The 230,686-nt window shown below is 40.4% G+C and carries 223 protein-coding genes, 12 pseudogenes and 5 riboswitches (2 of these 240 only partly in view); of the genes and pseudogenes, 69 read left to right on the top strand and 166 right to left on the bottom strand.

What is annotated here, in order from left to right; translation table 11 throughout:
- From KP78_RS02510 to KP78_RS02500, 3 genes are all read right to left on the bottom strand, one after another.
- A protein-coding gene (locus tag KP78_RS02510; protein ID WP_041085966.1) for a pyroglutamyl-peptidase I crosses the window boundary here: on the bottom strand, positions 1-470 show its 5' portion. Its footprint begins 130 nt before the window's first position; 470 of the gene's 600 nt are visible here — the first part of the coding sequence; its start codon is at positions 468-470; its stop codon lies beyond the left edge, outside the window.
- Positions 471-755: 285 nt separating this feature from the next.
- Positions 756-992 carry a hypothetical protein gene (locus KP78_RS02505; RefSeq protein WP_235420813.1) on the bottom strand — a complete coding sequence of 79 codons (237 nt, stop codon included), beginning with the start codon at positions 990-992 and terminating at the stop codon, positions 756-758.
- Between the two features lie 293 nt (positions 993-1,285).
- Entirely contained in the window at positions 1,286-2,044 is a 759-nt protein-coding gene (locus KP78_RS02500; protein WP_041085963.1) for an SDR family NAD(P)-dependent oxidoreductase, read from the bottom strand.
- Positions 2,045-2,151: 107 nt separating this feature from the next.
- Here KP78_RS02500 and KP78_RS02495 point away from each other — a divergent pair, with 107 nt between their 5' ends.
- Entirely contained in the window at positions 2,152-2,721 is a 570-nt protein-coding gene (locus KP78_RS02495; RefSeq protein ID WP_041085962.1) for a maltose acetyltransferase domain-containing protein, read from the top strand.
- Positions 2,722-2,973: 252 nt separating this feature from the next.
- On the opposite strand, the gene yidC is transcribed toward KP78_RS02495, so the two are convergent.
- Positions 2,974-3,738, bottom strand: coding sequence for a membrane protein insertase YidC (gene yidC, locus KP78_RS02490; RefSeq protein WP_052474488.1), 765 nt, complete (start codon positions 3,736-3,738; stop codon positions 2,974-2,976).
- 31 nt (positions 3,739-3,769) lie between these two features.
- Complete coding sequence (locus tag KP78_RS02485) at positions 3,770-4,066, bottom strand: hypothetical protein (RefSeq protein ID WP_041085960.1); 297 nt, start codon at positions 4,064-4,066, stop codon at positions 3,770-3,772.
- 247 nt (positions 4,067-4,313) lie between these two features.
- Between KP78_RS02485 and KP78_RS20240 the strand changes: the two genes are divergently transcribed.
- On the top strand, positions 4,314-4,463 hold the full coding sequence (locus KP78_RS20240) for a hypothetical protein (RefSeq protein ID WP_162835563.1): 150 nt from the start codon (positions 4,314-4,316) through the stop codon (positions 4,461-4,463).
- A gap of 58 nt (positions 4,464-4,521) precedes the next feature.
- On the opposite strand, the gene KP78_RS02480 is transcribed toward KP78_RS20240, so the two are convergent.
- Positions 4,522-5,415, bottom strand: a complete 894-nt coding sequence (locus KP78_RS02480) for a diacylglycerol/lipid kinase family protein (RefSeq protein WP_041085959.1) — start codon at positions 5,413-5,415, stop codon at positions 4,522-4,524.
- Positions 5,416-5,598: 183 nt separating this feature from the next.
- Between KP78_RS02480 and KP78_RS02475 the strand changes: the two genes are divergently transcribed.
- Together KP78_RS02475 and KP78_RS02470 are read left to right on the top strand one after the other, a co-directional pair.
- Positions 5,599-6,411, top strand: coding sequence for a DUF368 domain-containing protein (locus KP78_RS02475; RefSeq protein WP_041085958.1), 813 nt, complete (start codon positions 5,599-5,601; stop codon positions 6,409-6,411).
- 122 nt (positions 6,412-6,533) lie between these two features.
- Entirely contained in the window at positions 6,534-6,860 is a 327-nt protein-coding gene (locus KP78_RS02470) for a DUF4870 domain-containing protein (RefSeq protein WP_041085956.1), read from the top strand.
- 35 nt (positions 6,861-6,895) lie between these two features.
- Here KP78_RS02470 and KP78_RS02465 read toward each other — a convergent pair whose 3' ends face one another.
- The 33 genes and pseudogenes from KP78_RS02465 to KP78_RS02315 all read right to left on the bottom strand — a co-directional run bounded on the left by KP78_RS02465 (position 6,896) and on the right by KP78_RS02315 (position 39,872).
- Positions 6,896-7,525, bottom strand: coding sequence for a flavodoxin family protein (locus KP78_RS02465; protein ID WP_041085954.1), 630 nt, complete (start codon positions 7,523-7,525; stop codon positions 6,896-6,898).
- Positions 7,526-7,673: 148 nt separating this feature from the next.
- Positions 7,674-8,522: a sugar phosphate isomerase/epimerase family protein gene (locus KP78_RS02460; RefSeq protein WP_041085953.1), complete on the bottom strand. Its 849-nt coding sequence runs from the start codon at positions 8,520-8,522 to the stop codon at positions 7,674-7,676.
- Positions 8,523-8,562: 40 nt separating this feature from the next.
- Entirely contained in the window at positions 8,563-9,213 is a 651-nt protein-coding gene (locus KP78_RS02455; RefSeq protein WP_052474486.1) for a YesL family protein, read from the bottom strand.
- Between the two features lie 46 nt (positions 9,214-9,259).
- Complete coding sequence (locus KP78_RS02450) at positions 9,260-10,558, bottom strand: Gfo/Idh/MocA family protein (protein WP_041085951.1); 1,299 nt, start codon at positions 10,556-10,558, stop codon at positions 9,260-9,262.
- Positions 10,559-10,660: 102 nt separating this feature from the next.
- Positions 10,661-11,770 carry a glycoside hydrolase family 88/105 protein gene (locus KP78_RS02445; RefSeq protein WP_041085949.1) on the bottom strand — a complete coding sequence of 370 codons (1,110 nt, stop codon included), beginning with the start codon at positions 11,768-11,770 and terminating at the stop codon, positions 10,661-10,663.
- An 18-nt stretch (positions 11,771-11,788) separates the two neighbouring features.
- Entirely contained in the window at positions 11,789-12,634 is an 846-nt protein-coding gene (locus KP78_RS02440; protein ID WP_041085948.1) for a carbohydrate ABC transporter permease, read from the bottom strand.
- An 18-nt stretch (positions 12,635-12,652) separates the two neighbouring features.
- Entirely contained in the window at positions 12,653-13,636 is a 984-nt protein-coding gene (locus tag KP78_RS02435; protein ID WP_084219650.1) for a carbohydrate ABC transporter permease, read from the bottom strand.
- An 89-nt stretch (positions 13,637-13,725) separates the two neighbouring features.
- Positions 13,726-15,033, bottom strand: a complete 1,308-nt coding sequence (locus KP78_RS02430) for an ABC transporter substrate-binding protein (protein ID WP_041085947.1) — start codon at positions 15,031-15,033, stop codon at positions 13,726-13,728.
- 411 nt (positions 15,034-15,444) lie between these two features.
- On the bottom strand, positions 15,445-16,443 hold the full coding sequence (locus KP78_RS02425) for a sugar kinase (RefSeq protein ID WP_235420812.1): 999 nt from the start codon (positions 16,441-16,443) through the stop codon (positions 15,445-15,447).
- On the bottom strand, positions 16,427-17,083 hold the full coding sequence (locus KP78_RS02420; RefSeq protein WP_041085945.1) for a bifunctional 4-hydroxy-2-oxoglutarate aldolase/2-dehydro-3-deoxy-phosphogluconate aldolase: 657 nt from the start codon (positions 17,081-17,083) through the stop codon (positions 16,427-16,429). The genes KP78_RS02425 and KP78_RS02420 overlap by 17 nt, the downstream gene beginning before the upstream one ends.
- A 24-nt stretch (positions 17,084-17,107) precedes the next feature.
- Positions 17,108-18,601: a UxaA family hydrolase gene (locus KP78_RS02415; protein WP_041085944.1), complete on the bottom strand. Its 1,494-nt coding sequence runs from the start codon at positions 18,599-18,601 to the stop codon at positions 17,108-17,110.
- Between the two features lie 13 nt (positions 18,602-18,614).
- Entirely contained in the window at positions 18,615-20,081 is a 1,467-nt protein-coding gene (locus KP78_RS02410) for a tagaturonate reductase (RefSeq protein WP_041085942.1), read from the bottom strand.
- A 66-nt stretch (positions 20,082-20,147) separates the two neighbouring features.
- Positions 20,148-21,161, bottom strand: coding sequence for a LacI family DNA-binding transcriptional regulator (locus KP78_RS02405; RefSeq protein ID WP_041085940.1), 1,014 nt, complete (start codon positions 21,159-21,161; stop codon positions 20,148-20,150).
- A gap of 48 nt (positions 21,162-21,209) precedes the next feature.
- The gene (gene uxaC / locus KP78_RS02400; protein ID WP_041086123.1) at positions 21,210-22,655 is read right to left on the bottom strand and encodes a glucuronate isomerase; all 1,446 of its coding nucleotides are present in this window, start codon (positions 22,653-22,655) and stop codon (positions 21,210-21,212) included.
- 205 nt (positions 22,656-22,860) lie between these two features.
- Positions 22,861-24,435: a response regulator transcription factor gene (locus KP78_RS02395; RefSeq protein WP_084219646.1), complete on the bottom strand. Its 1,575-nt coding sequence runs from the start codon at positions 24,433-24,435 to the stop codon at positions 22,861-22,863.
- A complete protein-coding gene (locus tag KP78_RS02390) occupies positions 24,425-26,161 on the bottom strand; it encodes a cache domain-containing sensor histidine kinase (protein WP_041085937.1) in 1,737 nt (578 codons plus the stop codon). The genes KP78_RS02395 and KP78_RS02390 overlap by 11 nt, the downstream gene beginning before the upstream one ends.
- A gap of 162 nt (positions 26,162-26,323) precedes the next feature.
- Positions 26,324-27,637: a hypothetical protein gene (locus KP78_RS02385; RefSeq protein WP_041085935.1), complete on the bottom strand. Its 1,314-nt coding sequence runs from the start codon at positions 27,635-27,637 to the stop codon at positions 26,324-26,326.
- A gap of 83 nt (positions 27,638-27,720) precedes the next feature.
- Entirely contained in the window at positions 27,721-27,975 is a 255-nt protein-coding gene (locus tag KP78_RS02380; RefSeq protein WP_157841428.1) for an aldehyde dehydrogenase family protein, read from the bottom strand.
- Between the two features lie 172 nt (positions 27,976-28,147).
- The gene (locus KP78_RS02375) at positions 28,148-29,071 is read right to left on the bottom strand and encodes a dihydrodipicolinate synthase family protein (RefSeq protein ID WP_041085931.1); all 924 of its coding nucleotides are present in this window, start codon (positions 29,069-29,071) and stop codon (positions 28,148-28,150) included.
- Positions 29,061-30,152 carry an Ldh family oxidoreductase gene (locus tag KP78_RS02370; RefSeq protein ID WP_041085929.1) on the bottom strand — a complete coding sequence of 364 codons (1,092 nt, stop codon included), beginning with the start codon at positions 30,150-30,152 and terminating at the stop codon, positions 29,061-29,063. The genes KP78_RS02375 and KP78_RS02370 overlap by 11 nt, the downstream gene beginning before the upstream one ends.
- Positions 30,149-30,343 carry a hypothetical protein gene (locus KP78_RS20475; protein ID WP_041085927.1) on the bottom strand — a complete coding sequence of 65 codons (195 nt, stop codon included), beginning with the start codon at positions 30,341-30,343 and terminating at the stop codon, positions 30,149-30,151. Before KP78_RS20475 ends, KP78_RS02370 begins: the two co-directional genes overlap by 4 nt.
- 6 nt (positions 30,344-30,349) lie before the next feature.
- Positions 30,350-30,615, bottom strand: a pseudogene (locus tag KP78_RS20470) (NAD(P)-dependent oxidoreductase); the annotation flags it as partial.
- On the bottom strand, positions 30,530-30,709 hold the full coding sequence (locus KP78_RS20465; RefSeq protein WP_235420811.1) for a hypothetical protein: 180 nt from the start codon (positions 30,707-30,709) through the stop codon (positions 30,530-30,532). The gene KP78_RS20465 and the pseudogene KP78_RS20470, both read right to left, overlap by 86 nt.
- A gap of 23 nt (positions 30,710-30,732) precedes the next feature.
- The gene (locus KP78_RS20460) at positions 30,733-30,909 is read right to left on the bottom strand and encodes a hypothetical protein (RefSeq protein WP_235420810.1); all 177 of its coding nucleotides are present in this window, start codon (positions 30,907-30,909) and stop codon (positions 30,733-30,735) included.
- Between the two features lie 24 nt (positions 30,910-30,933).
- Positions 30,934-32,289, bottom strand: a complete 1,356-nt coding sequence (locus KP78_RS02355) for a pectate lyase family protein (RefSeq protein ID WP_052474484.1) — start codon at positions 32,287-32,289, stop codon at positions 30,934-30,936.
- Positions 32,290-32,353: 64 nt separating this feature from the next.
- On the bottom strand, positions 32,354-32,677 hold the full coding sequence (locus KP78_RS02350; RefSeq protein ID WP_041085923.1) for a cupin domain-containing protein: 324 nt from the start codon (positions 32,675-32,677) through the stop codon (positions 32,354-32,356).
- 11 nt (positions 32,678-32,688) lie between these two features.
- Positions 32,689-33,852, bottom strand: coding sequence for an oligogalacturonate lyase family protein (locus tag KP78_RS02345; RefSeq protein WP_084219644.1), 1,164 nt, complete (start codon positions 33,850-33,852; stop codon positions 32,689-32,691).
- Between the two features lie 138 nt (positions 33,853-33,990).
- The gene (gene kduI / locus KP78_RS02340) at positions 33,991-34,821 is read right to left on the bottom strand and encodes a 5-dehydro-4-deoxy-D-glucuronate isomerase (protein WP_041085922.1); all 831 of its coding nucleotides are present in this window, start codon (positions 34,819-34,821) and stop codon (positions 33,991-33,993) included.
- Between the two features lie 18 nt (positions 34,822-34,839).
- Entirely contained in the window at positions 34,840-35,607 is a 768-nt protein-coding gene (gene kduD / locus KP78_RS02335) for a 2-dehydro-3-deoxy-D-gluconate 5-dehydrogenase KduD (RefSeq protein ID WP_041085920.1), read from the bottom strand.
- A 215-nt stretch (positions 35,608-35,822) separates the two neighbouring features.
- On the bottom strand, positions 35,823-36,590 hold the full coding sequence (locus tag KP78_RS02330; protein ID WP_041085919.1) for a DeoR/GlpR family DNA-binding transcription regulator: 768 nt from the start codon (positions 36,588-36,590) through the stop codon (positions 35,823-35,825).
- 366 nt (positions 36,591-36,956) lie between these two features.
- Positions 36,957-38,510 (bottom strand): flotillin family protein, encoded by a 1,554-nt coding sequence (locus tag KP78_RS02325; RefSeq protein ID WP_041085917.1) that lies wholly within the window; start codon positions 38,508-38,510, stop codon positions 36,957-36,959.
- A gap of 28 nt (positions 38,511-38,538) precedes the next feature.
- Positions 38,539-39,081 (bottom strand): NfeD family membrane protein, encoded by a 543-nt coding sequence (locus KP78_RS02320; RefSeq protein ID WP_041085915.1) that lies wholly within the window; start codon positions 39,079-39,081, stop codon positions 38,539-38,541.
- Positions 39,082-39,248: 167 nt separating this feature from the next.
- Entirely contained in the window at positions 39,249-39,872 is a 624-nt protein-coding gene (locus KP78_RS02315) for an FMN-dependent NADH-azoreductase (RefSeq protein WP_052474482.1), read from the bottom strand.
- Positions 39,873-40,661: 789 nt separating this feature from the next.
- On the opposite strand from KP78_RS02315, the gene pulA reads away from it, so the two are divergent.
- The 4 genes from pulA to KP78_RS02295 all read left to right on the top strand — a co-directional run bounded on the left by pulA (position 40,662) and on the right by KP78_RS02295 (position 44,186).
- Positions 40,662-43,211, top strand: coding sequence for a type I pullulanase (pulA, locus tag KP78_RS02310; protein ID WP_041085914.1), 2,550 nt, complete (start codon positions 40,662-40,664; stop codon positions 43,209-43,211).
- 90 nt (positions 43,212-43,301) lie between these two features.
- Positions 43,302-43,484 carry a YqaE/Pmp3 family membrane protein gene (locus KP78_RS02305; RefSeq protein WP_041085912.1) on the top strand — a complete coding sequence of 61 codons (183 nt, stop codon included), beginning with the start codon at positions 43,302-43,304 and terminating at the stop codon, positions 43,482-43,484.
- A gap of 162 nt (positions 43,485-43,646) precedes the next feature.
- The gene (locus tag KP78_RS02300; protein ID WP_041085910.1) at positions 43,647-43,832 is read left to right on the top strand and encodes a hypothetical protein; all 186 of its coding nucleotides are present in this window, start codon (positions 43,647-43,649) and stop codon (positions 43,830-43,832) included.
- 126 nt (positions 43,833-43,958) lie between these two features.
- The gene (locus KP78_RS02295; protein WP_041085909.1) at positions 43,959-44,186 is read left to right on the top strand and encodes a DUF2164 domain-containing protein; all 228 of its coding nucleotides are present in this window, start codon (positions 43,959-43,961) and stop codon (positions 44,184-44,186) included.
- Between the two features lie 137 nt (positions 44,187-44,323).
- Here KP78_RS02295 and KP78_RS02290 read toward each other — a convergent pair whose 3' ends face one another.
- Complete coding sequence (locus tag KP78_RS02290) at positions 44,324-44,785, bottom strand: GNAT family N-acetyltransferase (protein ID WP_041085907.1); 462 nt, start codon at positions 44,783-44,785, stop codon at positions 44,324-44,326.
- Positions 44,786-45,072: 287 nt separating this feature from the next.
- Positions 45,073-45,819 (bottom strand): hypothetical protein, encoded by a 747-nt coding sequence (locus KP78_RS02285; RefSeq protein ID WP_041085905.1) that lies wholly within the window; start codon positions 45,817-45,819, stop codon positions 45,073-45,075.
- A gap of 333 nt (positions 45,820-46,152) precedes the next feature.
- On the opposite strand from KP78_RS02285, the gene KP78_RS20455 reads away from it, so the two are divergent.
- From KP78_RS20455 to KP78_RS02275, 3 genes are all read left to right on the top strand, one after another.
- Positions 46,153-46,413: a hypothetical protein gene (locus tag KP78_RS20455; RefSeq protein WP_084219638.1), complete on the top strand. Its 261-nt coding sequence runs from the start codon at positions 46,153-46,155 to the stop codon at positions 46,411-46,413.
- Between the two features lie 115 nt (positions 46,414-46,528).
- Positions 46,529-47,275 (top strand): amidohydrolase family protein, encoded by a 747-nt coding sequence (locus tag KP78_RS02280; RefSeq protein WP_084219636.1) that lies wholly within the window; start codon positions 46,529-46,531, stop codon positions 47,273-47,275.
- A 72-nt stretch (positions 47,276-47,347) separates the two neighbouring features.
- Complete coding sequence (locus KP78_RS02275) at positions 47,348-47,533, top strand: DUF2187 family protein (RefSeq protein ID WP_041085903.1); 186 nt, start codon at positions 47,348-47,350, stop codon at positions 47,531-47,533.
- Between the two features lie 100 nt (positions 47,534-47,633).
- Here the strand turns inward: KP78_RS02275 and KP78_RS19880 are convergent, their stop codons facing one another.
- On the bottom strand, positions 47,634-47,786 hold the full coding sequence (locus KP78_RS19880; RefSeq protein ID WP_157841427.1) for a hypothetical protein: 153 nt from the start codon (positions 47,784-47,786) through the stop codon (positions 47,634-47,636).
- Between the two features lie 17 nt (positions 47,787-47,803).
- A complete protein-coding gene (locus KP78_RS02270) occupies positions 47,804-48,259 on the bottom strand; it encodes a GNAT family N-acetyltransferase (protein ID WP_041085902.1) in 456 nt (151 codons plus the stop codon).
- Between the two features lie 103 nt (positions 48,260-48,362).
- Here KP78_RS02270 and KP78_RS19875 point away from each other — a divergent pair, with 103 nt between their 5' ends.
- The gene (locus KP78_RS19875) at positions 48,363-48,527 is read left to right on the top strand and encodes a hypothetical protein (protein ID WP_157841426.1); all 165 of its coding nucleotides are present in this window, start codon (positions 48,363-48,365) and stop codon (positions 48,525-48,527) included.
- 11 nt (positions 48,528-48,538) lie between these two features.
- Here KP78_RS19875 and KP78_RS02265 read toward each other — a convergent pair whose 3' ends face one another.
- The 6 genes from KP78_RS02265 to KP78_RS02240 form a co-directional block, all read right to left on the bottom strand.
- Entirely contained in the window at positions 48,539-48,961 is a 423-nt protein-coding gene (locus KP78_RS02265; protein WP_041085900.1) for a pyridoxamine 5'-phosphate oxidase family protein, read from the bottom strand.
- A 429-nt stretch (positions 48,962-49,390) separates the two neighbouring features.
- Entirely contained in the window at positions 49,391-49,843 is a 453-nt protein-coding gene (locus KP78_RS02260; RefSeq protein ID WP_041085898.1) for a DUF4064 domain-containing protein, read from the bottom strand.
- 169 nt (positions 49,844-50,012) lie between these two features.
- Complete coding sequence (locus tag KP78_RS02255; protein ID WP_041085896.1) at positions 50,013-50,804, bottom strand: HAD family hydrolase; 792 nt, start codon at positions 50,802-50,804, stop codon at positions 50,013-50,015.
- 203 nt (positions 50,805-51,007) lie between these two features.
- Positions 51,008-51,757 carry an amino acid ABC transporter ATP-binding protein gene (locus tag KP78_RS02250; RefSeq protein WP_041085894.1) on the bottom strand — a complete coding sequence of 250 codons (750 nt, stop codon included), beginning with the start codon at positions 51,755-51,757 and terminating at the stop codon, positions 51,008-51,010.
- Between the two features lie 14 nt (positions 51,758-51,771).
- Positions 51,772-52,473: an amino acid ABC transporter permease gene (locus tag KP78_RS02245; RefSeq protein ID WP_084219632.1), complete on the bottom strand. Its 702-nt coding sequence runs from the start codon at positions 52,471-52,473 to the stop codon at positions 51,772-51,774.
- Entirely contained in the window at positions 52,460-53,266 is an 807-nt protein-coding gene (locus tag KP78_RS02240) for an amino acid ABC transporter substrate-binding protein (RefSeq protein ID WP_041085890.1), read from the bottom strand. Before KP78_RS02240 ends, KP78_RS02245 begins: the two co-directional genes overlap by 14 nt.
- Before the next feature lie 186 nt (positions 53,267-53,452).
- On the opposite strand from KP78_RS02240, the gene KP78_RS02235 reads away from it, so the two are divergent.
- Positions 53,453-54,865, top strand: a complete 1,413-nt coding sequence (locus tag KP78_RS02235; protein WP_041085888.1) for an MBL fold metallo-hydrolase — start codon at positions 53,453-53,455, stop codon at positions 54,863-54,865.
- A gap of 206 nt (positions 54,866-55,071) precedes the next feature.
- On the opposite strand, the gene KP78_RS02230 is transcribed toward KP78_RS02235, so the two are convergent.
- The 7 genes from KP78_RS02230 to rsgA all read right to left on the bottom strand — a co-directional run bounded on the left by KP78_RS02230 (position 55,072) and on the right by rsgA (position 64,234).
- Positions 55,072-55,899, bottom strand: coding sequence for a carbohydrate ABC transporter permease (locus tag KP78_RS02230; RefSeq protein WP_041085887.1), 828 nt, complete (start codon positions 55,897-55,899; stop codon positions 55,072-55,074).
- Between the two features lie 15 nt (positions 55,900-55,914).
- Complete coding sequence (locus tag KP78_RS02225) at positions 55,915-56,814, bottom strand: carbohydrate ABC transporter permease (RefSeq protein ID WP_041085885.1); 900 nt, start codon at positions 56,812-56,814, stop codon at positions 55,915-55,917.
- 79 nt (positions 56,815-56,893) lie between these two features.
- The gene (locus KP78_RS02220; protein ID WP_422723688.1) at positions 56,894-58,153 is read right to left on the bottom strand and encodes an ABC transporter substrate-binding protein; all 1,260 of its coding nucleotides are present in this window, start codon (positions 58,151-58,153) and stop codon (positions 56,894-56,896) included.
- Positions 58,154-58,177: 24 nt separating this feature from the next.
- A complete protein-coding gene (locus KP78_RS02215) occupies positions 58,178-60,286 on the bottom strand; it encodes an amylo-alpha-1,6-glucosidase (RefSeq protein ID WP_041085881.1) in 2,109 nt (702 codons plus the stop codon).
- Between the two features lie 72 nt (positions 60,287-60,358).
- Positions 60,359-61,375 carry a LacI family DNA-binding transcriptional regulator gene (locus KP78_RS02210; RefSeq protein WP_041085879.1) on the bottom strand — a complete coding sequence of 339 codons (1,017 nt, stop codon included), beginning with the start codon at positions 61,373-61,375 and terminating at the stop codon, positions 60,359-60,361.
- 1,161 nt (positions 61,376-62,536) lie between these two features.
- Entirely contained in the window at positions 62,537-63,145 is a 609-nt protein-coding gene (locus KP78_RS02205) for a uridine kinase family protein (protein ID WP_052474480.1), read from the bottom strand.
- A gap of 9 nt (positions 63,146-63,154) precedes the next feature.
- Positions 63,155-64,234, bottom strand: a complete 1,080-nt coding sequence (rsgA, locus tag KP78_RS02200) for a ribosome small subunit-dependent GTPase A (RefSeq protein ID WP_422723687.1) — start codon at positions 64,232-64,234, stop codon at positions 63,155-63,157.
- A gap of 315 nt (positions 64,235-64,549) precedes the next feature.
- Between rsgA and KP78_RS02195 the strand changes: the two genes are divergently transcribed.
- Positions 64,550-65,068, top strand: a complete 519-nt coding sequence (locus KP78_RS02195; protein WP_041085877.1) for a DNA topology modulation protein — start codon at positions 64,550-64,552, stop codon at positions 65,066-65,068.
- On the opposite strand, the gene KP78_RS02190 is transcribed toward KP78_RS02195, so the two are convergent.
- Complete coding sequence (locus tag KP78_RS02190; protein ID WP_041085876.1) at positions 65,061-65,660, bottom strand: class I SAM-dependent methyltransferase; 600 nt, start codon at positions 65,658-65,660, stop codon at positions 65,061-65,063. The genes KP78_RS02195 and KP78_RS02190 overlap by 8 nt on opposite strands.
- Positions 65,661-65,842: 182 nt before the next feature.
- Between KP78_RS02190 and KP78_RS02185 the strand changes: the two genes are divergently transcribed.
- The 4 genes from KP78_RS02185 to KP78_RS02175 all read left to right on the top strand — a co-directional run bounded on the left by KP78_RS02185 (position 65,843) and on the right by KP78_RS02175 (position 69,663).
- Positions 65,843-67,372: a BCCT family transporter gene (locus tag KP78_RS02185; RefSeq protein ID WP_041085874.1), complete on the top strand. Its 1,530-nt coding sequence runs from the start codon at positions 65,843-65,845 to the stop codon at positions 67,370-67,372.
- A gap of 315 nt (positions 67,373-67,687) precedes the next feature.
- Positions 67,688-67,999, top strand: coding sequence for a GNAT family N-acetyltransferase (locus KP78_RS02180; RefSeq protein WP_041085873.1), 312 nt, complete (start codon positions 67,688-67,690; stop codon positions 67,997-67,999).
- A 65-nt stretch (positions 68,000-68,064) separates the two neighbouring features.
- On the top strand, positions 68,065-68,433 hold the full coding sequence (locus KP78_RS18910) for a GNAT family N-acetyltransferase (RefSeq protein ID WP_084219628.1): 369 nt from the start codon (positions 68,065-68,067) through the stop codon (positions 68,431-68,433).
- 72 nt (positions 68,434-68,505) lie between these two features.
- Positions 68,506-69,663 carry an AI-2E family transporter gene (locus KP78_RS02175; protein ID WP_041085872.1) on the top strand — a complete coding sequence of 386 codons (1,158 nt, stop codon included), beginning with the start codon at positions 68,506-68,508 and terminating at the stop codon, positions 69,661-69,663.
- Positions 69,664-69,757: 94 nt separating this feature from the next.
- Here KP78_RS02175 and KP78_RS19860 read toward each other — a convergent pair whose 3' ends face one another.
- The 4 genes from KP78_RS19860 to KP78_RS02160 all read right to left on the bottom strand — a co-directional run bounded on the left by KP78_RS19860 (position 69,758) and on the right by KP78_RS02160 (position 74,216).
- The gene (locus KP78_RS19860; protein WP_157841423.1) at positions 69,758-69,919 is read right to left on the bottom strand and encodes a hypothetical protein; all 162 of its coding nucleotides are present in this window, start codon (positions 69,917-69,919) and stop codon (positions 69,758-69,760) included.
- A 230-nt stretch (positions 69,920-70,149) separates the two neighbouring features.
- Positions 70,150-71,613, bottom strand: coding sequence for a carbon starvation CstA family protein (locus KP78_RS02170; protein ID WP_041085870.1), 1,464 nt, complete (start codon positions 71,611-71,613; stop codon positions 70,150-70,152).
- A gap of 127 nt (positions 71,614-71,740) precedes the next feature.
- Positions 71,741-72,466: a LytR/AlgR family response regulator transcription factor gene (locus KP78_RS02165; RefSeq protein WP_041085869.1), complete on the bottom strand. Its 726-nt coding sequence runs from the start codon at positions 72,464-72,466 to the stop codon at positions 71,741-71,743.
- Positions 72,467-72,470: 4 nt separating this feature from the next.
- Positions 72,471-74,216 carry a sensor histidine kinase gene (locus KP78_RS02160; RefSeq protein ID WP_041086112.1) on the bottom strand — a complete coding sequence of 582 codons (1,746 nt, stop codon included), beginning with the start codon at positions 74,214-74,216 and terminating at the stop codon, positions 72,471-72,473.
- A 173-nt stretch (positions 74,217-74,389) separates the two neighbouring features.
- Here KP78_RS02160 and KP78_RS02155 point away from each other — a divergent pair, with 173 nt between their 5' ends.
- A complete protein-coding gene (locus tag KP78_RS02155; protein WP_041085867.1) occupies positions 74,390-74,719 on the top strand; it encodes a CHY zinc finger protein in 330 nt (109 codons plus the stop codon).
- Between the two features lie 158 nt (positions 74,720-74,877).
- Positions 74,878-75,258: a large conductance mechanosensitive channel protein MscL gene (gene mscL, locus KP78_RS02150; RefSeq protein ID WP_041085866.1), complete on the top strand. Its 381-nt coding sequence runs from the start codon at positions 74,878-74,880 to the stop codon at positions 75,256-75,258.
- A gap of 160 nt (positions 75,259-75,418) precedes the next feature.
- Here mscL and thiE read toward each other — a convergent pair whose 3' ends face one another.
- The 3 genes from thiE to thiD are packed head-to-tail and all read right to left on the bottom strand — an operon-like array spanning position 75,419 to position 77,671.
- The gene (gene thiE, locus KP78_RS02145; RefSeq protein WP_041085864.1) at positions 75,419-76,054 is read right to left on the bottom strand and encodes a thiamine phosphate synthase; all 636 of its coding nucleotides are present in this window, start codon (positions 76,052-76,054) and stop codon (positions 75,419-75,421) included.
- Positions 76,051-76,863 (bottom strand): hydroxyethylthiazole kinase, encoded by an 813-nt coding sequence (gene thiM / locus KP78_RS02140; RefSeq protein WP_041085862.1) that lies wholly within the window; start codon positions 76,861-76,863, stop codon positions 76,051-76,053. The genes thiE and thiM overlap by 4 nt, the downstream gene beginning before the upstream one ends.
- Positions 76,856-77,671, bottom strand: a complete 816-nt coding sequence (gene thiD / locus KP78_RS02135; protein WP_041086110.1) for a bifunctional hydroxymethylpyrimidine kinase/phosphomethylpyrimidine kinase — start codon at positions 77,669-77,671, stop codon at positions 76,856-76,858. The genes thiM and thiD overlap by 8 nt, the downstream gene beginning before the upstream one ends.
- Positions 77,672-77,780: 109 nt before the next feature.
- A riboswitch (TPP riboswitch) is annotated at positions 77,781-77,890 on the bottom strand.
- A gap of 417 nt (positions 77,891-78,307) precedes the next feature.
- Positions 78,308-78,488: riboswitch (cobalamin riboswitch) on the top strand.
- A gap of 328 nt (positions 78,489-78,816) precedes the next feature.
- Here thiD and KP78_RS02130 point away from each other — a divergent pair.
- Together KP78_RS02130 and KP78_RS02125 are read left to right on the top strand one after the other, a co-directional pair.
- Positions 78,817-81,090 carry a ribonucleoside-diphosphate reductase subunit alpha gene (locus tag KP78_RS02130; protein WP_052474479.1) on the top strand — a complete coding sequence of 758 codons (2,274 nt, stop codon included), beginning with the start codon at positions 78,817-78,819 and terminating at the stop codon, positions 81,088-81,090.
- A 13-nt stretch (positions 81,091-81,103) separates the two neighbouring features.
- Entirely contained in the window at positions 81,104-82,153 is a 1,050-nt protein-coding gene (locus KP78_RS02125; protein WP_041085860.1) for a ribonucleotide-diphosphate reductase subunit beta, read from the top strand.
- 63 nt (positions 82,154-82,216) lie between these two features.
- Here KP78_RS02125 and KP78_RS19855 read toward each other — a convergent pair whose 3' ends face one another.
- The 3 genes from KP78_RS19855 to KP78_RS02115 all read right to left on the bottom strand — a co-directional run bounded on the left by KP78_RS19855 (position 82,217) and on the right by KP78_RS02115 (position 85,232).
- Entirely contained in the window at positions 82,217-82,387 is a 171-nt protein-coding gene (locus KP78_RS19855) for a hypothetical protein (RefSeq protein ID WP_157841422.1), read from the bottom strand.
- 147 nt (positions 82,388-82,534) lie between these two features.
- Positions 82,535-83,470, bottom strand: coding sequence for a DUF1002 domain-containing protein (locus tag KP78_RS02120; RefSeq protein WP_041085856.1), 936 nt, complete (start codon positions 83,468-83,470; stop codon positions 82,535-82,537).
- A 241-nt stretch (positions 83,471-83,711) separates the two neighbouring features.
- Positions 83,712-85,232, bottom strand: coding sequence for a methyl-accepting chemotaxis protein (locus tag KP78_RS02115; protein ID WP_041085854.1), 1,521 nt, complete (start codon positions 85,230-85,232; stop codon positions 83,712-83,714).
- 218 nt (positions 85,233-85,450) lie between these two features.
- Here KP78_RS02115 and KP78_RS02110 point away from each other — a divergent pair, with 218 nt between their 5' ends.
- The 8 genes from KP78_RS02110 (at position 85,451) to KP78_RS02075 (ending at position 92,011) form a co-directional block, all read left to right on the top strand.
- On the top strand, positions 85,451-86,380 hold the full coding sequence (locus KP78_RS02110) for a ketopantoate reductase family protein (protein ID WP_041085853.1): 930 nt from the start codon (positions 85,451-85,453) through the stop codon (positions 86,378-86,380).
- Between the two features lie 79 nt (positions 86,381-86,459).
- Positions 86,460-86,567: riboswitch (TPP riboswitch) on the top strand.
- 443 nt (positions 86,568-87,010) lie between these two features.
- Positions 87,011-87,691: a thiaminase II gene (gene tenA / locus KP78_RS02105; protein ID WP_041085851.1), complete on the top strand. Its 681-nt coding sequence runs from the start codon at positions 87,011-87,013 to the stop codon at positions 87,689-87,691.
- 18 nt (positions 87,692-87,709) lie between these two features.
- Complete coding sequence (locus tag KP78_RS02100) at positions 87,710-88,321, top strand: thiamine phosphate synthase (RefSeq protein ID WP_041085850.1); 612 nt, start codon at positions 87,710-87,712, stop codon at positions 88,319-88,321.
- A complete protein-coding gene (thiO, locus tag KP78_RS02095) occupies positions 88,308-89,444 on the top strand; it encodes a glycine oxidase ThiO (RefSeq protein WP_041085848.1) in 1,137 nt (378 codons plus the stop codon). Before KP78_RS02100 ends, thiO begins: the two co-directional genes overlap by 14 nt.
- Complete coding sequence (gene thiS / locus KP78_RS02090; RefSeq protein ID WP_041085846.1) at positions 89,441-89,644, top strand: sulfur carrier protein ThiS; 204 nt, start codon at positions 89,441-89,443, stop codon at positions 89,642-89,644. The genes thiO and thiS overlap by 4 nt, the downstream gene beginning before the upstream one ends.
- A 2-nt stretch (positions 89,645-89,646) precedes the next feature.
- Positions 89,647-90,414, top strand: coding sequence for a thiazole synthase (locus KP78_RS02085; RefSeq protein ID WP_041085844.1), 768 nt, complete (start codon positions 89,647-89,649; stop codon positions 90,412-90,414).
- Positions 90,411-91,433 carry a MoeB/ThiF family adenylyltransferase gene (locus KP78_RS02080; RefSeq protein ID WP_041085842.1) on the top strand — a complete coding sequence of 341 codons (1,023 nt, stop codon included), beginning with the start codon at positions 90,411-90,413 and terminating at the stop codon, positions 91,431-91,433. Before KP78_RS02085 ends, KP78_RS02080 begins: the two co-directional genes overlap by 4 nt.
- Before the next feature lie 251 nt (positions 91,434-91,684).
- The gene (locus tag KP78_RS02075; RefSeq protein WP_041085841.1) at positions 91,685-92,011 is read left to right on the top strand and encodes a winged helix-turn-helix transcriptional regulator; all 327 of its coding nucleotides are present in this window, start codon (positions 91,685-91,687) and stop codon (positions 92,009-92,011) included.
- A 30-nt stretch (positions 92,012-92,041) separates the two neighbouring features.
- On the opposite strand, the gene KP78_RS02070 is transcribed toward KP78_RS02075, so the two are convergent.
- A complete protein-coding gene (locus KP78_RS02070; RefSeq protein WP_041085839.1) occupies positions 92,042-93,184 on the bottom strand; it encodes a S1C family serine protease in 1,143 nt (380 codons plus the stop codon).
- Positions 93,185-93,193: 9 nt separating this feature from the next.
- Positions 93,194-94,342: an FxLYD domain-containing protein gene (locus KP78_RS02065; RefSeq protein WP_041085837.1), complete on the bottom strand. Its 1,149-nt coding sequence runs from the start codon at positions 94,340-94,342 to the stop codon at positions 93,194-93,196.
- Positions 94,343-94,644: 302 nt separating this feature from the next.
- On the opposite strand from KP78_RS02065, the gene KP78_RS02060 reads away from it, so the two are divergent.
- Positions 94,645-95,175 carry a YceI family protein gene (locus KP78_RS02060; RefSeq protein ID WP_041085835.1) on the top strand — a complete coding sequence of 177 codons (531 nt, stop codon included), beginning with the start codon at positions 94,645-94,647 and terminating at the stop codon, positions 95,173-95,175.
- 130 nt (positions 95,176-95,305) lie between these two features.
- Here the strand turns inward: KP78_RS02060 and KP78_RS02055 are convergent, their stop codons facing one another.
- Both KP78_RS02055 and KP78_RS02050 read right to left on the bottom strand, forming a co-directional pair.
- Complete coding sequence (locus KP78_RS02055; RefSeq protein WP_041085833.1) at positions 95,306-96,151, bottom strand: arylamine N-acetyltransferase; 846 nt, start codon at positions 96,149-96,151, stop codon at positions 95,306-95,308.
- A 145-nt stretch (positions 96,152-96,296) separates the two neighbouring features.
- On the bottom strand, positions 96,297-97,883 hold the full coding sequence (locus tag KP78_RS02050) for a long-chain-fatty-acid--CoA ligase (protein ID WP_041085831.1): 1,587 nt from the start codon (positions 97,881-97,883) through the stop codon (positions 96,297-96,299).
- Positions 97,884-98,078: 195 nt separating this feature from the next.
- Here KP78_RS02050 and KP78_RS19850 point away from each other — a divergent pair, with 195 nt between their 5' ends.
- Positions 98,079-98,231 (top strand): hypothetical protein, encoded by a 153-nt coding sequence (locus KP78_RS19850; protein ID WP_157841421.1) that lies wholly within the window; start codon positions 98,079-98,081, stop codon positions 98,229-98,231.
- A 19-nt stretch (positions 98,232-98,250) separates the two neighbouring features.
- Here KP78_RS19850 and KP78_RS02045 read toward each other — a convergent pair whose 3' ends face one another.
- The 4 genes from KP78_RS02045 to KP78_RS02030 all read right to left on the bottom strand — a co-directional run bounded on the left by KP78_RS02045 (position 98,251) and on the right by KP78_RS02030 (position 104,178).
- On the bottom strand, positions 98,251-99,108 hold the full coding sequence (locus KP78_RS02045) for a dimethylarginine dimethylaminohydrolase family protein (RefSeq protein ID WP_041085829.1): 858 nt from the start codon (positions 99,106-99,108) through the stop codon (positions 98,251-98,253).
- A gap of 108 nt (positions 99,109-99,216) precedes the next feature.
- Positions 99,217-100,467, bottom strand: coding sequence for a homoserine dehydrogenase (locus KP78_RS02040; RefSeq protein WP_084219626.1), 1,251 nt, complete (start codon positions 100,465-100,467; stop codon positions 99,217-99,219).
- Between the two features lie 202 nt (positions 100,468-100,669).
- On the bottom strand, positions 100,670-101,992 hold the full coding sequence (locus KP78_RS02035) for an O-acetylhomoserine aminocarboxypropyltransferase/cysteine synthase family protein (RefSeq protein WP_052474477.1): 1,323 nt from the start codon (positions 101,990-101,992) through the stop codon (positions 100,670-100,672).
- Between the two features lie 124 nt (positions 101,993-102,116).
- A riboswitch (SAM riboswitch) is annotated at positions 102,117-102,233 on the bottom strand.
- A 433-nt stretch (positions 102,234-102,666) separates the two neighbouring features.
- On the bottom strand, positions 102,667-104,178 hold the full coding sequence (locus KP78_RS02030) for a glycine betaine uptake BCCT transporter (RefSeq protein ID WP_041085828.1): 1,512 nt from the start codon (positions 104,176-104,178) through the stop codon (positions 102,667-102,669).
- A gap of 523 nt (positions 104,179-104,701) precedes the next feature.
- Between KP78_RS02030 and KP78_RS02025 the strand changes: the two genes are divergently transcribed.
- Complete coding sequence (locus KP78_RS02025; protein WP_041085827.1) at positions 104,702-105,616, top strand: LysR family transcriptional regulator; 915 nt, start codon at positions 104,702-104,704, stop codon at positions 105,614-105,616.
- A gap of 182 nt (positions 105,617-105,798) precedes the next feature.
- Positions 105,799-107,175, top strand: a complete 1,377-nt coding sequence (locus tag KP78_RS02020; RefSeq protein ID WP_235420808.1) for an MFS transporter — start codon at positions 105,799-105,801, stop codon at positions 107,173-107,175.
- A gap of 191 nt (positions 107,176-107,366) precedes the next feature.
- On the opposite strand, the gene KP78_RS02015 is transcribed toward KP78_RS02020, so the two are convergent.
- The 14 genes and pseudogenes from KP78_RS02015 to KP78_RS01950 all read right to left on the bottom strand — a co-directional run bounded on the left by KP78_RS02015 (position 107,367) and on the right by KP78_RS01950 (position 121,403).
- The gene (locus KP78_RS02015) at positions 107,367-108,440 is read right to left on the bottom strand and encodes an ABC transporter substrate-binding protein (protein ID WP_041085825.1); all 1,074 of its coding nucleotides are present in this window, start codon (positions 108,438-108,440) and stop codon (positions 107,367-107,369) included.
- On the bottom strand, positions 108,437-109,240 hold the full coding sequence (locus KP78_RS02010; RefSeq protein WP_041085823.1) for an ABC transporter permease: 804 nt from the start codon (positions 109,238-109,240) through the stop codon (positions 108,437-108,439). The genes KP78_RS02015 and KP78_RS02010 overlap by 4 nt, the downstream gene beginning before the upstream one ends.
- Positions 109,224-110,036 (bottom strand): ABC transporter permease, encoded by an 813-nt coding sequence (locus KP78_RS02005; protein ID WP_041085821.1) that lies wholly within the window; start codon positions 110,034-110,036, stop codon positions 109,224-109,226. The genes KP78_RS02010 and KP78_RS02005 overlap by 17 nt, the downstream gene beginning before the upstream one ends.
- Positions 110,026-111,129 carry an ABC transporter ATP-binding protein gene (locus KP78_RS02000; protein ID WP_041085820.1) on the bottom strand — a complete coding sequence of 368 codons (1,104 nt, stop codon included), beginning with the start codon at positions 111,127-111,129 and terminating at the stop codon, positions 110,026-110,028. The genes KP78_RS02005 and KP78_RS02000 overlap by 11 nt, the downstream gene beginning before the upstream one ends.
- Positions 111,130-111,153: 24 nt before the next feature.
- Positions 111,154-111,696 carry a helix-turn-helix domain-containing protein gene (locus KP78_RS01995; protein WP_041085818.1) on the bottom strand — a complete coding sequence of 181 codons (543 nt, stop codon included), beginning with the start codon at positions 111,694-111,696 and terminating at the stop codon, positions 111,154-111,156.
- A 241-nt stretch (positions 111,697-111,937) separates the two neighbouring features.
- Positions 111,938-112,738 carry an SDR family NAD(P)-dependent oxidoreductase gene (locus KP78_RS01990; RefSeq protein ID WP_041085816.1) on the bottom strand — a complete coding sequence of 267 codons (801 nt, stop codon included), beginning with the start codon at positions 112,736-112,738 and terminating at the stop codon, positions 111,938-111,940.
- Between the two features lie 100 nt (positions 112,739-112,838).
- Positions 112,839-113,432 carry a nitroreductase family protein gene (locus KP78_RS01985; protein ID WP_041085814.1) on the bottom strand — a complete coding sequence of 198 codons (594 nt, stop codon included), beginning with the start codon at positions 113,430-113,432 and terminating at the stop codon, positions 112,839-112,841.
- Between the two features lie 241 nt (positions 113,433-113,673).
- Positions 113,674-114,447: a TolB family protein gene (locus tag KP78_RS01980; protein ID WP_041085813.1), complete on the bottom strand. Its 774-nt coding sequence runs from the start codon at positions 114,445-114,447 to the stop codon at positions 113,674-113,676.
- 671 nt (positions 114,448-115,118) lie between these two features.
- Positions 115,119-116,303, bottom strand: coding sequence for a cystathionine beta-lyase (gene metC / locus KP78_RS01975; RefSeq protein WP_041085812.1), 1,185 nt, complete (start codon positions 116,301-116,303; stop codon positions 115,119-115,121).
- On the bottom strand, positions 116,300-117,421 hold the full coding sequence (locus KP78_RS01970) for a methionine biosynthesis PLP-dependent protein (protein WP_041085810.1): 1,122 nt from the start codon (positions 117,419-117,421) through the stop codon (positions 116,300-116,302). The genes metC and KP78_RS01970 overlap by 4 nt, the downstream gene beginning before the upstream one ends.
- 99 nt (positions 117,422-117,520) lie before the next feature.
- Positions 117,521-117,627, bottom strand: a riboswitch (SAM riboswitch).
- A 682-nt stretch (positions 117,628-118,309) separates the two neighbouring features.
- Positions 118,310-118,794, bottom strand: a pseudogene (locus KP78_RS01965) (GNAT family N-acetyltransferase).
- Between the two features lie 75 nt (positions 118,795-118,869).
- Positions 118,870-119,562, bottom strand: a complete 693-nt coding sequence (locus tag KP78_RS01960; protein ID WP_041085808.1) for a type 1 glutamine amidotransferase — start codon at positions 119,560-119,562, stop codon at positions 118,870-118,872.
- A 150-nt stretch (positions 119,563-119,712) separates the two neighbouring features.
- On the bottom strand, positions 119,713-120,687 hold the full coding sequence (locus KP78_RS01955; RefSeq protein ID WP_041085806.1) for a DUF4003 family protein: 975 nt from the start codon (positions 120,685-120,687) through the stop codon (positions 119,713-119,715).
- 68 nt (positions 120,688-120,755) lie between these two features.
- Positions 120,756-121,403, bottom strand: a complete 648-nt coding sequence (locus KP78_RS01950; RefSeq protein ID WP_041085805.1) for a FusB/FusC family EF-G-binding protein — start codon at positions 121,401-121,403, stop codon at positions 120,756-120,758.
- A 252-nt stretch (positions 121,404-121,655) separates the two neighbouring features.
- Between KP78_RS01950 and KP78_RS18440 the strand changes: the two genes are divergently transcribed.
- Positions 121,656-121,967 (top strand): hypothetical protein, encoded by a 312-nt coding sequence (locus KP78_RS18440; RefSeq protein ID WP_052474475.1) that lies wholly within the window; start codon positions 121,656-121,658, stop codon positions 121,965-121,967.
- Positions 121,945-122,271 carry a GNAT family N-acetyltransferase gene (locus KP78_RS21150; RefSeq protein ID WP_084219624.1) on the top strand — a complete coding sequence of 109 codons (327 nt, stop codon included), beginning with the start codon at positions 121,945-121,947 and terminating at the stop codon, positions 122,269-122,271. Before KP78_RS18440 ends, KP78_RS21150 begins: the two co-directional genes overlap by 23 nt.
- Here the strand turns inward: KP78_RS21150 and KP78_RS01940 are convergent.
- Positions 122,237-123,160 (bottom strand): bile acid:sodium symporter family protein, encoded by a 924-nt coding sequence (locus KP78_RS01940; protein ID WP_041085803.1) that lies wholly within the window; start codon positions 123,158-123,160, stop codon positions 122,237-122,239. The genes KP78_RS21150 and KP78_RS01940 overlap by 35 nt on opposite strands.
- Positions 123,161-123,359: 199 nt before the next feature.
- Between KP78_RS01940 and KP78_RS01935 the strand changes: the two genes are divergently transcribed.
- From KP78_RS01935 to KP78_RS01925, 3 genes are all read left to right on the top strand, one after another.
- Positions 123,360-124,343, top strand: coding sequence for a Gfo/Idh/MocA family protein (locus KP78_RS01935; protein ID WP_041085801.1), 984 nt, complete (start codon positions 123,360-123,362; stop codon positions 124,341-124,343).
- 303 nt (positions 124,344-124,646) lie between these two features.
- Positions 124,647-125,507, top strand: coding sequence for a transporter substrate-binding domain-containing protein (locus KP78_RS01930; RefSeq protein WP_041085799.1), 861 nt, complete (start codon positions 124,647-124,649; stop codon positions 125,505-125,507).
- Between the two features lie 21 nt (positions 125,508-125,528).
- Positions 125,529-126,206 carry an amino acid ABC transporter permease gene (locus KP78_RS01925; protein ID WP_041085798.1) on the top strand — a complete coding sequence of 226 codons (678 nt, stop codon included), beginning with the start codon at positions 125,529-125,531 and terminating at the stop codon, positions 126,204-126,206.
- 165 nt (positions 126,207-126,371) lie between these two features.
- Here KP78_RS01925 and KP78_RS01920 read toward each other — a convergent pair whose 3' ends face one another.
- From KP78_RS01920 to KP78_RS01910, 3 genes are all read right to left on the bottom strand, one after another.
- Positions 126,372-127,358, bottom strand: coding sequence for a sodium:calcium antiporter (locus tag KP78_RS01920; RefSeq protein WP_041085796.1), 987 nt, complete (start codon positions 127,356-127,358; stop codon positions 126,372-126,374).
- A 149-nt stretch (positions 127,359-127,507) separates the two neighbouring features.
- Positions 127,508-128,509, bottom strand: coding sequence for a sodium:calcium antiporter (locus KP78_RS01915; RefSeq protein WP_041085794.1), 1,002 nt, complete (start codon positions 128,507-128,509; stop codon positions 127,508-127,510).
- A gap of 374 nt (positions 128,510-128,883) precedes the next feature.
- On the bottom strand, positions 128,884-129,591 hold the full coding sequence (locus tag KP78_RS01910) for a DNA alkylation repair protein (RefSeq protein ID WP_041085792.1): 708 nt from the start codon (positions 129,589-129,591) through the stop codon (positions 128,884-128,886).
- A 101-nt stretch (positions 129,592-129,692) separates the two neighbouring features.
- Between KP78_RS01910 and KP78_RS01905 the strand changes: the two genes are divergently transcribed.
- Both KP78_RS01905 and KP78_RS01900 read left to right on the top strand, forming a co-directional pair.
- Positions 129,693-130,103, top strand: coding sequence for a (4Fe-4S)-binding protein (locus tag KP78_RS01905; protein WP_041085790.1), 411 nt, complete (start codon positions 129,693-129,695; stop codon positions 130,101-130,103).
- A gap of 85 nt (positions 130,104-130,188) precedes the next feature.
- Positions 130,189-131,103, top strand: coding sequence for a DMT family transporter (locus tag KP78_RS01900; protein WP_041085788.1), 915 nt, complete (start codon positions 130,189-130,191; stop codon positions 131,101-131,103).
- Between the two features lie 273 nt (positions 131,104-131,376).
- On the opposite strand, the pseudogene KP78_RS01895 reads toward KP78_RS01900, so the two are convergent.
- Positions 131,377-131,702: pseudogene (locus tag KP78_RS01895) on the bottom strand (nucleoside triphosphate pyrophosphohydrolase).
- A gap of 203 nt (positions 131,703-131,905) precedes the next feature.
- Here KP78_RS01895 and KP78_RS01890 point away from each other — a divergent pair.
- From KP78_RS01890 to KP78_RS01860, 6 genes are all read left to right on the top strand, one after another.
- Positions 131,906-132,451, top strand: coding sequence for an RNA polymerase sigma factor (locus tag KP78_RS01890; protein ID WP_052474473.1), 546 nt, complete (start codon positions 131,906-131,908; stop codon positions 132,449-132,451).
- Entirely contained in the window at positions 132,448-132,897 is a 450-nt protein-coding gene (locus KP78_RS01885) for a hypothetical protein (RefSeq protein WP_041085786.1), read from the top strand. Before KP78_RS01890 ends, KP78_RS01885 begins: the two co-directional genes overlap by 4 nt.
- A complete protein-coding gene (locus tag KP78_RS01880) occupies positions 132,894-133,967 on the top strand; it encodes a hypothetical protein (protein WP_041085784.1) in 1,074 nt (357 codons plus the stop codon). Before KP78_RS01885 ends, KP78_RS01880 begins: the two co-directional genes overlap by 4 nt.
- 886 nt (positions 133,968-134,853) lie before the next feature.
- Complete coding sequence (locus KP78_RS18435; protein ID WP_235420807.1) at positions 134,854-136,008, top strand: CapA family protein; 1,155 nt, start codon at positions 134,854-134,856, stop codon at positions 136,006-136,008.
- A gap of 256 nt (positions 136,009-136,264) precedes the next feature.
- A complete protein-coding gene (locus KP78_RS01865) occupies positions 136,265-136,474 on the top strand; it encodes a tautomerase family protein (protein ID WP_041085782.1) in 210 nt (69 codons plus the stop codon).
- 109 nt (positions 136,475-136,583) lie between these two features.
- Positions 136,584-137,369, top strand: coding sequence for a class I SAM-dependent methyltransferase (locus tag KP78_RS01860; RefSeq protein ID WP_052474469.1), 786 nt, complete (start codon positions 136,584-136,586; stop codon positions 137,367-137,369).
- A 58-nt stretch (positions 137,370-137,427) separates the two neighbouring features.
- Here KP78_RS01860 and KP78_RS01855 read toward each other — a convergent pair whose 3' ends face one another.
- The 12 genes and pseudogenes from KP78_RS01855 to KP78_RS01815 form a co-directional block, all read right to left on the bottom strand.
- Entirely contained in the window at positions 137,428-138,063 is a 636-nt protein-coding gene (locus tag KP78_RS01855; protein ID WP_041085781.1) for a uracil-DNA glycosylase, read from the bottom strand.
- 91 nt (positions 138,064-138,154) lie between these two features.
- The gene (locus KP78_RS21145) at positions 138,155-138,868 is read right to left on the bottom strand and encodes an ATP-binding protein (protein ID WP_157841418.1); all 714 of its coding nucleotides are present in this window, start codon (positions 138,866-138,868) and stop codon (positions 138,155-138,157) included.
- A pseudogene (locus KP78_RS21140) lies at positions 138,863-138,991 on the bottom strand (HAMP domain-containing protein); the annotation flags it as partial. The pseudogene KP78_RS21140 and the gene KP78_RS21145, both read right to left, overlap by 6 nt.
- A gap of 15 nt (positions 138,992-139,006) precedes the next feature.
- Positions 139,007-139,336 (bottom strand): hypothetical protein, encoded by a 330-nt coding sequence (locus tag KP78_RS18425; RefSeq protein WP_052474465.1) that lies wholly within the window; start codon positions 139,334-139,336, stop codon positions 139,007-139,009.
- Between the two features lie 60 nt (positions 139,337-139,396).
- Positions 139,397-139,828: a winged helix-turn-helix domain-containing protein gene (locus tag KP78_RS18895; protein ID WP_235420806.1), complete on the bottom strand. Its 432-nt coding sequence runs from the start codon at positions 139,826-139,828 to the stop codon at positions 139,397-139,399.
- A complete protein-coding gene (locus KP78_RS20440; protein WP_052474461.1) occupies positions 139,764-139,943 on the bottom strand; it encodes a hypothetical protein in 180 nt (59 codons plus the stop codon). Before KP78_RS20440 ends, KP78_RS18895 begins: the two co-directional genes overlap by 65 nt.
- Before the next feature lie 187 nt (positions 139,944-140,130).
- Positions 140,131-141,060: a manganese-dependent inorganic pyrophosphatase gene (locus KP78_RS01840; RefSeq protein WP_041085779.1), complete on the bottom strand. Its 930-nt coding sequence runs from the start codon at positions 141,058-141,060 to the stop codon at positions 140,131-140,133.
- 401 nt (positions 141,061-141,461) lie between these two features.
- Entirely contained in the window at positions 141,462-142,073 is a 612-nt protein-coding gene (locus KP78_RS01835; RefSeq protein WP_041085777.1) for an SCO family protein, read from the bottom strand.
- Positions 142,074-142,128: 55 nt separating this feature from the next.
- Positions 142,129-145,776, bottom strand: a complete 3,648-nt coding sequence (locus KP78_RS01830; RefSeq protein WP_041085775.1) for a multicopper oxidase domain-containing protein — start codon at positions 145,774-145,776, stop codon at positions 142,129-142,131.
- Positions 145,777-145,799: 23 nt separating this feature from the next.
- Positions 145,800-146,084 carry a hypothetical protein gene (locus KP78_RS01825; RefSeq protein ID WP_041085774.1) on the bottom strand — a complete coding sequence of 95 codons (285 nt, stop codon included), beginning with the start codon at positions 146,082-146,084 and terminating at the stop codon, positions 145,800-145,802.
- A 29-nt stretch (positions 146,085-146,113) separates the two neighbouring features.
- Positions 146,114-146,428 carry a hypothetical protein gene (locus tag KP78_RS01820; protein WP_041085772.1) on the bottom strand — a complete coding sequence of 105 codons (315 nt, stop codon included), beginning with the start codon at positions 146,426-146,428 and terminating at the stop codon, positions 146,114-146,116.
- A gap of 36 nt (positions 146,429-146,464) precedes the next feature.
- On the bottom strand, positions 146,465-147,226 hold the full coding sequence (locus KP78_RS01815; RefSeq protein WP_041085771.1) for a hypothetical protein: 762 nt from the start codon (positions 147,224-147,226) through the stop codon (positions 146,465-146,467).
- A gap of 134 nt (positions 147,227-147,360) precedes the next feature.
- On the opposite strand from KP78_RS01815, the gene KP78_RS01810 reads away from it, so the two are divergent.
- Both KP78_RS01810 and KP78_RS01805 read left to right on the top strand, forming a co-directional pair.
- Entirely contained in the window at positions 147,361-147,777 is a 417-nt protein-coding gene (locus tag KP78_RS01810) for a hypothetical protein (RefSeq protein ID WP_041085769.1), read from the top strand.
- A gap of 22 nt (positions 147,778-147,799) precedes the next feature.
- Positions 147,800-148,261: a hypothetical protein gene (locus KP78_RS01805; protein ID WP_041085767.1), complete on the top strand. Its 462-nt coding sequence runs from the start codon at positions 147,800-147,802 to the stop codon at positions 148,259-148,261.
- A 118-nt stretch (positions 148,262-148,379) separates the two neighbouring features.
- Here KP78_RS01805 and KP78_RS01800 read toward each other — a convergent pair whose 3' ends face one another.
- The 3 genes from KP78_RS01800 to KP78_RS01790 form a co-directional block, all read right to left on the bottom strand.
- Positions 148,380-148,763 carry a hypothetical protein gene (locus KP78_RS01800; protein ID WP_041085765.1) on the bottom strand — a complete coding sequence of 128 codons (384 nt, stop codon included), beginning with the start codon at positions 148,761-148,763 and terminating at the stop codon, positions 148,380-148,382.
- 382 nt (positions 148,764-149,145) lie between these two features.
- Entirely contained in the window at positions 149,146-149,742 is a 597-nt protein-coding gene (locus KP78_RS01795; protein WP_041085764.1) for a TetR/AcrR family transcriptional regulator, read from the bottom strand.
- An 849-nt stretch (positions 149,743-150,591) separates the two neighbouring features.
- A complete protein-coding gene (locus KP78_RS01790; protein WP_041085763.1) occupies positions 150,592-151,053 on the bottom strand; it encodes a MarR family winged helix-turn-helix transcriptional regulator in 462 nt (153 codons plus the stop codon).
- A gap of 138 nt (positions 151,054-151,191) precedes the next feature.
- Between KP78_RS01790 and KP78_RS01785 the strand changes: the two genes are divergently transcribed.
- On the top strand, positions 151,192-152,391 hold the full coding sequence (locus tag KP78_RS01785; RefSeq protein WP_041085762.1) for an MFS transporter: 1,200 nt from the start codon (positions 151,192-151,194) through the stop codon (positions 152,389-152,391).
- Positions 152,392-152,494: 103 nt separating this feature from the next.
- Here KP78_RS01785 and KP78_RS01780 read toward each other — a convergent pair whose 3' ends face one another.
- The 5 genes from KP78_RS01780 to KP78_RS01755 form a co-directional block, all read right to left on the bottom strand.
- The gene (locus KP78_RS01780) at positions 152,495-152,794 is read right to left on the bottom strand and encodes a heme biosynthesis protein HemY (protein ID WP_041085760.1); all 300 of its coding nucleotides are present in this window, start codon (positions 152,792-152,794) and stop codon (positions 152,495-152,497) included.
- A gap of 157 nt (positions 152,795-152,951) precedes the next feature.
- Positions 152,952-154,007 carry a lactonase family protein gene (locus KP78_RS01775; protein WP_041085758.1) on the bottom strand — a complete coding sequence of 352 codons (1,056 nt, stop codon included), beginning with the start codon at positions 154,005-154,007 and terminating at the stop codon, positions 152,952-152,954.
- A 91-nt stretch (positions 154,008-154,098) separates the two neighbouring features.
- The gene (locus KP78_RS01770) at positions 154,099-155,025 is read right to left on the bottom strand and encodes an AEC family transporter (RefSeq protein WP_041085756.1); all 927 of its coding nucleotides are present in this window, start codon (positions 155,023-155,025) and stop codon (positions 154,099-154,101) included.
- 534 nt (positions 155,026-155,559) lie between these two features.
- Positions 155,560-158,019 carry a S8 family serine peptidase gene (locus KP78_RS01760; protein ID WP_041085752.1) on the bottom strand — a complete coding sequence of 820 codons (2,460 nt, stop codon included), beginning with the start codon at positions 158,017-158,019 and terminating at the stop codon, positions 155,560-155,562.
- 35 nt (positions 158,020-158,054) lie between these two features.
- A complete protein-coding gene (locus KP78_RS01755; RefSeq protein ID WP_041085750.1) occupies positions 158,055-159,512 on the bottom strand; it encodes a S8 family serine peptidase in 1,458 nt (485 codons plus the stop codon).
- Between the two features lie 249 nt (positions 159,513-159,761).
- Between KP78_RS01755 and KP78_RS01750 the strand changes: the two genes are divergently transcribed.
- Positions 159,762-160,763 (top strand): M23 family metallopeptidase, encoded by a 1,002-nt coding sequence (locus KP78_RS01750; RefSeq protein WP_041085748.1) that lies wholly within the window; start codon positions 159,762-159,764, stop codon positions 160,761-160,763.
- Between the two features lie 126 nt (positions 160,764-160,889).
- Here KP78_RS01750 and KP78_RS01745 read toward each other — a convergent pair whose 3' ends face one another.
- Both KP78_RS01745 and KP78_RS01740 read right to left on the bottom strand, forming a co-directional pair.
- Positions 160,890-161,525, bottom strand: coding sequence for a response regulator (locus tag KP78_RS01745; RefSeq protein WP_041085746.1), 636 nt, complete (start codon positions 161,523-161,525; stop codon positions 160,890-160,892).
- Positions 161,526-163,361, bottom strand: a complete 1,836-nt coding sequence (locus KP78_RS01740) for a GAF domain-containing sensor histidine kinase (protein WP_041086096.1) — start codon at positions 163,359-163,361, stop codon at positions 161,526-161,528.
- 651 nt (positions 163,362-164,012) lie between these two features.
- Here KP78_RS01740 and KP78_RS01735 point away from each other — a divergent pair.
- From KP78_RS01735 to KP78_RS01720, 4 genes are all read left to right on the top strand, one after another.
- The gene (locus tag KP78_RS01735; RefSeq protein WP_041085744.1) at positions 164,013-165,077 is read left to right on the top strand and encodes a processed acidic surface protein; all 1,065 of its coding nucleotides are present in this window, start codon (positions 164,013-164,015) and stop codon (positions 165,075-165,077) included.
- Entirely contained in the window at positions 165,074-165,745 is a 672-nt protein-coding gene (locus KP78_RS01730) for a class D sortase (RefSeq protein ID WP_052474459.1), read from the top strand. The genes KP78_RS01735 and KP78_RS01730 overlap by 4 nt, the downstream gene beginning before the upstream one ends.
- A 295-nt stretch (positions 165,746-166,040) precedes the next feature.
- Complete coding sequence (locus tag KP78_RS01725; protein ID WP_041085742.1) at positions 166,041-166,520, top strand: membrane protein; 480 nt, start codon at positions 166,041-166,043, stop codon at positions 166,518-166,520.
- A gap of 339 nt (positions 166,521-166,859) precedes the next feature.
- A complete protein-coding gene (locus KP78_RS01720; protein ID WP_106388519.1) occupies positions 166,860-167,348 on the top strand; it encodes a M15 family metallopeptidase in 489 nt (162 codons plus the stop codon).
- A 135-nt stretch (positions 167,349-167,483) separates the two neighbouring features.
- On the opposite strand, the gene KP78_RS01715 is transcribed toward KP78_RS01720, so the two are convergent.
- From KP78_RS01715 to KP78_RS01705, 3 genes are all read right to left on the bottom strand, one after another.
- On the bottom strand, positions 167,484-168,143 hold the full coding sequence (locus KP78_RS01715; RefSeq protein WP_041085740.1) for a Dph6-related ATP pyrophosphatase: 660 nt from the start codon (positions 168,141-168,143) through the stop codon (positions 167,484-167,486).
- A 39-nt stretch (positions 168,144-168,182) separates the two neighbouring features.
- Complete coding sequence (locus tag KP78_RS01710; RefSeq protein WP_041085739.1) at positions 168,183-168,809, bottom strand: HAD family hydrolase; 627 nt, start codon at positions 168,807-168,809, stop codon at positions 168,183-168,185.
- Positions 168,810-169,556: 747 nt separating this feature from the next.
- The gene (locus tag KP78_RS01705) at positions 169,557-169,973 is read right to left on the bottom strand and encodes a VOC family protein (RefSeq protein ID WP_041085738.1); all 417 of its coding nucleotides are present in this window, start codon (positions 169,971-169,973) and stop codon (positions 169,557-169,559) included.
- 280 nt (positions 169,974-170,253) lie between these two features.
- Between KP78_RS01705 and KP78_RS01700 the strand changes: the two genes are divergently transcribed.
- Positions 170,254-171,249, top strand: a complete 996-nt coding sequence (locus tag KP78_RS01700; protein ID WP_041085736.1) for an LLM class flavin-dependent oxidoreductase — start codon at positions 170,254-170,256, stop codon at positions 171,247-171,249.
- Positions 171,250-171,483: 234 nt separating this feature from the next.
- Here the strand turns inward: KP78_RS01700 and hflX are convergent, their stop codons facing one another.
- A complete protein-coding gene (hflX, locus tag KP78_RS01695; RefSeq protein ID WP_041085735.1) occupies positions 171,484-172,746 on the bottom strand; it encodes a GTPase HflX in 1,263 nt (420 codons plus the stop codon).
- 579 nt (positions 172,747-173,325) lie between these two features.
- Here hflX and KP78_RS01690 point away from each other — a divergent pair.
- Positions 173,326-174,123 carry a PAS domain S-box protein gene (locus KP78_RS01690; protein WP_041085733.1) on the top strand — a complete coding sequence of 266 codons (798 nt, stop codon included), beginning with the start codon at positions 173,326-173,328 and terminating at the stop codon, positions 174,121-174,123.
- An 88-nt stretch (positions 174,124-174,211) separates the two neighbouring features.
- On the opposite strand, the gene KP78_RS01685 is transcribed toward KP78_RS01690, so the two are convergent.
- Positions 174,212-174,847 carry an NUDIX hydrolase gene (locus KP78_RS01685; protein WP_041085731.1) on the bottom strand — a complete coding sequence of 212 codons (636 nt, stop codon included), beginning with the start codon at positions 174,845-174,847 and terminating at the stop codon, positions 174,212-174,214.
- A gap of 22 nt (positions 174,848-174,869) precedes the next feature.
- Positions 174,870-175,226: a VOC family protein gene (locus tag KP78_RS01680; RefSeq protein ID WP_041085729.1), complete on the bottom strand. Its 357-nt coding sequence runs from the start codon at positions 175,224-175,226 to the stop codon at positions 174,870-174,872.
- Positions 175,227-175,353: 127 nt separating this feature from the next.
- Between KP78_RS01680 and KP78_RS01675 the strand changes: the two genes are divergently transcribed.
- Complete coding sequence (locus KP78_RS01675) at positions 175,354-175,536, top strand: hypothetical protein (RefSeq protein WP_041085727.1); 183 nt, start codon at positions 175,354-175,356, stop codon at positions 175,534-175,536.
- A 195-nt stretch (positions 175,537-175,731) separates the two neighbouring features.
- On the opposite strand, the gene KP78_RS01670 is transcribed toward KP78_RS01675, so the two are convergent.
- Positions 175,732-176,580, bottom strand: coding sequence for a glycerophosphodiester phosphodiesterase (locus KP78_RS01670; RefSeq protein ID WP_235420805.1), 849 nt, complete (start codon positions 176,578-176,580; stop codon positions 175,732-175,734).
- Between the two features lie 207 nt (positions 176,581-176,787).
- Positions 176,788-177,077, bottom strand: a pseudogene (locus KP78_RS01665) (DUF6176 family protein).
- Between the two features lie 360 nt (positions 177,078-177,437).
- Here KP78_RS01665 and KP78_RS01660 point away from each other — a divergent pair.
- Together KP78_RS01660 and KP78_RS01655 are read left to right on the top strand one after the other, a co-directional pair.
- A complete protein-coding gene (locus KP78_RS01660) occupies positions 177,438-178,727 on the top strand; it encodes an ATP-binding protein (protein WP_041085724.1) in 1,290 nt (429 codons plus the stop codon).
- Positions 178,728-178,763: 36 nt separating this feature from the next.
- Complete coding sequence (locus tag KP78_RS01655) at positions 178,764-179,258, top strand: GNAT family N-acetyltransferase (RefSeq protein ID WP_041085723.1); 495 nt, start codon at positions 178,764-178,766, stop codon at positions 179,256-179,258.
- Between the two features lie 117 nt (positions 179,259-179,375).
- On the opposite strand, the gene KP78_RS01650 is transcribed toward KP78_RS01655, so the two are convergent.
- Entirely contained in the window at positions 179,376-180,005 is a 630-nt protein-coding gene (locus tag KP78_RS01650) for a GntR family transcriptional regulator (RefSeq protein WP_041086090.1), read from the bottom strand.
- A 417-nt stretch (positions 180,006-180,422) separates the two neighbouring features.
- Here KP78_RS01650 and garR point away from each other — a divergent pair, with 417 nt between their 5' ends.
- From garR to KP78_RS01635, 3 genes are read left to right on the top strand one after another with little or no spacing between them, the layout of a single operon-like run.
- Positions 180,423-181,319, top strand: a complete 897-nt coding sequence (garR, locus tag KP78_RS01645; RefSeq protein WP_041085721.1) for a 2-hydroxy-3-oxopropionate reductase — start codon at positions 180,423-180,425, stop codon at positions 181,317-181,319.
- Complete coding sequence (locus KP78_RS01640; protein WP_041085719.1) at positions 181,316-182,746, top strand: four-carbon acid sugar kinase family protein; 1,431 nt, start codon at positions 181,316-181,318, stop codon at positions 182,744-182,746. The genes garR and KP78_RS01640 overlap by 4 nt, the downstream gene beginning before the upstream one ends.
- A 41-nt stretch (positions 182,747-182,787) precedes the next feature.
- On the top strand, positions 182,788-184,137 hold the full coding sequence (locus KP78_RS01635; protein ID WP_041085717.1) for a GntP family permease: 1,350 nt from the start codon (positions 182,788-182,790) through the stop codon (positions 184,135-184,137).
- A gap of 119 nt (positions 184,138-184,256) precedes the next feature.
- Here KP78_RS01635 and asnB read toward each other — a convergent pair whose 3' ends face one another.
- From asnB to KP78_RS19685, 7 genes and pseudogenes are all read right to left on the bottom strand, one after another.
- On the bottom strand, positions 184,257-186,107 hold the full coding sequence (gene asnB, locus KP78_RS01630) for an asparagine synthase (glutamine-hydrolyzing) (RefSeq protein WP_041085715.1): 1,851 nt from the start codon (positions 186,105-186,107) through the stop codon (positions 184,257-184,259).
- Positions 186,108-186,165: 58 nt separating this feature from the next.
- A pseudogene (locus KP78_RS01625) lies at positions 186,166-186,354 on the bottom strand (type I glutamate--ammonia ligase); the annotation flags it as partial.
- A pseudogene (locus tag KP78_RS21035) lies at positions 186,345-186,549 on the bottom strand (glutamine synthetase beta-grasp domain-containing protein); the annotation flags it as partial. The pseudogenes KP78_RS01625 and KP78_RS21035, both read right to left, overlap by 10 nt.
- 454 nt (positions 186,550-187,003) lie before the next feature.
- Complete coding sequence (locus KP78_RS18885) at positions 187,004-187,096, bottom strand: YjcZ family sporulation protein (RefSeq protein ID WP_084219607.1); 93 nt, start codon at positions 187,094-187,096, stop codon at positions 187,004-187,006.
- 39 nt (positions 187,097-187,135) lie between these two features.
- Positions 187,136-187,294, bottom strand: coding sequence for a YjcZ family sporulation protein (locus tag KP78_RS01620; RefSeq protein ID WP_041085711.1), 159 nt, complete (start codon positions 187,292-187,294; stop codon positions 187,136-187,138).
- Between the two features lie 682 nt (positions 187,295-187,976).
- Positions 187,977-188,090 (bottom strand): annotated as a pseudogene (locus KP78_RS18880) (IS3 family transposase); the annotation flags it as partial.
- A 120-nt stretch (positions 188,091-188,210) separates the two neighbouring features.
- A pseudogene (locus tag KP78_RS19685) lies at positions 188,211-188,339 on the bottom strand (DUF302 domain-containing protein); the annotation flags it as partial.
- Positions 188,340-188,604: 265 nt separating this feature from the next.
- Here KP78_RS19685 and egtB point away from each other — a divergent pair.
- Entirely contained in the window at positions 188,605-189,864 is a 1,260-nt protein-coding gene (egtB, locus tag KP78_RS01615; RefSeq protein ID WP_327063152.1) for an ergothioneine biosynthesis protein EgtB, read from the top strand.
- A 46-nt stretch (positions 189,865-189,910) separates the two neighbouring features.
- Here egtB and KP78_RS01610 read toward each other — a convergent pair whose 3' ends face one another.
- The 8 genes from KP78_RS01610 to allC all read right to left on the bottom strand — a co-directional run bounded on the left by KP78_RS01610 (position 189,911) and on the right by allC (position 199,688).
- Positions 189,911-191,464: a Vga family ABC-F type ribosomal protection protein gene (locus KP78_RS01610; RefSeq protein WP_041085708.1), complete on the bottom strand. Its 1,554-nt coding sequence runs from the start codon at positions 191,462-191,464 to the stop codon at positions 189,911-189,913.
- 333 nt (positions 191,465-191,797) lie between these two features.
- Complete coding sequence (locus KP78_RS01605; protein WP_041085707.1) at positions 191,798-192,511, bottom strand: class I SAM-dependent methyltransferase; 714 nt, start codon at positions 192,509-192,511, stop codon at positions 191,798-191,800.
- Positions 192,512-192,692: 181 nt separating this feature from the next.
- Entirely contained in the window at positions 192,693-193,013 is a 321-nt protein-coding gene (locus KP78_RS18410; RefSeq protein ID WP_052474453.1) for an amidohydrolase family protein, read from the bottom strand.
- 680 nt (positions 193,014-193,693) lie between these two features.
- Positions 193,694-194,566, bottom strand: a complete 873-nt coding sequence (locus tag KP78_RS01595; RefSeq protein ID WP_041085705.1) for a fumarylacetoacetate hydrolase family protein — start codon at positions 194,564-194,566, stop codon at positions 193,694-193,696.
- Positions 194,563-195,756 carry an amidase gene (locus KP78_RS01590; RefSeq protein ID WP_041085703.1) on the bottom strand — a complete coding sequence of 398 codons (1,194 nt, stop codon included), beginning with the start codon at positions 195,754-195,756 and terminating at the stop codon, positions 194,563-194,565. The genes KP78_RS01595 and KP78_RS01590 overlap by 4 nt, the downstream gene beginning before the upstream one ends.
- Positions 195,757-195,777: 21 nt before the next feature.
- On the bottom strand, positions 195,778-197,100 hold the full coding sequence (locus tag KP78_RS01585) for a uracil/xanthine transporter (RefSeq protein WP_041086089.1): 1,323 nt from the start codon (positions 197,098-197,100) through the stop codon (positions 195,778-195,780).
- Between the two features lie 87 nt (positions 197,101-197,187).
- Positions 197,188-198,432 carry a pyridoxal-phosphate-dependent aminotransferase family protein gene (locus KP78_RS01580; RefSeq protein ID WP_041085701.1) on the bottom strand — a complete coding sequence of 415 codons (1,245 nt, stop codon included), beginning with the start codon at positions 198,430-198,432 and terminating at the stop codon, positions 197,188-197,190.
- A gap of 14 nt (positions 198,433-198,446) precedes the next feature.
- Positions 198,447-199,688, bottom strand: a complete 1,242-nt coding sequence (gene allC / locus KP78_RS01575; RefSeq protein WP_052474451.1) for an allantoate deiminase — start codon at positions 199,686-199,688, stop codon at positions 198,447-198,449.
- A gap of 146 nt (positions 199,689-199,834) precedes the next feature.
- Between allC and KP78_RS01570 the strand changes: the two genes are divergently transcribed.
- Entirely contained in the window at positions 199,835-201,448 is a 1,614-nt protein-coding gene (locus KP78_RS01570) for a PucR family transcriptional regulator (RefSeq protein WP_041085699.1), read from the top strand.
- Between the two features lie 356 nt (positions 201,449-201,804).
- Here KP78_RS01570 and KP78_RS01565 read toward each other — a convergent pair whose 3' ends face one another.
- The 12 genes and pseudogenes from KP78_RS01565 to KP78_RS01515 all read right to left on the bottom strand — a co-directional run bounded on the left by KP78_RS01565 (position 201,805) and on the right by KP78_RS01515 (position 213,336).
- Complete coding sequence (locus KP78_RS01565) at positions 201,805-202,932, bottom strand: YfcC family protein (RefSeq protein ID WP_327063146.1); 1,128 nt, start codon at positions 202,930-202,932, stop codon at positions 201,805-201,807.
- 17 nt (positions 202,933-202,949) lie between these two features.
- Positions 202,950-203,252 (bottom strand): hypothetical protein, encoded by a 303-nt coding sequence (locus KP78_RS21030; RefSeq protein WP_327063145.1) that lies wholly within the window; start codon positions 203,250-203,252, stop codon positions 202,950-202,952.
- Positions 203,253-203,746: 494 nt separating this feature from the next.
- A pseudogene (locus KP78_RS01560) lies at positions 203,747-204,282 on the bottom strand (GlcG/HbpS family heme-binding protein).
- Between the two features lie 453 nt (positions 204,283-204,735).
- Entirely contained in the window at positions 204,736-205,395 is a 660-nt protein-coding gene (locus tag KP78_RS01555) for an MBL fold metallo-hydrolase (RefSeq protein WP_041085697.1), read from the bottom strand.
- A gap of 1 nt (position 205,396) precedes the next feature.
- On the bottom strand, positions 205,397-205,990 hold the full coding sequence (locus KP78_RS01550) for a TetR/AcrR family transcriptional regulator (RefSeq protein WP_041085695.1): 594 nt from the start codon (positions 205,988-205,990) through the stop codon (positions 205,397-205,399).
- A 265-nt stretch (positions 205,991-206,255) separates the two neighbouring features.
- Positions 206,256-206,630 carry a hypothetical protein gene (locus KP78_RS20365; protein ID WP_052474450.1) on the bottom strand — a complete coding sequence of 125 codons (375 nt, stop codon included), beginning with the start codon at positions 206,628-206,630 and terminating at the stop codon, positions 206,256-206,258.
- Positions 206,631-207,062: 432 nt separating this feature from the next.
- Complete coding sequence (locus KP78_RS01540; protein ID WP_041085694.1) at positions 207,063-207,899, bottom strand: STAS domain-containing protein; 837 nt, start codon at positions 207,897-207,899, stop codon at positions 207,063-207,065.
- Between the two features lie 272 nt (positions 207,900-208,171).
- Complete coding sequence (locus tag KP78_RS01535; RefSeq protein ID WP_041085692.1) at positions 208,172-208,897, bottom strand: MOSC domain-containing protein; 726 nt, start codon at positions 208,895-208,897, stop codon at positions 208,172-208,174.
- Positions 208,898-209,149: 252 nt separating this feature from the next.
- Positions 209,150-209,416 (bottom strand): PNPOx family protein, encoded by a 267-nt coding sequence (locus tag KP78_RS01530; RefSeq protein ID WP_052474448.1) that lies wholly within the window; start codon positions 209,414-209,416, stop codon positions 209,150-209,152.
- 198 nt (positions 209,417-209,614) lie between these two features.
- On the bottom strand, positions 209,615-210,703 hold the full coding sequence (locus KP78_RS01525; protein ID WP_106388515.1) for a Ger(x)C family spore germination protein: 1,089 nt from the start codon (positions 210,701-210,703) through the stop codon (positions 209,615-209,617).
- A gap of 30 nt (positions 210,704-210,733) precedes the next feature.
- Positions 210,734-211,846, bottom strand: coding sequence for a GerAB/ArcD/ProY family transporter (locus KP78_RS01520; RefSeq protein ID WP_041085688.1), 1,113 nt, complete (start codon positions 211,844-211,846; stop codon positions 210,734-210,736).
- 5 nt (positions 211,847-211,851) lie between these two features.
- A complete protein-coding gene (locus KP78_RS01515) occupies positions 211,852-213,336 on the bottom strand; it encodes a spore germination protein (protein ID WP_041085687.1) in 1,485 nt (494 codons plus the stop codon).
- A gap of 403 nt (positions 213,337-213,739) precedes the next feature.
- Here KP78_RS01515 and KP78_RS01510 point away from each other — a divergent pair, with 403 nt between their 5' ends.
- On the top strand, positions 213,740-214,621 hold the full coding sequence (locus KP78_RS01510; RefSeq protein ID WP_041085685.1) for a GNAT family N-acetyltransferase: 882 nt from the start codon (positions 213,740-213,742) through the stop codon (positions 214,619-214,621).
- A 96-nt stretch (positions 214,622-214,717) separates the two neighbouring features.
- Here the strand turns inward: KP78_RS01510 and KP78_RS01505 are convergent.
- Both KP78_RS01505 and KP78_RS01500 read right to left on the bottom strand, forming a co-directional pair.
- Positions 214,718-215,154, bottom strand: a pseudogene (locus KP78_RS01505) (Hsp20/alpha crystallin family protein).
- A gap of 121 nt (positions 215,155-215,275) precedes the next feature.
- Positions 215,276-215,674: a GNAT family N-acetyltransferase gene (locus KP78_RS01500; RefSeq protein ID WP_041085683.1), complete on the bottom strand. Its 399-nt coding sequence runs from the start codon at positions 215,672-215,674 to the stop codon at positions 215,276-215,278.
- 107 nt (positions 215,675-215,781) lie between these two features.
- Between KP78_RS01500 and pdxR the strand changes: the two genes are divergently transcribed.
- Positions 215,782-217,191, top strand: a complete 1,410-nt coding sequence (gene pdxR / locus KP78_RS01495) for a MocR-like pyridoxine biosynthesis transcription factor PdxR (protein ID WP_041085681.1) — start codon at positions 215,782-215,784, stop codon at positions 217,189-217,191.
- A gap of 271 nt (positions 217,192-217,462) precedes the next feature.
- On the opposite strand, the pseudogene KP78_RS01490 reads toward pdxR, so the two are convergent.
- The 11 genes and pseudogenes from KP78_RS01490 to KP78_RS01440 all read right to left on the bottom strand — a co-directional run bounded on the left by KP78_RS01490 (position 217,463) and on the right by KP78_RS01440 (position 226,989).
- A pseudogene (locus tag KP78_RS01490) lies at positions 217,463-218,078 on the bottom strand (NUDIX hydrolase).
- A gap of 246 nt (positions 218,079-218,324) precedes the next feature.
- Positions 218,325-219,227 (bottom strand): dihydrodipicolinate synthase family protein, encoded by a 903-nt coding sequence (locus KP78_RS01485; RefSeq protein ID WP_041085679.1) that lies wholly within the window; start codon positions 219,225-219,227, stop codon positions 218,325-218,327.
- Between the two features lie 23 nt (positions 219,228-219,250).
- Positions 219,251-220,525: a TRAP transporter large permease gene (locus tag KP78_RS01480; protein ID WP_041085677.1), complete on the bottom strand. Its 1,275-nt coding sequence runs from the start codon at positions 220,523-220,525 to the stop codon at positions 219,251-219,253.
- The gene (locus KP78_RS01475; RefSeq protein ID WP_052474446.1) at positions 220,522-221,052 is read right to left on the bottom strand and encodes a TRAP transporter small permease; all 531 of its coding nucleotides are present in this window, start codon (positions 221,050-221,052) and stop codon (positions 220,522-220,524) included. The genes KP78_RS01480 and KP78_RS01475 overlap by 4 nt, the downstream gene beginning before the upstream one ends.
- Before the next feature lie 49 nt (positions 221,053-221,101).
- On the bottom strand, positions 221,102-222,118 hold the full coding sequence (locus KP78_RS01470) for a TRAP transporter substrate-binding protein (RefSeq protein WP_106388514.1): 1,017 nt from the start codon (positions 222,116-222,118) through the stop codon (positions 221,102-221,104).
- Positions 222,119-222,199: 81 nt separating this feature from the next.
- Positions 222,200-222,841 carry a bifunctional 4-hydroxy-2-oxoglutarate aldolase/2-dehydro-3-deoxy-phosphogluconate aldolase gene (locus tag KP78_RS01465; RefSeq protein WP_041085676.1) on the bottom strand — a complete coding sequence of 214 codons (642 nt, stop codon included), beginning with the start codon at positions 222,839-222,841 and terminating at the stop codon, positions 222,200-222,202.
- 12 nt (positions 222,842-222,853) lie between these two features.
- On the bottom strand, positions 222,854-223,804 hold the full coding sequence (locus KP78_RS01460; protein WP_041085674.1) for a sugar kinase: 951 nt from the start codon (positions 223,802-223,804) through the stop codon (positions 222,854-222,856).
- A gap of 14 nt (positions 223,805-223,818) precedes the next feature.
- Positions 223,819-224,832: an ureidoglycolate dehydrogenase gene (gene allD / locus KP78_RS01455; protein ID WP_041086078.1), complete on the bottom strand. Its 1,014-nt coding sequence runs from the start codon at positions 224,830-224,832 to the stop codon at positions 223,819-223,821.
- Between the two features lie 43 nt (positions 224,833-224,875).
- The gene (gene hxlB, locus KP78_RS01450) at positions 224,876-225,430 is read right to left on the bottom strand and encodes a 6-phospho-3-hexuloisomerase (RefSeq protein ID WP_041085672.1); all 555 of its coding nucleotides are present in this window, start codon (positions 225,428-225,430) and stop codon (positions 224,876-224,878) included.
- A gap of 70 nt (positions 225,431-225,500) precedes the next feature.
- A complete protein-coding gene (locus KP78_RS01445) occupies positions 225,501-226,505 on the bottom strand; it encodes a LacI family DNA-binding transcriptional regulator (protein ID WP_041085670.1) in 1,005 nt (334 codons plus the stop codon).
- Positions 226,506-226,527: 22 nt separating this feature from the next.
- A complete protein-coding gene (locus KP78_RS01440) occupies positions 226,528-226,989 on the bottom strand; it encodes an HAD family hydrolase (protein ID WP_131272584.1) in 462 nt (153 codons plus the stop codon).
- A gap of 459 nt (positions 226,990-227,448) precedes the next feature.
- Between KP78_RS01440 and KP78_RS01435 the strand changes: the two genes are divergently transcribed.
- Positions 227,449-228,663: an MFS transporter gene (locus KP78_RS01435; RefSeq protein WP_041085666.1), complete on the top strand. Its 1,215-nt coding sequence runs from the start codon at positions 227,449-227,451 to the stop codon at positions 228,661-228,663.
- Positions 228,664-228,893: 230 nt separating this feature from the next.
- Here the strand turns inward: KP78_RS01435 and KP78_RS01430 are convergent, their stop codons facing one another.
- Positions 228,894-229,994, bottom strand: coding sequence for a citrate synthase/methylcitrate synthase (locus KP78_RS01430; RefSeq protein WP_041085665.1), 1,101 nt, complete (start codon positions 229,992-229,994; stop codon positions 228,894-228,896).
- A 120-nt stretch (positions 229,995-230,114) separates the two neighbouring features.
- On the opposite strand from KP78_RS01430, the gene KP78_RS01425 reads away from it, so the two are divergent.
- Positions 230,115-230,686: the 5' portion of a LysR family transcriptional regulator gene (locus KP78_RS01425; protein ID WP_041085663.1), read on the top strand. Its footprint extends 304 nt past the window's final position; 572 of the gene's 876 nt are visible here — the first part of the coding sequence; it begins with the start codon at positions 230,115-230,117; its stop codon lies beyond the right edge, outside the window.

The raw sequence follows: 230,686 nt of genomic DNA, 5'->3' as shown, positions 1-230,686 counted from the left end.
TTTTCCTGCTGCAGCCTATAAAGCATTTGGTACATTACATGATTGCATAAATAGGTGCCTGCAGTATTCGAAATCTTAGCAGGAAAACCTGCTTCCTTCATTCGTTCCACCATGTCTTGAATGGGCAGCGTAGTAAAAAGTCCGTCTGGTCCGGTCTCAATAATTTTTTCTCCAGAAGGTGAGTAGCCGTTATTATCAACCTCTCCTTCATTGCAGTTTATCGCGATTCTCTCGGGTGAAATATTTGCGCGTCCACCAGCCAAGCCTAGAGAAATAACAGCATCCGGCTGAACTTCTTCATAATAATTAAGAATTTCCTTACCAGAAGCAGCAAAATCCACACTCATAATACGGCCAACGATGGTATAACCATTTATCTCTTGTCCATCAAGCGCCTTTACAATCTCCATTGTAGGGTTTATTGCAAACTTCAAAAATGGCTCAAATCCTGTTAGTAACAGTTTTTTCATATTATTCACACTCCTTATGTAAAACTATATCATAGCAGAACAGCCTTTTATAATAAAAAGAGATCTTCCAGACAGCGTACTCCATCTGCTCATGATGATCTCTCTTCAAATAAAAGGCTTTGTTAAACGTGTCTGTTGATTTCCGCTTCAGCACACAGGAGTCTCGCGTCTTACTTTACAATCAACGCCGTGTAAAAATCAACAATGGACTTTAACGTAGCTAAATAAAAAAGAGACTCCCCATAAAATCATAATTATGAGTGAGCCTCTATAGGTTTTATTCTGTTACGATTCACTATCTTCGTCTTCCATGTCCGCTTCATCTTCTGCATCAGTATTGTCGTCTGTCGTATCATCTGTTGTGTCATTATTCTCCATCCCATCATCATTTTGATCTATCGGAGCTTCTTCATTCATATCAATATCCGCGTCATCCACCGGTTCCTCCATATCATCTCCACAAGCTGCTAATACACCAAAGCTTAAAATACCTGCGGCACCAACTTGCATCCATTTTTTCATGTCCATAATAACATTTTCCTTTCTAATTTGAGAATTTTTTATTGCTTCTACGATAAAATATTTATTCTCCTATTTACTATTTCCCCCGTCAAATTAACACTAAACAGGTCTAACATTGCATTATGGTTAAGATTAATTAAGGAATAATGACACTTATAACAAAGTTTTCTAAATTTAATTTCTTCTTATTGTTGTTTTTCTTTTAAGTCCAAAAATAAACAGCCTTTTATAAAAGAAAAGAATTCAAGCATCAGCTTGAATCCTTTCATACATAAAAAGATGTTTCCTTATTTTCACGGCAATAGATCATTAATATGATAAAGCTTACCGTTTTCCAATGGTTCATTCATTAGCAGTGTGACAAGTGCCTTGCCTACATCATTTGGCTGGCGAAGTTCACCCTTATCCTTATATTTTTGGAAGCGTGACACCTGGGAAAACGCAGATTCAGATGAGGACCGAATGACCTGCTGCATTTCGGTGTCCATTATACTTGGACTAAAGGAAATAATCGTGTGTCTCGTCTGCTTCTCCTTTTGCTCAAGCGCAGCGGTTTCTGTAAAAAGATTCAATCCCGCTTTTGTACTTCCATACACACTCCAGCCATGGTTCGGTTTATCCGCGGCACCTGATGTAATGTTAACGACTATTAACGAAATATCAAGCTCTGAAGAGCGCTTGAAAGCCAAATTGGTTACAACCATCGGGGTAATGTAATTAAGATGAACACTTCTCTCCACAGAATTTGGATCGAGGTGGCCTACTGTGTCAATCGGGTCCACTGTTCCAGCATTATGGATTAAATAAAGCTCCTCTGGCCGGTCATCTTTTAAGTTATTAAACCAGCTTTCAAAAAATTGGAGTGTCTGTTGAGTGGAGCTTATATCAATGGCCTCATGCTTATAAGTAAGGCTTTTTTTTTCAGCTAATGCTTTTATCTCTGTATTTCCAGATCGAGATAGGTCTACAATATTGATCCCTTCCATAAGTAAATGATAAGCAATTCCAGCTCCAAGACCTTTTGAAGCACCTGTTACGATCGCCTGTTTCATCATACCCCTCCTGTTTACGCTATTTCCTTGCTATTATAACGAATCTTTCCCATCTTTTACTAATGATTGAACTTTTAATATATGATAAGTATAAAGGGGGAATTTAAATGAAATCAGAGAAGGAAAAAATGCTGGCAGGAGAATTATATTTTGCTGGCGATGAAATATTAGTTAATGAACGGCTTCACGCTCGAAAGCTAACTAGAGAATTTAATGAAACACTTGAGACGGATACAAAAAAACGAGAGCAGCTATTAAAGACATTGCTTGGTTCAACCGGAGATCACTTCTACATTGAACCCACCTTCAGATGTGACTATGGCTACAACATTCATGTAGAAGACTACTTTTATGCAAATTTTGACTGTGTCATATTAGATGTATGTGAAGTGAGAATTGGAAAGCATTGTTCATTAGCTCCTGGTGTACATATTTATACCGCTACACATCCTCTTGATCCTGCAGAAAGAAATAGTGGGTATGAATTCGCTAAGCCTGTTACGATTGGCGACAATGTATGGATCGGAGGACGAGCTGTTATTAACCCTGGTGTCACCATTGGCGATAACGTCGTCGTGGCTTCAGGAGCTGTCGTTACAAAGGATATTCCATCTAATGTGGTCGTTGGCGGGAATCCAGCGCACGTCATCAAAGAAATTGAGGTAAAAAACAGCTAACCAGTGTTTTCACGATTGGGGCAACTTTTTGGGCTGAAAAAGCTATATATACTTTCTATTAATAAAATCGAATGCTTGAATGGTATCTTGAAAATGAAATTTGATTCCACTATCTTTTTTTAAGACCATATTTTTTTCGATATTAATTGGAGCGGAAAGCGAATGCATGCAGCGGAAATCAACAGGCAATTTTCAACAGATTATCTTAAATAAAAAAAGGGTAAGCTACTCAAAAGGCAGCTTACCCATTTCTTAATTATTTTCCAGTGCTTTCTCTGGATTGTTACGATAGTATTTTTGCCCGATCAATGTTTGAATAATTAGGAACGCACCGCCAACTGCCCAATACAGCGGTAATGCAGCTGGTGCAGAAAATGAAATAAACATAATCATAATGGGTGAAATGTACGTAATAATCTTCATCTGGTTGCGCTGTGCTTCCGGAAGATTATTCAATGTTACATAACCCTGAACAAAATACACCACACCAGCGATCAATGTCATGATCATATCAGGTGAACCAAGGCTAAACCAAAGAAATGAGTGTGTCGCAATTTCCTCTGAATAAGAAATGGCAAAATAAAGTCCCATTAGAACTGGCATTTGGATAATAAGCGGCAAACACCCCATATTCAATGGGTTCACCCCATGCTTACGGTAAAGCCCCATCATTTCCTGCTGAATTTTCATTTGCTCTTCTTTGGATTCAGTCGCTTTCAATCGTTTTTGAATCTCTTCCATTTCCGGTTTTAGCACTTCCATTTTCTCTTTCATCACCTGTTGATTTCGATAGGTTCTAAGCATAAAAGGCATTAAAATCAGTCGAATAATCAGCGTGATAATGATGATGGATAATCCAAAATTTCCGTTAAAAAAGTTCCCAATTTCAACAATGGCAATTTCAAATGGACGCACAAACCAATCATAGAAAAACCCTGTTTCATTTTGAACGCTTGCACAGCCTGTTAATAAGATCGTTGCAAATGTTCCTATTAATAAAATTGTTAGCTTCTTCACTAGTATGTCACCAGTCCTTTTCCTTTTTTAATTAAAATGCTCTAAGAAAAAAGGGTGATGACTGTGCGTCGTCAGAATCGTCCGGACAATCTTTGCGCTTAACTGATTTTACAAGCTGCATACGTCCGGAATAGGCTTCAATTGCGCCTAGTTCGCCTGTATTCTTCCCTCTAACAGCAGGAACATAAATCTCACGATGAGACCAGTCACTGCTCATACCCTGCACCATAAAAGGCCGGTCCCAACGCCATATCCAAATAATCACAAAAGCGAGTGGCAGCGTTCCTTCATGCAGGGATTCCACTAACGCTTGAAATATTAAATCCATAATGGTAAACTCCCATTTTTTATAAGTTGATTGAAGTATACATCATTAGGGAAAAGAAATGCAAAGAATGCTAATATATTTTACAATAGGATACATCCATCTTTTTATCTTATTGGCTTTTGTTAAACGTGTCTGTTGATTCCGCTTCTGCCCGCAGAAGTTTCGCACACACGCTCCAATCAACGCTCTGCAAAAATCAACAATGGACTTTTAACATAACTATCTTATTTAGAAAAGGAGAATGACCATGAAAAACCTTTTTAAAAAAGCCATTAAATATGCAAAGGACAACCCTGAGCAGACAAAGGCAATGGCACAAAAAGCCATGGATACAGTAAAGAAGCTATCAAGTGATCAAAAGAAGCAGCCGCCATCTGCTCCTAGTAACAGAAAATGATTTAATCATAAGATCAAAAAAACCTTTTCCAAAACAGAAGGAAAAGGTTTTTTTGATCTTATTGATTTGTGTTCGAAACGAATACAGGAATGTGGCGTTCCAGCACTTGAATAGCAAGAGGAACATGATCTCCTTCATCACCATCTACATTGGCAATAAGATCTTTAGAGGAAGAAAACTCGACTTCAGAAGTCGTGATATATTCTACGTTCTCATCCTCTTCCATTTCACCCTTCGCCAAGGATGTTACAACAGAAACCAGCTTAACAATAGATACATTTTTTACAATAAAACAGTGCAGCTTACCATCATTTACTTTGGCCTGAGGGGCTATTTTTTCAAACCCGCCGACGGAATTCGTCAATGCGAGCAATACTAAAAAGGCTTCTCCCTCCCATTCACCTTGCTCATGTTTCAGTTTCACATCAAAAGGTTCTTTCTCCTTTATCGTTTTAAATCCTTCAATCATATATGCAAGCGGGCCAAGCTTCGTTTTCTGTTCGACTGAAACACCAAACGTTGCTTCTGCAATTCCGCCAAGTGCAATGATATTCATGAAATACTGATCGTTTACTTTGCCGATGTCAACCATACGTTTATCAGCATCACGGAGCATTTCAATGGCTTCTTCAGGTTCCATCGGTATGGACAATGCACGCGCAAAATCATTCACTGTGCCAAGCGGAATAATTCCAAGTGTCGGCTTGTGATCCTTTTCTGCTAAACCCGAAATTGTTTCATTAAGCGTTCCGTCTCCACCCATTGAAACGACTGCATCATATTTCTTTTCACAGGCCTGTTCGGCAAAACGAGTGGCATCCCCTTCTTTTACCGTTTCACAAACAGTTCCTTCATAGCCTAGAGAGGACAAGACTTCCATTACGCTATCCATATATTTTCTTGCCTCTTCTTTACCCGAAGAGGGGTTGGCGATCAGCATCGCTTTTTTCATTAGATCTTCCTCCTTTAGACTGTTTATTTGGTTATTTGACAAAAAATCGTCAATTCCTTTTATCTTCTTCCTCTTTATAGCCAATCCATCATGAAAAATAATAGGACTTCGCGTATAATGAAAAACGTGATTATGTGAACAAAGTATTTAAAGTAAATACACTTTTATAAAGGAGCTAGATACATGTTTGATTGGAGAAATCTTTTCCGTGGAATGGCAATGGGAACCGCCGATCTCATTCCAGGAGTAAGTGGTGGAACCATTGCTGTCATACTAGGAATCTATGATCAGTTTATAAATGGGATTAGCAATATTATCAGCAAAGAATGGAAGAAGCATTTTGTTTTTTTAGCAACTATTGGTGTTGGAATGATCACGGCAATTATTTTATTAAGCCGGATCGTCGAATGGCTGCTTGTTTCCTATCCCCAGCCGACAAACTTCTTTTTTCTTGGGTTAATCCTTGGTATCCTTCCATTTTTGCTGAAGGAATCAAATTACCGTGAAAACTTTAAATCAAAGCATGTGATTGCTTTAGTGATTAGTGCCATTTTAGTCGCTTGTATGGTCTTTTTCAGACCGGCTGAAGATGGCAGTCCAATGGAAAACTTAACGTTTTTAACCTATATTGGACTTTATTTTGCTGGCTGGCTGGCAAGTATGGCCATGCTTTTGCCTGGAATCAGCGGATCGTTTGTCCTGCTTATTATCGGGGTTTATCCAACGGCGCTAAACGCTGTTTCCACTCTTAATATTCCACTGATTCTTGTGATTGGTGCAGGAGTTGCTACTGGGTTTATCATAAGCAGTAAAGGGATCCGCTACTTATTGAGCAGGTTTCCGGTGATGATGTATGCGATTATCATTGGACTCGTTTTTGGTTCGCTATTTGTCGTATATCCAGGATTAACACTGACGCTCTCTAATGTCATGCTGTCGATCTTGGCGTTATTGCTTGGCTTAATTTCAGCTGTTAAGCTAGGTGACAAAGGATAATTTTCATAAATGCAGATTCCCCTTTTGAATGAAGCGGGGATTTTTTTTAATGAATAATGATGATCTTCATGAAACATTTTACTCTTTTAGAACGTATATAAATAAAAAGGAGGCGGACAACGATGCATACACCAAGCTCACAAGACCGATTATTTGCAAGCCTCATGTATTTCCTGAGCTTTTTAACAGCGATAATAGCACCTGCGATTATTTGGTTTCTGAAGCGTGATTCTGACTATATCAACTATCACGGCAAAGAGTACACCAATTTTGTGATCAGCTATTTCCTTTACCAGGCAGTCGCCGGATTTTTAATGTTCATTGGAATCGGTTTTATACTAACCGGTGTTCTTACGATACTAATGATCGTTTTTACCATTCTTGCCGGAATCAAAGCGTATCAAGGTGAAAAATACAGAATTCCCTTAGTGATTAAGTTTTTTAGCTAATGGAAAATCGGGTTGAGCAGCTTCAGCCCGATTTTTTATTCTGCTGTATTTCCTTCTTCAGGAATTGGATGTTCTTTTAGAAGACGTGCGAAGTGCATCGTATTGTAAGCAAGCAACTTCACATGCTGGTCCGTAAAAGAATTTGATCCGTTTTCCATTGCCTCTATGTAGGATGGACCTGGTCCAGCCTCCCCTACCCAATAGGTATCAACATTTGGAGGGATGGTGAAGCCAAGATGAGATAGTCCATATAATATTGAGGCTGCTGCATGCTTCGCTCCATCTTCATTTCCTGTTATAATGGCTCCGCCAATCTTATTGTAATAGATAGCTTGACCCTTTTCATTCGTCAGGCTGCTTCCTCCATACAAGCGTTCGATGGCAAGCGTTGTGAGACTGCTTTTTTCTCCCAGCCAAAGAGGTGTGGCCATAATTAAAATATCCGCTTCCTTTACTTTCTCAAAAATCTTTGGCCACTCATCCCTATCACCCATATCATCTGAGATGCCAAGCGCTATCGAATAATCCGCCAAGCGAATGGTTTCAGCTGAAACACCATTTTCCTCATATATTTCGTTTGCTTTTTGTATTAAAGCATCTGTATTAGAAGCTTCCTCGCTTGTTTTTAATGAACCGTTTAAGAAGAGTGCTTTGATGATTGCCATACCTTATTCCCCCTCTATACTTCTCCTTCCTATTCCCCATATAGAAGAAAGTTAAGCAAAAATCGGGAGAATTCTTAACCTGAGCTGGCAAAGAAAAATAAAAACCCCAAAAAACAAACCCAGCCTTTTTGTTTTTTGGGATTCTTATTTAATTCTTTAACATTCCAGCCTCGCGCACCTGCTGCTGAAGCCTTTCAACATAAACCTTCGTTTCCTTCATCTGTTCTGGCTTGGTTGCTTCCAAAATAATGTCGCACTGCGGTTTATACTGATGTAACAGCGTTAAGAATAATAGATAATTCAACTGTCCTTTCCCTGGTGTAACGGTTTGAATCGCACCATCCTCCATCAACATTCGGTCCTTGGCATGGGCACCGACAACTCGTTTTCCAAGAAGAGTAAATGCCTCTTCAATGACTTGATCCTGATGATGAATATTCTCCAACGTGATTAAATTCCCTGGATCCAGCACTACACCTAGATGTGAAGAAGGGACCTCATCAAGCATTTGTTTTAATGCTGGAGCCGTTCCGATCAAGTGATCATTCGCAGGTTCCAATCCAATAAAGATCCCCCATTTTTCTGCTTCCTCTATCAGTTCTTCTAAAGAAGCTCTCAAGGCAGCCCGGTCTTGTTTGGAAAAATCATTTAAGGGAAGCTTCCCGGTTTCTGCGGCCACTGTCGTCGCTCCAAAGCATCGTGCATAGACAATGAGCTCTTTAAATCGTGCAACATTTCTTCGCCTTTTCTCCTCATTCCGATCAAATAAGTGTACATAGCAGCCCAATATCGAAATCGATACATCATTTTTATGAAATTCTTCAGCAATATTTCTCGCGAGCCCTGGACTCAGTCTTCCAGCTTCACTAAAATCGACATCATCAATTGCTTTCCATAATGCCAGCTGTACATGCTTGAAGCCATGCAATCCAACGGTATGAGCAAGCTCCTTATATGGCATCCTCCCGAATAAATGGGCTAAAACTCCAACTGACAACTTCTTCTCCTCCTTGCATTTTGTATGGCAGGATGGATGATCACCTCAGCATCTCCTTAGCGTAATGCTGCTTTATCCTGATGCTCTTATTTTCTATTGTTTGAAAGCTTTTAAGCGCGATCCACATATTGAGGTAGCAGAAAAGACTGGCTCCTACCAATGGAATAAATCCTTGAAAATACATAAAAAAATAATAATTAAGTACGGTTCCAACGAGCATAAGCATAAGACTCATTGGCTGCAAAAGACCGATCATGAGTGCCATCTTAAAATATTGAAAAAATTTCTTATCATAATGAACATAAACAGGGAAGATATAAAGCAGTAAAATAAAGTAAATAAATCCGATGACAATCATGACCTGACTTAAAATTTGCGAGAAACCACTATCCATTCCCCGGAAGATGATAAAATCCACATACCATAGCAAGCTGCCTGCCAGCAAGAGGGAACCCATTAGATTACTGCGTAGAAATTCACTTCGAAAGGCTTTCCAGAACGTTTTAAAGATAGGGATATCATCTTCTCCAGTCAGAAATTTCCTTGCTACTGTATAAAGTGCTACAGTACTTGGCATAAAGCCTAATACCACTCCCCCTAAAAGAGTGAAAGCAATCCATAATAGATTGATATAAAAAAGATGGGTTAATGCTTTACAGAACGTGTAGGCTCCCCGTATAAATGTATCCATAGCAGGTAAGATCTCCTTCCAATTAACGCCAAAGTCATAAGTTTTATTACGTAGCTACAGATGATGGATTCAATAAGCTTTCGATCGTGATCGGCCGGTTTTCATTTGCAGATTTCCAAACCGCTTCTCCCATAGCAATGGCATAAGCTCCATCTTCACTCCCAGATAATATGTTGTAGGGACGGACTGGATTAATGCCAAGGAACAGATCTTCTTGCAGAACCGGATCTCCTCCTCCGTGTCCTCCTTCCCGCTTAACCACGTGAATCGTTTCTTTTGATCCAAACAGCGGGTAGTAATCGATCGTTTGCTCAGGGAATGGAAACGGCACACGTGTTGGTTCGTGATATTCTGTCGTTTCAATCCTTCCTTTTGTACCATTGATCGCTAAACGATAGCCCTCATAAGGCAATGAAAAATTAATCGAGTAGCTTAGTAAGGCACCTTTATCATATTTGACGGTAGCGGTATATGTATCCTCAATTTCGATCTCTGAATCAAAAACACATTGATCCGGACGATAATTCGTATAGACTTCTGTTTTGCGTGTGCTTGAATCGATATGATCATCTTTTACCATGATATTGTCACTTCTTGAATTCCACCTTGAATAGTAGTCGCAATGATCCCTAACCTTACAGGTTCCGCAATAAAAGCCGTCCTCTTCCTTGCTTTTCGGGTTAAGCTCACTGTCAGGACCATAGTAGTTTAATGCACCAAAAGCAAAGACCTCAACAGGCTTCTGCCCGATCCACCAGTTGACTAAATCAAAATGATGCGAGCTTTTGTGAATGGAAAGACCACCCGAGAATTTTCTTAATCTGTTCCATCTTTGGAAGTAGCTTGAGCCATGGTATGTATCGATATACCAGTTTAAATCAATGGATGTGATTCGGCCGATTTTCCCCTCTAGGATCTGTTCTTTAATTTTAGTGTGAAAGGGACTGTAGCGATAATTGAATGTTACCGTGACCTTTCCTTTACTGGATAACTCCGCATCCATAATCCTTTTACAATCTTCAGCTGTTGTCGCCATTGGTTTTTCCGTGATGACATCCAGATCATGCACCAGCGCTTGTAAAATATAATTAATATGAGTATCGTCACGGCCTGTCACGATGATGACATCCGGTTTTGTATCTAAAATCATTTGTTCAAATTGGCTCTCATCGTACTCGTGAACATGTTCAACTTCCGGAAATTGCTGTTTACAGACTGAAAAACGCTTTGCATCGTTATCTAACAATCCCACTAACTCGCTCGTGTCCGAAAAAGTTTCTAGCATCGGTTTTATAAACATCCCTATAGCGCGTTTACTTACTCCGCAAACAGCATATTTTTTCATCATGTATCACTCCATTATTAACCGATTTTGCAAGCTCTTCCTTTTTATAAAAGATCAAGTGGCCCACTAATACAAAAGAGGGGAATACCCCCCTCTTTTGTATTACCAAAATTCACTCATTTCTACTGAAGCAAGGACAAAGGCTCCAACTCCATGAAGGTCATTATCCGTTTTCGGACGGTTTATATAATGCTCATAATCACCAACACCTGTCCCAATACAAATACCCGGCAATACGAATAAACCATCCTCTGTAAATTCAATCTGGTCAATTAGCCCTTGAAATCCTTTTTTTGCAAATTCTATTAAGCTTTCGTCAAGAAACTGATTTTTAACACCTTTTGCAATCATATAGACAAAAAGACTGGAGCAGGATGTTTCAAGCCAATTGTCCTCCCTATCTCCTTTGTCCACTACTTGGTACCACAATCCCGTTTCCTCATCCTGATAGTTAATTAGACTTTGCACAAGATTCCTTAAGGCTTGCAGCAGCTTAGGTCGTTCAGGATGATCCTCTGGTAAAAATTCCAAAATTTCATTCAACGCCATTCCATACCAGCCTATAGCTCTTCCCCAAAACTCTGGTGATTTGCCTGTTTTCTCATTCGACCATGGCGTCTTTCTGCTTTCATCCCACGCATGGAAATACAATCCGGTTTCTTCATCAAACGTATGCTTCCGCATAAGCGCTTCCTGCTCTACAACCATATCAAGCAAACTTGGATCCCCGTACTCTTTTCCATAATGAAGTGCGAAAACACCGCCCATGTACAGCCCGTCCAGCCACATTTGATACGGATAGCGGTCCTTGTGCCAATATCCGCCGTCCGTTGTTTTATTAAGGGTCGGAAACATGGCTAACAGTTTATCCGCTGCAATTCTATAGCGCTGATCCGTTGTCTGTTTTTCTATCTCAAACAAAAGCAGTCCTGCTTGAATGGAATCGAGTTCTTTACGGTCAAAGAGGAAGTTTCCGTTTTCATCAATTAAGCTATCTACATATGCTTTGATATAAGCAGAATATCGATCATCTTTCTTTTTTTCTGAGAGTTCTTGCAATCCGTACAGAAATACACCCTGGTGGTAATGCCATTTATTTTCAGGAGGAAGCAAAGGTGCCTCGAATTTTTTCATTAATGCTTCACAGGCAGCCTGCCCCCAGTCAAGCGTCGTTTTGAATTGATTGATCTTTTCTTCTTTTATTGAAACCATCTATTTTCATCTCCTTTTCTATTTCAATCCGCTTGTGCTGATTCCTTCGACAATATAGCGCTGGAAAATAAAGAACACGATAAACACCGGAACTAAGCTCAGCGTCGACATGGCAAACATCGCTCCCCAGTTTGTTAAATTATCTGGATCTGAGAAGAGCTTAAGTGCGACAGATACAGGGTAAAGCTCAGGCTTTGAAATATAAATTAACGGTCCCATAAAGTCTGACCAACTCCAATAGAACGAGAAAATGGCAGCCGTCATCATGGCAGGCGTTACGAGCGGGACAATAATTCTGAAAAAGATAGAAAAAGTATTACAGCCATCCATCTTCGCTGCTTCATCCAGTTCAATTGGAATCGTACGGATAAACTGCATAATCAAAAAGATAAAGAAAGGAACACCAAAGAAGTTTGGTAAGATAAGCGGCCAATACGTATTGATCATGTCAAAATTATTGAACATAATGTATTGTGGAATCATCACCATTTCAAAAGGAAGCATCATGGTCATCATCATCATGGCGAACCAAAATTTCTTCCCTCTAAACTTTACTCTAGCCAGCCCGTATGCAATAAATGTTGAAGAGATGATACTTCCAATTGTCGTTACAATGACAATGAAAAATGAATTTTTAAAGAAAGTGAAAAAGCTGATTCCGCCAAAGCCCTTCCAGCCTTCTATGTAGTTTTCAGGATGCCAGCTTGAAGGAATGATGGAGTGAGCCTCGACAAATATTTTTGAACTTTCTTTAAAGGAACTCCCAATCATCCAGACAAGGGGATACAGCATGATAACGATTAATACAATAATAATGAAATGCTGCGAAAATTTTTTAAGTCTTTTCTGCCATTTACCGTCCATTGAAGTTTCCTCCTTGTCCTATTTTTCATCCTGCTCATAGTGAACCCAATGCTTCGAGCTTTTGAAAATAATTGCTGTCAAAATACCAATGATTACAAGCATGACCCAAGCCATAGCAGAAGCGTATCCCATATCGAAAAATTCGAAGGCTCTTCTGAACATGTAAAGGACGTATAATAGCGTACTGTCCATCGGTCCGCCTTGTGTTACAACATAACTCGGCGTAAAGGCCATAAATCCTTGAATCGTTTGCATAACCAGGTTAAACAAAATGACGGGTGTTAATAACGGTAAAGTGATCCTCACAAACTGGCTCCATGCACCAGCACCATCAATGCTTGCAGCTTCATAATAATCTTTTGGAATATTTCTCAGACCTGCCAGGAAGATGAGCATGGATGATCCAAACTGCCAGCCGTATAAAGCAACAAGCGTCCAAAGAGCTGTAGCAGGATCGCCGAGCCATGAATGTCCCGAAATTCCGAAAAACCCCAGTAATGAATTCAGCGCCCCATCGTTACCGAACAGCTGTCTCCACAAAATTGAGATTGCAATACTGCCGCCAATGATCGATGGTAAATAAAGCAGTGTCCGATATAGTCCAACAAATTCAACCACTCGATTAAGCAGCATTGCCACTGCCAATGCGAAAACGAGACGCAGCGGAACAGCGGTTAAAGCATAAGTAAAGGTTACTTTCAACGATATCCAGAACTTCTCATCACCGGTAAACATCCGTTCATAGTTTCCTAATCCAATGAAATTCGGCGTTCCCAATAAATCAAAATCAGTAAACGAGAGAAAAAATGAATAGACGATTGGATAGAGTGTTAATGCAATAAAACCGATGATAAAAGGAGAAATAAAAAGGTATCCTGTTACATTTTGATAGCCATTTTTATTTTTTTTATTAAACGGTCCTGCTATCTTTAGCTTTGGTGCCGGTGAATTCCGTGTATATTTACCAGTTTCCGCTACAGGATCACTTTTTCTTGGCAGCATTCCCCTCACCTCTTTCTGAAGAAGTTGATTGTATTAAGAAGGTCCTGAATGGATAAAATCGTATCTAGTCAGGACCCTGCATTGTTACGTTATCGTGCTAAAATTTCTTTTGCTTTCTCTCTAAATTCTTTTGCCCCTTCTTCAGGCGTAATTTGTCCGTACATAACCTTCTCATCAACCTCAGTTAAGAGAGTGATAATCTCAGTCGCAGAAGCAGGGTAGTTTTTATCGACTGGACTGCTATTTTCTCCAACAAGATCGATATAGTCATAGATTGCTTTATTGTTTTCATCTGCAGCAGCAGCCAATTCTTCTCGAACCTCTTCATCAACTGGAATTCCACGCTCTGCATTTAGAATTTTGTTCGCTTCTATACTGTTGGTGAAGAAATCCAAAAACTTAGCAGCTTCTTCTTTTTGCTCAGAGCTTTCTGTTACAGAGAAGAATGAAGCAGGCTTCAAAAACATGCCTTCCTCAGTATTCGGACCTGGCAGCATCGCTAGCTTAAGCGGTCTGCCAGCTGCGCTTGAAAGTGCCACAACCTGATTCGACCATCTTAAGTCAAATGGTGCATTTCCATGAACGATTAATTCATCTTCAATTCCTTTAATTTGCTGAACAACGTCAAACCCTGGCGCAATTCCTTCGTCGACTAGGTTCTTATTCATTGTGAAGTAATCAATAAGCAGCTGATCGTCTGTATATCCAAGATCCGTTCCGTCATCATTAAAGAAACGAGCGTCGTGTGTTCTCAGGTAGTATTCAAAAATGTTATCAATTTCAAATAGTCTTGTTCCATAAACATCAAGCTCTTCGTGTACGGCTGTAGCAGCTGCTTCGAAATCATCCCATGTCCAGTCTTCAGGCATGCTTGTTCCTGCATTTGTCAGCATTTCCTCGTCATATACAACAGTCAATGCATTCATCCCAAGAGGAATTCCAAGCAATTTCCCATCAACTACACCCGAATCCAAAAGCTCTGGACTAATACCGTTTGCATCAATAACCCCTTCATCTACAAATTCAGACAGGTCAGCTAACAGATTTTTATCAGCATACTGATTCAAGTACTCTCCAAAGTTCATTTGCATAATATCCGGCAAATTATTTCCAACGGCTTGAGCTGACATCTTTTCAAAATATCCATCCCAACCGGTAAATTCAGATTCAATCGTTACATTTGGATTTTGTTCCTCATACATTTCAATTACTTCCAATGTCATATCATGTCTGGTTTGTGAACCCCACCATGCGATTCTTAATGTGATATCATCCCCGTCTTCACTAGAACCTGATCCAGCATCTGATGATGAAGATGAAGAGTCCGATCCCCCAGAACAAGCAGTCAGTAAAAGTAAGAGTAACGCCAATCCTGATAATAGCCATTTCTTTTTCATGTCTGACTTTCCCCCTTTGTTTTGTTCGTACATATAATTGAAAGCGCTTTCTACTAATAGAATAAGATATTCAACAGATTTAATTAATTAAATATTCAGTCATGATGGTTTAAAAATCAGAGGTAACAAAAATCATGATAAAATAAGGGTTTTTGGGAGTATTACGCTGAAAAAATCAAGAGGAATTTTTCGACATTTTCTGCTTTGTGAGAGTGAAAATTGGATGGTAATTCAGAGAATGAATAGAGTTTGAGTTTGGCCCATAAATATTGTATAAAGATCCATAATCTCGAAACGAAGACCCCTAAATACAGCTAACAGGTAACGGTCCATATTTTCAAAACGAAGGCATACAAATCCCCCGATGGCTTAATTCAAAAAACCGCCGGGAAGAGATCCCCAAGCGGCGTTTTATCGCGTTGATACTGGTTTTCCATTCATAATTCCTTTTAATTCTTTAAGGCGCGGTGCTCCCTCCCAATCCCCTTTAAATTGAGTGGCCAGCGCACCTAATGTATTGGCTCTTTCCAACGCCTCTATTACAACCTCAGCTGGTATATTTCCTGTACGAAGCTGCTCCAGCGAGTCTAATAGAACGGACAGCAAACCCGCAGCGAAGGAATCCCCTGCTCCAACTGTATCTACAACATGATCAATTTTAAAGGGAGGCACCTTGACTGAATGTCCCGTAGTAAACCCAATGGCCCCTTCTTCTCCCAGTTTAAGAGCGACGATCTTCGGACCCATAGCTAAAAACCGCTCACCATATTCCTCCACCGGTAGATCCCCCAACAAAAACTGAGCCTCTTCAATACCAGGCAAGTAGATGTCACACAATGGAATGAATGATAAAAGCACTTCTCTTGCCTTCTCTGCACTCCATAGCTTTCTTCGTAAATTAGGATCAAATGAAATCGTCAATCCTTTTTCATGCGCCAAAATCATCGCCTGTCGGACAGTTTCTTCGGTTTCCTTCCCAATTGCAGGGGTAATGCCTGTGACATGAAAGTGTTTTGCACCATCGAACCATTCCGATCTAATAACGCCGGGATGTAAACGGCTAGCCGCAGAATGCTTGCGATAATAATACACATTTGGGTCTGCGTAGGCTTTGAGGTCTTTAAAATAAACAGAAGTCGGGGCATCCTCATCACGTATGACATGAGTTGTATCTACCCCTTCACCAGCAAGTGTTGCCATGACGAAATCACCAAAGGGGTCGGTTCCAAGGCTGCTGATCCATCTTACCTTTTTCCCTAACCTGCTCAGTCCGATAGCCACATTCGATTCTGCGCCGGCAAGCGATTTCGTAAATGTTGATTCATACATTAAAGACCGGTCTCCCATGGACTGAAAAAGAACCATACTTTCACCAAGGGTTACAACATCTGCTTCATTTTGCTGCGGCACTGATCCCCACCTCTTTCACTAGTTCAACATATTCCTTTGCAAGCTGGGTAATTTGGTTAAATTCCCCTTCTCGAATAAGCTGGTTGTCGACTAGATTTCCTCCAAGGCCAACTGCTGTGACGCCATAGCTTAGCACCTCTTGGATATTTTCTTTGTTTATACCTCCTGTTGCAATCATTGGGATGTTGTTTAATGGTGCTCGTATTTCTTTTATATATTTAATGCCTAATGAACCAATGGGAAAGACTTTGACTGCCTGCGCTCCCAGTTTGTGGGCACGTACAATCTCAGAAGGCGTCATCGTGCCCGGCCAAACAGGAATGCCCTGCTCCAACCCGTAGGCTAATACCTCTTCATCTAAGTTAGGTGAGATGATATACTCTGCGCCTGCATTTATCGCTTCCTTCGCCATTTCCAACGTCAAAACAGTCCCGGCTCCAACTCGAAGTACCCCTTCATGGCTCTTTCTGACATCTTCAATCATTTGCAGGGCGCCATTTGTGTTTAGTGTAATCTCTAAAAACGATATACCGCCAGCTGCCAGCGCATTTGCTGTTGCATCCCCTTTATCTCGTTCAATTCCTCGAATGATCGCGATGATCTTCTCTTTCTCCAAGCTTACAAGCAATTTTTCTGCCATTCCCATCCACCTCCAGTACATTCTTTAAAGCGTTACACCCGTTTTAAAAATAGAAATTTCCCGGAAATCATTTTTCTCATTGTTAACAAAATCACCGTTTGCAACTTGAATCACATAGTTAACAAAATCCTCCAAGACGGCTTCAGAAGACACATCTTCTTCCAGTAGAGTTCCGGCATTGTAGTCAATCCAATGCGGCTTTGCTTCATGGATTGGTGTATTTGTAGAGACCTTCACTGTAGGAACAAATGTGCCAAAGGGCGTTCCTCTGCCTGTTGTAAATAAGACAATATGACAGCCCGCTGCTGCTAAGGCAGTCGAAGCGATTAAGTCATTTCCAGGGGCGCTAAGCAGATTCAATCCCTTTGCGCTTAAAATTTCCCCGTATTTCAGAACGTCTACTACAACCGAGGTTCCTGATTTTTGTGTACAGCCTAACGACTTATCCTCCAGTGTGGAAATTCCACCATCCTTATTTCCTGGAGAAGGATTTTCATAGATTGGCTGATTGTGAGCGAGAAAATACTGTTTAAAATCATTGATCAAATCAACAATTTTATGAAAGACCTCTTCATTTGCAGCTCGTTCCATCAGCAATGTTTCAGCTCCAAACATTTCTGGCACCTCAGTTAAAACCGTTGTACCTCCCTGAGCAATCAAGTAATCTGAAAATCGTCCTAAAAGCGGATTAGCGGTAATACCGGAAAACCCATCAGAGCCTCCGCATTTTAAACCGATTTTTAATTCCGATAAGGGAACCTCAACTCGCTTGTCCCCTTTGGCATGCTCGTGAATTTCCATCACAAGCTTCAAGCCTTCTTCAATTTCGTTTGATACTTCCTGTGATATGAGGAATTTTATTCTGTTCTCGTCCACGTCACCGAGTGCTTTCATGAATGCCGGCAGTTCATTATTTTCGCAGCCAAGTCCTAGAACGAGAACCCCGCCAGCGTTTGGATGATTGACTGCGTTCAGCAGTATACTTTTTGTGTTTTCATGATCGTCACCAAGCTGAGAGCATCCGTAGTTATGCTTTAACACGAGAACATTATCAAACGGACTGTTGTCCCCTACTTCCTTTTCAAAGCGTTTAATGATTTTTTCCGCGATTCCGTTCACGCACCCAACTGTAGGAACGATCCACAATTCATTGCGAATCCCTACTGTTCCGTTATCTCTTCTGTACCCCATAAAGCTTCGCTGCTCGTTTTTATACATGTTTTCTACTAATTTTTGATCATATTGGTATTCCTGCGTTCCCGAAAGGTTCGTTTTTGTATTATGTGTGTGGATTAGCTCTCCCGGCTTTACTGCTTTAGTAACATGACCAATCGGGAATCCATATTTAATCACATTACTGTCTGATTCGAGAGTCTTAACAGCAATTTTATGTCCCCTTTTCACCGAGTCTATTAGTTGAATCTCGGTTCCACCAACCTTTATACGTTCATCTTTATCGATATCTCTTAAAGCCAGTACGACATTATCACTCTCATGGATTTGCAAAATGGCTTTCATGAAAATCTCCTCCTTATTTAATGAGCGATGTCGATAACCCATCCAGCGCCGCCTTCATTCCATTTTTTTCAATACGCTCCAGGTAATCTGCAACCGTATCCGTTAATCCAGCGATCAAATTCAGGTCCGTCCCCCAAAGCTCTTCATCACCGAGTACGGAAAAAGACAGCTGGCTATAGCCTTCCCGCGTACCATCGCAGTTCTCCCAACGATCTTTAAGTACGCTAAGAACAACTGGATGATCCTCCAGGTTAATTTCTTCCTCGCCTCTTTTTCCTTTATAAAATGCAATTAATGCGCTCAGTGTAAAAACAAGTTTTGTTGGCAATTTTCCTTTTACATCGACATATTCAAGTAATGAAGGTAAGTTTCTCGTTTTAAACTTTGATACGCCGTTTAGTGCAATACTCATCAAATAATGGTGAATATATGGGTTTCTAAAGCGGTCCAACACCTCAGCAGCATATAATGTCAGCTCTTCAGACGACATTGCAATGGTCGGAATTATTTCCTCTTCAATGAGCTCCTTTATGAATGTCCCCACTATTTCATGATTCACGGTTTCTCCTACTGTATTCAGTCCATATAAATAAGAAACAGCGGCCATGGAGGTATGGGCTCCATTTAAGATCTTTACTTTTCTGGTCCTGTATGGCGTGAGATCATCGACAAAGAATGTATTCAGTCCTGCACCTTCAACCGGCAATTCGTTTTTGATCCATTTCGGACCCTGAATGACCCAAAGGTGATATTGCTCACCTACAACCACAAGTTGATCCATGTATCCAAGTTCCTTTGTTATCTCATCAATGGAATTTTTCGGAAATCCCGGTACGATACGGTCTACCAAGCTGCAGCAAAAGGTATTTGCTTGATGAATCCAGTCAACAAATTCACTTTCCACTTCCCATAAATCTGCATATTGCAGAACTATTTCCTTTAGCCTTTTGCCGTTTTCTTCAATGAGTTCACAGGGAATGATGATGCATCCTTTGCTTGTATCTCCATTGAACTTCTTAAAGCGGTAATAAAGAAAAGCCGACAGCTTGCCCGGAAAGCTCTTTTGCGGCCGATCCTCCAGCCTGTCGCTCGGGTCAAAGGCAATTCCTGCTTCCGTCGTGTTGGACACGATAAAACGCAGTTCCTCTTTTCCTGCGAGATCTATATAATCCTCGTAGTTTGCGAAAATGTCGATTCCCCGGCTAATGGAGTTGATCACATTATGCTCGTTTACCTCCTTGCCATCCTTTACTCCTTGCTGGTAGAGAGTATATAATCCATTCTGTTTATTTAAACGGTGAATTTTTTCACTCCCGCGAGGCTGAACGATGACAACACTTCCATTAAAGCTTGTTTTTTTATTAAGGACTTCAATCTGCCAATCAACAAATGCCCTTAAAAAATTCCCTTCTCCAAATTGCAGGATTTTTTCCGGATATTGCTTATATTGTTGATAAATATCTTTTGAAAGTGTCTTCATAACAGCGCTCCTTCCACATAATGCACACGTTAACATTTTTACTTAAAACGACTACCCGTTTATGAATTAAACGGGAGAAGAATCATTAAGCGCTCTAACTGAGTCCCTTATGATCAGTTCGGTGTTTTCGAAGTGATTTCCACCTTGATCCTCTTGCTGACTCATCAATGACAGGATACTTTTTGCTCCCTGGATGCTGATTTCCTCCATCGGCCTTTTAACTGTTGTCAGTCTGGGCGTTGTATACTTCGCAAAGCCAATATCGTCAAAGCCAATGACCGAAATGTCATGTGGAACACTGAGCCCTTTTGCAAATATTGCATTCATTGCACCAATTGCCATGTCATCATTTGAGCAAAAAACAGCTGTTGGTGGTTTTTCAAGAGACAAAAGCTTCTCCATTGCGGTATACCCGCCCTGCATCTCATAGTTTCCTTTTTCGCTATATTCATGATGAATCGGAATATTTTTTTCAATCAGAGCCGACAAATATCCATTTTTCCGTTCATGAGAGGATTTAAATTCTTCTTTCCCTTCAATAATGGCTATTTTTTGATGACCGCATTTAATTAAATAGTTAACCGCATGATGGGAACCCTCACGATCATTGGATAAAATATTAATGATGGTACGGTCCTCTAATTGTCGATTCAATACGACAAGCGGAATATTTTTTTCACGTACATGATAAATAAAAGCATTATCTGCATCGCTTTGACTCATTAAAATGATTCCGTCATATCTTTTGCTGTTAATGGAGGAGAAATCCTCATAGTCATCAATTCCACGAACGAACAAATTATAGTCTTCACTAATGACACTGTTAACGCCTTTTATCGCATCCGCTAAGAAGCTTGTCGAGGTCCCGTCACTGATGGTTGAAAAGAAAAGACCGATCGTGTGCGATTTTTGCATGACCAAGCTTTTCGCATTGTAATTAGGCGTGTAATTAAGCTGCGAAGCAATATCAAGAATTTTTCGTTTCGTAGGCTCTTTAATTAACGGGCTGTTATTTAACGCTCTGGATACCGTTGTATGGGATACATTTGCTAATTTTGCAATGTCCTTGATCGTTACCATGTCCTTACCGTCCTTTGCTTGCATCGTCTTGCTACTAGAATATCATAGTTATAAAAGACTTATTAAATTTGTTTTCCTATCCTTCTCCAGTGCCTCAAACTGAAAATAATTCTTCGCATTATTATAGGAAATATCCTGTACAATTTGCCCCAGTAATGGGAGATCGTTCGGCACCTCTCCGTCTTCCACCCATTCTCCAATTAAATTACAAATGAGTCTTCTGAAATATTCATGCCTTGTGTAGGAAAGGAAGCTTCTTGAATCCGTCAGCATGCCAATGAATCTGCTAAATAGCCCTACATTAGACAAGGCTTTCATTTGTTCGAGCATGCCGTCCTTCGTGTCATTAAACCACCATGAGGTTCCGAATTGCATTTTTCCCGGTGTCATGCCGTCCTGAAAATTGCCAATGGCTGTTGCAATAATGTAATTATCATTTGGATTTAACGAGTATAAAATAGTTTTAGGAAGTGCATTTTCACGCGCTAAGGAGTCTAATAGACGATTAAGCGGCTTTGAAATATCATCATCATTCATCGAATCATAGCCGGTATCAGGCCCTAGCTTCTCAAACATTTTTGTATTATTATTTCGAAGGGCGTTGATGTGAAATTGCATCGCCCAGTCCAGCTCTGTATATAAGCTGCAAAGAAACTTCAGCGTGTATGTTTTGTATTTCTTCTCATCTTCTAAAGAAACTTTTTTCCCTTTTAATCTTTCAGCAAAAATTCCTGCTGTCTCTTCTTTTGTTGCTTCCTCGTACACCATTACATCTAACGCATGATCTGATACCCTTCCTCCAACTGAGTGAAAGAATCTCACCCTTGTTTCAAGCGCCTGCAAGAAATGATCATAGGATGCTATAGACAGTTCCGTTGCTTTCTCTAAATTCCCCACCCATTCAAGATAGGTGTCCCGATTAATTTCCAGACCTTTATCTGGACGAAACCCTGGAAGGATACTAACATGAAAATCTTTCTCTTTCTGTAATAATAAATGGTATTCCAATGAATCAACGGGATCATCCGTCGTACAAACGACCTTTACCTTTGATTTTTCAATGAGCTGCCTAACACCAAAATCTTCTCCCTCTAGTAAAGCATTTGTTTTTTCCCAAATCTCTGGTGCACTTTGCTCATTCAAAAGTTCATATATGCCGAAATAGCGTTGCAGCTCCAGATGCGTCCAGTTATAAAGCGGGTTACCAATCGTTGCTGGGACTGTCTTTGCCCAGGCGGCAAACTTGTCATAATCATCAGCAGCTCCTGTTACAAGCTCCTCCGCTACACCATTGGCCCTCATGACTCTCCATTTATAGTGATCACCGTACAGCCAGGCTTCTGTTATGTTTTTGAATTTTTTATTTTCATAGATTTCCTTTGGGCTTAAATGACAATGGTAGTCGATAATCGGCATTTCTTTCGCGTAATCATGAAATAAATGAACGGCAGTTTCATTTTTCAATAAAAAATCTTGGTCCATAAACGGCTTCATCATTTCACCATCTTCCTTATTTATTTAATGTTAATCAAAATGTTAACGTGAACATTTTATTGTAAGTTTATTCTACCTTTATTCTCTTTTAACATCAATCCTTTTTTGATTATCGTAAAGAAAATTTATAATTTTCTGGTTTTTTATTTTTTTATACAAAAAGCTGTAATATGCAAACAAATATACGGTTGCATATCACAGCTTTTCATCCAAAATTTCTCTTGTCCTTATGCTCCAGAAATTCTGACGGGGTATAGCCTGTATATTTTTTAAACACCTGACTGAAGTATCGCGAATTATCTCCAAAGCCTACTTGATCCGCCACTTCAAAAACTTTAACCTCGTCCATATTCTCCATCAATTCAATTGCCTTTAAAACACGGAGCTTAACAAGGAATGCAGAAAACTTTTCACCGGTTTCTTTTTTAAACAGTTTCCCCAAATAGTCTGTATTCATATAAAAAATTTCATTTGATATCTTTGATAAGGACAGCGATTGTTTTGATAGATTCTCTTCAACATACTGAATCACATTCTTAATAATGGTACTTTGTGTTTGCTTCGTACCCTTATAAATGTATTCTGTCATTTCCTCGGAAATACTAGTGATAAACTCCTGAATCTGATCTAGTGTATCCAGTGTTTGAATATGCCCAATCTGCTGAAACAAAGCATTCATCTTTTCCTTTTTTGCTTGTCTGATAATCGTTAAAAAAAGCTCCATTGAATACAATTTTGCTAAACTCTCTTCGTACTTCTCTCTTTTCATTGTGACAAAAAATTCATTCAGGTACTGCTTCACATCGTTATAGTTACCGCCTCTCACAGCCATGATTAAATTTTCATGATCAAACTGGAAATTTTCGGAGCTAACTTCACAGCTATTAATATCACTTGTCGTAATAATGCTCCCGGCCCCTAAATAAAAGCGATGAGTTAAGCATTCCAGCGTTTCATTATAGAGGATTCTCAGATGGTCAATTGTTCCCGAATTGCTTACTGCGGTGGTGGTTTCCGATGCATAATAACCCTCGAATGATTTTCTGATGTCCTCCAGCTTCTCTATTAACTCTTTATCAGGGACATCTTCAATTAATAATACGATACGTTCTCCAATGGTTGTGCTTAAATAAAGCTTGTTATACTCTTCCATGATGCGTGATCCAATTTCTTTTAAGACAAAAACCTGTTCAAAATCATGCTGGTCATCAATCATTACGACAATTAATCTAAATTTCTTGCCAGCTGCATCGATTCCAAACAGCTTGCTGTAATACTCCCATTCTCGTATACCGTAGGTTTTATTCGTTATATATTCTTTTAAAAATTGTTCTTTCGCTTTTGGCATCACGCTTGCTAAATCATCTCTAATTGTTTGAATAAATTTGTCCTTCTGATTCTTTTTATCGAGATCACCTGTGACCTGTAATAATGCTTCCTCAATTTTAGTTTCATTGCAAGGCTTCAGCAAATAATGGTTTACTCCATACCTCATTGCCATTTTGGCATAGCCAAAATCATCAAAACCAGAGATAATAATAAATTTTATTTCAGGATTTAGTTCGTTTACGTTTTCAATTAATTCAAGCCCGGTCATGCCAGGCATTTTAATATCACAAATCACAATATCCGGTTTTTCCAGCTGGATTTTATCAAAGGCCATCTGTCCATTATGTGCAGTCGCAATCAGTTCAGTACCGCACCGATTCCAGTCTACAATAGACGCGATGCCTTCTAAAATCATAATTTCATCATCTGCTAACAGGACTTTATACAACATGATCACCTCGTTTAAAGGGTAATGAAATTGTGACTGTTGTTCCTTTATTTACTTCACTGCTAATGTTAATGCCATACTGATCTCCATACATAAGCTTTATTCGTTCGTTAATGTTATGAACCCCAATCCCGGAGCTTCTTGACTTAATATTTCCTTTCATTACAGCATGTATGGTTTCTTTATCCATACCCCCGCCATTATCCTTAACCATAATGGCGATATCGTCTCCGATTATTTGTGTAGAAACAGTAATATAGCAATCTGTCACCATGTTTTCCAAACCATGCTGAATGGCATTTTCAACGATTGGCTGTATCGTTAGTTTTGGCATACTGCATTTTTCAATTTCGGGCAGTATGTTTATGGTGAAGTTTAATCTGTTCCGGAAGCGATAGGTTTGAATTCTCATATAATCATGCACAATTTCTAATTCTTCCTTAATCGTTATTAAAGGCTCTTTCTTGCTGATGATATTTCTCATCATATTTCCTAACGATTCAACCATCTCTGCAATTGCCTTTTGTTTATTTGACTTGGCCATCCAATTAATCGAATCGAGCGTATTGTATAAAAAATGAGGATTGATTTGCGCTTCCAATGCTTTGTATTCGGTTTCTTTAATCATAAGCTGTTTCATATAATTTTCTTTAATCAACTCATTGATCCGATTCAGCATGATTTCAAAGTTTTTATGCAGTACACCAATTTCATCCTTTAAATGACTTGAGCTTAGTCCCTCCACCTGTTCAAAATCCCCTTCTTGAACCTTCTTCATTTTCTTTGTCAGCTGTTCAAGAGGCTTTGAAATACCTCTTGCAGCTCTTCGGCTAATGTACATCGCCAACAAAAAAGTGATGACAAATAACAGCATTAATAAGTTTCTTAATAGTTCAGTTTGAGAAGTAATCTCATCAAAGTTAATAATATTATAATAAGTCAAATCTGGGTTTCTTGAATTGAAATGAGTAATAAGCAGCTTTTCATTGTTAACAGTTTTAATTTCATATCCTCTATTATTTTGAGAAGCTGGCAAAAAATCATATTCAGTAAACTCGTTATTAGTATAAATAATTTCCCCGTTTTTACTAATAACAAAGTTTCTGTTAGGTGATAGATTCAAGATTTCACGCATGAGAATGTTCATATCAAGAGCAATTGTTAAATAACCATAATGCTGGAGGTTTATATTACTTTTCCCTCTTAATTGTCTGGCAGAAAGTAAGATACTCTCTTCTTCTTTGCCAAACCACACGTTAGCACCTCGGGCTGCATTAAGGGCTGGGAACATATCCTCCACTTCATTGATTACTTTTGTATTAAAACCAACCGTCTGCTCCTCTCCTGTGGCATCAATCAATTCGATTGATGCCACATACCGTTCCTGGGTTGCAAGGGTGGTCATTCTCTCTCTTAATTGGATTTTATATTGATAAGATTCATAGTCCAATGGATTTTCTTTTATATAAGAAAGGTATTCTTGCACTCTATTATCTGTGCTGAATTGAAATGAAATATTTTCCACCTTTTTTATTTCCTGCTCCAATATCGTTGAAGATAAATGCAAGACTTCCGCAGATTCTTCATAAATTTTTTGTTCGTACAGATTGATCACATAGCTGACAATTAAAATGCTCATTAAACAAAACACAGATAGGATTGAGATCGTTATAGTGAAAAATTTATCTTTTATACTCAAATTATTGAAAAGGCTTACAATTCTTTTCATTTCTTTTCCTTCCCGCTCTTAAAAAACTGGTATTTCTATTGTTATTAGACAAAAACTCGTTTTATCCTCTTTTTCACGCTTATTTTATATCCAAACAAAAAGGTTGTTGCAATGGTTTTATCGTTTGCAGCAACCTTTTTGTTTCGGTATAGATGGTTTATGTTAGGCTGTTTGCTTTTTAAGAGAATCTTTTTTATTCAGCTTATAAACGACCATCATCACTACGATAAGACCGATTATTTCTCCAAAAGAAGCTGCAACAGCGCCAATACTGCCATTAAAATTCGGAACGAAATAAACCAAAACAGCCATACATAGCGTAACAGCGACTAAATTATAGACTTGAGGCTTTACCATACTTTTCGTGTTCTTATGCAGCATCAGATACCCGCCAAAGAAATCCACCCAAGGAAACAGCAACGTTTTAATAATAAAGAATTTCAACACAACTAACGTGGACTCTGCCAATACGGGATTTGTTCCCATCACGTTTAACATGAACCAGCTTCCAGCAGGCGTAAAGCATAAAATACCCAGAAAAAGGGATGGAGCAATACTGAAGACAATTACACATTGCAAGACTTCTTTTTTATTTTGATTGTAGAACTGAAGAACGATCTGATGAGTGTACATAAAAAAGCTCAAGACCAAATTTGTGATCGCAAAGGCCATTGCAAAAGAGGCAATTCCGAGCTTCACATCGGTGATATTGCCGAGAAAGGCGTAGATCACTGGAATAACAATGGTTTGAAAAGACAAATAGAAGACGAGTGGCGTGTAGAATCTGAAAATTTCTTTTCGATCCAGATCATTTTTTTCCTGCGAATTACTTTCTTTTATTATTTTGCGGCCGCGCCAGACACTGACTATGCATTCAATGGCCATCCCTGTCAAAAAAATAATGGCACCAACGATGCTGCTATTTACTTGGTTTGTCCATATAAAGTAATAGGCAACGAGGAACATACCAAAAAGCCGGAAAACAACTCCGATCGTGATCCATTTTGTTTCAAATTGATTAATGATAATCCCTTGATAAATGCAGCGTATTCCAGAAAAGAAAATCACAAAGGTAATAACCCTAAAGGTGGAGGTGATGGATGCAATCATGCCCAGCTCAGCGCTAAATAAATAGATAAACAAGTACTCTCCTAGTGGAGTGTACCCAATTAATGAACAAAGAATAAAGATGAACACCATGACTTGAATGAGCACGGTATTCAGTAATTTAAAGGATGCTTTATTTTTCACTAAAGCTGAGGAGGTTTGCCGAAACACTAACACGGGTCTTTCTATAAGTCCAAAAAGTGAAAGAGCTACTGCATAGCTTGCAATAATAAACTCTGCTTGATCTGCTCTGCTTAAGGTGCCATTTATAATTAAATGAGTGACTGCTGTTAAACTAGCGGAAAAACCCAAGGGGATAAAAAATGTCAGCATTTGCATGAGAGTATAGTGACCGCTTTCCCTTTGCATGAAGTAACCTCCTTTATCCCCTTTAATTTAGGCTTTGTTAAACGTGTCTGTTGATTGCAGCCCGCAGAAGTCTCTCACACCCGCTACAATATAGTATCAATTTTCATTAAGCAAAGGACCGGTTCGAAAATTTCTTCTTGTGCAATTTCAAGATCATTTTTCTCAATTTCAACTATAGCTGGTTCTACATAATGATCATTATCAAATGGCTCACCTATTAGTTGAGATCCTCCAATAAGCAACCTGTCACCATCCTCTTTTGCTTTTGCAATATAGCCCAAGACTGAATCGAGCTGAGAGTTTGAAGCAAGAAGTCCCATGTACGTTCCTTCTTCCAAGCCGGAGCATGGTTACATCTTCTTCGATCGAACTAAGAAACTCCCCGACCTCTTCTTTAACATTCGCTGGGTCAGCACTTTTTAAATATTCATCATTTCCAGGTGACATCCACGTTCCGTTAATATAATTTAAATATCTAGCCCTTATAAAAACCTCCGTTCACTAAATCTTCTATACGCTTTTTAGTTGAGACCTCAATCCCCATGCCTCAATTAATCCTGCTACCGCCTGCTTGTCTTCTTTATTTAGCGGGGCTACAGGCTCCCTTGTAACCCCCGCGCTAAACCCCAATAGATTCATGGCTTCCTTGACGACTACGACATTATTCCCGCTGTTATATTTCGCGCGTAAATCTTCAAAAAGCAGAATCTCGTTCCACACCTTCCAAACTGCTGCGTCATCCATATTTTGCAAAGCAGTGAGCATCTCGAATGATTTCTGTGGATGGACATTGACCAATCCAGATGTAAAGCCTTTCGCCCCTGCCATATAAAAGAACGGCGCCCATTTTTCAGCTGTACCGCAAATCCAGACAATATGATGTTCTTTCGGTACATCGTGAAGCAGCTTTGCAAAACGCGGCAGATCATTGATTGCGTATTTCACACCAACTAATTTATGAAGCGGTGCTAACTCTAATAAAACATGATCACTAAGGTTCGGATCCTTAAAATAGACAATTGCCGGCAAATCGACACCCTCTATAACCGCCTTAAAATAAGCGCTGGCTCCCCGCTCAGTGATGTATGGGTGGATGGGCATATGAACCATGATCCCATCAGCCCCGGCTTCCCGGGCATAGGTACCTAAGTCAATGGCTGTTTCAACCGAATACCCTACTCCTGCAATGACTGTGGCTCTGCCATTTACGATCTCTACTACTTTATTGATCTCTTGTTTTGCTTCTTCAATCGTCAGGGAATAAAATTCACTTGTATTACCGCAAGGAACAATGACTTCCACACCATTTTCCAGTAAAAATTCAATATTCTCTTCGACACCGGCCCAGTCGATTTCTTTCGTATCCTTGTTAAATGGTGTTATACATATGCCGGAGATGGTTTCTAATTTCCCCTTTAAATTCTCATAGGCCATTGGTGCATCCCCCCATTTTTATCCTTTCGACCGATAGATAGTCTGTGATTGAAACGCTGTATTTTTCCCCAGTCTTCTTTAGTTCTTCATAGATCTCATAAGACAATGGAACACCATTTTCAACGTACAATCTCTTTTTCTCTGCTTCAACCTCTCCTGGCATATAAACACGGTCAAATCCGGCCATTGGCTGACTGTTAACCGTTTCAGCAATTTTCCTATCCATTCTTTCATAAAATTCAGTGATCTCAACAAATGCTTCAATGCTTATTGCGGCAAAGGAGTGACCAAGATTTTGCGGCTTTTTGTCCTCATACATTCTTGGGACGCTGCTTCCAAATAAAGCTCCCGTTAATACGCCTGATAAAATATCGACCATGATGGCAAGGCCGGAACCTTTTGCCCCCATTGGAAGAAGATAGCCTTCAAGCGCCTCTCTTGGGTCTATGGTTGGGTTTCCATCCTTAGTAATCGCCCAATCTTCCGGGATCGTTCCCCCTGTTTTTTGAGCAAGGGTTATTTTCCCCCGCGCTGTATTTCCTGTAGACATATCCAAGACAACCGGCTCTTTCCCTGGCCCAGCTGGTACGGCAATCGAGATAGGATTTGTTCCTAATGAAGGCTCTCGTGATCCAAATGGAACCATTAGACCCGAGGCATTTGTTGTTGCTATCCCAATGCATCCTCTTTCAGCTGCCATTTTTGTATAATACGATGTAATACCAAAATGATTGGAATTTTTCACACCAACAAAGCCAGTACCGTATTCTAATGCCATGTCGATCACTTTTTCCATGGCCTTTACAGAAACAACCTGCCCCCAGCCATTTGACGCATCGTATAATGCCGTAGTCTTGGTTTTGGAAGTATAGAGAATCTCTGTTTTTCTTTCAATAAGCCCATCTTCCATCCGCTTTAAATAGTCCGCCACTTTACAAACCCCATGAGAGGAGATTCCCAGCAGATCTGCTTCAACTAAATTATCGGCAACAATTGCCGCCTCTTCCTTTGGAATCGACTGCGCCAAAACATTCGTACAGAAAGCTCTTAATTTACCGACATCAACTATGACCTTACTCATCTATATAACTCCTCTGATTGTAATTGAGTTGCTTTATCATCGTTCACACAGCTTAGTGGTTTCTGATTATTTTTCACACGAATGATTTCATTTGCTGCATCCACCGCCATCGCAATCATCGCTTCCTTTGAATGTGCAGCCATATGAGGCGTGACCACTACATTGTCAAGCTTCCAAAGCAGATGGTCCATACGAGGGGGCTCTTCCTCAAAGCAATCCAGCCCTGCACCTGCTATTTTTCCAGCTTGGCTTTGTCTATAAAATGATGCAGTTTAGTGGAATACGGCATATGCAAGGAGACAAAATCGGATTCCTGTAATAATTCATCGACAGTTGATTTTAGCTGGATATACTCATCAGCAGATTGAATAAAAGGGTCATAGGCAATCACGTTCATCCCAAAACCGTTCAAGCATTTCTCTGCTACGAGCCGCCCGATATTCCCAAGTCCGATTAACCCCAATGTTTTCCCTTTTAGCGCTGCAGACAAATACACCTTTTTCTGTTGCAGCTTTTACATCCACATTTTCCAGGCCAATTCCATGTCTGGCAATCACTTTTAACTTCGGTGCATATTCAATCAGCTCCCGAGGTATAGCGGCGTTCTGACGAGTACCGCCTCACAATCTACAATTTCATTTTTTAATGTCGATAAATCATGATCAGCTGGCACCACGACTTCACACCCTGCATCTTTCAATACATAGATCCCTTCTGCTGCAATCGCTTGGGGAACTAATACTTTAAACTGCTGCATCTCTAATCCCCTGCCTCCAGTTCATTAGTTATTTTTCTTTTTCATGTCATATTTTGATGAAAGCTTCCCAGCTCCGGCCTTCGCTTTTACTAACGCCGGTACAGCTTGTGTAGGATGGATTTTTTCATAAAGAGTTGGTTTCCAGCCAACATTTTCATTAAATTGAACCGCATTTACACGATTAAATTCAGCTACTAAGTCAACAAATTGATGCTTGCCAGTCCCTTTTACAATCGAACCAGATTCATATATGGACGTACCCTTCCAATCCTTGAGAATCGTTGAAGGAGCGACATTCCAATCAAATTTAAAGTAATTATTTTCCGCATAAATCTTCGATTCGATCCCTACACCGAGGCCATAGCTAAATTGATATTCAGAGAGCTTAGAAAATTCATAGAAATTATTATAGATATGCACCTCTCCAAAACGGACACGAGGAAGGCGCTGGCTCAAGTTTTGATAATAATTGTGATGCAGCGTCACTTTTAACTGGTTGCGGTCTGTCGTTCTGCTATCGCTTGAGCCTATAATCGAGACTTTGTCATGATCCTTAAATACGTTATAAGAAGCCGTTACATAGCTCGAAGCATTTGTAATATCCAATAGCCCATCATGCTGCTGATATGGACGACCAAAATATTCTCCTGATTTGCTGTCTAAATAGTCTCCGTCACTGAATGTATTATGGTCGATCCAGACATGGTGAGAACTATTAATTACTTGTATATTGTCATACTCTGAATTCCAGTTTCCTTCAGATCCATCTGTAGGATCCCATTGAGGGAAGAAGTCAACAGGGGCTTCAAATTCAATATTTCGGATAATAATATTTTCAACTCCATTTAGTTTCATGCTGCCGCCAGAAATTTTCGCATCTTTGCCTAACCCGATGATGGAGGTGTTCGATCCTATATTCACCACAATTTGTTCCTGCTGCTTTCTTTGGGAACGCTGTCTCGCTTCCTCTAATGGACCATATACCTCTTCATCATATCCCCAACTGTCAGGAGAATAGACTTCTAAATATGCATCGAAATCATAGTGAGGATCCGCATAATATGATGCATCGATCGGCTCGTTTAGTTCGTTAACATTCAGTTCGATTTCACCTTTAACATAAATGATTTTCGGTGTGCTATTCGCAGCATTTGTCGAATTGTTTCCTCCCAATGCCTGAATCAGCTCTTTTCTATTCTTAACCGTGTATACATTTTCCTTTTCCGCCTCTGCGCCTCCAGTTGTTCCTTCTCCATATGCGGCCCAGCCGTCATTTTCCGACAGCACTTCCAGACCTAAATCCTTTGCACCGGCTTCTGAAACAGTAAAAGCGAAAGATAAAAGAAATACAGCAAAAAACAGAGTCAATCGTTTCTTCATGTCTTTTCCTCCTTACATTCTTTTGAACGGATAGAATCCCAGGCAGCAGGTATTATGTATATCCTTAAAGAAAATCTTCTCTTTGCGGTGTGAAAATATCGAGTATAATCGATACATCCTCAAGCGCCTTGACACTATGTGGCGAATTGGAGGGAACATAAACGCTGTCACCTTTTTTTATGATTTGAATTTGATCATCAAGATTAAATTCAAATCTCCCTGCCACGATGTAGCACATTTGCTCATGAGCATGGGAATGAACCTCTCCTATTGCCCCCTTTTTGAATGCCATCTCTGACATCATCATGCTTCCGCCGCGGGATAGAAGCTTTCTGGTAACTCCTTCTCCGGTTATGATTGCTTCTACTGATTTTCCTTCCGTAAACATTTCATTCCCTCCTAATTGAGATCATTTTGATCAAGGTCAACCAAATAAAGATTGCATGTTCCTTCTCGATCTGATGTGAAAAGAATGTATCGGTTATCCCAGCTGAATGTTGGATGACAATGGGTTTGCTGTGTGTTCCAGCTTGTTTCATGGGAGCAAAGCGTCTCCATTACTGCTTCTTCACCTGACAAATCGATCAGGACAAGATCCTCCACTCCGTCACCGACTAATAGCGTATTGTCTTTATTGCTGTGATAATGGTTGCAGTAAAAAGGCAAAGGAATAGTTGTTATATTATGTCCTTGTTTATCAGCTAAGCCAATAAAAGGGGTTTGATCTGAATCATGCGGCACTTCTGCCACCTGCGTTTTGTTGATGGTAATTGTTCCATCATGACCTTTTCTGCGATTATCAAAAAAGATTTTTTCATCCTCTGTCCAAAACTCATGTCCAATGCAGTCATCTTCCCCTTGTCTAAACAAAGGTTCAACGGAACGACTGGTGATATCCAACAGCCATATTCTTTGCTGGACAAGATTCCAAGGTCCTTCATGACAAAAGATGGCGGCAGTACTATCTTTAGGAGAAAACTGAAAATGACCAAGCCAATGCGTATCCATAAAGACATCGTATTTCTTCGTACCATCCAGGTGAATCAATGAGATCCAGCTCTTTTTCACGGCATACATTGTTTCAGTAAATCCTTTGTAATTAGCTCCCCGCGGAACATCTACCTTTTCGTTTCTGGCGATCCCAATATACTTTTTATTTGGTGCAATATGGGGATGCCCAAGATGAACATGATTATTTTCTTCATAGATAATCTTTGATCGCAGCGTTTTTGTATCCAGCGTCTTTATCTGGTTACCCGTCACATAAACAACCAGCTCGCTATCTGGTGTTTTTGTGTGAAGGCCTGGCGCAATTCCTTTTTCTTCATCTGTTAGCTGCGTCATTTCTCCTGTTCCAAGATCCATTTTAAAAAGATTGTAGTGTTCCGGATGATGAGAGGAGCGGTCAGATAAAAAATAGATTTCCTGGTCACCCAGACTAAATGAGTTATCGGTAAAATAGAAATGAAAATTGTTTTCGACTGACGTTAATTGCCATACCTGCTTGCCCGTTTTCTGATCAAGATACATTCTTTTCTCAGATGGATATCTTTTTCCAATCAATCATTTCACCTCGTTCTGATTTGGAAATTTTAATACTAGCTGTAAAGGAAGAATTTACGGTAAAGAAAAATGTTAACGTGAACATTTTTCTTTACAAGAAATCATTTCTATTTTATTTAAAGATATATGATTGTTTCTTTATTTTAAATCCTCCATATCAACAAAATCCATGTCGTCAAATGTATAGTTTTCTCCGGCCATCGCCCAAATAAATGAATATGCTCCGGTACCAACCCCAGAATGAATGGACCAAGGCGGTGAAATAATGGCTTGTTCATTTTTTACAATAAGATGCCTTGTTTCTCCTGGTTCACCCATAAAGTGCATGACGCGCTGATCCTCTGATAGATCAAAATACAAATAAGCTTCCATTCGGCGATCATGCACATGTGCCGGCATGGTATTCCACATGCTTCCTGGTTCAAGCAGCGTTATCCCGAGCATCAGCTGACAGCTTTTAATCCCGTTTCCATGAATATATTTATAAATCGTTCTGACATTTGACTGTTCCACTGTCCCAAGATGTGTTGACTCTGATTCTTGAATCGCAAGCTTCTGAACCGGATAGGACTGGTGGGCAGGTGATGAAACAAGATAAAATTTTGCCGGATTTTCATGATCAATGCTTTTAAAGGTTACTTCTTCATTTCCCAGTCCAACATAGAGGCAGTCACGGGTTTGAAGAGTGTGCTCTTCTCCGTTAACGGTGACAATCCCTTCGCCAGCGATATTAATAATGCCGAGTTCTCTCCGTTCAAGAAAGAACTTTGTTTTCAGTGCCCCTTCGTCATTTAAAGCCAATTCTTCTCCAACAGGAAAGGCACCGCCAACAATTAATCGATCGTAGTGGGAATAGACATAATTCGTTTCATTTCTGGTAAATAGGCTATCGATTAAAAAATCATTGCGTAAACGTGAAGTATCATAGCTTTTGAAATCGAGTGGGTTTGTTGCATGACGTATTTCCATTTCATTTCCTCCTTTAAATTAGGTACTCATCCAACCGCCGTCTACACACAAAATGTGACCGCTTACATAATTAGATGCAGGTGAAGCTAAAAAGATAGCCGCTCCCTGAAGATCCTCAGGCTTTCCCCACCGGCCAGCTGGTATACGTGACGTGATAAATGAATTTCGTTGTTCATCCTCTCGAATAGGTACGGTATTATCCGTTTCCATATAACCAGGTGCTATTGCGTTCACACATACATTGCGGCTGGCCCATTCATTTGCAAAGGATTTTGTTACACCAGCAACTGCATGCTTACTCGCAGTATAAGCCGGCACTCGCAATCCACCCTGGAAGGACAGCATGGAAGCGATATTGATGATTTTTCCGCCTCCCATATCGATCATGTGCTTGCCAAACTCGCGGCACATTTGAAATACGATATTTTGGTTCAGCTGAATGACCGCACTCCAGTCTTCATCTGAATATTCTTCAGCAGCAGAACGTCGGATTATTCCTGCATTATTCACTACTATGTCTACTCGATCTACCTGTTGAAGGACTTCGCTCTTTAATTGTGCAGGCCGTCCATTTTCAGAGATATCCATTTGAATGCTTGTAAATGTCTGCCCGTAACGTTCGACTTCCTCCTGAGTTGATGACATATCACTGATGCCAACGCCGATGATATCCGCTCCGGCTTTTGCCAGCCCTTTAGCAATACCTGCCCCTAAACCACGGCTGGCTCCGGTAATCACTGCAGTTTTACCTTGTAAAGAGAATAAATCATGAAGCTCATTACCCATCATTTTACCTCCATTCTCAGTGATTAGAACATTAAAACACACCTAGATTATTAACTATTTATGTTCGCTAAAGTTCTATTATGTTCGATTATAGCATGAAAATAAATAATGACAATACGAAATTGTCATTATTTATTTCTCTAAATTGCTGTGAAGGATAAAAATTCCGATTAGTAAAAATAGATCCTGCCAACCGTTTTAAGGAGCCTATCTCATCACTCAAACTCATCTCCGATCACCTTTATTTTATTTTGTTTGATGATGGCTTTCATCTCTTTATCAAGCCTTTTATCTGTGATCAGTTCATCAATCATGGAGAAGTCAGCAAATTTAATTAATGCCACCTTGCCGATTTTTGAATGGTCCACCACTAGCGTAACGGTTTGTGCACTCTCGATAATTTGTTTTTTCCATTGGGAATGCAAGCTATTAAAAACAGTCAAACCATACTTTGCATCCATACCTGTCGTTCCTAAAAATAAGCGATTAACACGGATTTTTTCCAATGTTTCTGTAGCAATTGGTCCAATTAACGAGCCTGAAGTTCCAATGCTGACCCCTCCTGGAACCATTAATTGAACATTTTCTTTCGGAAGAAGATTAACAGCAATCTTTAAATCGTTCGTAATGACGGTTACAGGTGTTGCACCCAACAAGTCTGCCAATGCAAGTGTAGTACTGCCTCCATCTAGAAAAATTGTATCTTCTGGTGAAATAAGCTGAAGAGCTTTTTTAGCAATCAGGAGCTTTTCCTCTGAATGTCCCTTTTGACGGCTTTCGATTGGCAGAATGGACTCTTTTTCCTCTGGAAGGATTGCCCCTCCATGAATCCGCTTAAGAAGCCCCCTCTTTTCAAGCAATTCCAAGTCAGAGCGGATCGTTTTCTCTGTCACATCAAACCGCATGCTTAAGTCAGAAACCTTTATCGATTTTTCTTTATTTAATTGCTCAATAATTTTTTCATGCCGTTGGACGAATAGCATACAAGCTCCTTTAGTTTGTTTTTATTTTCATGTTACCTTATGTAAGGTACCTTTGAAAAGATAAAGGGGCCATAAACAGAAATAAGCAAACTAATATGAACTTATTTAAGCATAAGAAAACCCTATGCTCATCTTTGTCAAAGACGAAACATAGGGGCCTTTTATATTTATTAGCTTTGTTAAAGTCCATTGTTGATTCTTGCACAGCGTTGATTGTAGCAGGTGTGCGAGATTCCTGCGGATTGAAGCGGGACAGGTGAGACTAAAAGCAGGTGCATCTGCGACCTGCGAGGCTCACCGCCCTCCCCGCGGAACGCGAGCGCCTGCGTGCTGCAATCTACAGACACGTTTAACATAGCCTATTTATTAAGATGTTTGGTTCGAACTAACCGTTTCTTTCTCTTCCTTTTCATTTTTATATTGAATTTCATTCGTTAATCGATCAATGCTTGGACGAATATTATTTTTACCAGATAGGTTTTCAAGCATTTCTCTTACGTCGAGTCCTGAAGATGCTTTTAGTGTTTCCTGAAGCGTAGACATGAGATTTGTTGCGTAGCCAGACACTTTGTTTGCACCGCCGTTTTGACTGTCGCTGCCCGTGTCCACAACAGTAATTTTCTCAATATTGCCAAGAGGAGCAGCCACTTGCTTCGCATATTCAGGCAGCATTTTCAGTACCATATCGAGAATGGCAGCTTGACCATATTCTTCAAATGCTTCAGCAATCTTGCGTTTTGCTTCCGCTTCTGCAACCCCTTTAAGGCGAATAATTTCTGCGGCCGTTTCCCCTTGTGCACGCTCTGAATCAGCTTTTGCCTGACCATCAAGCCGTACTTTTTCTGCATCTGCTTTTGCCATCGCTTCGATACGATATTTGTTGGCGTCCGCTTCTGCCATTTCCCTTGATTTGCTTGCAGCTGCTGCTTGCTCAACAGAGTAGCGGTCAGCATCTGCTTTTTTCTTCACCTCGGAGTCATACTGACGCTCACGACGCAGAATCTCTTTTTCTTCAAGCTCAATTTGCTTCTCACGCTCAATGATCTTGATCTGCATCTCTTGCCCTGTTACTTCCTGCTTAGAGCGTGCCGTTTCAAGGTCATAGGATTGGTCAGCTCGTGCTTTCGCAGCATCCTGCTCTCTGCGGTATTCAGCCACCTTTAATTGATTATCTTTTTCAGATTCGGCGATCTCGGTCGCACGCTGAAGCTCTGCCCTTTTCGCGTCTTTATCCGCCTCTGCCCGCTTGATCCGTGTTTCTTTTTCCGCCTCTGCTGTTGCGATATCGGCATCTCGACGCACCTGAGCAATTCTCGGTTTACCCAATGATTCCAGATATCCGTTTTTATCTCTTACATCCTTGATTGTAAAGGACACGATCAACAAGCCCATTTTCGCTAAATCCTGTGAAGCTACACGCTGCACTTCCTGTGAAAATTTATCACGGTTTTTATAAATCTCTTCTACTGTCATGGAGCCTAGGATGGACCTGAGATGACCTTCTAGTACTTCTTTTGCTTCATTCTCCCGGTCTTCCTTTTTCTTTCCAAGGAATTGCTCGGCAGCTGTTGCGATTTCACCGATGGACCCGCCAATCTTGATAATGGCTGTTCCATCTGCCATTACCGGAACACCCTGTTCTGTATAAACCTCAGGTGTTGTAACGTCTAATTTACTTGATAAAAGGCTAAGCGGCTCGGCTTGCTGGAATACAGGAAATACAAATGTACCCCCGCCGCGAATGATCTTGATCCGGTTTCCAGATTCATCTGTGTGAACATTTTTTGTACCTAAATAGCTTCCTGTCACAATTAATGCTTCGTCCGGACCTGCCGTGCGATATTTGGCAACGTAGACACTAATAAGTGCTAATAAAATAAATACAGCAATCCCAATTATAATCATAAACGTACCTGACATATGATTTCCTCCCTCATAAAATGATCGTTTACTCACCGTAGAAAATAGGCGATGTTTCATACTCTTTTACATGCAAGACGCCGCCCGCCACATCAATGATAAGCACTTGCTTTCCTTCTGCGATTGGAACATTGTCATAGCTAGAGGCGGGTTTTGAAATCATACCGCTGTAGCTTTCAATAAAAACTTCTCCAAATCCATCAGCCGGAATCGGGATGATCACCTTCCCGATTCTCCCTCCTAATGATTCTTCCGTATAAGCCAATGACTCCTCCGCTGATTTTAACGGGACTAATATAAAGAAATGAAGAAGAAAGCTAAGCACAGATGCAATTGCTATGCTTAGTGGCAATGAAACAAATGAAGAAAGTGATGTAAGTGATTCAAATAAATAACCGCTTGCTGAAAATAACGCAATAAAACCTAAGATTGTAGTAGGATTGAAAAAACTAATCGCCTCTCCTATCCCTTCAACCGCATCACCAAAAAAGAGATATAACAGTGTAACGGTCCCCGATATGAGCAACAGGATTAAATACATACTCTCAAGCGTATAGCCAAATAGCTCCATTACAAGTAACCTCCTTCCTTTCCTGTAACATCCTGTATTTATGAATACGAATGAGCCTGCCGAATGTTTCAAAATATTCATGCTTTTTAAACAAAAAAATCAGCACGGTGAGCTCATTCTTCGCATTGTTGCGAATGAAAAAGGTCCATGCTGAGTTTAGCTGCTGATTATTCTATTCTAGCCAGCTTATGAGCAAGCTCTGATGCTTCTTTTTTCGAATCCTCAAGGATTTTCCCTGCTAACTCAGGAAATTGACTCATTCCCTCACATATAACAGAATCATACTCTTTAATCCCAACAAATCGCATGATTTCACGAAGGTAATCCTCAGAGAAATTCAGTCCAGTACCTTTATAAACGCCGCCTACAACCTGGATGTGAACCACTCTCTTTCCTGAAATAAGCCCCTCCTGTCCATTTGCTGTGTATCGAAAGGATTTCCCTGGGATACATAATGAATCAATATAGGTTTTTAAACGCGGCGGAAATAAAAGATTCCAAAACGGAGTAATGAAGACATAAAGATCTGCTGCTAAAAATTGCTCGAGAACCTTATCCATTACTTTCGTTTTATTTTCTTCTCCTTCTGTAAGCGGTTCTCCTGATCTTTTCTTTCCCCATGCTGCTAAAACCTCTTCATCAATGTCCTGCAGCTCCATTTCATATAGATGGGCATATTCCACTTCCACGGATTTCCCCTGTTCTTTAAACTGTTCAATAAAGACATCCGCAATTTCTTCACTTACCGATTTTTTATTTCTCGGATTGGCATTAATGTATAAAACTTTCACAATCATCAACTCCCTATTTGGCTATTATAAGAATCCTTCTTCTATCATATACTTTTCGCTTAATTTTTAAAGTATTCTGACTTCTAAGTGTTTTATTACCATAAAAAGAAGCTGGCTTTTCAGTGTTAGACACACCTTAGCCAGCTCTGTCTATATGTTCAGGGGGGGAGGATGAACATATATCAATTATTGTACTCGTGCAAAACCAAAACCAGAGGCATATCATACAGCTTTTCTCATGAATTTCTGCACGAAGTTGTACATTCAACGGATGCTTGCCCTGTGGTTAAAGAGAAAAACACTTCAGCTTAAGTACAGCGTCACCTATAGTTTATAAAGCCTTAGCTTGCTTAATTTCCCTCTCAGATCCACATATTATTTATCACCAAATTTGAAATCCTTTGATAATAATAGATTAACATGGGGATGAAAATACTTGTATTGATAGAATTAACGGGATAATCGTCGATTTTTGACTGTTTTACGTTATAATTGTACCAACCTTTATGGAAATGAATTCATATATTTGCACATTATGAACAGGTGTTAGTTATATAATCTGAACTATCAAACACTTGGCTGATTTTTCATTCTTCCTCCAAAGAGGGATTCAGTAGTGAGCAAAAAGATTAAATTTACAAAACTTTGGTTATAACGATGAAATAAAGTCACATACGTCTTATAAACAGCTTTATTTCTAGCTACATTCTACAGCGCATAAAATATACTGTATAAAACACTTTATTATCGAATAAATGAAAACTCGGCAGAAAAGGTGTTGATTAAAAAATGGTAACAATACAGGGTAGGCAGCCTGGTGATTTCTCTCATGGTAATCACAACTCAGGAAGCTTTAATAAAGTAACCATTACACTACATTACCATCGTTACGACGGGGACTACGAAGGATGGAATCTATGGGTTTGGCTTGATGGTCAAAGCGGAAGAATGGTTGAATTCGTGGAATCACCTGCGTACGGACGTTCTGCCACCTTTACAATGGAGGAGCCGACAGGGATTAATCGTGTTGGTTTTATTATAAGAAAAAGCACGGTGGAGAACGACTGGGCCAGCAAGCGTTTTGATGATCGATTTATAACATCATTTGACCAAAACGGTTATGCAGAAGCATGGCTGATGCAGGGAATGGAGCGCATTTATCATAGTGCAAACGAAGTGGATGTCTCGCCGGGTATTATTAGTGCTGAACAAAATTCTTGGCAGGAAATTCAGGTCAAAACCAATCTTGCCTTTGATTGGGATCATGATAATATTGCCGTTAATTTAGAAGGTGCAACCATTCAAGATATCCGAATCTCTAAGGACCACTATGATTCAGATCTCGCACACCAGCTAACCATCATAACAAAAGAAAAACTGACCCTGAGTGATCAATACCGAGTTGCAATCTCACACTTCGGCTACTGTGATGTCACTTATGGAGAGATCGTTCGAACAAAAGAATTTGATGATGAGTTTTCTTATAGCGGAACACTCGGGGCCATCTATTCAGAAGGAGGTACTCTTTTCCGTTTATGGGCTCCTTCCGCTTCAGAAGCAGCGGTCGTTATCTACCCTCCATCACCAGATAAGGAACCGATACTCAACGTAATGGAGAAAGGTCCCAAAGGAACATGGAGCATTCAGCTGAATGGAAATCTGCATGAAACTGCCTATATGTTCAAGGTCAAAATCGGTAAATACTGGCATGAAGCCGTAGATCCTTATGCACGTGCTGTAACCGTAAACGGAGAAAAAGGCGTAGTGGTTAACTTGGCACAAACAAATCCAGTACAATGGACATCAGCAAAACCGCCGCTTGCAAATATCGAGGATGCCATTATCTATGAGCTGCATGTAAGGGATGCATCCATTCATCCAAACAGCGGCATCCAGCATAAAGGAAAGTTTCTTGGTCTAACGGAAACGAATACTGAAACATCAGACGGAATCTCCACGGGATTACGTTACATTAAAGAACTTGGTGTTACCCATGTCCAACTTCTTCCTATATATGATTTTTGGACAGTCGATGAAACAAGATTAGCCACTCCTCAATATAACTGGGGGTATGATCCAAAGCATTATAATGCACCTGATGGTTCATACTCCACTGATCCTTACAAGCCTTGTGTTCGTATCATGGAATTAAAACAGATGATTCAAACCATGCATGACCAGGGGCTTCGTGTGATTATGGATGTTGTTTATAATCATGTATACGATGCCGCTCGTTCCAGCTTTCAACAATTGGTTCCCGGTTATTACTTCAGATATACAGAAGAAGGATGGCTTTCAAACGGAACAGGCGTTGGCAATGATACCGCATCAGAACGCTCAATGATGCGAAAATTTATCGTTGATTCTCTCGTTTATTGGGCAACAGAATACCACCTCGATGGTTTCCGTTTTGATTTAATGGGAATTCATGATGTTGATACGATGAATGAAATTAGAAAAGCGCTCGATTCAATTGATCCAGCCATTATTATATTGGGAGAAGGATGGGATTTGCATACCGCTTTGCCAGGGGAGAAAAAAGCCAATCAATACAATGCTCATAAAATGCAGCGCATTGGTCATTTTAACGATTCCATTCGTGATCATTTAAAAGGAAATAATTTCTCCGATCGGGATAATGGCTTTGTTAATGGAAAAAGCGGTCTCGATTATATTATTAAACAGGGAATTACCGCCGGTATGAAATTTCCATACGAGCGCCCTAGCTATACTGCACCAAACCAAGTCGTCAATTATGTTGAAGCTCACGACAATCATACACTTTGGGATAAGCTTTGTTTGACCAATCCTCAAGCATCACAGGAAGATCTTAAGGCCATGCATAAGCTTGCCACATCTGTTGTGTTATTGTCACAGGGAATTAGCTTTCTTCACGCCGGACAGGAATTTATGCGAACGAAAAACGGTGAACACAATAGCTACCGTTCTCCGGATCGAATTAACCAGCTGGACTGGGATCGCCGAGCTGAATTTGCTCAAGAGGTGGATTATATTAAAGGATTAATTCAGCTTCGGAAATCATTTCAATCCTTCCGGATGCGGACGTTAGAACAAGTACAGAAATTTATGCATTTTTACCAGACCATTGACCGCGTCATTGCATATCGATTGGATGCGCATGGTCATCACGATCCGGCAGCAGAACTTATGGTTGTCCACAATGCACGAGATGTATCTGTTACCATTCCACTTGAATCGGATGGTCCTTGGCATGTTCTGGTGAATGGTACACGCGCGGGGATTGAATCCCTTAGCATTATAAAACGTGACTCGATTGAAGTCCCGCGGTATGGAACGTATGTTTTGATGCGAAAATGAAAACGCTGGCTTAGCTGGCGTTTTTTTGTAGTTTAGCTCCCTTCTATCAAGGGAAAAGATAGAAAACGAACAAGAAAGGCAGATGACCTGATGTTATACATTCTTGCAATCATTTTCCCGCCGCTCGCCGTGCTTTTCACAGGTAAATTCGGTCACTTTTTACTCAATATCGTATTAACATTTCTCGGCTACATTCCTGGCCTCATTCACGCCATCATTATTATTCGTGATCAAAAACAAAAAAAAGAGATTAAAAAAATGCTGCGCAGCTGATCATTATTGAACCTTAAAACAAATCTATGATTAATCGTTAGTTATCGCGTATCATTTCTTTATTAATAGTCATAATATACAAGGAAAACCATAAATAATTGAAACTTTCTAACATCTATTGCGTATTATGGTAATAAAAAAGGAATTAAAGGGGGATGAGAGGTGGACCAACTGCTGCGAAGGACTTCGATCATTGCAATGATTTTATTCGGTTTAATGGGTCTGTTATTCTGGTTTTATTATGGTGAATGGTCGTTTAAAGCAATGACCGGCTTCGGAGCTGCACTGGCCCTATTTCTCTTAACAATCCAGCCGCCGAAAGATGAGAAACAAAACCGCACCTCGTAGCGTAGTCTTCCATTGTGGATTTAGTTCATGTTACAGCAGCTTATAGGAGATTTTTATCTTACTAATTCTTTTTTTCTCCACTAATGATGATAAAATGACTGAGATAAATAAAGTGGAGGTCTAACAATGAAAGATAAATTTTCTTTTACAGCTGCTGAAAAAAAAGAAATGACGAAAGCTATCCAAACATATTTTCAGTATGAACGTGATGAGGTTTTGGGAGACTTGGCAGCTTCGTTATTACTTGATTTTATCTTACATAAAATCGGTCCAGCCATTTACAATAAGGGTGTGGCGGATGCTCACGAATTTTTAAAAGAAAAACTAGAGGATGTTTTTGAATTACACAAATAATTAAACGTCCAAGTATGAACTTCTTGCTATAAAATAGCTCTTTTACCTTCAATCACTGCCAGTTCCTGTTTCTAGAAACAGGAACTGAAATTGTTCTAATAATCCATTTTTCTCATTGAAACTGCATCTAATGGGCTTTACACTATTTCTTTATCTTTCTTGAATTCTACAAGAGTTAATCCTTCTCTCACTATTCTCTCGCTTTCAACTTTGAATCCATAACTCTCATACAGCTTTATTGCCGGAGCATTTTTCTTGGCTGTTGATACAAACCATTGATCCGCTGATTGTGTGTTAACAATCACGGCTTTTAACAAGGCACAGCCAATGCCTTCGCGAAAATGATCAGGATCTACGATGAGCCTAGCAATCGTGACATTGTTGTCATGCCATTCGTATGCTGCTGCACCTAAGATTTCTCCCTCGATTACATAACCCAAAAACAACTCCTTTGAACGAGCCAGCTTTTCTATTGTTTCAATTAAAGGTGGTAACTCTGGAAAGCCTATTAAATTGGCTTCTACTCGATAGGCTCTCTGATGAAGCCTCCATATCGTTTGCAGCACATCATTTTGTGTTAGTAATAATGACTGGATCATTCCATCATCCCCTGTCCGTTTAAATAAAAACACTTTCCGTACTCTTTATTTATTTTAGCAGATGATGAATTTCGCAGATTGATTTAGGCCAATATATATTCCCCATATCAACAGAATTTAATAATAAATGCGTACTATCAAAGGATTTTTAACATCAAGATCAAGAAATAATAATTCTGTCCTATGTCAGAGGATCGTAGACGCATAAAATGGGATTAAGCCTGATCGAAATATCAGAATCGATCATTGTGATGCGAAATTTTCTCTATTACAGAAGGTATGTTCACTTATTCTTCCTTCAAGGCATCAACTGCTACAACAAGCTCTTTATCCGGCAAATCAACCGATTGATCGGCATTCATCGCTTTCCAGGTAAATATCCAATGACCATCCTCTATATAAGGAATTTCCTCAGAGATTACGTATTTTTCCCCATCACGATAATTCAAAAACCAGCCACTTGCTTTATTGGTGTCCATTGCTTGCGCGCGGGCGTCGTTTATATTGACCAGCTCTGGATTTTCCTGAACGATCTCAATTGGTATGCGGTAAATAAACTCATTTTGAGCTGTAGGATAAAATAATATTTGTATTTCATAATTTCCGGATGGCGCAAGGATAGTATCTTCTTCATTAAACGGGATTTCTAATTTGAACGTTGAATCGATTGTAATTTGCTCGTTGACGTTCATAATTGACTTTTCCTTGTGATCCTTACACGATCGTTGTTTAGGTTTAGATCGTAATTCTTCATCAATATCCACCGCTTTAACTTTAAGCTCTATCGCTCTCTCACAAAACACATCATACGTAATGGGTGCACCTAACTCATTTACGAGAGTGACCTCAACTTCGATGTTGTCTCCTTCCGTAAAACGTTCACCGTTTGTAACCACGTTAAGTCGGAGACCGCTAGATGAGTATTCATAAAGCTCATTTTTTGGATTAGGACCAATTCCAGGGGCATAAGCAAATATTAGAACTCCAATTCCAATCAGAAAAAACCCAATTCCTAACCAAGAACTTCGTCTCATTTCACTGTTCTCCTCCTTTCACCCATAGACTACTGCTATATTTATGGTACCATACAGCTACTCATCCATACATTGTTAACATTTCTTCATTCCGAAATAACAAAATGTCTGACAGATCTGTTTGGAGAATAAAATGATCTATCAGACATTTTACCAAACATAATACTATTAGAAGTTTAAAGAGAAGTATTAACGGATAAAGAATCTTTTAACCCTTTGATTCCTTCTCATTAATGAAGATGGTATAATATGCTGAAATTTCACCCTATTTATACTATTATTATAAAATAGTAAAATGCTCAATAGGAAGTTTTATGAAAAAGGAGAATACATATGATTGCTTTAACAAATGTCAGTGGCTTTGATGGGACTGGTAAATCATTTGAAAAAGTGACGATTTTAATAGAAAATGGTATATTTAATGAAATTAGTAAAGATCTGAAGATTCCAAGTAATGCCACTGTTATTGATGTGACTGGAAAATTTGTGACGCCTGGACTCTTGAACGCCCATACACATCTTGGCGTTCATGCAGGAGGAGTTGGCGCTCCTGGACATGACATTAATGAAACAAGTGATCCTATGACAGTATAGGCTCGTATCATTGACGGGATTAACCTCAAGTGTAAAAGGCTTTGAGGATGCTGGCCGTGCAGGAATCACCACGGTTCAAATTCTATCATGAAGTGCGAATGTTGCAGGCGGTGAAATGGTCAACGTAAAAACGACACGCTCTTCTATCATGGATGAAAGGGTAGTAAAAGAGACTTCTGACCTTAAAGCGGCTACAGGTGAAAAACCAAAACGAGTCTATGGCGAAAAAGGCAAGATACCAACAACTCGGATGGGTACAGCAGCGATTCCCAGACAACAGCTTATCTCAGTTCAAGCGTATTTAGCAAAAAGAGAACAAGGTCAAGTCGATCGGAATTTAGTGATGGAGAATATCGGAAAGGTGTTAAGAAGAGACATCCCTCTTCGTGTAAAGGCGCACCGTGCAGATGATATTGTTACTGTCCTAAGAATAAAAAAGAATTTAACATTCATTGTTCGATCGAGCACTGTACTGAAGGACAGCATGCTGCAGAATTTAGTTCTAAGCACTCGGATGTCCATGTTTCTATGTCATACCGCTCAAAGGTCAAATTTGCTGATAAAGGATGGCATACAATCGTTGCACTTTATAAAGCGGGCGCCAATTTCGATTACAACGGACCATCCGGTTGTAGGTATTGAACATTTAATGACGAGTGTGATTCTAGCTGCGAAATACGGCTTACTAGAGCAAGAAGCGTTCAAAGCAATCACACTAAATGCAGCAAAGCATCTTGGAATTGACGATCAGGTTGGCTCTATTGAACCGGGGAAGGATGCTGACTTCATCATTTGGAATGGAACACCATTTGATTTGCGTCACTCTCCAGAACAGTTTTATATTGAAGGAGTCAAATTATAAAGGGGAAATCAGATGAAATACGTCATATAAAATCAATAGACGAATTTTTTCTAGAAAAGATGGGGTGTTATGATGACAGCAGCCAATGTAGGGCAATTTATACGATTCACTCGTCACGGGCTTGAAATCACGGGAGAGGTTACGAAAATATTAGAACGCTCTGTGATCGTAAGCATAACGGAAGAAGATGCATTGTTGCTAGATTACGGGACTAATTTCACCGTTGTCTCTCATGATAACTATGAAATTTTAGCATAGCTTGCTTGCCATGCTATTTGGTTACCCTTCTTAGAACCAATGATACTAGCACATATTCTAAAGGGGTTGTGCTAGTATCAAAGCTTTGGTTTTATGCAGCCTATGTGCTTTTTTCAAACACCTCTAGCTGTAAAAGATCGGTTGAAGATTGATTCATTTTTTTCGGTTCAAAGTTGCTTATTACCGTGAAAATGATAATTCCCATTATGATAATTAAGATAATCATCCAAACAACAAGTCTTTTTCCATTCATTAAAAATCACTTCCTTGTTAAGATTCTGACATTACCTTCATCAGCATATCCACATGTGGAATGCCATCATCTAAATATTCCTCCGAGGTTTCTTCAAAGCCAAAGGATCGATAGAATGAACGTAAATAGGTCTGAGCCTGGAGTTTAATCTCCGTTACCTGCCACTCTTTTACCATTATATCAACTGCATTTGATATCAGGTCTCGTGCAATCCCTTTTCCTCGATACGCCGGATTAACAATAACCCGCCCAACTGACGGTATGTCATATTTCACTCCTGCAGGCAGTAGCCGTGCATAAGCAACGAGCATTCCTTCATCTTCAAGAATGAGATGACTGCTTTTCAGATCATATCCATCGATTTCCTGATAGGCACATTGCTGCTCCACAACAAAAATAGCGTTTCGTTCTTTTAAAATTTGATATAGCTCATAGGTTGTTAAATCCTCAAACTGCTTTAGCTTCCACTCCATGTAAATACACCGTCCTGTTCAACAATCAATAGTTTCATTATAATGAGTTCAACTATATTTTTCATCTATTGGTTAAATATTATTTGAGAGAGGGGAATGTATGATGGAGGATTTTCTGAACATTCTTTTTGATCTTTTTGTTTGGGCTGGAATAGCAGTGGTCCTTTTTATCACGTTTTGCGTCGCTCTTTTGCTGAAGAATAGTAAAAGGTCTGCATTACCACCTGATGAAAAAGAAGAACGCTCTATCGAAAGAAAACATCGATAAAGCGCCTGTGATTAGTCCAATTGGAGTACTTGTGGATCTTCTTCACTATTCATTAATCGTATAGCTGTTGGTTCAATTTCCAGCACAACATAAACGGGATCATGCGGACCATCAAACCATGTAGAAAAACGATCCTTCCATACCTGCTCCTTTAACTCATCTGATTGTCGAACAACAGCTGTGCCTTCAATCTCCACGTAAGAGTCTCCATACCCTTCACCGCCGTAGCCAAGCAATATATGAACAAAAGGATTCTCATCGATCTCCTCTGCTTTGTGCGTCTCACTGCTTGTAGGTGAATAAAGGATCAAATCCTCGTTATAAAACGTCATATAACGCGAATGAGGTTTACCATTCTTCACCGTTGCCAGCGTACCAATTTTATTTCTTTCCAACACCTCTACTATCTGTTTCTTTAGTTCATTTTGACTCATTTTTTTCAACTCCCTTTGTTGTCTTTATTCCCTTGTTTACCCCTTTTTATCCCTCTAAAACAATGATGTCCGCATTCTCAAAATCAGAAATTCCTCTTATATTTTAAGATCATTTCTCCAAACTTTTCGTACATGTCAAGCAATGAAGGAATTCGGATTATACGGCTTCAGGTTTTTCTTTTTATAGATAATTCGGATTGGTTTACATATATTTTTTCTTCGGTATAGACGTAATCCCTTTACCAGTTATGCAGATCAATATATAGATATGAATCCCTAAGAGCTTGACAGGCCTGTTGCTACAATGACACACTTTTAATGGTACATTGTGTTGTGCAAAACATGCCCGAAATTGTATCATTAAGAGCTCAACAAAAAATCCGTAAAGAAGCTCTTCACTGAGTCTTCTTTACGGATTTTGATTTTTCATTATAAAGGGCGCAAACCTTCATCTTCAAATGGATCAGCCTGCTTTGGCTTTCTTGCAAAACACATAATACCAGCGATCAGGAATAATAGAGCTGGCAGCCAGCCGAAAAGCAGTGTACCAAGTCCAACGAGTAATGCACTTCCGATGAATAGACCACCGGCAAGCTTCGGTTTACGGTTGCCGCGGAGCACAACAACGGAAATAATGCTTAAGATTGTACTTACAGCTACGATGGCAGCAAATCCCCAACCAAGTGAACTCATTACATCCATAATAAATGCTGCATCCATTCCAGCTGCAGCAAGATCTGGATCATTGTTTAGCTCTCGTTCCACTTCACTTAATACAGCTTCATCTTGAAATAATACATTTAAAAGAATTGCTCCACCTATCATAATTACATTAATAACAATACCGATAATACCTAAAACAATTTCTCCTGTCCTTTTCATGAAGAGGCCTCCTTTTATGAATAATCTATTTATCAATTCCCCTAATATACGTAAGAAACACTTTTTTGTTTCAATAAATTCACAAAAACAATAATTATTTATTGTTTAAAGCCTTTATCAAACCAATTAGACAGCATAACGGTTCAGAATTTCTCCTATACATGCTGCTCTATAGAAGTTCTAAGACCTCTCTCAGCCTTTTCACTTTTACATCCTCTTTACCTTCATCAGGGCTTCCAGTTCCTACAGAGCCGTCATGCTGAATCCAAATACTCTTCATCCCAATGCGATTGGCGCCCATAATATCCGTCTTCTTATTGTCTCCAACCATCCATACGTCTTCAGGACTCAATTCCATTAACCGCAGCGCATGTCCGAATACAGGAGTGGAAGGCTTACCAACACCCACGTTGCCGGAAATCACAATATGTTCAAAGTAAGGTACAAGTTCTTTGGTGATCGCCAGTTTTTCTAGCTGAAGCGAGGGAGCACCGTTGGTTAATAACAGCAGTCGAATGGATTTCTTCTTCAATGCTTCGAGAACCTCATATGTTTCTTCATACAAAACCGGCTGCTCTCTCCGATGCTCTCTAAAGCGCTCGCTTAGCTTTTCACCTGCTTCAGGATTCTCTATTCCAAGAGCTTTTAGCCCCTCTGTCCATGCTTTTTTTCTATAGGCTGGAATCAGCTTACCCATCTCCCTGAATTGATGGTGAATGGGATCACCAAATTCTCCCCATAGACCTTCAAACGGATTAATGCCGATTGACTGTGTAAAAGAGTAAGTGGACAGCTCAGCATAAAGAATTGGCGCAATTCTCCGTACAGCTGCTTCTAAATCCTCAGCTGCAACCCCAAATTCCTTCTCTGCTTCTTTGCATGTATAGTGAAACGCTAATGCAATACTCTTTTTATCCCACAGCAATGTATCATCTAAGTCAAAAAAAATAGCCTTTGGCATAAAACCCTCTCCTTTTTACAATCTATTTTTCTATTGTCACAAAATAAAGACAAAATTGCACGAAAAAAAAGCTGACCATTATATGTCAGCTTTTTTGATTGACTCTGTTAACCTTGCCTGTTGATTTCGACTGCAGGCGTTCGCCTTCCGCTCCAATCAACATAGTGCCATAATTAACAATGATCTTTAACGTAGTCTTTTGATTAAGACGGATTCAAAATGCGATTTAAGAATTGCTTCGTTCGCTGTTCTTTTGGATTCTTTAAAATCTCCAAAGGCGGTCCCTGCTCAATAATATGTCCGCCATCAAAAAACAGCACCTGGTCCGCAACCTGTTCTGCAAACTTTAGTTCATGCGTAACGATAGCGATCGTCCACCCTTCTTTTGCAAGATCTCGAATAACCTGCAGTACTTCCCCAACAAGCTCTGGATCAAGTGCAGAGGTCGGTTCGTCAAACAGCATCAGTTCAGGCTCAATCGCAAGAGCACGCGCAATTCCGACTCGCTGCTGCTGTCCTCCTGAAAGCTGGTGTGGATAGAGATCAACTTTATCTGCCAGCCCTACTTTTTCAAATAAATTCAAAGCGGATTGACGCACCTGGTCCTTGTTCTTTTTTTGAACAATTACAGGGCCTTCCATCACGTTTTCTAAAGCCGTTTTATGAGGAAAAAGATTGTATGACTGAAAGACCATTCCAGATTTGCGGCGCAGGGTTAAGAGTTCCTTTTTCGAAAGCTTCTTATCAAAATCAAGAGAGAAACCGTCATGGAATTCAAATGTCCCGCTATTGGGCATCTCGAGTGCATTCAGACAGCGAAGAAGAGTCGTTTTGCCTGATCCTGAGGGCCCGATAATAGCAAGCACGCTTCCCTTTTCGATCTCCACATCAATTCCCTTTAACACTTCCAGGTCACCAAATGATTTGTGCAGCCCTTTAACTGATAATAACATTTGCATCCCCCTCCTTACTTTGCAATATAGCGATCCAGTCTTTTTTCGATGCGATCTTGAATAATCGATAGAATGAAACAAATAATCCAATAAAGAATGGCTGCAGTTACGTAAAGCTCCAGAAAATTGTACGTCCGTGCTGCGATTTCCTGAGCCTTTCTAAACAGCTCGGTTACAAGAATGAGCGATGCAAGCGATGTATCCTTAACCAGACTAATAAACGTATTGGATAATGGGGGAATGGATACTCTGCTCGCCTGCGGCAAAATAATTCTTGTTAATGCTTGTCTTGACGTCATTCCGATCGCATAGCCTGCTTCCCATTGCCCCTTCGGAATGGACAAAATGGAAGCACGAATAATTTCAGATGAATAGGCTCCAACATTTAAGGAGAAAGCAATAATCGCGCTTGGAAATGGATCAAGAACAATTCCAATATTAGGAAGACCAAAGAAAATAATAAACAGTTGAACAAGTAAAGGGGTTCCACGAATCGCTGATACATAAACTCTAGCACTGCCGATCAAAATACGGCTGGATGACAAACGAGCTAAAGCCGTCAATAATGCAAGTATAAGCCCAAAGACAAAAGAAAATAACGTAAGCGGAATCGTATATTGGATTCCGCCTTGAATCATCGGCCAAAGCGATGACAGGATATTGTCCCAGTCGCTCACTCCACCTGCTGTTGCTATAATCATATTATTGAGAAACATCTTCGCCAAACCATTTCTCTGAAATCTCAGTTAATGTACCGTCTTCTTTCATATCAGCAAGATGCTTATTAAATTCTTCTACAAGCTCTTCATTTCCTTGTCTGAACATAAAAGCACTTTCAGATATATCACTTGCTTCTGCAGCAATTTTAATTCCTGCATCTGGCTGTTGGTTCATAAAGTCAAGAATGGCAAGCTTATCATTAACAGTAACATCAGAACGCCCTGCTTTAATCAGTTCAATTGCTTGCGCTAAACCTTCCACGCCAACAAGCTCTGCATCGTATTCTTTTGCTAATTCCGCAAAGTTACTTGTTAAGGACTGCGCTGATTTCAATCCACTTATATCTTCAAAGGAAGAGATTTCTGTATTTTCTTCCGGTACAACCACAACTGCCCCTGAAACTGTATATGGTTCCGAGAAGTCATACGTCTCTTTTCTTTCATCATTTACACCAACCTGATTCGCAATGACATCAAAGCGGGAGGAATTCAACCCTTCAAACATTGCATCCCATTGTGTTTCCAAGTATTCAACTTCAACACCCATACGTTTTGCTACTTCGTTCATCACTTCAACATCATAGCCAGTCAATGTACCAGTCTCATCATGGAACGTAAACGGTGCATAGGTGCCCTCTGTTCCTACAACAATTTTCCCAGCCGTTTGAACCTCCTCTAAAAGATTCCCTGTGCTGTTTTCTGTTGTATTTGTAGCTGTATCATCAGAATTTCCGCATGCTGCAAGAAGTGCAACAAGACCTACCGTTACTAAACTCATCATTTTTTTCATCTTAATACCACCTATTCTTATAGGATTAATTACCACCATAGTGATTGTACGACTAATCATTTTAAATGTAAATATAATTGCTTTATTTTGTGCATGTCATTTGCAAAATATGAATGAGGATGATTAAATAATTATACAGATATACCTATAGGGGTATAAATCCAAGAAAAAGACGGAGGCATTATTATGTTATTACGCACATTTTTTGATGAAAAGCTCGCTCAATATGCATATTTAGTCGGATGTCAACGTACTGGGGAAGCGATCATTATTGATCCCCCCCGAAACGTAAAGACAATCGTACAAGAAGCTCGAAAAGAAGGACTGATGATTACAGCTGCGGCGGAAACTCACATCCATGCTGACTTTGCATCAGGTGCCAGACAGTTGGCTGTTGAATACGGCTCAACGCTCTATCTTTCTGATGAGGGAGATGAGAATTGGAAATATCAATATACAGATGGTCTTAAAGCTGTATTGGTAAAAGACGGTTCTCTATTCAACATCGGAAATATACGCTTTGATGTGATGCATACTCCTGGCCACACACCGGAAAGCATCTCCTATATTGTTACAGATCTAGGCGGCGGCGCTACAGATCCCATGGGAATCTTCACAGGTGATTTTGTCTTTGTTGGGGATATCGGCCGTCCCGATTTACTTGAGAAATCCGCTGGAGCAATTGGCAGTGCAAAAGCTGGCGCTCACCAAATGTTCCATTCTCTTAAACGCTTTAAAGAATTACCTGATTATCTCACGGTCTGGCCCGGTCATGGTGCAGGCAGTGCATGCGGTAAATCACTAGGAGCGGTTCCACAGTCCACCGTCGGCTACGAAAAAAGGTTTAACTGGGCAATGAGCATTGAAAACGAAGAAGGATTTGTTACCGAGCTTTTAAAGGATCAGCCTGAAGCACCTTCCTATTTTGCCCAAATGAAAAAAGTAAACAACATGGGTCCTGATCTTATCAAGGACGAACCGATTGTATGGGAAACAGATGCTGTTGCACTTGAAGTATGGAGTGAAAGAAAAGGAAATATCATACTCGATACACGCCCTTCACATGAAACAGAAAACGGATTAATTCCCGGCTCCATAAACATTCCATTTGGCAAAATATTGCCGAATTGGGCAGGATGGCTAATCAATTACGATGAAGATATAACGCTTATTGTAAAGCCTGAACAAGCAGAAGAAGCGCTAATTGCTCTTCGCTCGATTCATCTGGATCGTGTCGTGAAGCTTGCGGACCCTGCCATCATACAAGAGGCTGCTGTTGTAAGCTATGAAACGCTCACAACCGAAGAGTTTGCCGAATTAAAGGAAAATACAGACGTGCAAATCATCGATGTAAGAAATGATTCAGAATGGCAAGGCGGACGCATTGCTGGTACTGATCATAAAATGCTCGGTCACCTGCGCAAGGAAGGATCAACGCTTGACCCGAACAAGCCTTTGTTGATTCACTGTCAATCCGGCGCCAGATCAGCCATTGCGGCAAGCGTTATGCTATCCTTAGGCTTTAAGAACGTAAAACACCTTGCCGGCGGTTTCAACGCATGGGTAAGAGATCGTTCAAATGAAGTCGTTACGAGTTGATATGAGAAAGAAAAATCGCATGTTCTGCAGAAATCGTCCATCCTGTTCACCCAAGTCTTCCATCTGTGTTGGAGGAATTGGTCTCTTTTTAACCGGTATCTTTCTGATAGTGATGGAATGGATGCGTATCGCTGGATAAGGGTTCAGGTCGTTAAAATAGCAAACCCCACATGATAAATGGTATCACGTGGGGTTTTACATTCAAATTATTTTCCGCCTGTTAAAGATAAGCCTTTAATAAAATACTTGTTAAAGAATGCATAGATCAGCAATACCGGCAGTGTAAAGACCATGGAAGCGGCCATAATATAATTCCAGTAGCTGACAAACTGACCTTTAAACGTATTAAGACCAAGCGGTAATGTGTACATAGATGAGTCTGTCATAATGATTAACGGACGCATAAAGTCATTCCAGAAGCCCATAAAGACGAAAATCGTTTGAGCAGCAAGCGCAGGCTTCGCTAATGGAAGCACCACTCTAAAAAATGTTCCAATCCGGCTTAAGCCATCAATAGCAGCTGCTTCCTCCAGCTCCTTTGGAAAGTTGATAAAAAATTGGCGCATCATAAAGATAAATGTCGCATTGATCATGGAGGGAACGATCATTCCTTGGTAACTATTTAACCAGCCGAACTCACGCAAAATTAAGTAGTTTGGAACCATTGTTACCTGTGCAGGGATCATAAGCACAGCTAAAATGATAATAAACAGTGCTTTTTTTCCTGGGAATGCCAAACGCGCCAATGCATACCCTGCCATTGAGTTAAAAATAACATTAAGCCCTGTGCCAACAGTGGCAATAAAAATACTATTAAACATCCATCTTGGAAACAGCTCTTGCTGGATAAAAATTTGACGATAATTATCAAGCGTAAAATTTTGTGGAATAAAGTTGATCGACCCACTTACGATTTCTGAAAGCGGCTTAAAAGATGAAGACAGCGCCCACAAAAATGGAATTAAAGTAACCAATGCATAGGTGCTTAAAATGATATATAGAAAAATCTTCCCGATGCTTGTTTTTTTCTTCACATTAATCCCGCCTCGTTAATATAGATTTTCTTCCTTAGATAATTTCCGTTGCAGCAGCGTTCCGACCAGTATGACAATGGCAAGAATAAAGGCAAGTGCTGCAGCGTATCCCATCGTATCCATTGTTTTAAATGCATATTGATAAATTAATAAAACAACGGTCAGTGTTGAGTTATCCGGACCACCTGATCCCCCAGAGAAGATATACGATTGATCAAACAACTGGAATGTCCCGATGATGCCCATAATAACAACAAAAGAAGTAATCGGTTTGATATGAGGAAGCGTGATCGAAAAGAACTTTCGAATCGGTCCAGCACCGTCAAGCTCTGCTGCTTCGTACAATGAATCAGGTATATCTTGCAGGGCTGCTAAATAGATAACCATAAAAAATGGTGCTGTAGCCCAAATGTTCATAATCATAATTGCCGCTAAGGCAATGTTTGGATCACCCATAAAATTATAAGTTGGAAGTCCTAGCGTCTCTAATCCAAAGTTCACTAACCCTTCACGATTGTACATCCACATAAAGATCAGCGTTAATACGGCTGAAGATGTAAGTGTTGGAAGAAAATAAATGATTCTAAAAAATTTTTCACCTTTTAATCCTGCATTTAATGTAGCCGCTAAGAAGATCGCCAAAGCAGTTTGACATGGTACAACGATAATGACGTATTTAAATGTATTCCAAATAGCGATACTGGCTCTTTGATCCTCAAAAACTCGTTCATAGTTGGAAAAACCTACAAAATTATAAGCAGTTTCTCCAAGAAGCCGTACATCGTGAAACGATAAAAAAATCGCATACAAAATGGGTCCAAGAATAAAGAGAAGTAAAACAAAAAGGGTTGGGGACATAAAAAAATATCCTTGACCTGCTTCTTTTAACGCTTTCGCACTATATTTTCGGTTCATTCTATGTCACTCCCATTGTCATGAAGGAAGCTGACCTAACTCAAAAGTCAGCCCCCGCCATGAATGATCTAATCCACTATTATTGATTAGCACTGATCTCACTATTTGCTTGTTCTTCCGCTTCTTTCAACGCTTCATCCAAAGGACGATCACCTAGGAATGCACTTACAAACTGGTTGTTAAAGTTATTCATGATTGTTGGCAGGTTTGTACCATTGGACCAAACGGTTGCATACTCTGCTCCTGCCACGATCGGACCGCGAAGCTCATCATCTGCGTAGCCTAGTGATTCAGCTACAGATTTACGTGTCGGCAAAGCAAAGCCTTTGCTCGTCCATGTTTCCATTCCTTCTTTACCAGTTAGGTATTCAATCAATCTCCAAGATGCTTCTTTCTTTTCAGAAGCAGCGTTCATTACATAAGATACTGTAAATGCCATTGTGCCTTTTTCACCGTTGATGGTTGGTACTTCAGCTGTAGCATACTCAAGCTCTGGAAATGTTTCTTCCAGGTAAGGAATATTCCAGTTTCCTTCAATGACCATTGCAGCACGCTGCTGACCAAACATGTCTCCACCCCAAGAAGCCCCTACTTCTGAAGGCTGTGCCGAAGTTTTATCAATGTTGTGCTGATCAATAAATGGCTGAAGCGCTTGTACAACTTCTTCGCTGCCGAAGCTTGCCATGTTATCGTCAACCACTTTTCCACCCATTGATTCTGCAATATAGTAGAGACGAGCTAATTCAGGTGCAGCGCCAAATCCATAAACGCCATCCTTTGTCAGCGCCTTAGAAACCTCTCTAAATTCGTCCCACGTTGTTGGCACTTCAACGCCAGCTTCTGCAAATAGTTTTGTATTGTAGAATAATGCTAATGTTGAGTAATCCTTAGGAAAACCAAACGTCGTTCCATCCTGCTGGAATGCTTCAAGCATTGGTTTTTCAAAATCCTCTATATCAAATTCATCCGTTACATATTGATCCAGCGGTTCTAGTACACCCGTTTCAATTAATGCTGGCGCTTCAAAGGCATCAAGATAAAATACGTCCGGGCCCTCTCCACCGATTAATCTTGTTTTAATCACATCCATATATTGATCAGCAATGACTTCAAGCTTTACATCGATATCTGGATTCTTTTCTTCAAAATCGGCTAATGTCTCGTTTAATAAATCTTGCTCTGTAGGATTTCCTCCCCAGCCAGCTAGTGTAATCGTCGTTTTCTCACCAGATGCTTCAGAGCTTGCTCCGTTGTCAGAGTCAGATCCTCCACACCCCGCAAGGATTCCACCTGCAAGCAGTACAGACATACTTAGCGATGCAAATAATTTACGTTTCATCATTTTTCTCCCCCATCTCATTTATTATGATGCTGTTATAATTGAAAATTGATCAATCTCAAATCCTGTTGTGTTTTCCGTGATCTTGACGGCAAGCTTATCACCTTGTCGTGTTACTTCAACGGATAAAATGCCATTGCCGATCCGCACATTGTCCACCTGTAATTCATTCATCCCTGGCAGCAATGTCGGCTGCAATTGAATCTTTTTATTCAAACTGTCCGGGAACAGACCTAAAAGCGTCTGGATAAATGTCAACGGCGTACCCGCTGCCCATGCTTGCGGTGAGCAAGCAACCGGATAAGGAACTACTTTATTTATCGAAGAATTGTATCCACAGAACAGTTCTGGTAAGCGGCTATACTCGAAATGCTTCGATGCATCAATGAGCCCTTGAACAACCGTTTTCATTTCTTCCTGATGATTCGATTTCCCCATTCCTAAAAGAATCATACTGTTGTCATGCGGCCAAACACTGCCATTATGGTAGCTCATCGGGTTATAGCCTGCTTCTCCAACCGCCATTGTGCGAATTCCGAAGCCTGAAAACATCTCATCGCTGACCATTACAGCTGACACACGATTAGCTCGTTCTTCAGTTAAAATACCGGATAGAAGTAAATGGCCTGGATTTGATGTAATCGTACCAACTTGTTTTTTATGCTCATCTAATGCAATGGCATAAAAACCAATGTCCTCCATCCAGAATGCCTCGTTAAAAGCAGCCTTTAATTCTTCTGCAGCTGTTTCCAATTCCTGAGCCTTTATGCTCTCTCCAAGTGTGCGATACACAGAAGCAATACCTGTTTTGGCCTGGTAAACATAACCCTGCACTTCGCTTAATGCGATTGGTGAACGAGCATAGTCGCCGTTTCGGTGGACAACAGAATCTCCAGAATCCTTCCAGCCTTGGTTGGCAATTCCCTTTGATGCTTCCTGGTGATATTCAACGAATAGATCACCGTCTCTGTCACCGTATTCATCAATCCATTTAAGCGCTCGTTTTACATTTTCTTGAAGCTCTTTGAACAGTTCAAGATCTCCTGTCCAGTTTACGTACTCCACCAACAGCATTAAAAAGAGTGGAGTTGAATCAACGCTGCCGTAATATGGAGCAAACGGAATTTGATTCGTATTCGCAAGCTCCCCATAGCGAATTTCATGCATGATTTTTCCTGGCTGTTCGTCTCGCCATGCATCTACCTTTGTTCCTTGATAATGAGCCATCGTTTTCAATGTGCCTTTTGCAACCTCTGCATTGAATGGAAGCAGCTGCAAGGCTGCGATTAAACTGTCGCGGCCAAACGGAACGCCAAACCATGGAAGTCCAGCTACAGGGAATGAACCAAATCCGACATCTGTCAGCAGCACTCGTAAATCATCGGTCCCGCGTTTTACAAGCTGTTCAAGCTCTTTTAGATCCGTGCTTACAGTTGGCAGCTTACGGTTCCACTCGTCATAAGACTGGTGAAGCGCAGCAAGCGCTTTTTGAGGTTCCTCCACCTTGCTTGATTCCCTGTCGTGTAATGGCTCAATTGTGACCGTCACTTCTTTTGACTGCTTGTGATCGAGCGTCCATTCGAAAGCAACATATCCTTCTCTCACTTCTTTATGAGGCTCATTCCATTCAATCTTTGTTGACCTCGCGATATCATCTGCACCTTGATATGTAAAATTCATGCCGTTGGATGAAAATGTGGTGTCCTGACGTGTTCCTGTGTTGCCATTTTGGAATCCGCGAACGATAAACATATCTGTAAAATCTGCATCCATTTCGAGTGCAATCGTAAACGATACCTGCTTAGGAAAATAGCTCGTTGCTTTTATCGTTTCGTATAGTACTCCGTCTTGAATAAAGCGGTTTCTTTCAAGTTCAATGGATTCTCTCCATAATTTCAGACCGTTCTCATCCTCCTGGTGAGGATTTGTCAATAAGATTCGAGAGCGGTAATTTTCTCCGCCATCTGAATGAAGGCCAACCGGTGTCTCTCCATTGATCAATAGTTTAAATGAGCTTAAAAATCGAGTATCTCTCGTATAAAGCCCAAGCTCATAAGGATGATTTCCAACGATATCTCCTTTTTCATCTGTTAATAGAAATAAATCATTTTCCTTAATAACTCGATAATTCACCTGGCATCATCTCCAATAAATATCCGAAACGTTTCGGATTTTTTCTAAAAAAAACCTCAAGTTCTACTTGCGTCATCTATTTAACCGCTTACTTGAGGAGCGTTCGATAAATTCATGCGGAACGGTTGCCTGCTGCGGCTGGCCTTCATGGTCCAGCATATTAATCAGCATTTTAGCTGCTGCAGAGCCTAATCCATGAGTATCCTGAGACACTGTCGTTAAGGCTGGTCGTACATAACGTGACAGGAGAATATCATCATAGCCAACGATAGATATATCTTCTGGAATTCTAATCCCTTTCGACGTAAGCGCATTCATTGCACCGATGGCCATTAAATCACTTGCACAAAAAACAGCTGTGATCGTTGGATCCTTTTCGAGTAGACGAAGTGCCGCTTCTGCACCGCCCTGTTCAGAGAAATTTCCATTTTCAACTCTGCTTGAGTCAAAAGTAATTCCCCGCTTGTTTAACGTTTTTTGAAAGCCGGTAAACCGCTCTTGGCTGACAAAAGCAAAGTCATGTCCATTAATCATCCCTATGGATCGATGTCCCTGATCAGCAAGATAATTGGCTACTTGGCTCGCCCCTGCGATATTATCCGTTGACACGTAGCCTGCCCACTTTCCAATGAGAGGAATGTCCACTAAAACACAAGGGATATCCCCTTCCACAATCTCGAGTAAATACGGGTCATCTGTTCGAATCCCTTGAATAATGACCCCGTCTACCTGGCGCTCCTTACAGAGCTGGGCATATGTTTTTTCCCGCTGTTTTGAAGAATTCGTGTTAAAAATTACAATATCGTAATCTGTTTGAGCAGCAAAATCATGAACACCGGCCATTACATCCATTAGAAAATTATCTTTCACACTTTCTCGTAAAAATCCGGATATTAACATTCCGATGGTTTTTGATTTTTTCATCACCAGGCTGCGCGCCAATGTATTCGGTGAATAATTCAACAATCGCGCTGCTTCCATAATTTTCTTTCTGGTATTTTCATTCACATCCGAATAGCCGTTTAGTGCTCTTGAAACAGTTGTGACGGACACACCGGTATGCTTTGCTAGATCTTTTATCGTCACCATATTTCATTCCTCCAAAACGTTTCGGATCTGATGTTTTGAATTATAGTTCATAATGAAAACGATTGCAATATTATTTTTCAAAAAACACAAAATTTTCTCTAACTCCATTTGTAGACAAATTAACGTTACTATCTCTTTAGACTAGTTTGCAAGTGCTTTTCTTTTGAGGCACGAAGCCTTGCGAAAAGCGGAGTTACCGAGTGAGGGGTAATGAGCATCGCAGCAATGTGAGTAGCACCAAAAAAGGAAGCTCCTTGATCAGCCCTGACAAGTATATATTGGAATACCTAGAGGAAACACATATGATGGCAGGCGTTCAGCTCTTCTTCTTTATTCGGACTCACTGCTACATGAAAATACTCAGAAAAAGGAGAACGGATCGTTAAGAGGATTAACATCATTGTTACTACACAAGTCTTAACGGATAAAGTTGAGACAGCAGATCAACTTCTTATCAATTTGGTAATGGCGGTCACATCAATGATGACATCTGGATACGGAAGAAAGGAGGTGGCTCCAGACTGAAAAATAACAGACATTACCCCAAACACAGTAAAAAAACACTTCCATCTGCTGAGACGAGATAAATAATGATTTCCTGCTTCACCTTTTAAGATAGCTGCAGGAAGCACAATTTGAATCAATAAAAGCGTTAAAAATAAGAATGAAAATGCTTAATCAGCTTCAATGATTCCTAAATCAAATACAAAGGTAATAATCCCCCAAACGGCTAGCGTTAATAACTCATTCAAAAAATCCTTCATACAGCTTGATTCTACAAATCCTCTATTTTCAATGGTAAACGGCTTGTTATACGCGTTAAGAGGTTAGAGAAAACAGACTGCTCAAACGAAAAAACGGATAAAGCAATTTTGCTCCTTCTTCAATAGCAGTCATTTCACCCTGCCCATAGACAATATAGTCCTATTTGCAATGGATGCCAAACTTCTTCTGAAGGAGAGAATGCAGCCTGAAAACAGGAAGAACAAACCTAACATGAGAAAGGTTACTATTCTTTTTAATCCCATATTTACCACCTATTCCTTTAATTAACTATACGATGTAATTGCAAAGAGGTTTCATATTAAATTGCAGTGGTTAGCATAAAACAACTAAAAAAAGCCATATGCCCCTATCGGCATATGACTTACTAAAAACAGCTCAATCGTCCTGACCAGAAATTCGCAAATCTACCTTTTCGAACGGTCGAATCTGTTCAAAATAGCGGTCCTCCTGCTTCATCCAGTAGAGCTCCCACATCGACCTTGCTTGCTCGCCGTCCCGCTCAATTCCACGATTCAATCGAGTTAATTTTGGTGTATCAATCCACACTGTCCAATCATAATAAACATGCAGCTCAGGACGTGTAGCGTAAACTCCTTCAACGACAATAACACCGGATGCCTTTACCTCATACCATTCGGCAAGTTTATCAAAATCCCAGTCATATCGCTGGTAGCGAGCAAAATGACCGTTGGAAAGCGGCTTGAGCACTTGTTCTTCAAGACGTCTCCAGTCATAATCTGCTCCGATTGGTTGAAGCTCCGGATTTTCTTTCATTTCTCTTCCTTTCGACAAATAAAAGTCATCTTTATGGATGATCGTTACGTCGTTAATTTGTTCTTGTATTTTTCGTGCGAAGGTGCTTTTTCCAGCCCCTCCTCCTCCATCAATACCAATCAGTACAATTTCGTTGCTTTCAGCTTGTTGTTTTATTTGATTGATCCAAGAAGCTTCTTTTTTATTCGAGAAATAATGGGTATTTGTCATCTCTTCACCTCAATAACGATGCTTCTTTTGATACTGACTGATTTTCTTCCATTTTTTCTTCTCAAGCAGCTGTTCACGCTTATTTGATTTTCTTTCCATATAAGCGAGCTCCTTTTGCAATTTCCGGTAGCTGTTAAGCCTTTCCTTCTGCATGTTCCCGTTCTCGATGGCTTCTATTACGGCACAGTGCGGTTCGTTTTCATGTCTGCAATCCCGATAAAGGCATGAAAAAGCAAGCTCTTCAATATCCATAAACCCCTGCTGCAGTCCTTCATCCGACTCCCAAAGCTGAAGCTCTCTCATGCCAGGGGTATCGATAATGACCCCTCCACCCGGCAGCAGCAATAGCTCCCGATGCGTCGTTGTATGCTTTCCTTTATCGTCACCAGCACGGATTCCATGCGTCAGCATCCGCTCTTCACCGAGAAGAACATTGATAATGGACGATTTCCCAACACCAGAGGAACCCATTACAGCAGCGGTCACTCCCTCACCTATATAGTAAGCCAGCTGCTCCAGCCCAAATTGTTCTTTAACGCTGCAAGTAATGATCGGTACACCCATGGCAACAACATTGACTTCCTGCTGACGCACTTCGATTTCATCACATAAATCGGCTTTTGACAGAACAATGACAGGATTGGCTCCGCTCTCCCATGCAGAAACGAGATAACGCTCGATTCTCCGGACATTAAAATCCTGATTAAGCGCCATAACGAGAAAGACAGTATCAACGTTTACAGCAACAATCTGTTCCTCCGTCGTATGCCCTGCCGCTTTTCTAGAAAAAGCGGATACTCTTGGCAGGATATGATGGATAACTGCCTTTTCTTCATCAAAATGCGCATCAATCATGACCCAGTCTCCAACTGCAGGATAATCCTCGCGGAGAACAGCGTGATGCCTGAATTTGCCGGATACCTCACCAAGCAGAATTCCTTTTTCTGTTAGAACTCGATATAATCGTTTATGCTCTACAATGACTCTTGCCGGTTCTAGATGATCGGCACGAATTTCATTTGCTTTTTGTTGCCATGCCTCATTCCATCCTAATTGTTGAAGCTGACTCATTTTATTTTGTTGTATCAATGTAGTTTCCTCCTGTTTTTAAACATGAAAAATCCGCGGACTGTGTGTACACAGACCCGCGGATTCACTGTTTATGCATGCAAAAAACAGGCAAAACAAGACAAACGATCCACTTATGGATGGCGCAAAGACCATACGGGTTGTATACACGAATCAACAATGAACCATTCATTTAGCTTTTTCATGACACATCACCCTTTCCATCTATTTGATTGTTATTATAGTCTAAAAGGAAATCATTTGTAAATTACTTTTTACAACGCTCTTATCTTTGATAAACTTATTCTATGCTGAATTAATAAGGGGGACACCTTCATGCAGAAAATTATTATTATCGGTTCAGGTGGAGCTGGAAAATCTACTTTATCAAAACAATTAGGAGAACAATTGCAAATCCCCGTTTATCATTTGGATGCATTATTTTGGAATCCAGGCTGGACTCCATCGTTAAAATCATATTTCCAGGAAAAATTGCTTGGGATCATGAAAAAAGAGCAATGGATTATGGATGGAAACTTCGGTTCAACGATGGACCTTCGAATAAAAGAGGCAGATACTGTGATCTTTCTTAACTATTCTCGCTGGTTATGTCTAGCAAGAGCTATCAAAAGAAGAATTACCTATCATGGTAAAACAAGACCTGATATGGGAGAGGGCTGTCCAGAAAAATTGGATCTTGATTTCCTGCGCTGGATTTGGCATTATCCCGATCAAAAGGCTCCCCGAATTTTTAATAAGCTTGAGGGTTTAAAAAATGAAAAAAACATCATTATTTTATCTTCTCCAAAAGAAACAAAAAAATGGCTTCAACAGATGAGACCTTCCTCTATTTAAATCCTACTGCACATACAGCAAGCTCGGGAAAAATTCTGCGATAGGAAATCGAGACGCGAGTGAAGCCAGCCTCTTCTAAGGAATGATAGAGATCACTGGCCATCATTTTTGTCATTGTCGGGCTTGCTGTATCTTCTCTTGGCTGTATCGTTATTGCAATTCTCCCGCCTTCCTTTAAAGCACCATATAAACAAGAAAGAGCATGCTTTCGGTTACCCCAAATTGTGTAGTTGTTAACAGAAAGGATTTTATCATAATGAGATAATGGTAAATATAGATGCTCTACTTTGCCCTGAATAACACGGGCGCGCCCACTTTGAATAAACGGTTTAATACGGTTGGCTGCCTGGTTGAACATGACTTCTGAAGAATCAATTCCATCGACATATAGGTTCTTATGGCCTTCAAGCATTCGTTTCATCGCAAATCCAGGACCATAGCCGATTTCTAGCACGCGATCATTTGCCACAAGATCCAAACAGCCGATTGTCCATACATTCAGCTTTCTGTTTTCTAGAGACATAATCGCTCCAGCAAACCTTCCTAATATCCCCTTTGGCCGGCTAAATTGATGAAAAAAAGGTACTTTCATGCTTTTCTCCCCCTCAATACAGGACATAGCTGCTTTAATTTCACTTATCTTTCTCTTTATACCCCGGCATCATATTTATAAAAACTCCTTTATTCTTTCGTTTATTTATTTTTCAAATAGGGAAATAAGATACAAAGTTTGGTAGGTAATTTATCCTGCGTCTACACAAGAAAGGAGCACACATGAAAAATTCATCGGAAAAAAGATCATTAAATCGGGTATTTTGGATTTCCTCCATTGTGGTTGGAATTCTTGTCTTAATCGGTGCATTAGCACCTTCTTTATTTGCTGCAGGTGCTAATGCTGCATTTAAATTTACTACCCGTTCCTTTGGCTGGCTTTACCTCTTATCTGTATTTATTTTCGTTCTCTTCCTTTTATTTCTTGCTTTAACCCGTTATGGTCGGGTTCGCCTCGGCGGTGATGATGAACGGCCTGAATATCCATTTTTCACTTGGATCGGCATGTTGTTTTCAGCAGGTTTCGGGGTTGGGCTCGTTTTCTGGGGAGTTGCAGAACCAATGAGTCATTTCTTCAATACACCCTATCAATCAACAGAACCGTTAACAGAAGAAGCAGCAAGGCTTGCTATGGGCTATTCATTTTTTCACTGGGGAGTCAGTCAATGGTCTGTATTTGCAATCGTCGGATTAATTATTGCTTATTTTCAATTTAGAAAAAAAGAAAACGGACTAATTTCAACAAGCTTATCCCCGCTAATCAAAGAAAGACGTTATAAAAACACACTTAATCAATCTATTGATATTTTCGCTGTTATCGCAACCGTTATGGGGGTTGCTACATCAGTTGGCTTAGGCGTTTTACAAATTAATGGCGGACTGAACAATGTATTGGGTGTGCCTAATACACCGCAGGTACAGGTTATCATTATGATTGTTTTAACCGCACTATTCCTCACTTCAGCTGTAACAGGAATTGATAAAGGGATTCGATGGTTAAGTAATTTTAATCTTGCTGCCGCCCTTGCCTTTATGCTTTTTGTCTTTATCACTGGGCCCACTATCTTTATACTAGAAACATTTACTCTAGGCTTGGGGGATTATTTAACAAATTTTATTCGTTACAGTCTTCGTTTAACCCCTTATCAAGGCGGAACATGGATATATGATTGGACCGTTTTTTATTGGGCTTGGGCCATTGCCTGGTCGCCTTTTGTAGGAGCATTTATAGCGAGAGTATCACGGGGGAGAACGATTAGAGAATTTATTGTCGGCGTTTTGATCGTGCCGCCAGCTATCGCTCTTTTATGGATTGCCGTTTTTGGAGGAACAGCCTTTCATTTCGATTTATTTAATGGCACATCTATCGCAGAAGCAGTTAATAATGATGTAACAAGTGCTATATTTGTAACCTTTGATCAGCTTCCATTAAGCATGATCACTTCCTTATTCATGATTCTTCTAATATTGACCTTTTTAATTACCTCCGCGGATTCTGCTACTTATATTATTAGCAGTATGACGACAGGCGGAAGCATAAATCCTTCAATGTTCGTACGTATTGTTTGGGGCGTTCTGATCGGTTCCATTGCTGCTGTTTTATTAGTTGCAAGCGGTTTAGAAGGCTTGCAAACCGCCTCTCTCGTATCCGCTCTACCGTTTACAATTATATTAATTTTAATGGTCTACACTCTATTTAAACTTTTGCGAAAAGAGTTTCCAAGACAGAAGAGAAATAAAACAATAGACTAAAAGATTACGGGCAGTCCCTGGTAAAACAGAGGGACTGTCCGCTTTATGTTTCTCGATGTATCGTTTGTAAACCACATTTAAATTCATTATTTTATTGAATAATTTGTTAGCCTCACGCGTCAAGATTTCCTATCCCTGTCATAATAGAAATTGAAAGTGAGCTTCTATTATAACCGCTAACATTATGCAGCAATTGAATGTTCAAGGAGTGGGAATATGCTATCTGACAAAGAAAGACACCACCTTGCAGAGTTAAAAGAAATTTGCGAGAAACATGATGATATTCAGCTAAAGCTGAACGAGGAGTAGCTCTCGTTGGATCATCCAAAGAGGTCATCCATCCCACAGTCGCATCGGGAGAAAAAATCAACTGGCTTTTTCGGTTTATACTCATTTGGAAGGACAACAAAAGTATGCGGAATGGTTCACCCTGATTACCGCAGAGAAGGGATTTTTACAGAGCTTTTTACATATGCCACGGAACAGCTGTCCATGAAAAAAAGCGAACGGATTTTATTGAATTGTCCCGCGCATCATACTCGGCTCGGGAAAAGTGTTTTTGAAAAAAATCTCCTGTTCATATACATTTACAGAATACCAGATGAAGTGGGAAGAAAAATTCTTTGAACCGACTGACCAGGCAACAATTAGAAAAGCAGCTCCAAAGGATCGATCTATTGAAATCCAATTAGATCATAGAAGCCTTTCATCTGTCAAAAGAAGACCCAGAGTTCTTTTGGCGCAAGACTCAAAAAGAGAGCGGACAGTCTTTTTATATTGTAGAATCGAAAGAGAAAGCGGTTGAAAAGCTGCGTGTTCAGCAAATCGGGAAGCTCCTGTGGATATACGGCTTTGCTATTTTGCCGGAATATCAAGGACGAGGAATCGGACGCAGTGCCCTGCAGCAGGTTCTTGAGATTGAATCAAAGTCAAATAGGAATATTCATTTAGAAATTCATGCGGATCATGAGCATACATTAAATTTGTATAAATCTTGTGGATTTATCGTCTATCACGCACAGGATTACTATGATTACCGGGCTAACCCCTCTCATTCTTGACATCTTTTTTTATTAGGTGGACAATATATAGTACGTACTTTGGTCGATGTAAAGCCTTGGAGGGAGATTTAAGTGGAAAAGCCAAAATTTAATTTTTCTACCCCTTTTATTCGATTTTTAGGAGGACAAAATATCCTCTTCTTAATCCTTCTTATCCTTTTATTAGGGTTTACCATTTGGGTTTACTCTTACATTTCGTTTATCTTTGCACCAATTATTGTTTTTGTACAAACGGTTGTTTTCCCCGTTGTTCTGGCTTTAATCGCATTTTATTTGCTTAGGCCAATATTACGTCTGCTGGAAAAAGCAAAGATTCCGCGTGTTTGGGGAATTTTAATCATATTCCTATTTCTTGCAGGGTTAATTACAATCATAATTGTTGCGATCGTTCCGTTTTTACGAACTCAATTTGAAAATTTAATCATGGAATTTCCGAATTATTTAAATCAGATGATTCAAAGTATAAACAATTTCGTAAATAATTCCGTATTAAATACATATTTTCAGGATTTTTCTTTGGAATCAAATGATTTAATTCGATCACTTCCTGAAAGTGTATCAAATGTATTTAACCAAACGCTAACGGGTGTTACTAGCTTGATTTCAACGATTACAGACTTTGTTCTTGGGCTCGTTACCTTCCCTTTCATCCTTTTTTATTTATTAAAGGACGGGGAAAAGCTCCCTCGCTATGTAATTAAACTTTTACCTCCATCGATGCGTGAGGACACAGCAGATTTGCTAAAACAAATGGATCGTCAGCTAAGCTCGTATATTCAAGGGCAGCTAATGGTTGCTTTCTGTATTGGCGTCATGATTTACATCGGGTTCCTGATCATCGGAATGGATTACGCTCTTTTACTCGCTTCCATTGCAATGGTAACCAGTGTCGTTCCCTATCTCGGGCCAATCATTGCCATTACACCAGCTATAATTATTGCCATCGTCACCTCGCCATTTATGCTTGTGAAATTAGTCATTGTATGGACAGTCGTACAGCTATTGGAAGGCAAACTCATTTCACCGCAGATTATGGGAAAAAATTTACACATCCATCCTATTACCATCATTTTTGTCCTGTTAACTGCCGGTCATTTGTTTGGTGTAGTTGGGGTTGTTTTAGGGATTCCAGGCTATGCCCTATTAAAGATTATCGTTACACACATCTATTTCTTGTTTAGAAGAAGATACAATAAATATGCAGCAGAGCCATATGAAAAGATACAATAAAAATCTGTGATGAAGCCGCTCTGCTTCATCACAGATTTTTTTCTTGTCTTTTATTATGAAGTACCTGATACAACGGAAGGCTCATGTTTAAATGCTATTTTGTTCCATCTGCCACTGTATTTAAAGGATCCATCATAAACGAGAAGGAGCGTCTTTCCTGTGAATCAGTCCCACTCACATTTCGATTGCGAAAACAGATAAATTCCATCATCCAAATGACACTTACAACAATAAAGATCCAGTCCGTAATTACCATGCACAACCGCCTTCCTTACTACTCTCCCAAATAAATACAACGAATATTCTGAATTATTAAGGCGGAGCAGTTGACACATCTAGTCTACTCTTTATAATACCCAAACGATCGATCCTTCACACCTTTATTATGATGCAATCTCCTTCCAACTGAAAGAATGGATGCTTTTAAAATGGGCATAAAAAATGACTGCCTTCTCTTTCACTGAGAAGACAGCCTTGAATGGCCTATTAAGCAGTTTTTTCAAAATCATCATCCACGTGAATGGGTCGTATTCCAGCTTCACTTGCTTCAAGTCGTCTGCGAACAGCAACAAAGTAAGTGACGATAATGACCATCGTAATAAGTGCACCGCCTATATATGAATAGAGGATCGGTAAACGGAAACCAATTTCAGCATTTAAAATATAGGTGAATGTGACCATTGTAATAAAGACGGCCGGTACAACGGCAATCCAGTGATTCTTTCTTTGAAGCGCCAAATACATCGCTCCAACCCATAATGCGATCATGGCTGTAGACTGATTTGCCCAAGAGAAATATCTCCATAGCAAGTTAAAATCAATCTGCGTTAATGCAACCGAGATCACAAACAAAGGAGCTGCAATCCAAAGACGGCTTAAAATTTTCTTTTGTTTTACATTGAGATAGTCAGCAATGATCATACGCGCACTTCTAAATGCTGTATCACCCGAAGTAATGGGCAAAACAATAACCCCAAGAATAGCCAGTGTACCTCCGATTGCTCCAAGTGCTGCAATCGATACTTGACTAACAACAGCTCCAGGCCCCGGTCCGCCCGGCCCAAGAATGTCATTTAGTTCTTGTCCGCTGAACATCGCCATACCTGCTGCAGCCCAAATCATGGCGATAATCCCTTCAAGAATCATCATTCCATAGAAAATTTTACGTCCTTGTTTCTCTTTTTGTGTCGTTCTTGAAATAATCGGTGACTGCGTTGCATGGAAACCAGATAAAGCACCGCATGAAATGGTTAGGAATAATAGAGGGAAAATTGCAAGACCACCAGGATGCATGTTTTCTAGTGAAATTTCTGGAATTGGAGCTCCCTGTACGACAAGTGCACCGCCAACCCCCAATGCACTAATAAGCAGCAATGCACCAAAAATCGGATAAAGACGGCCAATGATTTTATCTACTGGCAGCATCGTTGCGGCAATATAATAAATAAAGATGAGTGTCACGATCACGCCCATCGAAACCCAAGCCGGCGTAAGATCCGCAATAAGTGCTGCAGGCGCTGTTACAAACACCGTACCAACAAGAATTAATAAAAGAATAGCAAACGCATTTACGACATGCTTAAATGCCTTTCCTAGAAACTTACCCGCAAGCTCCGGTAAATGAGCTCCACGATTACGAATAGAGATCATTCCTGTTAAATAATCATGAACCGCACCGGCAAAAATACAGCCAACAACAATCCAAATAAATGCAACTGGACCGTAAAGCGCACCCATTATCGGGCCAAAAATCGGGCCGACCCCTGCGATATTAAGAAGCTGTATCAATGAATTTTTTGATGTTTTCATTGGAACATAATCGACGCCGTCAGCTTTTGTATAAGCCGGCGTCAACCGTTCCTCTTTTACACCAAAAACCTTTTCTACAAATTTGCCATACGTAAAATAACCGATAATTAAAATCGCAATAGATACGAGAAAGGTAATCACATAAGTTCCTCCTTCATTTAATGAATACGCTTTCACTATAACGATTAAGGTCATATTTTGGACATATTCGGATTATCAGGAGGAAAATTCGAACTAAAAGGTGAAAAATCATGACTAACAAGCACAGCTATAGTTCCAAATGGTCTCGCAGCTCCTTTACATAATTTCTGCTCACTGGAATTTGTTCTTCTACATTTTTTAATTTAAGCTGATAAACACTTGTACTCCAAGACACAAGCTCTTCTACCTTTTCTGTATTAATAATATATCCTTTATGAACACGAAAAAAAGAATAGGGAGAAAGCTTCTGTTCAAGCTCTTTTAACAATAATTTGGAAGTAAAAGTGCCGCTTTCTGTTACTAGATATGAATCCCTTCCTTCACGGTAAATATAGATGATATCCTTTGGATTTACATATGAAATTCGATCTTCAAGCTGGACAGCCAATTTCCCGGCTGATGCTTTGGATTGATTGACCTTCTCTCGGTTATCCAGTTGGATAAGTCGTTGAACCGTTTCTGCTATTTGTTCTTCATCAAAAGGCTTTAGCAAATAATCAACAGCCTCCAGCCGAAATGCTTTAACGGCGTAATCGGGGTAGGCTGTAGCAAAAATAACTACGGGCGGCTGCTTAAGCTTTTGGAGCGTTTTTGCGAGTTCAATTCCATTCATACCTGTCATTTCAATATCAAGAAAAAGTACATTTGGTTCAAATTTTAATATTTGCTCAAGACCTTGTTCTGCGGAGCTGGCCTCAGCAATTACCGTAATTTCCTGATGGTTTCCCAGCAAGTAAATTAACTCCTGTCTGCTAAAGGGCTCATCATCAATGACAATAGCTTTTAATCCCATTTGCTTATCCCGCTCCTTCTATTATATTTGGTTGATTTTTAGTTATTTTAAAGGTGATGCTTGTCCCTTCACCTGCTGATGAACGAATGTTCAACGCGGCATTCTCAGACAGCATTTTTTTTAAACGCTCATTTACATTATATAGTCCAATACCTGTGCCGCTTTCCGATTCCACCTGCTGTGTCATTAATTGCTGCAGCCTTTCCTTCGGTATACCTGCCCCATTATCTTGAACCATAACCTGTACAAAGGAATCTTTTTGTTGGATTGATAACTGCAGCACACCGTCACCCAATTTCGATTTTAATCCATGTTTGATTGAATTCTCTACTAAAGGCTGCAGAGTCATAGAAGGGACCGTTGCTGAAAGAGCCTCTTCGTCCAAATCATACAAAACATTTAAACGATCCTGGAATCTTGCTTCTTCTATTGATAAATAGGATTTCACGTGGTCTACTTCTTCCTTTAAGGTTGAAAATGATTTCGTTGATCCTGCAAGATTTTGTCGAAAAAATGAAGATAATGCTATGAGAAGCTTTCGAGCATGAGCCGGATTTGTACGTATCAATGAAACAATCGTATTCATGGCATTAAATAAAAAATGAGGACTTACCTGCGCCTGCAATGCTTTGATTTCCAACTCCTTTGCTAATGCCCGGTGCTTCTCTCCTTCTGCTATTTCAAGCTGTTGACTAAGTAATGTAGATAGTCCTTGAATAAGCTCCATCATTATGGGAGAAATATCACGCACTGACTGAAAATACACTTTAAGCGTCCCGACTGTAACCTCTTGCTGCTTAAGAGGGACAATCACAGCCGCATGAAGAGGGCAATTCTTCTCATTGCACTGGATAGCTTTTTTTCCTACAGTCATTCCTTGACCATTCTCAATCACCTTTCGTGTTGCTTCCGTCCGAATATCGTGTGCTGGTCTATGATGATCCTCTCCTTTTCCAATATGAGATAAAATATGATCTCGATCCGTTATGGACACAGCCAACGATGGGATTTCTTTATACAAAATAGCGCATACAGCCGAAGCAGAAACCCCAGTTAATCCTTTTCTCATATGAATAAGAGTGGAATTGGCAATACGCAGCGCTTTTTGCGACTGTACTGCCCCCATTTTTTCCTCCTCCTGTACAACGCTTCGAATGATTAAAATAAAGAGAGCTGTACCTAAAGCATTGGCTGCAATCATCGAAAGGCCAATATCCTGAACAAGTGCCATTGCTTTATCAAAAGGTTTTGCCACAGCTAAAATAACGAGCATTTGAACAGCTTCAGCTGCACCGCCCACAATAAATGCAACCTGGGGCGTAACCATTCCGTCTTTTTGTTGACGCTTCGCTACAATCCCTGCAATGACCCCTGCAATAATGGTTGCCACACCGCAAGCAATCCCAGTAAATCCCCCTAGAAATATTCGATGAACACCTGCGATGATCCCGGCTGAAACACCAATTTTCCAACCTCCAAGCAAGCCTGCTACGACAATGCCAAGAACGCGGGAATTAGCAATCGCTTCATCTTCACCAAGCACTCTAGTCCAGCGTTCAATGGAATTTTCAATCGGGTTTATAACCAGCCCCATATACGTTCCAATAATGCCAAAACAGCCAAAAATGATGACAAGCCAAAGCTGCTGCCTGCGATCAATGACAGCCTGTTGATCCAGCAAACGGCGAAAGAAAGAAACTCTTGTTAACACAAAGGCAACCGTAACAATAATGCCTAGACGTTCAATCATGGATAATACGAGCAATTTGCTCACCTCTATTTTTTCTAAAATTCTACAAACGCTTAATTAACGAATGGTAACGCTATCATACTTTCTTCTTCAAGCATTATAGCAGGTGTATGTCAACTGCGCACGGTATGGTATGATGTCTCTAACTTTATTCATTGAGAAGGAGCTTGACAATGAACTGTAAAGGAATAGAAGTATACGGACCTGTCATTGATGATGAAACTCGCTGTACACATTACCACTCTGTAAAAGACATCATTGCTATTAAGTTTTACTGCTGCAAAAACTATTTTCCATGCGTTGAGTGTCATAAAGAAGATGGCTGCGGTAAGTATGCAGTATGGCCAATGAAGGAGTTTCATGAAAAAGCTATTTTATGCGGATCATGCGGTTCGGAGCTTTCAATTGATGAATACCTAAATTGCCAATCAACATGTCCACAATGTGAAGCAGCCTTTAATCCCGGATGCAGTTTGCATAAGCATTTTTATTTTGAGGTTTAATGATACGGCGGATAGATAATTACCGACATTAAAACCTACCGAGGAGGTTGTCGAAAAAACATGTTTTTTGGATATTTTTCAATAAATCACTCCAAATGATACAATAACTCCTCACCTTTCTATTTTATAATTATCGTTATATGAGGAGGTGCTGAAGCATGATGAAAGAGTTTAAAGAGTTTGCGTTGAGAGGAAATGTACTGGACCTTGCTGTTGCAGTCGTCATCGGTGCCGCTTTCGGAAAAATCGTTACTGCACTCGTTGAAACCATTATTATGCCTCTTGTTGGAATCTTAGTTGGCGGGATCGACTTTACTAGTCTCGAATTGTCTATTGGAGGGGCAACCGTTTCTTATGGCGTCTTTCTTCAAGCTGTCGTTGATTTCATTATCATAGCCTTTGCTATTTTTCTATTCGTAAAATTGCTGAATCGCTTTAAACGTAAAGAAGAAGAAAAAGAAGCCGTCCCAATCCCTGATCCTCAAATCGAGATCTTGAGGGAAATTCGTGATCTATTAAAACAAAATGAGGCAAAATAATGGAAAGAGCTCCTGTTATATAAGATAAGCAGGAGCTTTTTCCATCTCAGCGATTCACACAGCAAAAGGATTGAATACAAGTAAAAGAAGACCCTCTTTAGCTTTCTTTTTTAAGTAAAGAGAGTCTTCTAGAGCTATAACGTATAATTCAATCCCGATTTTAAAATAATTTTGAAACAAATGCCCGAGCAGCTGATCTTGGATCATTTGCCTGGCTGATTGCAGAAATCACGGCAACACCATCCGCTCCACTCTGCATCAGCTCTGTGACATGCTCCTGGTTAATTCCTCCAATCGCAACGCGGGGAATAGCAGGAACCGCTTGCTGCAAAAGGCGCACGGCTTCTGGCCCGATCGCATGCTTTGCATCTTCTTTTGTAGAGGTAGAGTAAATAGGACCGATCCCTAAATAATCCACTTCTGTTTCACTGACGGCCAGACCTTCATCTGCGCGGCTTACTGATAGTCCAAGAATGGCTTTTGGAAATGCTTTTCGGACAATACTAATATGCTCATCATCCTGCCCTACATGAACCCCATCAACACCCAGCTGATCTGCTAAATCAAGATCGTCATTGACGATAAACGGCAGCTTATTTTTTTGACAAAGCGATTGCAGCGCTTTTGCCAGTTCAAGCTTTTCTTGCCCCTGAAAAGACCCCGTTCCTTTTTCTCTAAACTGGAAGCAGGTGATGCCTCCTTGAATCGCCTCTTCAAGCGTCCAAATCGGATCATGCAGACAGTTTTGACTGCCCATAATAAAATATAGTCCGAGCTGATCTTTTATCTTTGTCATACTGTACCGCCTTCCGTTACAATCCCTTGCTTTATCCACTCTGCCTCTGAGAGCTCATACAATGCATCTCGGAAATAAAACTCAAAATCTCCCGGACCTTTCGGCTTTCTTTCCATCGCCTTTTCAGCCGCTACACTGTAAAAGGAAGCAGCGGCGGTACATACTTCTATAGGATCGCTTTCACGATTTGCTGCTAAAAATGCTGTTATAACAGAGCCCAGCACACAGCCAGCACCTGTTATTCTGGTTAGCATCTCCGTACCATTTTCTGTTATAAGGGTGCGTGAAGGACTTGAAATTACGTCTTTTTCACCCGTTACGACAACGATCATGTCAAGCTGCTTTGCGGCATTTTTGGCTAATTGAACCACGTCACCTTGGCCGACGGAATCCACGCCCTTCATTCCCCAATGCTGATTCGTTACAGCCGCTATCTCTCCTCCATTCCCCCGCAGTACACTTATCTTTACTTCTGAGAGAATTTTGTTCACTGCATTCGTTCGATACGAGGTTGCTCCGGCCCCAACTGGATCCAGCACGACCGGAATGCCGGCCTTATTCGCTGATTTACCAGCTTCAAGCAGTGTTTCAAGCTGCGCCTCCTGCAGGGTTCCTATATTGAGTAGAACACCCCCTGCCACCTGTGCAAGTTCTCTAGCATCTTCAGGGTGACTCGACATCACCGGGGATGCACCCAAGGCAAGCAGTCCGTTAGCTGTCTGCTGGATCACCACTTGATTGGTAATATTCATGATTAAAGGCTGTTTCTCTCTTACTTGATCAAGCATTCCTTTTAATTGTTCAATCATTTTTTGCTGCTCCTTTTACCCGGCGATGAGCCATGTGGTTCGTTGGACCATTTCCTTTTCCAAGGCCCCATGTATGCTCAATTGCCAGCTGAATAAATTGCTTTGCCGTTTTTACTGCATCAAGCAGTGTGTACCCTTTAGCCAGTTCCGCTGCAATAGCCGCAGAGAACGTACAGCCGGTTCCGTGCGTATGACGGGTATTAATTCTTGGCGTAATCAATTCATGGAAGGAAAAGCCATCATAAAACAAGTCAAATGCATCTCCTTCCATATGACCTCCCTTCACCACAACTGAACCGGCTCCAAGATCATGAACAATGACCTTTGCCGCTTCTCTCATATCATCAACTGTCTTCACCGGAGAACCTGTCAGCGCCTCGGCCTCTGGAAGATTAGGCGTAACGACGGTTGCTAGCGGCAGCAGTGATTCCTTTAAGCTGGCAACAGCCTGCTCATCAATTAAATGATGCCCGCTGGTTGCCACCATCACAGGGTCCATTATGTACTGCGTTTGTTTACTTTTTATACGGCTTGCGACAATCTCCATCATTTCTGCAGTTGCAATCATACCCGTTTTGATTGCATGAGGCTGAATATCAGAGAACACGCTCTCTAGCTGTGCCGCAAGCATGGATAGAGGCAAATGGTGGATATCAGAAACACCTTGAGTATTTTGAGCAACAACGGAAGTGAGGATTGACATTCCATACACCTCAAGCTCCTGAAATGTTTTTAAGTCCGCCTGTATCCCTGCACCACCCGTTGGATCCGTTCCTGCAATCGTTAATGCAACCGGAAATCGATTCATTTTTATTTCCTCCTCACTTGGATAAAAAATTTCTTTAATACTACTCTCCATCATCAAAAAAGCCACTCCTTGTGATCACAAGGAGTGGCTGTCTTAACATCATAAATTAACAGAACCGACTCCACATTTCCTACGCTAGTGTAATCTAGATCAGGTTCAAAGGGACAAGTCTGCAATTAGTAGACTATCTCAGCCAAAACGGCACCCCTAGTGGATGAAAGAATGAAATTATATACAACATATCAAGTCAGAATGGATACTGTCAATCAAATGCTTAATAGGAGAAGAGAAACACGATGTCTTCTCTAAAAATGACATTAACCAATTAATAACGTAGACTTTTACATCATTAAACGTTTTTCAGTTTATTTTCCCTCAATAAAGCTGATTTGAGTATGACAAATGTTATTTCCATTCCTTTTTTCTCCACGAATTTAATAATCCTATTAAACATGGGCTGTCAATGCAGATATCAAAAATAAATTTTTATTTATTTCCCTTTAAAACGACAAGATTAGTCATATCTTTTATTTATTTCCCAAAATTCAATAGGATTAAAGATTGTCAGATCGGGAAGAATCAATTATACTAAACACCATATTTAGTATGAAGATAAAACCAATAACACTATATATAGTACATTCCACTTGAATAGGTGCCGAGTAAGGCATAATAGGGAATCTGGTGTGAATCCAGAACTGTACCCGCAACTGTAAATGCATAGAAACTTGTCGAGCCACTGTGATGTCATCATGGGAAGGGACTTGAATCGTCGTAAAGCATAAGTCAGGAGACCGATCTATTCAATAACGTGCTATCTTCTTCGGGAGGTGAGAAGGTAGGATGAGGAAGCAATAGGATCTATTTGCATCTGCCTATTTCTTTTATCCATCCTGCGTTCACCTCCAAAGGTGGACTTTTTTATTTTCAAAGCTATGTTAAAGATCATTGTTGAGTTTGGCACTAGATTGATTGGAGCGGAGGGCTTGAGACTCCTGCTTAGAGAAGCGAGTGAAAGGGAGACCCCGAAGGCCCGTCATGAGCCGAGGAGTCTCCCGGACCGCCTGCGGAAAGCGAGCGCCTTAAGCTGAAATCAACAGGTAAATTTAACAGTATTATTTTCAAAAATGAATGGAGGATAAATGATGAAATCAACAACAATCTCTGTATCTGCCTACCACACTCTCCACAATTGGACGACAGAACAACTGACAAATTACTTTTCTACCAAAACGGAACGCTTCCCTGCCTTGAACGCTGCACCAATAGTGGAAAAAATTACGCAGCAGCTGGAGCATAAACAAGACTACACGCTCCACCAAGCAACGCAGCTCATGATTTTAGCAGCATTAGACGGCATCTCCATTGAAGAACCAGATTGGACGTTTGTCGCAGCTGAGCTTTTACGTGACCGCTTGTATGATCAAGCAGCACAATCACGCGGACATGATCCAGGCCAACCATATGGCTCATTTGTTCAATTAGTTCATACTCTTACGGATATGAATCTTTATACAGCGCGATTAAGAGATTCCTATTCGGATGAGGAGATTGAGCAGATCGGAAGCTTCATTGAGCCAGAAAAAGATCAGCTTTTTACATACATCGGTCTTGTGACATTAGCAGATCGCTATTTAACAAAGTCTCGTGAGAAAGAAGTGTACGAGCTTCCGCAGGAGCGTTTTATGGTCATCGCGATGACCTTGATGATGCAGGAACCAAAGAATAGAAGGATTGGGCTTGTTAAAGAAGCCTACTGGGCTTTATCGAATCTTTATATGACAGTCGCAACACCGACCTTGTCAAATGCAGGAAAAAGCTACGGTCAGCTTTCCAGCTGTTTTATTGATACCGTAGAGGATGATCTGCGCAGTATTTACGATTCCAACACGGACATTGCCACATTAAGCAAAAACGGAGGCGGCATTGGTGTATACCTAGGGAAAATCCGCTCCCGAGGCAGTGATATTAAAGGGTTTAAAGGAACCTCTTCAGGCGTGATCCCTTGGATGAAGCAGCTGAATAATACGGCTGTCAGCGTCGATCAGCTCGGACAAAGAAAAGGAGCTGTTGCTGTTTACTTGGACGTTTGGCATAAAGATATTTTCTCTTTCTTAGACGTCCGGTTAAACAATGGAGATGAGCGTTTACGTACGCATGACCTTTTCACAGGTGTTACCATTCCTGATTTATTTATGGAAGCTGTTGCAAACAGATCTGAATGGCACTTATTTGATCCGCATGAAGTTCGTCAGGTTATGGGGTATTCATTAGAGGATTATTTTGATGAGCAGGAAGGACAAGGGAGCTTCCGGGATAAATACCAGGAATGTGTGGATCATCCCGTCCTGTCGCGCCGCACAGTTCCAGCCATTGACATTATGAAATCCATCATGATTTCTCAATTAGAAACCGGTACGCCGTATATGTTTTACCGCGATACGGTTAATCGCATGAACCCAAATCAGCACAAGGGAATGGTATATTGCAGTAATCTTTGCACAGAAATCATGCAAAATATGAGCGCAACGACGATGACGGAGGAATATGTAAAAGACGGTTCGATCATTACGGTTAAATCACCTGGTGACTTTGTGGTATGCAACCTTTCCTCTATCTCGCTGGCTCGTGCCGTTTTCGCAGACGTACTTCCGCGGCTTGTGCAAATCCAGGTACGCATGCTTGATAATGTCATTGACCAAAATACACTGCCTGTTCCTCAAGCGGGCATCACGAATAGAAAATATCGCAGTGTCGGCTTAGGTACATTCGGCTGGCATCATCTTCTAGCGAAAAAGGGCATTCGCTGGGAAAGTGACGAAGCAGTAAATTATTGTGACGATTTGTATGAAGAGATTGCTTATTTAACAGTGGAAGCAAGTATGAATCTTGCGAAGGAGAAAGAAGCCTATCCTGTCTTTGAGGGTTCTGACTGGCAGACAGGGGAATATTTCACAAAACGCGGCTATACATCTAACCGCTGGGATGAGCTGCGTGAGCAGGTAGCTGAGAACGGCGTACGTAATGGCTACATGATGGCTGTTGCTCCAAATTCATCGACATCGATTATCGCTGGCTCTACAGCAAGTATTGATCCAATTTTCCGCAAACAATATTCTGAGGAGAAAAAAGACTACCGTATTCCTGTAACAGCGCCTGACTTAAGCCCTGAAACGACGTGGTACTATCAGTCTGTGTATTTACTTGATCAACACTGGAGTATTCGTCAAAATGCTAAGCGTCAGCGGCACATCGATCAAGCAATCTCCTTTAACCTTTATGTACGAAACGATATTAAGGCGAAAGAACTGCTTGATTTACATCACCATGCATGGGAATCCGGATTAAAGACGACTTATTATGTTCGCTCGACTTCAGATGTGGAAGCAATCGAAGCTTGTGAAAGCTGCCAAAGCTAAGGAGGATCTACACATGACCACAAATCATCTAACAAAGCGGACCATAATGGATGCAGACGCACCTAACCGCTCGACTGGGATCGTTAACGGCAAAAGCTCCAACATTTTAAACTGGGATGATGTACGGTATTCATGGGCATACCCTAAATATAAAACGATGCTGTCAAACTTTTGGACTCCTTTTGAAATCAATATGGGGAATGATATTAAACAGTTTCCTCAGCTGACAGATGCAGAGCAGGAAACATTTTTAAAAATTATCGGCCTTCTCGCACTGCTTGATAGTATTCAATCAGACTATGCAGGAAAAGTGGCAGACTATTTAACGGACTCCTCATTAAATGCACTGATGATAATGCTTGCGCAGCAGGAGGTGATTCATAATCATTCCTATTCTTATGTACTGTCCAGTATCGTATCAAAACAGCAGCAGGATGAAGTATTTGAATACTGGCGGACTGAGCCAACACTTAGAAAACGCAATGATTTTGTTACGAACGGCTATAAGGCTTTTGCTGAGGAACCAACTGTTGAGCATTTTGCCCAATCGATCGTATATGATGTCATTTTAGAAGGACTGTTTTTCTACTCCGGGTTCGCCTTTTTCTATAACCTGGCACGAAATCAAAAAATGGTCTCCACCTCTACGATGATCAACTACATCAATCGCGATGAGCAGATTCATGTAGGATTATTTGAAAAGATCTACAAAGAGCTGCTGGAGGAGCATCCATCCATTCATACAAAGAAACACGAGGAATTCGTGATCAACACCTTCCGCCAAGGAGCCGAGCTTGAAATTGCCTGGGGCCGTGAAGTAATCGGCAATAGATTTGATGGCATTACCATGAACGAGCTTGAGCAATATATTCAATATATGGCCAATAAGCGCTGTCATCAGCTTGGACACGGCAGAAACGTATTCCCTGATGCACCGATTCAAAACCCTCTTCGCTGGATTGTGGCTTACCAGGAGGTTGACCAAGGAAAAACTGATTTCTTCGAACAGAAATCCAGACAGTATACAAAAACATCTGATGCAAATGGGTTTGATGATTTGTAAGATTGCAGCTTTCATATAAAAAGAGCAGCCAGCACGTTAAAATAAAACATGCCGGCTGCTCTTCTATTTACGATCTTTTTGCTGCTCCTTTAACATCGCTTCTATTCGATCAAGCTGCTTTTTGCGCCCAAAGATTATATTTTTTATGAAGTAAATGCTGCCGCCTATTATCAAGATTAAGAATAAAAACATAGTGATCTGGAAAATAATATCACCGCCATTGAATTCACTCATTAATTACCATTCCCCCCTTGATGATATGCCACCCTTCTGTCAATAATATCATCCAAATAACTTTCATTTAGTAACTAATACGTGCCACTATGTTGAAAGTTTCAAAAAAGAGCTCCCGAAAAGTCGAGAGCTCCCATCATACTTGCATTAATTTGTTGACTCATCCTCTGATCCGCCAAAGACTCCGGAAATGGCATCCATAATTCCTTGGAAGAAGTCCTTTACACCTTGCCAGAAGCCCTCATTGTCCACTACTTCACTCAATTTTTCCTGAATAGTATTTGACAACTGTCCCAGCTGTTCTTGCACGTTATCAAAATTAATATTTAAATTCCTCATTTGTTCAAAAAGATCGGTAAGACGCTGGCGATCCTCTGCACTTAAATTAATATTAAGATTGTTTAACTGCTCTTCAATAATCGCTTCGATTTCTTCACGGCTTGCAGGCTTTTGATCGGCAATTTGCTGTTTAATTTCAGCCAGCAATTCACTCACCTTTTCCTGCTCAATGCCCTCTTCATTTACAAGATCTGTGGCTAGGTTCAATTCATCATTTGCGACTTCAAGTCGTGCAGTGTCAAGTGTTTCTCCACTTACTTCGTATGCTTTATAGATCCCTGTTAACGCAGAATGGCCGCTTACCTTAATAGGAGACGCTACTTCAACCGTGGCATTCTCAATTCCAGCAGTCAAGAGTGCATTCGCATACATCGTATCTGTTACTTCCGTAATGTTCTCAGGTGTTACACGTTCAATAACGAGTCCTTTCCCCTCTTCTTCACGCGTTATTTTTGCAGAAGAGTACATGCGTGCATTACGGTCTTCACCCTCAATATAGCGTACTAGATCTTCGCCCGTAACTGTTACCTCCTCAACCATTTCAGGATTGGTTACCCCTAGCAGCTCTCTAACCTCTGCCTTCTGGGAATCATTTAATGAGCCACCCAGCACGACAATCGGCAAGCCGAATTTTTCATTAATACTATCTTCATTATTATTTTCTGCGGCCTTAACACTGCTTGCTGACCCGATATTCAGCGCAAGAATGAAGGCAAGTGCAATCATGCTTATACGTTTAATCATATTGTTATTCCCTTCTTCTTATAGAATCTTTTTCACCAGCACCTCTGATAGGTTTGATACCATCTTAAGTCATTCCATCAATTATCTCTATTGGACGCAAGGACTATTTAAGGTCATTTAGGACCTCATACTAGTAAGACGTAATAATTCAAGAAAAGGTTTCACTTTTATTATAAAATCACAAATAAAGAAGCACAGCTTTATACTGTGCTTCTTCATATTCCACTGAAAAAAGATGTTTTCATCGCAAAAACCATGCTTTCTTCTCCAATCCAGATGCTAAATAAGCAGCCTGTTTTTTTACATCCTGCACAAAATGATTTATTTCATTAATGGCTTCTTGAAGAGAACGAACGGACGTAACAATTCCGTCAATGCTCTGACCATTTTCTTTTGCGTGCTGCTGCAGCGTTCTCATCTTTTCCCCAACTGTTTCTCCACCTGCTGCAGTTTCACGCGACGTTGAAACAACGAGATCGAGCTGCTGCTTTAACTGCTCCTGCAGCTGAATTAACTGATCAAACACGACAGATGTTTCCTGAATGGAAGACATGCTTTTTACTACCTGTTGGTCTGTATTCTGCAATGAGATGGTCACTTCTTCTTTTGCTTGTAAAATATCAAGGACAACGTCCCTAGTTTGAGTAGATGCTGCAGCCGATTGCTCGGCAAGCTTTCTAACTTCACCAGCTACAATCGCAAAGCCTTTGCCATGCTCACCTGCTCTTGCTGCTTCAATTGAAGCATTGAGTGCAAGAAGATTTGTTTGATCGGCAATTTTCGTAATCGCATCCAGTGCGAGTCCTATTTCATTTGTTTTCTCCTCGAGCAATCCTACTACTTGAACAGAATGGCGGGAAGACACCTGTACATCCGTCATTCGATTGATGGTTTCAGCAAGATTTTCCTTATTGATTGTCGCTACTTGAATCACTTCATCCGTTAATTCAAACATTTCATTTGATCGGCTTGAAACTCCTTGAACCTTTTCGACCATTGTTTGCATATTCTGTTCCGTTTGCTGGGTGGATTCCTGATATAGATCAGATACTGCTTCCATTTTCTCAACCTGCTCGCTCACCTGACGAACTGCGAGAGAAGAGCCAGATAAATGGGAGGATAACTCGCTCACCTTTCCGTCTAACCGCTTAGCTGTATTTTCAATATTATGCAGGACCTCGCTAAGTACCAGCTGAAGCTCCTCACTTTCCTGCACTTTATTCCTGGAGCGCTGAACGGCAAACAGTAAAATAAAGCCGATTACCACAAATTGAACGGTGTAATAGGCCCCAGTCAAAATGGATTGCTCCAAACTGGTTTGAATGGACATCGGTTCAGCAAAAGCCCAATGAGTAAATTGAGCAATAATGAGTAATGCTGACGCGGCAATTAGAGATGTTTTCATGAGCTTAGCATCTGCATAAAGGGCTGCAATGCCAAGTGGTACCAACCAAAAATATGGCACATTCACCCAGGCATTTGTATAAAAGAAAAAGGCTAAGATAAGTGTGGATAATACGGACAGCTCTTTAAAATATGTAGGTGCAGATGAAAATTTGTAGTAAGAAACAGGGACGAGCAATAAAACAAATTGAACATTATAAATAATATCCATGACGGTCAAAGACGGCCAACCGTACATGATTATCTGAGTAGCCATATTTGCAGCCATTAATACCGCGGCAACAATAAATAGTTTATACAAAATAGAAGATAATCTCTCTTCACTTAAACTTTTTGAATGACTACTATTTCGATTCAATATTATCCCTCCAATTTTCCCATTATTATAATCCAAAAGACACTATTAAATGCATTATACCTTCATTGCGCTTTCCAAATAAAGCTAATTATTACTTCTCGTCCATTTTTCTATTCATCAAATATATAACGCTATTTTTATAGAAATGAGGCTGTAGCTCCTCTTCTTTTACTCTATAATTCCTTTATAAGGTATTTTTACTTTTAAGGAGGATGAAAATGAAAATTCTTGTAGTAGGTGCAGGTGCTATTGGCGGATATTTTGGCGGTCGATTACTGGAAAAAGGTGAAAATGTAACATTTCTTGTAAGAGAAAAAAGAAAGAAACAGCTTGAACAAACCGGTTTAATGATTAAAAGTGTTCATGGAAATATGCATCTAACCCCCTCGTTGATAACAGCCGATCAGAGGGCAGATCCTTTTGATGTGATCCTTATTTCAACCAAATCATATCAATTAAACGATGTGATAAAAGATATTCATCCATTTGTCGGGAATGAAACGATGATCTTGCCTTTGCTAAACGGGATTGCTCATGTCAATCAGCTTATCAAGGAATTCGGTGAAAAAGCCGTCATTGGAGGACTTTGTTTTATCGAAACCACCTTGGATCATGAAGGAAGAGTCATTCAATCAAGCCCTATTCACAAGCTAGTTTATGGTGAAAGAAATGGACAAATGACCGATCGAATAAAAAGGCTGCAATCCTCCTTTGAAGGAACGAAGGCATCATTTATTTTAAGTGAAAAAATTAATCAAGATATGTGGCATAAATATTTATTTATCTCTGCTTTTTCAGGCATTACTTCTTTAATGAATTCTCCAATTGGCCCAATTCGGGAAGAAAAATCAGGCTACAAAGCCATCGCTGTACTGTTAAATGAGATTTCCGCAATTATGAAAAAAATAGAAGCTCCTATTGAGGAGAAAATAGCTGAAGCACAGCTCGAAACCATGAAAGAAATGGGTGATCAGATGAAATCATCCATGCAGCGCGATATGGAGAAATTATTCCCTATCGAAGCAGAGCATCTTCATGGCTATCTTCTTGAAAAAGCCGAAGACCATCACTTGGACGCTCCAGTGCTTCAAACCATTTATACAAAACTGAAGCTATATGAAAAAGAGCTTTCTCAAAACCAACCATAAGCATGCACCAATTCAGAGAATAGTTTGACAATGTAATAGAACGTGATACTATTAAAATCAAATAAACAACTTTATATCGATATTCCGCTAGGGGTGCCTATATATAGGCTGAGATGGACGTGCGACGTCCGGACTCTTACTACCTGATCTAGTTCATACTAGCGTAGGGAAGTGGAGGCTCCGAAACGTACTGTCTATCTACTTTTGGATTACGCCGCCACTTTCTCTATTTTCAGGGAAAGTGGCTTTTTTATGTTTTCGGCTTTGTTAAACATGTCCGTTGATTGCAGCACGCTGGCGCTCGCTTTCCGCGGGGCGGGCGGTGAGCCTCCTCGGTGCAGCCGCATAGGCTGCTGAAATAGTCGCTCTTTTCAAACTCGTAAAATCAATTCCCAAAATAACATTGATTTTACGATTGATTGTGGGAAATAACCACTACATTATTATGAAAAAAGAGAGATAAAGTGGGGATTAATTTTTCGCTGTTTTTGAAAACCTTACTTTTTCAGTGCCCTCGTAGCCGCACCTGTGGAATCTCACCTGTCCCGCTTCTCCCGCAGGAGTCTCGCAAACCAGCTCCAATCAACGCTGTGCATAAATTAAATCATGTCAACTAAAGGAGGAAATAACATGTCTTTTTCTCAAGAAATTCGCCAACAGGCAAACGAAATTTGGCAGGCAAGCTTTGATCATCCATTTGTAAAGGGAATTGGTGATGGGACACTGTCTCTCGATCAATTTCGTTATTATGTGCTGCAGGATTCGTATTATTTATCTCATTTTGCAAAAGTGCAGACACTGGGTGCAGCAAAAGCGGATGATCTCCACACTACAAATCGCATGGCTATTCATGCACAGGGTACTTATGAAGCCGAAATGGGCTTGCATGAAAACTTCTCAAAACAGCTTAAAATAACAGATGAAGAGATTGCAAGCTTCAATCCCTCTCCTACCTCCTATGCCTATACTTCACATTTGTACCGGGCAGCACAAGGACACTTAGGAGATATTATCGCTGCTCTCCTCCCGTGTTACTGGCTCTATTATGAAATTGGAGAACGTCTGCAGGGCAGTTCGCCAGATGAAGAGATTTATCAACAATGGATCGCTGCTTATGGAGGAGAATGGTTCCGCGCATTAGTAGAGGAGCAAATTGAACGCTTGGACCTTCTCGCTTCTCAGGCGACAGAACAGGATCGCCAGCGGATGGCCCGCCATTTTCTTATCAGCAGCCAATACGAATATTCATTTTGGGAAATGGCGTACACCCTTGAAAAATGGCCCTTCCCTGCTATTGTTTTTCAAAAGTAATTCCAGGGAGGCTTACCAATGAACCGCTTTACCTATCATGTGTTATCCACAGGTGGACAACCACCCGCAAAATGGCTTGAAACTATGGGAACTGTGCATAAAGATGTGGATTACATTCATATCCGTGAAAAGAATGCAACAGCAAAAGAACTGCTTAACTATATTGACTCCCTGCTCAGCCTGGGAGTCCCCGCACATAAGCTCATCGTAAACGACCGTGTCGATGTTGCGTGGACCCAGACGATTGGGGTGCAGCTCGCCTACCACAGTCTGAATGCTGAAATGGTGAAAGATTTTTTTCCAAGCTTACTGGTAGGAGCATCTGTTCACAGCGTTGAGGAAGCACATATTGCTACCTCAGCTGGCGCTGACTATTTACTTTATGGACATATTTTCCCTACCAATTCGAAACCAAATCAAACTCCAAGGGGGTTGAGTGCACTTGAACAGGTTGTCGAAGCATCAACTGTACCTATCATCGCCATCGGCGGGATACTGCCTTGGCATGTTCCGCTCATTCAGCAAACAGGCGCAGCAGGAATCGCATTAATGTCAGGTGTGATGAATGCAATTGACCCTCTGTTAGCCATTCAGTCCTATCGAAAGGAGGAAATCCATGGACAGGTATGATGTCATTATTGTCGGAGGCGGCGTAATCGGCAGCTCGGTCGCTTTTCAGCTAAGCAAAAGAGGAAGGAAAGTATTGTTACTAGACCAAGGTCCTCTTGGTAAGAAAGCGTCAAGTGCAGCAGCCGGAATGTTAGGTGCACATACTGAACTGAATGTGGATAGCCCCCTCTATTCCTTTGCCTTATCAAGCAAACAGCTTTTCTCTGATCTTGCCGTTGAATTAAAGGGCTTAAGCGGGATTGATATCGAATATGTGGATAAAGGGATGTATAAAGTAGCAACGACCGAGGAGGAAGCTCTTACCTATCAAAAGCTGGCACTTGAACCAGCTTATCAACAGCAGCAGATTAAGTGGCTCGATGGAAATGAAGTCCGAAAATGCGAGCCTGCTTTATCCACATTTATTAAGGGAGCAATGTGGATTCCAAAGGATGGCCATGTTTCGGCACCTGCCTTATCCATAGCTTTAGCGAGTGCAGCAGCATCTTTTGGCGCTGACATAAAAGAATATACACAGACAGCTTCATTTATTGTGGAAAAAGGAGAAGCAGTTGGTGTAATGACAAACACTGGTCCAGTTAGGAGTCTGCATATCATTGTCACTAGCGGAGCCTGGAGTGAGAGGTTATTAAAGGAATCTGGCCTCCAGCTTGATACCTACCCTGTAAAAGGCGAATGCTTTTCGGTGAAAACACACCAGCCTCTTATTAAAGGCACCATTTTCTCTGAAGGCTGCTACCTCGTTCCTAAAAAAGGCGGACGATTGATTATAGGTGCGACAGAGCAGCCTCATTCTTTTAGTGAACAGGTTTCTGTTCAAGGAATCTCCAGCCTGCTTGAACGCACAAAAAAGATTTTGCCTTCCATTGAACAAGCTCATTGGGAAAAAACCTGGGCTGGTATTCGTCCGCAAACACAGGACGGGCTCCCTTTTATTGGTGAACATCCACAAATTAAAAATCTTTTGGTTGCGACCGGCCACTATCGAAATGGCATCCTGCTTGCACCAGCTACAGGATTACTGGTGGCAGATCTTGTTGATAAGAAAACGGTGCGGCCTGAATGGAAAGAAGCTTTCAGACTTGACCGCAACCATGTTTACGCGAGGAGTGCATTTTCATGAAAATGACAATAAACGGTGATTCCGTTGAAGTCCCTGATTCAATTGAGGTCATCACAGACCTGCTTCATCACTTTGGATTAGATCAAAAGGTTGTGATGGTTGAACTTAACAATCTCGTAATTGATCGCAAAAAACACGATATACAAACAGTCGAGCCTGGGGATGTCATTGAGCTCGTTCAATTTGTAGGAGGAGGATAATCATGTTAAAAATTGGTCCTTTATCGTTTCAATCTCGTCTGCTTCTAGGTACCGGAAAATATCCGGATTTCTCGACTCAAAAGCAAGCCGTTGAGCAATCAGCAACAGAAATTCTGACCTTTTCTGTTCGCCGGATGAATATCTTCGAAAAAAATCAGCCAAATCTGCTTGAAGAGCTGAATACTGAAAAGTACAGCCTGTTACCCAATACAGCCGGTGCTAAAACAGCTGAAGAAGCCGTTCAGACTGCACGTCTTGCCAGATCCAGCGGTCTTTGCGATATGATCAAGGTAGAAATTATCGGCTGTCAAAAAACCCTTCTTCCTGATCCGGTTGAAACCCTTCGCGCTTCTGAAATGCTTTTAGAAGAAGGATTTATTGTGCTGCCTTATACGTCAGATGACGTGGTGCTGGCTCGCCGCTTAGAGGAATTAGGCTGTCACGCCATCATGCCCGGTGCCTCCCCAATCGGCTCAGGACAAGGGATTATCAATCCGCTAAATCTTCAGTGGATCATTGAACAAACCAGTATCCCTGTTATTGTGGATGCAGGAATTGGCTCTCCTTCTGATGCTGCACTTGCAATGGAATTAGGAGCAGATGGTGTATTACTAAATACAGCCGTATCTGGAGCCAAGGATCCTGTCAAGATGGCCATTGCCATGAAAAAAGCAATTGAAGCAGGACGTCTTGGTTATGAAGCAGGAAGAATTCCTAAGAAGACCTACGCAACACCAAGCAGTCCAACAGAAGGATTGATTTCTGGATGAATGAACGCTATTCAAGACAGGTATTATTTCAGCCCATTGGCACAAAAGGACAGAATTTAATTCGTCAAAAACATGTGATGATTATTGGTTTGGGCGCTCTAGGTTCCTCCATTGCAGAAATGCTGACACGAGCAGGCATTGGACAGCTAACCATGATTGACCGCGACTATGTTGACTGGAGCAATCTTGGCCGACAGCAGCTATACGAGGAAGAAGATGCTGAGCTTCACTTGCCCAAAGCCATTGCAGCAAAACAGCGATTAAAAAAACTGAATTCAGACGTAGTGATCCATGCTCATGTCATGGAAGCGACCGCAAATGACCTAGAAGAATTTGCTCAACATAACATTGACATTATGCTTGATGCAACAGATAACTTTGACATACGCATGATTATAAATGATGTCGCTCAGAAGTGGGACATTCCTTGGATTTACGGAGCATGTGTTGGCAGCTATGGCATGAGCTACACGATTATTCCAGGTGAAACTCCCTGCCTTCAATGCCTGTTAAATACAGTGCCGTTAAACGGACCAACATGTGACACAGCTGGAATTATTAGCCCTGTCGTTCAGCTTGTCACAGCACATCAGGTCGCAGAAGCACTAAAACTTTTGGTTGGAGACCATGCAGCACTGCGAAAAGAACTAGTAGCCTTCAACTTATGGGAAAATCGTTATCAGTCACTTACCATCGATCATTTAAAGCAGTCCGACTGCCCAACTTGCGGAGTGCAGCGAACCTATCCTTATTTAATTCAAGATACCGAAGTCAAAACAGAAGCACTGTGCGGCAGGGATACTGTTCAAATACGTCCATATCAGCGAATCGAACGAGATCTTTCTTTACTGGAGCAGCAGTTGAAGCGTCAAAATGGTGTCGTAAAACGGAATAACTATTTACTAGCCTATTCGACAAATACGCACCGGCTCGTTTTTTTTCATGACGGACGCGTACTCGTTCACGGCACGAACAATGTCGCAGAAGCAAGCAAGCTTTATAAAAAGCTTATTGAATAAAAAGTAATCCTGCGATTATCAACGAAATCAAACATCTCTGGATATGTTGCCCCCCTAGGCTCAAGCACGCAGCGAAAATAGCACAAACATTACCTAAGGATTATTTAAAGACTATTTCAATTAATCTTACTATTGATTAAATACACCTACTCAATAGCCTTTCACCTAATTTTCCTGTATACTGTTTATACGGTAACTTTTTGTAACTATATCTCATGCTAATGCTTGATTTTATAAAGGAGGGGAGGCAAATGGCTACGATGTCACTTTGCCCAAAATTTGAACAAGCCTTTCAGTTACTAGGTAAGCGTTGGAATGGTGTAATCATCCGCGTACTTGCTGATAGTCCAAAGCGCTTTTCAGAAATTGCAGAACCGATCCCTCATATCAGCAATAAAATTTTAACAGAACGTTTAAAAGAGCTGGAAGAACAAGGGATCGTTGTTCGGGAAGTATTTCCCGAAACACCTGTGCGTATTGAGTACCGATTAACAGATAAAGGACACTCACTTACACCCATTTTAGACGAAGTGCAAAAATGGGCTGACCACTGGTTAATCAACGAGTTGCAAAAATAAAGAAGCTGGCTATTTTAGCCAGCTTCTTTTTTATGCAGATTGTCTTGTCATTCCTATTATTTTTAACCGATCATTTTCTTCCCCAATGACGAAAGTAAACGTGTACGTCTGGTTTAATCGCATATGCTCAATCAATTCTTCCATATGTACCGTTACGTTTATCTCTACTTGATCACTGACAACGAGGATTTCAGGATTGTCCATTGAGATTGATGGGATATTTCGAAAACTCTCTCTATATGCTTCGTAGCTTGTTTCCTCCTGAAATTCTGACCCCATTAGAGAATAGGCCGTCACATAGTCACCAAATTGAAGGCTATCAAAATAATATTGAACGACGTACAAAGCCAACTCCTCTCTCGAAGGAACTGCACTTTCTTCCGGCTGTTTAGCGTATTGATCGAAAGCTGGGAGAGATTCCAATGGGCTGTCCACCCATGATTGAATCATATCCACAACATCCATAATGGGAATACTAAAGCCCAAATTCATCTCCGGATCTTCAGCAGAGTTAATGCCGATTACTCGCATTGTATCTGCATGCAATAAAGGGCCTCCGCTATTTCCTGGGGAGATCGATGCTGTAATTTGATCGATATTTTCATACGTAAAGGGCTCAATCACAAAGTGACGATCTACTCCGTTAACCTCCCCTACCGTAACTGTATTTTGGAAGCCAAGCGGACTGCCAAGTGCAAGAACTGGATCAGAAAGTTTAGCCCGCTGGTCCCGTTCAACCACAAGCGGCTCCATACCAGCTAGTTCCTCCACTCGGACAACCGCCACATCCGTCGTATCACTAATTCCGATTACAGCACCTTTAAAACGCCCTGAATCAGCTGTGATCACAGTGACTTCTGCAGCGTTTGCTACGACGTGTGCGTTTGTGACAATATCACCGTTCGCATTATAGAGAAAACCTGACCCTATTGACCCGCTTAATGTCTCGATTTGCACCACTTTTTTTTGAGCATCGTATACCGCTTCGTCACGGCTCATTTTCATTTGTTGGATAAACTGCTGCTGCTGGCTGTCAAGCTCCTCAGACAGCAGGTAGGATTTTTCTTGTGTTATGCCTCCTGCCACATGATCATGTATATAAAAGACCCCAATTATGGTACTGATAATGAGCAGTGCGGAGAAAAATGAACAAATCATCCAGCTTTTCTTCATATGAACCTCCTATTCCAAATACCATGTTATATTTGTAATTTCTACTTTCCCCTCCGCACTGCTTTGTTGAATGCTACCGGAAAATTCCCCTCTTTCACCTGGGGCCAAATAAGCCGGTTCAATATGGCAAATGCTTTCATCAAGTAATGTACCTTCTCGATCATAAATCCCCCAAGTAATTTCCACAGCACTAATAGGGCGCGTTGCTTGATTCTCAACCTCACCTGTAAGATAGATATAGCCGTCTTCCTCAGGTCGAACTTCCCATTTTAGGATATTTACTGCTTCCGTTCGATTATATAGATCTTCTTCCTCTGCTTGTTTCATCGCTTCTTCCAAGCGATCATACTCAGCATTTTGATAATCGAGGCGTGCTGTCTCAACATCCACCCTAAAACTTTCTAAGTCCTTATGATTAACCGCAAAGCCTAATGCGTGGTCAATAACATTGAGTGCAGATGTAAATTGCGCATTTTTCACCTTTGATTCAGCTTCATCAATGGCTACTGCTGCAATTTTATTGCACACCTCTTCTCTTGCTAGCAGGGCTTCGTTTCCTTGCAGACCAGAAAGCTGCAATAATTTCCCTGCAAGAGACTGGATAGACAATGAGGTTTCTAAATCACGCCGTACAGTGGCCACCACTAGCCTTTCCCTTGTATCCATTAAATCTTTTTTTAACAAGAAAAGAAGCTCATTTCCGCCATCTTCTATTTCATAGATAATCGTTTCTAATTCTTTTTGCGCATAATCAAAATCTCCGGTTTTAACCCGTTCGTTCAAGATCTCGATTCTTTGATCAAGAATTTTCGCATCTTTTACTGCTGCTAAACCATCCTTCAGGGCTTCATACTCAGGACGAGAGTCAGAGGCTTTCTCCAGAAGATGAATGGCTTCATCCCAGTTCTCTTTAAATGCCGCGCTTTCGGCATCCGCCTTCCATTGAAGGACTTGATCATTTCGCCACGCTTCATACATATAACATGCACCGAGACTTACTATACAAAAAGTAAAAATAAGTGCCGTCATTTTTATAGGCGGAGTGATTTTTGAACGTTGATAAAGTTTTCCATAATCGTTGGGTTGTATACTCGATAAACGCTCCGCTCGGGAAGGAGTCACTGCTGCCTTTTTGGTGGAATGATGCTGATCACTCATCCTCCTCCCTCCTCTCTCAACCTTTTTTTCTTCACTAATACCCTCTTTTGCCCTATTTCATTCATTTATCCTTCGATTTTCTTTACGATTTGTTACCAAAGTGTAGCAGATTAGACATAGTTCGCTCATCCAACAAATTACCTTTTTCTAAGGTAAACAGCATGAAAAATGTGTTTGAAAAAAATATCTCAAATTCGAGAAATATTTTAATGATATATATTGACATCTCATTTCATAGGTTTTATACTGATTACAAATACTAACCAAGTTACTAAATGTAACTTTTGAGGAGGAACTTTTTTATGACAAAGAAATGGGCTTTAGATCCAACGCATTCAAGCATTGATTTTTCGGTAAAACACATGATGATCTCTCGTGTGAAAGGTTCTTTCAACAGCTTTTCTGCTGATATCGAAGCTGACGTAAACGACCTATCAACAGCTACAATTAATTTCACTATTGATGCAAGCAGCATCGACACACGTACTACAGACCGCGATAACCACTTGCGTTCTGCTGATTTCTTCGATGTTGAAAAATATCCAAACATCACATTCAAATCTACTGATGTGAAAAAAGTCAGCGATGATGAGTATGAGTTAATTGGTGACGTGACAATTAAAGACGTGACAAAACAAGAAACATTCAAAGTGGAATTTGAAGGTGCAGGAAAAGATCCTTGGGGCAACGAAAAAGCTGGATTCAGTGCAAATGGTAAATTAAGCCGTTCTGCATACGGTCTAACATGGAACCAAGCACTTGAAGCTGGCGGCGTACTAGTAGGAGACGAAATTAAATTCAACATCCAAGTTCAGGTAACTCCAGAAGCATAATTTTATACTCAGAAACCACTCGTATTTTCAGTCCAAACTTGAAAATACGGGTGCTTTTTTATTATTCTATTAATAATCACTGCGGCGGGTATCTTCCGTTAAGTAAGACAGAAACACAGCTTTCATATAATCATCCATTAGGATCTGAAAAGATATCAATATTCAGATCCTCTAGTACCTTTATTGCTGCTCTAACGGGTAATTTCGGGAGCATAAATTCATTCGACACTACTTGTTCGATATCATGAATGGAATGGAGAGTCTTTTTCATGATCGTTCCATTTGAGTAACGAATCGATAATTGACTATTCACCAATGAAACGCTTCGATTTTTCTTTGCTTGCCATAGCTGACACCGCAGAATTGACATAAAGGTAGCATTCGGTTCATTTGAGGCTTTAATAACTCGCTCAAAGCCACCCAGGTCGTATGGCTGCTTCGCATCAAATGTCCATGCCTTCCCGTTTTGATTGCCATTCGTGAAGCGAACATATTTATATTGATGGCCATCTCCTTCAACAGGCAGAATATTCACTGTATCTCCGCCAAATCTTGAACTATTTTGATAATCCTTTTCAAATCTTATTGGCTTAAAAATCGGGGCAGCAGCTCCGCAATCCACATATACCTTCTCACGATCAAAAGCAACAATAATCCCCATATGCTCTTCTCCAAGCATAATATGATAACAGTTAAAGCCGATTTCCTTTAAAAGGAACAATAAATTAGCATTAAGGGTATAGCACGTTCCCCCAAATTGATATTTATAATGATTCATAATAAATACATCGATAGGAGGAATTTCAAACCCATTATTATATCGATCCTGAAAATAAATCAGCTTGCTGATATTTTCAAATGGAAATGTTGTTAAATGCGCTCTGCATATTCTCTCTAAGTATTTGTATGTAGGAGGTTCCAGCTGTAAACCAAGATCATTCAAGTAGGTATTTGTCCAATGGGATGCTTTGATCATAAGACTAGCTCCTTGTTTTTTGAAATTACTTCTACCTTTACATAGACAATCTAATTTTGTAAAGGGTACAAACGACTCGGTTTCATAAAAACAACCTCATATCGTAAGAATGAGGGTGTTTTTGGCATTTATATATCAAAAAATTTCAATTTACCATTTTTCCGCTTTCATCCCAAAATTGTTTTCGAATAACGACTTTTTGAATTTTCCCTGAAGCCGTTTTTGGCAATTGATCCATAAAGGTGAAGGCCTTCGGAATTTTAAAACGGGCAAGCTTGCTTTGAGCAAATGTAACCAGTTCTTCTTCTGTTAAAGTGTGACCATCCCGGACAACGACGACTGCATGCGGCACCTCTCCCCATTTCTCATGAGGCACTGCAATAACGGCTGCTTCTAAAACGCCTGGATGCTCATACAAGATACTTTCAACCTCAATAGAAGAAATATTTTCTCCACCACTGATAATGACATCTTTTTTTCGATCCACAATTTCAATGTAGCCATTTTCATCAATGGTTGCCATATCTCCTGTATAGAGCCACCCATTTCGAATGGCAGCAGAGGTTGCTTCATTATTTTTGTAATATCCCTGCATCACATTATTCGATCTTGTCGCAATCTCCCCTATACTTTTACCATCATTTGACACAGGCTCTCCAAGTTCATCTACTACCCGTACCTTCGAGCCAATCATTTCATACCCTGTTTTTGCCTTTAATCGATAACGCTCGCTATTTGACTGCACCTCGAGCGGGGACCGAATTTCCGAAATGGTAATAAGCGGTGATATTTCTGTCATTCCATATACTTGGATAAACGTCCATCCAAGTTCCTCCTCTACTTTTCGAACAAAAGCAGGCGGTGGTGCAGACCCTGCGATCACAACGCGCAATGGATGATCAACTGTTATTTTTGTTCGCTTCGCTTCCTCTAACACCATATTTAACACGGTTGGTGCCATATGCATGACACTTACACCGTATTTTTCTACTTTTTCTAGAAGGACTGCAGGATCCACTTTTCGAAGCATAATTTGCGTGGCTCCATTGGCTGTATAGTAAAATGGCGATCCCCAACCATTTACGTGAAACATCGGCAAAACGTGCAGCAGTTTATCTTCATCACTTATCCGAAGATGATGCATAGCGGACATTGCATGGAGATAATTTGCGCGATGGGTCAAGAGCACGCCCTTTGGATCTCCTGTCGTTCCGCTCGTATAAAGTAATGAAGCGTAGTCAGTTTCTTCAAGCTCTACACAGTCAAATGGGGCATTTGAAAATTCTTTAAGCCATTCCTCATAATTCAAGCACCCATCATGATCTCTCGTGGCGCTATGTATAATGATTGTTTTTACCATCTCCAGTTTGTGACGCACCAGCTCAATCAGCAGGTAAAGCTCTTCGTCTACAAACAGCACCTTACTCTCGCTATGATTTAAAATAAATAAGTAATCCTCTGGCCGCAATCGTGTATTTAATGAGGTCATAACACCTCCAACCTGAAATACACCATAAAATCCTTCTAACATTTCCAACGAATTAGGTGCTAAATAAGCTACCTTATCCCCTTTTTCAATAGAAAGCGCTTTCAATCCTCTCGAAAGTTGATTCACACGCCCTTGCATTTCTGCATACGTATAAGTACGGTCTCCATCAATCACAGCCGCTTTTTCTCCGTATAAATGCACAGCTCTGTCTAAAAAGTCCGTTAACACTAAAGGTACATGCATATAATATTCCCTCCCATTCTTACAAATATCCCCGATTAAAAGTATTGTAGGGCTTTTCGCTTTTTTTCGCAACGAATATACAGAAATCTTAGATAAATAGGTGCTGTTAATATATGCTAAACCCATTTTTTCTACATATTTTAGTCTTTTTCACAAAAGATAACGTGAACGCTATTTGATACAGGAGGGGACCTAATGGAAAGATCACGTAACAATAAAGAAAAATCCATTACAGAACAACAAATTCAAGATTCATTTCAAGATGGTACAGTAGATACAAAAAAAGCAAACACCGGCTCAGTAAAAGGGAATAAAAAAGTAGACGGCCCTAATTATCCGTCTACGTAAATAAAGTGCCTGACAATGGTCAGGCACGATTAATCGGCAAGGTGCAGCACCGGAATGAACCACCGGATTTGATTATTTCAGAAATATCCACTTCAATGACTTCATACCCAGTATGCCGCAGCTTTTCATTCAACTGCTGATTCTCAGGCAGACTGATGATTTTACCATTTCCGATCGAAAGTACATTCGGACCCATTGTAAATTGTTCCTTTTCATTTACCTCAATTAATGAATACCTGCTCCCAAAAAGATCACGACTTTCCTTGCTGAAGGCAGGAATATAAATCAATGCATCAGTTGGTGAAATAACGTTAAACAAACAATCCAAATGGAGATATTTTGAATCAAACGGCACAGCAATCACTTCATGCTGAGGAAGTTTGCCTTGAAGCTCTTTAATCGCCGCTTCCGTCGTTCTTTTACTTACCCCAACCCAAACGGTTGACTGGTCAATGACTACATCTCCACCCTCAATCGAATGGGATTCGATTTTTTTAGCGAATTCCCCCGCTCCTTGAAGCCAGGATAAAAGAAGAGATTCCTCCCCTCTCCGTATATCATTTCCCATGGTTGAAACAAATACAGTATCTCCAATCGTGAACCCTATATCGCGTGTAAACACCTGCTCCGGAAACGTTTCTAATGGCGGGAACTGAATAATCTCCGCTCCATGCGTTTTTAGTACTTCCATAAATGTATTGTGTTGCTCCATCGCTTTTACGCGGTCAATGTTATGATCCAAAAAATGTTTTTGTGTCTCATTAATAACCTTTTTTATGGTCATATAAGCAGGAGGACAAACAATAACCCTTTTAAGTATGTCGAACTCAGTATTACAGGAGAAAGTATAATTCCCTTGTTTGTTCTCAATCAGCATAACCAGTCCTCCACTTTTCTTTTTATTGTTATTCCTTCTTTATCCAATTCTCAAACAGGTTTAGAAAAGAAAATTCAAAAGAAAGATGGAGTTTTTTGTTATAATATGCTATTGAACCGGGTGGAGTGATTTTTTTACCGTCTTTATATCTCCTTTTAATGAATAGCAATGAGCATGTGCCTCTTGAAGAAGCCAAGTCTGTATAGCTGCTTCGGTTGCTCGAACGATCATAGCCGTTTCCCCATCCTTTTCGGCTGTTTCATATAACTCAACTTCAGCTGGATGCAAGCCCAGTGTAACCCTAGAAGAGGAAGGCGTGATTACGAGGAAATAGTCAAGCATCTTTTGATCGGCAGCCTCTTGCTGCTCTTCACTGTCAAGGTCAGGTTTTACTCGCTGCACAAGCTTCGATTGGAAGACATACGAAAGATCCTCAACCATCGCACTTGCTGTTGGCAATTTGCCTGCACCTGGCCCTTGCAGGGTGATTTCTCCTACAATGCTGCTGGTCACTCGAACCGCATTATCCACTCCGTCGATTGAAGAAAAAGGATGACTGGATGTCAATGCGACAGGCTTTACATAGCCTTTAGTTTTGTTACCGGAAATTTCAATTTCAGCAACATGGCGAAACGTCAGTCCCAACTCTGATGCCAATGCAACATGTGTACCTGAAACTGTATCGATTCCCAGCTTTTCAACCTGACTCCACTGTGGTTGCTTTCCAAAAGCCAGCTGGCTTAAAATCATCAGCTTACTAAACGCATCTGAGCCATCCACATCATTTGATGGATCCGCTTCAGCATAGCCAAGTTTTTGCGCTTGCTCCAACGCTGCAGCATAGGGTGTTCCGTTTTGTCTCATCTTCGTTAATATATAATTGGACGTCCCGTTTAAGATTCCTTCAATTTTTCGAATGCGGTTGACCTGTAATAGCTGGGTAAGTGTTCGTATGATGGGTGTGCCACCTGCCGTTGTTGCTTCAAACCCGATCTGCACGCCATTTTCCTGTGCCTGTGCAAGAAGAGCTTCCCCATGACGGGCAAATAACACTTTATTTGCTGTTATCACGTGTAAGCCGCGATCAATAATCTGCTGTAAATAGCTGTAACCAGGCTCCTCTCCAACAATGGCTTCAAACACAACCTGGAGACCTGGCGTTGACAGCACCTCTTCAATTTCAGTTGTAACTTTACAGTCGACATCCCTTTTCTTTGAAGGATCTTTCACAAAAATAATTTCAATGGATACATCCGCCCCAAGGATTTTGCGAAGCTCATCTTGATGTGATTGAATCACTTCATACACGCCTTGCCCTACTGTGCCAAATCCCAGCAAAGCAGCTTTTATTGTTGACATCCCTCGCCCTCCTTTATTTATATGCAGTAAAAGTTCGTTGCCGTTTTTACTTTTCGGGAAAATTTAATCTGCTCTAATCATCTTTCTAAAAAAAGGCCTGCTTCAAGCTTTTAACGAGCAAAGAGTCTTCTTTACCCGTTAAAAGCTCTTATTTTATTTCCTTATTACTGTTGGGAAGCCTTATTTTTGAATATTAACCAGCTTATGCTTGCGTGCTTGCAGAGGAGTCTTCCAACTGCTGCCCTGCCGCCAGTTGAATCGCACGGTCTAATTCTGCGATCAAATCACGAACAGACTCAATGCCAATGGAAAGACGGATTTGATCTTCTGTTACACCCGTTGCAGCCAAAGCCTCTCCTGTCAGTTGGGCATGTGTTGTGGAAGCTGGGTGAATAATAAGTGATTTCGCATCTCCAACATTCGCTACGTGAGACCATAGTTCAATATTGTCAATAACCTTGCGCCCCGCTTCTCTCCCACCTTTAATGCCAAAAACGACAATCGAGCTGGCACCTTTAGGAAGATATTTTTTTGCCAACTCATAAGATGGATGACTTTCAAGTCCCGGATACGATACCCATTCAACAGACGGATGCTGCTCCAAAAATTCAGCAATCACTTTCGCATTTTCTACATGGCGTTCAACTCTTAAGTGAAGTGTTTCAAGCCCTTGCAGTAAATAAAATGCATTTTGTGGACTCAACGACGCACCCATATCGCGTAAAAGCTGTACCCGCAATTTTGCAATATATGCTGCTGCATCTAGATTCACAAAGCGCAGTCCGTTATAGCTTGGGTCCGGCGTTGTAAATTCAGGAAAACGTCCGTTACCGTAATCAAAGCGCCCAGCATCAACCACGATGCCGCCAATTGTTGTGCCATGACCGCCTATCCATTTAGTCGCAGAATGAACTACAATATCTGCTCCATGTTCAATCGGTTTATTTAAATATGGTGTCGCGAACGTGCTGTCAACGATGAGCGGTACACCGCCTTCATGCGCAATCTCTGCCACCTTTTCTACATCAAGAACGTGAAGGCTTGGATTCCCAATAATCTCTGCAAATACTGCTTTTGTTTTTGGCGTTATGGCTTTTTTGAAATTCTCCGGATCAGTTGGATCAACAAACGTTACGTTAATTCCATAGCGTGGAAGCGTATTAGCAAATAGATTATAGGTTCCGCCATAAAGGTCCGTGGCTGCGACAATTTCATCTCCAGCGCTTGCCAGGTTTAAAATCGAAAACGTAATCGCCGCCATCCCCGAAGATAAGGCTACTGCTCCAATCCCGCCTTCAAGCAGGGCAATTCTTTCTTCAAAAGCTCCAACCGTTGGATTCATAATGCGTGTATATATATTTCCTGGTTCTGCAAGTGAGAACAAGTTTTGAGCATGCTGTGTGTCATTAAATACATAGGATGTCGTTTGATAGATTGGAATTGCACGAGCTCCTGTCACTGGGTCTGCAGCTGTTCCTCCATGCAGTAAAATCGTTTCAATATCATACTCTTTTGGTGTTGTCATCAATGATCGCTCCTTTTTATTTTAAATTTCCACAAATTAAACAATTGAGGGAGTACGAATCGTGATGTGAACAAGAAAAGGGTAAAATAAAAACCCCCTTCATAAGAAGAGGGTATATATCCTCCTCTTATCTTTCAGATCACGTTAGATCTGTAGGAATTAGCACCTTTCCGAATCGATGTTCAATTCGTTGGTTGCCGGGCATCTAAGGGCCTAGTCCCTCCGCCACTCTGGATAAGAGTACTATTAAGTTCAGGTTGATTTAAATCTCTTGTTCTGGATTATAGAGTAGTTGCTTAGTAGAAGTCAATGATTTTTCAAAAAATTCTATATTGTTTTCATTTAGCAAAGTGGATTGTGAAACGTTCCACATGGAACAAGAAACGTGTCAATACGGTCTTTCTCACTGTTTTTCGCGGTAGAAAATAAGATAAAAATTTTCCTTGTTGAAAAGATGCAACAAAATTTGTTGGAATTATGTTGTGTATTTGCGTGGCGTGTCCCGTTTATCGAAGCTCAAGTTGCATTTATCGAAGTTTGCGTGCCGCTTATCGAAGCTCAACTTCCATTTATCAAAGTTCACTTCCTGTTTATCGAAGCTTCGGGACCTTTGACTCTCAATTTCCCCCTCAAAAAACGCCCGCGACCGAGTCGCGAGCATTCTTTTACTATTATTATGCTATTTTCTTTTTCTTTGTTGGTGGTGAAGATTTACTCACACGCAAGTCCTGATTAAAGGCCTTAATCAATGCCCAAGACATAACAAGTAAGATAAACGTTAATGGCAGTGCACTAACAATAATCGCCGTTTGAAGAGCCGATAGTCCGCCTGACCCGAGCAAAACCAGGGTGGAAGCAGCCAAAATTAATCCCCACGTAATTTTTACTCGGTTTGGTGGATTCAACATCCCCCCGGTTGTCTGCATACCTAAAACAAATGTAGCAGAATCCGCAGATGTAATAAAGAATGTCGAAATTAATAATACAGCCAGTACCGAAAGTATTCCCCCAAAAGGCAACTGTTCAAATACAACAAATAATGCCGTTTCGATCGATTGTCCAGAAATATTTATTCCTTGAGTAAGCTCCAGGTTAATTCCTGTTCCGCCAAAAATGGTAAACCAAAATGCACATAACAGCGTTGGAATGAGCAATACAGCGATCGTAAACTCCCGCACCGTTCTTCCTTTGGATACGCGTGCGATAAACATCCCGACGAAAGGAGTCCATGAAACCCACCAAGCCCAGTAGAAAATCGTCCATGCCCGGGTCCAGGAAGCTTCTTCCTCGTTAAATGGAGAAAGCCTAAGGCCCATGCGTGGAAGATTTTGAAGATATTCACCCATCGTATTTACAAACAGGTTCAATAAAAAAATGGTTGGGCCTAAAAAAAGCATCGCAGCAAGCAGTAACATTGCGAGTGACATATTAATATTACTTAACCATTTAATACCCTTGGAAATCCCTGTAGAGGCAGATAAAATAAACAGCACAGTAATAATCGCCATGATGACAACTTGGACTCCAAAATTATACGGCATCCCGATCAAGTAATTTAGTCCTGAATTAATTTGCTGCGATCCTAGTCCAAGAGAGGCTGCAACACCAAAAAGAGTCGCAAAAACAGCAATGACGTCAACCGCAATACCAATAGGACCTTTTGCCCGGTCGCCAATTACAGGTGTCAACGTAGCACTCATCAAGCCGGGTGCTCCGCGGTTAAACTTGAAGTATGCAAGTGCTAGCGCAACAATAGCATATATGGACCATGCATGAAGTCCCCAGTGTAAAATGGTGTACCTCAGTCCAAGAGTAGCAGATTCTTCTGTTCCGCCTGCGCCAAATGGTGGAGAAGAGAAGTGAGCGACCGGTTCAGATACACCGTAGAACAGCAAGCCAATTCCCATTCCTGCAGAAAATAACATCGCAAGCCACGTTGCCCGGTTATATTCAGGCTTATCATCCGGCTTGCCTAATTTAATTTTTCCAAATGGACCTACAATCATCATGATGGCAAAAACGAGGAAAAATGTAGCGATAATCTGATAGAACCAACCGAAGTTAACTAATACAAATGATTGCGCAGCGTTCATTCCACTTGCTAGTTGATTAGGCATTAGTACGCCTATGAGGACGAAAACAATCGAAATCCCCACCGAAATCGTTAGTGTTTTATTACCTTTCATTGCATCGTACTCCTTCATTTATATAATTAAAAGCCACTAAATTATACCACACTTTAAAAAAATGATAAAAAAATTCACCATTATAATAAAATATGAAGAATATCTTCAATTTGTAGATTTATCTATCTTTAATTACCTCCCTCACGTAAAAAAGAAACCTCTTTTTTAAATGTTTCTTCATCAATGGTTCCATTCTTTGAAGAAAAATGTATTTAACATTCTCAATCACACACGAATCCGCTATAAAAACCACATAATAAATAACACTCAATAAAACTTGAAAAATAATTTCCCTTCGAATTTTAAATATGCTGCCTCGATTAAATTACACATTCGTTAGTAAATAACTGTCTTTCAATCGCTTTGAGAAGATAAAGCTCTATACCCACGCTCATTAGTATTATAGGTACGACAAGATGTAAGTGGGTTTATCCCTCATCAAAGATCTTAAAATCCGCTCAATTTTCTTCATTTATTTTGTTTCATCTATGTTAAAGTAAAAAGAAAAGGAGGAATAAAAAAAGTGACATTGCAGCAGCTGAAATATGTCATTGAAATTGTGCTCTGCGGCTCCATTAATGAAGCGGCACGTCGTCTTTATATGTCGCAGCCGAGCTTATCAAAAGCATTGAAAGAACTGGAGAAAGAACTGGGCATCGATATTTTTCATCGTACATCCAAGGGTATCACGCTTTCATCCGACGGGGCCGAATTTCTAGGGTATGCTCGGCAGGTGGTGGAGCAAGCGGAGCTGCTGGAGCGCCGCTATTTTAACGCCGCGCCTTCCCAACAGCTGTTTTCTGTTTCCACACAGCATTACGCGTTCGCGGTCAATGCCTTTGTGGAAATGATTAAAAAGCATGGTGCGCTTGAATATCAATTCACCCTGCGTGAAACGAGAACCTATGAAATTATCGACGACGTGAAAAATCTGCGCAGTGAAATCGGCATTTTGTATATCAGCTCCTTTAATGAAAAAGTCATGATGCAAATGATGAAGGAAGAAGGGTTGGAATTCCATTCGCTTTTTGAAGCGAAGCCGCATATTTTTGTCAGCGCCCAAAACCCGCTAGCCTCTGAATCATCAGTGACGCTCCAAGATTTAGAAGACTGCCCGCGCCTATCCTTTGAACAGGGAGAATTTAATTCTTTTTATTACTCAGAAGAAATATTTAGTACCATCCCCCATAAAAAAAGCATTCATGTCAGTGACCGGGCGACCCTTTTTAACCTGTTGATCGGGTTGAATGGTTATACGATTTCAACCGGTATTTTAAGTGCCGATTTAAATGGTTCTGACATCGTCTCCGTGCCTCTTGATGAAGACGAGACCATTTCGGTCGGCTGGATCGTCCATAAAAAAACAAGGCTAAGCAGAATGGCCAATATTTATTTGGAGGAATTAAAGCAAATTATTGATTACTACGCCGCACCTTGATATAGCCTTTAACTATATCTGACTATCTCTATTAACCATTACGCTATATCCGTTTTCCCGTGCTATGATACAAGCACCTTCAACATAGCAATGTACGTTGGAAAAAGAACTGTCAATAACGATATAAGTTTAATGAAAATTGACGAGAGCCAAAACGGCGCGACAAAAGGAGATAGAATAGAGTGCGTAAAATTAATGCTTCTGAGGTAATGGCAGGCAGTAAGTTTAATCGTTTTCATTTATTAGTATTTTTTTGGTGTGTATACGCGATTGCATTCGATGGATTTGATATCGCCATTTACGGGATCGGACTGCCATTAATGATGGAGGATTTCGGGTTAACGGTTGTGGATGCGGGCGCAGTTGGCAGTTATACGCTCGTAGGAATGATGGTGGGTGCACTTGTATTTGGTCCGCTCGCTGATCTAATCGGCCGAAAAAAAGTGTTGGCGATTTGTATGTTTTTATTCAGTGCATTTACTTTTTTGGCTGGTTTTGCACCAAACGCAACCATTTTTACGATTTTGCGCTTTATAGCCGCGCTTGGAATGGGCGGTCTTATGCCCAACGTCATTTCTTTAATGACTGAATATTCCCCTAAAAAAAATCGTGCTCTCATTGTAGCACTGATGTATTGCGGCTATTCTGTGGGAACCATTATTGCTTCACTTATTGGGATGTACATTATGGAAGACATGGGGTGGAGAGTTTTATACTGGCTGGGCATTATTCCACTTTTCACATTACCCATCTTCATGAAAAAATTTCCCGAGTCCCTATCTTATTACATACTGCGTAAACAAGGAGATAAAATTGCCAACATATTAAATCAAGTGGATCCTACAGGAAATTATAAAGAAACAGATGACTATGAGTATGCAAGTACGAGAGAAAATGCGAAAGGTTCTCCCGTAAAAAAATTATTTATCAATAATCGTGCAGTTAGTACATTCGCTTTTTGGCTCGCAGTATTCAGCTCTCTATTAATGGTATATGGCTTAAATACATGGCTGCCAAAAATTATGCAGGAAACAGGTTACGGATTATCTTCCAGCCTTTCGTTCATTCTCGTTTTAGCGGTCGGCCAAATTGGCGGATCCTTGCTTGGTGGTTACTTAGTGGATCGAATCGGCCATCGTAAAGTACTTGTATCAATGTATTTACTTGGTGCCATTTGCTTTGTTGCACTTAGCATGACGTCTAATTCACTGCTGCTGTATGTACTAATTGCCATTGGCGGCGCCTGTACTGTAGGAACACAAAATCTTGCGAACCCATATATCTCAGAGTTTTATCCAAAAGAGATACGTTCTACAGGCGTTGGGGTGACTGTAGGAGTCGGCCGGATTGGTGCGATCGTTGCTCCGATTTTAATCGGGCTTCTTCTCACTACCAACCTGGCGCCGCAAAGCGCGTTTATAGCCTTTGCCATTCCAAGCATTCTTGGTAGCATCGCATTTTTATTGGTTCAAGAAAAATACGCCAGTTTTGATAAACTGGATGTTTCTCAAAATGGAGAAATTGCATTTAAAAAAATAATAGATAATAAAGCACTCTAGAACCTGTACATTATTTTTCTTAAAGAGGGTAATAAAAATCCATATTCTTCATTTGCCTTTCACTTCTATAACAATGAAAAATCGAGTGTAAAACCTTTCCAATTTTACACTCGATTTTCTATGTGATTTATACTGTTTTCTAAGTTATCGGAACTCCCTAGATTTATCAGCTGCTCCGACGAAATCGATCATTACCTTAATTCAATTTTAAATTCTAAAAATAAATCATTATAATACGCGAGCACTTCCTTCCCAAGGTTATCGTATACCTCCAGCTTTTCAGTCAGCTCAGGAGAGGGATAAAAGCGTTCATCACCTGAAATATCCTCAGGCAATAGCTCAAGCGCTTTTTCATTAGGTGTTGAATAGCCTACATACTCCGCATTTTGCGCGGAATTTTCAGGGTCAAGCATGAAATTGATAAACTGATGAGCACCCTCTATATTATCGGCCGTTTTTGGAATGACCATATTATCAAACCATAAATTTGAGCCTTCTTCCGGCACAACATAATCCAGGTCCTCGTTTTCATACATAATTTCTGCTGCCATACCAGACCATACAACGCCAATTGGTGCTTCTCCATTGCCGATCAGCATTTTCACTTCGTCTCCAACAATGGCTTTTATATTCGGCGAGAGTGTATGAAGCTTTTCTTTGGCCTGCTGCAGCTCGCTTTCATTTGTTGAATTAAGCGAGTAGTATAAGCTGTTCAACCCCATTCCCATAATTTCACGCGCACCATCCACGAGCAAAATGTCATTGCGGAATTCTTCGTCCCATAAATCATTCCAGCTCGTGATCGTTTTGTCTCCAACCATTTCTTTGTTGTACACGATCCCTACTGTGCCCCAAAAATAAGGAATAGAATACGCATTGTCTGGATCAAACGATAAATTAAGAAAACGCGGATTTAAATACTGCCTATTCGGCAAAAGCTCGTGATCAAGCGGAATTAAAAGCTCTTCTTCCTTCATTTTACTTATGGCATATTCAGAAGGAACAGCTAAATCATAGGTTGTTCCTCCCTGCTGAATTTTGGTCAGCATCGCTTCATTCGAATCGAAGGTTTCATAAATGACACGTATTCCTGTTTCTTCTTCAAATTGGTCAATTAAATCTGGATCACTATAATCACCCCAGTTGTAAATGGTAAGCGTATTGCCGCCGCTTAGTCCTTGCGATGCATTTAATCTCGCTACGATAAAAATGAAGATAAAAGCAACAGCCAGGACGATTAAAAACGTACGAATGAGCTGCTTCATTTCCGAACCCCCATTCCTGTCAGGCCCCCGCTCTGCCTGCTGATAAAGTAATAGCCGATCACCAGCCCGATTGTTACTAAGAAAATAATCGTCGACAGCGCATTAATCGTTAAGGAAACACCTTGTCTAGCTAACGAGTAAATCTCAACGGAAAGTGTTGTAAAGCCATTTCCCGTGACAAAGAACGTGACCGCAAAATCATCCAAGGAGTATGTAAGCGCCATGAAGAACCCTGCAAAAATGCCTGGTGTTATATACGGTAAAATGACCTTTGATAGTACTTCAAAACGGCTTGCCCCCAAGTCACGCGCAGCATCAATAAGCGCTGGACTCATTTCCTGTAGCTTTGGCAGCACCATGATCACCACAATGGGCACACTAAAGGCAATATGAGCTAACAGCACAGATGTAAAGCCTAACTGAATCCCTATAATGGTAAAAAGAATTAAAAATGATGCCCCGATAATGACATCAGGACTCACAATAAGCACGTTATTCAATGACAGCAGTGTATTTTTTATGCGCTGCGTTTTAACATACATAATTGCTAACGCACCAAACACGCCGATAATGGTTGAGACCACAGCTGACAGCAAAGCATTAATAACCGTATTTAATACAATAACCAGCAGCCTTGTGTCCTGAAACACCTCACGATACCAGTCTAACGTGAAGCCATCAAAGCTATACATTGTTCCAGCGCTATTAAAGGAGTAATACATTAAGTAAAAAATCGGTGCATACAGGATGACAAACACTATGGATAAATAAATTGCAGGCCATTTACGCTTTTTTTCCATTGGTCATCCCCCTCTTTCCCGTTAAAAACATAATAATTACCATAGCAATGATTAAAAATACTGCAATCGTTGCGCCCATTCCCCAATTTTGCGTTACAAGGAAATGCTGTTCAATTGCCGTTCCAAGAGTCGTGACCTGATTTCCCGCAATTAATCGCGTGATCATAAAGAGTGATAGGGAAGGAATAAACACAAGTTGACACCCAGCCCTCACTCCATCAATCGTTAATGGAAAAATAACGTGACGGAACGTGGTCCATGAAGAAGCTCCCAAATCACGCGAAGCATCTACAATAGAAGGATTCAGCTTATCGAGTGCATTAAATATTGGCAATATCATAAAGGGAATAAAAATATAAACGGAGACAAGTACAAAGCTAAAATCAGTAAACAGTAATTGCTGCGGGCCAATTCCCGCCACTTCAAGCAGTGCATTCACCGGACCGTACGTGCCAAAAATCCCTAAAAATGCATACACCTTAAGCAGCAGATTAATCCATGAAGGCACAATAATTAATAATAGCCAAAGCTGCTTATGCTTTGTTTTTGTTAGCAATAACGCGGTTGGATAGGCAACAAGCAAAGAGAAAATTGCAATTAAAAATGCGTACCAAAATGAGCTAAGCGTCAGTTGCAAATAAGTAGATGTAAAAAACGCTCCATAGTTGCCAAGCGTAAATTCACCATTCAGATCGGTGAACGAGTAAAAAAGGACAAGACCAAGCGGTGCCAATACAAAGAGCGCAATCCAAAACGTATACGGAAACAGATAAAAATTACGCGACTTAGTTTGCATGATCCTTCTCCACATACGCTTCAAGACGTTTATCAAACTCTTCTTCCGATTCGTTAAACCGCATAACATGTATAGCTTCAGAATCAAAGGTTAACCCAATTTCCTCACCAACCGTTGCTTTCTTCGTCGAATGAACAAGCCACTCATTTTCAAATTCATCATAGCAGCAAATCTCATAATGAACGCCGCGGAACAGCTGAGAATCCACTCTAACTCGAAGTTTGCCTTCATCCCTTACCGTAATGGCAAGATCTTCGGGACGGATTACAATTTCTATCGGCTCATTCGAATTCAATCCACGGTCCACACAAATGAATTCTTTTCCGGCAAAGGATACTTTATAATCCTCGATCATAACCCCTGCTGTAATATTTGATTCTCCAATAAAATCAGCGACAAAGCGATTGATCGGTTCATCGTAAATATCTGTTGGCGTTCCGCTCTGCTGGATAATACCATGATTTAAGACAAAGATTTCATCTGACATGGCCAGCGCTTCTTCCTGATCATGCGTAACAAAGATAAAGGTAATCCCAAGACGCTGCTGGAGCTCTCTTAATTCATACTGCATCTCTGTTCGCAGCTTTAAATCCAGTGCAGAAAGCGGCTCATCGAGTAAAATAACCTCCGGCTCATTGACGATTGCACGTGCGATCGCAACACGCTGACGCTGTCCCCCGGACATTTCATTGATTTCACGATTTTCATAGCCTTCAAGATTGACAAACTTCAACGCTTCTTTGACTTTTTCTCCAATTACAGCTTTTTTCATTTTTTTAATTTTTAAGCCAAAGGCTACATTTTCAAACACATTTAAGTGTGGAAATAATGCGTAGTCCTGGAACACTGTATTTACCTGACGTTTATTTGCAGGAACGTCATTGATTACTTTACCATCAAAGTAAATCGAACCGCTTGAAGGCTCCGTAAAACCTGCAATGAGCCGCAGAATAGTTGTTTTTCCACAGCCTGAAGGGCCTAATAGCGTGTAAAATTTCCCCCGTTCAATCTTAAAGCTGACAGAATCAAGTACTATAGCATCGTCAAACTTCTTCGTTACTTGATCGAATTGAATAATCGTGTTATCGCTCATCTTTTTCTCCCCCTAACACCACTTCTATAAGTATGAGTCCGTACAAACAAGCACCAGCTCTGACAAGCCATTAAAATCATTTACAATTTGATGCTCTTCAGAAGCGTGGAAATAGATAGACTCTCCTTTTTTTGCTACGTACGTGTGTTTTCCTAGTCGAACAATTACTTGCCCGCTTAACACATAGGCAAATGTTTCCGAAAGAGAAGGCTCAAATACTTTAAATTCACCCTTTTCCTGAAAACACAGGCGAATGGGCTCCATCTCTTTCTCATTGGATTCAGGGACAAGCCACCTGATTTCATAGCCACGTTCTTCATCCACAAAACCCGTCTGTTCTTCTTCCTCATACACTACTTTTTGCTTGTGGATGTCTTCATCAAAAAATTCCTTTGGTGAGATTCCAAGCACTTCCAATAAATGAAAAAGCGTATCAATGGACGGAGAACTTAGATCACGCTCAAGCTGAGAAATATATCCTTTACTTAGATCCGTCCGTTCACCAAGCTCTTCTTGTGTCAGCCCTTTTTTCAAACGGAGATTCTTAATCTTTTTTCCAATTTCCATCATTCTACCTTCCATCATGTTTAGTATTACTAAACTTTTAGTCAATAAAGTTTTCTATTACATTACTTTTAGTTTACTTTTAACACTAGAATTTTATACGTAATTGGGAGTAAATGCAATATTTTTTCCATATTAATAGGAGGGATACCCATCCAGCTTCTAAAAATCTTTTCTTATTCAGCAAAAGAGACCGCGCAAGCACGATCTCTCTGAAAAAGACAGCATTTATTAGAAATTTTCTCTATCTCATCACACTTCCGCCCGAGATCTTTAATGATTCCCCGATAATATTTTCAGCAGCATCCGTTAATAAATAGACGATGCTTCGGGCAACCTCCTCCGGCTTCGTAATACGGCCAGATGGAAGATCTTCTTCGGTCATTTTCAATTGCTCCTCGTATGAGCGTCCTGCCCCATCCGCTTTTTTCTGGATTGCTGATCTCCCCATCTCTGTATTGACAAAGCCCGGACATACTGCATTTACTCGAATGCCATGCTCAATCGCTTCTACTGCAAATGATTGCGTAAAGCCTGTAATCGCAAATTTAGACGCACTGTAAGCGATATTGCCATGTGTCCCTCTTAGCCCTGACAAAGAAGACACATTCACAACAGCGCCTTTCTTTTTCTTTCTCATTTCTTCATACACAAGCTGTGTTAAAAGCACGGTTGAAAAATAGTTCAATTCAATAATCTTACGAAGATCTTCTTCTTTTAACTGATCCAGTGTGTCGCCCCCTGATACACCTGCAGCATTTACAAGCCCTGTGATCGAACCGCCTTTGACAGATGCTTCTTCCACAAGACGCCGTCTGTATGCGGCCTCATTTAAGTCTGCCGGGATGACAATAAGCTGTCCAGCTGCATGAAGAGATTCGCAGTCTTCTTTTAATTTCCCAAGCTTTTCTTCATTCCTTCCGGTCACACTGACTGTCGCTCCTGCAAGAATAGCGGCTTTTGCGGTTTCATACCCAATGCCTCCCGTTGCACCCGTAATAAGTATATGTTCGTCTTTTAAGGCTTCTGTAGAAAAAATGGTCATTTATTCTCTTCCTTTCTCATTTAGTCCTATTATTTCATTCCCTTTCATTCCTCCTCCCTAAACAAAAAATCGACTGGACATAGCCAGTCGATTTCATGATTTATTCAATTCCGAGCACTTGATTCAACGTTTGCGTCCAGCTTTCAACAGATTTGCGCTCTTTCTTTTTAGGCACCCTTTTTGGGTAGCCTAAATGAAGTGAGCCAATCATTTTTTGATCCTCCGGCACTCCCATTGCGCGTCCAAATTCTTCATCAAAGATATAAGGATTCGTCCTCCACACAACACCGATCTCTTCTTCCCAGGCGGAAAGCTGCAGGTTTTGAATAAAAGCACTTGTAGCCCCGACCGATTCAAGCTGCTTCTTTTCTGTATCTTCACGGTCAGTTGTAACAAGCAAATGAAGCGGTGTGTCATGGTAATAAGATGTATAGGACTGACGCAGCTTCTCATGCTGTTCCTCGGTATAATTTGATGTCACGCCTGTACGCTGATAGCTCACAAGTACCTGTTCAAGAAAATGCTGTTTTTCATTTGGATCTTCGATAATGGTTACATGCCAGGGCTCTTGCTTACTATGAAAAGGTGCATAGGATGCAATTTCTAATAGCTTATATAATGTCTCTCTTGGAATCGAAGTTGTCTCTAATTCACGAACAGTTCGGCGTTCTTGTATTGTCGTTTGGATAGCCAATGGAAAATCCTCCTCTTATCATCGCTCGTATTTGTTGATAATGATTATCAGTATCAGATTAATTACAGTGTACCTTCTCTTTTGAAAAATAACAAGCTGTTTCTACATATTTTTGGAAGGGATAATTTCATTTCATCCCATAAGAATAAGCCAGCCTTGAGTAGTGAAAGCTCAAATGCTGACTCCTTTGTATAAACCTAATATATATCACTTGAAGGTAAAATTTTTCCGGATGATGAAATCACTGCATCATCCTCTTTTTAACAAGTTTTGTGATGAGTGCAAATAAAAACACGAGTATTGTATAGACCATCATCCCAGCCGACAACATTACCAAAGCAATTCCAGCCCAAGGATCCATCATCGCTGCTGCAGCAAAGCTTGAAATAAATACGATGATCGTTAATCCTAAACTTACGAACGCAGGTAAAAAGATTTTTTGAAGGCGCTGCCGTGTAAACAGTGTAAGCGCAACAAGCAAAAGTGTATACAGTAAGCCAATGGTTCCGCTATTCACTGATAAATCAAGCGCTCTGAGAAACCATTGTCCTCCCTCTGACTGTGGAAGAGCTTCGATGCTGATTTCTGCTGGCTCTCCGGACTCAAGATCCACTGTCATAAGGCGGTATTGCTCCGGCTGGCTTGGCCGGTTGTGTTGATAAAGAAAGGCTATTTTCTGTTCATTGTGGAAAAAAGCCGGTGATTGGACGGATGCATGAAGATCGGTCAGTTGCTTCATCTCTTTTGAGTCTATGTTCAGTAAAAATAATTCATATTCAAACAGCGAGCTATCCTGTGACTCTTCCGATACAGCAGTAAAAGCAAGCATCCTTCCATTCGGAGAAATCCGAGGTGAATAATATGACATATCAACTGGCGCAGAATCTGCCGTCACGACTCCTTTCTCAATTCCATCTTCGAGCGAAAATGAATAAACCGTATCTCCAGTGTCCTCGTAAAGGCTGTAATATAGCTCTGTTCCATCAGGTGAAAGAGAGAATATATCAATTTTCAAACGTGGTTTGCTCTTCTTCACCTCCATCACTTGGAATCGAAAAGATATCAAATCCTTCTCTCGATTCCCCTTCTGCTTTAAACATGTCTTCAGCGGGAGTCGCAGCATAATAGATGACATCTCCACCTGGTGAAAAAACGGTGTCAGAAACATATTGCTTGTTGTCTGTAAGCTGAAAAGGATTCCTTCCATCTCTGTCAGCCGTATACAGGTACTGAATTCCTTCAGTATCTTCAGCTAAGTACAGAATGTTCGTCTCATCATTCGAATAGGAAGGCTCCCTGTGCCGCTCTCCATTCGGTTCCGTTTATTGCTCCACATCGGTTCCATCTAGATTTGCCCGGTAAATCGCTTCACTTCCATCTGTAAAAGATGAAAACAGGATTATTTCATCATCAGGTGACAGAGCAATCTCACTGCAATACCGGTAAAATAGTTGTATGGATCACTGTCTCGTAAAAAACTATAGATTATCGCTCCTACAAGAAGGAGGGCAAGAAAGAATATAAAAATAAAAAGGATTCGATATTTTTTCATTATCTATCTCCTCTTCTCAACATCTATTATAATATGAATATATTACTTCCTATTTTAACCATAAATTTCACTGCAATCCACCCATTCTATATACAACGCAAAAAGCTGTGAAAGCTCTATGCTCTCACAGCTTTTTAAACATGTTCTGCCTTTAATGCATGCTGCTTCACTGCTTCAAGTGCTTGTTTAATATCATTTAAAAGATCATCCACATTTTCCAAGCCCACAGATAATCGAAGGAGACCGTCTGTGATGCCTCGTTTTGCCCGCTCTTCCGGAGGCATTGCAGCGTGAGACATCGTTGCAGGATAGGATAAAATGGATTCCACAGCGCCAAGGCTCACTGCGAAAACCGGAATTTTCATATGTTCTACGAAAACACGTGCACTATCCTTCGTCGGCAATCGAAAGGATAGAACAGCTCCTGCTCCTGATGACTGTCTCGCATGGATCGGGTAGCCTTCGTGAAAAGAAAATCCAGGATAATATACTTCTTCGATTTCAGTATGATGATGAAGATAATCCGCGATCTCTCTTGCAGAATCCTGCGACTGATTTAAACGTACACTCAATGTCTTCATTCCCCGCAGCAAAAGCCAGCAGTCCTGTACACCTAATATTGAGCCAAATGAGTTTTGAATAAATCCAATCCGCTTCCCAAGCTCCTCATCCTTTGCAACGGCAAGTCCCGCTACAACATCACTATGACCAGACAGAAATTTCGTCGCGCTATGCAGCACAAGATCTGCACCAAGATCAAGCGGCTTCTGCAAAAGAGGCGTCATAAATGTATTATCCACAAAGGTCATGCATCCATTCGCTTTTGCAACCTTTGCAACACCTTCAATATCCGTAATATTCATACAAGGATTAGAGGGTGTTTCCACATAAATCACCTTTGTATTCGGACGAACGTTTCTCGCTATTTCATCCAGATCCGTCATATCAATAAACGTATGTTCAATTTTAAATTGCGTTAAAACCTGAGTGATCAGGCGATATGTTCCACCATAGACGTCCGTTGATACGAGCACATGATCACCCGCTGACAGCAGCATAAAAGCACTTGAGATCGCTGCCATTCCTGATGCAAATGCATATCCCTTCGTCCCGTTTTCAAGATCTGCGATCGCTTCTTCCAGCGCAAGCCTCGTCGGGTTGCCGGAACGGCTGTAATCAAAAGGACCAAATTCGTCAAATGAGTTCTGATGAAATGTGGATGAATAATGCAATGGAACATTCACTGCGCCTGTTGGTTGATCAATGAAGTTAGGTTGATGCATTAGCCTCGTCTCAAATCCAAGCTCATTTTTGGTCATAGAACTGACGCCTCCTTTTGAACAGCTTCAAGTGCTTGGGCCAAGTCACTTGTTAGATCATCTATATGCTCAATCCCAACTGAAAAACGCAGCAATCGATCACAAATTCCACGTGCATGCCTCTCCTCCACCGGAATATCTGCATGCGTTTGTGTTGCAGGATACGTAATAAAGCTTTCTATTCCCCCTAGGCTCTCTGCAAATACAATAAGTTTAAGCGAACGAAGGAAAGGGTCTACCCACGCCGAGTCTTTCAAGCGAAACGACACCATCCCGCCGACGCCCGGATATAATACACTGTGGATGCCTTCATGCTCGGCTAAGAAAGAAACGACTTTTTTTGCGTTTTCCTGATGACGGTCCATACGCAGCGATAATGTTTTAAGCCCTCGAATTAAAAGCCAACAATCAAGCGGTGCTAAAACCGCTCCAGCTCCATTATGAAGCGCAGCCAGTCTCTCGCAAATCGCCTCTCCCTTCGCAACAACTAATCCAGCCAGTACATCATTATGTCCGCCGATATATTTCGTTGCACTGTGGATCACAATATCTGCACCTTGCGTAAGCGGCTTTTGTAAATATGGCGTCAAAAATGTATTATCTACAATCAATAGAAGGCTATTTTCTTTCGTTAGACGTGCAATGGCTGAAATATCAGTCGTATGCATTAAAGGATTTGTCGGTGTTTCAACGATAATCGCTTTCGTTTTATCTGAAAGATTTGCTTCTACCTCTTCTAAATTATTTGTATCAACATAACGAGTTTGAATGCCGTACGTTACCTCATAATGCTTTAACAAACGATATGTCCCACCATAAATATCATCGGATGCAAGAATCTCATCTCCCGCTTTAAAAAGGGTAAGAATAAGCTGAATCGCAGCCATTCCCGAACTGCAGGCAAAGCCTTCATCCCCTTCCTCGAGCTTAGCGATACCTTCCTCTAATATGGAGCGGGTTGGATTTTTTGTACGCGTATAATCAAAACCTGTTGAAGCACCGATGCCTTCATGGCGATAAGCTGTTGAGAAATATACTGGTGGATTTACTGTACCTGTTGCTTCTTCGCTGCGATTTCCTAATTGTGCTAATTGAGTTTCAAGGTGATTGTTTGTCATTGTAAGTTCCTCCTTCATACATAGGGCCTGTAACGATTGGAAGGAAAAATAAAAAGGACCTTCCTGTAAGAAGAAGGTCCGAATCATCATTCGTGGTTCTCCTTATCGCTCAGGTTAAAGTAAACCTGCTGGAGTTAGCACCGTGCCAAATGTGGCTGGTTGCTGAGGCATCAAAGGGCCAGTCCCTCAACCTCTCTGGATAAGTATATAAATTATAGTATTATTATTCAGAAAAATCAATAACGTTGATATTAACCCTACAACAGCTGATCCAAATAATCAAGAGGAAAAGTATATTTTTTAAAACATTCATTTAGTTAATATCGTAACTGGTAAAGTGGAAGTACCGAATTTTCAAGAGACAGAGGCCATTTACAGGCCGTTAGAAAAAATTACAGGCCTTCGTGGAGCATTTATAAGCCGTGCTCCCACATTTACAGGCCGTCACTCAATCACCCAAAGACTTTTCCACACAAATTTTGAACTTATGTCCATAAATGCTCAACGAAGGTCCACAATTCATTATTTTTGTATAGGGGAAGAGTCTGTAAGCCCATAAAAAGAGTAACAGCCCAACATACCTTTCTAATAAAAAAACTCCACCCGCTGCACATAACGGATGGAGTCAACAAAGGGGGGCGCCGCTTTTATTCCATACCTTTTGTCACAAAACGGTTTGGACAGGTGCGAACTATCCAAATGAAAGGTTGAATCCTGTTGGAATCAGCAGCTCTTCGTTCATCCTCTTGCTCCAATTCATTGAGTGGATTATGACCAATAAATCTAATTGAGAATGAATTTCATTATTATTGTATAAATAATTCTGTGAAATGTCCAGTTTTTTTCTATTACATTTATGTGTCTAAATGTAAATAATTCTCTAAACCGCTAATTTACTAAAGATTCTACAGAACGCTCTTCCCATTCCCCACGAAGCAGCCCCATTCGAATAGAATCATAGTACCCCCCATTGTAATAGCTCATTTTCTCAGCTTTGCTTCCATTTTCATACCTAATTTTTCTTCTACCTTGATCATGCGTTCATTCCCAGACCGGGTGGTATACCCTACTCTTACAAGAATCTTTTCCGTAAATAAACGTTGGATCCACAGTCGCAGCGCTTCTGTTCCGTAACCCCCGTTCCAATACGCAGGTTCATAAATACCAAATCTCATCTCCAGCCACTTGGAAGGCTCATGCTCCCAGTAGTAGCTGACAATGCCAATGATTTCCCCTTCGTAATCAATGGCCCAAAAATCATCCGCGTCGACGTATTTGTCCCGTTTAGCAAGAAAATGCTCAAGAGTTATAGGAGTAAATGGATAATAGAGAGCGTCCCACTTCTTCCATTCTGGTGATTCCTCTTTATAGATTAGCTACCACAGACGATGCAAATCATCATCTGTGACAGGTCGAATACGCACACTTCCTGCATGTCCTTTTTCCATCTATTCACTCCTTATCCCAAAAAAACGTTCCAAAATCGGCTGAAAACGCTGGTGGCTTTGCTCCACATAGTCAGGATCAAGCTTAGGTGCCTCCAAATCAATGTTTTTATGACGATTAGGGATATCTTCCCCATCATGGTCAATAAAAAGCTGAATCCCGTCGATTGTCATTTCAGGATGGAATTGAAACGCAAGAATATGGTCATTATAAAAGCCTTGAACCGGGGTTAAGGTTGAACTCCCAATCCGCTTCATGCCTTCTGGCAAATCATAAATATCACTATGCCAATGAAACATGGGGCAGGATATTTGATCGACGCCAAAATCCTCAAGAAATTGCTCGGACCAGTCAAGAGGTGCCCAGCCAATTTCATGCTTTTCCAGAGTTGTAATTGATTGTCCATGAGCGTGAGCAATCAGTTGAGAGCCAAGGCATATCCCGATCATTTTTTGTTTGTTGGAGATCACTTTTTTAATAAAGAAAAGCTCGTCCTGCAACCAATCAATATTCTCAATATCCTTGACACTCATAGGTCCTCCAAGAATGACAAGTACATCATCCTGATCAAGAACTGGATAATCATCAGGTTTTTTTGCATCAATATACTCAAGCGGTATATCCCACTGTTTTGCCCATTCCTCCAAATAGCCGGCATTATCAAACCATGCATGTTGTAAACAGATAAATTTCATAGTAACCCACTTTCTTTTATATGATGAATGATCGTAAAACAATGATCACCCTTATAAAATTAGTTTCCCTCTACTTATTTACCACTTAGCAATACAAATCATGCATCATTTAGAAAAATGGGCTATTTCTTTACAGCTGCCTTGATAAAATCAGCTGCCGCTATTAGCATTTGCTGTTGCCGTGGCTGCTGTCATAGCTGAAATCATTGCGGACTGCTGAGCCTGTAAAATTGACTCTATCGTCGTTGCGAGACCGACATTCAGCATTTGATTACCTGACAGCTTCTCCTGGACCACAAATCGTACTGCTAATAGAAAACATAGATCTTTATGCCAGCGAAGCGATTTTTCTTTTATCAAGCTGTTATACGTTTCAAGCACTCTATATAGCAAATTTTCAGGCTGATCAGCTAAACCCAGCACCCCTACAGCAGGGTAATGAAGTCCTTTAAGCTTTACATTTTGCTGCTTTAGATTTTCAATCCAGTCTTTTGTATTTTGTACAAGGACATCTCGCTGATCATGCTGCCCATAGGTTAAAATATGCGAGAGAAACTGGCGGTCATTTCCCTTCCCCATCACTCCATCCATTTGTTGGTAAAAATACGACATATCTTCAAGCAAACGTACTGGATCATCTCCTGATTCCGCTAATAAAACAGCCAGTGGATAGTCATCATGAGAGGTAAAAAAGAAGTGCTGCTTACGCATTCCTTTATACACCTCCATCGCACGATCACAATGAGCCTTCATATCTTCTCCTTCATTCATCGCCATGTATAAAGAGTAGGCTGAGATATAGCTATATGGACTTCGTTTAAAGCCGCGGTCAATCAGTAAATCATAGCATTCCTGCACACGCTCAGATGCATAGGCTGGGTTTTCACAATTTGTAATCAATAATCCAGCCAATGAATAACCCAGATTGGATTTTAAAAAGGAGAAAGCTCCTGCTCGATCATTTATATAATCTACCACCTCTATATAGCTCTTCAGGTCGAACGCCTTTTGCCCCCCAGCGTATTGCGCTGCCGTCAATAGCAAGACACCTTTGTCCACACGCCATCCATATTTCCCCTTAAGCTCATTATAGATTTCGATAAATTCTTGTTTTTGCTTTACCATCTGTTCCGTTTCAATCCCCCCGCTCTATATTCATACCAGTTTTACGATTCGGGTGGAAAAATGTTTCATTACCTAGGGGCAACAATTTGACGCAGAAAGGATTCCAAGGGCTCCAAACGCTGGATAAATTGATTGCAATCCTTGCTGTCATAGCACATATATTTTCCGAATGCTTTATCATTTTCGTTTAGTTTTTTAAACTTCTTTTGTGCAGTTACGAGCGCCACGTCACCAAAACGATGGCATACCTGACAAATATTTTTTTTTGTTAAAATCACATAGCGCCCCTCAACCCCAATCAACTTACCGTCAAGCTTGTACAAAAGATATTGCTTGCTTGAACCGATATCCTTCCAGCCTAAATAGGTTAACGATTGAAAATCAGTATTTTTTAACGATGGCAACTTAAGTTTTTTCGTTTTTGAAAAGATCTGTTTTAGATCAGTCTGAGTAATGGATGGAAAAGCGATGCGATAGGGCCGAAGATTTTGTAAGTACCTCTCTCTTTCCTCTTCCGTTTTCAGCGAGAAGATTGGCGCAAGCTGCCTCTCCTGCATCTCTGTCAGGGAATTAAATGAATTTTTTACCTTCTCCTCCACCCCAACACGAACCGCCAGCTCCACATCTCGATCCACAATACCGTGCACTTGCTTTTGCAGCAGTGTCACTTCACGCCTAATCAAATTAAATTGATGATTTTGTATAAATGGTTTCATTTCGTTCTCCTTTCAAAGGATTCAATTTCCCTGTAGTCTTTCCTATCTGCTTTCGGTACACACTAACACCAAATTTCCCAGCAATGCCGATCATGAGGACCACTCTTTCTCGATTCTATATTGTTAAATTGAAGATTTGCTCGTCTCTAGCCCACTGATATTTCTAGTGATTTTTATTATAGAAGGAATTTAAGAGAATAAAAGTCTATATGGTAGAATAAAAATAAAACGATCTATTTAGGAAAATATACCATGTCATATGAACAAAATCAGCCACACAACAAGTATATAGAAGGAAATCTTATTTATTTAAGACCTTACGAAACTGAAAAGGATCGCGAAGCACTGTACAAAGGAATGTTTGCAAAAGAGGCCAATTTATTTACAGGCAGTACGAAGCCATTTTCCAAGAAAATGATTGATCAATATGTTGATAAAGTAATGATTGGGGACCATACGAGAGTTGATCTTTTAATTATTCGTCAAGAGGATGATGCGGGACTTGGCGAGGTCGTATTAAATGAAATAGACCAATGCGAATATTTGCATTGGTCTATTTCATGAGGCCTACTTTAATAAGGGATACGGGACAGAAGCTTTGAAGCTGCTGGATTATGGCTTCGGCATGCTTAATTTACATCGTATCGAGCTGGATGTCTATAATCATAATGACCGTGGAATGCACGTATATAAAAAGATCGGCTTTAAACAGGAAGGCATTTTAAGAGTTTATCTTTTTATCAACCATCGATATTATGATCTGATTATGATGAGCATAGGCAACAATACGGCAAATAGAATAAAGGCCCGAGAGGATCTCCCGGGCCCATTCTTTATTTTTTCCGTCCCCAATAGGTCGCTAAAATAGGACCAGAAATATTGTGCCAAAGACTAAACAGGGCGCTCGGTACGGCAGCGGCTGGACTAAAATGCGCTACTGCAAGCGCGGCACCCAGTCCGGAATTCTGCATGCCAACTTCTATGGAAAGAGCTTTTTGGCTAGGGTAATCGAGCTTTAGCCATTTTCCTACTAAGTATCCAAGCAATAATCCCAAACCATTATGCAAAACAACTACAGTAAAGATTAATAAACCAGTAGCAATGATTTGCTGTTTATTGGCACCTACTACAGCGCCAACAATCATGACAATGGCAATTACGGAGATCAAAGGCATTACCGGAGTAGCCTTTTCTACTTTCTCCTTCAACAGTCCTCGGACAACAACACCAAGAATAACCGGTACAAGTACCACTTGAATAACGGAAACAAACATACTCATAAAGGAAATTTCAAGCCACTGACTAGCAAAAAGGAAAACAATCGCCGGTGTTAAAATTGGTGCCAGCAAGGTGGACACAGATGTGACAGCAACGGATAACGCCGTATTTCCCTTTGCTAAAAAGGTGATAACGTTGGACGCTGTTCCTCCTGGACAAGACCCTACCAGTATTACTCCAACCGCAAGCGCTGGAGGAAGCTGGAATGCCGTCGCAAGTCCGAAAGCGAGAAGCGGCATAATCGTATATTGAGCAGCAACTCCGATAAATACACTTCTTGGCTGTTTCGCTACCGCACTAAAGTCTTGAACAGTAAGCGTCATTCCCATGCCAAACATAATAATTCCAAGAAGCAGCGCAATGTGTGGACCAATCCACGTAAAACCTGCAGGGATGATAAATGCAATAACACCAATTAATAAGACCCAAATCGCAAATGTGCTCCCTGCAAAACGGCTGATCTTCGTTAAAACTCCCATGACAACACTCCTAAACTAACAGAATGCTTATCATTATAGATAGAAAAATCTGTTTATTCAATCTATTTTTTTGGACCACGAATTATTAATTCATGATTTATCATTAATTCTTACCGTCCGGCTTGTCTGCACTATACTTTTCACTGTACACTGCTGATATAAAGAATTCTTTACGAAAAAAGAAAGGATGTTCCAACTTATGAGAATTGGCGTTATCGGAACGAATTGGATCACTGATTCACTTATTGAAGCTTCAAAAAATGTCGAAGAAGCAACTATTACAGCGGTCTGCTCTCGCAAGCAGGACACAGGAGAAGCATTTGCCAGTAAACACGGTATCCCCCACGTTTTCACGTCTATTACAGAGATGTGCAGAAGCGGCGTAATTGATGGTGTTTATATTGCAACGCCAAATTCCGTGCATCATGAACAGGCCATCGCTTGTCTAGAAGAAGGAATCCCCGTACTATGTGAAAAACCATTGACGGCAACACGTGAGCTCGCAGAAAAAATGATTGAAACGTCTCGCAAAAATCAAGTTTTGTTAATGGAAGCGATGAAATCAACTGTTATGCCAAACTTCAAGCGTGCACAGGAGCTTCTGCCGTCCCTCGGACAAATCCGCCGCTACAGTGCGCACTATGGACAGTATTCATCACGCTTTGATGCCTTTAAAGAAGGCGATATCAAAAATGCCTTTAAACCGGAATTTGCCAATGGCTCATTAATGGATCTTGGCGTCTATACACTGTATCCACTTGTTGCTCTTTTTGGCATGCCGGAAGAGGTTAAAGCGGTCAGTGTCAACCTTCATTCAGGCGTTGACGGTCAAGGAGTTGTAGCGCTTCGCTATCCTGAAATGGATGCAGTTGTCACCTATTCAAAAATTATAGACAGCTATTTGCCAGCTGAAATTGCGGGTGAAAAAGCTGCTCTTCATATTGAACACATAAGCAGCCCAAGCGGCGTGACAAAAATCAATAAAGGCGGTGAACGCGAGGACCATACCATCCCTGCCACAAAAGCGTCGATGGCCTACGAGCTCGAAGAATTCATTCAATGCTGGAAGAAAGGCAAAATTGAATCTTCTATTAATACCCACAAGCTGTCGTTGAATGTCATTGCACTTATGCAGGAAATTCGCAAACAAATCGGTGTTACCTACCCACTTGACCAAGCCTGAACCGGCCGTTAACCCACAGAGAGATGATTTCTCTGTGGGTTTTTTGTCGTCAAGGATGAATATGGACAAAATATACTCTTTGAAGTGTTTGATAATCTCGTTTGCAGGCCGTGTCTAACTGTTTACAGGCCGTCCGACGAATTTGCAGGCCTTCATCCATCATTTACAAGCCTTCACCGATAAATGAACCCCCATTTATGTGCTTTAACAAATTTCAGATCAAACATCAGGTTACAATTCTTGCCCTTTCCCCAACCACAATGCTATTGTTTTAAAGGATTAATTTTAAAGGAGGATTTATTTATGGCTAATTTAATGAGCGCAAAGCGATGGGCATTGATGATAATTATTATGTCAATTGCTCTTATAGCTGCTGCTTGCGGCAGTGATAGCAGTAATAACAGCGAAGAAGCTTCATCCAGCGCCTGGGATGAAATTCAAGAAAGAGGAACCATTAACGTTGCCACTTCAGGCACGTTATACCCAACCTCTTATCACGATGAAAATACAGATGAGCTGACAGGCTTTGAAGTAGAAGTTGTTCGTGAACTGGCGAACCGCCTGGATCTTGAAGTCAATTTCACTGAATTAGGCTTTGATGAAATGCTGACTTCCGTGAATACTGGACAAGTAGATATGGCGGCAAATGATATTGAAGTAACTGAAGACCGTGCAGATAAATTCGCATTTTCCATTCCATTCAAGCACTCATATGGAACAGCGATCGTTCGTGCAGATGATCTTTCAGGCATTAAAACATTCGAAGACATTCAAGGAAAAAAAGCAGCCGGTGCCTCTACCTCTATTTTTATGGAGCTTGCACGTGAATATGGTGCAGAAGAAGTGACGTACGACAACGCAACTAACGAAATGTATTTACGCGACGTAGCCAATGGAAGAACGGATATTATTTTAAATGACTATTACCTTCAAACATTGGCACTAGCTGCGTTCCCGGATTTAAACATTACGATCCACCCTACACTTAAATACAACCCCTCTGAAGTGGGAGTCGTGATGCACAAAGATAATACCGAGCTAGAAGAAAACGTCAATCGTATTATTGAAGAAATGCTTGAGGACGGCACAATTGCTGAGATTTCAGCTCAATTTTTCAATGGGGCAGACGTATCTCAAAAGCCAGATATTGATTTTGAAGAGTAGCACAGAAAGGATGAAAGCGTAATGGGCGATATTCAATGGAATCTTTTATTTAACCCTGAGCTTGCCCTTGAATCCTTTCCGTACGTGATGGAGGGAATTTGGAATACTCTCCTGATTTCTCTTGTAAGCATGGTCATTGGTCTTTTGATTGGATTTTTTCTCGCTTTGGGTCGCACGTCCAAATATGTAATTTTGAGATGGCCGACAAAAACCTATATCTCTTTTATGCGAGGCGTACCTATTCTTGTCATTTTGTTTCTTTTATACTTTGGATTTCCTGTTATCGGGATCCAATTCTCAGCTGTTGAAGCCGCGCTTATCGCGTTCAGCTTAAATAGCGCCGCCTATATGGCTGAAATCCTTCGCGCTTCTTTGTCCTCTGTGGACAAAGGACAGTGGGAATCAGCAAAATCACTTGGTCTAAACTATTGGCAGACGATGCGGGGAGTCATTCTGCCCCAATCGATCAGAATCTCGATCCCTCCTCTTGCCAATATACAGCTCGACTTAATTAAAGCCTCTTCACTCGCAGCCATGATCACCGTGCCTGAAATTTTCCAAAAAGCACGTATCGTTGGCGGCCGAGAGTACGACATGATGACGATGTTTATTCTCGTCGCACTCATCTACTGGGGAATCTGTTCCGTCATGGCTTTATTGCAAAATTATTTAGAAAAACGGTATGAGAATTATTTATAAAACTACCCCAAAGTAGCCTCCTGTGTTTGCTGGAGGCTACTTTTTTATGTTTGAATAGGTTGACCTGCAGGTTTATCGAAGCTCAACTTACTTTTATTGAAGCTTCGCACCCGTTTATCCGCGCTTCGTGAACTTTGAACTATATGTATTTTACATCCAACCCGCTCACCCATTAAAAATGACATACGACGTCAAAAAATACACGGCAATCATCACTAACGAAGGCAGAGAATACCTCCATCCAGATCGTACTTTCCTTCGCATGATCGCCAAAATCAACACGACCGACAAAAACGACAAAGAAATAGAGGTAAATTCATGAATAGGTGATACATTCGATAAAATTGGCCCTTCCCGGTAAATAACATCAGATGCTGTCAAAATCAACATATTAAAAATATTACTGCCAAGAATTGAACCAACAGCGAGATTCGAATTCCCAAGTTTCAATGCCATTAAAACTACTGCTGCTTCAGGCAACGACGTAGTCGCAGCCATCAAAAAACTGCCGACGAAGCTCGAACCAAGACCCGTTACTACAGCAATTTCATCACCCATAAAGGATAGTACGCTTCCTGCTGCCATAATGACCAGTGCGGAAACGATAAATCCAATGAATGCCTGATTACGAGTTACCGATGGATGTGAATCCACCTCCTTCTCTACCTCCATATTTGCTTCAGATCCCATTGCAGATCGTGTACCAATAATGTATATCCCTATACCATATACAAATGCAATTAATAGGGCATCTACCCCAATCCCAACGATTGTATAGCTCACATGCCTGGCAATTGCAATCACGGTCATCAAGGTTAGAACCAATCCCAGCCCCGCTGTATACACATGCGCTCTGTCAGCCGATTCAAAGATTCGCTGCCTTCTAAAATAAAGGTCAAAGACTGCAATAATAAAAATATTAAACAAGTTGGAGCCCAGCATATTCCCTACTGCAATATCCTTATTTCCAATGAACACTGAAGACATGCTCGTTGTCAGCTCAGGTAATGAGGTGGCCCCTCCAAGCAATAATGTGCCAACAAGCAATCCGCTCAGCCGTGTTTTTTCACTCAGGATATCTGCGTAGCTGGACAGATGCACAGCAGCTATTACTGTTACAACCGCAGCTAAACCAAAAATTATATAGAGCAATCATGTATCCCTCCTGCTCAATTTTTCCAATCAAATGGACCTTGTCCAACAAAACTCCCCTCTTCAAACGCTATGCCGGAGCAGTGCAGATTTTTCCTAATTTCACACAAAAAAATCCCGCAGCACTTAATAAGGCTGCGGGATAAACATTAACCGATAAAAATGAGATAAGAAGTGATGAAGTAACCTAACACAATAAGAAGTGACGGTACAGCATAACTCATAATCGATTTTGTTGGTTTTCTAAATAATGCACCAATGATAACCACCGACAATATCAACACACCAATGGCTGTTACTAAATGGGAGTCAGATACATCCGCTAAAATGGATCCATCACGATAAGCGACATCCGACATTGCTAAAATTAACATATTAAAAATATTGCTTCCTAAAATAGAACCAAGCGCTAAGTTAACATTCCGGAGCCTCAATGCTACAAGAACAGAGACTGCTTCTGGCAATGACGTTGTAGCTGCAACTAAGAAGCTCCCGACAAAACTTGAGCCAAGCCCTGTTATAACCGCAATTTGATCACCCATGATTGAAAGAACAGTACCGGCACCCATAATAACAAGTGCTGCAACAATAAAACCAATCACCGCATGCTTAACTGAAATCGAAGAAACGGCTGTTGCAGCTGTCTCATTTGCTGCTTGTTGATCAACAACTGGTTCTACTGCAGCTGGTTTTGGCAGCTTATTCATAATAAACAGACCAACACCATAGACAAGAGCAATAAGTAAAGAGTCTATCCCAATGCCCAAAATGGTAAAATCAATTCTCACTATTAAAGCCAGCATTACCATTACAGTCAACACAAGGCCAAGCCCTGCTGTATAGACGTGATCTTTACTTCCCCACTGATATAGCTGCTTTTTTCTATAATACAAATCGAAACATGCAAGAATAAATAAATTAAATAAATTCGACCCGAGCACATTCCCAATGGCTATATCCGGATTTCCGATCAATACTGCTGAAATACTTGTTGTCACTTCGGGCAAAGAAGTCGCTCCAGCCAAAAGCAGTGTTCCGACCATTAATCCTCCCATAGCCGTTTTTTCACTCATTACATCAGCATACTTTGATAACTTCATTGCTGCAAATACGGTTACTGCAGCTGCTAAAATAAAATAAACAAATACCATGCTGTAATCCCTCCTTCTAATATGAACGAAAAAAGACCCTTTTATGAGTGATCACCGATCTAACGTGAACACTCATAAAAAGGTCTTGCGTACTTCGATCACGTAAATCATTACGTCAAAGCTTGATGAACCGAGTGGAATTCCACCGTAATGACGACTCATCAACCGCGAACGGTCGCTACTCCCCTTTTTGGGATATTCGTTTGTTTTACTATACCACATACTTACCAAACTAAACACGTCCCAACAAAAAACAGGAACGTGTTTTCAACTAAATGTTTGGCTTTATTAAACATGTCTGTTGATTGCAGCACGCAGGCGCTCCAATCAACACTGTATAAAAATCAACAATGGGCTGTAACATAGCTAAATGTTTAACAACGGCATGTTTTTCTCTTTGCACCAATTTTATTCCGTGCCTCAACTTTTCCAATGTATTCAGTTGCTAGTGGCACCTTGCACGCTGTATTTCCAACATCTACATGAACCTTGCCAATGGTGTCTGCTACTTTTTTTGCTTTTTCTGTCAAAGGCGCCACGTACGAGGCTACAGCGATTACAAATGCATTCATGTTGTAACGAACACGGTTAGGTGACGCATGAATGGATGTTTCGACATTTGCCAGCAAATTGCGAATCTCATCCAAATCCAACTCTTCATCCGGTGTGATGGACAGATAACTTGCATACGTGCTCCACCCTGCCACAGTGATCAGTTCTTCTTCAGACGCCATCCATTCACGAGCGAGCTCCCCCGCATACGGACTTTCAGCTGCTACCCACGCAACCGTACACTCAGCCAGCATATACCAATAAGCTCCTCTCGCCCATTCTCGGAGCGTTTCCTTGGATATTTTTTTCGGGTCCACAGCAAGACCAGCCAAATACATGGCATCCGAATTACCTGTTGCATAAAGGGCGAGTGAAAGCTCATGATCCTTTTTCACATGCTTCACAAACTTCTTCAAGTCACGCACTTTCACACCAAAAAAAGGATCCTTCGCGCCATGACGATAGAATGTTTTTCTTGTCTGCTCAGTCCCAAGTGCTTCAAGCTCTGACATAAGTGTTTGCAATTCCATACCCATTCTCCTTTATTTTTTACAGTATATAGAATATCTTCTCACGAATTAGAAGAAAATAGAATCATATTCTTTTTTTAAAATCAAAGGAGTGAGACCATATGACTTCCAGAACAAAACACTATACAAGTGATGAAATTGATGTATATTTTCACCCTGACCGCTGTACGCATGTTAGTGAATGCGTTAAGCGCCTTCCTTCCGTCTTTAATCCAAACAATCGCCCATGGGTTAACCCCGAACAAGGAACATCAGATGAAATCGCTTACGTTATCGAAAAATGTCCAACAGGAGCACTGGAATACGTAAGAAAAGACAAAGGAATAGGAGAAATGCCTCCTGAAAACACAATAATTGAACCGCAGCCGGACGGCGTCTATTTTGTAACAGGAAATCTACATATTAAGCAAGACGAACATACAATTCACTGCACACGTGCTGCCCTTTGCAGCTGCGGTCTCTCCAGTAACAAGCCATTTTGCGATGACAGTCATAAAGAAAATAGGAAATAATCCATTCGTTTCACGGCCAATGCTTATATTCAATTTTAGAAAAATCTGTTAATATGGAAGGCGTTAATGTGAAGGAGGCACTGGGATGGATAAAAAACTAGCATTGCTTTATATAGCTGCCGCTGCATCGTTATGGGGAATTATCGGCATCTTTGTCACTTATCTCTATAAATTGGGCTTCACTGCAACACAGGTTGTGGCCATACGCGCATTATCCGCAGCTTTTTTTCTTTTATGTTACGTACTCATTAAAAATTGGAGTCTCCTAAAAATCCAACTAACTGATAGCAAATATTTTGTAGGAACCGGTATTATCAGTATCGTCTTTTTTAACTGGTGTTTATTTAGTGCCATTGAAGAAACATCGATTTCGATTGCCACTATTCTTCTCTATACGGCACCTGCTTTTGTAACCATTTTCTCAAGAATACTATTTAAAGAATTGCTCACAACGCGAAAAGTTATTGCCCTATTCATTACATTAATCGGCTGTTCATTTGTCATTGGTGTTTTTCCAAATACGAATGAATCGATCTCATTATATGGGTTAATTCTTGGACTTGGTTCAGGACTTTTTTATGCTCTTTACAGCATATTTGGGAAATTTGCTCTCAGGAAGTATGACTCTTTAACCGTTACGGTCTACACCTTTATTTTTGCTGCTATCGCCGTGACTCCCTTCAGTGGACTATGGTCAAGCCTGCCTTTATTTTCAACGATAGAAGTATGGTTATATGCGATTGGACTTGGCTTCCTTTCCACCATGCTCGCGTTTCTTCTATATACTAAAGGACTGCAAGCAATCGAATCAAGCCGAGCATCCATCATTGCGACAATCGAACCTGTCGTCGCTACCCTGATAAGCTTCCTCATTTTTCAGGAAACACTGAATTTCTGGCAATATATTGGAATTTTTCTCGTGATTGGAGCTGTTGTTATTGTACAGGAGTCCAAGAAAAAATCTGTTGAGGAAATATTGGTTTCGAGTAAAATATCGTGAACAGGAGAAAGTGATACCCTTATTTATGGACCAATAGGGGTATCACAACTTTCAGATGAATTTTCTCCGCCATTTCAACATGCAGCTGTTGTTGTAAAAGCTCTTCCTCGTCATACCTTGTTCCGAGCCACTTAATCGCTGAATAATCAATGTTATCGCGTATGCCATAATAATGAAATGAAGACAGCCATTGACGCTGGATTGCTTCCCAAAACTGCAGATTAAATGAGGTGATTCAATTCATGTATTAAATTTTCAGTGATGAGCGAAAGCTTACTCATCCTCCACCTCAATTAAATAAATTTTCTCTTTAAATCTCTCGCTCTTCAAGGCTTTCTTTTCACGTATTTCTTCAATTTTTTTAAATGAAGAGTGATGAGTAGCAGCAGCGGCGTGAATTAATTCCAGAAGATCTGCAAGCTCCTCTAAAGCTTCTTGATCACCGTAATATTCTACATATTTATCTAATTATTCCTGCGTTTTTTCTTTACCTCATCTATGTACTCTTTTTCATCTAATACTCTAGTTGAAAATTTTTTACCTGTCTGCTTAATAATCTCAGGTATACGGTCTCGAACGAGTTTATTATAGATTGGCATTGAAAAATCTCCCCTTAGCACTAGTATTTAGTAATAGTTTATCAAATGAGATAAAAGAAAATAACGATATTTTCACTAGAAGATATGAATCTAGTATGATGGAGTGAATTCAACGTTTCTGTAAGGTTTTTATTATAATTTGTAGTCATCCGCCATATTTTTTCGTCTACTATAATGCAGCTTGCAGGTAAGGAGGGGAACGGGTGCAGGAGATTGATGTTAAGAGTTTGGTTCGGCAAGATGCAGCGGCGTTTCGACTGTTTATCCGTTCCTATCAACGATATATTTATCAGCTGGCTTATGGTGTTCTTCGGCATGAGAAGGATTCGGAGGATGCTGTGCAGGAGATTCTTATAAAAATTTATCAGGCGCTGCCGAATTATCGGCAGGAAGGGTTGAAGACATGGGTACGGCAAATTGCTGTACGGCACGCAATCGATATGAAACGAAAGCGCAGTCGTAAGGCGGGTCGCGATGAAGACCTCGAAGTAATGGCCCCCTATTTGGATGATGGTGCGGACTCGCTGGAATCTCAGTTCATTCGGCGCAAAATGAATGAGCAGATTCATCAGAGGCTGCATGAGTTACCCGAGAATTATCGTGTTGTTGTCTATGCGTTTTACATAGAAGATAAATCCTATGAAGAAATCGCAAAAGAGTATGATCTAGAGTTATCAGCGGTGAAGATGAGGCTATACCGGGGACGACAGTGGATGAAAAAGCATTGGCGGGAGGAAGAATTCAGATGATACATTATTCATATCAACATTGGGATCTTTATGTTAAGGGACATGTGACCCCTTCTTTTTCTGAGGAAATGGAAGACCATCTGCTTATATGTGATCAATGTTTAATGGTATATGAGGCTGCTGCTGAGCAATTTACACCTCTACGGGTGATTGATGTAGAGGAGCAGGTGATGACTGCCATTGCGGTGAATATGCAAAAGGCTCCAGTAATTCGGTCAACCACGAACGCTCATGTAAAAAGAAAAACCGTTGCCCATTTTTTCATATCAGCGGCTGCAGCCGTCATGCTCGCGAGTACTGGGGTTTTTACGTCGATTATTGATAAATCAGCAAGCGTTCATGATGATAGCTTAAAAGAGGCACCTTCGATTACAACATCGCTTATGGAACAAACAGAACGGCTGTTAAGTCAAATGGACCCTGCAGAAAGGGAGGAATCAGAATGACAAAATCACCAGTGATTGCTTTTTTACTCTCCATCATTCCTGGCTGGGGACATGTATATATAGGAAATATTATTAGAGGATTCCTCTATTTCTTTATCGTGAGCAGCTTAATGTTTGGAGGGGTATTATTAACGTATATAGAGGGTGGTTTTATATTTTTAGCCATATCACTATTTGGCATTGCCATCTATATGATCAGTTTTGTAGATATGATTATTAGTCTAAACCGCCAGCAGCCAAACCCAGCTTTAACTGATCACACTGAGCCAGAGAATCTGGAAAGATCAAGAGTGATTCCAAGGCAGCAAGGCGATTCTGAACGTTTTTTCACCATCATCCTCTCCTTTTTTCCAGGACTCGGACATTTTCAGCTTGGGCTCATGAACCGCGGATTAACGTTTATGACAGCATTTTTTGGAATGGCTGCAATGATTTTCTTTGTTACAATTCTGTTAAAGCAGAATGCCTTTTTATTATTCGCTGTTCTGCTGCCTGTCATATGGATTTATAGCTTTGTTGATTCAATTCAGCTGCTCACACGAAAACAGCGTGGAGAGCAGCTGGAGGACAGGTCTGTACTGGAGGATTTTGAGGAACGACGTGCAGAAAGCAAGAAAAGCATATCGATTGCAACTGCTCTTGCGATTTTCCCTGGGGCAGGTCATTTGTATTTAGGCTTGCAGCATCGGGGAATCCAGCTTATGGCAGCATTCTTATTTACCATCTATATTTTAGATGCATTAAGACTCGGTCTTTTCTTGTTTATTGTGCCGCTCATTTGGTTCTACAGTTTTTTTGACGGGCTTCAAAAAGCTTCGCGTTATGGAAAGGAAGAACTTGTTGACGAACCGATATTTGGATTCTTTAGTCAATATCAGCGCTGGCTGGGCATGGGACTCATATTTATTGGTCTGTACTATCTGCTATTTAATGCGTTAATTCCCGCTCTCGCACCAACTGTGATGAACTTGATCCAAATTGATTTATGGTACTGGTTCGACCGCTATTTTCAGACGCTTTTACTAAGTGTGGTTATCGTATTTATTGGGATAAAGATATTAAGAAAATAGTAAAAAGATTACCCTTCAATGTACTGAAGGGTAATCTTATTTTATGAATTTAAGTTAAGCTACGAAAATTTGTGCTTGCTGTAATGCTGTTTTATCACTTTCATCTGCAGGGCGGGAGCCTTTTTCAAGCAATTCTTTGATGTGAATTTATTATAAATAAAAGAGAATACAAGTCCCGGAATTCATGCTCCTATGCCAAGTGTTAACGCACCGAGCGCTATAGCCGTTACGAACATAATCGCAGCCCATTTTAAATCACCACGGAACAGCGCTGGAAAGAAACCGAAGAAAAAAGTTGCCCAGCTAAACCCTATTTTACTTCTTTAACGATCCCCGCGTCATTTGAAGCTTTACTCCCACCCTAATCACCTTATGTTTCATTCTTAGTTGTCTAAACCTATAAAATAGCAGACCAAAACAAAACAATATACCTGCTAATATTACAGTGTATATTAATTTTATTTTCATAGTTATTTAGATCTATATTTTATACGCTACACTATGTTTTTATAAAAAATAGGCTATGTAAAAGATCATTGTTGATTGGAGCGTAAGGCGTGGAACTCCTGTGGGAAAAGCGAGTCAAAGGGAAACCCCACAGGCGCTTAGCGCCGAGGAGCGTCGGACCGCCCACGGAAAGCGAGCACCTGAAACGGAAATCAACGGGCTAGTTTAACAGAACCAAAAAATATGAGAATAAAGTATTTATATTCCATTTTATATAGTGTTTATTATATTTTTTCAAAAAATTCCTGAACATATCTATCCTTATACTCATACTGATAGTAAAATAAAGTAAGGATAGCTAAGAGAATGAAAGAATTATATTATCTGTAGGTGAAAAAATTTGAAAAAAGCTTTTATGTTTTTTTGCACGATTATTTTGATGTCCTCCTGTGCTTTCCAGCCAGTGTCTGAGGATCCAAACTCTTCCTCAAATAAAGACAGCTCCGAGACTCCTTCCGAGCCCTTGCCTGTAGAATCTTCCACTGCACATTTTGTGGCAGTTGGTGACTTACTTGTAGAGCGCCCTATTCTATATGATGCACAACAAAAGGATGGTTCTTTTTATTTTGATCCTTTGTTAGCTGAGGTTAAGCACTTAATTTATGGATCGGATTTTGCCTATGCTAATCAAGAAACACCCATTACCGGTGCCGAATTCGGTCTTGGTGATGGTTATTTTGTTTTTAATAACCCATACGAGCTTGGACACTTGTATCATGAAACAGGCTTTAATATGCTGCAGCTCGTGAATAATCATACGCTGGACATGGATATCTCCGGCCTTGCTCGCAATATTGAATTTTGGCAAACTCATTACCCTGATGTCCTTTTAAGCGGGGCGCATATCAAGCCTGAAGACAGAGAATATATACCTGTAATCGAGAAAAACGGCATTTCTATTGCCTTAATTTCATCCACGTATAAATCTAATTTACCTGTGACGACGCCGCACTCGCTTAATATTTTTACAGATAATGAGGAACAGCTTATCGATGATGTGTCGCGTGCCCGAGAAGTAGCTGATCTTGTCGTTGTAGGAATGCATTGGGGACAGGAATATGCTCAGCCAACGCCAGAACAGCAGCAACTTGCAAAAGACCTTGCTAAAAGCGGAGCCGATATTATTATTGGTCATCATCCGCATGTTCTTCAGCCAATAGAATGGATCGATGGACAGGACGGCCAAAAAACATTGGTCGCCTATTCACTTGGGAATTTTATCTCCGGCCCGTTTGATGACCGTGTACCGCATCTTGACTGCGATCGTTTAACAGGCGCTTTGCTCGGCCTTACCATTACAAAAACGGCTGAAGAGATTGCGATTGACTCACTTTATGCCGTTCCGACTTATACAAGCTTTTCTGAAACCTATACAAATTTCCAGGTAAAGCCACTTGACGACTTTGAGGAGCAGGAGTTTAGATGGTGTGATCTTCCAGACCATAAAAAGAATGTGCATGAAACATTGACTCGTGAAATGGAAGACATTGAAATTCAGCTTGAGATTGAAAATGAACCGAATGAAACATTTTAAAGGTCGTGTATGATGCACGTCCTTTTTATTTTTACTATAAGCTATTTGAAAGATAACTATTGATTTTTGCACGATGTTGATTGGAGCGTAAGGCGTGAGACTCTTGCGGGATAAGGTCCCAGACCGCCCGCGGAAAGCGAGCGCCTGAAGCGGAAATCAACAGGTTAGCTTAACAGCGTATAACTTTAATAAATCTTTTTCCATTTCTTCCTAATAAGCTATAATTATAGTACTTCGATTGAAAGGAATGATTCATATGCCATACATCAATATTAAAATTACGAAAGAAAACGAACCTGTAACAGCTGAACAAAAACAACAGCTAATAGAAGGAGCTACGAATTTGCTGCGGGATGTATTAGGTAAAAACCCGCAAACAACGGTCGTTGTCATTGATGAAGTAGAAATGGATAACTGGGGAATTGGCGGAGAATCTGTAACCGAGCGCAGAAAACAAGGAAAATAACTGTCCGATAAGTTTTTCTTATGAGCAGTGAATGTGGATCTGTAATGTTCTTATACAAGCAAACACAATACACTATAAGTAGACACTTTACCTGAAAGGTTGCGGTTTGATGAGCAATTTGAAAAAGGATCAAGTAAAATCCGTTTTCTCCAAGAATGCGGATGCCTATGTAAAAAGCACAACTCACTCTCAAGGAAACGATTTGGAACAGATGATCAGTTGGATTCAGCCTGAACCAAATTGGGCAGCCTTAGACCTTGCAACGGGCGGCGGACATGTGGCGAAGCTATTAGCTCCTGACATGGGGATTGTATTTGCTACTGACCTAACGAAGGATATGCTCCAGAACACCGCTTCCTACTTAAAGCATTTCCCAAACATTCATTATGTTGTCGCGGATGCGGAGGATATTCCGTTTATTGATGATACATTTGATGTCATTGCCTGCCGGATTGCTGCTCACCATTTCCCACACCCTGAACGCTTTATTCAAGAGGTAAACCGGGTTCTCAAGCCTGGAGGTAAATTCTTATTTATTGATAATATTGCACCCGAAGATCCTGAACTAGAACGTTTTATGAATACATTTGAAGAAATGCGCGACCCAAGTCATGCCCGTGCCTTGCCTATTTCAGAATGGGAGGACCTCTTAACAAAAAATCACCTCTCGATTCTAAAAAGCAACCATACCAAAAAAGCGCTCCCTTTTCAGAATTGGGTCACGCGCACACTGGATAATGAAACACAAATTAAAGCAGTAACGGACTTTTTCAGCTCGGCGTCTGATAACGTAAAACAGCACTTCGAATTTATAGAAGAAAATAATCTGCTGCAATCCTTTTCACTTGATCATTGGATGGTCCTGTGTGAAAAAAAGGCTAACAAGAGGAGCTAACATTTTGTTAGTTATTTTATTGTCCTAACTCATTTATAAAAGAATCTGTTTTATTTTATTAATCAAGAAGCTTTCTTAATCGGTCAAAATCATCATTTATGCTTTCTAACAAACTCCGATTATAGAAAATGGATGCGGGGTGATACGTTGGAAACAAACGATACAGCTTCTTCGTCCACTCGTAGCTTACATCATCAAGACCGGCTAATCGCTGAACGGGCTGCTCAAGAAGTTGTCCGTGAACCTCTGAGATCTTTTTATCAGCACCCGCCAGCCGCTTCAGCCCGATATTGCCTAATGTCACAATTACTGGCGCCACGACATGTTCGATTTCATAATCCAGCAGGGGTGCATGCGCAAGTATTTCCTTTGCAGTAGGTGTCCGATTATATTTTCGTTTAACCACCTCACCGCTCCGTTCCCTTTTTTCGCCCCATTTGTATGGACGGCTGCGCACTGCACTTGTAATATACACCTCTTCTCGTGATAGCCCGATTTGCTCTAAAAAACCCATCAAATGCTTACCAGCACGCCCGCTAAATGGGATACCATTGTGAATTTCGGTTTCCCCTGGTGCTTCGCCCACAAGCATCAGCTTCGGTTTAGCCGGACCACTCCCGTACACAAAACCCTCTACCGTATATGGCTTAATTCTTTTTTTTCCTAATTCAGCCAATGATTCTGGAATTTGCAAAGCTGACTCCTCCTTACTATCCACAGCCAAAAATTCTAGTCCATAGTAAAGTACCCGGTTCACAGTCACTGAAAACAGTGACTGTGATACTTTATTCTTCTTTTTCAACCGGCAAAGTAAGTAGAAATGTACTTCCTTCTTCTGATGTTTCCTTCAGTTCCAGATCCCCGCCATGTTCCCTGGCAAGCAGTCTGCTAAATGGCAGCCCTAACCCAAGGCCTCTCACACGCAGTTTATTCTTCTCTCCACGATAAAAACGTTCAAAGATCAGTACTTGTTCGTGATTTGGTACTCCATGTCCATGGTCTATTATTGCCACTTCAATCGATTTATCTCTTTTAGACAATAGGAACTGTATTGAATGATTACCCGATGCTGAAGCGTTTCGGGCCTTATTCAGCACATTCAGAAGGATTTGCTGCAAATGAATGGGGTCTGCCTCCACTATATGCGGGACAGTTGCTGCTTCAACTGTAATATTTCCTTCCGCTTCCTGATGAGCTGCCCTCCATCGGTAGATCATTTCTTGAATAAAGGATACAAGATCAATCCGCTCCTTCCTCAAAAGAATTGAACCTGCATTAAGTATTTCAAAATCTAAAAGGCTTTGAATCATTAATTTCAAGCGATCTGTCTCTTTTAATGCAATCGCTAGAAACTCTTGCGCTTCGTCTTCTTTCACAACGTCATCCTTAACTGCCTGCAGTAATCCGCTTATCGAGGTCACGGGTGTTTTCAAATCATGTGTTATACCTGCAAGAAGCTCATAACAGAGTTTCTCCAGCTGATCCAGTTTTCCAGCCATTTCTTTGAAAGAATGAATGAGTTCATACAATTCCCTTTCCTTCACATCATGGGACAGATGAATATCATACCTGCCCCTTTTGAGATGCTTTGCTGCCTCTGACACATCATGAATCGGTTTAGAAAGCTTAGAGGATAGTTAATAAATGACCATTGCTCCAAGCGCAGCAAGATTAACGAGCATAATAATTAATAAACGGTATTCCTGATTTGTGCCAGCAAGATCAGAATCATACTCTACCCGTACTTCATTCTCTTCAAAAAAGGCAGTCGGCAGCTGGACAGATTCCCGATTCCTCGTAAGCAGGCCTTGCTGCTGCTGATTAAATAAGACATTTCCCTCCGGATCTGCCACAAATGTAAGGGGCTGTGTTTCTAATGGGAAAACCTGACCGCGCCGTTCGAGAAGGTGTGGAAACCTTGGCCCCGGAGCAGGTCCATTTTCCTCTGAACTAATTTGTTCCGTCATTTCCTGAACGACTACATGTGTAAGTGCAAGATTATGTTCAATGGTTGTATTTCTTATCCATCACGCAGCAAAAAGTCCGATAATGACAAGGCCGATAACAAGGGTAATGAGGTATCGGGATGTCCAATAGGCACGAATTGAAATTCGTCTACGATGTATGATAGACATTGAACTGGTCCCCAACCCTCTCATCGTTTTAATTTCCCCTTCAGATGAAGGCCAGTTCACAGGTGCCTGGCGAATTCTTTTTATTGCCAAGTCAACCGCACGATCGCTGCCATCATAATCTAGACCCCACACATGCTCAATCAGCTGTTCCCGGTCAAAAAGCTGATTCGTATGCTCGGCTAAAAAGAAAATAAGCGAACGGTCTTTCGGTGTAAGCATAATATTGACCCCATTTAACGTGACCGTGAACGACTTCCGATCAAGCTTTAAGCTTCCGATCTGCTGAACCGATTCCTCTGGTGTCAGCACTCTCGGTCTTCTCATTATCGCCTTTTGCTGCCATCACTTCATCGGCAGCAAAAGGCTTTGGAATATAGTAATCTTCTCCAAACTCAAATCCCTTTAGACGATCAGGAACGCCTCCCATCGCTGTCAGCATAATCACAGGATTTTGCCGATAAGCGTATACAGGTATGTTTTTCTAAAGTTAATAAAAAAAGGACTGCACACCTAAAAGATGGATGCAGCCCTTATGCGTATAATTGTTTTATTGGATCTTATTGCCCAGGAAATGATTGTAATCGACAAAAAACACTGCTCTTATATGAGAGCAGCATTTTCGTTTATTACCCTTTAAACGTTTCAGTTAAGATTGGTACGATTTGCTTTTTGCGAGAAACGACTCCTCTTAACAAAGCAGCGTTGTCTTCAAGCTTAAGATCGTATGCTTTTTCTACGATCCCTGCGTGAGAACCACGTACGATAATGGTTGAGTCACTATTTAAAATATCAGTAACCACTAGAACAAAAAGTGACAATTCTTTTTCAACAATCGCTACATCAAGTACTGCCTCAATATCCGATTTTAGAGAAAGGATGTCGTTAGGATCAATCGCATTTACCTGTGCAATTTCAACTTTGTGATCTCCCATTTCAAACACTTTTGAGTCGATGGAAATAAGCTGGTCAACTGTTTTACCGCTTAAATCAGCCCCTGCTTTTAGCATTGCAAGACCATATTCATCCGTGTTAATTCCTGCAATCTCTGCTAATTCACGTGCCGCTTGAATGTCTTCCTCTGTGCATGTTGGTGATTTGAAAAGCAAGGAATCCGAAATGATAGCAGAAAGCATCAACCCAGCTATATTTGTAGGAATTTCTACACCTTGTTCTTTGTAGATCTTTTTCAAAATAGTTGCTGTACATCCAACTGGCTCTGCACGGAAGTAAAGAGGATCGCTTGTTTCAAAGTTGGCAATCCGGTGATGATCAATCACTTCCACTACCTTAACATCTTCAATATCGCTAACGCTTTGCTGACGCTCGTTGTGATCCACTAAAATAACCTTCTCCACTTCATTTGCTGCTGTTTCAATCAGACGAGGGGCCTCAACATTGAAGTAATCAAGTGCATATTTCGTTTCCCCATTGATTTCACCAAGGCGAACCGGCTCTGCTGTTACCCCAATTTCATTTTTTAAATGTGCATAAACAATTGCAGATGTGATTGTGTCCGTATCTGGATTCTTATGTCCGAAAATAAGTACTTTTTCCATAAGTCGACTCCTTGTCAATTTAATTAGTTTTGTTTGAAAAGCATTCATTATGTAAGGTGAAAATGAATTCCTTTTCCTCTGCCTTCTATCTTAACAATTTTCGGACCATACTTGAACTATTAAATAGGAATAATAAAAGCGTCCATTTATTTTTTATCTTATAATCGAGAAACCATAGAAGGAAATTTTTTGTACATAAGGACGTTAATCAACCATTTTGACGCTGTTTGATGTTATTTTTTAATGTAAGGCTTTGTTAAACGTGTCTGTTGATTGCAGCACACAGGGACTCGCTTTCCGCTCCAATCAACGCTGTGCAAAAATCAACGATGGACTTTCACAAAACTTAAATGGGAAAAATCACCTGCATTTTTTTGCAGATGATCCATCTTGAAGATCCCCTATTCATTTGTCAGCTTGACAATCACATCATAAATTTCTTCCTTCTCTATACTTTTGCTCGGAGTAGCCATGTCGTATAGTCCGCGGAGCCTGTTCTCCCCGTCGATTAGAAACATCGTGGTATTGTGGGCGATAAAGTCACCTTCAACTTTTTGATAGAACATGTGATAAGAATCAGCAATTTCTTTTGTCTCGAGTGGCGTGCCCCTTAAGAATTTCCACCCTTCATGGTCTGATTCAAACGAACTTGCGTATTCATTAAGGAGCGCTATGCTATCATTTTCCGGATCCAGAGTAATCGCAACAAGCTCCACTTTTTCACCAAAGAGCCCGTCATTTTTTAACTGGTCCTGTAAATCCTGAAAATCCATCATTGTTATTGGACAAATATCTGGGCAGTGTGTATAGAAAAAAGCAAGCAGCTTCACTTTATTGTTATTTGAATCGTAGTGCTCTCCATTTGAAGATTCCAATACAAAAGAACTCGCCTTGCCCAAAATGGGAATCTCTTCTTCATTTTCCCACAAGAAATAAACCAAGGAGAAGCCCAGTATGATCAATAAGCCTACTAAAATATTTATGATTCTGCCGATCACGAAAGATCTGTTCATTGTCGACCCCTCTGTCTTATCTTGATATACAACAATCTTCACAAGTGAATGTTTCTTAGTCTTTTAGGGGTGGCAAGTGCTCCATGACCTGATCATGGATACGTAAAATCCCCCACATTCCCTGCTCCATATCCCAGCGGATGTTTCCTGAACGATACATATAGTCTCCAGGGAGATTGAACATACCTCCAGCACCGCCGATCAAATATAAATCATTTGTATGGCCTGCTATTACATTACCAACAAAGGATTGGACACGGGAATTTAAATCTTTTGAATCAGCCTTCCATTTATGTCCATGAAGATGAAATGTATGCGCTCTTCTTCTCTCTGCGGGACTCGTCAGCCTGATTGTAATCACTTCACCAGGATAAGCCTCGAATAAAGGTGTTGACGGATCTTTAAATACGTTTGAACTGAATAAGTCATGGAGCACAGGATGATCTCTATACCGGTTAATGAGTCGCTCTGATCGATAGTTGAACCCTCGCGATCCTTGATCGTACGTATCGACTAAATCCGGTTCTCCAGGCTTAGTAATCACGCCATCAAGTGGATCAATGATGACCTTTTGATGTTTATCCTCAAGACGAACTCCATCCTGCATCACAAGAACAAACTCTCTAATCTCCGGTAAAAACGGATGCGAAAGAACGATATTTCCACCCGTATGAATAGGCTCATGTGTGTTTGGATGAAGATATTTAGTAAAGCGAGGCTCTGCGATAAAAGCACCAAAGGCTCCAAACGACCGGTGATTTCGCAAATCGGCTACATCCCACATTGCACAAGTACCATGTGCTCCGTCAACATACCACCGATACGTAATCACTTCACCAGGTCCTGCTGTTTGATCTGGGTTAAACCCAACTGTGTCTCCGCTTGATGTTTTCACATCATAACTCAGCAAGTTTGTGTGAAGGGATATCCGAACAGAAGGAGGATAAAAAGCTTGTTTTTTCACTGTTGGATAAGGGTGTATCCCATCCTGGAATGGAAACAGATCAAACTTGAGTAGGCTGGTGAGTGTTACTTCAATGATTTCCCCCAAATTCCCCCGAAGAATTAGAGGCTCAGGGTACTTCTTCCCGAGTCGAATATCATTGACATCCTCTGCGAGTGCAAAGATAATGCCAAAGGGGTCATGGTCTCCATACGCGTTATAAATGATTGGCGTTTGAAATGCGACCACATTATATTTTCGAACGGGCGAATACAGAGAAGCTCCTGGAGGCAGTGCTGATTCAAGCCTAGCAGGAGCTGGCGGGTTTCCTGTCACGACTGGAAGAGGCTTTGTTCTTGGGGGAGGGTCAGGCCGGTCAGACAACACGATCAAGTCATCAACCACTTGGTCATATGCCCTTATCAGCCCCCATGTACCTAGCCATATATCTTCTTCATCTTCAAACGCCCATAAATAGTCACCTGAGAGCGGGACCTCTAATTCAAATGTAAAGGATTCTGATATGCTGATATGCTGCTGGTCCTTTGAAGCAGAGTCCATATCCGCTCTTTCTGATTTCCATTTTAGACCATGGAGGTTAAAGCTATGGGATTCCTCATGTGCTCCCTGAAGTAGACGAATTCTGATTGGATCTCCTTCATACACCTTCAAGATGGGTGTAACAGGATCACCATTCACATATGAACTAAACGAGTAAGCTGGATCACACTCTTTCCCTAGCCTGAACTGAAGCGGTTCACATTTGTAGTTCACGCCAAAAACTCCTGGGTCATCCTCAGAGCCTGGAAATGGGGGCGGTTCAATCGGACGTCCGTTTTTATCAAATAGCATCGTAAAGTCCTGTACAAAAAGAGAAAAGTCTCGATAATCCGGAATGATTGGATGTGACACGGTTACCTGTGTGCCATGGTCCTTTTCAATACCGGTTTTTGGATCAAAAAATGAAGAGAAGCGCGGTTGAATGATCCCTCCGCCGAAAACCCCATGCTGCTGGATTGCTCCTGGGAATAGATGATCGTGCAAAAAGAATGCTTTTAATTCTGTATCCGCAAACCACTCATAGCGAATCGTTTCTCCCGGCAAAACCGAGCTATCGTAATTCCATCCAGTGTTTGCACCGTCCGCTACAAGAACATCAAACTTAACGAAGTGGTTATGAAAACCCGTTTCGTATGTTCTTGTTAACAGCTGAAAAGGACTTCCTTGAAGAATTTCCGGCATTCTATTTGAGAAATTGATTCTAATGCTGCTTCCTGCGGGAACGTGAAATACAAGCGGCTCCGGTTCTTTTTTTCCAGATAATATGTCATCTAGGTCACTGTCAAATACGTAAAATCGAGCCTGAGGATCATTCCATCCCTGTTTGTTGTATACTATCTTCTTTTCTATTACAGAAACGTTGAATTCAACAACAGGCGGGTTTCCAAGACTCGGTTCTGCAAAAACTGCACCAGGCCTGGCATTGGGGATGGCAGCATTTCTTTCCAGTTCAGTCAAATCTCTGCCACCTACAATTGAAAGAGGCGGTCTTGGTGCCTTGTAGCCAATCCTTCCAGGGATAAAGTTAGGAAAGCCAGGCTTTTGCTTCGTTGAAGAAGGGGGTACTGCCCTATCTGGCAAAGGCTGTAGCGCCGCGATTGCCTTGCCGTTTGGATAGACTTGACTGCCGTCCTGTAAGGTATCAAAAATACGGTTGATCCCCCACATTCCCCCTACAAAATGAGGATATAAATGGCAATGAACAATCGTATCACCTATAGCCCCCTGAAGACTGCCTAGCCCATACAGCGGCTGCACATCATAATGAGATTGCGGACTGATTGCTTGAGAATCGACAATTTCGGAAAGGGTGTTGCCCGAATCGCTTAACCATTGATGAACGTGATAGTGAAAAACATGCGTCTCTTTTACACCGCCGTGAATTAATCGAATAACAGCGGGGTCTCCACGATAACCTCTTAATATAGGTGTCGCCGGATCACCAAAGACCCATGAGTCATGATGAACCTCCTCCCCTTCATACTCCGGGCATACAACACCCTCATCTATTAGCTTTTTTCGATTCGCAAGAGGCTCATACCGCAAATTCACACCATGAAAGGATACCCCTTCTTGATTGGTTTCCGGATTGATCGGGCGATTCCCGGTTAAATCGTTAACCTCCATTTCATCATTAAAGAACCAGGCATATTCTCTAAATGATGGCAGAAATGGGTGGTGAACATCGGCAAATACGCCGCTGGATTGACGTTCACCTGTCACGGGATCTGTCCACCACGAGCCACGGATTTCAACAAGCAGGGCACCAAAAAGCCCGTCCATATTTGATCCTTTTTCACTGCTTGATACGTTGCCTAAATCAGAAAAGTAGTGGATACCTTTATAGGGTAAGGAAATTTTATACAAAATGGTTTTACCCGTTTCGACATTTGTATCCGGATTAAGACCTGCGTTAGCCCCATCTGAAGTCAACACGTCATATTCTGCCTCATGAAAATGCATTCCGGCCGCATAGGGAAGCTGATTCTCAAAAATGATTTCAACAACGTCACCCTCGTTTGCCCTAATTGTAAGAGGCTGAACGAGTTCAACAGGTGTAAATCGATTTTTTTTGACCCGTTTTTTGACTGTTGATTCGTTTTCTTTCAAAACATAGATAGCCCCAGTTGGATTATGGTCGCCGAAGTTGTTAAAAACAATTCGGATCGGAATTGCTACCACATGATACCTTCGTAACATCATGCCCCGTCCTTTCCTTTAAATCAGCAAAAGTCATCCAGCTTCGGAATTTCTATTTCTCCTTCACGCTCAATATAAAAGACTTCAATGTTGTGAATATGGATATACCAGTCTCGTTTTTCCAATTGGGCAAAATGGGTAGTTTCAACATCAATTTTCACAACGTCCCCTAATACAGCTTTAATTCCCCCTATAAACATAAAGGGATAAGACGGCATAAAGCATATCACGCGTTCACCAATATGATTAATAAAGTGATCAATCATTGCCTGATCATGCATTTCGTTAATACTGTTCAAGTTCCCCATTTTGTTAAAAACCTCCTCTATACTTCGGCTTAAATAAGCGGAAATCTCATGTCACTGTCAAAATCCGGTGTAAATTGTGTGATTTTTTCAAATGGAATTGAAAGAGGGGTTGGAAATTGAAAAAATGGAGCATTTAAAAGCTTAATTGTTGCAGGGAATAATGTAATATGACCCATTTCAACTTCCACGATTGGTCCAACAAAAATAGGACGGAAGGTCTGCCCTAATAAATTGAGTTGAGATGATTCTGTAATGATAAGAATTTCTTTCCCCATTAATTGTGTAAACTCTTCAAAAAGCTCGTCAATAAGCTCCTCTTTCTCTCTAGACTTTTTGCTACCCATTTTACCTCCCCTTTCTTTATATAAATAAATATTTTGCTAAAATAATTCCCTAAAAAACTTTTTCCTTAATAAAGATAAACGCGGAAGAAATCGAGTACTAACTATTTTTCGTATATGTCGTAAGTCAACCTCCTCTTTATGATCCAGCAATGAAACGCTAAGCTCGTGATCGCTCGTTCCTATTATCTTTCCATAAAGCGTTTTTTCAGCTGTCTCAACCTTTACCCATAGACCTACCCATGATCGTAAATTAGTACGTAACGTCTCATCAAAAAATTGCTGGATTAGCACATCTCTTTTCGAGACAACCTCTCCAAAATTTGTTAATAGTTTCTCTTTTAAATTATTGTCATAAATTACATATTGGTGAGTGTTTGAATAGACGGGAACACCGGAAGGGATATTAGTGGAATGAATAGTGTGATAAGGAATCCATATCCGATTATTTATCGTTGTTAAAAGAACAAAATCACGTCCAGCAGTGCTTACTCTTCCTGTTGTACTTTCAAGCTCTTCTCCAACGTGTGAATAAACGACAACAGGCTGATAACGCTTCATTTTAAAAAAATTCATAAGGATTAAAGATTTTTTTTGATCAGGAATCGCTTCGATTACACTTAACAGATTCGCCAGTTCCTTATATTCAGAAAAAATTCGTATTATTTCACTCGACCAAGACCCTGGTGGTGATGACAGTTTTTCAGCGGTTTCATAAAAAGGATCAATTTTTTTGATTTCAGACTCCCTCTTTTCCCATAAATCCTTTGTATATTCATCCAGTCTCAGCCCTGTTTTCATTGTCCCCTCCCCTTTTTCAGTAATATTCTTAATATCGTATGATTAAATGCACTAATTTGTTTGTAAAAAAACGCGAAAAGAATATAGTCATCCCACCTCTCCATTTCATACTGTAAACGTAAGAGGTGATGAAAATGTCTATTTGGCTTTTATTTTTTCTATATGCAAACTTCCTTTTCGCATCGTTCACATATGGATTTTTATATAGGAGGAGAAAGCTTATTGGTTTTCATTTAGGGATGAATATAGCGATGATGGCAGGAGGAGGATTAGCACTAACAACAGGCGTGCTACTAATTAACCGCTTCCCTTTGCATTATGTAGAAATCACCGTTGCTGCCACCATTATTGGAATGGTTTCTGGAAGTTTATTTGGGGGGATGTTCGATTATCAAACCTTATTGTCCGGATATATAAATGGACTTATATCTGGTTTGATGGCACCCATGATCGGTGCAGCCGCCGCCAGCAGTTTACCATTCATATTTTTATTAGAGATTTTTTTCCTTAGTTCTTTCGTGATCCTTATGATGTCATCAAAATTTCCTTAAAGAATATAGGAGAGATTTTTACATGCAAATTTTTTTAGTGGGAGTTTTGGTGGTGCATTCTTTTATTGGGGGATTTTTATACAAAACATTATATAGATCACGGCACTTATTCAGTGATCGTTTTAGTTCTATCACAACCATTGCCTGCAGCACGGTTTTCAGCGTGGTCGTTGGGGTGAATTTGTTCATGTTAATTCCGGAGAATATTATTTTTATAGGCGGAGTGAATCTTTTCTTAGGAACAGCTATAGGGGTTATGTTTGGCTTCATGGTAAACATACAATCCTTTATAGCAGGGATTTTTAATGGAGGAATGGGCGGGATAATGGGGACAATGATCGGAGCTGTGGCTCTTGATCCAACCATCTGCAGTTTGCCAGCTACAACCTTGTCATTGGAAAGTACGATTTTATTTTTCAGTTTATTTAGTACCGTCCTATTGGTGATAACTGCCGCCCTTTTATACTTCGCGTTACGAGTGTAGCCAGAATCTGAGATTTGTTTGAAGTTGATTACAAAGCATTCGAATACTTGATGGAATAGGAGTTCATAATCTCCTACTCCATTTGCACCAACACATCTTTTGTATGTGTCTATTAGGATTAAGAATGTTTTTTTAATAGTTCAAGTGTCTTTTCAATATCTTTTAACAACTCATTCGTAGGTACCTGCTGTTTCTTTTCTGGTTCGGCCGGTCTGTCCATCACTGAAAACGGCTTTTCTTTATAAGTCGAGGGGCTTAGCTTATCGACTGTTTCCATTAAAGTAACATGGCTAATTCGAATAAATTTTCCATCCCCATCATACATTTCTTCATTCACACTGACCTGAGCAGTAAAGCATTGACCAACCTGAAGCTGTTTATCTACCGCAGTAGTCCATATAAACCGATTGTTCTCTGAATCTACGAAATGAACAATATTCGGTAAATGGGATTTTAAACGAGGTTTCACGTTGGTAACAGCTAAATCAATAGTAATTCTCATTTGATTTCATCCCTTCTTTTTACAAAACAGTTGAAAAATTTACTATTTCCTTAATTATAATTGGGCTTCCTTATCAATAATTACTATTAACAAGATGTGGAAATAGGGCTTATATAGTATAAATTATACCTATATAAGCTTGTCAATTAGTAATTTAATCCAATATAATAACGCATACAATATAGATCGGTTTTAAGCATTAAAATCTTTAGTAAGAAAATAGTAATAATTTTATAAAAAAGAACTCCCTAATATCCTCCGTTCTATAGATCGCATTCCAGAATAATCGTTTTTTATATCACGAGTTTCCCCTGACCACACAGTGATCCGATAAATAAGACTGAAACCATTTCAACGGTATCAGCTTATTTAAACGTATTATTCAAGGTTTAATAGTGATATGTTTGGGCTTGTAGTTCATTAAAAGCAGGAGCTGTTCTGACATATAACGAGGAGAATACTTAAAATCTTCTTGCAGCCAATACATAATCATACCAATCAGTGCGTATACTCGGCTGTGGATATATACATTAATGTCTAAAGCCTGATCATAGTCATGATATATACACTCCTCCATGATCACCTTTTTTACCCCCCCTACAATCTGTTCAAGAAACCCTGGCATAATATGCGGATTTAACATTGTTTTATACATTTGCTCATTTAGAGACACATGATCAAAAATCTTAATAGAGGATGATGCTAATTGATTAAAATCCACAAAATCCCTATCTTTAAAGGTTTCACGAAAAGCATTTGTAAAACCTTTAATCATATCGGTGATAATATCGTTTAGCAATTCTTCCTTATCAGTATAGTGAGCATAAAAAGTTCCGCGATTAAAATCCACTCTCCTTGTTATTTCAGTAATTGTAATAGAGCTAAAATCCTTTTCTCCTATTAATTCAACTAAAGATGCCTTCAAGGCTTCTTTCGTTCTTGTCACTCTTTTATCTATCTTTTTTCTCCCCGGTGACATCTTATACCCCCAATGTTTAATATGACTTAATTTCTAAACATTATTAGTTTTTTTGTCGTTTAATGAACAATGTGGAATTTTTTGACCATTGTTAAATAAATATAGACTCATTATACTAAATATAATTCCGAATTAATCAAGTATTTGCTTTCAAAAATATATTTATTCTTTTTTATTTCTATAATGAAATTTCAAAAAATGATGGAATAATATATTAGTTTGATCCAATAAATTTAAATACATATACTGGTTAATATTGTGTCAAAAGCCTTAATAACAACCTGTAGAGGAATTGTTCATATCAAAAAGCTGTAAATTTGTTTTAATTTCTTCTCATTTAGTAAGTAGACTATTTCACATACTCTTTTTTTACAGAATTAAAAAATAGTTATTTTATGGTTTTTATTAACAGAAAATAATAGTTATGATTATTTTTTTATTACTCATGGACTTATATATGAGATCTTTTTCTGTCAAAGCAGCTGTTTTTTAAAATAAAATTATATTACTTCTAAATGATCCGCATTGGACTGTGGTTATTTATTATCAAAATCATAAAACACCAAATTAAGCTTAAACATAACTCAAGATATTCCACTATGACTAAACCTTCTTCTTATAACTCATCTGCTTAAAAATAATAGACCTGCCTTTTCAATCTCTTTCATTAACTATATCAAGATCGTATTTTAAAGCTTCTCTGCTTCACCAACTCGATAAAAAAACGTGTATCTTCTTATATTAAAAATATGCTATTATGCAACTCTCTAGACTCTCTAGACTTTTTCCACTTGTTTAATCATAAAAAAACAGCCGCTGTGGGCTGTTTTATAAAAGGAAACAAATATATTAAGCTTTGGCTTGCTTCTCCGTCAATTCTGACTTCGTTTCTTCATTTAGCTTGCGAATAATCCGCTCAAAATGCATATGATCGTCACAGCTTAGTTTTGTATAAATTTGGTCAAGCATTGTAGAAAAACGATGAAAGATACGGTCATACACTTCTTGTCCTTCTGATGTAGCAGAAAGATTGATCATCCTCCTGTCAGCCTTACCTTCCATACGGGAAATAAAGTTTTTCTTTTCTAATCGTGTAATCAATGAAGAAACGGCCGCGGGCTTTACTTTTAAAAAATCTGAGAGTGCCCTTGCCGATACAGATTCCCTCAATATAATGAACTCCAGCGCTGTATATTGTACAGGTGTTAAATCTTCCTCCATTAAAAATGGATCAGACAGCTCCTGGATTGATACACTAAAATCACGCAGAGCAGCATGTAAAGACATAAACGATGAATCAATGGACGACATACTCAAGTTCCTTTCATCTAAACCATTTTATTGACATTGTCTGTAAATCATTATAACATGACTAGGGTGTCAAATAGTTAACCATGCGAACTAATTCATTAGAAATTGAATCGCGCATTTAGAAAGAAGGAATGAATTGTGTCACCTGAACAACGCAAAAAGATGATCATCTTAATGATCAATATGTTTATTGCCATTGGGAGTTTTGGAATCATTATTCCAATTTTACCCGCTTATCTTGCTTCTATTGGAGAGGGCGGTACAGCGGCTGGACTTATGATTGCTATCTTTGCAGGAGCTCAGCTCGTTATGTCTCCGATTGCAGGAAAATGGGCTGATCAGTATGGTCGCCGTAAAATGATCATCGCCGGTTTAAGCGGATTAACGCTGTCCATGTTTGTTTTTTATCTCTCTGATTCCATCTGGGTGCTTTACTTTTCACGAGTCATTGGTGGTATTGGTGCAGCTCTCTTAATACCCGCGATCTTTGCATATGTAGCAGACATCACAACAATGGATCAGCGTGCTAAAGGAAATAGTTTTATCTCTGCAGCAATGTCTCTTGGAATTGTTATCGGGCCAGGTATTGGAGGATTTTTAGCGGATTTTGGATTAAAGGTTCCCCTTCTAGTATCTGCTCTCGTATCTCTAGCAGCAGTATTTTTTTCCATCCTTGTATTAAAAGAAAGCGGAGAACAAGGAAGCCTAATGCCTGAGATTGATCAAGCTCCTATGGTGAAACAGATTGCTCAATCTGTCCGCAAGCCTTATTTTATTCCTCTTGTGATCACACTTGTCATGAGTTTCGGCTTAATGGCGTACGAATCAGTGCTTGGGCTTTTCGTAGACAATGAATTTGGCGCTACGCCTCAGCAAATTGCCATCATGATCACCGCGACAGGTATAATCAGCGTCATTGTCCAGCTATTTGTTGTTGAACGTATTGTGCGTAAATTCGGCGAAGGGGCCGTATTAACTATGTTTCTCGCTGTAGCAACATTCGGATTCTTGTTATCTCTATTCGCTTCAAGCTACGCATTATTTTTCACTGTAACCCTGATTATCTTCCTGGCTACATCTATCCTGCGTCCTGTACTTAACACATTGATCTCCAAGCTTGCTGGTAATGAACAAGGCTTCGCAATGGGGATGAACAATGCTTATATGAGTATAGGAAACGTATTAGGTCCAACCATTGCAGGTCGACTGTACGACGTTGATATCTCTTATCCATTCATATTGGGGTTGGTTGTCCTTGCCATTACCATGATCGGTTCCATGGCTTGGCAGCGAAAAAAAAATAAGCAATTACTGCAAATTGAAGCAGACCAGTTATAGATGGAACTTAACATAAAAACCAGATCCTAAAAGGATCTGGTTTTTATTTTGAATACACGATTCGCTAAAAGATCAAGTATTACGCTACTCTTTATTGAAAGAATTAATGAACATGTCCACCCTTAGATGAGTTCGTGATAACAAATTCTTCTTTAGGCAGGAAGAAATACTGCACCCAAATACCATCCAAAAATGCTTCTCTCGTGTCCAAAAGAATGTCCACATCTTTATCTGTTTTCACGATTTCATCATGTTCAGTCGGTGTATCAAGTTTAACATCGTAGTGAGCGTGATCTCCATGTTCATGTGTCACGAATACACGAATCATTTTGCCTTCTGCTTCTTCACTGCTCAACATTTTTTTGAATTGTTTTGCAGCGTTGCGATTAATTTTACACTTCATCCTTCTATCTCCTTCATGGATCGTTTAGTATGTTCTCAGCAATTATTATTATCACATAATTTTTATCTAAACTAAAATTTTCTGCTTTATTAGGTTAAGTTCATAGTACAGCTTTGAAGCGACAATAGCCTGGCATTATACCTCGGCATATTATCTATTACTTTCCACTAAGGAATTTAACACATACAGGATCAGGAACTTCAATGACAGAATCGGTTTGGCTTAGCTTGCCTGTTTCCTGATCTCTTGTGAATAGGACCACGTTGCTGCTTTCCTGATTAGTGGCAATAACAAATTTTTCGGTTGGATCCAACACAAAATCACGAGGCCAACTGCCTCCAGTAGGTGTGTATTCAACTAAAGCCAGCTCATCGTTCTCAGGATTCACCTCAAATACGGCAATGGAATCGTGTCCACGGTTACCCGCATAGACAAAACGTCCATCAGAAGATATATGGATGGCGCTGCCTTGACTGTTTTCGGTGAAGTCAGAAGGGATCGCCGAAATTGTTTGGATTGCCGTGAATACCCCTGACTCATAGCGCAAAACGATGACCTCATTGCTTAGCTCTGTCATCAGGTAAGCTGTAGCACCATTGGGATGGAATGTAAGATGTCTCGGTCCAGCACCCGGTGCAACCGCCAAACGGTGTACATCCATAAGATGTCCGTTTTTGTACTCATACGTAATGACCTCATCCGTGCCTAAATCAACACCTGCGATATATTTCCCATCAGGCGTAAAACCGCCAAAATGCATATGCGGTCCATCCTGACGCTCCTGATTCGGACCACTTCCTTCTTGCTGTGCGATGGAAACCTGCTCATCAAGTGCACCAGTTTCAGGGTTCACCGTATAAAGAACCGCCGTACCGTCATGATAGTAGGCAGCTACAGCAAATCGATTTTCTGGATCGACACTAACGTGACAAGGAGATCCGCTTTTTTCAGTAACAGCGTTCAAGAGTGTAAGCTGACCTGATGTCCCATCAATTTCATAAGCAGCAAGCCCGCCTTTTTCTCCCTCCTTTGCAACAGCATAAAGGAAACGTTCATCCCCACTGATCGTGACATATGTAGGGTTCGTAAGCTCAGCTGCCACCTCCGCTTTTTCCAGCTTTCCGTTTTCTGTATCCACTTTAAAGGAATAGACACCTTTGCTTTTCCCTTTTGTGTACGTACCTATGTAACCTGTAAAGATTGATTGTCCCAAACTAACTCGCTCCTTCCCATATAATAAAAGCTCATGTTTATTCTACCTCTTACATACCACATTCAGCCATAATAAAACAATTAAGGTCTGCCTAAAGCATCATCATAGCAAGCAATGGGATGGTAAGAAGACTAAGAAGTGTTGTGGAAAAAATCGTTACAACCGCTGTATCCTCTTCATCTGTATAACGTGAAAATAAAACAGCCAGCGCCATGGCAGTCGGCATACCTGCTTGCAGAACAATCATGTTGGCCGTCCACCCATCGAAAGAGATAAGATTAAAAATGAGCATAACCGTTAACGGTACCAGCAGCAGTCGAAATACGACCGGAAACCATAGCTGCGGAAACATTATTTTTCTCTTTTTCTTAAGCAGTGGCGGTAAAAGCATACCAACATATAGCATTGCCATAGGTGCAGCCAGCCCCGCTAGCATGCTTGTAAGTTGGTTCACTACTTGCGGCGGATGAAAGCCCGTAACGGCTATAATGATCCCTGCAATAATTGCAATAACAGGTCCGTTGATTAATGCCTTAAGCTGGCTAAAACGGAACTTACCTTCTGCCTTAAGCAAGTAAATGACAATCGTATAATTCACGACACTCAGTCCTGCATCAAAAATCGCGGCTAAAAAACCGCCCATTGGACCAAAAATCGTAGCGGCCAATGGAATGCCGATAAATCCAGTGTTCCCAAGTGCACCCAGCACCGTCATTTTGACAGCAAATGTGGAGCGAAAGCGAAGCATTCTCGCAAATATCCAAACAAATGCAAGTGATAAAACGTGATAAGCAAGCGAAATGCCAAACACTTGGGCAGCAAGCGATAACGTTTCTCCTGACATATCAATGCTAAACACCCCGTTTAAAATAACAGAGGGAACCGCTATATTAATAATCATTAAAATAAAGACATACTTTACTTCCGTGGTCATATTCACATGATGGGCAAATAACGCACCAATTGTAATGAGGATTCCCATAACTCCGATTGTCGAAATTACAACGCCTATGTCCATATGACAAATCCTCTCCCGGAAACAAATTTTTTCCATCTTATCGTATTAAACCTAACATTGTCCAGTATGTATTTAAGAGTAGTTTCTCTGTTGAATCCTATAATCGAGAGGAAGATGCATAAACGAGTTGCTTTGACCCATTATGAGACTTTGATCCATAAATGCGCAGCCAAGGTCCATAACTGAAAAACATTTGAACATAAATCCAAAACTTTGGCCCATAACCGTCATACTCAGGCTCACAAAATCCGAAATGAAGACCTGCCTTCGCATGATTTCCCCTATTTTAATCAAAAACTCAGCATCGCTGTAAAATTACAACGATGCTGAGTCGATTCCATTGAAAAGCTATGTTCAAGTCCATTGTTGATTCTTGCATGCGTTGATTGGAGCGAGTGTGTAAGACTCCTGCGGGCAGAAGCGGGACAGGTGAGACTCAAGCAGGTGCGTCTCTGCGGTCCGGGAGGCTTCACCGCCCGCCCCGCGGAAAGCGAACGCCTGTGTGCTGCAATCAACAGACACCTTTAACAAAGCCTATTGAAAAAACACATGGAAGTAACGTGTGAAAGCAACAGCAAAATCGCCTCGCGTCACCGCTACAGATGGTGATATAGCGGCTTCAACTTTCGGCTTTAAATCATATGTCCCTTGAGTGATGGCAAAATGAGCATTAAGAATATTCAAATCTAATGCCAATTGTACATATCCTTTTAAATGTTCAGGAATATCCGCTTGATCCTTCAATACAATTCTTTCATCCTTATATTGAACCGTAACATCTCCAATATGTGCTTCCGCCTGCTCCTGCAAACCTAAGCTTTGGACTAAGCTGTATGCAAGCTCCGCTTTCGTTACGGAACCCTTGGGTGCAAACTTTCCGTTTTCTTCCGTCAAAACGACGCCATCGAATGCGTGGTTTTGATCACGGAATGCAGCTCCTTTTGCAGCAACAGCCTCAACAAATGGCTGATCAGCCTTGCTTACATCCTTAAAGGTTGGCTGCGCCGGCAGACTCTGACGAATTTCAGCACCCATCACCAATGATTTTGCCAGCTCAGCCCGTGTCAGTTTTTGATCAGGTCGAAACGCACCATTTTTATTTCCATCGAATAATCGGTTGTTGATTCCAAGTAAAATCGCTACTTCGGCTTCATGACCTTCTATATCATTCAGTCCTGTATACCCAGAAATTTTGGTGAACGTTAGTGCTCCTTCTACGCTTTCAGGAAAAGCGGCACCTATTGGATTTATTTCATTCCCTCTTAACCCTCTAATTTCAGCAGTCCACTTGCCTGGAATTGGGTTACTTACAAGAACAACACGTTCTGTTTCCAGTGCAAATAGCAGACTGATGCCAGAGCTGTATTCTTTACCGTCCGGTGCGGTCAATACGAGATTGACAGGATTACCGGTCGCTTCGAAAAGTCCATACCCGTTCACTCTTGAAAGGAGACTTGTCAGCCCTTCTTCAACATTAAATTCATATTTTTCGCTGCCGGCTGTTATATAGTTGATCGAAAAATCTTCACTTGTTGAAGCTGTTTCTACATTTGAATGAAATGTTTGCCCGCTGTTTAATGTTGCACCGTAGACCTTCTCATTAAAAGCCATATCCACCGTAGCATAAGCATTTACATGTCCAGCCCCTACCTCCCATGACTCATAGCCAGGCATATTGGTCGCTGTCATTTCTAAAATATGCTTTACTTTTTCAGGAGACAGACTTGGATTTGCCTCCAATAGCAATGCCACAATTCCTGCAGCGTGAGGAGTTGCCATTGAAGTTCCGCTCATCGTTGTGTAATACGGAAGATGTCCCGGTTCAATAAGCTCTGCATCCTTCGCAGCTGAAAGTGCTGATAAAGGACCAGGCACTCGTGTGGAAATAATGTCTACCCCAGGAGCAACAATCGTTGGCTCATCCTTCCACGACCATTCCTGTCCGTCCATGGTGAAGGTTCCACCAACACCCTTGGTTCCTCTAGATGAAAAGTCAGCCAGCGTTCCATCCTTCACACCAGCTCCTACAGAGATGACCCACGGGGCTTTTGCATATGGATTATGTGTATTTTCTGATGGCCCTTCATTTCCTGCTGCAAATAACACGACGATGCCGCGATCAAATGCTTTTTTACTTGCAATGTTTACCGGGTCGGTCGGTTCAAAATCACCTGATGATCCCCATGAATTCGTAATGACGCGAATGTCGTACTCTCTCTGATGCGTAATGGCATAATCAAATCCGCCAATCGCGTCCAAAATAAACAGTGCACCGCCTGATCCATATCCGACTAAATCGGCACCGGGTGCTGCTCCTTCATGCAGTCCGCTTGATAGGGCTCCCGTTCCGCCCACACTTCCGGCTACATGGGTACCGTGACCTGAATTCGTATCCGTGTTCACCACATTTTCTGTATACGAGATTGGCACAATACCAGTTAGTCCTTGCAGGTTCGTTGTTCCAAGTACATTTTGAACAAGGTTTCTGCCTAATTCATGGTCTTTATGTGTACCATCCACGCCGCTGTCATTAACTACAACACCAACGCCCTTCCCTGATACGGGAAAACCGCCATTTTGCTGCCTAAACTCATTGTCAGTTCTTACTTTATCTACACCTGTCAGCTCGGTTGCATCTGCGTTAAAATACGTCAGCTTTTCGTTTAAAAATACGGATTGCACTTCATCGTTTTGTGCAATCGTTTCAATTTGCGATTTGGTTGCAATCGCCCCAACCATCGGGAGGGAATTCATGGATAATCCATTTGTGATCCCTGCTTCTTCTATAAGGCTAAGCTGATTTGCGTTTGGTTTTTCATCTCCATCGAAGGTAATAATAACCTGTGCAGTTCCATCTCCTTCAGCAAGTGCATTCCAAACCTGATCATTTACAACATTACTTACTGAACCTGAAGGAAAGCTCGTTGCACCAGCTGTTGAAAAAACAGGTGAGATTAGAATCAACACACATACTAGAGAAAGTATTCTTTTCATAATCAAGCTCCTTTTGAATTAATTTAGTTTTATGTTTAATTCGCTTTTTTCATTTTGTTTTTATCTTGCTGGTACGTAAAGGCTGATTTTACTGCTTCATAGGCATTGACATATCCCGCGCCTGTTTCCCAGCTTTCGTAGCCCTCCATGTCTGTCGCGGTTTGTTCAAGAATATCTTTCACCTCAAAAGAATTTAAGCTTGGCTCCACCTCCAGCAGCAAGGCAATAATTCCTGCCGTATGCGGAGCCGCCATTGAAGTACCGCTAAACGTTGTGTAATACGGCAAATGTGCAGGAGATATATTTTCAATATCCTTTGCCGCACTCAAGGCAGACAATGGTGTGAATACTCTTGTTGAAATGATATCTACTCCCGGTGCTGTAACGGTTGGACGATCCTCCCATTTGTAGGACATTCCATCAACCGTAACTGTTCCTCCATGTCCCTTTAATCCACGAGAAGAGAAATTAGCAAGATTTCCTTGTTTATCACCTGCTGCGACTGTTACGACCCAAGGCGCTTTTTTATAGTTGCCTGAAATGGTTGATTCGTTTGGTCCAGAGTTTCCGGCAGAAAAGACAGTAATGATCCCGCGGTCATACAGTTTTTTCGTTACAATATTAATCGGATGATTCGGGTCAAAATCAGTGCCGGCATCACTTGTAGCTCCCCATGAATTTGTAATAATGCGGATGTTATACTCCTGCTGATGAGTAAGCGCATAGTCGAATCCACCAAGTGTATCAAGCATCGCTACGGCCGCCCCGGAACCATACCCAATCAGGTTCGCTCCAGGGGCCACTCCTTCATATTTACCAGCCGATATCGCACCAGTTCCGCCAACCGTTCCGGCAACATGCGTTCCATGTCCTGAACTGGAATCCGTATTCGGCACATTTTCTACATACGTAACAGGAAAGATCCCTGACAAACTATTTAAATTGGTGCTTCCCAATACGTTTTGTACAAGATTGCGGCCAAATTCGATATCTTTATGCGTTCCATCTACTCCACTATCGTTGATAACAACGCCAATATTGTTTCCTGTAATCGGAAAGCCTTCATTTAATTCCTGGAAGCTGCGATCTGTTTTTACCTTATCAACGCCTGTATAATCTGTAGCACCTTCATTTTCGTACTGCAATGGCTCGTTGTAATATACCGACTGAACCCCCGTAGCCTTTAACAGCTGTTTGATCTGATCTTTTGTTGCCAAAGCACCGGCAATTGGCAGACTCTCGAATGTAACACCTTGATCAACGCCGATTTTCTTTAATAGCTCCATCTGATCCGGTGATACGCCATTCTCTCCGTCAAATGTCACGATGACTTCAACTGGCCCTGCTGTATTCTCTAATACCTCTGAAAGCTTAGGATCCGTAATTTCATTTAAAGAAGATGCTTTTGTTTCTTGATTGAACGACATTGAGCCAAAAATAAGGCCTAAGGATAAAACCATCGATGAGCCGAACAAAGCGGAAGATATTTTCACAGCTTTCCCTCCTCTTTAAAATTCAGAAAATTAAATCATTATGTATATTCTTTCATAGCATTTCATTTCTCTCTATTAGGCAACGGTTATAAAAATTAACTGCAAAGGAAGTATTTTCAATACTACTTAAGTAGTAAGGAACACCGGTCTTATTGACATGAATCAAAAGCGTTAATCACAAATTTTTAATGAAACGAAGCAGAATAGGGAAGTCTAAATGCTATAGCAAACAAATGGAGGTTAATTGATGTGCATCAATGGATTCGATTATCACTTACTTCGATAGTATTGTTTTTTTACTTTTCCTCTGTTGGTTCAGCTGAAGCGCAACAAACAAGAGAGGAACGACTGAACGAGCGAATGGAATATTATATAAAATATGGAACACTAACCAGTCTGCCGTGGTACTATCTAGCTGCTGTCGATCAGTTTGAACGAAATAATCAGCTTGTTCGATACGATATTCCACGCAGAGAAGGCACCCTTTCCATCCATTTTCGCGAAGAGGATTGGGTGGGCCTTCTCAATCCCAATAAGAAGGATAACTCTTTGGAATCCATTATTTTTTGGGGCGGGCATGGACGTGATGGAAATCTTGATGGACTAGCTGATCGCAAAAATGATGAGGATGTCCTTTATACAATGGCTAATTATTTAAGTGAGTATGGCCATAGCGAAGAAGATTTTAAGCAGGCTTTGACGAAATACTATATGCGCGAGGAGAGCGTAAAACAAATACTGACAATTACTGCTATTTATAAGCATTTTAATACATTGAATTTATATGATCATACCTTTCCGCTTCCCCTTCAGCACATCTATAGCTATCGAAGCACCTGGGGTGACAGCAGAGGGTGGGGTGGGCGAAGAATGCATGAAGGAACAGATATTTTTGCCTCTCATGGGGTCCCTGTACTGGCAACGACCTACGGAGTAGTTGAGGAAAAAGGATGGAATGAATATGGAGGCTGGCGTATCGGTATCCGTGATATTCACAATGTTTATCATTACTACGCCCATTTATCGGGCTTTCATGAGGACATTAAAAAAGGGGATATCGTTAAACCTGGAACCAAAATTGGCTATGTTGGCAGTACGGGATATGGAAAAAAAGGAACATCAGGACGTTTCCCTCCTCATCTCCACTATGGCATGTATATGGATAATGGACGAACAGTATGGGCCTTTGATCCGTTCCCATCTTTGAGATTATGGGAAAACCAAGAAAGAGAGCGTAAAAATGAAGAATAAAAAACCACTAGCCGTCTCCTTGAAATGAATGATCTTTAGAGCACATTAAATAGCGGTCCCATGTTCACAAAAAAATGCCTGCTAAATCAGTCAGAAATTCTTAACTGATCAGCAGGTTCTTCAACTTTATGGCAAGGGAACTAGATTGTTTTGCACCGCATAAATAATCACTTGTGACCTGCTTTTCACATCTAGTTTTTTAAAAATATTACTCACATGAATCTTTACTGTCTTATCGCTAATAAACAATTTCTGCGCGATTTCTTTATTTGCTAATCCTTCCACTAAACAAATCAGAACCTCTTTTTCTCTTTCCGTTAGGGCCCTATTCTCTGTATTTTTCTCCTGCTGATGGTATGTTAGTAGTTTTTTGGTCATCGCAGGATGAATAACAGACTCTCCATTTGCTACTGTTTGAATCGCTTGAATAACCTGTTCAGAAGGCGAATCCTTTAAAAGGTAGCCATCCGCTCCTTCTTTGATGGCAGACATAAAATACTCCTCATGCTTATACATCGTTAAGATTAACACTTTTACTGTTGGATGATTGTCTTTCACAAGCCTTGTAAGCTCAATTCCATTTTTATTTGGCATATTAATATCCATCACAATAACGTCAGGGAGTTCTTGATTCAGCTTCTCAATAAATTCTTCTTCGTTGGTCGCTTCTCCAATCACAATCATATCTTTCTCCTGAGAAATGATTGTTTTTAATCCATCACGTAAAATCGCATGATCATCGACTAGCATAATGTTAATCATCTAAAACTCCCCCTCCAGTCCCATTTTAGGCACCTTTAATTCAATAATGGTTCCTCGCCCTTCCTTGCTTTCAATTTGCAAAGCAGCTCCAATCTTTTCAGCTGCCTCGTTCATTTGAAAAATCCCGTAATGCGGTTCCTTCATCGCCTTCTTCATTGCTTGAAGCAAAGAAAATCCCTTTCCGCCGTCAGCAATTTTCAGGAGAATGTGATCAGTCTGATAGCTTAAGAGGATTTGAATCTCAGCAGCTTCCGCATGCTTCACACAATTTTGTAGGCTTTCTTTCAGCACATCAAATATGACTTTTTCTGTCATTGGACTAAGTGCCTCTTTTTTTCCTCTACTCACAAAGGTCACTTTTATTTGAAGGCTATGATCTTCATTAAGCTCTCTGACCTTCTTTTCAATTGCTGAATGAAGCCCCAGCTGTTCTGTTGGATAAGGTTTGAGTGCGTAAATGGAATCTCGCACTGCTTTTAAACCGGCTCTTAGTTGTTCATTACTATCTAGAATCAAGTTTTTCGCTTCTGCTGCGCTGCCGCCTGTTATCTTTTTAACTGAAATATCCAGCTTCATGACGGCTCCTGCCAATGTCTGGGCAATTCCGTCATGGATATCGTGTGCAATTCGATTACGCTCCTCTAAAAGAATTCTTTGCTCTTTTTCAGAGAACAGCATTTTTGTCTTCAGAAAAATGGCCAGCTGGTTTGCCACCGTGGCAATGGAACGAATGTCCTCTACGATAAAGCTTTTTGTTCTTGTTTTTGTTAAGACAAGACATCCGTTCACTTCTTCATCAATCAATAAAGGAGCATAGACAGCGGCTTGAATACGGTCACAGAAATGTTCAGCAAGCGGACCCTTCTTCAAGCTTTTTTGATCAAAAACCTTAATAGCCTTTATCGCTTCTAGATGGTCAAAAACCTCATCAGAGAACTTACATGATTTCAATTTTCCATCTATGAATACAGCTTCCCATTGCCCATTTTCTTTTTTCCTAAAAAGCAAGCAGTCCTCATATACCATCACATTCTTGATTAAGCTCTCCAGTGCCCCTTCCCAGTCCTTAGACGGGATTGTCTTGTTCAATTCAGATGAAAATTGAAACAACGCCTTCAGCCTGTTCTTTTCGCTTTTCAAACGAAGGATGATCGAGCTGAGAAGTGATAAAGCAACTAAAGGAGAAAAGAAAAAAAAGTATGAAAAAATATCAATTTCCCCGCGATTTTGACTGCCTAAAAAATGAATTAAATAGCCATAGATAAATGAAATGAAAAAGCTGAATAATTCCCCTTGCCCTTTTTGAGCCCAAAGTGAAAAAGTGTACTTTTCCGGCCTGATAAGAAGCACAAGATCAACCAGCAGATTATTTACCAGATAAAAGACTGAAATAAGGATGGTAAATCCAATTACTGCTTCTAATACAGGATTTTCTGTAAAAAAAGAATGATGATTTTGCCAATTAATATACACAACGTGAGCAAGGTAAAAGCTCACCACTAATTGTGCCGGATTAAAGAAAATCGTTCGCAAGGGGCGCGTTCGAATAATTCCATTACTCAAAACGGCAACAAAATGCAATAGCAATGTAAGTTCAATACCGTATAAAATATAGAGAATATACAAAACTGGAAACGTTAAAGAGGATAATCCCTTTGGGACAGGCATCGGGAAAAGCTCACAAACAACCAGGAACACAAATAAAAAAAACAGCTCGACAGGCACCTCTATACTCGGCACATTGAATAACATAAATATGGCTAACACCCATCCCGCCACTGATATTATCATCATAAAAAGTTGGGAAAGCTTATGGCGGTCATAATTAACTTTCATTTTTATCATACCAATCTGAATTTTCTATTATTTTATTCTCTTATATAATCCCCGTATCAGTCTATAAGTTAAACAATTTGTTTATTTCTTCTCAGACAAATAAAACCCCAGCTGGTAGAATGGAAGCCACTAACCAACCGAGGTTTTATTCATCTCTTTTCCAAGAGTATTTCTCTATTTTATTATACAAGCCAGTCATCTTCTATCACCAAAAGGAAATATCATTAATAGTACTTATGGATTATATAACTATTTATGAAAGGAGACATATAAGTGGTGATTTATCTTTCTAAAAAATAATATGTGATGGAAGAAATATGTCTAAAGATAATATTGTGTTCTCTATAAAATGCTATTATAATATGAGTATTATTAGTTTATTTTACTATTAATGTAATCTTTTATCTTTCGGTGAAGATTTATTGTCACTCTTTACTGTGAGTTGATTTTTAGGAGGGGATTACTAAACCAATACTTTGATTTTTAAAACGCTATTTCCGTTTCTCTAGCTTTAATGGTGTTTCAATTACATCTTCTCACTATTTGGGATTTCAACTAAGTTGTTCTTATTAAAGAATTATCTACCTCTCTAGAATCCTAGCTTACTACATCCACTCGATTACTATTCTATTACCGAAATGAGGAAGCCAATTGAAAAAGATTCTTTTTGCCGTATTTTCATTGTTTTTGTTTATCGGATTTTACCCCACACCGTCGTGGGCTGCTGTTTCAGAGGATGATCCACTGCTTCAAGACTATTTAGATGAGGTTTCAAATGAGCGCGGATTTGAAGTAACCATAGATGATATTATTTATTCATTATCATTGTATGAAGAAAGCCTGGAGAATTTCGAAACAGTAGAAGAATTGAGTGAATATCTAAGTGAAGTCATCAAGGAGGATTTAAGTAACCTCTCCATTTTTTATGAATGGTACGAGTTAGATGAAGCTGCTATTATTGCCCTGCTTGAAGAGCATGGCGAAACACTTGATGATTATATTTATATAGATGACTTGAATTACTCCATTGATTTCTACTTAAACCCTTACGAGGAAGATTATACAGAAGAAGACTTTGCTGATATTGATGGATTATTTACTGAATTTGACCTGACAGATGAAGAAGTGAACCGTCTTGTTGAACATCTTCTATCAATAGAAGAAGAGCTTATGTCACCTGAAGTCGAAGAACGTGTCAATGTATTATTAGATCGCATGATGACAATAGGTGATTTTGAAACAATGACCGAGCTGACAGAAGCTCAAACGCAGGAAATGGTATCTATTTTTGAAGAACTTCTAGCAATCTTTCAAATTCAAGCAGATTATACCTTGATTCAGGATGGAACAGAAACACCGGTTTCATTATCTGATCTTATGTATATGGATGAGTTAGTCAATGCATCCTTACGTATTGATCTTTATAATCTTGCAGGAGATTTTTTAGCTGATATTGTTATTACAGGTGAATTGATTGGGTCAGATATAGTGGAAGAAGTGGTGAATGACGTTCCTGCTGTTACAACACCATCGAATTCTGATAATTCAGATTCAAAACCAGCAGCGACCGCATCAGCACCAAAAACGCCTAAAACGGTAAAAGGCGCTGAGCTTCCAACGACAGGATCTAACCTATTGACCAATAGTGCAATTGGAGCCTTAATTTTCATCGGGGGTCTTCTCTTATTCAGACGAGTAAGGACTGTACTTTCATGAAAAGCAGAGTAAATAGAAACAGCCGCCGTAAGCGGTTGTTTCTTCTCTTTTTCGCTTTTTGTGCCATGGCAACTGGTTTGTTTTTATTCAGTAATCAGCTTTATACATATACAAAAGGGTTCTTTCTAACAGAATCGTATACACCTGAGCCGCTTACGCCACCAAGCGCAGCAGCCTCATCAACGAAAAAAGAACCAGGTGATGATGATCCTCTGTACCCTGTGCGACCTGCAGTTGGAGATCATATCGGGGATTTGTATATTCCTGCTTTGGATGCGACACTGCCCATCTATCACGGGACAGATGAAGACATGCTGGAAAAGGGCGTAGGTCATTTTGCAGGCAGCGTATTGCCTGGGGAACGTGATAACTCTGTTCTTTCTGGTCATCGTGATACGGTATTCAGAAAGCTAGGTGAGGTTGGTGAGGGCGACGAACTGATTGTAACAACATTTGCAGGAACATTTACGTATTTTGTACACAAGGTAAGAATTGTGGATAAAGACGACCGAACGGTAATCGTTCCAAAGCCCCGCGCCACGTTAACAGTAAGTACCTGCTATCCATTTAATTTTATTGGTGCAGCTCCAGACCGCTATATTCTTGAAGGTTATTTAGTTGACCAGGAGCTTACGAAGGATCAGCCGAAACAAACGGTTGAAAACTAAAGGCTGTGCAGTGCACGGCCTTTCTTCATTTTTACAGGTCATTATACTCCCGGTACACTTCTGTATACCTTTCTACTAGATTAGTCTCGCTCTGATGTTCTCTTTTCAAACAATGATTTTCGCTATCTGTATTCCAATCCATAAAAAATAATCAATTGACCATACAATGTTTTTTCTATATTTAGTATGGGAATACATCAAAGAGAAGGAATTTAGATTTTCTCATTTTTACTGTCCGTTTATTGAAGCACTGCTTTTTGTGTGCCAGTAAATTCTTATACAAGTTGGTGTTACTATGTTTCAACTGTCAGATATGTGGACATTTTTCTGGTCATTTCTCATTGTCTTTCCAATTGTCTCCATCGTGCATCAAGTGGGACATTCTTTTTTTGCTGTGTTATTTGGCGGAAACGCCAGCTTTTCGATCGGAAGAGGAAAAAAATTGTTCAGTATTGGACCGGTAAGTTTACACCGAATCTATTTTCTTGATTCGTTTTGCAAATATTCACCGCTGAAGTGGAATAACCGCCTTACACATGCACTCGTTCATTTAGGTGGGGTCCTATTTAACTTGGGATCCGTTTTCCTCATCAATGCTCTTATTATGCTGGATGTAGTTGAACCGCATATTTTTTATTATCAGTACGCTTATTTTTCTATATACTTTGCCGCCTTTTCATTACTGCCCGTTGATTATGGCGAGGGTAAATATAGTGATGGCATGTCAGCCTATCGCACCATCCGCTATGGGGAGCGTATTGAGCTTTTTGACTAGGACTAGCACTGTGTTCCATCTCTGTCAGCCGTGAGCTTCGTATTGAACACAAATAAGACTACCGTCATTGAGTCTTTAATCGAGAAAATAAAGCTTGACGTGTTGATGGCACCTAATCGTCAAAAAGATCGCTGGATTACGGCACGGCTGTTACAATTCCAACCTGTCAGAAAAAATAGGAGCGATCGAAGCCGGCTCCCAAAACCATATCCCCTGTGTTTACTCCTCTTCTCTGATAGAATTAAGATATGTAAAACGAATGAGGAGTGCTTGTTTCGATTGAAGATAACAGGAAGACTATTTGGCCTTAGCTTGCTCGCCCTGGCCATCGTTGTCATTATGACATGGATCAACAAAGAGGTTGAAAGACGTGAAGAGCTTAGGAATGTTCCAATGCCAACAGAGCTTCATCCAATTGTTGCAGAAAAGCGAGATGAGTTAATTGAGCGGGCAGCTGCCCAAGGAATTACTATTGTCATTACCGAAGGCTTTCGATCTGTTGAGGAACAAGATGAACTATACGCAAGAGGACGAACAGCAGAAGGCAATATTGTCACCAATGCCAAAGGTGGAGAATCGTATCACAACTACGGACTAGCGATTGATTTTGCCCTGCAGCCCGAAAGTGGTAATGTAATTTGGGACATGGACTACGATGGAAATAACAACGGCAAATCAGACTGGATGGAGGTCGTGGAAACCGCTAAGGATCTTGGTTTTGACTGGGGCGGCGACTGGCATCATTTTAGAGACTATCCACATCTTCAAATGGATTTTGGACTATCGTTTAGCGAGCTTCAAAAAGGCGAACGTCCAAATGGAAATTAAACTAAAAGTGGAAGGAGCTGTGCGATCACAGCTCCTTCTTGTCATTGAAATGACCTTTTTTATTGTCAGTTCCTAAGCTTTATCTGTAGAAGCCAGATCTCCCAAACACCAGGTATTCCATTTAATATACAAATCTTACGAAAGTTTCACCTGTAAAAAAGAGTACCCGCTATCCTTATGTATGCCCTTGAAATCCAACGCAATCCGCTGCTTGAAATTCGGTCCGTTCACCACAACGGTATGAAATTCTCCTTCTTCACCACAGGCATCCACGTCGTATTGCTCAATTTCTTCTATTACTTCTTTTGTGAGTACTTTGCCAAGAAATGATTCAGGGAGCTTATCATCTTTTACTACCACAATTACTGCCTCAAATCCTAATTCAAGAAGCTCGTCCAATACTGCACGTCGCTCCATTTTCCATAACGGATGATAAGGCGCTATATCCACCCTTGCACAGGTTTTCTGCACCCATTCTAGATGAGCCTCTAAATCAATATCTCCAAATACGCCATGTGTAATGCCCTCTTTTTTGAACGATTCCAGCACGTCGAGAAATACTGATTCATATTCCTGCCATGAAGCTCCTCTGACAACAAGCGGTACACCTACTGCTTCAGACTGCGCCTGCAGCACTTCAATCGGAAGAGCATGTGATCTCGATCGCTCTTCATTTTCTTCGAACATCGTTAAAAGAAAAGAGGGCTGTCCACCTTCCTTGCACGCTCTGTAAAAAGCCAGGGTAGAGTCCTTTCCCCCGCTCCATGAACTAAAAAAGTTCTTTCGCTCAATCATAATAAGGCTCTCCTCCCCTTATGAAATCAAACTTCACGGTTAAACAAGCTTAAGAATATCCTCAATCTGGCCGATCCGATAATCAGCCTGCTTCCATTCACCTTCATGACCAAATCCATATGTACAGATCACGGCGGGTACATCATGCGCTCTTGCTGCTTCAATATCAGATAAACGGTCACCAATCATTAAAACATTTTCTTTTGGAAAATGCTTAAAGTGCGCTGTTAAAATATCTGCTTTCTTTTCACCGTTTATCGTACCAAGGCAGATCGGATTGGTGAAATAGTCTCGAATGTCTTGCGTGTCCAGTATCATATTTAAATAATGTGTACCACAGTTGCTTGCGGTTGATAATGTGTGCCCTTGCTCTTTTAGCTTTGCAAGTGTCTCACGGACTCCAGGAAACAGGATGTTATTACCTTTTACAAGCTGATCCAAAAATGTGCGTCTTCTTGTACGGATCATATTAACTTCCTGGATTGTCGCTTCTGGGACCACTTTCTTCCAAAAAGGACCTCCTGTCAGACCAAAAGCAGATTGAACCAATTCACGTGACGGCTTTTCCAGGTGAGGCATATCCTCAATGGATAAATGAATCGCTTTTGTTAGGTAGTCGGTTGAATCCACCAATGTACCGTCCAGATCAAATAATAATAGCGCCATTTGTTTTCCTCCTAAATATAGTGAGCATCGATAAAATAAAGATCTTTCGGATCCTATTAATAAATATGGTAACGCAGTAATCGTCTCCTTTATTATGCCACAAAAAGAGTGGTTCCAAAAATTCCAGGTTATCCTTCTCAATAGCATCCTATTTAACAAAAAGACCCTGTTAAACTTGCCTGTTGGTTGCCGCTTCAGTCGTTCGCTTTCCGCAGGCGGTCCGTCGCTCCTCGGCGCTGTGCGGAGGGCACTGAAAAAGTAAGGTTTTCAAAAACAGCGTAAAATCAATCCCCACTTTATCTCTCTTTTTTTATAATAATGTAGTGGTTATGTCCCACAATCAATCGTAAAATCAATGTTATTTTGGGAATTGATTTTACGAGTTTGAAAATGAGCGACTTTTTCAGCAGCCTAGCTTTGCGCCTGTGGGGTCTCCCTTTGACTCCCTTATCTAAGCAGGAGTCTCATATATCTGCCACAATCAACTTCGTGCAAAAATCAACAATTATCTTGGCTCTTATGCAAAGTAAGTGAAGTCATAAAAAATATTCGTTACTTCCGTTTATTTGTAATAAATTTAAATAATAATTCGTTACTAACAATAGAATTCGAACAAATACTTCTTTATTCCGGGTATTCATCTGCCTTTTCACCACTATGACGTAAGAGCCATTATCTTACACAGCCTACAAAAAAAAGAACCCACTTAATAATTAAAATGGATTCTTTTAAAAATATTTATCTACATTAAGATGAGCTTTTTGTGTAATTCAAATCCCACATCACGCCAAAACGATCCTGCATCTTTGCATATATAGCTCCCCAAAAGGTATCCTGCAGCTCCATAAATACTTTTCCTTCTTGACGCAAAGCATCATAAATGCGATTGATTTCTTCTTCACTTTCAAGCTCAAGCGCAAGAGAAATATGATTACCGACTGTAACAGATTGACTCACGAAGGAATCAGAGAACATGATCAGCAAGTCATCCTTCTTTAGTCTGCCATGCATAATACGGTCATCCATTTCAGGAGGTGTCGGATATTCTGCATCTCCAAACGTCTGAATCCCTTCCATTTCACTCTCAAAAACTTTAGCATAAAAAGCCATTGCTTCTCTTGCATTCCCATCAAACGTAAGATAAGGCGTTACTTGGTGCTTCACAACCATCACTCCTATTTGAATTATTATCAATGACCTTGCTATCCTCAGATTACATTGTTGTTTTATTGAATACTACATTCAAATGACCTAATTTATTTTACTTTTACCCATTGCTCTAACTAATCAGCATTTAATCAACACGCAAAAGAAGGAAAATGAATGATTAGTAAGCGGATGAGAATGATTTTTGTAAGCCGTCACAGCTGAATTCTTCTCCTTTTCTATGCCATAATAAAAAAGTTATATGCGTTTTGGATAGTAGACAGGAGGCGCAAGCTTTATGAAAATCGGAATTCTCGATCAGGTTCCCTTACCAAAGGGGGCAACCGTGAAAGAGACACTTGATTATACAATGACACTCGCCAAAGAAGCGGAAAAGCTCGGCTACTCTCGCTATTGGCTCGCTGAACACCATAATACAAACGGCTTGCTTAGTGCAGCCCCTGAAATACTGATGACAAGAATCGCCGCTGAAACAAGCTCAATTCGAGTAGGTTCTGGAGGAGTTTTGCTCCCTCAGTACAGTCCGTTAAAAGTGGCCGAAACCTTTAAGCTTTTAGAAACACTTTTTCCAGGTCGAGTCGATCTCGGAGTCGGAAGATCACCCGGTGGAACGGAACGAACTCGCCTTGCCTTAACTGACGGTCTTGCAAACAATTTAAGTGAATTCCCACGCCAGCTGGATGATCTGTTTGGTTTTTTACATAACAAGCTCCCGAGAAATCATGACTACCGAATGGTAAAGGCAACGCCGCGGACAAATGAACAGCCTCCGCTGTGGGTTCTTGGACTATCGCCCAGCAGCGGAAAAATCTCAGCAGAGCGCGGACTTGGACTGACATTCGGTCATTTTATTAATCCGGACAAATGGTCTTCAACGCTGCAAACGTACCGTGAGCATTTCAAGCCTTCTCTTAACAGCTCCATTCCGCAAGTCAACGTATGTGTATTTGTCATTTGTGCTGAAACAACAGAAAAAGCTGAAGAACTCGCGTTTAGCCAAGACATGTGGCTGCTTGGAATCGATAAAGGGGATTCTCGGATTCCTTCATTAGAAGATATCCACGAGCGCGGCGTCACCTCAGATGAGCTAAAACAAATCAAACAGAACCGCCGCCGTACCATTGTCGGCACACCAGAAGACGTAAAGCAGCAGCTTCTTGAGCTAAGCAAGCGTTATGAAACAGATGATTTTCTTATCATTTCAAATATCTATGATTTCCATGATCGTTTGAAATCCTATCAGCTTATTGCAGAAGTGATGGATCTTCATTAAAAGCTATAGTTAAGATCATTGTTGATTTTCGCACGATGTTGGTTGGAATGGATACGCGAGCCCCCTGCGGAATAAGCGTGTCAAAGGGAGACCCCACAGGTGCGCAGCGCCGAGGAGCGACGGACCGCCCGCGGAAAGCGAACGCCTTAAGTGGAAATCAACAGGCAATTTTAACAAAATCTCATTAAAAGAAAAACAGCGACTGCGCCAATTGTTCACGTAGTCGCTGTTCTTTTATCCCATTACATATTGCTGATATCTTTTTGCATCCGCTTGTTTACATTCCACCTTAATCAATGTCCCATTTTCCTCGTAGCTTATGCTGTGAATAGTTGCTTTTTCATTAAAATAGGCAACCACTTTTCCTTGATCATACGGGATGAGCAATTCACACTCTACATAACCCTGGAATATATGCTGGCGAACCATCGTGAGAAGTTCGTCTATACCAATATTTTCTTTTGCAGAAAGATAAACACGATTCTCTTCCGTTTTAGGAATAGACTGCTCGGTTAAATCCGCTTTATTATAAGCATAAACCATTGGAATATCTTCAACTCCAATATCACGTAGCGTTCTTTCTGTCGTTTTAATTAATTGCGCATATTCTGGATTCGAATAATCCACTACATGAATCAATAAATCGGATTCCGCAACCTCCTCGAGGGTCGAACGGAAAGCCTTCACCAAATGATGCGGAAGCTTATTTACAAACCCGACTGTATCAGTCAGCAAGAACGACTTATTGCCCGGAAGCTGAATATTACGTACGGATGTTTCTAATGTAGCAAACAGCATATCCTTTTCAAAGACATGCTTCTCTTTTGATTCAGAAAAGAGATCTAATAGCGCATTCATGGTTGTGGATTTCCCGGCGTTGGTATAGCCGACAAGCGATACTCTAGGAATTTCATTTTTTTGACGCTGCTTTCTCTGAATTCTCCGCTGCGCAACCAACGCCTCAAGCTCTTTATTCAACGCCGTAATCTTTTCTTCAATTCTGCGGCGATCAAGCTCCAGCTTCGTTTCACCTGCTCCTTTATTTTTGGTCCCAACACCGCCGCTTTGACGGCCGAGCGATTCACCAAGTCCAATTAACCGGGGGAGCATATATTGCAAATGGGCAATTTCCACTTGAAGCTGAGCCTCTCTCGTCTTTGCCCGCTGCGCAAAAATATCCAAAATTAAAATCGTTCGGTCAATGACCTTGCATACTAATTCAGCCTCTAAATTTCGTATTTGTGAAGGTGATAGCTCATCATTAAAAATCACCACATTGCCTTCGTTTTCTTCCAACAGTACACGTACCTCTTCAACCTTGCCCGTTCCAATATAGTGTGATGGATTAATGCGGTTCAATTTTTGCGTTACCTTACCAACTACCACTACGTCGCATGCTGCTGCAAGATTAACAAGCTCCTCCATCGAATACTCGAAGTCCTCTTGATGCTGAAGCTCGACGCCAACGATCACTGCTTTTTCATTTAATGCTGTCATATAAAATCCTCCATTCTTTTATTCGAACCAAGTGTTCATTTTCCCTGGTGCCGATAAAAGAAAAAACACAGGTGCCCTATGTTATAGCAAACGGAAGAGAACTGACAAAGAGACCTAAATATCATTCACAATACAATCTCCTGGCAGTCATAACAATAACCCTAGAATAAAAAAGAAGTTCATTTACTAGGATATTGCTTGATTGTCTACTTTTAAAGTCGCATAACAAAAGAGGGCAGACCGATGCCTCCCTCTTTAATCATGTGATTATTTGGGTTTTCTAAAAATAGGCAGACCATTCCCGTTTACTCTGTATCCACAGAGTCACGAGCACTATTCAATTAGCGGCACATTACGTGCAATCGGATTCTTCCTGAATGGAAGAAAGCTGCCTTACTAATCATTTGAAAACCCTCCGTTCATTTAAAGTTAATCTGATCCTATCATAGAGTATATGCTGACTTCAATTGATATATGACTGAAAATTTATGAAAAAGAAATAAAGGCAGCAATATAAATCACTCTTTTTCATTGTGGTAAATTATCCTTTCATTTATTCTTATAAAAAGGGGTGAATACATGAATCATGATATTTCCAGCGAAATCTATCAATCCATCATTGAAAGAGAAAAGATGTATCGTCAAATTACCGAATATTCTTTAGAGCCCATTATTATTCATGCCAATCAAAAGGTTTTATATATAAATCAATCAGGTGCAGATTTCTTTGGAGGCACAAAGGAAGAAATTCTTGGTGCAGACGTTTTAAGTATCTTTCTGGAAGAAGCCCAAATAGAGATTATCAATAGAATTCAAAAAGCGATGGATAAAAATGAACCCGGTGAACTTATTGAATATACAATATTAAAATTGGATGGTACGCCTGTTGATATAGAACTATATTGCCATCCTGTTCATTTTGGCGACACAAGAGCTGTACAGTCTGTCTTAAGAGATATAACAAAACGCAAGGAAGATGAGAGAAGGCATAAAAAACTATTAAGAGAAATTAATGAAGTTTCCTCGCCTATCGTGCCTGTAGTGGAAGGCATTGCTGTCCTGCCATTAGTTGGTTCCATTGATTCTGAGCGAGCCAAACAGCTGCTGGACATTCTTCCCTCTAAAATTCAAAAACAGCATGTGGAGTATTTAATTATTGATTTCTCAGGTATGTATAATTTGGACAATATTGTAACGGACTATTTGCTCAATATTAGTGCTGTTATGCAAATGCTGGGTGTTCGCACGATTATAACAGGAATTAGACCAGAGATTGCTCAAATTGCGGTTCAGCTTGGCATTAACCTTTCATCAACAAAGACAATGGCTACCGTACAACAAGCGTTGCAGTATTTAGGTATTAAAAAAATGAACTAAAGAAGAGATTAACCTGGCAAAAGCTCATTCATTCGACCTTTTGCTTTTTGGTTTCTCAATATGTAAGATCGATTTCTTTCATCCATTTTCAGCTGGATACAAGCTTTAATTTCCTTTCAATTAACTTAACTACATCTTTTAAATAGGCCATTTCATGCGGAACTAAATCATCTATGCCAACGCTCTTATCAAACTGTTCCTTTATTCCATGTTCATTAAATTCAAATCCTTGAATGGGCATCTTACCAGTTTGGCCAAATACCATATCACTAAAATCGCGAAACGATGCCTTTACAACCCCAGCTACCTCTTCTTTTTGAAGGGTGAAATCGAAAAAGCCGTCTGGAATTACAGACAAATAGGTATGGGAAAATTCATTATCCAAAAAATGATCTAGATGTATCCGATTTATAATTATTCCAAGAGAATGCAATTCGTCAAAAGAAAGATCAATCCCCAGCTCTTCACGAACTTCTCTTATTCCGTCTTCAACGGTTTCGTGAGCTAACAGATGTCCTGCTGCTGTTATATCCAGCAAACACGGAAAATCCTGCTTTGTGTCGCTTCGAATTTGAAAATAGATATCGAACCCCTTTTGGCTTTTACTTATTAACCAGCAATGAAATGTCTCATGCCAATAACCCTTTTGATGTACTTCATCCCTAGCTGCAGTCCCCAAATGATTTCTTTTTTCATCAAAAATATTCAGCTGTTCATCTTTCATAATGACCTCCCCATATTTTCAGTTAACACTTGCATATCATTAGTACATTATCATCCGGATCTTTGAAGGTAAAATAATGACCATGCTCAATTTGGTCCATTATATTGACATGCTGCTCTTTCATAAATTGATAAGCCTTTTCAATGTCATTCGTATTAAAATGAAACAGCGGGATCTCATCAACCACTCTTTTCGAAAAAATCTTATTATCAAGAACGATATTATGTTGATCTTCAAGCGGAATGACATACAGATGCCCGTTAATGATTTCCTCTGTTGCCGGGAGTCCAAGGATGCTGCAGTACCAGTCCCTTGCTTGCTGAATGTTCCGTACCGGAATGAACGTAGCACCAATTTTTGGATGAATCGGATTTGTCATGCTTTCCTCCTCCTCGAACGTTCTTATAAATATCATAGAGTTTCATATCCAAATCAATGCCTAATCATGATAAGCTGTCTCTACACAATATTACCAATTATTAAAAACCGTTGAAAGGAAGAAATGCATGCATCATAAAAAAATCGCTGCCATTGCAATCATTCATATATTCACCCTCGTATTGATCCTATCTTTCTTGAATCATCAAGCCATTAACACGGCTGTAAATAACTGCGAGCAAACTGATGGAAACCCTCTCGTTAAAAAGGATTTTCTGGCGTTTAACTGGACATTCCATTGTGAAAAATAAATGGTCGCTGCCGCCCTGCAAGCTTTTCTTTTAAAACTCGAATCTCAAAAATTAATAAGTTCAATAGTACACAAAAAAGCCTGTCTCTCTTTGTAATCAATAGGAGCAGGCCTAATTCGAACCATATATTTACCTAACAAAATGAACGTAACCATTCTCATCGCTTAAACGCCTTCCAAATTTGCCTTCATCTATCTATTGAACTGCTCTTTTTGATTGAACAAGAAGACTGTATTCTTTTACAAAGTCATCAGGGAAATCTGTCATCACTGCTGAAACACCAGCTTGGTAAAAAGGTTCTATTCGACTTTTATCGTTTACCGGATAGACGCGAAGTGACAAGCCCGCAGCAAGGGTTTTTTGTCCTTCAGAAGATAATGCAAACTGTTCTTGACAATGAATGGAACTAGCTCCTATTTTCTTTGCCTTTGCGACCGCATTTTGTGGGACTCCCTCCACCAAGTAGCCAATTTCAATCGTAGGATGAAGAGCACGAACCAGCATCAGGCTTTTCGGATTAAAAGAAGAAATGATAACCCGATTTTCTAACTCATAGTACCGTGTCAGCCTTAATACTGCTCTCTCCAAGCTGACAAAGTCAATGCTATCATTTTTCAGCTCAATATTTAAACGCATACGATTTCCATCTTGCGTTGCCCATTCCGCTACCTGATGAAGCGTCATAATCGTTTCATTTGAAAATTCACCATTAAACCAGCTTCCAGCATCCAGCTTTTTTAATTCTTCATAATTCATATTCCTTACAATACCTGAGCCATTGGTCGTCCGGTTCACGGATTCATCATGAATAACCATTAATTGATGATCTTTACTCATCCGTACACTAAATTTGATTCCATCCGCCCCCGAACGCTTTGCCGCTTCAAAAGCACTTAATGTATTTTCAGGGTAATGCCCACTAGCTCCTCTATGACCAAATAGTTCGATGCCGTGATTCATTAACATCCCTCCATATTCGCAATAAGCTTTCATAAAGCCTGTATACCCAATTTGCTCAAACGGCTCACTCACTTGTACATCCATGTGGCGTCTACAAACTAGTATATCCAGTAAATAGGAAGTTCATAACCTCGAACTAAAATCTTATTCGTCATTCTTTATTAATATGCAATCCTAAAAAAAATAGTAGAGATTCTGTTCGTTTTTCAATTAAATGGATGTGAAAGAACAACTGCTCACAGCGAAGCTTTTACGGAGTAAGATTTAGAGGACTCAAACGCAATAACCAAATTACTTCATACTTGCTTTTACTTTGTCCTGGATCATGACAACTTTTGTCTGCAAATCGACTGGTTTAAATTCCGTATCGAAGCATTCCTTCCAATAATACAAATGCAGCTGATCAATTTCATAAGAAGAGTCATTTATATCAATTCCCCCTGAACAGAGTACCAGTATAAATATTCTTCACCATAGAGCGTTGTTTCAACATGCATTTTTTCGTCCTCTAGCGTTAACAACACCTTTTCCATCTGTGTCTTTCCCCTTTTCCCTCTAAATCGAGTCCATTCAACTAACACAATAAAGCCGCTTTATCAAGGGATTTTACCAAAGATAAAATAATCTAAATTAGCATACTACTGACGGGAAATCAATCTTATCCTAATCAAAATTCTTTCCTTCACAAAACCTACCTTACAGGTGAAATGTGAAGGAAGCATTAAAATTATATGGTATTTGGTAAACATTCTTATTAAAGGAGGATAATAAAGGTTATGATAGAGTGACTGTTTAGGAATGAAGTAAGCGATGTACGGTTGAATATACATTTTAATTAATGTATTGTTTATATGCGTAAATCATTATATGTAGAGAGTATCGTGATCGTTTAGAAAACACATTCACTATTAGAAATTTCCCATGGAAAGCACGGTGAAATTATGGATCTTATTACGAAGGATTTACTTATTAATTTTTTACTTATTCTCCTTCCTTTATTTTTGCTACAAACCTTCTACCAATTAAAATATTCGTTTCGGTCGAAAGAAATAAAAAAGTGGATGTTTGCTGTTATCCCCATCCTCTCACTTATTCTATGTATGCAATTCCCCGTGGCATTAGGAGAAAACTTTGTCTGGGATCTCAGAAGAATTCCGTTTATTTTAGGGGCATTATACGGGGGATATCGATTAGGTCTTTTCTTGCTTGCTCTTATGTTCATTACACGCTTTTTAATGGGTGGGGATGGATTTTATGTCTCCATCGTATCGTATTCATTGATCATGATTTTAATCTTCTTTGTGTCTAAGTACTATTTGAAAATGGCTTTAAAATATAAGCTGTTGGTCAGTTGTTTAATTATTTTTCTTTCTCTCATGATCTCGCTGTTTCTTTCAGAAGCGATATTTAGTCTCAACATGGGAACCAGTCTTTGGATACAATTTATTGTCATCAACCTCACAGGAATGCTCATCATCACCATTCTCTGGGAGGTGATTCGAACAAATTTCCAAGTACTGCAGGAATTAATAAAAGCCGAAAAAATGGACATCGTTTCTCATCTTGCAGCAAGTATTTCACACGAGGTTCGAAATCCACTTACCGTTAGCAAGGGCTTTATGCAAATGTCAGTTGATGAAGAAATCTCTGCTGAGACAAGAAGAATATATGTGGATTTTGCAGTACAGGAAATGGATCGTGCTTCTGAAATCATTGATGACTATTTAACATTTGCAAAACCCTCCATAGAACAAAATGACAAAATGAGTGTTTGCGAGGAGCTTCAGCATGCTGTCAATGTTATTAAGCCACTGGCTAATATGAACGAGGTTGAAATAAGCCTGCCTGTAATAAAGCAGGAAAAATACTTTGTAAGCGGAGAAAGAAAGAAATTTCAGCAATGTTTAATCAACATATTGAAAAACGGGATTGAATCCATGCCCGAGGGAGGATCTCTTCAAATCGGTTTAAGTAGTAATCACCAGGAAATCACTCTTACAATTCGTGATGAAGGAAAAGGAATGACACAAGAACAAATGAACCGCTTAGGTGAACCGTACTTCACCACAAAGGAAAAAGGAACCGGACTCGGTATGATGGTTTCATATAGTATTATTAGTGGAATGAACGGCCAGATCACCGTTGACAGCGAGGTTGGAAAAGGGACATGCTTTACGATCAAACTTCCTCCCCTTAAAGAAATGATTCCTTCAGAGACTATTTTAACGTAAGATAAAATAAAAATAGAATGATGTTGGAGGAAGACCATGGTTCATATTCGAGAAGCAGGCATAGATGATCTACCAGCCATACTGGAAATTTATAACGAAGCCATTAGAAACACAACAGCTACGTTCGATCTAAAGGAACAGTCCTTAGAAGAACGTAAGATATGGTATTCAAAATATGGAGAAAAACATCCGCTCATAGTTGCTGATATTGATGGTGAAATTGCTGGCTACAGCTGCATAAGTCCATTTCGAGAAAAAGCTGCATACGATTTAACGAAGGAACTTTCCATTTACATAGCCCCTAACCATCAAGGAAAAGGACTTGGAAATATACTTATGGAAGAAATTATCCAGCGTGCTAAATCACTGGACTACCATGTCATGATCGGCGGCATCACCGGCGGCAACGAAGCAAGCGTTAGACTTCACAAAAAATTCGGCTTTCAATTTGCCGGCGCCTTCAAAGAAGTGGGATACAAATTCGATCAATGGCAGGACGTACATTTTTACCAGCTTATTCTGCAAAAATAATGGTCTATTAAAATTGTAACAGCCTGATGAGGTGTCTCATCAGGCTGTTTTTTGTACTAGTGATCTACCTAAGAAAGTATGCACATAGCGTATATCTTTGCTGCTCGAAATACTTTTTTACTTTAGCTGCCCTCTTTGCAATAAATGCAGGCAAAAGTCCAGATCTGCTTGTAAATGTTCCTTCATCAGTTTCTCCGCCTTGTCTCCGTCATGATCCCGAATAGCCTCATATATTTCTTCATGTTCGTCGATTAAAAATGGCCGTTTATGATACACAACCGTTTTTCTAAACAAGTAAATGATTGACTGCATTCGGTCAATGATATCAATCATAACAGGGTTATGACTTGCTTGCACAATAATGTCATGAAAAGCATAGTTTGCCATCATAATCTCTTCTACTGTGCCATTCCGACCTGTTATGACACACTCATGGAGCTTGGTTAATGATTCTTCACTCATATAGGTTGCTGCCGATCTTGCTGCAAAACCCTCAAGGAGCATACGAACTTGAAACATATGGCGTAGATCTGCATCACTTGGATTGGCAACTTTTCTATTTTTAATGAGACCCTCTTGTTCCAGTTTTCGAATGGACTCGCGAATAGGCGTCCTGCTAACTCCCAGCTCTTCAGCAAGCCTTTCCTCTACAAGCTTTGTTCCTCCTGTCAGTTCCCCGTTGAATATTTTATCTCGTATCGCTTCATAAGCATTTAAATAAGCTGATTGCTGTGTTGGTTTTGTCATAGCACGAACCGCTGCAAACAAGAAAGTTCCGACAAATGTCCATTTTTTATTAATGGTTTCGGTCTCCGCAGCAGTCTTATTCTCCTCCTTTTTTACCTCAAGACAAGGAAATACAGATTTTATCTCTTTGTAATTAGCTAGGTTAAAGTCCATTGTTGATTTTTGCACAGCGTTGATTGGAGCGGAAGGGGCGAGACTCCTGCGGGCTGAAGCGAGAAGTGAGCACCTGCAGCGGAAATCAACAAACACGTTTAACAAAGCCATGTATTTAAAAGTATAGAGGGAGTGAAGCGCTTTTAAAAGGATTAAGGAAAATATTTATGTATACAAAAATAATATTATTGTATACATAAAATAAAAAATCGTGTACAATCAATTCAATAAATGAAAACGCTTTAAAAACAAGGAGGAGAAAGAATGAAACTTGGATTTATCGGACTTGGTATTATGGGAAAACCTATGACACTTAATTTACTTACTAGTGGTTATGACGTAACAGTATTTGATATAAACGAAGCAGCGATTCAGCAAGTCAGCGCAGCGGGTGCAACTGCTGCACAATCGCCAAAAGAAGTTGCACAAGTTAGTGACGTTATTTTCACCATGCTTCCAAACTCTGAACATGTAAAAAGTGTTCTACTAAATGAAAACGGTGTCATTCATGGAGCAAAACCAGGAACGATCGTCATTGACATGAGTTCCATCTCACCTGTGATATCCAAAGAGTTAGCTGATATCTTACAGCTGCAACAAATTTACATGCTGGATGCCCCGGTCAGCGGCGGTGAGCCAAAAGCGATTGATGGAACACTCTCAATCATGGTGGGCGGAGAAAATCACCTATTTGAAAAAGTAAAGCCTGTTCTTGCTTGTATGGGAGAGGATATTGTTCTTGTTGGGGGCAATGGTTGTGGAGCTACGGCAAAACTGGCCAACCAAATCATTGTCAATGTCAATATTGCAGCGATGTCAGAGGCACTCGTGCTGGCCGCAAAGGCTGGAATTGATGTAGAGAAAATGTATGAAGCGATCCGTGGCGGACTCGCAGGAAGTGCTGTGCTCGATGCCAAGGTGCCAATGATTTTAGAGCGCAACTTTATTGCTGGAGGGCGCATTGACATCAATCTGAAGGATTTAACAAATGTGATGGATACAGCACATACAATTGGCGTGCCTCTCCCTCTCTCCAGTCAGGTATTAGAAATGTTCCACGCTCTCAAAGTTGATGGGAAAGCAGCTGAAGATCACAGCGGTCTCGTCCAATACTATGAAAAACTTGCTAAGGTCGAGGTTCGAAAAGGGGTTGTATTATGACCACTTTGCATTGTATAGCTGATGTAACAAGCGCTTATCCTAGGATCGACAGCAATGAAATCAAAAAAAAATGGGCTGAAATCCGTCCATCCTTTAAGCATAAAATCATTGTACTTGATGACGATCCGACTGGTGTTCAAACCGTCCATAACGTCTCTGTGTATACCGATTGGTCAGAAGAAACGATTGAAAAAGGGTTTCTTGAAGACAACGACATCTTCTTTATCCTAACGAATTCACGGGCGTATTCAGCAAGGGAAACCGAAACGATCCATCACGACATTGCTTTACGCGCAGAAAAAATCTCCGAGAAACAGAACCGCCCCTATTTAATAATCAGTCGAGGAGATTCAACATTGCGAGGACATTACCCGCTAGAAACAGAGGTAATGAGAGATACAATCGAGAGCGCTGGAAAAACATCCTTTGATGGAGAAATATTAATGCCCTTCTTTAAAGAAGGAGGAAGACTTACAGTAGATAATATCCACTATGTGCTGCAAGACGATATTCTTATGCCAGCCGGCGAAACGGAATTCTCTAAAGATCGGACTTTCGGTTATAAATCTAGCCATTTAGGAGAATGGATTGAAGAGAAAACAAACGGTCATTTTAAAAAAGATTCGGTCACATCCATCTCACTGGAATCCATTCGTCGTTTAGATATTCAAAAGATCGTGGACCAGCTGATGCAAGTTTCTCAGTTTGGTAAAGTAGTCGTAAATGCATTAGAAGAAGAAGACATCATGATTTTTTCCATTGCACTTATTCAAGCGATACAAAAAGGGAAACATTTCATGTTTAGAACAGCCGCAACCTTCACTAAAGTAATCGGCAACATCTCTTCCCGTCCGATTCTGACGAGAAGCGAATTGATTGAAAAAGATATAGACACGGGAGGACTCATTGTCGTTGGTTCTCACGTTCAAAAAACAACAGAGCAGTTAAACGCGCTGCAATCTTTATCTTCGATTCATTTTATTGAGTTTGATTGCCATCTTGCATTACACAAAAATGCTTTCCAGCAAGAGATTCATCGCGTACAAGCTGAAGCTGAAGAAATGGTTTCAAAAGGGGTAACAACAGCCATTTATACAAAAAGAGAGCGCTTAGATCTAGGTGACGGGATGAAGGAGGAGGAATTAAAGCTTTCTGTGGAAATCTCAGAAGCTGTCACAAGCATTGTCCGAAACTTCACTGTTCGTCCTAATTATGTCATCGCTAAAGGCGGTATTACATCAAGTGATGTTGGAACAAAAGGATTGCAGGTCAAACGAGCAACGGTTCTAGGACAAATTGCTCCAGGAATACCAGTATGGAAAACCGGAGAAGAAAGTACATTCCCACATATTCCATACGTGATTTTTCCAGGTAACGTCGGTGCTGTCACTACTTTAAAAGAAGTGGTCATGCTGTTAGAAAAGTAATATTGTAGAAATCTACTTCACACATAAGGGGAGAGTTGATCATGGTAACAGGGAATATGTTGATTGTTATTTTTCTTTTATCGCTAGCTGCATTGTTTTTCCTCATCTTAAAGCTGAAAGTTGAACCGTTTCTCTCACTAATAGGCGTCGCGTTTGCCACTGCAGTTGCGATTGGCATTCCTATTGCAGAAGTGCCTGGAATCGTCACAACCGGATTCGGAAATACACTTGCGGGCGTTGGGATTCTTATTGGATTAGGGGTTATTTTCGGTCAGTTTTTAGCTGCGTCGGGGGCTGTTGAAAAAATTGCTCATGCTGTACTGAAGGGGTTTGGCAAACAAAAATCTCCTGCTGGTCTTGCGTTAACCGGAACAGCCGTCTCAATCCCAGTATTCTTTGATGCCGCCTTCGTTATTTTAAGTGGTTTAATTAAAAGTTTATCGAAAAAAACAGGCATCTCCGTCGTTACATTTGTTACAGCTCTCGGTGTTGGATTAATTGTTTCTCACAGTATGATTCCTCCAACCCCAGGACCGCTTGTCGTAGCAGAAAATACACAAGCAGATCTCGGACTATTCATTCTTTATGCCATCATATGTGCAATCCCCGCTACATTAGTGGGTGGCTACCTATATGGTATGTTTGTTGGAAAGCGTGTTAAGACAGGGGCTGGATTTGAAGAAGAGGATGAAATCGCAGTAACGAAAGAGACACCAAAAAAAGAAATTGGTACAGGTATTTCCTTTCTGATGCTTTCTTTGCCAATTGTCTTGATCTTAGGGAATACGATCTCTCAGCTACTCTTCCCAGATGCGATTATTTCAACTATATTCGGCTTTGTCGGGGATAAAAACATAGCGCTATTTATTAGTGTAATTGCAGCAATTATAGTACTTTCACCTTACATTACTGCTGCGAAAGAAAGCCTTTATTCAGAAGCGATAAGCTCCGCTGGAATTATCCTTCTGATTACCGGTGCAGGTGGTGCGTTTGGTGCCGTTATTAACCAAAGTGGAATTGGCGAATATTTAATTGCCACAATGCAAAGCTGGAGCATTCCGGTTCTGCTGTTAGCATTTATTTTCTCACAAATCTTACGTGCTTCCCTTGGCTCGGCTACCGTAGCACTCGTTACAACATCGAGCATTATGGGGCCACTAGCATTAGACCTGGGTATCTCACCAATCCTGCTGGGGCTTGCCATTTGTGCAGGAGGTATCGGATTGTCGTTGCCGAATGACTCCGGTTTCTGGGTGGTCAACAAATTTGGTAAGCTTACGATTCCTCAAACGTTAAAGGCTTGGACAATCGGCGGCTTCCTTGCAGGCCTAAGTGCACTTGGGATGGTCTACCTTCTCAGCCTGTTTTCCGGAATTTTACCAGGTATTTAATTCATCATTATTTTTAACAAAAGCTCCAAACCAAATTGGCTTGGAGCTTTTTTATACACTTCCAAATGGGCTACACAAAATAAAAAGGGGCAGCATATTCCGGCCCTCTTGCTTTCATCTCAATGATCAAGGATATTCACATTATATTCCTCAAGCCACATATTCATCTGTACAAGATGGGCGATGAGCTGTGGACCTGTCATAAGCTGGCCGAACCACGGTCCTTTAAATGAGGAGCCTTCTGATTCTGCAATTTCTTTTATTTTTTCTTTTGATAATAGTTCGAGAATTGGCGAGGATGCGTTCTCCACAACTTCTATTAACATCCTCTTTACTGCAGCTGTATAGTCTGGATGATGCGTTTTCGGATATGGACTTTTCTTTCGATAGAGGATTTCATTTGGTAAGATTCCCTCCAATGCTTTGCGTAAAATCCCTTTTTCATATCCATTGAGCATTTTCATTTCCCAGGGGATGTTCCAGGCATACTCCACGATTCGATGGTCGGCAAAAGGAACCCGTACCTCGAGGCTTGCTCCCATGCTCATGCGGTCTTTTCGATCCAGCAGCGTGCTCATAAATCCGATCATATTGATATAAGACATTTCCCTGCGACGTGTTTCCTGTTCATTTTCACCGTCCAGCCGCGGCGTTTCTGCGATCGCATCCTGGTAGCGATCACGCACATAATCGGTGAGCTGAAGCTTTTGCTGCCAGTGTGGAAGCAGAAGACCCTCTCTTTCCTGTTGAGATTTCATCCATGGAAAGCTTCCGTCATTTAACAGTTCTTTTTTGTAAAACCACGGATATCCTCCGAAAATCTCGTCTGCACATTCTCCCGACAAGCCTACCGTGAAATTCTCTTTTATTAGCTCACAGAACCACAATAGCGACGAATCTACATCAGCCATTCCCGGCAAATCGCGTATGATCATGGCATCCTTCAGCCGATAAGCAAGTTCTTCATTATCCATAACAGTTGAATGATGCGTGGACCCTAAGAATTGCTGCATGATACTGATCCAAGGTCCATCCTCATTCGGCTGAAACTGATTCGCTTTGAAATACTTACTGTTATGATCAAAATCAATCGAATACGTATGAAACGAGCCTCTGCGCTGTTGCTTCATATAATCGGAAGCAATTGCACTAATGGCACTTGAATCAATCCCTCCAGACAAGAACGTACAAACAGGAACATCCGCAACGAGCTGCCTTTGCACAGCATCCTCTAAAAGAAACCTTACCCTCTCAATCGTGTCTTCTAATGAATGTTCATGCTCCCTGCTCTCGACATTCCAATATCTCCAAACCTTTATTCCATTTTGATCATAAATAAAGGCATGAGCCGGACGAAGCTCATTGACCCCTTTATAGATGCCATGACCAGGTGTTCTGGAAGGTCCCAGTCCAAATACTTCCTGCAACCCCTCTCGATCAATTTCATTTTTGACATCTGGATGAGCCAAGATGGCTTTAAGCTCAGAGCCGAACAGTAAAGATCCATTCTTTTCCTGATAAAAAATTGGTTTTACACCAAGACGATCTCTCGCCACAAACAGCTTTTGGTCTTCATGATCCCAAACGGCAAAGGCGAAAATGCCGTTAAAATAATCCAGACATTTTTCTTTCCACTCGATATAAGCAGTCAGCAGAACCTCTGTATCAGAATGAGACGAGAAGGTATACCCCCGCTTCAGCAGCTCCTTTCGAATGTCTTCAGTATTGTATAGCTCTCCGTTGTAAACAAGCGTGTAGCTGCGTTCATTTTTCGTTTTTTCCATTGGCTGTCCCCCGCCAGCAGGATCCACAACCACAAGCCGCGTATGACCTAACAATGCATGAACCGCAGCCTTAACATTCGACGCATCCGGCCCCCTCTTCCCAAGCGTCTGTACCATTTTTTTCATGGTTGCGACTTCTTTGGTCAAATCTTTATTCCAATCGATCCATCCTGTAATTCCACACAAACGCCATCACCCTTCCTCTTGGGAGCTGATTTTTGTAAAAGCACCCACTAGCCAATCATTAATAATATTTAATACACTGCTCACGTTCCCACGGATGGACCTGAGTCCGAAACAGATCCCACTCCATTTCCGTCGCTTCAATAAAGTGCTGAAATAAATGCTTTCCTAATGCGTTCACAATGACTTGAGCCTTCTTCAAATTTTCCAACGCATGAGATAATGTAGAAGGTAGATTCACAATTCCATTTCCTCAATTCGCACAAAGCCCCTCGATCAAGGATCCATCAAACATGATTTCATTGGTTAATGCCTTTTCTAATTAAGAAGCAGGTATTTCTACATTTTTAATGGTTCCTAAGATATCCGTGAACTGCAGCCGGATAAATTTCACATTTTCTGTTTGAACGATTTGAAAGATGTCTTCATTTTTGTATTTTGCCATACGGTCATATTCCTTCTCTGTCACAAATTTTTAGATACGAGGGTCTTCAGGAAATAAGACTTCTAACTTTTACTCCCTATTCTTAAACAATCTATTCCTATCTTATTTTTTTATGTCAAATATGTGAGGAAATATAACATGATATTATTCGAGGAAAGCCTATTTATTTTCACCAAAAACCTGCTGCTGTAAAAACAAATTTGTATAGCGGCGAATTAACAGATGCAGTGCAGGCTTAAGCATAAAACCCTCCACCTGTTTATGTATGGATTTTAATAGTGATGTTACAGCAGGGTAAAAGATACCATCAATTAATTACGGAAGGGTGGTTGAGTGAGGTATTCAGCCCAATAGCAATTTCAGAAGAAACAAGGACAGAATATGATAATCTGCCCTCACTCTGTTACTACTCTAGATAAACTTACTTATCATTAATATTATATACATTGGGAATTTAGTAAATGCCCATGCAAGAACATCCTACGATGATAAGCAAAACAAAAATTACAACGATAAACGCAAAGGAGCGGCTGAAACCATCGCTCATTTCTACTACCTCCCATCATGGTAAAGTGACTATTTTTTTTTAGTTCCAGAAAGATGCACCAACGATTATCAAAAGAATGAACAATACAATGATTAGCGCAAAGCTTGAGCCAAAACCTCCACCGTAACTTGGAGCAGCGTAGCCACCGCCACAGCAACCACCGTATCCGCCGCCGTAACCTCCTCCGTATCCGAACATTGTTTTCACCTCCTGCACACTAAGTTGGGAAGTACTCGCACTTCCTCCCCACTATTACTCTATGCTTTAATAATTGCTTTGGATTAGACAAAATCATTGGTATCGTATAGAAATCCACACTTGTCTACTAGATCGTTAACGCAAAAATCTTTTGTTATTATACTGCTCTCCTAGAACCAATTTTCCGCATACAAAAAAGCGTATGCTATTGCACACGCTTTTTTGTTAAGGGGGTAGATATGCCTGAGCAAGCTACATGGTAAAGGGGGGAGACCTGTAGCTTACTCTAAGAGACTTCCATCTCTCGTATTAATAAAGTATTCACTTATTGATGAAAAGGAATGGACAAGAGTGGATGTAACTGCGGATTTTTTGAAACATCAGCAGTTTCACTACTATTTCATAGAAATGAATAGAATAGCTTCTTTCCTATTTACTCCTTACAATAGACTTTAGTGATAGATTCAAGTACGCACTTCTTACCAAGTGATGAATATAGATGATATCGTATTAATATTTATTTTATTATTCCCTTCTAAAAAAGGAAATGAACGATTGAAAAGATACTACTCCTTTTTAGTACCGGAATAACGCCTAAGGAATATAAAGAACTGCATGGATAAGATAAAAATCAAACCACCGATCTCTTTATGATCTGAACCCAAAAAGTTAGACACGAATTTTAAGCAGCTACTTGGGCATCAGTACAGTATTGAACCGAGCTCATGCCTTTTAATTTCGCCTTAATCCGTTTGTGATTATAGTAATAAATGTAATTCACCATGTCGGAACTAAAATCATATTATTCTTTTCCTTATTCAGCTCACCAAACGTTGTATACGCAAGCTTACAATTCACGATAACCCCGCCCTCTTCCAGCTGAAAATCTCCTGCATCAGACAGCTCAAACGGTACGCTTCTCCTGAAGCTTATCTTTAATATCAAATTTCCATAGTATCCCGAATTTTTCTTCCGCTAAATTTTTTTCAAGCGACGAAATCGCCTCTTCTACTGTTTGATTCGTTTCTACTGTGTAATGAAACATTCGATCATCTCCCCTAGTTTGATTAATCAAGCCACAAAAATTATACCCGGGTAGGTATATGGATAATCATTATATCATTGAATATTCCTCAAACTAAACAAACGTTTGATTACGATCTTTTTCGCTCAAGAAATTTATCGAAAACATCATCCAACCAAGTGAACTTCTCGCGGATAACCCTCGTTCCCCAACAATCCGTTTCAAATAAAATGTTTCCATTAAGAATCAATATGGGTATGAGGAGTATATGTGATTTTAAGGAGGGATCGTTATTATTTCTGCTAATATTGATCAGAAGAAAAAAGAGCTGCTCGAGGATTACATCGCCACAAGAAACCTGACAATGAAAATTGTTGAACCTTTAGAGATTGAAGATTTTGTTATACAGGCGATGCCAGATACCAGTCCTCCAAAATGGCATCTCGCTCATTCTACGTGGTTTTTTGAAGATTTTATTCTTATTAAGCATGTCGCTGGATACGATTACTATCTGAAGGATGCGAGAAAACTGTTTAATTCCTATTATGAAACGCTGGGAACTCCTTTTCCACGATCAATGCGGGGAACAATCGCCCGCCCTACTGTACAGACCATCATAAATTATCGAAAGCATGTTGATAAAAAAATAACTTCATATCTATCAAGCGAGCAAGAGATTGACGATGAAATATTGGCTCTTATAAAACTGGGCATTCATCATGAACAGCAGCATCAAGAGCTGCTCATTACGGATATTAAATATAACTTTTCGGTTAACCCTCTCTCCCCTGTTTACCGAGAAAGTCATATACAATCAGTTGCCCCTGCTCCGGTTGAATGGCTTTCATTCGCTGAGGAGGTTGTGACGATTGGAACAAATGAAGAAGATTTCTCTTTTGATAATGAACGTCCTGCCCACAAACAATATCTATATCCGTTTTCCATTTCTTCAAGACCTGTAACGAATGGTGAATATATCAACTTCATAGAAGATAATGGCTATTCAACAGCTCAATACTGGCTGTCTGATGGGTGGGAAGAGGTCAAAAGGAATAACTTGACAGCTCCCTTGTATTGGCACCATCAGGATGGAACCTGGTTTAATTACACACTGGCAGGGTTAAAGGAAGTTCAGGAACATGAGCCTGTTACCCATATAAGCTATTACGAAGCGGATGCTTACGCTAGGTGGGCAGGATATCGTCTTCCTACCGAGCAGGAATGGGAATGGGCATTTAAAGATGAGAAGATCGAAGGACAGTTTTTAGAGTCACTCCAGCTGCAGCCTTCCATTCAAAACGGCAAGGCAGTTTACGGAACGGTTTGGGAATGGACAAGAAGTCCGTATGTTCCATACCCGGAAAGCGCGCGTCCAGAAGGTGCACTGGGCGAATATAATGTGAAATTTATGAGCAACCAGATGATTTTACGAGGAGGCTCGTGCGCGACCCCGCAACATCACATTCGTCCAACCTATCGCAACTTCTTTCACGCTGATAAACGCTGGCAGTTTAGCGGCATTCGTCTTGCGAAGGACGGAAAGTAAAAGCTTTGTAAGGACAGTCTGCTAAAAAAGCATCTGTCCTTACAATCTATTTTTTCAGCTTCAACAAATCCTGAAATTCCTTTTCTAATTCCTCAGTTGGTTCGATACTAAGCCTGCTGATGACTTCTGTAAGCTTTGTTTCGAGCATAAGCTTTTCATCTGCTGATTCATCCCTTGCAGGCTTCTCTTTATATTCTTTAAACGAACGATAATCCCCTTCATACACCCTCACCATCTGATCCTTGATTTCAATTACTTTTGTACTGACATTTTCAATAAATCGGCGATCATGCGAGACAAAAATAACGGTGCCCTTATACTGGGTCAGCAAACTCTCCAGCGCCTCCACTGCCTCAATATCAAGAAAATTAGTCGGCTCATCCATCACAAGCACATTTATATCACTTAAAAACACTTTGGCAATAGCGACTTTCACCCGCTCTCCCCCGCTTAATACCTCGAGCTTTTTAAAAACATCCTCCCTATAAAAATGCAAGCGTGCAAGCACCGTTCGAATCAGGTCCTCCGGATAAATCGCAGATGCTTTTACGTTCTCAAGAATCGATTTTTTAACATCTAAAATATCAAGGTTTTGACTAAAGTAACCGATTTTTGCAGCACTTGATACGAGAACCTCATCTGGTCTTGCTAGCAGCTGTTTAAGCAATGTCGTTTTTCCCGCACCGTTTTTACCGATAATGGCAGCCTTCTCCCCGCTTTTAATCAAAAACTTCGCCTTCTCCCACAGCACTCGACCGCTGATTTTCATGGATAGCTCATTTACACGCAGAACGTTTCTCCCTTTAATCTCCTTTTCATTCGGGAGGTCCATTTTAATCGCTGGATGGTCCTTCGGCTTTTCAATATGCTCAAGCTTATTAATCCTCGTTTCGATCGCTTTCACACCTTGATGCATTTTCTTTTGTTTTCCAGCGTAAAAGGGAGCTGTTGCCTGACGGTATTCTGAAGCGCTAATATTCTTAGGCGCTTTCACCATTTTCTGTGCTTTTTGCTCCTTGCTTTCCTTCGCTCGTTCCAATTGCTCCTTCTTTTTTACATACTGCTCATATTTTTCTTCATGCTGCTGTCTTATCAATTGTTTTTGCTCAAGGTATCGTGTGTAATTTCCCTTATATTCTGTGAGCTTTCCGTCCTCGATCTCCCACATTTTCGTGCAAAGCTGATCGAGAAAGCTTCGGTCATGTGACACAATCACGATCGCCCCTTGGTATTTCGTTAGCTGAACCTCCAGCTTTTCCACATGCTCCATATCCAGATTCGTAGTAGGCTCGTCAGCAAATAAAATATCCGCTTTGCTCGCAAGCGCCTGGTTAATATACTGCTGTGTCACCTCTCCTCCGCTTTTTACTGTGTTGATTTCTTTAAGCTGAGGCAGCAAATACCTGTTAGCTGAAGTCTCGACTGTTCCTTTTTCTGCTTTTATTTTTCCCGCAAGAAGATTGAGCAGCGTCGTTTTTCCGCTTCCATTGCGTCCTACAAGTCCAATGCGATCACGGCTGTGAATACGCAGCTGCTCTACTTCAAAAAGCTTGCGTTCTTTTACTATTTTCTCTATTTTGTTGACTTCCAATATCATCATACACTCATCCCCATTCTCAGATTTGATGGGGACATAAAAAGCCCCCTATCCACTTTCTGAATAGGAGGCCATGGGTGAATAAGCAAAAGAGACTGATCCCTTTTACGTAACTCAGCACACACACTAATCCTACTCAGAAAAAGATCGTCTTGAAGCGCCGATGTCTAAAACAGGATCATAAAAAATACAGACTAATCCCGTTTGACCATCCCCACGCTTTAATGAACGAATACTTTTCTAGAAATAGGATTATAGCTTCATGTACTTGGGTCACCCTTCCGTTTTTTGTTAAATCTATCGTATGTGATAATAGCAAGGTATGTCAATACTCATTTAAAATCCCTTCTGAACAGCATATGTAATTGCGTTTGTCTTTAATAAAATTTGCTTGCCATTTCTTTCTATTTGATACTCCAAAGGTTTCGTAATGACGAGCAATTCATTCCAGCCCTTATACATTGCTCTAAGCTTTTCATGCATTTGCTCAGTCGAGATATTCACTTCCATCAGCGCATCCAGTTTTGACCCAGTTTCCATATCCATTTCTTCCACCTCAGAATTGACGATGAGACAATTGATCCCGCCTGACTTCGTTCCTTTCTCCATAGTCACTAAAACCCGCTCAAATACCTCTTCCGATTCAACATGCTCAAGGCTTGAAACGGCCACAATATAGTCGTATTCATTTTCTTGAATTGAAAATGTCCCAATGTCCTCTTTTACAGGGAAAATAAACTCAGCTACCTCATATTCGTCACCATACGCTTTCAATTTATCAATAGCTGTATCAAGCAAATCAACGCACACTACCTGACCATTTCTTCCTTTTAATTTTTGCGCAATTGGAATGCTGTTTCGTCCAACTCCAGCGCCTAGATCAAGAACAGTCACCTTATCTTGTTCATCAAAGTAATTCAGTAATTCCATAACGGATTGAACTGGCTTATACAGCCAGGAGCCTTGTTCAAAAAGCTTGTAGTGATCATAACAATGGTCATGGTATTTCTTTACTTCCTGACGTATTACGTCAATCCTCGGTGAATTCATTTTTCACCATACCTTTTTCTTTTTATTAATCGGTCGGTTTACCCTTGCTTAAATACAGACACTTTAGGATACAGAGCGTTTAAACAAACGTTTGATCAGTGGTAACGTTCGATGAAAATTGCTATACATATTACATGTAATTATCCATTTTCATCGTGTCTATTAAAATAACAGTGTTATTTTAATATTGTCTTACTTCTGCGTAAAACAAGGCACGCTGCACCGCTTCTGCTTCAGCCGCAATCGGTCTTGTATCCAAATAATCATCCGCTGAAACCTTCCCGTCCTTTTCTTTTTCTTCTTTTAACCAGTCGGTAATCGGCCCGCTTTCAGAGTGAAGAGCGAGCACTTTGCCGAGCCTTGCAATGGCCTTCATTCCTTTAAGAAGCGTCATGTCATCTACATTTTCAAATTCCTTGTTGCCCGTTGTATAAAGGAAAGCTTTAAACCCAATAACCCCTTCTTCAGCCAGCTCAAGCAAATTCGGCTCATTCCCTGGCACAAGCCCTCCCCAAAGAGCAAAATCAGTCCAAGAGTCTCGGTTCCCTTTTCAGCTTTTTCAATGAGAGCGCCTTTATCAATCGTAGAGAAAATCCCATTTAGCGGCATATCGAAAAAGGTGGTACAGCCTCCCACCGCCATCATTTGAGAGCCTGTATCGAACCCTTCCCAGTACTCACGGCCCCGATCGCTAAAATGAACATGGACCATCAATCATACCAGGGAGTACATACTGACCTTCTGCATCCACAACGTGTTTAGCTTCACTTAAAAAATCAGCGCTTATCGCTGTGATTTTCCCGTCTTTTTTATAGCAATATTTGTTTTTTTCACTCCATCTGAAAATACAACTGTTCTATTATGGATAATAGTATCAAACTCCTTCATATGATCATTCCCCTTTCTAATACTCTTCATCTTTATTTATGTATTTTCTTTGTCCCTGCCTATAAAACTTTAAAGTCCTACCTTAACCGTCTTTCATAACAGCTACTATTCCTCTTATTCCATGTTACATTTTATAACAAGAAAGACTTGGTTTGATTTTACAATATCCGAATTTTTAATTCATTAGAGAATCTGTTTTTTTCTGAATGGTCGTACATACTATCCAAAGAACTCAAATTAGAAAAGCCGTTTCATAAACCAGGAAGAACTCAGTCTATGAAACAGCTAAACATTTTATTTATGCACATGACTTTTTACCGGATTTGTTAAACTTGGGAATCCCGTGATCCTACATTCAAGTACGTCACCTTCTTGAATTAATACTGACCCAGGTGTCCCTGTTAAAATCACATCACCGGGCTGAAGTGTCATGATCTGAGAGAAAAATGATACGATAAATGCCGGCTGATACATCATATTGGCTATGACATTTTCATGACAGACGGAGCCATTTAAAATGGTTTCGATTTTGAGAGAAGAAAGTTCAGGTAATTCATCTGCCGTAATTAAGCAGGGACCAAAGCTGCAAAATGTATTAAAACTTTTTGCCCTCTGTAGAAATCGGGGGTTTAGATTTTGAATATCTCTTGCTGTCATGTCTAGGCTCGTGGTAAAGCCTGCAATTACATCCCAGAAATCAGATTCTTTCACATTTTCGCATGTTTTACCGATAATAATGGCCAGCTCTGCTTCCCCGGCCACATTCGGTGACTGCGACGGGATTTGGATCGTTTCACCCGTACCAATAATACTGGAGTTCGGCTTCATAAAAATGACAGGCTCTTCTTCCGGAGGCTTTCCCGATAATTCCAACGCTTTTTCCAAATAGTTCATGCCTACCCCAAATACCTTTTCAGGATGACGAAATAAAGGAGCAAATGACACCGTATTCATTGAAAAACCATTTTCGGGATAAAGCTGGTTTTTACCTTCTTTTTCATACCAATCTCTTACCTCATGAAATTCTCCCTTTTGAAGGAGAAGAAGAAGATCTTCACTCCACTGTTTTCCCGTTGCTTTGTTTACATGATTCATGAGGTAGGCTGTTTCCTGCTTAATTAGTACCGCCTTTTCGCTATCTTCATGATAGATCGTTGCAAGTTTCATCTTTTTAAATCCTCCAGACTAAAGCTTTTTACAAAAGAAGAAGCCCATTCGATCAACCGTCTATCCTGGTTCCTTCCTGCGATCACTGATAATCCAACCGCCAGCCCGCCGACTTCAGCAAGCGGAAGTGTAAGCTGAGGAAGACCGGCAAGTCCAGCAATACATGTCAGCTGCATGGTCTTAGCCCTGTACTGTTCAGCTGCTTCACCGTGTAAATTCAGGAATGGTGCAGGTCCTGGCGCAGTTGGAATAATTAATAGAGCATCCTCCCTTAAAAGTTCAACCATACGCTGTTTAATTTGCTCCCGCTTATCAAATCGGGTTTGACATTTCGCTTTCGTTAACGTGGCGGCCATTTGAAACCGCTCGGCGATACCTGGTCCAAATACAGGCTTTTCTTTCGCAATCCATGAACCGTGCTCTTCCCAAATTTCCAGCGCCTGAATGGTTCGGAACACGTCTGTCCAAAGATCCAATCCTTCTTCTGCTACCCTGACCGTCTCAAAATGTGCTGTCCTTTTTTGAGCAGCGGGCAAAAGCTTCCGAAGCACTTCTCCTGTTTCGGTATCCGCCAGAGCCCAGGCAGCCCCATCAATGAAAATACGTTCAAACGGCTCTTTTTTAGTTGAAGCAGGGAGCAAAGCATCGCCCACTTGAGCAATCAGGTTCATATCCTGCGCCATCCAGCCAACAGTATCAAAACTTTTTGCCAGCGGGATTACGCCGCTTATATTAACGGCGCCATGTGTCGGTCGAATGCCGTACAAACCGCAGTATGAAGATGGAATGCGGACCGAGCCGCCAGTATCAGTTCCAAGGGCAAAATCGACGAGCCCGGCGGCTACTGCAGAAGCAGAACCGCTTGAAGAACCGCCTGGTATTCGGTCCGGCGCTTTCGGATTGACCGGCGTACCGTAATGAGCGTTTTCCCCGTTCAAGCTGTACATCAGCTCATCCGTCTGCAAGGTGCCTTTAAGCGCCGCACCTTTCTCGAGCAGTTTCAGAATAGACTCTGCTGTTTCCTCCGCTGGCTCGTGTGTCCGAAGCCAATCCGGATTACCGGCACCGCATGTATAGCCTTTAATTGAAAATACATCTTTTACTGCAAAACTCAGGCTGTCCAATGTCCCTTTCCCTGTTGGTGAAAGCTTTACATCTTGGTCAGCAAACGCGTTCCATTGATCATTCATTTTGAACCGCATCCCCCTTCATCAATTTATAGCGTTGGTTTCTTTTATGCGCCGCTTCATAAAACGGCTGTTTTCAATCACTAATGATAAAAAAATTCCGATCAGCAGGCCGTTGCTAATGAGCGGGCGGATGACAGATGGAAATGATAGAAAGTATTCTGTTGGCAGAAAAAGAAAGATAATGCCAATAAACAATGGCACAGCAACCCGGTACAAATTTGCCTGTGTCATTTCAATTTGTTCAAAATAATGGAGTGCTGGCTGCAGCAGACGCATATACGTAACAAACAATGCCGCACTGCCGACACTTAAAGGCATTTTAGCCATCAATTGGCCAATTGCCGGAATGGCTCCCATTATCATAAACAGTGCGCTCCCTAAGATAAAAGGTAGCCTTTCTATAATTCGCGTTTGGTTTAAAAACCCAATAGAAGACACGTACGGTGCATAAGGAACCATGCCAAACAGGCCAGAAATCATAGTAAACACACCTGAAATAGTAAAAGACCGTCTGTATTCCCGTTTTTCCGTTTTTCCCTGATATATGGAATCCGTACCTTTTAGTGCACCAAAAGTATTTGACAGATTCAGCATCCCAGCTACAACTGCTGTTATGATAATACCGGCATCAAAGGAAATATCCCCAAGAAGAAACATGCCACTTGCAGCCTGTCCGTCCATACTGACACTTTCCCCTGCTGCTGAAAAAAACAGCTCATACACAGCCCAGCCGGCAATGATGCTGACGAGGAGAGAATACTGGCTGATTTTCGCATGGCCTTTTACACTTAGTAAAATCGCAAACAGGACAATGGCACATGATAATAAAAAGATTGGAACGTCAATCTGCGGAGATACGATTTCTGTGCTAAACGGTATACCAAGCATCCCTTTTAAAAAAATTGTATTCAGCCGAACAGCAAGCAAAAACGTAAATACTGCCATCACACCCGCGTTAAACCACTTGGAAATAAAGGTACTTAAGCCTGAGGCACCTATTAGCACTGTGATGAATCCAGATAAAACAATGCCGGCAGATATGCTGCCCCCTAGCACCGAAAGTGACATTCCTTGTGCAGGCGCGATATAGCACATACTTAAGATAACGCCCCACCAAAGACCAGACTGTCCTTCCATAATTGATCGGCGATGACCGAACAGCGCTTGCACAATACAGGCGAGCCCTGTAAAAATAAAAGAAAGCTGAAGGAGGGCGATAATTTTCCCTTGCTCCAGTCCAAAAGCGCTTCCAATCGTAATCGGTATAACGACTGTATTCGTAAAAAGGAAAAACAGCCATTGCAGCGCTGCTGTCCAATGTTTTATCTCTATCCATTCCCGCATATATACACCTTCTTTTCCATGCATGAATAAAAAAGCCGGCAGTCCCCCACTTAATAATTCATGGATAAGAGCCGGCTCAGCTTGCAGTTAACTCAGTAATTGTTCATCACCCGCTGCCTCGTATACATCCAGGGCAGCCTGTATCGCTTCTCCCCTAATAACGGCTGCTCCATTTCGAATCAATGAGGCTTCAAGACCTGCCAGCACAGCAAAAACATTTTCTTTTCGACAGCTGTATCCCATTGCCCCAATCCTCCAGATTTTCCCGTGAAGAGGACCGAACGAACTGGCAATTTCGATTCCAAATTGCTCAAGCAACATCGACCGTACCGCTTCTCCATCGATTCCTTCTGGAATATTAACACATGTAACCATCGGCCGTTTCCATGGCACATCGTTAAAAAGAGTCAGCCCCATTGCTTTGATTCCTTCCATAATTGCTTTTTCATGAAGCCGATGACGGGCGAAGCGTTCTTCAAGACCTTCTTCAAGGATCACGCGGGCTCCTTCTCGCAGTGCGTAAAGCATGGAGGTTGCTTCTGTATGATGATTTAGACGGCGCGGTCCCCAGTAATCTTGAAGCTGGCTTAAGTCAAAGTAATTGCTTCGAATCGGTTGCAATACATCTGCGTTATCTTCTAAAGTCCGCACGCCTCTTTCTACTTTTTTACGAGCCGCCAGAATTTTCTCTATCCGTTCATTGTATGTAATAGGCGCCATCCCAGATGGAACTGAAAAACACTTTTGTGTTCCACCGATAACAGCATCCAACTGCCACTCATCTACTTCCACCTCTGTCCCGGCGATAGTCGCTACTGCATCCACAATGGAGAGAATACCCAATTCGTGGCAAGCTTTTCCTACCTTGTTAAGAGGCTGCATGCATCCTGTTGAAGTTTCTCCATGTACAATGGCGAGTACTTTCGGTTTAACACGCTTTAACTCTTGAATGATTTCATCTTGATCAAAAACCTGGCCCCACTCTGTTTCAATAATGTGAATTTCAGCTCCGTTGCGTTCAGCTATTTCTGCAAGGAGGTGTCCAAATCTCCCGAAAATCGGGATCAATACTCTATCTCCTGGTGCCAGCACACTTGTCAGAACCGCTTCAAGGCCCGAACGAGACGTTCCATCAATTGGAAATGACCAATGATTTTTTGTTTGGAATACTTGGCGCAGCATTTCCATTGTTTCATTCATGATGTGAGTAAAAGCCGGATCAAACTGACCTAATATCGGCGTGCTCATAGCACGAAGCACCCGGGGATCTGCTTCAACCGGTCCCGGTGTCATAATTGTTCTTAAAGGTGTAATTAATTCTCGGTATGCCATCAGGATTCTCCTCCTTAGTAAGCTAACTCGTATAACGTCTTTGTTAACAATTGGACTCCCTTATCCAAATCTGCCGCTTTTGTATATTCGACTGGTGAATGGCTGATCCCCTGGTGGCTTGGCACAAACAATAAAGATGTCGGTACATACTGGCCAAAAACCTGGGCATCATGGCCAGCCCCGCTTGCCATTACTTTATAAGGAACTTGTTCCCTTTTTAAAATCCCCATTGACAGCGCACTCAGTTTCTCGCACATCAGAACCGGTTTTTCACTCATCCAGTTTTCGATTTGGATCCCTGTCTGGTGCTCCTGACAAATTTGACGAAACGTTTCGAAAATATCGTTGCTAAATGATTCCAACAATGATTCTTCCGCATGCCGGATATCAATCGAAAACACGACCTCACGGGCAATAACATTTGGTATATTAGGCTTAACTTCCATTTTTCCGACGGTTGCTACCAGTTCCTGATTGGTTTTTTTAGCCTGTTCAATTAAGGTTTGAATCAGCACAGCGGCTGTATGGACTGCATCTTTTCGATATGGCATCGGCGTTGTACCCGCATGGTTACTCTCTCCGGTGATCGTTACGATATAGCGGCGCTGCCCGACAATGCGGCTGATAACACCCACCGCTTTATCTTCCCGCTCAAGTACTTCTCCCTGCTCAATGTGAAGTTCAATAAAACAATCGATGTCATCACGTCTAGCTTCACGAAAGCGCCCAAGACCAAACCCCGCTTCTTTCATCGCTTCTGAAAAAGAAATGCCTGACGAATCTTTCATTTCTTTTATATGCTCTTTTTTTCGCAGTCCCGTAATGCTTCCCGAACCCCAGTAGGTTAAGGGGAAACGGCTTCCTTCTTCTTCACATAGAGAAACGACTTCGATCGTTTGCTTCGGCCGGCCATACTGTTTAAACAATTGCCTCAGTGCCAGCACCCCCGCAATGATGCCATAAGCACCATCATATTTGCCGCCGTCCTTAACCGTATCGATATGGGACCCTGTTAAAATTACACTGTCTGTTTTTTCAAGCCCTTCTAAACGACCATAAAGATTTCCTGCATCATCGAAATAAGATTTAAGCCCTGTCGCTTTCATTTCTTTATGCAGTGCCTGTTGGGCTTCCTGCCATTTTTGATCATATAAAAGGCGGGTGACGCCTCCTCTTTCGGTTCTACCAAAATGAGATAGCCATTTAATCATTTCCTGCGCTGTAAATAATCTAATAGGTGGATCCGTTTTAACCATATCCATCCCCCTGCTTTTTTCATTTCTATTTTCATTTTAATAGAAGGATTCATGAAAAACACTCACAAAAATGTAGAAAGTTACCACGTTTTATTGTTTAATATAACTAAAAGATTGAATTATTCGAAATTTAAGGAGAGAACAAAATGTTTATGAAGGATTTGCTAAACCTACCCGTCTTCTCCGGTGCCGTTGTAGCCGGTGGACGAGAAGGACTGGACCACGAAGTGAATACGGTCAACATGATGGACGCCCCCGATATCATATCCTATCTTAAGCCAAATGAATTGCTGGTCACAACTGCTTTTCATTTAAAAGATAATCCTTCGTCTTTAATAGATCTGTTGGAGAAAATGCACAAACAGGGTTGTGCCGGCCTTGGCATTAAAACAAAGCGCTTTTTAAATACTATTCCTCCCCAAGCCGTTGATCTAGCAAACCGTTACAATATACCGATTATTGATATACCCAACGAGACATCCCTTGGAGATATTGTTCATCAATCCCTCAGCTGTATTTTGGATACACGGACTACGGAATTGCATCAAGCAATGAAAGCACACCAGCAATTTACCCAACTTAGTATTAAGGGAAAAGGGCTTGATAAAATTCTTCAAAGTCTGTCCGGCTTAATCGGTAGCCCCATGACCTTGTTAAATCATCAACTGCGTCCTTTTATCAGTACTGGCAGTTTAGAAGACCCGGTTTATTCTTTGTTTGCCGGCATAGGTGCTTTTCTACCAAAAATCAGTTTTACGTCTTTTTCGCTTCATGACAATGGCACTCAGAAAACTTTTACGCTATTTCCAATTTCCACACATAAGAAGCAACCGAGCTATTTAGCTGTTCACCGGTTTATCCCGCAGACAGACCGCTCGGCCGTTTTAACTATAGAACAGGCTGCCAACGTTATTGCATTCGAATTAATGAAAGAAAACGCCCTTAAACAAAAAACACAGCGGCTCCGAAATGAATTTTTTACAAACTTTATGAATAATGCTTTTTCCTCGTCTGAAGAAATACTCAACCGGGCAAAAGAGTTCAGCCTATCAAACGAAAACCGATTTTTCTGTGCTGCGGGGCGTATAGACCAACCAGATAAAAGTTTTTCCCTTGCCGAGCACCAATGGGAGTCAGAGCTTATTTACGATACAATCGAGGAAGAAATACAAAGAGCAGAAGAAAAGATGCAGCTGTTTGTTTCAGAAGATAAATTTATTATTTTGATGGAAACCAAAGAAAACTGGCAGGATAATGAATACAGCTTTTTATCCTTTTTAAAAGCCATTCAATCTGCTGTTGAAACGATGCTTCAAAAAACGATTTCTTTTGGCATCAATACATATGCAGAACAACTGGTGCGGCTACCCGAATCCTATAAGGAAGCTGTTAATGCTCTTTCTTATGGAGCCATGCTTGGAAAAAATGAATTCATTGAGTCGTATCAGCCGAAGGAAGTCTCTGAGATTTTGCGGATGATTCCATATGAACAAATGGAACAATTCTATCAAAATACCTTTCAAGGACTCGTGAATGAGCCAAAAAAAGATTATGATCTATTGATGCAGACGTTATCTGTTTATTTAGAGTCCCATTGTCAGCTCTCCGAAACCGCCAAGCGGCTGTTTATTCACCGGAATACGGTCATTTACCGTCTCGAAAAATGTGAAGAATTACTCGGCCGCAGTTTAAAAGATCCAGAGCAGACTCTCTGTCTCCGTCTTGCTTTTCGAATTAAGGTTTTGCTTGAAAACAGGTAGCCGAAAAACAACAAATTATAAGAGAACTTCTTTCGACATTTGTCTGTCTTTATATTACACCAATGAAAAACAGCCCCTATCTGTCTATAAGAAAGCTGTTTTTCATTGGTGTAGTCTTACTATGAAGAGGTAAAGCAGGCATCTTTACTTAAGATGAAAAACAACTTCTAAATATAGTTAGCTTAATAGAGCCTTGCTGCCTCCAATTAAAACAAAAAGAATTATGGTAAACGTAAGAATTTTTTGCAGTTGAAGTACTTAGGCATTTCCGGAAATTTAATTCCAATATTTTAATATAATTTTTTAGCTAAATACCCTGTTTTTCAATCAAACTCCCATTTAAAAATTTTCCTGTTTTATGACCACCCTGTTAGTTGCGCGAATACAAGCAAACCAATCGAAATAGCGACCCAAATACCAAACAACGGAAAGTAAAACTTCACCCATTTCCCCCAGGAAACACCCGCGAGTGCTAATGCCGCCATAAAATAGCCTGATGTTGGAAATAAAATATTCCCTAGTCCATCACCTAATTGAAAAGCAAGAACAGCTGTTTGGCGAGTCATATTAAGTATATCAGCTAGCGGTGCCATGATTGGCATTGTCACGAGTGCTTGTCCGCTTCCTGATGGGACTACAAAGTTAAAAAGGAGCTGAACAAAAAACATGCCAACTGCACTGAACACTGGAGGAAAGTTGCCAACCAGAATGCCGAGACCATAAACAATCGTGTCCATAATTTGGCCATCCTCCATCACGACAGCTACCGCTCTAGCAATTCCTACAATTACGGCTCCAACTAGCACATCACGAAATCCCTCGTTAAACCCTTCACAAATCTCACTGGTTTTTAAACCAGCAATAAGACCAACTACGATTCCCATTAGAATAAAAAGGCCGGACATTTCAAGCATGAACCACCCCTGACCGAGCACCCCGTAGATAAGAATTGCAAAGAAGAGAGCAGTCGCAACCGCCGCAGTTACTTGACGTTTTGTAGCAAGATAAGCAGGGGCATTCTCAGCTTTTTTGTAACGAGATCTTTTTTCTTTATCTTCATTGTAGACAAGACTCAATTCAGGGTTTTGGCGGACACGCATCGCGTATCTGCTTACATACAAAATACCGGCAGTCACCATTATGAAAAATGCTGCTGCACGCAATCCAAGACCAGAATAAACTGGTATTTCCGCTAATTTTTGTCCTAGTCCTGTGTTAATCGGATTCAGCACTCCTGTCATAAATCCTGAAGTAGTGGCTATCAATGCAATCCCAACAGCTGTAACGGAATCAAAACCTAGTGCAATCATTAAAGGCAAAATCACCGGTACGTATACCAAACTTAATTCCTGCGTCCCAATTAAACTACAGATAACAGCAAATACCACCATTAACACTGGAATCACGGCCATACTTTTAGATGAAAAACGTCTTGTAAGAGCGTCTACACCCCATTCAATAATGCCTGTTTTTCTAAGCACCATAAACATGCCACCGATAATCAGTGTAAAAAAACAACTTCCGCTGCCCCAGCTAATCCTTTTGGTATTGCTAACATAAAATCAGTCAAACCAATTGGACTTGACTCAACGATTTGATACGAAGACGGATCAATAGTAGTCCTTCCCTCTGGACCTGGCACCCGTTCATACACACCAGCTGGAACAATGTAAGTTAATAAAGATGCAATCACGATAAAGATAAATAAAATAACATAAACATGAGGCATTCTTTGTTTTTGTTCTGCGGGTTCCGTTTGTGAACTAAACTTTTCTTTTTGGGTAACAGTTTTAGATGAAACCATATTTTTCCTCCTCAGTGATTCTCATTATAATGTTATGTTTTCTATCATATATGACCTAATAAACAAAAATCATTAGCAGATCTTACAAAGAATTTATGAGTTATTGTCAAATACTCTAAATTTATGTTATATAATATAACATAAAAAGAAACCATTCTTTACTAAGAATGGTTTCTTTTTATTTGTAGACAACTTATATTTCGGTCGATAGTCAGACTGCTTGAAACGTTTTTCATTCGAGGTACTTCACCCCTTGGACGGAGCGGATCTACCTAAAGGAGGAGGGGGAATCGAAGAATGTGGGTGTTCGTCAATGGCCTCAAGTGTACGATCCTGCATAACGAAAACCTCATCGTATGTTATTATTCTATATGTACTAAAAAACGCGGATTTATGTCAGTTAAATGATTGATCATTAAATTAAATACTTCCATTCGTTTCTAATCAGAAAAACTTAAGCAACAAAAAAACACAGCATTTCTAGGACAATTCTTTCAACTGTTATAAGGATAATACAGAGCACGAGGAGAAGCTTGCCTTTGATGCATGGACGAAAACACTTGAACCGCTACTTTTGCCACCTCTACATCAATCGCTACACCGCTTCCGCTAACACCAACCGCACCCACGATCCTACCGTCCTGCAGCCAAGGAATCCCACCGCCGAATATCACGATACGCCCTTGATTGGTTGTATTAATCCCGTACAATTTCCCTCTAGGAACAGCGAGCTGAGCAAGCGATGAAGTCGGCATCCTAAAACAACAGCCGTACACGCCTTGTTATATGAAATATCAATACTGTCAATCCGGTCATCATCCATTCGTTCAAAAACGACCAGATTCCCACCGTCATCAACGATTGTGATTACCTCGGCGATACGAAGTTCTTTTGCACTTCTTTCCGCCCCTGCAATTAACAGATTTGCAACCTCTAGATGATTTTTTACATGTTTATCCTTTCCTTTTCCACTATCAGTATTGCCAGTATTATTAAGATAGGCATTTTCAAATTGTACGATTTCTCTCACCCTATCTAATTTATGGGGTAAGCGGGCTTTCAGTTTCAGAAATAACGTATATTCGTTTTATCCAGATCAAAAAACACACCTCCTAAAAAGTAATCTTTAGAAGGTGTGTTTTTCACTGCTTATTTGATGTTACCTTTGGTCCTGCTTAGCTCAGACGGTTTAGACACTATGTATTTTTGATGCAGTCAAATTTTCTCCTTTCACCATACAGTCTTAAATTAAATCCATCATTATCTATGCGAAAGTTGGCTCATCTATGCAACCAACCTCAATATTTAGTGCTATAAAGACGATGATTCCCCCCTAATTAAGGTCACAGCAGCCCGTTTCTGGCCGTGCTTTAGAATTTACGAGCCGTCAGCAGAATTTACAGGCCGTGCTCTAATATTTACAGGCCGTCAGTGACAATTTACAGGCCGTGAAGTCTGCATACACATTTTCGCTTCAAAAAACCTATCCCTTCCTCTTAAGATAAGCATCAATTTGCTTCTTAGGATTTGCTACATCATTTCCATGACAAATACTGATGATTTTAGGCTTCAGCTCCTTTACGCAATACGCACTTTGAACCGCTTGCTTCATGTCTGACGTAAACATGGCCATAGGCTTTTGAAGAATGCGCTTCTTGGACGTAAATAAATCGCCTGCGATCAGGACCTGATCTTTTTTATGGTAATAAGAGACGTGTCCGGGTGTGTGGCCAGGCGTATGAATTGGTACGAGGTCACCGATCGGCTCTAGCTCTCCGCTGTCTGATTCCATTAGCGGCTTTGCGATGCCTGGTGCCACTAACACTTCTTCCTTTTTCCTCCCAGGGTATGGCTGTTCGCCTTCCATGTACGGGATCTCCTGTTTATGTGCAAAAACTGGAACAGAATGATTGTTCAAAATTTTCTTCAGTCCACCAACGTGATCTGAATGTCCATGTGTTAAAAGTATTTCTTTGATCTCACCCATTTTTTGTGCTTCTTTTACGATGCGCTCTCCCATAAAAGCTACCCCTGTATCGATGATGTAGACATGCTGATCCTCTTTTATAATCCATGCACTCATTTTCACAAGGAACCATGCCTCTATTTTAAAAATATGTTCAGAAACGCGAATGATTTTCATCCTATCTTGCTCCTTTCACTAGATACTGGATAGACTGCTTCACAATCGGCAAGACTCTTCTTTCTATTTGCAGAATGCCTTCCTCTGAATCCTTATAAGTCATAATAATTCCATGTAATTGGTAATAAATCATCCGGCTAAAAGCAAGAATTTCTTTTTCATTCCATGTGTTAAAAACGTCAGAAACAACTTTCATAAGAAATTCAAATAATTGCAGTCTGGTTTTATTTAATTCCCAGGCTGTTGTATCCAGATCTACTCTCGTTCCTTCATAAGCCATATATGCTTCATATAAATTGCGGTGAATCAACCCAAAGTGAACAAAGGTTTGCGAAATGCGGACGAGCTTTTCTTCATCAGTAAGGGCTTCTTCTTGAAGGATTGAATTCATAGTATCCATTAGCGTATTTAAAGGGCCGCTGGCCAGTTCTTCTAGGAGCTGGCGCTTGTCAGTGAAATACACATAGATGCTTGTATGGGAACAATTTGCTGCTCTCGCAATCTCCCTTACCGTTACATGCTCAAATCCTTTTTTTGAGAACAGCTCTTTTGCAGCGGATAAAATTTTTTCTCGTGTCTGTTTTTCTTTCATCATTGGTGTCCCACCTGCTTACAGAACTGATTGACCAGCAGTTACTAACCATTGGTTAATATCATTATATATGTATTAAATGAATATTTTAAACTATGTCATTCGCATGTTATCATACAAAGGAACCTGCCTTTTCACATTATTCATAGGCAGGTTTATTAGATGTTCATAAAACAATCATTCATTAAAACATACGGATGCTATTCCGTATCCCTTCTGTTACTTTATTAATTTCTTATTCTAAAGAGCTGACAAGTTGATTAGACCATTACTCTTCCCTCATACCCCCGAATCCGCCCATGCCTCCATAGCCTGGATATCCTGCTTGCTGCCCGTAACCGCCGTAACCTGGGTAGCCCATTTGGTGACCGTAGCCGCCGTAGCCTGGATAACCCGCTTGTTGACCGTAGCCGCTGTAACCTGGGTAACCCATTTGGTGACCGTAGCCGCCGTAGCCTGGGTGACCTCCGTGACCTCCGTGACCTCCGTATCCTTCATAACCGCCATAGCCCGGATAGCCTCCATAACCACCGTGACCTCCATAGCCTCCATAACCGCCGTGACCTCCGTACCCGCCATAGCCACCATAGCCCGGATAGCCTCCGTACCCTGCGTATCCACCGTATTGTCTTATATCTTCCATGTCATCTCTCCTTCATTTAGGTTACAGTCTAGACTATGTTAGAGTAGCCATTTAGCATAGACGGAAGCCCATGTTTGAAAAAAAGGATGAATTTTTTAGAAATCCTACACAAAGTAAGTTGAAAAAAAATACAGCTCATTTTGGTTTTCAAAAATAAAAAAGAATCGAATTTGAAAAATTTCTCAAATCGATTCTTTCTATGTGAGATAAATCCTCTTAATATGTAAACAGATTTTCTATATAACTATTCTTAGCTAAAGAAATGAACTGGATCCTTTATAGTAAAAAAGGAAAAATCATCGAAGTGAATCATAGCGGATCGATTGTCAATTTCTAATTCCTTCACGAATTCATATGCTTCTGTACTATTGTCAGTATGAGAATTAAAGATAGAATGAATGATTATTTGTTAGCTAATCTAGCTATGATGCACTAAAAATTTCCTGTTGATTGTAAGTATTCGATGGCATTTTGCAAGTTTTTTTTAATCGTTATCCCATTAAAGCTAATACCCATTTCCACAACAGATTGAGCAATTTCTGGACGCAGTCCCGTTAGCACCGTGTCAACGCCTATTAGTCTTAACGCTTTTATTACTTGAAAAATTTCATTTGCGACCACTGTATCAACAATTGGAACACCGGATAAATCCAGAATGAGTACGGAGTTCCTTAAGTCTCTGCATCTAAATAAAGAACTTTCCTTTAATACTTTGGCACGATGTGTATCAAGATCTCCTACTAATGGCAAAATCGCCACTTTTTCTGAAAGCCCTACAACAGGGACTGAATACTCTAGAACAGCTTGTTGGGCTCTATCAATTGTTCTACGGTGGTTGTCCACATATGAGGTACTGAACACATAGCCTGCATGGTCAATCACCGGATCAATAACAAAGCCCATTTGAATCAAGTCTTCATTCGCCACATGGACGTCTTTCAGCTGCTCTAGAATCGCTCTCCATGTAACCGTTCGATAGGACGTCAGCGTAGTTAATGCCTCATCTAACGAAACCTCTCTCTGGACTGCTGATTCACCTGTTAACTTTGCCCATTCCGTAACTCTTGTCCAAACAGCATCTTTACTATTTTCCTTTATCGCTTCACCCACCAAGCTTATAAACTGTGCTCTCCACTGATTTAATTCTTTCAGCTCATCTGGAGAGATAATCGAATCAATAAATTCCTTATCAATCTTCTCATTCATTTGTCTGGATAACTCATAGCTATTGGTTATAATGTAGTTCCCTAGAACCTCATACGAATTCACTGGTTACTCCCCCTATTTATCGTAAAAATAACAGCCAATAAAAAGTATTGATAATAAAGACAATAACATAGATACATTTTATTCCATTTCCTTATATGTATATCAATTATCCTTACCCAAATCCATCGTAAAAAAACCAAAAAAAACGCGTTTAAGCGTGTTTTTTTGAAAATATTTCGAGCGTATCAATTCATTTACTTTAAAAGACCATCGTCCTTCTGCTCCCTTGCGATCAAAAATCCTTATCTTTTCATAAATTTCAAGTCAAACGATCAATCAAGAAGATAGATTTCGTCTCCCACCTGAATTTCACCTGTTTTTATGACAGAAGCGTAAACCCCGAAGTGATTGCTTCTTTCTTTTCCAATTGTTTTTAACAACGACGGGTCTCGCTTTGCATCTTCAGGATTTACCGTAATAATCATGCAGCGTTCACAATAACGGTTCAACTGAATTTCTACCTCTTTGCCTATTTTCAGCTTTTTCCCAAACCATGTTTCTTCAACAAACGGGATCTTATCGTTTAGTTCAATAAGAAGGTTGGGACGAAATCTCCTTGGATCAACCTCTTTACCCCATATTTCTTTTAAACGCTGCAGCGAAGCATCTGTAACAAGCAATAGATTTTCCTCTTCAATAGCCCCAAAAGGAACATGAGCAGGCTTGTATTCAACTAGGGATATCCTCCTTTTGGTTAGGTTTTCGATTTCATCGACTAATGCTTGATCTCCCCAGTTAAAGATTCGATTGTTTGGCGTTATGATTTCAATTTGCGGATATTGCAGCAACGATTCTTCCCCAATAAACTTCGCTTTATATTGTGCCAATCCCGAAAACTGTGTAATGGTTAAAAACTCGCCTGGTCTCGTTTCATCCATCAAGGCATGGCTTCGATCACCATATAGTCCGTAATCCATTACCTTTGTTCTGCCTACGCTTTCTCCAGTAAAAGATTTTACTGGATGGCGGGTGATTTCCTGCATAGAACCGATTAACATAACAATTCTCCAACTCCTTTCAAAATGCTAAAGAGCGATGCTTATGTATTATCTTATTAACAGACTCTGTAAATATTGTCTGTTGATTTCCGTTTCAGGCGTTCGCTTTCCGCGGGCGGTCCGGGGCCTCCTCGGCTCATAATGCGCCTGTGGGATCTCCCTTTGACTCGCTTTTCTAAACTGGAGCCTCACGCCTTTCGCTCCAATCAACATCGTACCAAAATTAATCTATACCAATATTAATAATGCCTATTAATAAAGGCGGTTTGTATAACTATCCTGCAAACGTTCATCCAGCACCATGACACACCCTGGACTGTCACCCCGCGGAGAAATGGTGCAAAAGCCTGAATCATCCGAGGTTGAGATGACTAAAAATGGCGAACGAGAAATAAATTCTCGGCAGTGCTTGTGCACTCCAGAAATGACTTTCCGTATAACAAGTTCACCTGGTTCAGCAAAGATTGAACGCAGCTCTTCGTCCGTTTTCACCATTTGTTCAAATGGATTGCTTTGCACCTTTTCTCGTTGGTTACAGAGACTGGAACACTAATAATATATTTGGGGATTATTTTCGCTAAGGTTAGACCTCCCTTGATATTCGGTATTTTATCACTTCTAAATATAACGATCCGCTTTCTCCGTATCAAGAAAATTCAAAATTAACGAATCAGCCTTTACCACAAATTCTTTTTATGGCAAAACAAAACCACCCCCTCAATGAGTAAGATGGTCTCCATCATTCGTGTCTATATTCGTTAAGGGTTCAAATTCCAGCTCATATTCCACATCAATCTCCATATCCTCCCAGTGTTTCATCCATTCCTCATGATCCATCTTCTTTTCAAACGGCTTTAATGTAAGTGTTCCGAAATGCAAAGGATCTACCTTCCATTCCTGAAACTGCTTCAGTACCTCTTTTGTCTTTTTTTCTAAATACACTTTCGCTTCCTTGTTGATTTCTTTTATCGTGCTATAGTCATGTATATCTTTATCACCACGGTATTCATCGATGCTGCCGTTCAGCTTCACTTTGATGGAGATAGAGGATAAATCATTCAATTTTGTATCTACATTCGCTTGAACATGACCAAGCGTTACAGATTGCTCAGGCAACGGAAGAAGATCCAAATAATTGTTAGTGGCTAAAAGCTGAACGATGTTATCTTCAATGCCGTTCACATTTGCAACAAATTTATCATCATTGAAAAAAGCAGTACCTTCATACATAAATTTGTCTTCTTCGATCTTAAATACTGGGAGCAGCGGGTCCAAAAAAGGAGAATATAAGTAATTTTTAAATTGGTGAAGATTGATCACTGTTATTTCTCCTTTATCATCCTCATAGTGCTTTAACATACGATAGATAAAATAATCAAGATTTTCCTGCTTCTCTATTTGTTTGCTCATGTATTCCTCGAAATCCCCTTTAACAATGACCAAATAAAGGCGTTGAGAAACATCGGTGTCAACCAAAAGAGTCGTTATAACAGGCAATAATCCATCCTTTGCAACCTCTTCATTAATTAACATCATTCGCAGCTGCCCTGTTTTCACCTCACGATAGTAGGTCAAATTAAATCCCTTTTCCCCCTGCTTTAGCAAATCAACTTCTAATGTATTCAGTCTCTTTTTCTCATCTGTCAATGGAGGCACCAATGTGCTCACTTTTAATTTTCCTTCTTCTCCTTTATTAACTGACCAAAATATTACAGGAGCAATTTCTTCAATCAAATTGTTTTCTGTTAAGTGGCTTTCCATAAATGGGGAGCAGCCGCCTAAAAACAAAACGAGACATATCATCATAAGCTTTGCTCTTTGCAGTATATTCTTCAGCTAAGTCCTCCCCTTTCGTTTGAGTGCAGCGAGAAGTACAACCGGAACCAGCAAGTAGGTGGCAGCTCCTATCCACATCTGAAGATCGATCAACTTCGTCTGTCGAGAATGATCTTTCCATAATAGCTCATTCATAATAATCATGGTGATAAAAACCACAATAGCGCATGCTGCAAACCCAATCCTGGTTGGCTGGTTTTGATTCCCCCCAGCAATACGTACACCACCATAAAGCAGAAGAAGGAGGAGACCGATCGCAAAGCTAAAATGAATGAGAAACATCGCAATGACAATCATATCAATCCGCTCAAACAAAGGAGACTGCAGATATCGAACCATATTGACAAGAGGATAGCTGCTTTTGCTTAAATAATTGGCACCGTAAAACAAGAGAGAAGCAATAAACAGAAATACATATTCAAAGATTGTGATGCCATTTGCAACCGAGAAATACTTGACGGTTTTTTTATCACGCTTGAACCAAGGAGACAAAAAAAGAACGTATTCTGCTCCTGAAAATGAGGCCATGATTAATAACAGCCCCCTCCATGATTGTCCTGACCATTCTGTAGGGATCAATGGATACAGATCATGTAGAAAAGCAATAGGCGGCGTGTAAAACGGAATAAACAAAAACAGCATCCAAATCGTACAAAGAAAGGCAATGACTGAATAACGAATTGTATTCTCTACCCCTTTGGAAGCGATATAGCAGCTGATTAACAATACAAAAAAGATTAGCCATGATGGTTTCATTGAAAAAAATATAAACTGATGGACAATTTCAACATATCCAAGAAGATGTACGGAAAGCTTTAGTAAAATTAGACCCAGACCCAAAAAAGCAAGAATCCGAACAGTCCGTTCTCCAAAAAGCTCTACAAATCCCAGATATCCTTTTGCTGCAAATTCTGAAGAGAACCATTTTGATATCATGATTAAAATTAGCTGCGAAACAGCCCCCACTAATATAATCACCCAAATCATATAGGGATCAACTAAAATGGTAGGCATGATCAGCATGTAATATAGCATTTGTAAACGGCTCAGCATAAACACCAAATAGATACCGTCAAAGGCAGACGATTTATTAAATAGCGGGAAAGTCTTCATACTTCTCATCTCCTTTGGCTGTATCTCCATTTCTTGAGAGGACGTAAATGCTCTGGACGAGATTTCATATTAACTAATGGTCCTCGAATAAAGAGATCCATCCAATCCTTCCAATAAAATGGTGTCAGCGGGGCCAAATAAGGTTGTTTCAATGATGTTAAACTATTTAAGTGAATCAGAAGAGCAATTAATCCCAGAACAATCCCAAAAATGCCTAATAAAGAGGAAAGGATGAGAATCATTAGTTGTATAAGCGTATTTGCTTTCGTCATCAAATAATTCGGAACTAAAAATGAAGCAATAGCAGAAATACCCATTAACACGATTAACACCTGACTGGCGAATCCTGCTTGAACAGCAGCTTGCCCAATCACAATACCGCCAATCACCCCTAAGGTTTGACTTGATTTCGTCGGCATACGTAAACTGGCTTCTTTAATAATTTCCATAACGCCTAATATGAGAAAGGATTCCCAAAAAGGAGTGAATGGTAATTTACCTCTCGATTCTAAAAGAACAAAAAGAAGCTGCAGTGGTATCATTTGATAATGGTGGGTGGTCAAGGCAACATACATAGGGATGAGGATCAGAGAAAGCAAAAAGCTAATGTAACGAAGAGATCGCAAAAAACTGGCAACAATCCAGCGGTTAATGTAATCCTCAGGAGATTGAAATAGATGAAAAAAAGTAACAGGCGCATTCAAAGCAAAGGGTGTATTCCCCACCAATATGGTAATTTTACCCAATCCCAAAGAATACGCACAAACATCCGGACGATCGGTTTGCTGAAACTGAGGGAAGACGCTATTATGATGTTCTTCCATGAAAGTAGCCACCTGTGAAGAGTCAAGAAACATATCATAATTAATTTGTTTAATTTTTTCTCTGGCGATAGCAATAAATTCCGGATTGGTCAACCCATCAATATACATAAGCACAACGGTCGATTTACTTAAAGAACCGACTGTAAACTTTTCCGTCTTCAGTTCAGCAATCGGAAGTCTCCTTCGAATCATCGTAATGTTTTGCTCCAATACCTCACTGAAGCTGTCTTTTGATCCATATAAAATAGTTTCTGTTTCAGAGGTTTCGATCCCACGGGCCAAAGGATTCTGCAGAAGAACAGCCCACCATTGATTTCGAATAGGATCATTTATAAGAATAGATCCCTGGAGCAGCTGGCTTAGTGCTTCTTCCATCGTATTGATTTCTGACACCTTTGAGGTTGTAATGCATTCATAAATTAAATCACAGGAATGGTGCATTAAGGGTTGGATAATAGATTCATTAAAACGTTCATGGTCGATTAATGTTCTTATATAAACAAACATTATTTTCTGCTCTTTATCTGTTGTGCGCTCAATGAATTCAGCATCATCCATATTGGCTAAATGGCGCTTGAGTGCATCTGAGGTTATCGTTGTACCATTATTTTTGAGAGGTTGATTTTCTATTGATTTATTTCCATCATTGCCTTTTTTTTTAAACAACTAGAACCTCTCCCCCATGTTAATGATTGGTGCTAAATGTTACCTGAATCCTTCATGAATTGCTGCTTTTATTATGATCTACGCGGTTCCACTTTATCCAAAAAATTGTGTATGGACGGGTTAATCGCAATCTTCTCACTGCACAGCCTTTAATAAATAGAACACAAAAAACATGAGCCCGAATCAATCAGGCTCATGTAACGATCATTTTTATTTAGTAGTTGAAACACCATTCATTATTTTTGGCCGATCACGACCGCATTACCCGCTATGCTTGAGCAAGCGTTGACTTAATCCTCACCCCATCAAAAGTTAAGCCAAGCTGAACAGATGTTTGAGCAATTTCAGGACACACTCCCGATATGGTCGATTCTACCCTGATCATTCCTAAAGCCTTCAACAAATGAAAGAACGATCGTTCATAAAAAATTTAAAAAATAAAGATAGACTTAAAAACAGCTTTAATTCCCTTGCAGAAAAGGTGTTTGGAATCAATTTTGAAGGATGGTACGAAAAAGGATATTGGAATGAAAAATATACTCCCTTTTCCTATGTAGATGGGAATCAAGTAGTCGCCAATGTTTCCGTTAACAAAATGGATCTGATTATTAATCGCAAGTTAAAGAGAGGATTGCAAATTGGCACGGTAATGACGCATCCTGACTACCGGAATCAAGGACTATCAGCAAGTCTAATGAATAAGGTCTTAGAAGAATATGAGAATGAATATGATGTCATGTACCTTTTCGCCAATCATTCAGTATTAGATTATTATCCGAAGTTTGGGTTCACAAAAGTAAATGAATATCAATTCTCTATGGATTTTCGTTTTCAACACTCTAAACCAGCTGATATTCAAAAATTAGACGTGACGAATTCAAAGGATTTGCATTTCATCCATGATTTTTCATCTAGGAGACTGCCAGTTTCAGATTGCTTTGGAACGATCAACACACAGTACCTCCTGATGTTTTATTGTCTAAACGTAATTAGTGAGGACCTTTATTATCTTCCTGAAGAAAATGTTATCGTGATTTATAAACTTGAAAGAAATGAACTGCATGTTTTTGATTTGATTAGCGAAGTAAAGGTTGATGTTTTAACCATTATAGATAAAATGGCCTTAAAAGAAACGGATAAGGTCATTTTCTATTTCACTCCTGCAATCAAGGATTCTCAACTAAAAAGCGAGCTCTTCCATGGTAGTGAAGTATTATTTGTAAGAACATACGAGGATCATAAGCTTCCTGCACAGTTTAAACATCCTCTGACATCACAGGCTTAATCACCTTCTTTGAAAAACAGAAAAGAACATACAAAACACCGTATGAACAATTCAAACGGTGTTTTGAAATAGCTGCATTTTTGTTATCAAAAATTATTAATGAAATTCCACGTCGATCTTTTTTTCATTATCTTTTGTTATCTTGGGCATTCTTACTTCCAAAACCCCATTTTTATAGTTGCTTTAACACCTTCATGTGAAACCGGCTTTGGAAACGATACAGAACGTTGAAAATGACCGACGAAACGTTCTTTTCTGTGCATATTTTCTTCTTTTGTTTCATTTGTTCTGTTGATAGAACCGCTAATACTGAGGGTATTACTTTCAATATGAATATCTACATCTTCCTTCTTTTCAACTCCTGGAAGATTACACAAAGCGACCATTTCATTTTCTGTTTCATGTACATCCGCTCGAACACTACCCAAGTTTTGCTCGAATCCGACAGTTGAAGGGAAATCGGAAAAGAATCGGTCAAAATCCCTTCTAATATTCGTCAGCTGTCTAAATGGATCATACGGTACTAGCGCCATTAAGTTAAATCTCCTTTTATTTACAACAAGTTTATTCTGGCTAATTACACGCAAAATATTTTACGTTTATATCCCCTTTATCCGAAACAGCCTCAGCCATTTTCATTTTTTAGTCGTGATCTTATTGCTTTCTAGGAATTAAAAAACCATTATCGGCTTTATTGAATCCAATCATAGGATAATAATCCATGGCACCAGGAGCAGATAATAGAACCAACGTTACTTCTTCCCCAAGCTGCTCCTGCAGCAATCGGACGAGCTCTTTACCTATCCCCATTTTTTGATACTCCTCGTCTACACATAAATCTGATAAATAGCAGCAATAGCTATAATCTGTCAACGCTCTTGCTATCCCGACAAGCTTTTCGTTATCCCATGCTGTCCATATGATATCTGCGTGATCGATCATGCTTTGAAGTCTTGGTAAATCTTTATAAGGTCTTCGAATACCGGACGCTTTAAAAAGATTGGACATTTCTGCTGCGTTAATTAGACGATCCGATTTATACTTTATGTTCATTTATGGTTCCCCCCTCTATTTTCATTATTATATTCAGACAACTGGTATGATCAGTAGTTCCAGATTTGTTATAATTTTTGGTACCAGATATGAAATGAGGAATCGTTTTGATTGATATTACACCTGAGCTAAACCCTCAAGGAAATGAACCATTGTATTCACAGCTCTATCATTTTATAAAAGAAGAAATTAGAAGCGGCAGGATTCCATCCGGTGAGAAACTGCCTTCGAAACGAAAGCTCTCCAATCACCTATCCATTAGTCAAAACACCGTAATAACTGCATATGAGCAATTAATGGCAGAAGGGTACATTACTAGCCAGCCGAGAAAAGGCGTATTTGTTAGTCTGATTCAAGAAGACTTGCATCCCGCTTCAACCAATGCACCAACGAAACCAGTGGAACAGGACAATTCTTTTTCCGATAGCATGAAATACGATTTTAGTCACGGAAAAATTGACCTGGCTTCCTTTCCTTTTTCTATTTGGAGAAAACTCAGTCAAGAGGCCCTTTTTTATGATCAAAGTGAGTTTTTCTTAACTGGACATCCACAAGGTGAATTTTTGCTGCGTGAACAAATAGCGAAATACCTCTATCAATCAAGAGGGGTGATCTGTTCCCCTGAACAGCTTGTGGTCGGGGCGGGGACACAATATATGATCCAATTCATCAGCTTATTGCTCGATGGGGGAGATCTTGTTGGTTTTGAAGAGCCAGGGTTTCATCGCACAAGAACCGCATTTGAAGATCACCATATAAAGACTGTCCCTATTCCTCTTGACGAGCATGGCATACGCATTGATATGTTGGAAAACAGTAATGCCCACAACGCTTACGTTACACCTTCTCATCAATTTCCTTATGGGATGATCATGCCCATATCGAGACGACTGGAGCTTTTGCAATGGGCGAATGAAAGAAATGGATACATTATAGAAGATGACTATGATGGCGAATTCAGGTATAGAGGCAGACCAATCCCCGCCCTGCAAGGACTGGATGCAAATCAAAGGGTAATTTATTTGGGGACATTTTCAAAATCATTAATTCCCTCTTTGCGCATCAGCTACATGGTTTTACCGGAGCCATTGCTGCAAGTATATTTGAACAAGCTGACCATCTATAAACAAACCGTATCCCGTTTGCATCAGCATACACTGTATCTTTTTATGAAAAATGGGCATTGGGAGACACACTTAAATCGTTTAAGAACAATCTACCGTAAAAAGCATCAGATCCTGCTCGCTTCCATTAAAAAATATATGCAAAATAGAGTTGAAATTATTGGAGAACATGCAGGCTTGCATATTTTAATAAAAGTCAATAAAAGCATTGCTGAGAAATCCTTAATTAAACTCGGAAACGATTATCAAGTTAAATTTTATCCTACTTCTGTGTATTACGTATCAAAAGATAGTGGGCTGCCTAAAATATTGTTAGGGTTTGGCGGTCTCTCGGAGGAAGAAATTGAAGAAGGAATAAAGAAATTAAGCCAAGCCTGGTTTGAAGGCGATTGACGATATCGCTGGATACTTCTTTATAAATGGCTTTGATAAACATGTCTGTTGATTGCAGTACGCAGGAGTCTCGCACACCCGCTACAATCAACGCTGTGAAAAATCAACAATGGATTTTAACATAGCTTTATAAATAGATAACATCCTCTGATAATAGATACGTGGTATCCATTCTGAGTCAGCTACAATACTGTATCAATCAGCATTCTCGTACCGCCTGCCACCAGCGCATGCTTCATATTGCCCCCTCCAATTAGAATCTCTCCATTCGTTAATCCACAATCGTTTCTTTTTTCTGATCTTTTAAAAACTCAAATAACGTTTCAATTTGGGATTTCGTGTTTCTCTGGATGGAAAGGTTGGGTAGACTGTCAATGGCGAAGAATTAAACATCATTCGTCTCAATTCCGTTGACTGTATGGCCGCCGATCAGCTCACATTCAATATAAAGCTTATAATAGTAGTACGGCTGCGGAGGATGAGGATGCTTATTGTAATCCATAACGGCGAGAAGCTTTTTAACAGCCGTATCATCCCCTGACTCTTCTTTAATCTTTTTTACCACATTCTCTGATGGTGATAGGCCAACATCACAACCCCCCCTGGCAAAGACCATTTATCGTGTTGTTTTTCCTTGACCATTAATATTTTTCCATCTTTAAAAACGACTCCGCGCACGTCTGCTTTGGGCGTTTGGTACCCTGTACCCTGCGCAAATAGATTTCTAATTTTAATAAATTCCAGATCGGTATATTCAGCAATTATCTCCACGCTGATCGTACGCAGCTCTTCAAATCGTTTCGATCGTATATATCCTTTGTAAATGCCAGCCCTGCCTGCAATAACGATTGAATTCTTTTCGCCCAGTCCAGCCATTTCTCACTCATAAAAGCGCCCTCCGTGTTTAAATTATCAATTAAGATTATAATGAGACGTCGATCACAAAAACTCTTTTTCTTCTATTTACTTATTTATGTGTTATCAGAAATGGATTAGAGAATTCTTAATTTTCCATAAAAAGATTCAGATGCCTGAAATTTATTTTTCGTGCTGTAAAATCTTATAAAATGGCAAAAAAAGGGCTATTCCGCATTTTGGCATAAAGCCAATTAACGGAGCAGCCCTTTTTTTGGTTATTGAATATTTTTTAAAAGCTCAGCTAAAAGACGTCGTTTTTCATTCGATAACGCTCTTGCCGGCGGCAGTACATATGTAGGAATATCCATTCCTGTCATTTTTATTGCTTCTTTTATAACGCTCACAAATGGTGAATCCAGTTTGTACATTTCAGGAAGGACGGCAAGCTTTTTATGAAGCTCGATTGCCTTATTATAGTCTTTTTTTATAAAGGCTTGATAAATACCAATCGTTAATTGCGGTGCAAAATTTCCGGTGGCGGAAATTGCTCCATCACCGCCAAGAGAAAGTGTATTCAACAAATGATCATCGAAGCCGCATAACACAGAGAACGATGGATGAACAGATTTTACTTTCAAAATCATTTCTCTAATATGTCCGGCTGCATCTACCGTTTCCTTAATTCCTACAATATTTTGGTGCTCATTTACTAATTTCAAAACAAAATCAGGTGATAAATCCTGACCCGTTAATGCTGGAAAGTTATATAAGAGAATTGGCAAATCTACTGAACGCGCAATTTCACTATAATGGGCAAAAAGATTGTCTTCAGAAAGTGGCCAGTAATATGGATTGATGACCACAACAGCATCAGCGCCGATATTCTTACTGTGATTGCTTAATTCTACAACCTCTCGTGTACTTGCACTTCCTGTCCCAATAAATACGGGAACACGAGAGTTCACATGCTCAACGGCAAACGCTGCAACCTCTTTCCGTTCTTCCGTTGACATTTGTGAAAATTCGCCGCCTGTACCGAGAAAGAATAGTCCGTCAACCTTTGAATCGATTAAAAAATCTATTAAACGTCCCATCCCTTGTCGCTCCAGCTTCCCTTGTTCATTTAATATGGTTGATACTGGCGGGATAATGCCTTTGAATACTTTATGATTACTCAATCGTTTATCCTCCTATCAATCTATTAGTCTGTAAACCAACCAAGTGGTACGGTTACTAGCTCTGGGAATAGAACGAGTAAAATCAAAATACCAAATTGAACAGACAAGAATGGCCATATTCCTTTAGTAATATCTACCAAACTGATTTTACTAATTCCGCTCGCAACATATAATACTGTACCTACAGGAGGCGTAATTAAACCGATAGACAGGTTGATAACCATTAACAATCCGAAGTAAACCGGGTCGATTCCAGCAGCTGTAACAACAGGGAGAAGTACTGGCGTGAAGATCAGGACTGCTGGTGTCAAATCCATTACACAGCCTACAAGAAGCAGGAAGAGCATAATAATCAATAATAGAACCGTAGGATTATCTGTAAATCCACCAATGGTCTCGCCAAGCTCACGCGGAATTTGCCCAACTGTAATCGCATAAGCCGAAACAATTGCTGTAGAAGCAACAAACATAACGACTCCCGTTGTTTTAGCCGTCTCAATAAATACACCAGGAAGATCGCTCAATTTCCCTTCACGGTAGCCAAGACTTACAAGTAAAGCATAAATGGCTGCTACAACACCCGCTTCTGTTGGAGTAAATACTCCTCCGCGCAGACCAACGATAATAATCACTGGTAAAAGCAATGCCCAAAACGCACGGATAAATGCAATCCATCTTTGATTCCAAGTTGCTTTAGGAAGTTTTTCACTATTATCTTTTTTAGAAACAAAATACCACGCGATCATTAATCCAACCGCAATCATAAGCCCTGGAACAATACCAGCCATAAATAGCTGTGTGATCGATACTCCACCCACAACCCCAAATAAAATCATCGGGATACTTGGCGGAATAATCGTTCCAATAATCCCGGAAGCGGCAACTAAACCGGTTGAACTGTTTTTATTGTATCCTCTTGCAATCATCATCGGAATTAGAATCGCTCCCAGTGCAGCTGTATCAGCAACTGCCGACCCGGATAGACCTGCAAAGATAACGCCGGCAACAATAGTTACGTAGCCTAATCCACCGCGAATATGCCCAAATAGAGCTGTAGCAAATTCTACGATACGCTTCGATACTCCCCCGACGTTCATGATTTCACCAGTCAGGATAAAGAAAGGAATCGCCATTAATGAAAAGTTATTGGCACCCTTCGTTAAATACTCACCAATAATGGCTGTATCAAAGAGACCAAGTGCGCTCAGCATAACAATCGCACTAATTAACATCGAAATTGCTACAGGAATACCCAGTAGTAAAAAGAAAAAGAGTGTACCTAAAAAAAGCCAGATCATTTTTTGTTCGCTCCTTCCTTAAGACCCATCAAAGGATTATTTTTAACCCAGGGAGGAGCATCCTGATTGAAGAATACGAAGCGAATTGTTTGAACAGCAACAATTGCAATCATTAACACAGAGGACACTACCCCAGCAAGATAAAAGACAACCTCCGGAATGCCGGTTGCAGGACCTGTTATCATTTTGTTAAGCTCAATCATCTTAAAAAGCCCATCAATAAATAAAGATAGAACAATGATTATGATCGTATTTGAAATAAGATAGAGTACTTTTTGAGCTTTAAGCGGAACCATACTCACAAGAACGTCCACGCCAAGATGACCTTTTTCCTTCATCGCCACAACTGCTCCTAAGAAAACTACCCACACAAACAAATAACGCGCCAGCTCTTCCGACCAGGTAATACCAGAATCAAAGGCATACCTCATCACGACATTTAAGAATACTAAACCAACCATTGTAACGAAAATCAGTACAATCACACTATTTAAAAGGAGGTTTAGATATTTTAATGTTTTTTCCATTTCTTTCACCCCACATTAAGTCAAAGATGTAATAACTATTTATCAACTCTTATTTTTGTTCTAGAATTTGATTAATAAAATCCTCTGCCCAGTCATATTCTTCATAAAGCTCCTCATAAAGAGGGTCCATTGAATCAACAAGCTGTTGACGGAATTCTTCATCAGGCACAATAATTTCAAGCCCCAATTCTTCCAATTCCGTTTTCACCTTATTTTCCCCTTCAATCGCAAGCTCCCATTGATATTGAGAAGCTTCTTCAGCTGCATCCTCGATGATCTCTCTCGTCTCATCATCCAGCTCTTCATAGAAGTCTTTATTCATTAAATAAACATTCGGACTAAACATGTGGCGGGTTTCTAGCACATGGCTTTGAACCTCAAACAAACCAGATTCTCTTAGTGTCGCATAAGGATTTTCTTGTCCATCGATAACATGCTGTTCCAGTGCAGTAAATACTTCAGAAAGGGCCAACGGCTGTACGTTTACACCCATTGCTCTTCCCGTATTAATGAAGATCGGGATATTAGGCATTCTTAGCCGCAGCCCGTCAAAGTCCTCAATTGAATTAATCGCACGGTTGCTGGATACAACCCTGAATCCATTCGCAGTCCATGCAAGAGGTTCTGCATTCAACTCACGGAAGGCGTCACCAATCTCTTCACCAACCTCTCCGTTCAAAATTCGATTAGCCTGTTCATAATCATCAAAGAGATAAGGCCATTCAACTGCACCGATTTTAGGATTGGCCATTTGAAGACCCATACCTGTAATCGCCATTTCAATTGTTCCCATCCGAACGCCATTTGTAAATTGCGATTCATCACCAAGCTCATTTCCTGGGTATATCTCCACAATATATTTTCCATTTGTTCTTTCTTCAATAATTGGTTTAAATTTTTCCAAAAGTGCAATATGCTGTGAATGCTGATCTGAGAAGTAATGTGCGATTTTGATAGTTGTAACGCCATCGTCTTCTCCGCTAATTACATTGTTTAATTGGTTGCATCCAGAGACAAACAATAAACAGCTCACAATTGTTAGTATTAAAAACGCTTTCATTTTCATTATTTCCACCCCGTATTAACTTAGAGTTTAAGAAATACCATCAAACAAGGAAGCTATGGACAACTCCCTTGTTTATTTGGTTTATTGACCTCTTGCTTCCTTAACAGCCTTTACAAATTGAGCTGCACGATTTTCAAGCTCCTTTAGCGCTTCAGGTGTGAATTCTACCTTTGTGTTCACTAGAGAGCTTCCAATTCCCGCTGCAACGGCACCTGCTTTAATGTAATCACCTACATTATGAACATCCAAACCGCCTGTTGGCATTAATGGAATATGAGAAAGAGGGCCTTTTAGATCCTTTATATAGCTAGGTCCGAAGACATTAGCAGGGAAGACTTTAATGATATCTGCTCCATGCTCGTAAGCTGTTAAAATTTCTGTTGGCGTCAATGCACCTGAAATATTAGTGACTCCGTATCTCTTTGACATTTTAATCGTTTCAGTATTCACTGTTGGAGAGAAAATAAATTTTGCCCCTGCCATAATGGCCGCTCTTGCCGTTTCTCCGTCAAGTACAGTACCTGCCCCTACAATAACCTCGTCTCCAAGTTCTTCTGAAACTCGCTCGATCAACGCAAGTACTTTCGGCGTTTCAACGGTAATTTCTAATGTTTTTACTCCACCATTTTTAAGCGCTCTTGCAATTGCTGAAATATTATCTGGTGATGCACCGCGAATAACGGCAACAATACTGTTTTCTTTAATTTGTTCGATTAAGCTCATCTTCTATTCTCCTTATCTGATAACATCTTCATTCGTTTGGTTCATAAATGCTTCAATTTCCTCTTTATCCGGTAAGCCCTCTACATCTCCACTGACCATCGTGACAAGTGCACCGACTGCATTGGCCCTCTCAACTGCTTTTGAAAGATCTAACCCATCTAATAAACCGGATAGAAATCCTGCAGCAAATCCATCTCCGGCTCCAACAGGATCAACAACCTGTTCTACTGGAAATCCTGGAACCCTACCGTTCTGTTCAGCAGTGAAATAATAAGCTCCACGCGCACCATCCTTTAATATCACAACTGATGCTCCTTGATTAAGAAACAATTCTCCCAATCTTGCAGGATCACTTTCTCCAAATATAAATTTTCCTTCTGCAATTCCAGGCAGAACAATATCCGCTTCTCTCGCAATGGCAAGGAGAGTTTTTCTAGCCTCTTCTTCTGACCAAAGCTTCGTGCGTAAATTAGGATCGAATACAATAGGGACATTATGCTGCTTTGCTAGCTTGATTGCTTCGAATACTGCTTCACGAGCGGTTTCGCTTAAAGCTGGCGTAATGCCGGTGATATGCAGATATTTAGCATGCTGAAAATAATCCGGGTTTAAATCGTCTTTTGATAAACGGCTTGCCGCAGAGCCTTTTCGATAATAATAAACTCGCGTATCATTCGCACGCCGCGGTTCTTTAAAGTAAATGCCTGTAGGTGCTTCTGAATCAACGCTTACTTGACTAACATCCACTCCTTCACCGTTTATAAATGAAACCATACCTTTGCCGAATTCATCATTGCCTACTTTGCTAATCCATCCGGATTTGTGTCCTAAGCGAGTTAATCCAATTGCTACATTGGACTCTGCTCCTCCAAACTTCATTGAAAATTGATTCGCGTATCTCATTGGTCCCGTAGAATCAGGCGTGAATAAGACCATTGATTCTCCTATTGTAATTACATCCATATTAGATCGCTCCATTACTCTTCAATTAGATATTGGTAAATCGATTTAGTAATCGGCACTCCGTTAACACGTCTTTCTTCCTCACGCAGCTGTTCAGGTTCTCCTGGCACCATTACTTTGCTAAACCCTTCTGCAGGCTGTGCTTCATGAAGTTCATTAATCATATTGTCCATGTTTTCCAGGAATCCTGTAGGATCTGTGAACATTGCCGGATTCACTGCACAAACAAAATGGCCAAGCTTTCGTTTTTTATCATAATCACCATACATGGCGGTAATATTAGGACCGAATGCAGATCCAGTCAGAATGCCTGATAAAATATCCACTACCATCGCTAAGCCATATCCTTTAGGGCCGGCAAACGGAAGAAGAGCTGCTACTTGATTAGGATCGGTTGTTTGCTTCCCGTTTTCATCCACGCCCCAGTCTGCAGGAACATCTTTCCCCGCTTCTCTTGCATGAAGTACTTTTCCAAATGCAACATTGCTTGTTGCCATATCAAGAATAACCGGCTTGTTCTCTTTCGCTGGAAAACCAAAAGCAATTGGATTCGTTCCAAAATAAGACTTTGCTCCACCGAATGGCACAACTACTTTATCTGTGTGCGTTAGCGCCATACCAATCATGTTTTTCTCTGCTGCCTGCTGTACAAAATAAGAAAGAGCACCGCAATGGCTGCTGTTCACAACACCTATCATTCCAATGCCATTTTTTTCTGCAAGCTTGATAGCATAATCCATCGCTTCTTTTGCAATGACATGCCCCATGCCGTCATTCCCATCAAAAATAGCTGAACAAGGACCTGTTTCCTTTACTGAAAACGAAGCATCAGGATTTAAACCGCCTTCATTTAAACGCTTTACGTAATGCTCTGTACGTAGCACACCGTGTGAGCTTACTCCTCGCAAATCGGCGTGAACCAGAACATCTGCTACTACTTCAGCGTGGTCTTCCTTTAGTCCAGCCTTCGTTAGTTTATTTACAACCAAATCTGCTAATTCTTCACGTGCTACTGTCACTTCTGTCATGTCAATCCAACCTTCCATTAATAAATTCATATATGTAAGTCTCTTATTCTAAATTTGCATGCCGGTTCCTCATATTTTCATGGGAGTCCACCTCTTGCTCTTGTAAACAATGAATAATGATTGCATCGAGCAATAGATGAACACATTGATCAAACTGATTGCCCAAAGGCTGAATCGTGTCAGGCTCTCCAGACCTGCGATACTTCGTCGCAGCTGGAATGATCAAAAGTTGATCACTAAGCTGAGCCGTTTCAGATTCTCCATTTGTTGTTACTGCAATAACTTTGGCTCCTGTTTTCTTCGCTTTTTTTACAAGGTCTAAAATATTCCCTGTAGAGCCTGAACCTGAGATCGCAACGAAAAGGTCATTCTTTTCAATACTTGGTGTTATCGTCTCACCGATCACATACACTTCATAACCGCCATGCATCAGTCGCATCGCAAAGGCTTTTCCCATTAAACCGGATCTGCCTTCTCCCCATACAAAAATTCGGTTGGCAGATTGAAGATAATTAGATGCCTGTATCGCTTCATCCTCGCTTACGTTAGCGAGAACAATATCTAATTCCTCAACCACTGAATTAATTATTGATCTCACCTTACCATCCCCTTTTATGAATATCCCAGGACTATGTGTACGCTTTCATTTTGTCGGCAGCTGCTGCTATTTAGCAGGACCGCCGTTCTATAAGCTCAGGCTGATAACGATGTATTTCAGAGGACATACTATTTTCCTCTTTTCTGATTTTTTTTAGCAATAACTCAGCTGCATCCTTCCCCATTTCATAGGATGGGTAAGAGATTGTTGTCAAAGGAGGACTGTAAATGCTGGCAAACGACACCTCATCAATCCCTATAATCCCTAAATCTTCAGGAATATTCATTTCATTTTCTTTTGCAAATTGAAGAATTTGTATAAGCACCAGATCGTTCCCGGCAATAATCGCCCGCGGCGGTGTTGGCAAAGAAAAAACTTCCTTTAATTTCTCTTGAATATGTTCTACTTCTTCACCAATAATAAATTTTTCGGCGACTTCTATACCATGTGCCTTCAACGCTTTTTTGTAGCCCTGAACACGTTCGACCCTCGGTGTCACATTCTTGAGGAGCTCTTTTGTGAGAATGGCAATGTTTTCATATCCCTTCGATACAAAATGATCAACTGCTATTTTGGCAGCCTTTTCATTTTCAATTAAAAAAGAGTCGATGTTTAGCCCCTCAACAAAACGGTCCATAAATAGTAAAGGGAATTGTTCGTTTACCATCCCTTCATAAAGCTCTTTATTTTCTCCTGTTGGAAAAACAATAAGCCCGTCTACCTGTTTGGCATGCAGCATTTCAATATACTTTTTTTCCTTTTTAGGATCATCATCAGAGTTACAAACAATAACATGATAGTCCTGGGCATGGCATACGTCTTCAATTGCTCGCAATACCTGAGTAGAAAAGACATGCAGCATATTTGCAACAATTACACCAATGGTAAATGTTGTTTTTTGTTTTAAGCTTCTTGCAACAATATTCGGCTTATAATCCAGCTCTCTAATGGATTGTGCGATTCTCTCTTTTGTTTTTTCACCCATATAATCGAAGCGGTTATTCAAATATTGTGAAACAGTGCTTTTTGAAATATTTGCGTGTTTAGCTACATCAGCGATCGTGATTTTTTTCATATTTTCTAAACCTCATTCATTACTAAACCGAATTAGTAAACCGGTTTAGTTTATTATATTTATAATGAAAGCGTTTTGCAAATGTTTTTTTGAAAAATTTAATTTTCTTCTTTTGATGTGTTAATTTTCGTGAGAAGCGGTATAACCCTATGAATCCAGTCACCTTTACGATCAGCCAGCAAGGTGTGCCACCCAAGGGGATTTTGAGCTTTTCAGGCTGGTCATCAATAAATAATAGGTTATCTTCAGCTTTAATTTTAGAATAAATCGTTGGATGTGGTTTTAAGGAACCAACCTGACTGGAAATCGTTATACTCTTTACATGATGATTGATTGGTTTAAGAATGTGTGCGATCCATTCAGAACAATGATTACTTAATAGATAAATATCAGCAACCTGACTCCAATTCGCTATCTCTTTTAAAGCTGGTAAAGGTTTAATGTAAGAAAGCAAGGATAAGGGGGCAGCCTTCTTATCTATCAACGGGAAATGCTCACAAAGCCACGTCCAGAATGCTTCTTATGTCATCTCACCAGACCATAGTTGCTCTCGTATATCTGTTATGAATTGAAGCGCGTCTTCATAATGGGCTTCAGCGTTTGTAGCCATCTCTTCCCAAAAACATGGGGAAAATTGGTCGCAGGCATTCCCCCGATATCAAGAATGAGAATAGGTGTATTTACAGTCATTGTTTTCCAATCCCTCCTCATCGTTTTGCAGATTTTCAATTAAAAAAGAAGACTCCGTTATCTCCACTGACGGCTTTTCAAATGCTTTATGATTGATTATTAAGACCCTTTATTTATTTTCATAAAAATAATGTTCTACTTCTATTATCAAGGAAAGAAAAACGCGATTCAAGACCAATAGAGTATAGACAAATTCTCAAAATTGGAAGATACTAATTCGTAATACGAAAGAATTAGGAAAGAGGCTTTTGCTATGTGGAAGAATCGGAATGTGTGGATTTTATTAGCTGGGGAATTTGTTGCGGGCGTCGGTCTTTGGCTTGGAATTATCGGCAACCTTGAATTTATGCAGGAGAAGGTACCATCTGACTTTCTAAAAGCGGTAATTTTAGCAGCAGGATTACTCGCAGGGGTTGCAATTGGTCCGCTTGCAGGCCGTATTACAGATCAAATGAACAAAAAAACGGTGATGCTCGGTGCAGGCTTTGTCCGTGTAATCAGCGTTGTTTTTATGCTTATCGCTATTCAAACCGGATCAGTTTGGTGGATGGTCGTATTTCTCGTTTTTATCCAAATGTCTGCTGCATTCTATTTCCCTGCGCTTCAAGCAGCCATTCCTCTGGTGGTAGAGGACAAGGATCTATTGCAGCTTAATGGGGTCTATATGAATGTCTCCAGTCTTTCAAGAATATTGGGAACAGCTGCAGCAGGAATATTCCTTGTCATTATGTCATTATCTATGCTCTACGTCATGTCATTGCTGGCCTACGCTCTCCTCTTTTTGGTCACGTGTTTGCTGCGGATCGACGAACAGAAGGCAGAGCCGCTTCCGGATGAGGCAAAGACATTGAATAAAGGCTTTAAGGACGTATTCCCTGTTATCAAAGGCTTGCCGATCGTCTCGATGACACTGATTATGACACTTGTCCCGCTCCTATTCTTAGGCGGTTTTAACCTGATGGTCATTAACATTAGTGAGCTGCAGGACAGCCCAGCGATTAAAGGCTGGATTTACACAGCAGAAGGACTCTCCTTTATGCTCGGCGCGTTCATGGTGAATCGGCTAAGTCATAAGTATTCTCCATACACCATTTTATTCGTGTTCTCATTTATGATTGGGCTGTCACAGTTGATGCTTTATTTTGCTAATGTTCCATTTATGTCCGTTTTTTCATTTGTTATATTCGGTTTTTCAGTAGGTGCTTTTATTCCAACTGCCTCTACAATTTTTCAAACACGCGTACCAAAGGAATTTCATGGGCGATTCTTTTCTTTCAGAAATATGCTCGATCGCATCGTCTTCCAGCTCGTCCTGCTGTTGACAGGGTTCTTCCTTGATTTGATTGGTCTTCAGCTTATGGTCGTACTTTTTGGCTTGTTATCCTTTGTTATGACATGGCTTTTCTATGTGAAATACCGCCAGTTAAAAGCAAATGGTCAAATGGAGATGGAAGAAGCAACGGTTTAATGTGCAGAAATGAATAGACCCGCCGAGAAATTTAATTTTCGGCGGGTTTTTTGTGGTGGTCTGGATGTTTAAAAATGGAGATTATGCGTTTATAAGCCGGGCTCGGTGATTTGCAAGCCGTCGTGCGAATTTACAGGCCGTGCTTATTGATTTACAGGCCGTCATCCACTATTTACAAGCCGTGCTCATAAATTTACAGGCCATCGCATCGCCATAACCGCCCCAAAAGATCAGTCTTTCGGCATCCCGCCATTATACAATGAACTCGGGCGATAGATGCGATTATCTAGGGATTGCTCCATTACATTCGCTGTCCATCCCGCTACCCTGCTAGAAGTAAAGGTTGGCGTAAATAATTCAGCTGGCATATTCACTGCACGAAGAACGGCCGCTGCGTAAAACTCAACATTCGTGTACAGCTTTCTTCCAGGCTTATACTCCTCCAGTAAACGGATGGCCTCAGCCTCCACATGCACAGCAAGATCTAACCACGGATCCTCTTTCGTTAACTGACTGGTCATTTCCTTTAAGGCCTCTGCTCTCGGATCCCTCGTTTTATAAATTCGGTGGCCAAAGCCCATCAATTTTTTCCCTTTTTCAAGCTGTTCCCTTATCCATCCTTCTGCATTTTCCTTTGAACCAATTTCATCCAGCATCGCTGTAACCTCGCTCGGCGCTCCTCCATGTAAAGGCCCCTTCATGGCACCAATAGCTCCTGTTATGGCTGAGACTATATCCGATTCAGTAGAAGCAATGACTCTTGAAGAAAATGTAGATGCATTCATACCATGCTCCATTGTTAAAACAAAGTATGCATTAAGTACTTTACTATGTGCTCCAAGCGGTATTTCACCATTCAGCATATAAAGAAAATTAGCTACATGATCAAGCGTTTCATGAGGATCGATTACGTTCTCCCCTTTTAATAAATGACTGCGGGCTGCAATAATCGTTGGTAGAACTGCCGTAATCTTGATCGCTTCTTCCACCTTTGGAGGCCATTGATAAGAGCCGTCCCCCATCGCTGAAATACACGTTCTTATCACGCTCATCATGGGCATATTCTCCGGCAAAATTTTTAACAGCTCCACTAGATGAGCAGGCAGCCTTCTCTGTTCCCGAAAATCATTTTTTAATTTTTTCAATTCTATTTCATTAGGGAGTCTTCCATGCCAAAGAAGGTAGCAAACTTCTTCAAAATCATGCTGTAACGCTAAATCTTTGGCCCAATAAGCACGATAAACAAGTCGTCCATGATCTCCATCAACCAGGCTGATATTAGTGGCAGCAACGGTTATGCCCTCAAGCCCTTTAATGATCATCTGTTCCATTATTGATCACCTCAGCTTCTTAATTATCTAAATCTTACAACAATAATATAATTAATAAAATTAAATAATTAGGCTATAATAGATTACATATTTTAATCAATTGATTGGAGGCGCTATCCTTTGAATATCACTTGGATTCAAACCTTTATTGTTGCAGCTAAATATGAAAACTTCCATAAAGCCTCTGAAGTTCTTTATTTATCCCAGCCTACGGTTACTGTGCATATTAAACAGCTGGAAAAAGAACTCGGTGTCCGTCTTTTTGATCGAAAAGGAAGAAATATTGTACTCACTGCATATGGACGTGAATTTTTACCGCATGCCCATAATATGATTGACTCACTGGACAACGGTGTGAACCATATTGAAAAATTGAGACAGGGCTATCACAAAACGTTAACAATAGCGGTTTCCCCGCTCATCGCTTCTACCTATCTCCCCTATTGGATCAAGAAATATATACAGGTTCACATAGATGTAGAGGTTGTAGTGCATGTTGTTGAATCAAACCTTATTGCAGAGGAAGTGGATAAAGGTCATGCTGATTTAGGATTATCACGTATGGAAAGCAAAACACTCGGTCTTTCCTGCGAAAAACTTTATGAGGAATCATTAAAAATCATCGCTCCTCATGATGGATGGGACATAGAGAGCAGTCCCCCGCTTGAAATGGAATCACTCCTATCATCAGA

Origin of the sequence: Jeotgalibacillus soli (assembly GCF_000829435.1) — a bacterium.
GTDB classification, from domain to species: Bacteria; Bacillota; Bacilli; order Bacillales; family Jeotgalibacillaceae; genus Jeotgalibacillus; species Jeotgalibacillus soli.
This window is presented reverse-complemented; position numbering and strand designations above follow the sequence as displayed.

Bases quoted from the DNA above. Each gene is read 5' to 3' on its own strand.
- KP78_RS02505 (WP_235420813.1), bottom strand. From the start codon at position 992: ATGAAAAAATGGATGCAAGTTGGTGCCGCAGGTATTTTAAGCTTTGGT.
- KP78_RS02500 (WP_041085963.1), bottom strand. From the start codon at position 2,044: ATGAAACAGGCGATCGTAACAGGTGCTTCAAAAGGTCTTGGAGCTGGA.
- KP78_RS02495 (WP_041085962.1), top strand. From the start codon at position 2,152: ATGAAATCAGAGAAGGAAAAAATGCTGGCAGGAGAATTATATTTTGCT.
- KP78_RS02485 (WP_041085960.1), bottom strand. From the start codon at position 4,066: ATGGATTTAATATTTCAAGCGTTAGTGGAATCCCTGCATGAAGGAACG.
- KP78_RS20240 (WP_162835563.1), top strand. From the start codon at position 4,314: ATGAAAAACCTTTTTAAAAAAGCCATTAAATATGCAAAGGACAACCCT.
- KP78_RS02480 (WP_041085959.1), bottom strand. From the start codon at position 5,415: ATGAAAAAAGCGATGCTGATCGCCAACCCCTCTTCGGGTAAAGAAGAG.
- KP78_RS02475 (WP_041085958.1), top strand. From the start codon at position 5,599: ATGTTTGATTGGAGAAATCTTTTCCGTGGAATGGCAATGGGAACCGCC.
- KP78_RS02470 (WP_041085956.1), top strand. From the start codon at position 6,534: ATGCATACACCAAGCTCACAAGACCGATTATTTGCAAGCCTCATGTAT.
- KP78_RS02465 (WP_041085954.1), bottom strand. From the start codon at position 7,525: ATGGCAATCATCAAAGCACTCTTCTTAAACGGTTCATTAAAAACAAGC.
- KP78_RS02455 (WP_052474486.1), bottom strand. From the start codon at position 9,213: ATGGATACATTTATACGGGGAGCCTACACGTTCTGTAAAGCATTAACC.
- KP78_RS02450 (WP_041085951.1), bottom strand. From the start codon at position 10,558: ATGAAAAAATATGCTGTTTGCGGAGTAAGTAAACGCGCTATAGGGATG.
- KP78_RS02445 (WP_041085949.1), bottom strand. From the start codon at position 11,770: ATGGTTTCAATAAAAGAAGAAAAGATCAATCAATTCAAAACGACGCTT.
- KP78_RS02440 (WP_041085948.1), bottom strand. From the start codon at position 12,634: ATGGACGGTAAATGGCAGAAAAGACTTAAAAAATTTTCGCAGCATTTC.
- KP78_RS02435 (WP_084219650.1), bottom strand. From the start codon at position 13,636: ATGCTGCCAAGAAAAAGTGATCCTGTAGCGGAAACTGGTAAATATACA.
- KP78_RS02430 (WP_041085947.1), bottom strand. From the start codon at position 15,033: ATGAAAAAGAAATGGCTATTATCAGGATTGGCGTTACTCTTACTTTTA.
- KP78_RS02420 (WP_041085945.1), bottom strand. From the start codon at position 17,083: ATGGCAGAAAAATTGCTTGTAAGCTTGGAGAAAGAGAAGATCATCGCG.
- KP78_RS02415 (WP_041085944.1), bottom strand. From the start codon at position 18,601: ATGAAAGCCATTTTGCAAATCCATGAGAGTGATAATGTCGTACTGGCT.
- KP78_RS02410 (WP_041085942.1), bottom strand. From the start codon at position 20,081: ATGAAGACACTTTCAAAAGATATTTATCAACAATATAAGCAATATCCG.
- KP78_RS02405 (WP_041085940.1), bottom strand. From the start codon at position 21,161: ATGGTAACGATCAAGGACATTGCAAAATTAGCAAATGTATCCCATACA.
- uxaC (WP_041086123.1), bottom strand. From the start codon at position 22,655: ATGAAGCCGTTTATGGACCAAGATTTTTTATTGAAAAATGAAACTGCC.
- KP78_RS02395 (WP_084219646.1), bottom strand. From the start codon at position 24,435: ATGTTGTATAAAGTCCTGTTAGCAGATGATGAAATTATGATTTTAGAA.
- KP78_RS02390 (WP_041085937.1), bottom strand. From the start codon at position 26,161: ATGAAAAGAATTGTAAGCCTTTTCAATAATTTGAGTATAAAAGATAAA.
- KP78_RS02385 (WP_041085935.1), bottom strand. From the start codon at position 27,637: ATGCAAAGGGAAAGCGGTCACTATACTCTCATGCAAATGCTGACATTT.
- KP78_RS02375 (WP_041085931.1), bottom strand. From the start codon at position 29,071: ATGGCCTATGAGAATTTAAAGGGGAAATTAGAAACCATCTCCGGCATA.
- KP78_RS02370 (WP_041085929.1), bottom strand. From the start codon at position 30,152: ATGAGTAAGGTCATAGTTGATGTCGGTAAATTAAGAGCTTTCTGTACG.
- KP78_RS20475 (WP_041085927.1), bottom strand. From the start codon at position 30,343: ATGGACCATCTGCTTTGGAAGCTTGACAATGTAGTGGTCACGCCTCAT.
- KP78_RS20460 (WP_235420810.1), bottom strand. From the start codon at position 30,909: ATGCAGCAGTTTAAAGTATTAGTTCCCCAAGCGATTGCAGCAGAAGGG.
- KP78_RS02355 (WP_052474484.1), bottom strand. From the start codon at position 32,289: ATGAAGAAACGATTGACTCTGTTTTTTGCTGTATTTCTTTTATCTTTC.
- KP78_RS02350 (WP_041085923.1), bottom strand. From the start codon at position 32,677: ATGTTTACGGAAGGAAAATCAGTAGAAGCAATCATAACCGGAGAAGGA.
- kduI (WP_041085922.1), bottom strand. From the start codon at position 34,821: ATGGAAATACGTCATGCAACAAACCCACTCGATTTCAAAAGCTATGAT.
- kduD (WP_041085920.1), bottom strand. From the start codon at position 35,607: ATGGGTAATGAGCTTCATGATTTATTCTCTTTACAAGGTAAAACTGCA.
- KP78_RS02330 (WP_041085919.1), bottom strand. From the start codon at position 36,590: ATGCTATTCGTCCAACGGCATGAAAAAATTATTGAGCAATTAAATAAA.
- KP78_RS02325 (WP_041085917.1), bottom strand. From the start codon at position 38,510: ATGTCAGGTACGTTTATGATTATAATTGGGATTGCTGTATTTATTTTA.
- KP78_RS02320 (WP_041085915.1), bottom strand. From the start codon at position 39,081: ATGGAGCTATTTGGCTATACGCTTGAGAGTATGTATTTAATCCTGTTG.
- pulA (WP_041085914.1), top strand. From the start codon at position 40,662: ATGGTAACAATACAGGGTAGGCAGCCTGGTGATTTCTCTCATGGTAAT.
- KP78_RS02305 (WP_041085912.1), top strand. From the start codon at position 43,302: ATGTTATACATTCTTGCAATCATTTTCCCGCCGCTCGCCGTGCTTTTC.
- KP78_RS02295 (WP_041085909.1), top strand. From the start codon at position 43,959: ATGAAAGATAAATTTTCTTTTACAGCTGCTGAAAAAAAAGAAATGACG.
- KP78_RS02290 (WP_041085907.1), bottom strand. From the start codon at position 44,785: ATGATCCAGTCATTATTACTAACACAAAATGATGTGCTGCAAACGATA.
- KP78_RS02285 (WP_041085905.1), bottom strand. From the start codon at position 45,819: ATGAGACGAAGTTCTTGGTTAGGAATTGGGTTTTTTCTGATTGGAATT.
- KP78_RS20455 (WP_084219638.1), top strand. From the start codon at position 46,153: ATGATTGCTTTAACAAATGTCAGTGGCTTTGATGGGACTGGTAAATCA.
- KP78_RS02280 (WP_084219636.1), top strand. From the start codon at position 46,529: ATGGTCAACGTAAAAACGACACGCTCTTCTATCATGGATGAAAGGGTA.
- KP78_RS02275 (WP_041085903.1), top strand. From the start codon at position 47,348: ATGACAGCAGCCAATGTAGGGCAATTTATACGATTCACTCGTCACGGG.
- KP78_RS19880 (WP_157841427.1), bottom strand. From the start codon at position 47,786: ATGAATGGAAAAAGACTTGTTGTTTGGATGATTATCTTAATTATCATA.
- KP78_RS02270 (WP_041085902.1), bottom strand. From the start codon at position 48,259: ATGGAGTGGAAGCTAAAGCAGTTTGAGGATTTAACAACCTATGAGCTA.
- KP78_RS19875 (WP_157841426.1), top strand. From the start codon at position 48,363: ATGGAGGATTTTCTGAACATTCTTTTTGATCTTTTTGTTTGGGCTGGA.
- KP78_RS02265 (WP_041085900.1), bottom strand. From the start codon at position 48,961: ATGAGTCAAAATGAACTAAAGAAACAGATAGTAGAGGTGTTGGAAAGA.
- KP78_RS02260 (WP_041085898.1), bottom strand. From the start codon at position 49,843: ATGAAAAGGACAGGAGAAATTGTTTTAGGTATTATCGGTATTGTTATT.
- KP78_RS02255 (WP_041085896.1), bottom strand. From the start codon at position 50,804: ATGCCAAAGGCTATTTTTTTTGACTTAGATGATACATTGCTGTGGGAT.
- KP78_RS02250 (WP_041085894.1), bottom strand. From the start codon at position 51,757: ATGTTATTATCAGTTAAAGGGCTGCACAAATCATTTGGTGACCTGGAA.
- KP78_RS02245 (WP_084219632.1), bottom strand. From the start codon at position 52,473: ATGTTTCTCAATAATATGATTATAGCAACAGCAGGTGGAGTGAGCGAC.
- KP78_RS02240 (WP_041085890.1), bottom strand. From the start codon at position 53,266: ATGAAAAAAATGATGAGTTTAGTAACGGTAGGTCTTGTTGCACTTCTT.
- KP78_RS02235 (WP_041085888.1), top strand. From the start codon at position 53,453: ATGTTATTACGCACATTTTTTGATGAAAAGCTCGCTCAATATGCATAT.
- KP78_RS02225 (WP_041085885.1), bottom strand. From the start codon at position 56,814: ATGAACCGAAAATATAGTGCGAAAGCGTTAAAAGAAGCAGGTCAAGGA.
- KP78_RS02220 (WP_422723688.1), bottom strand. From the start codon at position 58,153: ATGAAACGTAAATTATTTGCATCGCTAAGTATGTCTGTACTGCTTGCA.
- KP78_RS02210 (WP_041085879.1), bottom strand. From the start codon at position 61,375: ATGGTGACGATAAAAGATCTAGCAAAGCATACCGGTGTGTCCGTCACA.
- KP78_RS02205 (WP_052474480.1), bottom strand. From the start codon at position 63,145: ATGACAAATACCCATTATTTCTCGAATAAAAAAGAAGCTTCTTGGATC.
- KP78_RS02195 (WP_041085877.1), top strand. From the start codon at position 64,550: ATGCAGAAAATTATTATTATCGGTTCAGGTGGAGCTGGAAAATCTACT.
- KP78_RS02190 (WP_041085876.1), bottom strand. From the start codon at position 65,660: ATGAAAGTACCTTTTTTTCATCAATTTAGCCGGCCAAAGGGGATATTA.
- KP78_RS02185 (WP_041085874.1), top strand. From the start codon at position 65,843: ATGAAAAATTCATCGGAAAAAAGATCATTAAATCGGGTATTTTGGATT.
- KP78_RS19860 (WP_157841423.1), bottom strand. From the start codon at position 69,919: ATGGTAATTACGGACTGGATCTTTATTGTTGTAAGTGTCATTTGGATG.
- KP78_RS02165 (WP_041085869.1), bottom strand. From the start codon at position 72,466: ATGGGATTAAAAGCTATTGTCATTGATGATGAGCCCTTTAGCAGACAG.
- KP78_RS02160 (WP_041086112.1), bottom strand. From the start codon at position 74,216: ATGATTGAACGTCTAGGCATTATTGTTACGGTTGCCTTTGTGTTAACA.
- KP78_RS02155 (WP_041085867.1), top strand. From the start codon at position 74,390: ATGAACTGTAAAGGAATAGAAGTATACGGACCTGTCATTGATGATGAA.
- mscL (WP_041085866.1), top strand. From the start codon at position 74,878: ATGATGAAAGAGTTTAAAGAGTTTGCGTTGAGAGGAAATGTACTGGAC.
- thiE (WP_041085864.1), bottom strand. From the start codon at position 76,054: ATGACAAAGATAAAAGATCAGCTCGGACTATATTTTATTATGGGCAGT.
- thiM (WP_041085862.1), bottom strand. From the start codon at position 76,863: ATGATTGAACAATTAAAAGGAATGCTTGATCAAGTAAGAGAGAAACAG.
- thiD (WP_041086110.1), bottom strand. From the start codon at position 77,671: ATGAATCGATTTCCGGTTGCATTAACGATTGCAGGAACGGATCCAACG.
- KP78_RS02130 (WP_052474479.1), top strand. From the start codon at position 78,817: ATGAAATCAACAACAATCTCTGTATCTGCCTACCACACTCTCCACAAT.
- KP78_RS02125 (WP_041085860.1), top strand. From the start codon at position 81,104: ATGACCACAAATCATCTAACAAAGCGGACCATAATGGATGCAGACGCA.
- KP78_RS19855 (WP_157841422.1), bottom strand. From the start codon at position 82,387: ATGAGTGAATTCAATGGCGGTGATATTATTTTCCAGATCACTATGTTT.
- KP78_RS02120 (WP_041085856.1), bottom strand. From the start codon at position 83,470: ATGATTAAACGTATAAGCATGATTGCACTTGCCTTCATTCTTGCGCTG.
- KP78_RS02110 (WP_041085853.1), top strand. From the start codon at position 85,451: ATGAAAATTCTTGTAGTAGGTGCAGGTGCTATTGGCGGATATTTTGGC.
- tenA (WP_041085851.1), top strand. From the start codon at position 87,011: ATGTCTTTTTCTCAAGAAATTCGCCAACAGGCAAACGAAATTTGGCAG.
- KP78_RS02100 (WP_041085850.1), top strand. From the start codon at position 87,710: ATGAACCGCTTTACCTATCATGTGTTATCCACAGGTGGACAACCACCC.
- thiO (WP_041085848.1), top strand. From the start codon at position 88,308: ATGGACAGGTATGATGTCATTATTGTCGGAGGCGGCGTAATCGGCAGC.
- thiS (WP_041085846.1), top strand. From the start codon at position 89,441: ATGAAAATGACAATAAACGGTGATTCCGTTGAAGTCCCTGATTCAATT.
- KP78_RS02085 (WP_041085844.1), top strand. From the start codon at position 89,647: ATGTTAAAAATTGGTCCTTTATCGTTTCAATCTCGTCTGCTTCTAGGT.
- KP78_RS02080 (WP_041085842.1), top strand. From the start codon at position 90,411: ATGAATGAACGCTATTCAAGACAGGTATTATTTCAGCCCATTGGCACA.
- KP78_RS02075 (WP_041085841.1), top strand. From the start codon at position 91,685: ATGGCTACGATGTCACTTTGCCCAAAATTTGAACAAGCCTTTCAGTTA.
- KP78_RS02070 (WP_041085839.1), bottom strand. From the start codon at position 93,184: ATGAAGAAAAGCTGGATGATTTGTTCATTTTTCTCCGCACTGCTCATT.
- KP78_RS02065 (WP_041085837.1), bottom strand. From the start codon at position 94,342: ATGAGTGATCAGCATCATTCCACCAAAAAGGCAGCAGTGACTCCTTCC.
- KP78_RS02060 (WP_041085835.1), top strand. From the start codon at position 94,645: ATGACAAAGAAATGGGCTTTAGATCCAACGCATTCAAGCATTGATTTT.
- KP78_RS02055 (WP_041085833.1), bottom strand. From the start codon at position 96,151: ATGATCAAAGCATCCCATTGGACAAATACCTACTTGAATGATCTTGGT.
- KP78_RS02050 (WP_041085831.1), bottom strand. From the start codon at position 97,883: ATGCATGTACCTTTAGTGTTAACGGACTTTTTAGACAGAGCTGTGCAT.
- KP78_RS19850 (WP_157841421.1), top strand. From the start codon at position 98,079: ATGGAAAGATCACGTAACAATAAAGAAAAATCCATTACAGAACAACAA.
- KP78_RS02045 (WP_041085829.1), bottom strand. From the start codon at position 99,108: ATGCTGATTGAGAACAAACAAGGGAATTATACTTTCTCCTGTAATACT.
- KP78_RS02040 (WP_084219626.1), bottom strand. From the start codon at position 100,467: ATGTCAACAATAAAAGCTGCTTTGCTGGGATTTGGCACAGTAGGGCAA.
- KP78_RS02035 (WP_052474477.1), bottom strand. From the start codon at position 101,992: ATGACAACACCAAAAGAGTATGATATTGAAACGATTTTACTGCATGGA.
- KP78_RS02030 (WP_041085828.1), bottom strand. From the start codon at position 104,178: ATGAAAGGTAATAAAACACTAACGATTTCGGTGGGGATTTCGATTGTT.
- KP78_RS02015 (WP_041085825.1), bottom strand. From the start codon at position 108,440: ATGAAGCAGCTCATTCGTACGTTTTTAATCGTCCTGGCTGTTGCTTTT.
- KP78_RS02010 (WP_041085823.1), bottom strand. From the start codon at position 109,240: ATGGAAAAAAAGCGTAAATGGCCTGCAATTTATTTATCCATAGTGTTT.
- KP78_RS02005 (WP_041085821.1), bottom strand. From the start codon at position 110,036: ATGCAAACTAAGTCGCGTAATTTTTATCTGTTTCCGTATACGTTTTGG.
- KP78_RS02000 (WP_041085820.1), bottom strand. From the start codon at position 111,129: ATGAGCGATAACACGATTATTCAATTCGATCAAGTAACGAAGAAGTTT.
- KP78_RS01995 (WP_041085818.1), bottom strand. From the start codon at position 111,696: ATGGAAATTGGAAAAAAGATTAAGAATCTCCGTTTGAAAAAAGGGCTG.
- KP78_RS01990 (WP_041085816.1), bottom strand. From the start codon at position 112,738: ATGACCATTTTTTCTACAGAAGCCTTAAAAGACGAACATATACTTATT.
- metC (WP_041085812.1), bottom strand. From the start codon at position 116,303: ATGACCAAAAATGAGCTTGGATTTGAGACGAGGCTAATGCATCAACCT.
- KP78_RS01970 (WP_041085810.1), bottom strand. From the start codon at position 117,421: ATGACAAACAATCACCTTGAAACTCAATTAGCACAATTAGGAAATCGC.
- KP78_RS01960 (WP_041085808.1), bottom strand. From the start codon at position 119,562: ATGAAATTTATCTGTTTACAACATGCATGGTTTGATAATGCCGGCTAT.
- KP78_RS01955 (WP_041085806.1), bottom strand. From the start codon at position 120,687: ATGGTAAAGCAAAAACAAGAATTTATCGAAATCTATAATGAGCTTAAG.
- KP78_RS01950 (WP_041085805.1), bottom strand. From the start codon at position 121,403: ATGAAACCATTTATACAAAATCATCAATTTAATTTGATTAGGCGTGAA.
- KP78_RS18440 (WP_052474475.1), top strand. From the start codon at position 121,656: ATGTCATATGAACAAAATCAGCCACACAACAAGTATATAGAAGGAAAT.
- KP78_RS01940 (WP_041085803.1), bottom strand. From the start codon at position 123,160: ATGGGAGTTTTAACGAAGATCAGCCGTTTTGCAGGGAGCACATTTGCG.
- KP78_RS01935 (WP_041085801.1), top strand. From the start codon at position 123,360: ATGAGAATTGGCGTTATCGGAACGAATTGGATCACTGATTCACTTATT.
- KP78_RS01930 (WP_041085799.1), top strand. From the start codon at position 124,647: ATGGCTAATTTAATGAGCGCAAAGCGATGGGCATTGATGATAATTATT.
- KP78_RS01925 (WP_041085798.1), top strand. From the start codon at position 125,529: ATGGGCGATATTCAATGGAATCTTTTATTTAACCCTGAGCTTGCCCTT.
- KP78_RS01915 (WP_041085794.1), bottom strand. From the start codon at position 128,509: ATGGTATTTGTTTATTTTATTTTAGCAGCTGCAGTAACCGTATTTGCA.
- KP78_RS01910 (WP_041085792.1), bottom strand. From the start codon at position 129,591: ATGGAATTGCAAACACTTATGTCAGAGCTTGAAGCACTTGGGACTGAG.
- KP78_RS01905 (WP_041085790.1), top strand. From the start codon at position 129,693: ATGACTTCCAGAACAAAACACTATACAAGTGATGAAATTGATGTATAT.
- KP78_RS01900 (WP_041085788.1), top strand. From the start codon at position 130,189: ATGGATAAAAAACTAGCATTGCTTTATATAGCTGCCGCTGCATCGTTA.
- KP78_RS01885 (WP_041085786.1), top strand. From the start codon at position 132,448: ATGATACATTATTCATATCAACATTGGGATCTTTATGTTAAGGGACAT.
- KP78_RS01880 (WP_041085784.1), top strand. From the start codon at position 132,894: ATGACAAAATCACCAGTGATTGCTTTTTTACTCTCCATCATTCCTGGC.
- KP78_RS18435 (WP_235420807.1), top strand. From the start codon at position 134,854: ATGTCCTCCTGTGCTTTCCAGCCAGTGTCTGAGGATCCAAACTCTTCC.
- KP78_RS01865 (WP_041085782.1), top strand. From the start codon at position 136,265: ATGCCATACATCAATATTAAAATTACGAAAGAAAACGAACCTGTAACA.
- KP78_RS01860 (WP_052474469.1), top strand. From the start codon at position 136,584: ATGAGCAATTTGAAAAAGGATCAAGTAAAATCCGTTTTCTCCAAGAAT.
- KP78_RS21145 (WP_157841418.1), bottom strand. From the start codon at position 138,868: ATGGCTGGAAAACTGGATCAGCTGGAGAAACTCTGTTATGAGCTTCTT.
- KP78_RS18425 (WP_052474465.1), bottom strand. From the start codon at position 139,336: ATGACGGAACAAATTAGTTCAGAGGAAAATGGACCTGCTCCGGGGCCA.
- KP78_RS18895 (WP_235420806.1), bottom strand. From the start codon at position 139,828: ATGAGAAGACCGAGAGTGCTGACACCAGAGGAATCGGTTCAGCAGATC.
- KP78_RS20440 (WP_052474461.1), bottom strand. From the start codon at position 139,943: ATGCTGACAGCGATGGGAGGCGTTCCTGATCGTCTAAAGGGATTTGAG.
- KP78_RS01840 (WP_041085779.1), bottom strand. From the start codon at position 141,060: ATGGAAAAAGTACTTATTTTCGGACATAAGAATCCAGATACGGACACA.
- KP78_RS01835 (WP_041085777.1), bottom strand. From the start codon at position 142,073: ATGAACAGATCTTTCGTGATCGGCAGAATCATAAATATTTTAGTAGGC.
- KP78_RS01830 (WP_041085775.1), bottom strand. From the start codon at position 145,776: ATGTTACGAAGGTATCATGTGGTAGCAATTCCGATCCGAATTGTTTTT.
- KP78_RS01825 (WP_041085774.1), bottom strand. From the start codon at position 146,084: ATGGGGAACTTGAACAGTATTAACGAAATGCATGATCAGGCAATGATT.
- KP78_RS01820 (WP_041085772.1), bottom strand. From the start codon at position 146,428: ATGGGTAGCAAAAAGTCTAGAGAGAAAGAGGAGCTTATTGACGAGCTT.
- KP78_RS01815 (WP_041085771.1), bottom strand. From the start codon at position 147,226: ATGAAAACAGGGCTGAGACTGGATGAATATACAAAGGATTTATGGGAA.
- KP78_RS01810 (WP_041085769.1), top strand. From the start codon at position 147,361: ATGTCTATTTGGCTTTTATTTTTTCTATATGCAAACTTCCTTTTCGCA.
- KP78_RS01805 (WP_041085767.1), top strand. From the start codon at position 147,800: ATGCAAATTTTTTTAGTGGGAGTTTTGGTGGTGCATTCTTTTATTGGG.
- KP78_RS01800 (WP_041085765.1), bottom strand. From the start codon at position 148,763: ATGAGAATTACTATTGATTTAGCTGTTACCAACGTGAAACCTCGTTTA.
- KP78_RS01795 (WP_041085764.1), bottom strand. From the start codon at position 149,742: ATGTCACCGGGGAGAAAAAAGATAGATAAAAGAGTGACAAGAACGAAA.
- KP78_RS01790 (WP_041085763.1), bottom strand. From the start codon at position 151,053: ATGTCGTCCATTGATTCATCGTTTATGTCTTTACATGCTGCTCTGCGT.
- KP78_RS01780 (WP_041085760.1), bottom strand. From the start codon at position 152,794: ATGAAGTGTAAAATTAATCGCAACGCTGCAAAACAATTCAAAAAAATG.
- KP78_RS01770 (WP_041085756.1), bottom strand. From the start codon at position 155,025: ATGGACATAGGCGTTGTAATTTCGACAATCGGAGTTATGGGAATCCTC.
- KP78_RS01760 (WP_041085752.1), bottom strand. From the start codon at position 158,019: ATGAAAAGAATACTTTCTCTAGTATGTGTGTTGATTCTAATCTCACCT.
- KP78_RS01745 (WP_041085746.1), bottom strand. From the start codon at position 161,525: ATGATTAACATTATGCTAGTCGATGATCATGCGATTTTACGTGATGGA.
- KP78_RS01740 (WP_041086096.1), bottom strand. From the start codon at position 163,361: ATGAAAGTTAATTATGACCGCCATAAGCTTTCCCAACTTTTTATGATG.
- KP78_RS01730 (WP_052474459.1), top strand. From the start codon at position 165,074: ATGAAAAGCAGAGTAAATAGAAACAGCCGCCGTAAGCGGTTGTTTCTT.
- KP78_RS01725 (WP_041085742.1), top strand. From the start codon at position 166,041: ATGTTTCAACTGTCAGATATGTGGACATTTTTCTGGTCATTTCTCATT.
- KP78_RS01720 (WP_106388519.1), top strand. From the start codon at position 166,860: ATGACATGGATCAACAAAGAGGTTGAAAGACGTGAAGAGCTTAGGAAT.
- KP78_RS01715 (WP_041085740.1), bottom strand. From the start codon at position 168,143: ATGATTGAGCGAAAGAACTTTTTTAGTTCATGGAGCGGGGGAAAGGAC.
- KP78_RS01710 (WP_041085739.1), bottom strand. From the start codon at position 168,809: ATGGCGCTATTATTATTTGATCTGGACGGTACATTGGTGGATTCAACC.
- KP78_RS01700 (WP_041085736.1), top strand. From the start codon at position 170,254: ATGAAAATCGGAATTCTCGATCAGGTTCCCTTACCAAAGGGGGCAACC.
- hflX (WP_041085735.1), bottom strand. From the start codon at position 172,746: ATGACAGCATTAAATGAAAAAGCAGTGATCGTTGGCGTCGAGCTTCAG.
- KP78_RS01690 (WP_041085733.1), top strand. From the start codon at position 173,326: ATGAATCATGATATTTCCAGCGAAATCTATCAATCCATCATTGAAAGA.
- KP78_RS01685 (WP_041085731.1), bottom strand. From the start codon at position 174,847: ATGAAAGATGAACAGCTGAATATTTTTGATGAAAAAAGAAATCATTTG.
- KP78_RS01680 (WP_041085729.1), bottom strand. From the start codon at position 175,226: ATGACAAATCCGATTCATCCAAAAATTGGTGCTACGTTCATTCCGGTA.
- KP78_RS01675 (WP_041085727.1), top strand. From the start codon at position 175,354: ATGCATCATAAAAAAATCGCTGCCATTGCAATCATTCATATATTCACC.
- KP78_RS01670 (WP_235420805.1), bottom strand. From the start codon at position 176,580: ATGGATGTACAAGTGAGTGAGCCGTTTGAGCAAATTGGGTATACAGGC.
- KP78_RS01660 (WP_041085724.1), top strand. From the start codon at position 177,438: ATGGATCTTATTACGAAGGATTTACTTATTAATTTTTTACTTATTCTC.
- KP78_RS01655 (WP_041085723.1), top strand. From the start codon at position 178,764: ATGGTTCATATTCGAGAAGCAGGCATAGATGATCTACCAGCCATACTG.
- KP78_RS01650 (WP_041086090.1), bottom strand. From the start codon at position 180,005: ATGACAAAACCAACACAGCAATCAGCTTATTTAAATGCTTATGAAGCG.
- garR (WP_041085721.1), top strand. From the start codon at position 180,423: ATGAAACTTGGATTTATCGGACTTGGTATTATGGGAAAACCTATGACA.
- KP78_RS01640 (WP_041085719.1), top strand. From the start codon at position 181,316: ATGACCACTTTGCATTGTATAGCTGATGTAACAAGCGCTTATCCTAGG.
- KP78_RS01635 (WP_041085717.1), top strand. From the start codon at position 182,788: ATGGTAACAGGGAATATGTTGATTGTTATTTTTCTTTTATCGCTAGCT.
- KP78_RS18885 (WP_084219607.1), bottom strand. From the start codon at position 187,096: ATGAGCGATGGTTTCAGCCGCTCCTTTGCGTTTATCGTTGTAATTTTT.
- KP78_RS01620 (WP_041085711.1), bottom strand. From the start codon at position 187,294: ATGTTCGGATACGGAGGAGGTTACGGCGGCGGATACGGTGGTTGCTGT.
- KP78_RS01610 (WP_041085708.1), bottom strand. From the start codon at position 191,464: ATGATGATATTGGAAGTCAACAAAATAGAGAAAATAGTAAAAGAACGC.
- KP78_RS01605 (WP_041085707.1), bottom strand. From the start codon at position 192,511: ATGAATTCACCGAGGATTGACGTAATACGTCAGGAAGTAAAGAAATAC.
- KP78_RS01595 (WP_041085705.1), bottom strand. From the start codon at position 194,566: ATGAAACTTGCAACGATCTATCATGAAGATAGCGAAAAGGCGGTACTA.
- KP78_RS01590 (WP_041085703.1), bottom strand. From the start codon at position 195,756: ATGAATGATCAATGGAACGCGTTTGCTGACCAAGATGTAAAGCTTTCA.
- KP78_RS01585 (WP_041086089.1), bottom strand. From the start codon at position 197,100: ATGCGGGAATGGATAGAGATAAAACATTGGACAGCAGCGCTGCAATGG.
- KP78_RS01580 (WP_041085701.1), bottom strand. From the start codon at position 198,432: ATGGCATACCGAGAATTAATTACACCTTTAAGAACAATTATGACACCG.
- allC (WP_052474451.1), bottom strand. From the start codon at position 199,688: ATGGTTAAAACGGATCCACCTATTAGATTATTTACAGCGCAGGAAATG.
- KP78_RS01570 (WP_041085699.1), top strand. From the start codon at position 199,835: ATGTTTATGAAGGATTTGCTAAACCTACCCGTCTTCTCCGGTGCCGTT.
- KP78_RS01565 (WP_327063146.1), bottom strand. From the start codon at position 202,932: ATGGTGCTTAGAAAAACAGGCATTATTGAATGGGGTGTAGACGCTCTT.
- KP78_RS21030 (WP_327063145.1), bottom strand. From the start codon at position 203,252: ATGGTTTCATCTAAAACTGTTACCCAAAAAGAAAAGTTTAGTTCACAA.
- KP78_RS01555 (WP_041085697.1), bottom strand. From the start codon at position 205,395: ATGAAAATCATTCGCGTTTCTGAACATATTTTTAAAATAGAGGCATGG.
- KP78_RS01550 (WP_041085695.1), bottom strand. From the start codon at position 205,990: ATGATGAAAGAAAAACAGACACGAGAAAAAATTTTATCCGCTGCAAAA.
- KP78_RS20365 (WP_052474450.1), bottom strand. From the start codon at position 206,630: ATGGAAGATATAAGACAATACGGTGGATACGCAGGGTACGGAGGCTAT.
- KP78_RS01535 (WP_041085692.1), bottom strand. From the start codon at position 208,897: ATGTTAATCGGTTCTATGCAGGAAATCACCCGCCATCCAGTAAAATCT.
- KP78_RS01525 (WP_106388515.1), bottom strand. From the start codon at position 210,703: ATGATGATATGTCTCGTTTTGTTTTTAGGCGGCTGCTCCCCATTTATG.
- KP78_RS01520 (WP_041085688.1), bottom strand. From the start codon at position 211,846: ATGAAGACTTTCCCGCTATTTAATAAATCGTCTGCCTTTGACGGTATC.
- KP78_RS01510 (WP_041085685.1), top strand. From the start codon at position 213,740: ATGAAAGAACGATCGTTCATAAAAAATTTAAAAAATAAAGATAGACTT.
- KP78_RS01500 (WP_041085683.1), bottom strand. From the start codon at position 215,674: ATGAACATAAAGTATAAATCGGATCGTCTAATTAACGCAGCAGAAATG.
- KP78_RS01480 (WP_041085677.1), bottom strand. From the start codon at position 220,525: ATGATCTGGCTTTTTTTAGGTACACTCTTTTTCTTTTTACTACTGGGT.
- KP78_RS01475 (WP_052474446.1), bottom strand. From the start codon at position 221,052: ATGGAAAAAACATTAAAATATCTAAACCTCCTTTTAAATAGTGTGATT.
- KP78_RS01470 (WP_106388514.1), bottom strand. From the start codon at position 222,118: ATGAAAATGAAAGCGTTTTTAATACTAACAATTGTGAGCTGTTTATTG.
- KP78_RS01465 (WP_041085676.1), bottom strand. From the start codon at position 222,841: ATGAGCTTAATCGAACAAATTAAAGAAAACAGTATTGTTGCCGTTATT.
- KP78_RS01460 (WP_041085674.1), bottom strand. From the start codon at position 223,804: ATGGATGTAATTACAATAGGAGAATCAATGGTCTTATTCACGCCTGAT.
- allD (WP_041086078.1), bottom strand. From the start codon at position 224,832: ATGACAGAAGTGACAGTAGCACGTGAAGAATTAGCAGATTTGGTTGTA.
- KP78_RS01445 (WP_041085670.1), bottom strand. From the start codon at position 226,505: ATGAAAAAAATCACGATCGCTGATGTAGCTAAACACGCAAATATTTCA.
- KP78_RS01435 (WP_041085666.1), top strand. From the start codon at position 227,449: ATGTGGAAGAATCGGAATGTGTGGATTTTATTAGCTGGGGAATTTGTT.
- KP78_RS01430 (WP_041085665.1), bottom strand. From the start codon at position 229,994: ATGGAACAGATGATCATTAAAGGGCTTGAGGGCATAACCGTTGCTGCC.